Consider the following 230,686-nt stretch of genomic DNA (forward strand, 5'->3'; position numbering starts at 1 on the left):
GCATATAGTCGTTCCAGTAGCGACGCTCGCGAACGTCGGCTGCGGAAAACTTCCAGTGCTTGTCGGGATTGTCGAGGCGATCCATGAATCGCCTCTTCTGCTCCCCGTACGACAGGTTCAGATAGAACTTGAGAATGACCACGCCCTGGCGCGTCAGATAGTCCTCGAAGCGCGCGATGTCGGCGAGCCGCTCGTCCCATATGTTGTTGCCGACCCGTGCCGGCGGGATCTTCTGCGCATGGAGCAGATGCTGATGCACGCGCACCACCAGCACCTCCTCATAGTACGAGCGGTTGAAAATGCCGATGTGCCCGCGCTCGGGCACTTTCCTCGAATAGCGCCAAAGGAAGTCGTGGGAGAGCTCCTCATCCGACGGCTGCTTGAACGAGATGACATCGCACCCCTGCGGATTGACGCGCGACATCACATGCTTGATCGTCCCATCCTTTCCCGCGGCGTCCATGGCCTGGAACACCAGCAGCACGGACCAGGAATCCTGCGCGTAGAGGATCTCCTGCTCCATCGCGAGCCATTTCGACCCGCGCTGGAGCAGTTGCTGCGCCTCTTCCTTATGCATTCTGAGTCCCACCGTCTCGCCGGGATCGAAATTCTTCAGAAAGAAATCTTTGCCGCTCGTGACGCGGAACGGATCGGTGTATGCCCGCAGCGCGTCGAGTATTTCCCTGCGAACCATCGCTCTTCTCCACGGCATCTGCATTCAGTTGCACGATTCGCGGATTGCATCGCAACCGCAGTCGTACTGTTCACAACTCTTTCTGATAATAGGTCACGCAGACGGAAACGTGCTCATCGGCAACGACGCTGCGCACCCGCGTAGCGACGGGAAACACACGTCTCAACGCTGCCACGTTTCGGACCGCCATGCCGGTCGATCACCGCCTGTCGGCCCCGTCGACCCAGTCGCGACAAGGCCGTCAGACGATAGGCATTACCTGTGCTTATCCTTCACCAGACAGCGCCAACAAAAAAATGGACGAGCACAATGTCGAGCCACGAACACGAACACGGGGAACAGCGGAGTGGTGGGCGTTACCCGCTATTGTCTTTATCTCTGCGCTGCGTCGCATGCCACGGCTTTTGCTGTTTGCGATTCCTCTCAACGTGACGATGATCCTGTCGACGCCGACGCAAGGCGGTCACTATCTCGCCGATGTGATTGCGGGTCTGCTGCTCAGTGCGCTGGCGATTGCAGCGCTCAAGCGCTGCATGCACCTGCTGGCGACGCGCAAAGCCGCGAAGGCGCCGAGTTCGCGGTCCATGCCGGTGCGAACGGCATGAGCTGGACGCTCGGAAGCGGCCGCGCGGACTAACGTGAACGCGGCGCGGCTTGCGCCGCGCCGCCGTGGTTCGAAGCGACTGGAAGACCGCGCGCTAGCCCGGCGCCCGCCCCAACACCTGCGAATCCGACGACGCCGTCGTCGACGTCTCGTCACGCCCGTGCCCATGCCCCGTCGTCGTGACCGCATTGGTGCCGCCGGGCCGACGCACCGATTTCGCGTGCCGCTCGATCAATCGCTGCAGCAAACAGAACGCGCACAGCAGCGCGCCGATCACGATCCGCGTCCACCACGAACTGAGCGTGCCGTCGAACGTAATCAGCGTCTGGATCGTGCCCAGAATGCCGACGCCGAACAGCGAGCCGACCACATAACCGACGCCGCCCGTCAGCAGCGTGCCGCCGATCACCGTGGCCGCAATCGCATCGAGTTCCATGCCCTGCCCTTGCAGCCCATAGCCCGACAGCACGTAGAACGTGAACACCGCGCCGCCGAGCGCCGAACAGAAGCCGCTCAGCGCATACACGCCGACCCGCGTGCGCGCGACCGGCAGGCCCATCAGCAGCGCCGAGCGCGGATTGCCGCCGACCGCATACACGTTGCGTCCGAAGCGCGTGAAATGGGCGACATAGATCGCGGCCGCGAGCGTCACGGCCGCGATCAGCACGTTCGCCGATACCGAACCGACGCCGACACTGAGACGAAACGCGGAGATCGCCTTGAACGTCGGATCGGTGATCGTGATCGACTGCGTCGTGATCAGAAAGCACAGGCCACGCGCGAAGAACATCCCCGCCAGCGTCACGATGAACGCCTGCAGGCGGAAGTAGTGAATCAGCGCGCCCTGCACCGCGCCGAACACCGTGCCCATCAACAGCACGATTGGAATGATGAGCCACACCGACACATGCATGTGCTCGGACAGCACGGCTTCGACGATCGTCGTCAGCGCGACGATCGAGCCCACCGACAGATCGATGCCCCCCGACACGATCACGAACGTCATGCCGATCGCGACGATCAGCAGGAACGCGTTGTCGACGAGCAGATCGAGCAACACCTGCCACGAGAAGAAACCGGTGTACATCACCGAACCAAAGCCGAACAGCGCGCAGAACAGCAGGACCGTCACCGCGATCGGCAGCGTGCGCGGATCGACCACGCGGGCGAGTGCTTCGAGAGCGCGCGTCATCGCGCCACCCCGCGCGATTTGACGAGCGACGCGCCGAACGACACCGCGAGCGCGCGTGCCACCGGCGACTGGATCACGCTGACCGCGAGCACGACGGCCGCCTTCACGACGAGCGTCGCTTCCGGCGGCACACCGATCGAATACGTGGTGTACGTGAGCGTCTGGATGATCAGCGCGCCGAGCACCGTGCCCGCGAAACTGAAGCGGCCGCCGAGCAGCGACGTGCCGCCGAGCGTCACGGCGAGAATCGCGTCGAGTTCGAGCAGCAAGCCCGCGTTGTTGCCGTCCGCGCTACGCACGTTCGAGCTGATCAGGATGCCGGCCAGCGCCGCGGTCAAGCCCGAGAAGCCGTACACCGCGAATACGATCGCCTTCGAGCGCAACCCGACGAGCCGTGTCGCAACCGGGTTCACGCCGATCGCGCGAATGAACAGACCGAGCGCCGTGCCCTCCACCAGGGCGGCGGTCGCCAGCACGGCTACGGTCGCGATCCATACCGAGCACGGCACGCCGAGCCAGTAGCCGCCACCGACGAACAGATAGCCGGGCGCGCCGATCGGGATGATCTGCCCGGCGGTCAGCAGTTGCGCGATGCCACGGCCCGCGACCATCAGAATCAGCGTCGCGATGATCGGCTGCATGCCGACGAACGCGACGAGCAGCCCGTTCCACATGCCGCTCAAGATGCCGACGACGAGCGCGGCCAGCAGCGCCTGCGCGATCAGCGCACCGCTCGGCACGGCCTGGGTCGCGAGTATCGTCGCGGCCGCGGCGCCCGCGATCGCGACCACCGCGCCGACCGAAATATCGATGCCGCGTGTCGCAATCACGAGCGTCATGCCGATCGCGACCAGCACGAGCGGCGCCGCGCGATTCAGGATGTCGATCGGCGCGCCGAACAGGTGGCCGTCGAGCGTGCGCAGCGCGAGAAAATGCGGATTGGCCAGCAGGTTCAGTCCGAACAGCAACACGAGCGTCACGCATGGCCATAGCAGCGGACGCTCCACCCCGTCGCGCGCGAACCAGTTCGATAGCTTCATTCGCCGCTCCCTGCGATGAGTCGGTAGATGTTGTCCTCGTTCGATGCCTTACCGGCCACCTCGGCGATCTTGCGGCGATCGCGCAGCACCGCGACGCGATGGCTCACGCGCAGCACCTCGCTGATCTCCGACGAGATGAACAGGATGGACAGGCCGTTCGCGCACAGCGCGAGCAGCCGGTCCATGATGTCGAACTTCGCGGCGACGTCGATGCCGCGGGTCGGCTCGTCGAGGATAAGCAGTTTGGGATCGGTTGCGAGCCAGCGCGCGAGCAGCGCCTTCTGCTGGTTGCCGCCGGACAGCAGCGCGATCGGCTGCTCGGCGTCGGACGCCGTGATGCCGAGCCGCTCGATCCACATATCGGCGAGCTCGCGCGCGCGTTGCCGGCTGATCTTGCGCCACCAGCCGCGCCGCGCCTGCAACGCGAGCATGATGTTTTCGCGGATCGACAGTTCGGCGACGATGCCTTCCTTCTTGCGGTCTTCCGCGCAATAGCCGATGCCGTGGCGCACCGCGTCGTGCGGCGTGCGCAGCCGCACGGCGCGCCCTTCGACGAGGATCGTGCCGCTGTCCGCGCGATCCGCGCCGAACAGAAGCCGCGCGGTTTCGGTGCGGCCCGAGCCGAGCAGACCCGCGAGGCCGAGAATCTTGCCGGCCTGCATCTCGAGATCGATCGGCTGCAAGGTGCCGCGACGGCCGACGCCGCGCAGCTCGATGAACGGCTGCGTGGCCGTTGCTTCCGTGTGGTCTTGCGCGACCTCCTGATCGTCGGCGGCCTGTCCTTCGTGCGCCGCTTCGCGCAGACGCGCGCTCATGCGCTCGTGGCCGACCATCTTCGCGACCAGCTGATCCGCGGACAGATCGCGCGCGAGATATTCGCCTTCGCGCTCGCCGTTGCGCATCACCGTGATGCGATCGGAGATCGCATAAGTCTGCTCGATGAAATGCGTGACGAACAGGATCGCAATGCCCGATCGCTTAAGATGTCGAAGTATTTTGAATAGCTGCGCGACTTCGCTGTCGTCGAGGCTCGAAGTCGGTTCGTCGAGAATCAGCACGCGCGCATCGACGGACAACGCTCGCGCGATCGCGACCATCTGCTGCACGGCGATCGGATAGGCGTCGAGCGAGCGCGTGACGTCGAGCGACACGTCGAGGCGCGCGAGCGCTTCCTGCGCGCGCCGCTTGATGTCGGGCCAGTCGATCGCGCCGAAACGGCGCGGCTGCCGGCCCGCGAAGATGTTCTCCGCCACCGACAGATTCGGGCACAGGTTCACTTCCTGGTACAGCGTGCGCACGCCGGCCGCCTCGGCTTCCTGCGGCGACGCGAACGCGACCAACTCGCCGCCGAGGCGGATCGTGCCGGCATCGGGTGCGAGCACGCCTGTGAGCACGTTGATCAACGTGGATTTGCCGGCGCCGTTCTGGCCCATCAGCGTATGGACCTCGCCGGGAAACAGGCGGAAGTCGACGTGTTGCAACGCCTTCACGCCCGGAAATGTCTTGCTGACGCCGGAGGTCGCCAGAATCGGTTCGCGCGCGCTCATGTCATTCTGTTGGCCTGGCGCGCCCGGCGGCGTGCCGCGCCGCGGCTGGTCCGGCTGATTCGGTTCGGTAGCGGAATGGGTCATGGACCTCGCTCGATCGGCTATGCATGGTTCGGCAGGCCCCAGTGACATGCTCCCGCGGGCGCATGCTCCTGAAAAGAGACCGCCCGCTGCAGAAGAAAGCAGCCCGGGCGGTCAGGCACCACTGGAGAAACCTGTTCGATGCGTCCGTACGGCACATCTCCTTCGCGCCGTGAGCCCGTTGGCCCCGGCGCCTGAACACCGCACACGCCGCGGCGCTCGCGCGAGCGCTGCCGCGGCGACGTTGCGCGCCGCGTCAGTACTTACGCGACGGCAGAGTTTGCGCGGCCACGCTCATCGGGAAGACAGTCTCCTGAGTCAGGATGCGCTTCGGCAGCGGCTTGCCTGCCACGACGTCTTTCACCGCCGACATCAACTGCGGTCCGAGCAGCGGGCTGCACTCGACGTCGACGTTCATCTTGCCGGCGGCCATCGCCTGGAAGCCGCCCTTGGTTGCGTCGAACGAAACTACGACGACGTCCTTGCCCGGATGCATGCCGGCTTCTTCCATCGCCTGGATCGCGCCGAGCGCCATGTCGTCGTTATGAGCATAGACGACGTTGATCTTGTTGCCGTAGGTCTTGATGAACGCTTCCATCACCTGCTTGCCGCCGGCGAGCGTGAAGTCGCCGCTTTGCGACGCGATGATCTTGAACTTCGGATCGCTCTTGATCACTTCGATCAGACCCGCGTGGCGGTCGTTGGCCGGCGCGGAGCCGACCGTGCCTTGCAGCTCGGCGATGTTGACCGGACCTTTATCGTCCTTGTAGTGATCCGCGAGCCAGTGGCCGCCGCGCCGTCCTTCTTCGAGGAAGTCCGAGCCGATCATCGTCACGTACAGCGACGTGTCCTTCACGTCGATGTTGCGGTCGGTCAGGATCACCGGAATCTTCGCGGCCTTGGCTTCGAGCAGCACCGGTTCCCAGCCCGATTCGACGACCGGCGAGAACGCGATCACGTCGACCTTCTGCGCGATATACGAGCGGATCGCCTTGATCTGGTTTTCCTGCTTCTGCTGCGCGTCGGAGAATTTGAGGTTGATGCCGGCCTCCGTCGCCGCCGACTTCACCGATTCGGTATTCGCGGTGCGCCATGCGCTTTCCGCACCGACCTGCGCAAAACCGAGCGTAATTTTCTTGTCCTCGGCATGCGCGCCGGGCGTGGCCAGCGTCAGCGCTCCGAGACTCGCGCAAAGCGCGAGCGCGCCCAGAGCGCGACACGCGGCACGTCGTGTATTCGCCATGACAGTCTCCAATCGTTGTTGTGTAGACGACCCAGCGGTCTGCCCGGCCCTCGTGGCCCTCTCGGCACATGGATCGTGATGTAGCGTACTGTGCGAGGCGTTAACCGTCCAATCATATGATTCGCGCCCTCGATATCAATTTTGGTATGGCGCGTCGGTCAGAGCATTGCCGCTCGCTGCCTCAGGTCGGCGTCATTCTTGGCGTGACCCAGCGAAACGTCAGATTGATGCGCTCGCCGCTCACGCGCGGCTCCTTCGGCACCCGATGACGCCACTGCGCCTGGGTGTCGCCTTTCATCACGAGCAGGCTGCCGCCCTTCAGCGAGAACGATTGCACGACGCCGCTGCGGTTGTGCTGCAGATCGAACCTGCGCGCGACGCCGAGGCTCACCGACGCGATCACCGGTTGCTTGCCGAGTTCGGGCTCGCGGTCCGCGTGCCAGCCCATGCTGTCGGCGCCACTGCGGTAACGATTCAGCAGCACGCTGTTAAAACGCGCGCCGCTGGTCGCCTCGACGGCCGCCTTCAGTTCGGCGACGGCGGGCGTCCATGCTTGCGGCACGTTGCGGATGCCCGAGTACACGTACACCGCGTCCGGCTCGCCCTGCCAGGCGGTCAGACGCGGCAGTGCAACACGGCCGGCGGGCGTGCCCATCATGTCCTGGCGCCATTGCACTTCGTCGATCAGTCGGGCCAGCAGGCGTTCGGCGTCGGCCGCTGCGAGCCAGTCGGGATACCAGTCGACGTCGGGCGTCGGCAGGTCGTTGAATAAATCGGTGCTCATCGGAATGTCTGGATGCAAGCGGACAAGTCAAAACCCTGACTATTATGGCGACACCGGCTCACCCGCTGATTCACGCGCGTTGCTCTTTCATTCGACGCGGCTCTCCGCGTTCCCTCTGTTCTTTCGCACGGACCACTTCCATGACACTTTCGGATCAGGCGCTCGCGCAGCTCTTTCGCGACGCGCGTACGCACAATGGCTGGCAGAACAAGCCGATCGACGACGCCGTGCTGCGCGAGCTGATGGAGCTCGTACTGCTCGGCCCGACCTCGGCCAATTCGAGTCCGGGCCGCTTCGTGTTCGTCAGGACGCCGGAGGGCAAGGAGAAACTGCGCCCGGCGTTGTCGGCTGGCAATCTCGAGAAAACGATGGCCGCGCCCGTCACGGTGATCGTCGCCATGGACATCGCCTTCTACGAGTATCTGCCGAAACTGTTTCCCCATGCGGATGCGCGCAGCTGGTTCGTCGGCAACGAGCGGTTGATCGCGGACACGGCGTTTCGCAATTCGACGCTGCAAGGCGGGTATCTGATTCTCGCGGCGCGTGCGCTCGGTCTCGACACTGGGCCGATGTCGGGCTTCGATCAGGCCAAGGTCGACGAAGCGTTTTTTGCGGGCACGACGTTGAAGTCGAACTTCCTGATCAATCTTGGCCACGGCGATCCGTCAAAGCTGTTTGCACGCAGCCCGCGTTTTTCGTTCGACGAAGCGGCGCGCATAGTGTGACGGGGCGTTGATGATGGATGGCGCTGCGGGTGTGCGCCACGCGCTGGATCGGATCGCGTCAGGTCAGTACCGCGATATAAAAGACCACCGTGCCGATCAGCGCACCGATGAAGCAGAAGCCCTCTTCGGCTTCGTCGCCATTCGAGCGCAGCCACGCGCCGACCGCACCGAACAGGCCGGCGATGCCAAGCGCGACGCACACCATCACGACGTCGAACAGCGCGCTTTTGCCGAGTTCGGAGAAATCGATGTTGCGTACGCCGACGTAAAGCGCAATCGCCATCAGCGAGATGCCGACGAGCGGCAGCATCACGTGGCTGCCCTCGTGCCCGACATGATGCTCATGATGAACATGATGCACGTCGTGCGCGTGATGCCACAGGTGGCCCGATTTGAGCAGCTTCATGGTGTGCCTCCCCCGCCCGGTCTTTCCCGGCGACAGAACCAGTCATGGCCGAAGCGCCCTACGCTGCCCCGGCAACAAGCTGGCTTGTTTCAAGCATACTCCACGCATGAATACAATTCAAAGCCCATTTAATTCGCTTGCATAGGCATTGAATGCGTGGCGGCGGCCCTGTAAGTATGTGCTGAGCACGGAATGCGCCTGCCCCGGCAAACACCTTTCGTGGCTCGTCGCGGCGGCTTCGGGGCCGGCGTGTCGTGCGGTGCGGGAGCACGAATTTTGCGGCTACGGCAAGGGACCGAACATGTCGGTAGAATGATTCGCCGCGTTCCGTCAACCGATCGCCGCCGCGCTATCGCTGCCCTTCGGCCCCCTCCCGCTCTGATCCTCTTTATGCGACGTTCATCGTTTCTTGTCCGCATCATCCTGATTGGCATCCTGCTGCATATCTATGTCGGCTTGCGCCTGATTCCCGACATGCCGATCGACGCGGCCGGCCGCGGGCTGTGCGTGCTGTGGCTCGTGCTGTCGATCTACCTGATCCCGGTCGGCATGATGGCGCGCGGCTTCAAGCGCCAGCCGCTCGGCGACCGTCTCGCGTGGGTGGGCCTGCTCGCGATGGGCTTCTTCTCGTCGCTGCTGGTACTGACGTTCGCGCGCGACCTCGTGCTGGCGTCGCTGCTGACGATCGACGCGATCTGGCCGAACACGCTCACGATCGCGCATTGGCGCACCGGCTCGGCGGCGGCGGTGCCGCTGCTCGCGCTGCTGTCGACGCTGATCGGCCTGTTCAACGCGCGCCGTCGCGCGCGCGTCGTCACGATCGACGTGCCGATCGACGATCTGCCCGCCGCGCTCGACGGCTTCACGATCGTGCAGATCAGTGACATCCACGTCGGCCCGACGATCAAGGGCCGCTATGTCGATGCGATCGTCGACGCGGTGAACCGGCTCAAGCCGGATCTGATCGCGGTGACGGGCGACGTCGTCGACGGCAGCGTGCCGCAGTTGAGCCGGCATACGCAGCCGCTGTCGCGGCTCGCCGCGCGGCACGGTGCGTTTCTCGTGACCGGCAATCACGAGTACTACTCCGGAGCGAACTCGTGGATCGCCGAATTCCGCCGGCTCGGCTTGCGGGTGCTGCTGAACGAACACGTGATCGTCGACCATGACGGCGCGCGCGCCGTCATCGCCGGCGTCACCGATTACTCGGCGGGTCATCACGACCCCGCGCATCGCAGCGACCCGGTCGCGGCGCTCGCCGGCGCGCCGGGCGACGTGCTGATCAGGGTGCTGCTCGCGCATCAGCCGCGTTCGGCCGAAGCGGCCGCGGCGGCCGGCTTTACGCTGCAGTTGTCGGGTCATACGCACGGCGGTCAGTTCTTTCCGTGGAATTTCTTTGTGCGCCTGCAACAGCCGTTCACGGCAGGCCTCGCGCGCCTGAACGGACTCTGGGTTTATACGAGTCGCGGTACGGGCTATTGGGGTCCGCCGAAACGACTCGGTGCGCCTTCGGAAATCACGCGCTTGAGACTCGTGCCGGGCGAACCGGATTGAACTCAACATTCGCAGTCCGGAGCAATTAATTACGGCCTGTCTACGATGCGGCTGTAGCAAACCCAAATGCGCACTCTCCGCCGATCGCGGCTTGACTGAACTTTGCGCAGCCCTCTAAAATCCGCGCAATTCTTTTAACCGGAATCACGATCTTGGACAGTAGCAGTTGTACCAGCCGAGTATCGATTTGCCCGCTCGCCTGAGCGGCAGGATTTCCCCGTCAGGTGTCCCTGTCGCCGTCCTGCCCTCGGGCTCGATGGCGCACGTCGCTCTCATTTCATTGTCATTCGCGTACTGTCGGTGAAGCGCAGCGTGGCTCGATGCCATGCCGATGCCGCACGCTTCCGGCCGCTGCACGCGTGTGCGCGCGTATTTCGTTCCACCCTCATGCGCTTAGCGTGCACGAGGTAGACGACCTGACGTTCCCACGCGTAGGCTTCACCCTGCGGCAGCACGCACGCCAACCTTTCTGAACGATGACACTCGAATTCTTCCTGCGGCTTCTGACCGCTTTTGCTTGCGGCGTCGCGATTGGCCTCGAACGACAGATGCGCCAGCGCACTGCCGGCCTGCGCACGATCACGCTCGTGGCGAGCGGCGCGTGCCTGTTCGTCACGCTCGGCGTGCTGACCGGCAACGGCGTCAGCGGCGTCACGCAGATTGCCGCCTATGTGGTGTCCGGCGTCGGCTTTCTTGGCGGCGGCGTCATCATGCGCGACAAAGGCTCGATCCAGGGGATCAACACCGCGGCGACGCTGTGGTGCTCGGCGGCCGTCGGCGTATTGAGCGGCGCGGGACATTACGGACCGGCGCTCGCGGGCACCGCGGTCGTGCTGCTGGCCAACACCGCGCTGCGTGAAGTGAGCCGGATGATCAACTCGACGCCGGTTTCAAACGCCGACCTCGTGCGCGAGTACGTGTTGACGATCGTCTGCCGCGAAGCCGACGAGATCAACATTCGCGCCGCGATTTCCAACTCGATGTACTCGGCGCCGCTGTCGTTCCAGAGCCTCACGAGCGAGGATGTCGAGGACGAACCGGCGCGCATTCGCGTGACGGCGACGCTGACGATGCATCCGAAGGATCAATCGAAGCTCGAACAGATGGCGAGCCGCCTGAGCATGGAAAAGAGCGTGTCCAGCGTCAGTTGGACCGCGCGGGAAGCGGAGCCGACGCCCGAGTGAAGCGCGGCGCGTAAGTCTCCTTTGTTCGCGCGCATCGTCTACACTTAGCGGGCAGCAGATTCAGATAATGTTAATTCCGCGTCGTGAACGTGGACGGTCCCATAACCTTCGACTAAGCTCTGTCACTGTGATTTGTTCACACTCAACCAGGGAGTCTCGAATATGGAACACAGCATCATCGCATGGATCATCATCGGCGCAATCGCGGGCTGGCTCGCGGGTGTGCTGGTCAGGGGCGGCGGCTTCGGCCTGATCGTCGACATCATCGTCGGGATCATCGGCGCGTTCATCGGCGGGTGGCTCGCCGGCGTGCTGCATATCTCGCTTGGCGGCGGCTGGATCGGCTCGATCATCACCGCGTTGATCGGCGCGGTCATTCTGCTGTTTATTATCCGGCTCGTGCGACGAGGGTCCTGAGCACGGCATCCGACGTCATCAAGCGCCAGCGGGTTCGAATCGCTGGCGCTTTTTTATGGCCTGTTGCTTCTGCTTTTATCGCCGCGGTTGTGGCCGCCGCAGAATCAGGCCGGCAGCATCGACCCCGTATCGCGCAGCCGCGTGTGCCATGCAAACGCCTGATCGAGGCAATGCGGCGTCTGCCCTCCCCAGAGCGACGCATCGCGGTAGTAGTCGCGCAACAGCTCGCGATACCGCGGATGCACGCAATGCTCGATGATCAGCGTCGCACGTTCGCGCGGCGCGAGGCCGCGCAGATCGGCGAGACCCTGCTCGGTGACGACGACGTCGACGTCGTGTTCGTTGTGATCGCAATGCGGCACCATCGGCACGATGCTCGAAATGCGGCCGTCCTTCGCGGTCGACTTGCTCGCGAACACCGCGCACGACGCATTGCGCGCGAAGTCGCCCGAGCCGCCGATGCCGTTCATCATATGCGTGCCGCCGACATGCGTCGAATTGACGTTGCCGTAGATATCGAATTCGAGCGCGGTATTGAGCGCGATCAGACCGAGCCGCCGAATCACCTCGGGATGGTTGCTGACTTCCTGCGGACGCAGCACGAGCCGGTCGCGATAGCGCTCGATATCGCCAAATACCTGCGCCTGCCGCGCGGCCGACAACGTGATCGACGCGCCGGACGCGAACGTGACCTTACCAGCGTCCATCAGATCGAACGTCGAATCCTGAAGGACTTCCGAATAAATTTCGAACACCTCGAAAGGCGAATCGACGAATCCTGCCAGCACCGCGTTGGCGATCGTACCGATGCCCGCCTGCAGCGGCGGCAACTGCTTCGGCATGCGGCCACGCGTGACTTCGTGCTGGAAAAATTCGATCAAATGAGCGGCGATCAACGCGGTTTCCCGATCCGCGGGCAAGACCGTGGACGGGCTGTCGGCCATGTCCGTCATCACGATCGCCGCGATTTTCTCGGGCGCAATCTCGATAGCGGGTGTGCCGACGCGATCCCGCGCGCGCACGATCGGCAGCGGCTCGCGATGCGGCCGGCGCCCCGGAATCCAGATGTCGTGCAAGCCTTCGAGCCCGAGCGGCTGCGCAAGATTGATCTCGACGATGACCTTGTCCGCGAGAATCGCGAAGCTCGCCGAATTGCCGACCGACGTCGTCGGCACGATACCGCCGCTCTCCGTGATCGCGGCGGCTTCGATGATCGCGACATCGAGCTTGCCGAGCTGGTTCGCGCGCAGCATCTCGACGGTCTCGGACAGATGCTGATCGACGAACATCACTTCGCCGCGATTGATGGCGTCGCGCAGCGTCTTGTCTACCTGAAACGGCAGACGGCGCGCGAGCACATGCGCTTCGGTCAGCATGCGGTCAACGTCATGACCGAGCGAGGCGCCCGTCATCAACGTGATGCGCAGCGGCTCGCCCAGCCGGCGCGCACGCTCGGCGAGCGCGACTGGCACGGCCTTCGCGTCGCCCGCGCGCGTGAAGCCGCTTGCGCCAACCCGCATGCCGTCGTGAATCAGAAGCGCCGCGTCGGCGGCCGTGGTGATTTTTCCGCGCAGCGCGGCGCAGCGAATTCGGTCTTCGTACATGAAAGGGAGTCTCTCCATAGTCGCCAGCTCCGTCTACTGGTGCGCACGTCTGCGGTGTGCTTCGCTCAATAGGCGGTTGCCGCACCCGCCGCGGCGTCTCGATCGGACGGCGTCGCGAGCAGGTGTTGGGTCGCGCGATAGGGTCCGCGACAGGTGTTGCGCGTGAGGCAGCCGGACTTAGCTGCCGAAGTAGATGTTGCAGAAGCTCATCGGGCCGACACATTCATCAGCTTTCGCTTTCGGCGCTTCCACATGCTTGCGCGGGGCAACCTTATCGGTGCGCTGGCCATCCGCTTGCGCAACCTGCTGCTCCGGCGCGGCCGGCGCCGTCTGTGCATAGGCGGCGGCAGCGGTGGACAAAGAACAGGCAATCAGGACCATCTTCAACACTTTCATCTCGTTCTCCAGGACTTACGACTACTGCGACGAATACTGCGAGGCAGTGACGAAACTATATGACCGCCACCTACGCGAATAAACGGGGCATCCCGGAAGGGATCTTTCCATCTGGCAGAAAGATCCACGCAGCATTGCTCAGCGACGATTGAAGGGCGCGTCCTTGTCGAGCAACGCGCTACGAATGAAGTGCAGACAGCTCAAGATACGTTGCAGATCGTGATGCCGGGCGCGCTCGGCGTGCACTGCCTGCAGCATGTCTTGCGCGAGCCAGGTGGCCGAGCGCACGGCGACGAGTGCGCGTTCGCGCGAACGTGGACCTGGGCGTTCGAAGAGCCGGGCGAGATCGTCGCACGTGTGTTCGATCACGCTGCGCCAACGCGGCTGAAGGAGGTCGGCATAATCGGCGCGTGCGGCTTCGTTGCGCAGATCGATGACGGCGTGACCTACTTCGATCGTCGCGAGCATCCAGCGAAGTGCGTCGCGCCGTCGTCGTGAACGGTGCGTCAACAGCACGCGCAGTTGCGAAGTCAGATCATGCGTGCCCGACTGGAAACGTTGGTTCAGACCCGGCAGCGCGTCCTTGCATGCCGACACCGTTTGCGCTCGCAGGTCGCCCATGATCCGGTCGATGAGCCAGCGCATATCGGCGGGAAAGACCACCGCGAAAACAACCGCTGCGAGCAGCATCGACGCGGTCAGCGCGATGCCGTTGTTGATCAGCAGATCGGGCACGTAGCTGACGACGTTGTCCGGCCCGGCCAGCAGACAGAAGAACACCGAAAAGCCGATGCCAAGCCCTGCCGCGCCGCGACGCGTCGCGATGAATGCGCCGAGCGCGAGCACCGGCGCGAGTACCGCGCAAAGCAGCGGGAACCCATCGATGTTCGGATACACGTAGCACATGAACACATAGCCGGCCAGCGTCGCGAGCACCGCGCCGATCGCCATCTGGATGGCCATTCTGGTGGCGCTTGGCGCGGTGGACGTCAACGCGCAGACCAGTGTTGCGCCAATCACGGCGAGACCGCCGCTCGGCCAGTTGGTCGCGATCCAGAACGCACCGGCGATTCCGATGACGACAGCCGAGCGCACGAATGTGAACAATACGGCGAAGTGGTTTGTGCGGCTTATAGGTCTGCTTGTGCGGTGGCTCTTAGTTGGGCTTGAGCTGCATCGTAGGCAGTACTGCCGGCTTGCTGTTTTGCGCCACAAGCATGCATAGGTTTGCGAATAGTTTATCCATTCGCCCACGAATCGATACAGCAATTCGGCTGCCGTGTCGAAGTCCGCAAGCGATTCCGTGGACGCGGCTTCGAGTGGCCGCCTGGTTTCGCGTACCCGGCGTGGCAAGCTCGCTCGAAAGGGGCGCAGATCGGCTGCTGCGTGCGATGCTTCGACGCCGGCTTCAGCTTGTGCTTCGAACAAGGCTCCCAGTTCGTCGAGGTACGGACCGATGGCCGCGAGTATCGACACAGCGCGGCTGGCGCGCAACCGTTTGAGCAACTGATTCAGCGCATGCAGACGCACACACGCATCCATGAACTCGCTATTCAGACGCGCCGGATGCGCACTGCGCGAGCGCATCGCCGGATCTTCGAATGCGACGAACGTGCGGGTTGCTTCGAAGCCAGTGATTTCGTCGACGAAATCCGCGAAACGCCGTTCGAACTGATTGCGCTCGAGCCCGCGTGCGAGCATGTCGACAGCAAACGCAGTAAAATTCGCGTACCTGATCTGAAGGTTACGTCGCAGCGCAAGGATCGAGCGCTGGGGCAGCAGCAACGCGCTGACCGCGCTCGAACACACGATGCCGACCGCCACTTCCGCCGCACGCGTGAGTGCGGCGAGGAACAGTCCCTGAGGCGTCGTCACGTTTGGAATGCCGATCAGCGCGGCGGTGTAACCCGCGAGCACAAAACCGTACCATCTGAAATGCCGATACCGGACCGCCGCACCAATACAGGCGCTCACCCACACGATCATGCCGAGCATGTACAGTTCGGGCTGCTGAACGAACAGCCCGCCGAGCACGAGCGCGGCCACGGTCCCTACTGCCGTTCCGAGAATCCGGTAGAAGCTCTTCGCGAGCACCATGCCGCTGAACGGTTGCATCAACACAAAGACAGTGGTCATCGCAATGCGCGGCTGCGGCAGATCGAGCAGCATCGCGATGCCCAACGCCAGCAGACCAGCGGTGACCGTCTTCAGCAGATGCAGCCAGGTCAGACCGTCGCTGCTGGCCCAGTCGCGCAGGGCGCGATTGAGTTTGGCTCGGCTGAGGCGTCGCCGCATGACGCCGCGCGGACCGAAGAAATCCGCCGACGGTTCGATCGCATGATCGGGTTTCATCTGAAAACAGTGCACCCTGCGTGGTCGCTGAGAGAGCCTCCGGACAGAATGGCCGACACCGGCAGGCGAGGCGCCGATTGTAGGAGTCCGCGATGTGTACATTAAGCCGATGGGTGCAGAACATCTGTTCCAGAACGGACAACAATAGTGTTCTGAGACTGACGGAAAATATGATCTTGATCATGAAACAGAAGGTTTGATGGACACGCTACAAAATATGCGAGTGTTTGTGCGCGTGGTTGAAGCCGGTAGCTTCACCGCGGCCGCGCAATCGCTCAATTCAACGACCGGCGCGATGTCTCGCGCGGTCTCGGAGCTTGAAGCACATCTGCGCACGCGCCTGCTGAATCGCTCGACGCGTCGGCTTGCGCTGACCACCGCCGGCGAGCGCTATCTGAAACGATCGCAGCAGATCCTCGCGGATGTCGATGTTGCGGAAGAAGAAGCCAGTTGCGCACACGAGCGACCAACCGGCGCACTGCGCATGCATAGCTTTGCGAGCATCGGCCAGCACTACGTCCTGCCGGCCATTTCGCGTTACCGCGAGCTCTATCCTGATGTGACCGTCGAGTTGACGCTATCGCAGCGCATGCCCGATCTGTTCGAGGGCAGCGCCGACGTGGCCGTGATCGGCGCATCGACGCTGCCGAATTCGGACCTCGTATCGTTTCCGCTGGGGACGACGTTCAGCATCCTGTGCGCATCGCCGGCCTACGTGCGGGCGCACGGCGCGCCGCAAGAACCGGTTGACCTTGCGCATCACGAATGTCTGATCCTGCATACGCCGGCGTTCCCGCCACATGAATGGACGCTCGACGGCCCGAACGGCAGTGAGTTGATGGAAGTCGACGGCCCCGTGCATGTGAACATCGCCGAATCATTGATCGTGGCGATCCGCGAAGGCATGGGCATCGGCATGGTGCCGCTCTACGCGGCCATTTCCGGGTTGCGCGATGGCACGTTGGTGCGCGTGTTGCCGGAATATACGCTGCAAAAGACGACTGTTTATGCGCTCTATCCGTCGCGCAAATTCATCGATGCAAAGACGCGCACGTGGGTCGAATTCTTGCGCTCGCATCTGCCGAAGGTGATTGCGCGCGACGAAGCATTGCTTGCTGAGGTCGGGCAACTAGGGGGCGGAGATGACCCAGTGCAGCTGGTTGGAGTTGCCCCTGTAACTCAGGACACGCGGACACCGTTAGGTCGATGAAATCGCGGCAGCACGCCTGAACTCACGCGGCGAGCGGTATTCCAGGGCTTTGTGCGGATGGCGCTCATTGTAGTGTTCAAATGCAACAGCCAGACACGAGAGCGCCGCTGGCGCGTCAGGCTCGTCCATACAGGCGACGTAATTGTCGCTTCATGATCTTCACGAACGATTCGACCATGCCATTGCTCTGCGGAGAACGTGCCGGCGTTGTCAATGACTCCAGGGCCAATTCGCGAGCGAAGCTGCGAGTGCGGTGGTCGACATAAGCCGAGCCGTTGTCCGTCAACCATTCGATGGACGGCGCGACCTGCCCGGTGCCGAATTGCTGCGCGACGGCGGCCAGCATCGCGTCGCGCACTACATCACCGCTATACCCGCCGGTCCCCGCCGCCCGGCCAATCGCCTCTCCGATCGCAGCAGTCGAGTGCGAACGTTACGCGCAACGGCGTGCCATCGTCGCACCGGAACATCTGTATCGCGATCAGCCTGCGCCACCCAGTTGTAGATGGTCTGTGCAGTCGGCTCGAACTCCTTTTCCAGTTCCTCCGGCCTGCGTCCGGCCTTCACCAGCTCGACCATTTGCGCCCGAAATTCCGCCGGGTACGGGGTACGATGCTTGCCCATAATCGGCACCTCCTTCTCCAAAGGATAGATGTCCGTTTTTCTGGATCAACTTCAGTATGTGCAAAAACGCGTCGATCAACAGGCTACTTTTGGCAATGGCTGGCAACGGCGTCCGACCACGCTTATTGTTCGTGCCCGGTCGAGCATGTTGCTGTTGATTTGGGCCGCGTAAACGCAAAAACCCCACCGCGGCGGGTGGGGTTTCTGACTGGGGGGAGCCTGACGATTACCTACTTTCACACGGGCAATCCGCACTATCATCGGCGTGGAGTCGTTTCACGGTCCTGTTCGGGATGGGAAGGGGTGGGGCCGACTCGCTATGGTCATCAGGCATGACGGGTTGCTGCGTCGCAGGGCTGGAGTCAACCGGTTGCGCCACAGCCAATCGGGAAGAAGCGTAAAGGATTCGGGTGGGGAGGGTTGTGTTGTTTCTGGCACAACACTGAATCCCAACCGGGCGTTTCTGTGAGCTCCCGCGGGAGTTCACACCAATCCCCTTCGGGGATCGGACCCGCGTAAGTGCTGAAGCACTACCGCGGGTCGAGACACACCTGTTATAGGATCAAGCCTTACGGGCAATTAGTATCAGTTAGCTCAGTACATTACTGTACGTGCACACCTGACCTATCAACGTCCTGGTCTTGAACGACCCTTCAAGGGGCTCGAAGCCCCGGGGATATCTCATCTTAAGGCGAGTTTCCCGCTTAGATGCTTTCAGCGGTTATCTCTTCCGAACATAGCTACCCGGCGATGCCACTGGCGTGACAACCGGTACACCAGAGGTTCGTCCACTCCGGTCCTCTCGTACTAGGAGCAGCCCCCTTCAAATATCCAGCGCCCACGGCAGATAGGGACCAAACTGTCTCACGACGTTTTAAACCCAGCTCACGTACCTCTTTAAATGGCGAACAGCCATACCCTTGGGACCGGCTACAGCCCCAGGATGAGATGAGCCGACATCGAGGTGCCAAACACCGCCGTCGATATGAACTCTTGGGCGGTATCAGCCTGTTATCCCCAGAGTACCTTTTATCCGTTGAGCGATGGCCCTTCCATACAGAACCACCGGATCACTATGACCTGCTTTCGCACCTGTTCGACTTGTCAGTCTCACAGTCAAGCACGCTTATGCCATTGCACTATCAGCACGATTTCCGACCGTACCTAGCGTACCTTCGTACTCCTCCGTTACACTTTGGGAGGAGACCGCCCCAGTCAAACTGCCTACCATGCACTGTCCCCGACCCGGATCACGGGCCAAGGTTAGAACCTCAAACAGATCAGGGTGGTATTTCAAGGACGGCTCCATTGAGACTGGCGTCCCAACTTCATAGCCTCCCACCTATCCTACACAGACCGGTTCAAAGTCCAATGCAAAGCTGCAGTAAAGGTTCATGGGGTCTTTCCGTCTAGCCGCGGGGAGATTGCATCATCACAAACACTTCAACTTCGCTGAGTCTCGGGAGGAGACAGTGTGGCCATCGTTACGCCATTCGTGCAGGTCGGAACTTACCCGACAAGGAATTTCGCTACCTTAGGACCGTTATAGTTACGGCCGCCGTTTACCGGGACTTCAATCAGGAGCTTGCACCCCATCATTTAATCTTCCGGCACCGGGCAGGCGTCACACCCTATACGTCCACTTTCGTGTTTGCAGAGTGCTGTGTTTTTATTAAACAGTCGCAGCCACCAGTTTATTGCAACCCTTTCACCCTTCTGGCGCAGGCCAGTCAGGCTATGAGGGCGTACCTTATCCCGAAGTTACGGTACCAATTTGCCGAGTTCCTTCTCCCGAGTTCTCTCAAGCGCCTTAGAATACTCATCTCGCCCACCTGTGTCGGTTTGCGGTACGGTCACTGTGAAACTGAAGCTTAGAGGCTTTTCCTGGAACCCCTTCCAGTTGCTTCGCCACCGAAGTGGCTCGCCTCGCACCCTTGAATTCTGCGCCCGGATTTGCCAAAGCGCCTTCTCCAATGCAAGGACCGGGACTTCCAACACCCGGACAACCTTCCGCGATCCGTCCCCCCATCGCATTTCACAATGGTGCAGAAATATTAATCTGCTTCCCATCAGCTACGCATTTCTGCCTCGCCTTAGGGGCCGACTCACCCTACGCCGATGAACGTTGCGTAGGAAACCTTGGGCTTACGGCGAGGGGGCCTTTCACCCCCTTTATCGCTACTCATGTCAGCATTCGCACTTCCGATACCTCCAGCACACTTTCCAGTGCACCTTCGCAGGCTTACGGAACGCTCTCCTACCATGCACATTACTGTGCATCCGCAGCTTCGGTATATGGCTTAGCCCCGTTACATCTTCCGCGCAGGACGACTCGATCAGTGAGCTATTACGCTTTCTTTAAAGGGTGGCTGCTTCTAAGCCAACCTCCTGACTGTTTTAGCCTTCCCACTTCGTTTCCCACTTAGCCATATTTGGGGACCTTAGCTGGCGGTCTGGGTTGTTTCCCTCTTGACACCGGACGTTAGCACCCGATGTCTGTCTCCCGTGATTGCACTCTTCGGTATTCGGAGTTTGCTATGGCGTAGTAATCCGCAATGGACCCCACAACCATGACAGTGCTCTACCCCCGAAGGTGAGACACGAGGCACTACCTAAATAGTTTTCGGAGAGAACCAGCTATTTCCAGGTTTGTTTAGCCTTTCACCCCTATCCACAGCTCATCCCCTAACTTTTCAACGTTAGTGGGTTCGGTCCTCCAGCACGTGTTACCGTGCCTTCAACCTGGCCATGGATAGATCACCTGGTTTCGGGTCTACACCCAGCGACTGGACGCCCTGTTCGGACTCGCTTTCGCTACGCCTGCCCTAATCGGTTAAGCTCGCCACTGAATGTAAGTCGCTGACCCATTATACAAAAGGTACGCCGTCACCCCTTCGCAGAGGCTCCGACTGTTTGTATGCATGCGGTTTCAGGATCTGTTTCACTCCCCTCCCGGGGTTCTTTTCGCCTTTCCCTCACGGTACTGGTTCACTATCGGTCGATCACGAGTATTTAGCCTTGGAGGATGGTCCCCCCATCTTCAGACAGGATTTCACGTGTCCCGCCCTACTTCTCGTACACCCAGTTCTTCCATGCTGTTTTCGTCTACAGGGCTATCACCTGCTATGGCCGCACTTTCCAGAGCGTTCGACTAACAATACAGATAACGTGTACCGGCTGATCCCATTTCGCTCGCCACTACTCTGGGAATCTCGGTTGATTTCTTTTCCTGCGGTTACTTAGATGTTTCAGTTCACCGCGTTCGCCTCACGCAGCCTATGGATTCAGCTACGGATACTCCATTAGGAGTGGGTTTCCCCATTCGGACATCTCCGGATCAATGCTCGTTTGCCAGCTCCCCGGAGCTTTTCGCAGGCTACCGCGTCCTTCATCGCCTGTGATCGCCAAGGCATCCACCACATGCACTTGTTCGCTTGACCCTATAACGGGTGTGTCTCTGTGTCGACCCACGTTAGCGCTTTAGCGCTTACGTGGGTCCCATCCCCGGAGGGGATAGACGCACTCGCTACAGGTTGAGTATTCGTGTTGCGCCGTATTCCAAAGCGATCTCTCGATCACCTTTAAAATACATCGATACAATCACAACCCTGATTCACCTACTCACACACCCATCTCCAGGTATGCTTTCGTGAATCTCTTTACTACTTCTTCCTGATTGTTAAAGAACGGCAGCCGGTATGAAGCCTGTGCCTCATACCGCTCTGACTGGCTCAATCGCCAATGCGCAACGCTCTGCCTTCATGCAGAACCCTGCGCATTGAGGATTGGTGGAGGATGACGGGATCGAACCGACGACCCCCTGCTTGCAAAGCAGGTGCTCTCCCAGCTGAGCTAATCCCCCAGTCCCACAGATACTCCAGCGGCCCCAGCCCTTCAGCTCACCAGACAAGACACTGGTGGGTCTGGATGGATTCGAACCATCGACCCCCGCCTTATCAAGACGGTGCTCTAACCGGCTGAGCTACAGACCCCTGAGCCTGTCTGCGTTTCTTCTAACCACAGCCGATAAGCGTGAGCACTTGAGTGCAATGAATGCACAGCTCTGGAAAGGAGGTGATCCAGCCGCACCTTCCGATACGGCTACCTTGTTACGACTTCACCCCAGTCATGAATCCTACCGTGGTGACCGTCCTCCTTGCGGTTAGACTAGCCACTTCTGGTAAAACCCACTCCCATGGTGTGACGGGCGGTGTGTACAAGACCCGGGAACGTATTCACCGCGGCATGCTGATCCGCGATTACTAGCGATTCCAGCTTCACGCACCCGAGTTGCAGAGTGCGATCCGGACTACGATCGGTTTTCTGGGATTGGCTCCACCTCGCGGCTTGGCAACCCTCTGTTCCGACCATTGTATGACGTGTGAAGCCCTACCCATAAGGGCCATGAGGACTTGACGTCATCCCCACCTTCCTCCGGTTTGTCACCGGCAGTCTCCCTGGAGTGCTCTTGCGTAGCAACTAGGGACAAGGGTTGCGCTCGTTGCGGGACTTAACCCAACATCTCACGACACGAGCTGACGACAGCCATGCAGCACCTGTGTTATGGCTCCCTTTCGGGCACTCCCGCCTCTCGGCAGGATTCCATACATGTCAAGGGTAGGTAAGGTTTTTCGCGTTGCATCGAATTAATCCACATCATCCACCGCTTGTGCGGGTCCCCGTCAATTCCTTTGAGTTTTAATCTTGCGACCGTACTCCCCAGGCGGTCAACTTCACGCGTTAGCTACGTTACCAAGCCAATGAAGGCCCGACAACCAGTTGACATCGTTTAGGGCGTGGACTACCAGGGTATCTAATCCTGTTTGCTCCCCACGCTTTCGTGCATGAGCGTCAGTATTGGCCCAGGGGGCTGCCTTCGCCATCGGTGTTCCTCCACATCTCTACGCATTTCACTGCTACACGTGGAATTCCACCCCCCTCTGCCATACTCCAGCGCTGCAGTCACCAATGCAGTTCCCAGGTTAAGCCCGGGGATTTCACATCGGTCTTACAGCACCGCCTGCGCACGCTTTACGCCCAGTAATTCCGATTAACGCTCGCACCCTACGTATTACCGCGGCTGCTGGCACGTAGTTAGCCGGTGCTTATTCTTCCGGTACCGTCATCCCTCACGGATATTAGCCACGAGGTTTTCTTTCCGGACAAAAGTGCTTTACAACCCGAAGGCCTTCTTCACACACGCGGCATTGCTGGATCAGGCTTGCGCCCATTGTCCAAAATTCCCCACTGCTGCCTCCCGTAGGAGTCTGGGCCGTGTCTCAGTCCCAGTGTGGCTGGTCGTCCTCTCAGACCAGCTACAGATCGTCGGCTTGGTAGGCCTTTACCCCACCAACTACCTAATCTGCCATCGGCCGCCCCTTGAGCGCGAGGTCCCGAAAGATCCCCCGCTTTCCTCTCCCGAGCGTATGCGGTATTAATCCGGCTTTCGCCGGGCTATCCCCCACTCCAGGACACGTTCCGATGTATTACTCACCCGTTCGCCACTCGCCACCAGACCGGAGTCCGTGCTGCCGTTCGACTTGCATGTGTAAGGCATGCCGCCAGCGTTCAATCTGAGCCAGGATCAAACTCTTCAGTTCAAACCTGTTACTGTGTTCGGGCTCTCTCGAACCCGGTCGCTCACTCAACGTACTGACGATGATTGATCCGTCTTTCGACAGACAAACCTTCCTCTAATACTGTGTGAGGCTTCTGATACTTCTGCCTGACAGCAGATTCCGGAGAATCCGCCGCCGCATTCCGCATCAAGCGCCCACACTTATCGACTGTTAGTTTTTAAAGATCGGTCCGCCAAACCCGCCGCGCCTGAACCACCACTACCCGGCACTGCTTCGTTTGCGTCGCTGCGTCTGCAGCAGAGAAGCGAGATTATGGAGAACTTCCGTCGGATCGTCAACAGGTTTTTATCACTCGCCTAACCTGCCCACGCCGCCGAAGCCCACGCCATCAAAGGCTTCCCGCTTCTCCGCACCCCGGCGTCCGGAGCACGAAAGTGCGGAATTCTAGTCGCCGACATCGGGACTTGCAAGCGATATTTTGACCGCTCGGCGCGCAACCTACCGCGACCCAAAACACCTCGACTCACGCAGTCGCATGCGCGCGCATCGCCCGTTCGACCACGACCAGATAATGGTCAATCCCCGGCGTCGCGCGATCCTTCTCTTTCGCGCGATCGTCCCATCGGCGCAAACGCATCGCGTCTTCGGCGTACGGTTTCTGAATAAACGCCTGCGCCTCTTCCCTGCTGAAGACCCCGCCCTGCAATTGCAAGCTGCGCACCGAGTCGGCGGACAGCTGGCCAAAATAGGTAGCGTCGATCGCGCACAGGCAGCGCTTCGCGTCGACGTGCAGACGAATCGGCTCCAGCACCGCATCCGACAACACCGGCCGCAAAAACGGCAAGGCGAAATACTGATGCAGATCGTCGACACCCCGTTCCGTCGGCGTCTCCCCTTGCAGGTTCAGCAGATGGCCGAGGTCGTGCAAGAACGCCGCGGCGACGAGTTCGTCGCTCGCGCCTTCCGCCTCGGCGAGCGCGCCGCTCTGCAACGCGTGCTCGAGCTGCGTCACCGGCTCGCCGCTATACGCGAGGCTGCCGTGTCGCTCGAAGAGCACACGGATATCGTCGAGACTCAATGCCACCTGTTACTCCCAAGGTAATGAAAACGTCTGCAGATTGGTAAAGCTCTTCATCGCTTCCTGAACGCCTTCCTTGTAGCCTAGCCCCGAATCCTTGATGCCGCCGAACGGCGTCAGCTCGATCCGATAGCCTGGCACTTCCCACACGTTGACGGTGCCCACGCGCAGCTCATTAATGAAACGCGTGATCGCGTCCTGCCGGTTCGTACACACGCCCGACGACAGCCCGAACGGTGTTCCGTTGCTGATGCGAATCGCATCGTCGAGCGTGTCGAACGCGATGACCGGCGACACCGGCCCGAAGGTTTCCTCGCGCACGAGCGTCATCGACGGATCGACGTTGTCGAGCACGGTCGGCGCATACAACGCGCCGCGGCGCTCGTTGCCGAGGCGCAGGCGCGCGCCTCGAACGAGGCAAAGCGGAACACGTCGGCGACGCGGCCGATCTCGTAGCGCGAGTCCTGCTTCGACAGACCCGACTCGAGCGAAATCAGATCCGACGCCGGTTCGATCCGCTCACGCAGCAGCACCGCCGCGCGCTCGAGAATCTGCGAACGCTCGTAGCGCGACAGCATCGGCCGATACGCGAGCGCGTAGTCGAACGCGGCGCGCACATCGTCGATGCTGGCGAAGGGCACCGTGCCGACGCGCATGCCGGTATAAGGATCGAACACGTCGAGCGTCCGGGCGCGCGTCGCGCGCTCGCCGCTCAGCCGCAGCGCTTCGGCGCGGAACTCAGGATGGTCTCGCGGCGCCGTGTTCATGATGTCGACACGCGATTGAGCGCGACGTCGAAGATATCGAAATTGCGCAGCCGTTTGCCTTCGCTGCCGGTGGCTGACGGCTGAACGCGCCGGTTGAACAGCAGCGGCACTTCCTGCTCGGAAATCCCGCCGTGCGAGCGCAACGGCACGGTGAGCCCGGACAGGTCGTGCTCGTCGCGCCGCGTGCCGAGCACCACATGCTTCGTGCCGATCACGACCAGATCGCCGATGCGATCCTCAGGCAGCCCGAAGCGCGCACACGCGGCGCGTCGATCGAGCACGACTTCGATTCCCGGCAGGCGGCCGATCCGCGCAATCACGGACGCAGCATCGACCTCGCGCGGCAAATAGACCGTCGCGAACGAACCCAGCGCGCCATGATGCACGACGTACGGATCGGTGATCGGCAGAATCACGCGCGCCGTCGACGCGTCGAGCCAGTCGTCGAGCAAGTCCTGCAGATAGATCACGTTCGGCTCGCCGGTTTGCGGATCGTGCTTCGCGTTCATGCCGTGATCGGCGGTGAGGCCGATCACCCAGCCGAGCGCGTCGAGCTTCGCGAGATAGCCGTCCATCATCGCGTAGAACGCGTTCGCGCCTTCGGTGCCGGGCGCCCATTTGTGCTGGATATAGTCGGTCGTCGACAGATACATGAGGTCGAGCTTGCGCGTCTGCGCGAGCCGCACGCCGGCCGCGAACACGAATTCCGACAACCCCGCGCTATACACGTCGGGCAATGGCAGGTCAACCAGATCGAGCACGTCGTCGATGCCGTTTTCCTCGCGCGTCACCTCGTCGGCTTTCTCCGCCGAAAAGCAGATGCCCTTCAACTGCGAGCCGAGCAGCCCGCGCAGTTTGTCCTTCGCGGTGACGACGGCGACCGCGGCGCCCGCGTCGGCGGCGGCCGCGAGCAGCGTGGGCGCGCGTAGGTAGGCGGGATCGTTCATCATCACCGCCGCGCCCGCGCCGTCGTTCGCGTGGGTGTCCCAGAAGTAGTTGCCGCTGATGCCGTGCACGGACGGCAATACGCCGGTCACGATCGACAGGTTGTTCGGGTTCGTGAACGACGGGATCACGCAGTCGCCGCGAAACGCCGCGCAGCCCTCGAGCATCGAACCGATGAACGGCGCGACGCCGGCCGCGACCGCCGCTTCCAGGTACGCAAACTCGCAGCCGTCGACACAGACGACGACCGTCGGTTGCGAAGGCAGCCGGTAGCTCCGGCCGTTGACCTCGATCGTGCGTTGCTCGGGGTGTGTCATCGCGTGGTTTTCCATTGCCGGGGTTGTCATTGCAAAAGCTTCATCGCCGGGTTGTCTGTTCGTGGGGCGAAGCTGCCGCGGCGTTTGCCGGTACGCTTGCCTCGGCTTCATCGCCGCGCCGTCATCGCCCGCGCGAGCCGGCCGCACCCGCGCCTGCCGGGAGGCGCTGCTCGTGCGCCGCATCGCCCGCCGCCTCGCAGGCCGCATGCGCGCGCTGCAACCCGCCCTGCACATGCGCGCGCATCAACTGCGCGGCCTGCTCCGCATCGCGCGACGCGAGCGCTGTCAGAATCGCGCGATGCTCGGCGAGCGAGCGCGCCATCGCGTCGGCCTGCACGACTAGCGCCGCACACCGAAACAGGCTCAGCTCGCTGACGAGCCTGCGATACGTGTCGTACAACTTCGTGTTGCCCGCCGCCGCGACCAGCGCATCGTGAAACGCGACGTTCGCGCGCGCATACGCATCGTGATCGTGCGACGCGAGCGCCGCGCGCATCGCGTCGACCCAGTCGCGCAGCACCGCGAGCTTGCCCGCATCGATGCTCGACGCGAGCATCCGGCACGCCCCCTCTTCGAGCACCGCGCGCACCGCGTAAATCTCGTCCGCCTCCGCGAGCGACACCGTCCGCACGAACACGCCGCGATTCTTCTCGGTGCGCACCAGAGCCGCCTGCTCTAGTGCGCGAAACGCCTCCCGCACCGGCCCGCGCGACACCTGCAATCGCGCCGCCCAGTCGGCTTCGTTGAGCTTGTCGCCCGGCACCAGCATGCCGCCGACGATATGCCGCTCGATCTCGTCGCGCACCAGCGTCGTCAGCGAATGGCGGCGCAGGACCTCGATCGGATCGACGGAAGCAGAGTGCATATATTCTGTCATTTTGACAACTTTTGCCACATCTACATCGATGCTCACCGGTTCGCGCGCGTGCTTCAGATCAACGAAATCGCTCGCCGATCACTCGGCTCAGTCGGGGCTCAGTCGGCTCAGTCGATCCGGCGCCGCGGAGCGCGCGCCGCGATCAGCAGCAGAGCGACCAGCGAGACCAGCAGCAGAATCAGCGACAGCGCGGAAGCCGGCAGGTAATAGCCGCGTTCCACCTGCCCGACGACGACGATCGGCACCGTCGCGAAGCCTGGCGGATATACGGTCAGCGTCGCGCCGAGTTCGCCGAGCGACAGCGCAAAGCCGAGCGCGAGACTCGCGCGTATCGCCGGCACCAGTTGCGGCAACACGACGCGGCGCAGCACCATCGACGGCGGCGCTCCGAGGCTCGCGGCCGCTTCGCGCAACACGGTCACCTCCGGGCGCAGCGCGGCGGCCGCGCAGCGGTAGCAGAACGGCAGTACCAGCGCGAGCTGCACGAACACCACGATCGCCGCCGAGCTCGACAGATCGAGCGGCCGTTTGTGATACGCGATCAGCACCGCGAGGCCGAGCACGACGCTCGGCACGCCGTTGGGCATCATCGCGATCGTGTCGATGACGGCGCCGAGGCCGCGCCGGTCGCGTCCTTCCAGCGCGAGCGCGAGCCACAAACCGAGGATCGTGCCGAGCACCGCGACGCCCATGCCGACTTCGAGGCTGGTGGTCAGCGCGTCGAAGTCGCTCGAACCGAGGCGCTCGAACCAGCGCATGCTGAAGCCGTCGGGCAGGATCGTGCCGGACCAGTGCGACGCGACGCTCGATAGCGCGACGACCAACACCGGCAGCACGAACAGCCAGAAGCACAGCAGCGCGGCAAAGCCGAGAAACAGACCGCCGAGCAGTCGCACCGCGAGGCTGTGCCGCACCGGCCGGCCCTTCTTGTGCATGACCGGCAGCACGGTCGGATCGAGTTCAACGGCCATGACCGGCTCCTTTCACCTTGCGACGATTGACGCGCCGGTACAACGCGTACAACGACAACGACATCAGCAGCATCACGACCGCGCCGGCGGCGGCGGTCGGCAGATCGAGATCGACGGTGGCGGCGCTGTAGATCGCGACCGGCAGCGTGATCAGATGGGCGCTGCCGAGCACCAGCAGAATGCCGAACTCGTTGAGCGTCAGCAGAAAACACAGGATCGTGCCGGCCGCGATGCCCGGCCACGCGAGCGGCAGGATCACCTTGAACGCGACCATCAGGCCGTTCGCGCCGAGGCTGCGCGCGGCTTCGATCAGTCGCTGGTCGAGCAGCGCGAACGATGCCAACGTCGGACGCACGACGAACGGCGTATAGAACACGACTTCCGCGAGAATCACGCCGCCGATGCCGAACAGAAAATCGAGCGGCGGCGCCTGCAGATTGAACAGCCGCTGCAGCCCGATGCTGACCGAGCCTTGCGAGCCATACAGAAAGATCAGCGTGAACGCGACCAGAAACGACGGGAACGCGACGAACAGTTCGAGAAAGCGCGTGACCAGGCGCGCGCCCGGAAACGGCTTGAAGAACAGCAGCGACGCGAGCGCCACGCCGAGCAGCGACGCCAGGCTCGCACTCGCGAACAGGATGCCGAGCGTGGTGCCGATCACGCCGCGCGTTTCGGGGTTACCGAAGAACGTTACATACGCGTGGCCAGACAGGCCATGCGCGCCGGTCAGACTCAGCATCACGAGCCGCACCAGCGGATAGATGACGAGCGGTCCGAGCACCACGACTGCAATGAACAGCAGATGCCATTGCGCGAGGCGCTCGCGCCGCTTGACGGCGGCCGCGTGCGCCGCCGCGCTCGCGAGACGGCGCGCGGCGGCGGCTTCGACCTCGGCTTGCGCGGCAAGGTCGAGCGGGTTGGACGTATCAGGGCTTGATAAGGACGACATCGCCAGCCTCGTAACGCAGGGAAACACGCGCGCCCTTCTCCGGCGTCATGCCGAGACCACGCTGCAGCGTGACGAGCACGGGGTCGTTCGGCAGCGCATCGAGCACGACCGATACCGACAAGGCCGCGCCGTACCACTCGACCGACGCGATCGCGCCGTGCAACTGCCCCTCTCCGAGCGGCACGATGCGCAGCGCCTCCGGACGCAGACACGCGACACGTTCGCGCTCGTTGTAGCGCGCGTCGTCCATGCCGAACGCGACCTGCGGCGGCAGCAGATTGGCCGCGCCGAGGTAGCGCGCGACGAAGCCGTCGGCCGGCGAGTCGTACAGCTGCTGCGGCGTGCCGAGCTGCGCGATATGGCCATCGCGCATCAGCAGCGTGCGGTCGGACAGCACGAGCGCGTCGTCCTGATCGTGCGTCACGCAGACGATCGTCAGATTCGGCAGGCGTTCATGCAGCGCCTTCAGTTCGGAGCGCACCGACGCGCGCAGATTGGCATCGAGCGCCGACAGCGGTTCGTCGAGCAGCAGCACGTCGGGCTCGATCACGAGCGCGCGGGCGAGCGCCACGCGCTGCTGCATGCCGCCCGACAGTTGCGCGGGCATCACGTGACCGGCATCGCCGAGCTGCACGAGCTTCAGCACCTCGGCGACGCGGCGCGCGACGTCGCGCGCCGGAATACGCCGCGCGCGCAACCCGAACGCGACGTTCTCGAATACCGTCAGATGCGGAAACAGCGCGTAGCTCTGGAATAGCAGTCCGAGGTTGCGCTTGTGCGGCGGCATGTGCGTCAGATCGCGGCCGGCCACCGTCAGCGTGCCGGCCAGACCGTCGGCCTCGATGAAGCCCGCGATGAAGCGCAGCAAGGTCGTCTTGCCGCAGCCGCTGCGCCCGAGCACGGTGAGCAACTCGCCGCGCCGGATGGTCAACGACAGATCGTCGAGCACCGTGCGCGCGCCGAAGCGCACCGTCAGGTGATCGATCTGCACGCCGCCCGGCGCGTCCGAACGCGCAGCGTCGAGCGCATCCAGCGGAGCACCGGGCGCAGTGGGGTGAGCGAGACTGGCCGTATTCACCGGAGTCGTCCTCCAACAGGATTAATGCTGATGCGGCGCCGCGCATTACGTGCGAAGCGCCGCCTGAATCGACTTACTTCGGCTTGACCACTTCGATCTCTTTGCCCGACGAACCGATCACGTCGCTCTTCCAGCGCGCGGTCCAGTCGGCCTTCTTCGCCATCACGTGGTTCCAGTCGACCGGAATCAGCTTGACGCCGCTGATCGCCTGCTTGACCGCTTCGCCGTTCTTGCCGGCGAGCGGCACGTCGCTGCGACCCGGAATGCCGAAGATGTCCGGCACCTTCGACTGCACTTGCGTCGACATCAGATAGTCGATCAGCTTCTTGCCCTCGGCCTGGTTCGGACCGTTCTTGATCAGCGCGATCGCGTACGGCAGCTGGAACGTGGTCGGCTGACCGCCGGGCGTGGCGGCGAGGAACACCGGCTTCAGCGACAGGCCGCCGTTGGCCGCGTCGTCGAGATCCATCTGCAGATCGCCGTTGGCGACCGCGATCTCGTTGCGCGACAGCAGCACGTCGAGATAGCCCGTGCCCTTGGTGTGGAACTTGGCGCTCTGCTCGAGCTTCTTCAGATAGTCGAACGCCTGGTCTTCGCCCATCAGCGACGAGGTCAGGATGATCACCGCCATGCCGTCGCCGGCGGTCGCCGGATTCGAATACGCGACCTTGCCGGTGAAGTCCGGGTGCAGCAGGTCCGCGAACGTCTTCGGCTCGGTTTTCGTGACTTCGGGGTTGATCGCGAACGAGAAGTAGTTGTTCACGAAGGTCGCCCACGCGCCGTTCGGCGCCTTCGCGATGGCCGGCACGTTCTTGTAGTTGGCGCTCTGGTACGCCTGCAGCAGGCCGCTCTGGTCGGCCTGCTGAATGAACGGCGGCAGCGTGACGAGCACGTCGGCCTTCGGCTGATCCTTCTCGATGGTCGCGCGGTTCACGACTTCGCCGCTACCCGCCGTGACGATATTGACCTTCACGCCCTCCTTCTTTTCGAAGGCCGGCAGCACATCCTTGTACAGATTTTCGAGGCCGTCGGCCGTGTACAGCACGACGGCGTCGGCCGCATGAGCCTGCATCGCGGCACCGCCGAACGCGGCCGCGGCGACCAGCGCCGGCAGCAGTTTGCGCGCGAGGCCGGCCGCGGCGTGAAGGGAATTCGTCTTTTTCATGTCGCTCTCTCCGAAGCTAAAAACCAGACGGTCTGGATAACCCATACCTGTAGTGATTGAACGGCGGCACGCGCCGCTTGCGTGTTGCCCGCTGCGGTTGCCGCGCCGGTCTGTCGTGGATTGCAGATTGCCGACAACTTTGCCGCTTCTCGCCCAGCCTGCCTGACAGCCCCCTACCATACCCGCGCTGCCTGCCGCGCCTGAGCGGGCACGGCAAGAATCACAGGTTTCGATGACAAGGCCATGACGATTGCGCCGAATCCCAAAAAACGACACAAATTGCCAACTCCCGCCAACCGATGGAATTCGTCGCGCCACCCCAAAGCGGACCCCGCGCGCCGATCCCGTGTGGATCGTACATGGCGAAAATGACGATGTATGCACGGTGCGTCGGGAAAATGCGGAGGGGGCGGGTGGCTTTTTTGTATTTAGATTTTGGCGGGCGCGGAATGTCGCTCAGCGCGAGCGGCGTACGAACGCGGCGGGAACCGCCCCGCCAGCCCGTCTCAGGCGATCAGAATCTCCGGACCATGCGCGGTGATCGCCGTGCCAAGCGCGCGCTCGGGCGCCAGTTCGGTGACCAGATACCGCGCCGACTCGATCCCGTTGATGCGCACCGGCGTCACGCGTCCGAATTTCGAATGATCGGCGACGACGACCACCATGTCGGCCGCGGCGATCATGCGGCTGCGTACTTCGGCCGCCATGCGGCTGTAGTCGGTGAGATAGCCGTCCGGCGAAATTCCGCCCGCGCCAATGAACGCGAAATCGGCGTGGTACTGCGTGAGCTGCTGAACCGTGTCGAGGCCGAAGGTAGCGTCTTCGATATCGGACAGCTCGCCGCCGAGCAGCGTCACGCGATTGTCGTTGCGTCGGCCGAGCAGCAGCGCGATGCGCCAGTCGTTGGTGTAGACCGTCAGCCGATGCCGGTCGAGCAGCGCCCGCGCGACCGACTGCGTGGTGCTGCCCGAATCGATGATCAGCGACGCGCCGTCCGGCACGAACTCGGCCGCGCGCTCGCCGATCGCACGCTTCGCACCGGCGTTCTCGGCTTCGCGCGTATCGAGATCGGGCTCGCGCCGATCGCTCGACAACGCGCCGCCGTGTGTCGTCACGAGCAGGCCGCGGCCGGCCAGCGCGTTGAGGTCGCGACGGATCGTTTCGCGCGATACGTTCAGTTCGCGCACCAGTTCGGCGACCGACAGCGCGCCGTTCTTTGCGACTTGCGCGAGGATGTATTGATGACGTTGTTCTGCGAGCATCTGAGAAGGCCGGAAGCCGGCACGCTTGGGTTTCGCCGTGGTTGAGGAAGGCCGCCGTATTGTATTACGCGTATTGCGCGTCGTCGGTGCTGGCGTGCAGGTGGCGCTCAGGGTGGCGTGGGGGCGCGTTCATGGCGCGCTCGGCTTGCATCGAGCCGCCCTTGCGCGCGAACACGCCAGCCATCGCGCCGACCTGCTAACCTTGACGGCTGGACTCGCCGGCCATGCGGCGAACGCAACGCCGCCGCCCGGCCGAGTCCCGCGCACAACGCCTCGCCCGTCAACCGAACCGCCGATGCCGCCACTGTTTCGCCGTCTACTGCTGCTGTTCCATGCGCTGCGTTACGGCGCGCGCCTGATCTGGCTCGCCGCCCCGCCCGACCACAAGCTGCACTGGATGATCGAACTGATCGGCCGCGTGCATGCGTCGGAGCGCAGCGGCGCGCAGTTGCATGGTCTGCTGCCGGCGCTCGGTCCGCTCGCGAGCCGCTTCGCGCAGACGCTCGCCAGGCGCCCCGAGCTCGCGAGCGGCACGCTGCATGACGCGCTGGACGCCATCGATCACATGGAAGTGCCGCTGTCGCCGGACGACTCCGCGCTGGCTTTGACTCGCGCGTTCGGCCGGCCGCTCGGCGAGCTGTTCAGCGCGGTCGACCTCGTGCCGGTGCGCAGCGGCTTCGCCGAGCAGACCCATTTCGCGCGGCTCGCGATGCCGCTCAAAGGTCATCACGAAGTCGCCGTCAAGCTCGTGCGCGCGCAGCAATTGCAACAGATCGGCGATGAACTCGCTTTGTTGCGCTGGGTCGCGCGCTGGCTCGAAAAGCTGTCGCGCGTCGCGCGCCGGCTGCAGTTGCGCGCGCTCGCGCAAACCTTCACCGACGACATCCTGCGCCGCTTCGACCTGCGCGCCGAAGCCGCGAATCTGAGCCAGACCGGCCACGATTTCGACGGCGACAAGCGCATCGTCGTGCCGGACGTGATTTGGGAGCTGTGCACCGACCACACGCTGACGATGCAGCGCGTCAACACGCTGTCCGCGAGCGACCTGCCCGGTCTGCACGCGCACGGCATCAAGCTGGCGCCGCTCGCCGCGCATATCGTCGAGGTCGTCACCGAGCAGGCATTCGAGCATGGCTTCTTCCACGCGACGCTCGATGCGCGCCGCGTGCGCGTCAGCATCGAGCCGGACACGCTCGGGCGCCTCGTGCTCGCGGAGTTCTCGATCATGGCGACGCTGTCGAGCGACGAGCGCGAATTTTTCGTGCACGGCGCGACCGCGTTGTTCGACCAGGACTACGGGCGGCTCGCCGACATGCATCGCGAGGCCGGCCACGTGCCGGACGACACGCGCGCCGAGCTGCTCGAAGCCGAGTTGCGCACGCGCGCCGAAGCGCACTTCGCGGCGGCGCCCGAGGATCGCTCGGCGGGTTCGCTGTTTCACCATCTACTGCACGGCGTGCAACGGTTCGACGGCCACGTGCCGGGCGCGCTCGCGACCGCGCAGCGCTCGTTCCAGCAGGCGGAGATGCTCGCGCGGGCGCTGCATCCGGGCATCGATACATGGAACATCGCGCGCGGCGTGCTCGCCGATATCGCGCGACGCGATCTCGATCATCGGGGCTGGCTCAAGCGACTGTCACACGAGCTGCCGCATCTCGCGCATATGCTGCCGCGCGTGCCGCAACTGGCGGTGCGCTATCTGCAGCAGCACGATCGCACCGGCACCCCGCAGCAGAACGCGCAACTGCTCGCGGATCTCGCGCGCGAATACCGGCGCACGCGCTGGCTGCTGTGGGCATGCGTCGTCTGTGGCGGCGTGCTCGGAGCGGGGATGACGCTGCTCGCGTGGTGACGGTCCCGCGCGCGCCTTGCAGCTTTGAACAAGACGCGCGCCGCCCGTGCCGCCAACATGGCGGCTTTTTCACGCCTCCCGCCTCGATGCTCGCTTCCTTTCTTGCCGCCGTCTTCGTCGTGCTGTGGTCGACCGGTTTCGTGGTCGCCCGCGCGATCACGCCTTACGCCGATCCCAATCTGTTTCTGCTTGCCCGCTTCGGCGGCACCGCGCTGGTCTTCGCGCTGGCCACGCTGGTCGCGCGCGCAGCCTGGCCGACCGGACGCGACTTCGGCAAGCACCTGGCCGCGGGCGCGCTGCTGCAAGGCGTCTATCTCGGCGCCGGCTACTGGGCCGTCGCGCAAGGTCTGAGCGCCGGCGTGATGGCGCTGCTCGGCGCGCTGCAGCCGCTCGCGACGGCCGCCGTCGCCGCGCCGCTGTTCGGCGAGCGCTTGTCGCGGCGCGGCTGGAGCGGCATGGCGCTCGGCCTCGCCGGCGTCGTGCTGGTGCTCGCGCCGAAGCTCGCTGCCGCGACGCCGCCCACGCACGGCAACGCACCCGCGTGGCTGGTCGTGCTGATATCGATCGTCGCGGTGGGGGCGATCACGGCGGGCACGCTGTTCCAGAAGACCTCGCTCGCGAAGGCCGATATTCGCAGCGCGAGCGCCGTGCAGAACGTCGGCGCGGCGATCGTCGCTGGGGTGCTGGCGCTGGCGCTCGGTGAGCATCGCTGGATCGCGTCGCCGACGCTGTGGGCATCGCTCGCGTGGGGCATCGTGATGCTGTCCGGCATCAGCGTCACGTTGCTCGTCTGGATGGTCCGGCGCGGCGATGCGGCGCGCGCGACTGCTCTGCTGTTTCTTGCGCCGCCGCTTGCCGCGCTCGAAGGCTATCTGGGGTTCGGCGAAACGCTGCTGCCAGTGCAGATCGCCGGATTTGCGGTCGCGCTGGCTGGCGTGTTGTTGGCGAGGTCGTGAGGGGCGCCGCGCGCCAGCATCGCCACCAAGCGCCCGTCAGTCGGCCGTATCCGCGCGCGCGGGCATTTTCGCTCGCGCAACCGCGCCCGGTGCTGGCGACCACGCCGGCCGACTCTTGCGCTGCGAATCGACCACGACGATAAAACGCCCCGCCCACGGCATGATCTGCCGGTCGCTTTTCAGCACCCACAGCGATTGGCCGGAATCGACGAGCTGCGCATATGCTGCGTCGAGAATCCCGTAGCGATCGAGAAACGTGTTCAGCGATGCGGGAATCCGCACGCAGCCCTTCGAATGACGAATGCCGAGCAGCGGTTCGAGCCGCTCGGGGTCGGTCGCGTGCATCTGGAAGCGCATCTGCGACATGCCGCCCTTGCCCCAGCCGCGCTCACCCAGCGCCCAGCCGAGGTCGAAGATGCGCATATCGCGCCGTCCGTAGCCGCGAATATGGTTTTCGTTCTGCGTGCCCTCGGAGCGAAAATCCATGTTGTCGGGCGTATGTTCGAACACGCCGAGCGGCGTGATGAAGTGGTCGTACTCGCCGGGCCGTCCCGTGGATACGGGGGATGCGCCGATCATCTGCCAGTTGTCGGCGGGCGCCGGGCGGAAGTAAATCAGGAGCGCCTGCACGTTCGCATTGCGATCGACGAGCACCACGTACTCGCCCGACAGATTGCCAAGCTCGTTCTCATTGAGCGCCGTCTCCAGACGATCGGCGTACGCTCGCTGCGCCGCGACGGGCAGTCTGAGCCGGCGCGTCACGTCCCGCGCGAATACGTCGCGCAGCAGGAACGCGCGGCGCGGATCGACGACGCCAGCCGCGTCGGGCGCGGCGATGGTGGCGGCGTCGATCGTGGGCAACGGCCGGCTCGCGCCATTCCATGCGTTGCCCGGATTGGCCAGATTCACCGTATGCGCCGCTGATGTCGTGGATGCAGGTGACTGAGCGCTACCGGGCGCCGCCGCATGAACCGGCGCCGCCATCGCACCGGCACTCGAGACGACGGCTGCGCAAACCCACGCGCAAATCCTCAGGCGGTTCAATCCAGGCTGGCAAGGCCGATCTGGGTATCTCATCGCGTCTTGGAGCAAACATGATTATTATTGATCGCACGCCGGGTCCCTGCGGCGTTCGGCACGACCGATGTTACTCAGCGAAGCGAGGCGTGTCGATGAAAATACCTTCTAACCTGCGAACTCTTCAAAAATGATCGGCTAGTTTTCGACAATCGACATGCCAGCGAAAACGCAATTAATACGCAATTAAATCGGTCATCGGAAAATCAAACCCCAAAAGGCAATATACGATTTCGTTCGACGAAAGGTAGACAGAAGACGGCGGCACGTGCCGATACTCACGCCGTTTTTCAACCTGCTTGCAATCTGTTTCAAGCCACTTCAATCGCTTTTTCTCTCGCGAGGACAACAACGATCATGGCTCAATCCGATCCAGCCGCGCGCCAGGCCCGCATCGCGACCGAAATGCACGTCGCCGCCGAATTCGACGCAAGCCGCGAAATCGAGCGCCGGGTCGATTTTCTGGCGAACTATCTGCGCAACAGCCACCTGAGAACTTATGTGCTCGGCATTAGCGGCGGCGTCGATTCGACTACGGCCGGGCGTCTCGCGCAACTCGCGGTCGAGCGTTTGCGGGCGAACCATTACGACGCGAGTTTCGTCGCCGTCCGTCTGCCTTACGGCAAACAACGCGATGAAGCGGATGCGCTCGAGGCATTACGCTTCATTCGCGCCGACGAAAATCTGACTATCGATATCAAACCCGCAGCCGATGCGATGCTCGAGTCGCTCGATAAAAGCGGCGTGTCGTTCAAGGACGAATCCCAGCGGGATTTCGTGCACGGCAATATCAAGGCGCGCCAGCGGATGATCGCGCAATACGCGGTGGCTGGCGCGCGCTCGGGCGTCGTGATCGGAACGGACCACGCGGCCGAATCGGTGATGGGCTTTTTCACGAAGTTCGGCGACGGCGGCGCCGACGTGCTGCCGCTCGCCGGGCTCAGCAAGCGCCGCGTGCGTGCGGTCGCGAATACGCTCGGCGCGCCCGACGCGTTGGCGCATAAGGTGCCGACCGCCGACCTCGAGATGCTGCGGCCGCTTCGTCCCGACGAAGACGCATATGGCATCCCATACGACGCGATCGACGATTTTCTCGAAGGCAAGCCTGTCAGCGATACCGTGCGTGACGTGGTCCTGGAGTTTTACAACGCGACGCGTCACAAGCGGGCGCTGCCGTATACGCCGTTCGATTGGCCGGCGTCGCCGGATGTGCAATGATGCGGCCGCGAACGGCGCTCTCAAACGAATAAAGGCGGTGGACATGCGCGCGTCGTCGCGCCTGTCCACCGCCTTCGAAAACAATAGAGCTTACTGCACCATCCGCGGCGCTTACTGCTCGGGCGGCGGTTCGTCGCTGAACAGATCGGCGCTCGCTTCGAGCGGCTGGCCACCCAGTTGCTTGCCGTGAATCTGCCGCGCGATCACGTCGCCGACATACGGCACGCTCGCGTCGAGTTCGATCGTCGCGTAGGCGCCGGGCTTGCCGGCGTCCACCACCTCGACGTGTTTCGCGTAACGGCCGAGCTCGCGCTTCAGAAATTCCCGCACGTCCTGCTCGCTGCACGATTCGGCGATATTGCGCACGGTCAGGTTCATGCGGCCTACCCTCGCCGCGCCTGGCGGTCCGTCCGTTGGTCAGCGCTTGCGATACGCACCGCTCGCAGCGCGGCACGCTGCTTCGTCTGAGTCGCGCCGAGTGCGCGAAGTGCGACCACGCCGGTCGCGCCGGCCAACCCCATAGCGAGCCATGACAAGTAGAAGGCCATCGTTCAAATCTCCTGTGCGAATTGCATCCTGTTGTCAGGATAGCCCGCTTCGACAGCGAACACACTGTGACGCAGCGTCGTAGGCAATGGCGAAACGTCCCCGTCGATGCACTGTACCTGAATCGGTCGCGCCAAATCGCGCCGATCAGTCCGCCGCTTGCACGTTCGCCGCGCTCACCCACCACGCATTCTTACCGTGCGGCAGACGGACCAGCACCGCGGAAGGATCCTCGACGCCGTCATCGGCGATCTGGCATACCGGCAGGCCGTCGGGCAGACGCTTCACTTCGCCAGCGGCCTCGAACAGCGCGATTCGCTGCGCATCCAGCGGGCGCAGTTGCCGATACACGTCGAAGCTGAGCGCCGCGGGCACGTCGCCGCGAATCTCGAGCTCATTGGCGCGCGCGCAATGCGCGGGCGCGACGGCAACTGCGGCGGCGCTGCCGCTCAGGCAGCCGATCGTCAGCGCGACGGCGGCGAGACGGGAATGGGTCATCGTGTTTCTCCGAAAAAAGTGAGGGGCAGCGAACCGTGGTTCCGCGAGGAATGCGCAAGCGTGCGGACGCGCGGCGCGCTCAACGCTGGCGGGCATGCGCGTCGCCGCGTCGGCTGTCTTCGCTGTCGACGCCATCGTCGTCGCGAGTCGCGAACTCGAGCCGGCTCACGTCGCAGGACGCCTGGCCAAAGCCCGCATACACCGCCGACCAGTTGCCGACGATCACCGCTTGCGCCTGCGCGAGACTCAGCTTGCCTTCGCAGACGCAACGCTTGAGCAGCGCCGCCGCGCGTGCCTTGCGGCGCTCGCCCTGCGGGCCGGACCACGGCAATAGATCGAGATTGGCCGGCGCATCGGGCGATCCGCCGAGCATGATCGGCACACGGCGGTCGAGCGCGAACGCGGCGACGTCATCCGCATCGATGCCGCGTGCGGCAAGCATGCGATCCTTGTGCGCCATCAGTTCGTCGAACGGCGGCGCGACGGTTTCCGCATAACCGGGGCGGCAAATCGTCTGGCCGATCGACTGCTGGCTCACGCGTTCGTCGAGCATGGCGCTCGGTTGCGCGGCGGCATCTCCGATGCGCAGCGCGAGCAGTGCGCCAACGGTGACGAGCAGCGCACGGTGCGTGATGCGCACGCGCGGACGAAGGACGCGCGTGCGTCCGAGCCGCGGCGCGTTGGCCGCGTCATTGCTGCTGGTCGTGTCGCGGGAAAGACCGCGCCGATGGGTGTCTGCGATGCCTGCGTTCATTCGTCGGCGCGCCGGCGGCGGCACGCGGTAGTTCAATTCGCAAGGCAATTAAAACACATTCAATATGGATGAGTACAAAAGCCGGACATGAGGGCGCGGCGTTTGCCGGCTCGCGGCAGCCGCCGCGAGCCGGCGCAGACCAACCCAGCGCGACGTCGCGATGAGTGGGGGCGCCCCGCCGCCTCTACTTCGCCACCCGCGCCTGCAACGCGCGGATGCGCCCGAGCGCCTGCGCGTTCGACACCGTCTCTTCGTACATCTTTGCGAGGTCGGCTTTCAGCGCGGTGCGCGAACCGCCATCGAGATACACCATATGCCCCGATGGATAGAACCGTGCCGACAGGTTCTGCCGCACCTGCTGACTGACCAGCGGCATCTGCTGCAGATCGAGCACGGTCTGATAGAACGGCGTGACGAAATCGAAAAAGCCATTCGCCGACAGCACCTTGAGGTCGGGATTGAGCGCCATCACGGCGGCAAGGTCGCCGGCCGTGTACAGAATGATGTTGCCTGTCGAGTCGAGACCCTTCTGCGCGCCGGTTGGATCGATATGGCCGAAATCCCAGTACTTGAACGCCTGATCGTTGAGGTCGGTGAACGACGAGTTCGACGTGTACTTCAACTGCTCGTTCAGATAGACGTTCCACATCGTCGTGTAGACGCCGGTGACCGCGGTCATCGTCGGATCGTTGCCGCCGGAGTTCGGGTCGATCTTGCCGGCGATGCCGGTGTCGATCGCGGTCACGCGGCCGTCGTAGGCGCCGAGCGCGAGGCCTTGCGACTTCAGCAACGTGGTCAGGAACAGCGAATTGCCGCGGCTGTCGTAGCCCGCGATGTCGAGGCTCCACGCGAGCAGCGTCGTTTTGTCGATGCCGGTGTATTCGCTGAGCTTTTCGGTGGTCGCGGAATCTGTGGTCGGGAACTTGCGCAGCGCGGCCAGGTAGTCGGTGCGCGCGAACTGCGCGACCTCCTCGGCGAACGCGCCGAGATCGGTCGGCCGCGGCGCGACGCCGAGCTTCTTGTGATACCACGCGTCAGCGGCCGCCGTGGGCAGCGCGCCGACCGGATTGCCCGATTGCGTGTAATCGAGAATCGACGATTGCAGCGTAATGCCGTTCAGATCGACCCCATCCTCGTGCAGCCGGTACGCGAGCACGCAGCTACGCGCCGTGCCGTAGGACTCGCCGAATAGATACTTCGGCGAATTCCAGCGGTTGTTCTTCGTCAGGAAACGCTTGATGAACTGCTTGATCGAATCCGCGTCCTGATCGACGCCCCAGAAGTCGCGATTCTTCTTCGGCGCGATCGCCGCCGAATAGCCGGTGCCGACCGGATTGATGAACACCAGGTCGCTCTTGTCGAGCAGACTGTCCGGATTGTCTTCGAGTGAATAAGGCGCGGGCGGCGTGAACCCCGGCATCGACGTCTTGATGCGGCGCGGCGCGAACGAGCCGAGCAGCACGAATACCGACGACGACCCCGGCCCGCCGTTATAGAAAAACGTGACCGGCCGCGTTTCTTCTTTCTGATGGTCCTGCGTGAACGCGACGTAGAACATCCTCGCCGACGGTTGCGAGCTGCTCGGATCGACGATCACCAGATGGCCCGCGGTCGCCGTGTAGTCGATCTTGTGAGCGCCGATCGTCACCGAATGATGCGTGATCGCGGCCGTCTCGACTGTATCGGTAACCGAATCGTCCGGGCCGTTGCCATAGGCGAGCGGGTCGAAGAGCGGCTGGTCGCCGGCCTTGTGCGGCGCGCTCGTGGCGGTGGACGCGCCTGCCGAGGCCGTGGCATGCGTGTTGTGCGGCGAATGCTGGCTACCGGAAGCTGATTCTGTATTCGTCATGATCGCTCCAAGGGTTCGTTTTAATTGCCATGCGTCCTCGTTCTTACGTCTCGTTGTTGTGTTATGCGCTGTGTTGCAGACTATAGTGCGCCCGCCACCTTCCCGCCATTGGGGCTGCCCAGTCCCGTGCAGGCATCCCACCCCTTCGACGCCGCGAAGCTGCCGTTGTTGCCCTGCGTGATGTCGTTGCAGACGCCCGGCGCCTTGTACAGCTTAGCGTTGACGAAGCCGGCCGGCTGTCCCTTCGCCGCGTTGATGCGCGCGATCAGCGCCGCCCACAGCGGCGCGACCGCGCTGGTGCCCCCCACCACCGTTTGCATTCCGTCGACCAGCACGTCGTAGCCGGTCAACGGCGAGGCATCGCCCGCGACATCCGGCACGCCGCGCCCGCCGAGCGGCTGGCCGCCGCCGCCCGTCGCCGTGACCGACAAACCCCGCTGCCACGCCGGCACCGGAAACGCGCTGCTCACGCCGCCGCCGCTGGCCCCGCCCTGCTCGCCGTCGTTCCACACGACCTCGCGCGTGATCGCCGAACCGGACGAGCTCAGGTGCGTGCCGCCGCAGGCGAGCACATACGGGCTCGACGCCGGGAAGTCGACCGCGTCGCCGCCGCCCGAGCCGTCGCTCGACCCGCTGTCGCCCGAGGCCGCGCAGATGGTCACGCCGAGCGCCGCCGCCGATTGCAGTACGCTGTTGAGCGCCTGCATCGACTGGCTGGTCCACACTGATTCCGGCGCTCCCCAACTGATCGAGATCACCGACGGCTTGTTAGTTGTGTCGTGCACCGCGCGGCTCACCGCGTCGATGAAGCCGGCGTCGCTGTTCTGCGTGAAGTACACGGTGATGGCCGCGCCCGGCACGATGGCGCCGACGATCTCGATGTCGAGCGTGACCTCGCCGTCCGGCCCGTTCGGATCGCCGCTCGGCTCGTTGCCAGCCTGATCGACGCCGACCGGGGTCACGGTCGGCTCGCTTACACCGAGGCTCGAGAAATAGGTCTTGAGGTCCGACGTGTTGTAGCCGCCGCCGAGCTCGATGATGCCGACGCACTGACCGCCGCCGTCGCCTTGCGGAAACTGGTAGAGCGAGGCGAGCTGCGGCGGCGAGTACGAGGTCTGCCCGGCGCGCGCCGGCACGAACGGCGGCCGGATGCGAAAGTGCGGACGCGCCTGCGGCCGGTTGTCGAGTCCGAGCACCGCCTCCACGACGCCATGCAGATCGTCCGGCACGCTGATCGTGCCGGTGCGGCCACGGAACTGGCCGGCCGCGTGATGCCGGTAGAGCTCGAGCTTGACCTCGAACGCGCTCTGGAATTGCGCGATCGTGCCGCTCAGCAGCACCGAGCGCGCCGCCGGATCCTCGCGCGCGACGGTGAGCCCATGCGCGGCCGCGAACGCGCGGACCTTCGCGATGTCATCGGGCGCGGCGCCGTAGTCCTGGGCGAGCGCCTCGCGCGACAGCGGCTTCACGCTCGCGTCGCCGGCTTCGATGCGTTTCATCAAGGCGTCGAACTGCGCCTGCTGCTGGCGGCGCAGCATCACGAAGACCTCGATCCGCTCGGCGGGATCGCATTGCCCGATGACCGTCGTGCCCTGCGCGACCTTTCGCTCGCTGCCCGGCAATGGATGCTTGGTGACCATGGTATCGACTCTCCTTTTAGCGTGGCTTGGCACGCGGTCATGCACGACCGCGCGGCCCGGCGGCGGCCAGGCACGCCACGCGCCTGCATGAAGCGCATCGTGGCGATACGCGGCAGGGGTTGTTCAAGAACTTCGTCCAAGCGTCCGACCAAAGCATTCGAACACAGTTCCGGCCAGCGCGACAGTCGTCCGCATGGCCAGGGTCTAATGCGCGGCGTGGATGCGACACGCTATGATGCTCAAGCGGCATTCCCGCCGTTTCATTGCCGCGCGCGCCGCCTGCGCGCACGATCGAGAAATCAGAGGAACCCATGTCAATTTCGATGTATCAAGCATCACTGCCTGTGCTGATTCGCGGCCTCACGAACCTGCAGGCCATCCTGGGCAAGGCCGAAGCGCACGCGGCCGCGAAGCAGATCGAACCGTCGGTGTTCACGAATGCCCGGCTCGCGCCGGACATGCTGCCGTTCGTGCGCCAGGTGTATATCGCGAGCGATACCGCGAAGGGTTGCGCGGCGCGCCTCGCCGGCGTCGAGCCGCCGAAGTTCGACGACGTCGAGCAGACTTTCGATGAACTGCAGGCCCGTATCCAGAAAACGATCGATTACCTGAAGGAATTCAACGCGGCGCAGATCGACGGTTCGGAAAGCCGCACCATCACGCTGAAAATGCGGACGGGTTCGATCGAGTTCACCGGAGCGTCATATCTGTTCGGTTTCGTGCTGCCGAACTTCTATTTCCACGTGACGACCGCGTATGACATCCTGCGTCATAACGGTGTCGAGCTCGGTAAGCTCGACTATCTGGGCGGGATGCAGCAGTAAACGGAGCAGGCGGGTCGTCGATCGCGCGGCCGCCCTCACGCGTGCAGGCGCGGCTGGAATGCGATCACCGCCATGCCGGCCAGCGTCAGCGCGACGCCTGCCGCGTCCCACGGCGTGGGCCGCACCTCGTCCACGACCCACAGCCACGCAATCGCGACCGCCACGTACACGCCGCCGTAGGCCGCATACACGCGGCCCGCTGCGGTGCCATGCAGCGTCAGCAGCCACGCGAATAGCGCGAGGCTTGCCGCGCCTGGCAGCAACAGCCACGCGGAGCCGCCCTGTTTTAGCCAGCGCCACGGCAGGTAACAGCCGAGAATCTCGGCGACAGCGGTCACGACATACAGCAGGAAGGTTTGCATCGATGAGCGTGAGAAGGTGGTTGTGTCGCCGCGCGTGCGCGCGGCCGGCTGCGCTATCGGCTTTATTAACACAATCACCTGGCACCGCGGCCTTTGCATCGGCTGTATGCGCACGCGCGACGAATGCAAAAGCCTGCTCCGAGTTTCAATCCAGCGAAAGCCGCAGCGCGAAGCCGATCAACGCAGCCGAGAAGGTCCACCGTTGTACGGTCTGCGCCAAAGGATGGACGCGCATCCAGTTGGCGATGCGCGCAGCGCCGATCGCATACAACGCGTCGAAGCATGCGCCGATCACGAGCAGCACGACACCAAGCTCGATCATCTGCCACGCTACCGGCCCCGCTTCCGGCCGCACGAATTGCGGCAACAGCACCGAGCAGAACAGTAGCGCCTTCGGGTTGAGCAGGTTCGTCAGCAGACCTTTGACGAACGCGGTCCGCAACGGCCGCACCGCATTGCCCGCATCGCTCGAAGCAGTGGATTCCACTCGCGGCGCGCCGGCCGCTTGCTTGTCGCGCGACCCGGCCGGCAATGCGAACCCGGGCGAGCGGAAGATTTGAATCCCCACCCACGCGAGATAGACGGCGCCGGCATAGCGCACCGCGTCGTACAGCCACGGCGCGTTGCGCAGCAGCGCCGCCATGCCGCACGCCGACAGCGTCACGTGCGTCGCGCGCGATACGCCGAGCCCCGCCGCGGCCGCAAAGCCGCTGCGCACGCCGCGCGCGATGCTGGTTTGCAGGATCAGCGCCATGTCCGGCCCGGGCACCGCATAAACGACAATCAATGCCGCCACGTAGACGGCCAGCAGGTGAGCGGAAATCATCGGCGCCTCCTTGTTGTTCGAGACTCCATGTTGCTATCGGATGCGGAGCGTTTGCTGGCGACTTTCAGTCCTCCGCATTCAAAAAATAGCGGAATGCGCTAATATTTCGACATCTGGCGACGCCTTCCACCACCCTGCAGCCCCCCTCCCGACCATGCCCACGGACGATCTCGACAAAACCGATCGCGCGATTCTCGCAGCGCTGCAAAACGACGGCCGCATGTCGAATGCGCGTCTCGCCGAGATGGTCGGCCTCAGCGAGACGCCTTGCGCGCGGCGTCTGAAACGTCTGGAGAACGATGGTTACATCGACCGCTACCGCGCGGTGCTGTCGCGCGCCGGGCTCGGTCTGGGCGTGATCGCGTTCGTGCTCGTGCGCTTCGCGGTGCACGACCGCGTGGTGGCCACGCGCTTCGAGCGCGAGGTGCAGGCGATCCCGCGGATCCTGTCGTGCCACAACGTGTCGGGCAGCGCCGACTACATCCTGCAGATCGTCGCGCGCGACCTCGACGACTACGGCACGTTCATGCGCGACGAACTGCGCGGCCTGCCGGGCGTGACGTCGGTGGAATCGGCCTTATCGTTGCGCGAAGTGAAAGCGTTTGGCGGTCTGCCGCTGTCCTGAGCGCGAACGTGGCATAGTCCCCCCTTTAGTCCCCTTTTGAAGCGGCACGAGCCGTTCCGACGCAACCCGACGACCCCGGAGTTCTCATGGATCACGACAAGGCGCGAGCCGAAGAAACCGCCGCAATGGAACGCGTGTTGACCGCCACCAAGCGGGTGCAGACCGCGTTCGCGTCGCTGCAATCGCAATTCCCGCCGTCAGGCAGCGGCAAACCCTCGCAATTTGCGTTGCAGACTTTCGACGCCGCGCTGCAGGAACTCGAAGACGCACAAGCCGCGTTCGACGAACTGCTCGGCGATCTGCTCGACGGCAATCGTTGAGCGCTAGCGAGCGTCTGGCCGGCGCCCCGCTCGCCAGCCGGCTCGCACGCTTCGCGCCGCCGCATGCGCCTTAACGCGCGTCCGTCTCCACCACCGGCTCGCAGAGAATCGGAAAATTGACGGAGTTCGCGACGTAGCACTTCTGATGCGCGACGTGATGCAGATGCGTGGCCAGCTCGACATCGCCGCTCGCGCGGATCGTCACGCGCGGGCGCAGCACGATCTGCGAAAAGCGGCCTTCCTGCGCAGTATCGAGCATCGTGCCTTCGGCGTCGTCGCGATAGTCGAGCACGGCGATGCCCGCCTCCGAGCACAGATGCAGATACCACAGCTTGTGACACGCGCTCGCCGACGCGACCAGCAGGTCCTCGGGATTCCAGCGCGTCGCGTCGCCGAGAAACGCCGGATCCGACGAGCCCGGAATGTCGGGCTTGCCGCCGGAAGAAATCACGTGATCGCGGTCGTAGTCGCGGTAGCCGGAGGTACCGCTGCCGCGGTTGCCGGTCCATTTCACCGATACGTGGTACTTGTGCTCGCCGTGCGCCATTCGCTTCCCCTTTGGTCGGATCGGACCTGCATTCTATCCGCGCCACACTAGCGCGGCGGCGCCGCGCGGCCGGTCACGTTCGGCGCGCGTGGGTCGGGATTCATATAGAGCGCCGTGCCGTTCGCGCGCCTGTTGTTGAGCGCGGCGCCCGAGCCGGTCGCGCCACCCGAGCCGAGCCCATACGAGCCGCCCGCCGACATGCCGGGCCCCGGCATGGCACTCGGACTGACGCCGGTACCGATGCCCATCGCGCCGCCGACAGCCGCATTGCCGCTGCCCCCGCTGGTGCCCGCGTTCGTGCCCGCATGAGTGCCGTTCTGGCTGCCGCCAGGATTGCCCGGTTGCTGGGCCTCTACCGTTGCAGCGGCCCCCACCGTCAACAGGGCCGCAAGCAACGCCGACCACACGATCCCACCTGTTGCTGTCTTCATAGCCACCCCCAATCGCATCGATCCGCCGAGCACGATATCTATTCTGAGCCGATCGCGCGACCGATGCAGCGGCGCCGCTCCCGCCCGCGCCCACGGCGTGTCCGTGCGCGTTATGATCGATCGTTACGCCCGAACGGCCGATCGCGCACGATGGAGCACGCCTACATCCACCTTTTGCATCTGCTCGCCGGCCACTCGACGTGGATGCTCGCGGTCGTTTTCCTCGCCGCTTTTTTCGAAGCGATCGCGGTCATCGGCACCTTCGTCCCCGGCAGCACCGCGATGTTCCTCGCCGGCGCGCTGACGGGCACCGGCTCGCTGAGCCTTGCCTGGGTCTTCGTGTGGGCGATCGTCGGCGCGGTCGCCGGCGACGGCGCCAGCTTCTGGCTCGGCGCTCGCTACAGGGAGCGCATCGTCACGCTGTGGCCGTTCCGCGCACACCCCGGCGTACTCGACGCGGGCCAGCGCTTCTTTCTGAAGCATGGCGCGAAGAGCGTCGTGCTCGCCCGCTTCATCGGCCCGCTGAGGGCGATCGTGCCGGTCGTCGCGGGCATGATGGGCATGCGGCCGCTGCGCTTCCTCTCGATCAACGTGCTCTCCGCGCTGCTGTGGGCGCCCGCGCACATCCTGCCCGGCGTCGTGTTCGGCGCGTCGGTGCTGCTCGCGGGGGCGGTGTCGTTCCGGCTCGTCGTGATCATCGCGATGCTGGCGTGCATCGTGTGGCTCAGCTTTCGCGGCGCTGGGTTTCTGGTGTCGCACGCGAATGCCTGGTCGAGCGCGGCAGGCCGTCATCTCGGCAGTTGGGCATGCCGCCATCCGGGTCCGCTCGGCCGCATCGCGCGCCGCATGCTCGACCCCGACACGCCCGATGCGACCCACCTGCTCGCGACGTCGCTGATCGTGCTGGTGGCCGGCGCGCTTTTCTTCGGGATCCTTGACGACGTCGTCAGCGGCGATCCGCTGACGACCATCGACCTGTCCGTTTATCACTTTCTGCAATCGATACGCACGCCGTGGGGCGACACGTTGCTCGCGGCGCTCGCGACGCTCGGCAGCGGCATCACACTGTTCGCGCTGGTCGTCACGGTCGCCCTGTGGATGGTGTGGGAGCGGCGCTGGCGCACGATCGTCTACTGGCTCGCGGCGGTCGTGTTTTCGCAGCTGCTGATTCTCGGCCTGCAACTCGCGATGCGCCGCGCCCCGCCCAACGAACTCATGAGTGGCCACTTCGTGTTTCCGAGCAATCACGTCGCCGCGACGGTGATCATCTACGGCTTTCTCGCGTTTCTGCTCGCGCGCCGGATCGGTAAGCTCGGAGGCGTGCTGGTTGCCGGCGCCAGCATCATCGTCGTGATCGTGGTCGCGCTCGCGGGCGTCTACTTCGGCCGCTACTGGGTGTCCGACGCGATCGGCGGCGCGGCGCTCGCGTATGTGTGGGTCGCGCTGATTGCGCTGACGGCGATCTGGAGGCATCCGCAGCCGCCGCCGCCGCGCCGTTTCATGCCGCTCGTGGTGCTCGCGGTCGTAGCGCTCAGTGTCGGCCTGCAGCTCGGCCTCGCAATGCCGACGCCGCCGGACGGCGCGCCGCAACCACCCCCCGTGCAGTTCACGCAGACGCAGTGGAAGCTCTCCGGGTGGAAGCGGCTGCCGTGCTTTCGCTCCGACATGGGCGGCGATCGCAAGGAGCCGCTGACGCTGCAATGGGTCTCCGAGCCCGCTTCGATACGCGAGCAGTTGCGCGCGCAGGGCTGGGTCGAGGGCACCGACGTGTCCGCGCACAGCCTGCTGTCGCTCGCTTCGCCCGACGTCGCGGCGGTGTCGCTGCCGGTGCTGCCGAAGCTGAACAATGGCGTGCCGTCGTCGCTGGTCTTCATGCGACCGGGCAATTCGCGCGAGGAACGCTACGTGCTTCGCTTCTGGCCGAGCGGCTACGCGGTCGACAACGGCACCTCCGCGGCGCCGCTGTGGGTCGGCGCGTTCGCGCACGAGCGGCTGACGCGGCCCTCCTGGCCGCTGAACATTCTGCGCATCGATCACGACGCGAGCCCGTTCGACGCGCCCACCAGGTCGGGCGCCGAGCTCGGCGCGACGGTTCTCGCGGAGGTCGATTGTCACGGCGTGCCGGTGTCGCTGCTGGTCTCGCCGAGGCAATGAGCTGCACATCCAGGCAACTTCAGGTATCTCAGGCATCCCCAGACGATTCGATAAAGGAGACAACCGTGGGCCGCTTCGGAAGTCCACATCGACGTACCCGGCGCCGTCTATCAGCAATTGGCGCCACGGGCGAAACGCCTGCTGCGCCATATGCCGCGCGTGAGCGAACTCGACAATGCAAGCGCGCCGGAGCAATACCGGAAATTCGCCTATTGAAGAAAGCATTCAGTCGCCGCATTGGCCGCGCAACGAATTGTCACGAAAGCGAATCGCCAATTGACGCGCAATTGCCATAACGGAAATGACTGAGGCGACCGCGGGAATACACCGGGTCGCGAATGACAATCGATTTGACATTTAAGCCTTCGTTGCGCAAATGCAACGACACACCGGCATTATCCCCACTTCCCCCCGCTATTTGCACCGATAGCGCTCCTAATTCATTTTTCCACTCACGCAATCCGTAATCGCACTGGCAGAATGAGCAGAACGCCAGATAGCGGGAACCGGCATGCGTCGCCATTTCCGCAATGAAACACGGCGGCCGCGATTTTCTACCCAATTGCACGCATTAACGCTATCGTCTCTTTGCGACCTGAACTCGTAGACCACCAGGAGCTTCGTGTGCGGAATCGATCGATGTCTCGCGTGAGGAAAGACCGCCAGTCCGCCGTTCGCAGCCACCGCTCGCGTGTTTCCCGATTATCTTCAAGTCCGCTTTCCGGCTCCGTTTCCAGCTCGCTTTCCAGGCTTCTCCCCCGGTTATCGCTTTGCATGACTGCGCTGGTGCTCGGCAGCTACTCCGTGTATAGCGTCGCCGGCGTTTCCGTATTGCGTCCGCCGCGCGAAGCGCTATCGAGCAGTCCACTCGAAGTGACGATCGTCTATGCCGGCGATCAACCCGGTGGCACCGAAGTCGACGTGCCGGCGCAATTGAATATCGCGATCAGCAATACCGACGTGGTACCGCATCGGCTCGCGCTCACGCGCGAACGCGGCGCACCCGAGCATCTGAAGCTCGCCGCCGGCGAACTGAAGGCAGTGCGCTATACCGGCACGTGGCCCGAATGGGCGCGCGGCGCGATGCAGATCGACGTGCCGGATCTCGACGTGTCGCCATCGTACGTGCTGCTGACGCGTCCGCCGCGCTCCGGCAAGGACGCGGCGCTCGCGTCGGCCGGGAGCGCCAATGGAGCAACGGCGGCGGGCACCGCGAGCGGCGCACCGTCGTCGACGAGCCTGATCGCGTCGTCGCCCGCGCCATCACGACCGGATGCGCCCGTGCCGCAAATCAACACTTTCCTGAGCCGCTTCTCCGCCTTCGAACCGATGTATTTCGCCGATGGCGGCGGTAGCGAGTCCCTCGCGAAATTCCAGCTCAGCTTCAAGTTCCGCCTCGTCGTTCCGGACGACCCGCGCTCGCGTGGTTTCGCGGACAACCTGTACTTCGCCTATACGCAAACCTCGCTGTGGGATCTCAAGAAGTACTCGGCGCCGTTCCGCGACACCAGCTATATGCCGGCACTCTTTTATTACCTCGAAGACACCGGCTGGAAGAGCACGTGGTGGAGCAGAATGGGCGTGATGGCCGGCTACGAACACGAATCGAATGGACGCGACGGTCCGGAATCGCGCGGCGTCGACTATGTGTTCCTCAAGCCGATCTGGGATTTCGGCGACATCCACAGCTACCATCTGACCATCCAGCCGAAGATTTATTACTATACGCACATCGCCGGCGAGAACCACGACATCGCCGACTACCGCGGCTACGTGGACCTGCGGTTCATCTACGGCAGCCCCGACGGCGCGCAATTGGACACGACGCTGCGCAAAGGAACGCAAGGCGGCAAAGGCAGCGTCGATACGCAGTTCACCTATCCATTGGCGAAGCTGATCAATAGCCGCTGGGGCGGTTATCTGTGGCTCGGCTTCTTCAGCGGTTATGGCGAGGACATTCTCGACTACAACCAGCATCGCTGGATTGCGCGAATCGGCTATAGCATCACACGCTAATCCGGAATTCGCCCGGCATGCAAGCAAAGGGCCGCCGAGCGGCCCTTTTCGATTCGATGACGGCCCACGACGCGCCGTAATACATCGAAACTTCTGCCGTAATCCTTCAAAAGTTTGCCCAAAGCCGCCCTCCACCCGGCGGGCAACCCGTTATGGACCGCTCGTGAATGCTGTGTGCACGAACAGACGGGCATATCAGTGTGGATTTCTCTAGAGTTGAAGGGTCGCCGGTCCAACCGGCTGGCCACGCCGCGCGCTGACTTTTCCAGCGTCTAATCAAAACCACGGAAAAACCAATGAAAACCGCTCTCCTTAAAGACGTGTCGCCTGTTTCAAACGAGCCAACCGGACTTCTTTTGCATCGGAATAGTGCACCGCTTGCGCTCAAGCACGAAATTCACCCGGAACAGATCCGGGATAGCCTGCCGGCCCGTCAGGGGGGAGTCGGCTTTCTGTTCCACGCGACCGATTGGGAAACCCTTTCATTTTCTTTTCACAACGTTCGCGAACGAAGCGAATCGTTCGAAGAGGAGTTGTGGAAAACCAGGCCTTTCATCGCATCGCCGATCTATTCGGGCGCGCAGGTGATCGGCGCGAATATCGCCTGCCCGGTGCCGCTCGAAATGTGGCTCGGCAGCCCGCGCGGCATCAAGCGCTTTCGCGAGACGCAATTCTTTCCGGCGCTCGAGCTCGCCCGAAAGGCGGGCTTGAACATGGTCGCGATGGGCGCGTCGACGCCCTACGCGTGCAACTACGGCGCGCTGCCCCGGCCGGTCAAGCCGCCTCACATCACGACGGGCCACGCGGCGACCGCGGCGATGCTGAAGGACTGGGCGATCCATTGCTGCGAACAGCTCGACCTCGAGCTCGGCAACACGAAGCTCGCGCTGTTCGGCGCGGCCGGCCGGCTCGGCACGACGGTCGCGAAGTATCTGCTCTACAAGGATGCGCCGAAGGAGCTGGTGCTGATCGATCTGCCCGACAAGATCAACCTGCTGATCGATCAGGCGAACGAGCTGCTCGCGTCGGACCTGCTCGGCAAATCGAAAGTCTCGGTGCATACGTTCAGCCCGGACACGCCGCTGCCGGACTTCGACGGCGCGATTCTCGCGAGCAGCACGAGCGTGCCTTACCTGAGCGCGGCCGATCTCAAACGCGCGCAATTCTGGATCGACGACTCGCATCCGCGCGCGGCAAGCGTCGCAGCGGAACTCGCTTCTCGCGGTCATACGCTCTATATTGAATGCTTCGCGCGCGGGCCCGCCGGACTCGACACCGCGTTCCCGTTCAGGCTGCCATCCACCCGCGACTGCTATACCTGCTTCGCCGAAGGCTATTCGGCATGGCAGGAAGGTATCGCCTCCGATTTCATCATTGGCAGCCCGCCCGTGTGGTCGGTCTCTTATACTCATGGTCTGCTGAAGAAGTATGGCTTTTCGGTCGGACCGTTTCACGGCAAGAACGGCGATTCGCTCGCCGAAGGCGTCGAATCACAGCGATTCAATACGCATGAAATGATGGGTTCCTAATGAACTCGGAGGCCTGATGGCGATACCGCGCGAAAGCATGCGGGATATGCTGGAACGAAGCAGGTTCGCAATTCGATGGGGAGGCGCACTCGGCCTCCTGTGTCACCCCATCTATTACGTCGTCTGGACCTACATCCTTCCGCAGCCTTACGACAACCTGCTGCTGCGGCTCAGCGCGGCGGCCGTCTGCGTTCCACTGCTGTTCCAGGCGCGCTGGCCGAGGCGCTACAACCCCGCGCTGCTGATCTACTGGCATTGCTGTCTGATTTACGTGCTGCCGTTCGTCTGCACGTTTCTGACCGTCAGAAACGGTTTCTCCACGATGTGGATGATGACCGAGGTCATGATGATCTTCATTCTGGCGCTGTGTATCGACAACCCCCTGCTGCTGATAACCTGCATCGGTATTGGCGTGTTTTCCGGCGGGCTCGCCGGCGTATTGAGCGCGCCGACGCCGGTCGTTCTGAGCGCGCAGGACAAGTCCAATCTCGCGTTGCTGCCGGTGGTCGTCCTGTGCAGCATGGCGTTCAGTCATGCGATCAGCAAGGGACGCATCTTCGTCGAAAAGAACCGCGCGTTGCAGGCGCTCGCGGGGTCCATCGCGCACGAGATGCGCAATCCGCTGAGCCAGTTGCGGCACGTGCTCGACCGCGTCGAGGAAGCGCTGCCCGCGGCGACCGAAGCGGGCGCGGCGCCGACGCTGACCGACGGCACGGCCTCGCTGATGTACAACCACCTCGCGCAGGGGCAATTGTCGATCGAGCGCGGCCTGCGCATCATCGCGATGACGCTCGACGAAGTCGCCGCGAAATCGATCCGCCCGGATAGTCTCAGCTACCTCCATGCCGGCGCGACCACGCGCAAGGCGCTCGCCGAATACGGCTTCGACAACGACAAGGAACGCGCGAAGGTGAGCGTCGTCGTCAGGCGCGACTTCGTGTTCAAGGTCGACGAGACGGTCTATCTGTTCACGTTGTTCAACCTGATCAAGAACGCGCTGCATCACATCGTCGCGTATCCGCAGGCGACACTCACATTGACCGTCGACCGCGACTCGGTGATCGTGCGCGACACCGGCCCCGGCATCGCGCCGGAGATCCTGCAGCATCTGTTCGAGCCGTTTCGCACGGCCGGCAACTCGGGCGGCACCGGGCTCGGGCTCGCGTACTGCCAGCGCGCGATGCGCGCGTTCGGCGGCAGCATCGACTGCGAATCGGGACTCGGCAAGTTCACCGCGTTCACGCTGCGCTTTCCACCGGTAGCGGCCGACGAGGTCGAGGAGCACGAGCGGCGCCTGTTCGAACGGGCGATGCCGGCGTTCAAGGGCAAGCGCGTGCTCGTCGTCGACGACGACGACACGCTGCGCGCGCGCACCCGCCGCGTGCTGACGCAGGCCGGCGCCTATGTCAGCGAGGCGTCGGGCGGCGAGCTTGCGCTCGCCACGTTGCGGCGCGCGCCGCTCTACGACCTCGTGTTGATGGACATCAGCATGCCCGCGATGGACGGCTACACGACGACCGAGCGCCTCCGCGCCGACAGAGACTGCCCGAACCGCAACGTGCTGATCGCCGCCTATACCGCCGAACCGGGCATCGCGGTGCGACTGCGCGCGCGGCGCGCCGGCATGGACGAGATCATCAGCAAGACGTCGAGTGTGCAGGAGCTGCTCACCGCGTTGCAGACCCTCTTCGACAACGGTGCGCATCATCAGCCGGGCGAACTGCCCGATGTCTTCGCCGGCAGAACCTTTGTCATCGCCGACGACGACACCTACAGCCGGCTTGTCGCGAAGGCGTATCTGGAGCGCTGCGGCGCGAGCGTCGTCGAGGCCGACCACGGTCAGGCGGTGCTGACCAAACTGCACGAAGACGGCTTCATCGACGCGATCCTGATGGACGTGAACATGCCGGGCATGAACGGCATCGAGACGACGAAGTCGATTCGCGCGCGCACCGATGCCTACGCGACGCTGCCTATCATTGCGCTGACCAGTCACACCGATGCCGAAGCGGTGCAGGCCTGCGTTGCCGCCGGGATCAACGAGGTGTTGATCAAGCCGGTGCAGGCCGGCTCGCTGTACGCATGTCTCGCGCGGCAGTTCGGCACACGCGGCGCGCTGGTTGCGGACGCTCCACAACGAATCACGGAAACCGCGGGCGGAGCCGCGCAAACGGATTTTGCGGCGACGCCGGTGGCATTGCCCCCCACTGCGAACGCGCCCGCGGCCGCCACCATCGCTGAAGAAAGCCTGCTCGACGAAGCGCACCTCAAGGAACTGGTCTCGCTCGATCTGCTTGACGAATCGTTCCTGAACGGCATCGAACAGATTCGCTCGCTCGTCGTGCGCCTCGCAGGCAACAGCGCGGCCGTCGATATCAAGGCGACGCACGCGAGCCTGCATGCGTTGCTTGGCGTCAGCGGCAACATCGGCGCGAAGGCACTGCATCGCTACGCACGGCAGATCTATCCGCGCGTGATCGCCGGTGAGTGGCCAGTGGAAACCGACTGGCACGCCCAGATCCGCGCGCTGGGCGCGCGCTCGACCGACGCCTTGCAGCGGTATTACGCGTCGGCGAAAGGGCGGCGCGATCATCGCGACGCACTGAGCGATTGAGAGGGCGGCCTAGGTCGCCCTCTTTGCAGCGTCAAGTCAGAACTTGTGCAGCACGCCGACCGCAACAGCGAGTTGGTTCGCGCCGGTCTTCACGGTGGTCGTCGCGACCGAAGTCGCCCACCCCGTCGCACTCAGCGCGGCCTTCGAGCTGTTGATCACATACGTGATGTCGGTGTACAGCGCCGTGCGCTTCGACAGCCAGTAGTCCGCGTTGACACCGGTGCTCAATGCGTGCGCGTCGACCTGGCGATACGCGTGGTAGTAAGTCGCGGCTGCGAGGTCCAGCGCCGGCGCCACCCTGTAGCGCACGCCCGCGAACGCCATCGACTGCGGCGGCGATGCGGCGAGCGTCGACCGGACGTCGTTCAGCAGCAATTCGTAGCCGCCGTACAGCGTCGCCTTGCCGATCTGATACGAACCGCCGGCCACGTAGCGGCGCTCGCTGTCGCCCGATGACGCGATGGCCGAGCCTTGCCGCTGCTCGTACACGAACGTCAGATTCAGCGGCCCCTGCACATAGCGTCCGCCGATGTCGTACTGCTTGCCGACGCGGAACGAGCCCGCCACCGGCACGTTGTAGGTGACTGCGTCATAGCCGAGGCTGTAGAGCGCATTCAGCTCGAATGGTCCCACATGGCCGAGATACGACACCGCGTTATCCGCGCGACCGACGAACTGCGCGTCCTGCGCGGAAAGGCCGTAACTCGAATAACCGAGCGGGTCGAGCGCGAGGAAGTAGCGATACATCGGCGTCATCTGCCGGCCGAGCATCATCGCGCCGTAGCGGTCCGATTCGAGTCCGACGAACGCCTGCCGGCCGAACAGCCGCCCTCCTTGCTGAAGGGCACCGGTGTTCATCGACATGCCCGATTCGAGCGTGAAAATCGCCCGCAGTCCGCCGCCGAGATCTTCCTTGCCCGTGAAACCCCACCGCGAATTCAGCCGGTTGCCGGTGCCGAGAGCGACCTGCGTGCCCGACGATCCCTGCGACGTGACAGCGTGAGTCACGTAGGTCACCCCCGAGTCGACGATGCCATAGAGCGTGACCGACGACTGCGCATGCGCCGCGCCGCTGATGCCGATACCAATACCACATGCAAAAAGGACCTTCGACGGCCTGGCGAGAGGCTTGTGCTTCACCATGTATCTCCTGCTGGAAAGTGAGTTGTTTTGTGATGCGGATTAGTTATCGTTCGACCCCTGTCGTCGCGGTAGCCGGCGCGGGGCCGCGTCGGCTACCGGAGAATCGGTCATTCGCGTGCGATGTGCGGGTCGACGAAGAGCATCGCGATGACCGCGATAGCGGGTCCGATCGCGAGTGTGAGGAGCGCGAGCATGAACGAATGGCTCGCGCCATACAGCGAGCCGACCACCATCGGCGACACCGCGCTGCCGGACTGCCAGATAGCATTGGTCCAGCCGGCGCTCGCGCCCGCGAGACGCTTGCCCGATGCGTCGCTGACCTGAGCCATCAGCACCGGCAGATAGCCGAACGAGAACGCACCGAGAATCGGCGCGACCAGATAGAACTGATGCACCGTCGAGCAGTAGCCGAACACCAGCAGCGCGATCGCGAAGGCGATCAGGCAGCCGATCGACATCATCCGCCGCGACACACCAGGCAGGTCAGAGATCCAGCCGAGCGTCGGCTTCGCGATCACCGCGCCAATGCCGAACGAGGCGACGATCGATCCGGCGACGATCGGCGCAATGCCGTATTGGCGCGTCATCAGTGCGTTGCCCCATGCACCGAAGCCGACGGTCGCCCACAACCCGCCGCAGCCCGCGATCGACAGCGCGATCAGGTTACGGTTGCGCAACAGGCCCAGCATTTCCTGGAGGCTGTTGCGCGCGGGCTTCGCTTCGTTCGAAGGCCGGTTCTTCAGCAGCAGCAACGTGACGATGCCCCACGCGAACGTGACGATGCCGAGCATATGGAATGCGTTCGACCAGCCGTGCCGCGCGGAAAACGACGGCACGACCGCATTCGCGATCACGACGGCGAGCGACGTAGCGGTCGTGTAGAGGCCCATTGCGCGGCCACGGTCGCGCGTGAACCATGCGGGAATGATCTTCATGCCGGCCGAGTAGTCGGCGCCCGCCGCGAAACCCATCGCGGCCTGAATCACGATGCCGAATGCGAGCGAATGCGTATAGCCGAACGTGAACGTGAGCACGCCGAGCGGCAGCAGCGCAAGCGTGAGCATCGCGCGACCGCCGAGCAGATCGGTCAGCATGCCGCCAACCACGTTCGCGATCACATAGCCCGCATAAAACGCGGTCACGAACGCACCGAGCATCGACACGCCGATGCCGAGCGACGCGCCGACCGGCGCGGCCACCGTACTCCACGCGACGCGGACCACATAGCTGAGCAGAAACGCGGCCCAGACGATGAACAGCGCGACCCAGCGATACGGGCTCGTGTCGGCGCTACTCGCCGCCCTCGCACCGTTCCCGGTCCAGACGCTCGCGGCCATACCCTCCGACGACGCCAGATTCTTCTCCATGACTCCTCCGATGCCGGGCGTGCCAGCGGCCGCCCGTTTTCTTTCTGATGGATGGCGCCGACCGCGCCTGGCGGCCGGGCCGGCGATTACGGTTACAGATCGAGCACGAGCACCCTCGACTTCGCGCGTGAACAGCACGGCAGGAACTGATCGTTGCGGGCCTGCTCTTCTGGCGACAGGAACAGGTCGCGGTGGTCAGGTTCGCCTTCGAGCACCCGCGTGACGCAGGTGCCGCAAATGCCCTGCTCGCACGACACCGGCACGTCGACGCCCGCCGCCGCGAGCGCCTGGGTGACCGTGCAATCGGCCGCAATCGACACGACGCGGTCCGAGCGCGCGAGCCGCACGTCGAACGACGCGCCATCACCCGACGGCTGCGCCGCCGCGAAGTATTCGTAATGCAGACGCTCGTCACTCCAGCCGAGCGAGCGGGCCGTGTCGAGCACCGCGTTCATGAAGCCCTGCGGACCGCACACATATAGATGCCGGTCCGCGACGGCGTCCGTCAGCAGTGCATTCAGATCGAGCATGCCGTGCGCGTCGTCGAAGTGGTATTGGACGCTGTCCGCCCACGACGACGCGGCGATTCGCTCGACGAACGCCGCACGGCTCTTCGAGCGCGCGCAGTAATGCATTTCGAACGCCGCGCCCATTGCCGCCAGCTGCTCCGCCATGCAGAGAATCGGCGTCACGCCAATGCCGCCCGCGAGCAATAGCGGCTTCGCGTCATGCCGGGCGAGCGGGAAGTGATTGCGTGGCACGCCGATGCGAATCGCGTCGCCTTCGTTCACCTCGTCGTGCATGCGCTGCGATCCGCCGCGCGAATCGGCGGCGCGCAACACCGCGATCTGATACCGGTGACGCTCGCGAGACGCGTTGCACAGCGAGTACTGCCGCACCGGCCCACCGGGCACGTAGACGTCGATGTGCGCGCCCGCCTCGAACGGCGGCAGGTCGCGGCCGTCGATGTCGACGAACTCGAAGCCGGCAATCCCGTCGGCTTCGTCGCGTCGTGCGGCGACACGCACCATCAGCGTGGAATCGGTCATGTTCATGCCACCTCCTCCGCTCACATCGCCGACAGGCCGCCGTCGACCATCAGCGTCGTGCCGGTTATGTACGAAGCCTCGTCGCTCGCGAACCACAGGATCGGCCATGCGATCTCTTCGGGCGACGCCCAACGGCCGATCAACGACGTGTCCTGGCGTTGCGTCTTCAGCACTTCGACGCTTTTGCCCGATGCAATGGCCCGGTTCATGTGGAATTCGGTCAGCGTCGAACCCGGGCACACCGCGTTCACGCGCACGCCGTTCGCGGTCTCCTCGAACGCGAGTGTGCGGGTCATCGCGAGCATGCCGGCCTTGGTCGCGTCGTACAGGCCCATGCCCTTGCGGCCGGTCACCGCGTAGCACGACGACACGTTGACGATGCTCGCGCGGCCCGCGCGACGCAGGAACGGCAGCGCTGCCCTGCAATAGTTGGATGTGCCGACCAGATTGACCGACACCATCGCCTGCCACTCGGCCGGCGTCGCGTCGGCGAGCGCGCTGTAGTTGCGCATCGCCGCGTTGTTCACCAGCACGTCGAGCCGGCCGAACGAATCGGCGGCGAGTTGCGCCGCGCGCACCGCATCGGCGTCGTGAGACACGTCGGCCGCGAACGTCTCGACACGCGCGGACGGATCAGCCGCCTTCAGTTCGTCGGCGACGCGCGTGAGCGCCTCCGGGTTCGCATCGACGAGCACCACCGCGGCGCCCTCCGCGCAGAACACGCGCGCGGTCGCGGCACCGATGCCGCCTCCGCCGCCGGTGATCAGCGCGACCTTGTCCTCGAGTCTTTTACGTTCCTGCATTGCATACCGGCGCGCAGCCGGCCTCCTTTTGCGGAATGGGCAGAAGGTCCAGTCGGACCAGACGACGACACGCGGGGCCGGACCAGAGTCTGGCGCCGCCGTGCATCAGATCGAGTAGATCGGCTGGTCCTTGCCGTCGTGCAGATGGATCACCGCCCATTCCTGCGGCTTCTGATCGCGCGGCAGCAGCACGCCGGCAGCACGTACGCGCTGCTGGTCGGCGTCGATCGCGGGCGGATCGGTGTCGGGCACCAGCGCCGTTGCCGCCTCGTACATCATGCGGCGCGCCATCACGATCGCGCGGTCGGTCGGCAGCAGCTTTTCCTTGCTGTGATCCTGGATCGGACCCATGCTTTCCTGCAGCGACGCGTCCTGCATCGCGAAGCCGAACACGCCCGAGTACGCGCGCTTTTCCTTCTGAGCCTGGCGGTCGATCAGGTAGTCGTTGTCCTTGTTCGCTTTCGGCCGGAACGTGCCACCCTCCTCGTACTCACAATGAATGCCCTTGCCGGCGTTCAGGTCGGCCAGTTCCTGCTCGTCGAGCGGACGGTCCGGGCGAAAGTTGATGCTCCACGCCCAGCAGGTGTGATCGTCGATCGGCACCCATACGTGGCCCGCGAGCGAGTGATCGCCGAACGGCGGGATCAGCGTGTACCACGGGAACAGCCACTGCGTGACGCGCCAGTAGTACGAATCCGGCTCGCCGTTGCGGCGGCCGAACAGCGTGAGGCCGAACGGCTGCTTCTCGATCTCGAAGATCACGTTGCCGTCCGCCTTGATGTAGTCGAGTGCCTTCGTGCCCTGATGCATCGGGTCCTCGTCGACTTCGTAGCGGTGTACATACGACACGTGACTCGTGTCGATGCCGCCTTCCATCGCCTGCAGGTAGTTCGATTCCTGCAGCCGCTTCGAGACGAACACGTGGCTCTCCGGCAGATTGCACCACTCGAGATCCGGCGGCGCCGGCTGGCGGTCCTTCGGCCCCATGTACGCCCACACGATGCCCGCGCGTTCGATGCACGGATACGCGGTGATGCCCATGTGCTTGCACGCCTGCGGCGCGGACGGCACTTCCACGCAGTTGCCGTTGCGGTCGAATTTCAGACCGTGATACGAGCAGCGGATGCCGTTCTCTTCATTGCGGCCGAAGTACAGCGACACGCCGCGGTGCGAGCAGAACTCGTCGATCAGCGCCGGCTGGCCGTCGGAATCGCGAAAAGCGAGCAGCTTTTCGCCGAGGATCTGCACGCGCACCGGCGGGCAATCAGGCTCTGCGATTTCGCTGGCGAGGAGCACCGGCACCCAGTAGCGGCGCATCAGATCGCCCATCGCCGTGCCTGGGCCAGTGCGAACCAGAGTTTCCGACATGTTTTTGTCCATCATTCCTCCGAATCCTGTTGTCCGTTGTATGAGAATGTAGTCTCATTGTACGGACAGATTGATCGACGTCAAGTTCTTGCGGCTAGGGACTTTCACTACAATGTGCAATCGACGCGGACCGCCGCAGAAAGGAAATTTCAAATGGAAGAAAAAAAGCCGCACGAAAACGTGCGGGCCGTCGAACGGGCGCTAGAAATTCTTCTGGCGTTCCGACCCGGGGACAAAGAATTGACCGTCGCGGAGCTGCTGACCCGCGTGGACCTGAGCCGACCGACGCTGTACCGCCTGCTGAATACGCTCGAACAGAACGGCTTTCTCGCCTCGTCGGGCGAGCCGCAACGCTTCAGGCTCGGCAGTTCGGTCGCGCAGCTCGCGCACGCGTGGATGGCGAACAATACGATCGCGCAGCTCGCGCAGCCGATGCTGCGTGAGCTTTGGGAAGCGACATCGGAGACGGTCGCGTTGTTCGTGCCGGAGGGGACGTACCGGATCTGCGTGGCCGAACTGGAAAGTCCGCAGCCGCTGAGTTTCCGGCGCGGGGTCGGCTATCGCGAGAAGCTCGTGCTCGGCGCGAGCGGCCGCACGATTCTTTCGCAGATGCCGCTGTCGGAGGACGATCTGCGGCGCTATCTGACCGATCCGGATCAGGACGTCGCGGCGCTAGCCGCCGATCTCGACGCGGTCCGCGCACGAGGCTTCGGTACCAGCCATCACGAGCTGATCGCCGGCGCAGTCGCGGTAGCCGCGCCGTTCTTCAACGGCGCGAACCAGGTGGCAGGTTCGGTGTGCATCTTCGGGCCGAGCGTGCGCGTAACCGATGAGCGCGTCGCGCAGTTCGCGGAGTTGCTCAAGCGCGAGGTGGGCAATCTGTCGCGTGCGCTTGGGCATCGAGGGGAAACTGGACGGCCGCCGGGTACGGCACGTCGGTGAAATCGGCCTCAAAGGCGCTGGCCAACGCCGGGAGCGTCGTCAGAAAGGTCGACGCTTTGTTCAGGCTCCCGCTGATTCAGGGCTGAAGCCGAAACCAGCCGGATGGCACGCAGTTCGACATTCACGAGGTTGGAGTGTGATGTGCCCGGAGGGCCGACGGGTTGCTGAACGTAACCGATAATCAGATGGGGCACATCTCCCGGATCGCAGTGTCCGGCGCAGCGCGCATAAAGGATGAGGCCGGCATGACACCGGCGGATAGAAGTTGGTGAGACGTTGGTGTCTCACGTGCGTATCAACCGAGGGTCAAATTCGGCCGTAGCAGTCGTCCAGGCGCACAATATCGTCCTCGCCGAGATAACTGCCCGATTGAACCTCGATGATTTCGAGCTGCACTTTGCCCGGATTCTCCAACCGATGCTGCACGCCGAGCGGAATGAAGGTCGATTGGTTTTCTGAAAGAAGAAACTGGTCCTCGCCCCGTGTCACGAGCGCGGTGCCGCGCACGACGACCCAGTGCTCGGCGCGATGGTGGTGCATCTGCAATGACAGGCGAGCGCCTGGCGCAACCACGATGCGCTTCACCTGAAACCGCTCGCCGCGCTCGATCGCATCGTAGAAGCCCCACGGACGGCGCACCTTCCGGTGCGTCTCGGCTTCAGGCGCGCGCTGCTCGCGAAAGCGCGCCACCAGCGTCTTGATGTCCTGCGCGTGTGAGCGGTCGGCGACGAGCACGGCGTCGTCCGTGTCGACGACGACTACGTTGGAGGTGCCAACGCATGCAACCAGCCGCCCGCCCTCGGCGCGCACATAGCTCGAGGTCGCGCCTTCGAAAACGACACGCCCGCTCGCGACGTTGCCGAGCCCGTCCTTCTCCACCGCTTCCCACACGGCATCCCAGGATCCGAGGTCCGACCATCCCGCCGCCAATGGCACGACCACGCCTTGGCAAGGCGAGCCGGCCGCGCCGATGTGCTCCATTACCGCATAGTCGATGGAATCCGCCGGCACACGGCCGAACTGAAACGGGCAAGGACGAATGAAGTTGTCGTCCGCCTTGCCTTCCGCGAACGCCGCGGTGCAGGCCGCATGCATGTCGCCGTTGAGCCTGGCTAGCGCTTCGAGCCACACGCCCGCTCGCACGATGAAGATGCCGCTGTTCCACCAGTAGGTGCCTGCAGCGACGTACTGCGCGGCGAGTTCGGTCGTGGGCTTTTCGACGAAGCGGTCGATCAGGTGTGCGCCGTTTTCGAGGGCGTCGCCGATTCGGATGTAGCCAAAGCCGGTATCCGGCCGTGTGGGCGCAACGCCGAACGTCACGATCATGGAGCGTTCGGCATATTCAGCGGCAATTGCGATCGCACGATGCAGCGCCGGAATGTCTGAGATGGAATGGTCAGACGGCATCACCACCAAGATCGCGTCGTCATCCTGATTAACGGCTGCGAGCGCCGCGAGCGTGAGCGCCGGCGCCGTATCGCGCCGCGCAGGCTCGACGATAATCTTCGCGCAGACGCCGCACGCCCGCACCTGCTCTTCTGTCTGGAACCGGTGTTCCTCCCCACACACGATAATCGGCTGAGTGTCGACGTCGAAGCCGCCGACGAAACCCTCCATCCGTGTGACGGTAGCCTGCAGCAATGAATCCCGTCCGACCACATCGATCAACTGCTTTGGAAACTGCTCACGCGACATCGGCCAGAGACGCGTGCCCGATCCGCCTGCGAGAATGACCGGGACGATGCGCCGACAGGAGTGCCCGAGCGACGCTTCTGCGATCGCCGCTGCCATTGCGTCTTCAGAACTCACCGCGTCTTCCATCATCCACCCCTCTGCTCTTGCGTCGAACACGTACTTCCCGGCATCGCCAATTCGATTCATCGGTTATGGGTTCGCCGTGAAGCGCACTTTCTCCTGCTCTCCCACATAGGGGCCCCGCTTGATGAAGAGAGAACGACCTCACGCGTCTGCAAGCATAGGAGCCGTTCCAGGGTCACTAGACGGGTTGACCGAATATGCCATGACGTTGGCTGAAGCGAGTTTCGCGGTACCAGGTGGTCTCACACGCACCACCTGATCTGCTCTTCTTTGGTTCATCATGCACTTATCCAAAGTGTTGCCCGCAGCCCATCAAGGAAGAGTACCTGCACACGAGCAGCTTCGGGCATACCAACGAAGCCTACGCTATCGCGAAGGTCGCCGGGCTCAAGCTCTGCGAGGGGTATAACCGACAGCACGGAACGCGGTACATATCGGTGATGTCCGAACGACAACGATGATTTGCAGAACGACCCCGGGTCCGCCGCACTGGCCTTGCTCGACGCCGACGGTGCCGAAGGCGCGTTCAATATCGGATACGGACGGGGACACTGCAATCGCGGATCTCACCCGTCTCGTCTGTGACCTCACCGTACGCTAATTCATCCAGACTTCCTCTCCCCAACACACCGCACGGGTGCGATATCGTTCGAGCACCCGCGCTAGCGTCGACAAGCGGGCTGCGTCATCGTTGCTCGCAAGACGCCGCGTGCCGCGCTCGATCATCAACTGGCGCAATGCAGGCTGGTCGATCAGACTGAAAAGCGCATCCGCCATGCTGTCGGGCCGAGCCAGATCGACCAGCAGTCCCGCGTCGCCGACTTGCTCGCGCAGCGCCTCGAGGTCCGGGTAAAGGACCGGTACGCCCAGACTGAACGCCTCGAGCGGCGGCAGATTGGTCGGGCCGAAATATGTGGGCATCACTAACGCGATCGACTCGCGATACAAGTAAGGCACGTCGCCGTCCGGAACGAAACCGAGAAAGAACACACGCTCGCCCAGACCGAGATCGGCGGCGACCGAACGCACGTATCTCATGTTGCCGAAATCGCTTCCTGTGAAGACCGCACCTACACGGATGCCATAGCGGGACTCCAGCGCGTGCAGTCCCTTCAACAGAAACACATGGTTCTTGTGCGACCAGAACTGCGCGGGATAGTAGACGTATTTCAGATCGCGCGGAATTTTGTACTTCGTCTTGACATCGACGAAGTGCTCCACGTACGCCTCCTCGGAAAGCACTGTCGCGCGGGCGGGCGAGAATGGCATCAAATGCACGCGTTCGCTGTCTACTCCATATCGCCTGACAACCTTCTCGCGGCCGGCCTGCGAATCGACGAAGATGCCGCAGGCCTTCTTCAAGGCAGATCCGTACAGAAATTCGCGACGCTCGAATTCGTGCTTGATCCGGACTTCGGGAAACTCGACGTCGTCGCGGTGGGACAGATCCCAAACGGTGAACAGGTAGTTGAATCGATCAATCGCCAGTGCGAGGTTGGACGGCGTTGTGAAGTACGCAATGTCCGCGCGCATCACCGAAAGCAAGCGGTCCACCGAAGCCATCTTGCCCGGTTTCCGCAGAAACGCGCGCGGGCCTCCACGGCTATATATTGAACCGAGTCTCGCCGCCAGTCCGCGCAAGCGGGGCACCGGAAAAAAAATAGGCTCAATGCCGCTGCGTCGCAGATCATCGATGGTGGATCGCCGCGTCGTCACAAACTCAACCGCGCAAAGTTCCGGCGGAAGACTCTTTAGCAGCAAGGCAGCATTCTTCGCCTGCTGATAACCCCCACCAGAGGTATGTTCATAGTCTATAAACGCGACCATGCGAATAGGCCGTTCCAAGGAACCGTTTGAATTCGTCACTCCTCGCTCCACGTTTCTTGGCCATCTATATGACGATTGCAGCGCTCGACAACGGTTATCGCGCCCTGTTTGAATTTAGATCGCGCGAGCTTGCTGGTGCCGTTCGTGACTGATTAAGGCAGGTATTTGGCCGGTCCGACGGCTTCCTGAGAAAAGCCCTTGTGCAAGGCTCATATGACGCTCATGCGGCCCTCGGACATCGAGCTTCCGAGGCGAACAGATGCGTGAAGATCTGTTTCTCCTCGAAAATATTTGAATCTGAATGCCGACCAACTGATTCGAAGGCCTCCTTGTCTCGCGGCGAAGCTTTCCCTCGCCAGCTCCTAAGCGGACCTCTCCACAGGATCGGCCGTGGCGCCGCTTTTCTTTCGACAGCGGTATTCCGTCGCCGACATCGAGAATTGCCTCCTGAACACTTTCGAAAGCCGCTCGCCATTCGTCAGTCCAACCCTGCGAGCGATCTTGTCTATCGGCAAGTCGCTTCTGGCCAACAGTTCACAACTGAGATCGAGGCGCGCTCGCAAAAGATATTGCGACGGTGTCACTCCCATCTCGCGCTTGAACAGACGCAGGAAGTTCCGCTCGCTCATCGCCACCGTACGAGCCGCGTCGCCTATTGAAACCGGGCGTCCGCAATTTCGCTCGAGCCAGCGCGCGGATTCCTGTGCCTTTTCCGCCTGCGTGTTCGTTCCCATGGTGCTCAGCATGGTTGTCAAATTCTGATCTTTGGAGACGGTGAAGTGATCGGCAACCGCTGTCGCGATGTCGTATCCGAGGTCCCGCTTCACGAGCGCGAGCGAGTTGATCAGCGCATCGCCGCCTTCGGTCGACGCCGCGACGTTAGACGTCTCCGGACTCCAGATGCCCGGATCGACCGAAGCCCAATCGCGGCGAGAAATGCCCGCTGCCGCCAGCAGCAAGTCGCCGTTGCCGAGAGGGTTGACGACGCCGGTCTGCGAACATGCTATGGTCAATAACCCAATGAGCACCTCGTCGGCGGCTGCACGCTTTGCGCCGGGTCCGCCCGCAATATACAGTGCGTCGAAGCCTTGGAACCGCTGGCCGCCCAGGCGCTCCGTCCAAACGCAAACGGATGACGAACAGGCTATCATCCCACCGCCGGCAGAGACTAGACGGACGCTGTAAGTCGCGTTTCTTCTCAGACTGCGAGACTGAATCTCGTTGGCGATATGAAGCACCTCGGCAAGGGTGCCCGCTTCCAGCAGCGAAAAACCGTCGTACAACAAAATTCCTATGAGCTTGACCGCGCGTTCTTTAAATCGGTGGAAAATACCGTTATCTCCTGCATCGCCTAAGCTAGTAGCGTGGGACATGCCGTTACCTCCATTTTGCTTCGGGTCTAGATCGCTGCTCTGGCTTGCGTTGGAACGCTGTGGAAAGCGTATGACCTCGTGAGCTTAGTGCCATATTCGATCCACCATTGCCGTGGTGTCCGCCAAAAGCATGTTTCTGGCCGAGAACGTCGCTCCCAGTATCAACAAGACCAAAACATCGTCTGATTTCTTCAGCGCTGAAAGTGAAAACCATACAGCCGCTCATCAGGGTTTCCCGACCCACTGGACTTGCTGAGCGATAGACCGATCAGACGGCGAATGCTTCAGCAAGGAAACGACCCGTCAACACCTTGCTGAAAACGGTCATGCATGTAGTCTGAAAATCCCCGCTAGATACCCTTTCTCATGAGCACCCTGAGCTTTGGCTTTGGCTTTGGTTGCCTTCGGATAAACAAGAGTGCGTTCGCGTCACGCGTGACTTCGCCACCGCCGTATGACCAGACATGGAGTCGCTTCATGAGCTTCAGCACGAAATATTCGCAATACTATGATCTTTTCTATCATGACAAGAACTACAAGGCGGAAGCGTCGTTTGTCACCGGATTGCTCGGGCGGTACGGAATAGTTGGACGTCACGTGATGGATCTAGGTTGCGGCACCGGACGCCACGCGGCGGAATTCGCAGCCGCGGGATTTTGTGTTTCTGGCGTTGACATGAGCGCCGATATGCTTGCCCGAGCCGCTGCCAGGTGTACCACTCTGCCAGGCGCAGTAGCGAAGCGACTGACGTTTCAGCAAGGCGACGCGCGGATCGTCCGCACGAATGAACTCTACGACGCAGTCGTGTCGCTCTTTTATGTTGCGAGCTATCAAACGACCAACTCCGATTTCATGGCGATGTGTCACACCGCCGCGACGCACCTGCGGCCATCAGGACTGTTCGTGTTCGATTGCTGGTACGGTCCCGCGGTCCTCGCCGCTCCGCCCGACGTACGTATCAAACGCGCCTCCAGCGAAGAAACCGCGGCGATACGAATCGCCGAGCCCACGATGCGTCCTCATGACAATACTGTCGCGTTCAACTACACCGTCCTGCTAACGGATTTGAAAACGCAGTCGGTCGAGACCGTCCTCGAGACGCATGTGATGCGCTACATGTTCAAGCCCGAGATCGAACTGATGCTGGACCTCAGCGGATTCGAGGTCCTGGACAGTTTGAAGTGCATGGGCGGCGAGTTGAGCGCTACCGATCTCTCAGCGACATTCGTCGCGAGAAAACGGTGATGCTCGGAAACAGCCCGAGCGAGGAAACGTCGGAAAATACAACGAATGGCATGTCATAGCCAGCCTCGTCGATGAGTCGAGGCTGAACCGCCAGGCAGTCCTGCGCTGGCTAAGCGCATCGCGTCAAAGCGGCTCGCCGAAAGCCGCGTGCCACCACCTGCCGCCCGGATCAAGTGTTTGTTCCGTTGCGTGACGGGCCATATTTGCTGCGGCGAGCAGTCGGTCAGCACCGCGCTGAACTTGACCTGCTGTTGCGGAAACTTCGCGAAAAGGCGGTGGCCAGCATGTCGCGCACCACGCCCACCGTGTAGTCCTGCTGTGCTTCGGTAAGCGCGAGACCACTCGGCAGATACAATCCCCTGCGACTCATGCGTTCGGCAATCGGGAAATTCTCTCCCTTGAACATCCCTTGCTTGAGAAAAACCGGCTGTTCGTGCATCGGCCAGAAGAACGGCCGCGCGCTGACGCCTGCCTCCGCCAGCATGGACCGGAGCTCGTCGGCATCAAAGGGCAAGCTGTCGTCCAATACCATACCGAAGACCCAATAGATATTCTCGGCATATGGCAATGCCACCGGCGCCATCCCGATTCCCGGCACTCCCCGCAAAAGGCTTTCGTAGCGGCGGCCCAACTCGCGCTTTCGCGCGACGTGCGCATCTAGCTTCTCGAATTGCGCTAGCCCGACAGCCGCTTGGAGGTTGCTCATCCGATAATTCCAGCCAAGCTCTTCGTGGACGAATCGCCTCTCTGGCTTGAAACACAGGTTCCGCAAACTTCTCGCGCGCGTAGCCAGCTCGTCGTCGTCGCAGACGATCATGCCCCCTTCCCCCGTCGTGATGTGCTTGTTGGCGTAGAAGCTGAAGCACGATATATCGCCGAAACTGCCGCACTTCGCTTCGTTATAGGTTTGTCCGATTGCCTGCGCAGCATCTTCGATCACAACGAGGCCGTATTTTCTTGCGATATCCAGCAACGGAGCCATGTCCACAGGCAGACCGAAAGTGTGCACGGCCATGATCGCCCGTGTCCGGCTCGTGATAGCGCTTTCGATCTTCGTCACGTCCATGTTCCACGTATCCGGACTTGAGTCGACCAGTCTCAAGCGGGCACCGGTGCGAACAATGGCCGATGCGCACGATATGATCGTGTGCGTGGGGATGATAACTTCGTCGTCGGGACCGAGCCGCAGAGCCACCGCCGCCACGTCCAACGCAGCGCTGCCGTTCGCGACGGCAATCGCGTGTCTGCGGCCGACGTAACCCGCCATCGCACGTTCGAAACGCTCGACGAACGCCCCGTCCGAAGAAATCCACCCGCTTTCAATGCATTCGTTCAGATAGACGCGCTCCTTTCCGTCGAGCAGGGGTTCGTTGACCGGAATCATCGCGCGCCGTCCTTAATTTCAAGCTCGACGCCCGGGCCGTTGCTCGCTTCACTGCATCGGCTCAAATTTGCGGACGCGAAGCGCAATTTTTCCTGCTCTCCCATATAGGGACCTTGTTTGACTTCGAAGAAAGACGCGTCCTCAAGGATCTCGAAGCCGTGACCGCCCGACGCCAGCAAGATGACATCGCCCGCGTACAATACACGGCTCGACAGGTAGTCCTTATCGGGCGTATAGAACTTCACCAGGACACGGCCACGCTTGACGAAGAGCACCTCTTGCGTCCATTCGATCTGCCGCACCAACTTGCAGTGAAGATGCGCGTCGATCACTTTTCCGGCGGGATGTTCCATGTACGCGAGTTGCTGAGGAAACTCCTTCGGAGTAAAGAAACTCACACCACTTCTCGAGAACGAATCCCGGATGATCATGGCGAGCGTTTCACCTTCGAACGAGACTACTTCGAAATTCGAGTCATGAACGACCTCTGCGTTGCCCGTTATCGGTAGAGCTTCCATTTTTTTCCTCGAAGAGAGCCGGTAGTATCCCGACACACCGAACCTTCCGGGAGCAGGGCCGCTTACGACATAAATTGGCCCACGGAGGTCCTTCATGTGTCCCCGAAGCATAGGATCGGTTCGGCGGTCACACGGTCAGATGGCCGAATACGGAATGAAGTTGGCTGACCGGGGTATTACGTTGCAGCGTCACCTCGCGCATCTTTATATCCTCCGCAACGACCGCGGAGAGGTGCACACGGACCGCGCCAATATATTGGCACCGTCCGCCATGACCTTGAATGGTCCATATGCATTGCTAAGCTGATGAAACCGCACGTCGTAGCCCTTTGAATCAAGTGGCGGGGCAACTCACGTTCCGACCGACGTGTCTCTCTCGACTATTGGCCATTCACATGAACAGAAACTCTCGCATCTATGTCGCCGGACATAAGGGAATGGTCGGCTCGGCTCTCCTTCGGCGCCTTGCCAGTTCCGGATATGATCACGTGATCACGGCCTCGCGACAGTCGCTCGACTTGCTGGATCAGCGCGCCGTGATGGATTTTTTCGCTCGGGAGCATATAGACGTCGTCCTCCTGGCCGCAGCCAAAGTCGGCGGAATTCATGCCAATTCGACTCAGCCGGCTTCGTTTCTCTACGAGAACCTCGTCATCGAAACCAATGTGATTCATGCAGCATTCAAGAGTCACACGCAGAAGCTCGTCTTCTTCGGTTCATCGTGCATCTATCCAAAGCTTTGCCCTCAGCCCATAAAAGAGGATTACCTGCTCACGAGCGCTCTCGAACAAACCAACGAGGCCTATGCCATCTCAAAGATCGCGGGTCACAAGCTTTGTGAAGCGTATAACAAGCAATACGGAACGCGCTTCATATCGGTGATGCCCACGAATCTCTATGGCCCCAACGACAACTATGATCTTCAAGGCAGCCATGTGCTGGCCGCGCTCATCCGCAAGGCGCACGAGGCAAAGCTGAACGGACTCGAATCGCTCCCGGTATGGGGCTCCGGATTGCCGAGACGGGAATTCCTTCATGTAGACGATCTGGCGTCCGCGGTTCTCGTCCTCCTGAGCAACGACCTGGTCGAGGGCATGTTTAATGTCGGATATGGAAAGGACATAGCGATTGCCGACCTCGCACGACTGATCTGCGATGTCGTTGGTTTTTCTGGATCGCTGAGATTCGACTCGTCGAAGCCCGATGGGACGCCGCGAAAGTTGCTCGACGTATCGAAGCTCGCCGCTCTGGGTTGGGCGCCCACGATTACGCTCAGAGAGGGCATCGCCTCAACCTACGCCGACTTCGAGAATGACGTGCAGCGTACCGGGCTCGCCAGCGCCTGACGAATTCACGCGGCGTGCGCGATCCTGCACCACGGATTGAAGTTCCGCCCCTGGTATCCAGGGTACCCGTCTGCCGACTGCGGTTCCTGTCCCTCAATGCCAGCAAATCATGTCACTTTCAAGGCCACGACAGGTCATTCCAGTTAGAGCGGCTTGATCAAAGCGTCGGCCTAGTCGGTTGAACCGGATGAATTGCACCGGATTCGCCGCGATGGATCGGAGTACTTCCATTTCAATGGGCGCGCCTGCTTGTTGTACTGACAGATATAACGCATGAGCTTTTTGTTGAGATCCTTGGTGCTGGTGAATACGTCACGCGCAATGTCGTCGTGCTGGATGCGTGCAAACCAGTTCTCGACCTGATTCAGCCATGACGAATACGTCGGGGTGTAATGTATCGACACTTTCGGATGGTCAACCAGAAATGTTTGAACGGCGTTGGTTTTGTGGCTGCTCACGTTGTCGCAGATCACGTGAATCTCCTTTCCGCGCGGCTGTGCCCATACCACCTCCGTGAGGAACGCAACAAACTGGGCACTGGTATGGCGTGACGCGGTTTCGCCCAGCACCTCACCGGTGGCAACATTCAATGCGGCGAACAGGCTCAGGGTGCCGTTGCGTTTGTATTCAAAGCCATGGCTCTCGGCGCGTCCAGGCGAGAGCGGCAACATCCGGTCCTTGCGATCCAGCGCCTGGATGGCTGTCTTCTCGTCCACGCAGAACACCACCGCATGCAACGGCGGATTGAGGTACAGCCCGATCACGTCGGCTGCCTTCGCCTCAATGTCGGGATCGTTGGACATCATGTGGGTATCGAGACGATGTGGCCGAATGTCGTGCTTGCGCCAAATACGCTGCACCGTCACGAAGGCCATGCCCAACTGTGCCGCCAGTTTGCGGCTGCTCCAGTGTGTCGAGCCGTCGGCCGGCTTACGTCGCAGTGTGTACTCGAGCACTCTCGCTTCAAGGACCGCCAGGTCAGGTCGCTGTGCCCGGCCTGGATGTCTGCCGTACAACCCAGCCAAACGCTCACAGGTGAAACGCATTTGCCACGTTGTAATGAAACGCGAATCGCAACGCAATTCCGCCATGATCGCCGCACGCGAGGCTCCTTCGTCGAGCAGCAAGATCAACCGCGCACGCCTCACCTGGCCAACGGCCATCGTGCGGCTGCGCTGCATCGACATCAGCTCGTCGCGCTCGCTTTCACTCAGATTCATTTTTCCCATGCACTATTAGCTCAGTGCAATTTCATTGGTTCAATGGACTAGTCCTTGATTCGACTGCTCAAAGCCCTGGATATCGTCCTTTCTAGCGCGTCCCGCGTCAGAAGTTGGGCGGCTGCTTTCATTGCCCGCTCGATGCTCATGCGTTTGCGGCGATACGTCTGCTCTGCGTTTGCCAACGCATCGGCGATGGACCTTGCATCCGCGGAAACAAAGCATATGGCGTCGTGAATCTCCTTCATGCTCATCGGGGGAAGTTCGGTGGAAATGACCAATCTTCCCGACGCGACATATTCGACAACCTTGAAAGGAAAGACCCCGTTACCCATTTTCTCTATCGAAACATGCGGGTTCACCAGCACGTCACAGTCGGAAATCAATTTGAACAAGACTCTTTCGTCCACCCGACCGTGGAAGTGCACGGGGTAATCTTCGGCGGACAGCCTGACGAACTCGCGTGCCAGAGGACCCGTTCCGCAGACGTGAAACATGAGGCGTCCGCCGGACTTCCGGATCAGGTCGAGAACCACGTCAGCACCCTTCTCGACGCTCAGCCCACCGAAATAGCCAACCATCGTTCTAGCATCTGCCGTTCGCGAGAATGGACGCCGCTGTCCACAAGCTTCAATGAGATCGTCCGACACCACGCCCGGACACAGCACCACGGGACAACCGCTGCGTTGATGTTCGCGTGTCGATAAGTGATCGTTAACCGCAAGACATAACGATGGAGCGGGTAACACGTATCGCCATGCGATGAAGTCGAGCAACGGCTTCGGATGCCAGCGGCGACGAGAAAGCAGCCAATCTTCGAACTGGAGGATCAGACGCGCACCGAACCGGTGCGTCAGCACGCGAGCGAGCACCGACTCGAACGCGTACGCGTTATAGATCCATACGGCTTCGGGCTTGCCGACCTTCGCTATCTCATCGCTCAGCGCCAAGACTTCGAAGAGGTTCAGCAGCTTGCCGATGGGCCTTACAGGGTAGCAGCGAAGCGAAATCTCCCGAATGCGTTGCGTGCCGATGACGGAATCCCGACATTTTCTACGTGACCATCCTGCCTCTATGTGGCCCGTATTGATCAAAAGAACATCCTTGGAAAGTTGCGATGCCAACGCCAGAAAAAACTCCACCTTGCGTGCGGCGCCCAGATTCACATTCGCCCCACGGTTAGAGGCGCTGTAAGGCGCTATGAAAACAAGCATTTCTGCTGCTCCACGTCAGCGACTCCTGCTTCAGTGCCAGGCAAGTCAACGCCACGTGATCGACGCGTGGACAAATACGCGCCGAGAGAGCACCCGTAGATGTCCCCAAAGCAGAGCATCAGAGTCGTCACCAGTGGATACTGCTCGAACAGGTTGACGTCCATGCAGGCTGCAATCGTGATCCCAACGAACACCACATATCGAACTGACTGACGCCTCGAATGACGCGGACGGATGCGCCAGAAAAACGCCGTCGCACCCGTCGCGAAAATTAACATACCCACAATTCCGATTTGAAACTGCATCGTCACGAAGGCGTTATCGATGATCTGATTGAACCGGTATTGCTCAGGGTCGACGCCCGCACGCTGGAGGAGCATGACGGCTGTGTTCGTGCCTACCCCGAGGCCCCGCCCCAAAAAGAGTTCTCCCGGAGCTGCCTCTGACAACTGCTCCGCTATGTTCCCGAGGTTGGATAAACGACCGCCTTCGTCGAGTTGATCAGTCAGCACATCACCGCGGCCGACCGCTTCCACCATGTGAGAATAGCCAACGATTGCGAGGCAAATAGCGATCGGTAGCGCAGTCACCACCAGCAGCATCCGATCATTACGGCTCAGCCGTCCCGCAAGCGTTTCCCAAACTACTACGCCGACGATGGACGCGATACTGAGCATAGCGAATCGCGTTCCCGAAGAGACGGCAATCGCGACTGCGAGGCAGAGCAATATAAGCCGATAACACAGCCGGGCGCGGTCCAGAATGAGCACCATGCTTGCAAGCGAAATCGCATACATGCCTGCTAGCGCCGCGTTACTGAACAGGCCCGTGTACCGATCCTGCGTAAATAGAACTTGCTGTATTTGTCCGAGTTGTATCCATTGTCGCAGGACGACGTAAAAGTCCAATGCGGCAAGCGCGAGCAACGCGAGGACGAGGGCCGTTTGTCCCTGCTTCTCGGCCGGCAGCAAACTCGCGAACACAAACAGGCCGAATGACGCATGAATCAGCAGAACCCAGCGCAATCCCGCAGGCAGGAAGAACAATGGCGTCCAACCTGCGATGAACGGCACGAGTCCCACCGATACGATGCAAAGAATCCACGTGAAGAACATCAGAATAAACGTACGCATTCCCCCCCGAAAGCGATTCAAACCGAGCGCAAGAGGCCACCCGACTCCGATCAAGGCGATGCTCGCGTCCTTCACGTACTTGACAGCACCTGCGTCATCCATGGCGGCCGAATTTAAGTTCCAGACGTTGATTGCTCCGGTGCCGAGCGCGCCAAGCGCCTGATCCGCGTATTGCGCCAAGCCTGCCGCGAAGACCGTAAAGACCGCAAGTGAAAATACGAAACGCGGCGACATTCCACACGCTCCTGAGTTACATGCCGACTCGGCCAAACTTCGTCCTTACTCGTGATGCTCCAACGCCCTGTAGCCAGCCAGCGTGATCAGCGCATCCCGCTTGGCGATCTGATAGTCGGACAACACCATTTCCCTGACAAGAGCGCCGAACGTCACGGTCGGTGCCCATCCGAGCTTCGCGTGGGCTTTCGACGGATCGCCGAGCAAGGTCTCGACCTCTGTCGGTCGAAAATAGCGAGGATCCACTCGCACGATGACCGTCCCGGGCGCGACCCGGCATTCCCGGCTGCTCACACTTTCGACGATCGCGACTTCATCGACTCCGCTTCCGTCAAACCGAAGCTTGATGCCGAGTTCGCACGCCGCCTGCTGAACGAATTCGCGCACGCTGTATTGCACGCCAGATGCAATGACAAAGTCTTCCGGCTCGTCCTGTTGCAACATGAGCCATTGCATCTGGACGTAATCGCGCGCGTGTCCCCAGTCGCGTTTCGCCGACAAATTGCCAAGGTAAAGGCAATTCTGCGAACCGATTGCAATACGTGCAAGGGCGCGCGTAATTTTGCGCGTGACGAACGTCTCGCCCCGAACGGGCGATTCATGATTGAACAGAATGCCGTTGCAAGCGTATATGCCATACGCCTCGCGATAGTTGACCGTGATCCAGTACGCGTACATCTTCGCTACCGCATACGGACTGCGCGGATAAAAGGGCGTGCTCTCCCGTTGCGGCACTTCCTGCACGAGTCCGAACAACTCCGATGTCGACGCCTGATAGAACCGGGCCGTCTTCTCGAAGCCCAGAATTCGCACGGCTTCTAGCATGCGCAGCGCACCCAGGCCGTCCGCGTTCGCCGTGTACTCAGGCTCTTCAAACGAAACCGCAACATGGCTTTGCGCGGCGAGGTTATAGATCTCATCCGGTTGCACCCGCTGAATAATTCGCAAGATGCTCGACGAGTCGGTCAGGTCACCATGGTGAAGATGAAAGCGGCGCTGCGACGCGTGGTCGTCCTCGTATAAATGGTCGATGCGATCCGTGTTGAAGAGCGAGGTGCGCCGCTTGACGCCATGCACTTCATATCCTTTGTCGAGCAGGAATTGAGCAAGATAAGAGCCATCCTGGCCTGTAATACCGGTGACCAGTGCAACCTTGTTCGACATGGTTCCTTCTCCTTGTTTTGATACTTCGCTGTGCGTGATACTTCTTGCGATTCGTTCAGGCTGTCCTGACATTGGACTCGCCGCCGCTTTTGCCATACCCGTCCGACCTGCCGTAGCCTGAACCGTATCGCGCCTTGTCGAGCGGAACATCGGTAAAGAGAGTTCCTGCCACGTTCACGCCACTACTGCGCAACCGGTTGAGCGCCTCATACAGTTCGTCCACCGGATGCCGACCGTGCCGAACGACCAGCAGCGTTGTACCGGCCTGCCGGCCGATCAGCGTTGCATCGGTGACAGCAAGCACAGGCGGCGTATCGACGACGACAGCGTCATACCGTCGCGATGCAACATCGAGTATCTCGCTCAGTCTCCGGGTCGTGAGCAAGTCCGCGGCGTTTGGCGTCTCGCCCCCGCGCGGGATCAGGTCGACGCCATTCATGACATCGCGCACGACCACGTCGTCAAACGCCGCACCTTTTAGCAACTCGGTCAAGCCGGGGCCGCCAGCCGGGTTGAAGGATCTGTGTATGTCGCCCATGCGCATGTCGGCATCGATCAGGAGCACCTTTTTCCCGCCTGTCGCCAACACGATTGCAAGATTGGCCGCGACAAACGACTTTCCTACCCCGGGACGGGAACTTGTGATCATCACGACATTGTTCCTGACTTCCGATCCGATCGATTGCAATGCTGTTCGCAAGCTTCGCACGCCTTCGACCGCGACATCCCCGGGCCATACCGCAGCAAGCACATGTATGCCCGGAGCCTTGCGGCGCATTGCCTCCTGCAAACGAATTTGCCGTTCGCTGTGCGGCACGACAGCGCAAACGGGTATTCCAAGGGCTGCCTCGATCTCGGCGCTTCGCTCGATTCCGCCAGACAACGCCTTGCGAAGGAACGCGGTGACGATTCCCAGTACAAGCCCAAGCACGGCAGACAACGACAACAGTACCTGCCAGTTAGGCTTGCTCGACTTCTCGGCGGGCACCGCGAGATCGACAATGCGCACGTTGCCTACGTTGCCCGCCTTGACGACACGAAGCTGTTGCGCACTGTTCAGGAGATTCGTATAGAGGTCTGTGTCGACCTGAACGTTGCGCATCAGACGCACTGCGTTTTGCTCCTTATCCGGCAAACTGGCAACACGCTGGCTCAGCGCTTCGCGGTCTTGTTGCAATCGGGCGATCTTCGAGTCCACCGCCGTAAGTAGCGGGTAACCCTCCTTGTAATGCTGCGAGATGTCGTCGCGCTGCTGCAAGAGTCCGCGCAAGGCGGTATCGAGATCGACAACCTGTTGCAGCAACAACCGGCTTTCCACACTCAGATCGACGGTTCCATTGCTATTACGAAAAGCGTTGTACTTATCCTCGGCTTGCTGTAATTCGTCCCGCAGCTTCGGCAATTGACCCTCGAGGAAGAGAAGCGAGTGTTCGGCCTCGGACGTACGCCTTGCAAGATCCTGAGCGAGATACTGCTGAGCAACCGCATTGACGATGTCCGCAGTGCGCGCCGGGTCGGGTCCCTCCAGGGCAACACCGATCATGCCGGTTTGCGACTTTCTTTCTGAAATGACCAAAGCATCTTTCAGCGCGAGGATCGTGGCCTCTATCGAACTTGACTTCAGTGTAAATTCACCGCCGGGAGAAGCGGATAACTTATTGACGAGAAGATGCACCTTGCCGTCGCCGAAAGGCACCACCAGCTCGTGGCCGACTTCTCCTGTTCCGAGCGTTTTGCCGTCAGGTGCAATCAACTTGAAGTACGGGGCCTGTCTCGCCTTTACGATGAATTCGTGGCCGATTGCAGCATGAGGAACATCGAATTTCGATACTTCGATCGACTCGTCGCTCCAGGCGAACTGCCGCAGTCCAAACAGGGGTCTCATGCCGGCGGATCCGCTGCGGAGTCGCGCGATCCAACGGCCAATAAGTGGGAAGTACCGAGGTTGCGCCGTAGTTTGGAGATTCAGTTGCTGCACCGCCTCGCCGACCACCATGCGTGAGCGAATGAGTTCCATTTCGGCGTCTGCACTGGCTTTCACCCTCGAATCGAATATCGAGGCGAGCCGGCCCAACGCTTCGGCTTCGGGAGAGCTGGACGCGGGTGTGCCAATCTGTATGAGCGCATCGGCCCGGTACAAGGTCGGATGCATCAGGCCGTACAACGATCCCAGCGCGAGAACGCCGAGCGCAATCATGCCGATTAGACGCCAGCTCTCGCCGATTGTGCGAAGGTAATCCGAGATGGAGATCTCGTCGCCCTGCAGCGGATCATCGCGCGTGATCTGTTTCCTTGAGGCCATGGTTTCTCGGGTGGAGTGCTTTGCGCCCGCCAGCGGGATAACGCCAGGGGCAACCAGTTACGGGAGCGACGACGCGACGCGTTGACCGTGCGTCCATTTAGACAGGTACTCTGCTACTACTTCAATGACTGAAATTCGAGAATGCGGAACATTCGCCGCCGCAGTCTATTTTAGATAAGCCTGCTGCTTGCGCCGTGTCGAGACCGAAATTGCCAAGATGTTGTCGGGCATGATAGGACGGTCGTTTAGAATGAAACGATCCACTGGCCAGTAGCGTGACCCTTGGTGTCGTGGGTTGGAAATTCGTTTCATTAATCGGTTTTGCTGCCAGCGGTGACGAAGTGCTGCTTGAAGAGGCGTTCAGATGCGGGGTCGGTCTAAGTCTCGAACGGCCGGTTGCCGATCATCACGACGTGGTGTGCGCCATGGACAGTAGCTCGTAGTTCCAGCGTGTTCCGCGGACTTACAGCAAAACGCAGGACATCGCTTCCCGACACGAGCGTTCCAACCGGAGCGCTCGTACTATTACGCGAAAGCTGCAGCAGATAGAGACCGGACGACGCGCTCTCTACGCGGTTCGCATCGCGTGACACCAGCACCATGACTGCATGCCCTTCTTCGTCCTTCGGGCAGGAAATCTCAGTGTCGAAACTGCCGCCATCGAAATGCATGGTGTAGAGGCCCAATCCACCGATCCGATGCCTGGCATCCTCCAATGCGCGAAGCGCTCCACTGCGTATCGTCACATCGTCGGTGAAAGTGGTGGCAGGCAGGGTGTAGCGAGGCTGCGGTTCTTTGAAAACACAGTCCGATGACTGGACGGATCCGACAGGGCCGTCAGATCGAACGACCGAAACGCCGAAAGACTGCTGGATGTTGACACCGGAAACGCAGGAGGAGACGTCGAGTTCTCCGATGAACCCCGGGACGAGGACGCCGTGACCAAGGTAAGGATCGTCCCATCCGGCGCCAACGGCACCGGTTCGCTTGCGATGGTCGCGATAGCCGACGCGTTCCATATAAACGCCGTTGAAGACAGCCGATTGGCATGCATCAACCAGCACCGCTGGACGCGGCGAGTAAGCGTGCGTTATTTGCATGAAGACATTGCTATTCGACGGGCGCGCATAGCGCGCCATGACGCGTATGCAGAATCCGCAAATGCCCCGATAGGGATACGCCCTGGCCGGCGACGCGGCATTAGTCGGCGCGCTGAGTCTGCGCTCGCTGTTGATTGACTTGAAGAACGTGGCATCGAACCATTGATCGATCTTGCGCTCATCGTCGCCATAGACGCGGTCATAGATGTTACGTACGTTGATGATGGTGCACTTGTCCGCGAAGCCGCCTCGTTCGTTGTAGTCGTCGTTGCGATCGACCCATTGCCCTCCGACAAGAACAGGGACGGCCGTGCGCAGCGCCTCGATATTGCTGAACGTGCACTGTTCCAGCACAGCCGCATAGATACCCACCCCGCAGCCGATAAAGTGAAGTCTGTCAAAGATGCAGCCTGCGAGCGTCGCGGACAGGGCGCCAAAAGCCATGAAGCAATCCACGCATGTCAGATTCTCGAGCCCTGCATCCATTGCCGTGTCGAATTGGTCTAGCAAGCCGAAAGTGACTGGCTGCGACGCGTCCGCCATGCCGTAGCGATAGTTGCCCTTCACCACGGCGTTATGTCCATATAGTTTGACCCCCGGCCACACGCCTACGCAATAGGGCTGTCGCATGGCAGGCTCAGACGGGAGTCTCCTGCCTTTTCCCTGCTTAACCGTGCCATCGTCGTGACAAGGGATGGCCAGCGTTCCGCGCGCGGCTGCAAGGTAGAACGTGCCGTTATCAAGCACAACGCACTGAGTCCGGCCCGTCGATGCATAGAGCGATCCTGCGAATGCGACGGCGCGATTGATCGCGTCACCGTCATCCGTCGTGCCGTCACCGCGTGCACCGAACCATCGGGCATGGATGTCGCCCTCGAATACGCGCTTCCACCGCTTTCCGCTCTTCGAAACCAGCACTGTGCCACCATTGTCCCGGCTCAAGACGTCGGTAGGATCGAGCCAATAATATGCAGCATCCAAATCGCGTTCGCCCGCAGCGTGCTGAAAAACGAGCAGTCTCGTAAGCGGTCCGCCGTAGTCACGCAAGCTGGCGTAGCCCTGAATCGGACCTTGCGCAAGCACAAATTCAGCGAGATGTCGGATTTCGGTGTATGCGAGCGAAGACCTGGTGACTATCACCCTGTCGTCGGGCGACAAGTCGCTCACGGGCTGCATCGAGGTCGAACCGCTCTGCGTGTGCGACGGCTGCAGTCCCGATGCCTGCCGCTGCGCCGCTTGTGCAGATGCGCCAGACAGGCCGAAGCAGGCGGCCATGATTCTCCTCAAGGCTCCACGTCTGTTTTTGAGCGCGTCCCCCGCCAACCGCAACTTTTCCTGGAAGTCGGCCATACGTTCAGAAGGTGGTTGTGAGAGTCACGAAAGCGGACCGAGCGACGCGTGCGCAAGAATCTGCTTCCTGCAGAGGCCGATATAGACGCCATAGTCGGCGATGATGCTCGCAATGATGGACGACCAGACCACCCATTCCACTGTGCCGAACTTCAAGAGCAGACATACCTTGAGCGGAATGGATACCGCGCTAAAGATCAGCACGGCAAGCAACTGGGGGCGTAATTCGCTCATTCCATTCAGAAAGATGGTGAAAGCGTTTCCCATTGCTTCGACCACCGCCAGCATCCCCGCCGCGCACAGCAATGGGAAAGGTACAGCCAGGTGATTGCCCGTCCAAACCTTCAGAAGCCAGGGGGAAGCTGCCAGAATCAGCGCGCTTGTCAGCACCGCGATGCCGCCCGTGACGCCCATGGACACCTTCAGCGTGTGCCTGATGAACATCTTCTCACCGCGCGAGTGTGCGTCGGCATAGAGACCCCAGAGCGGCCCCGACAGCATGGCCATCCCGACGGTGATCGCCTGGAACAACCGCTGCGCAACGGCCAGTCTCGCCACTTCCTTCGCGCCGAGAATGTTTGAAACGATCAGGGGATCGCATGCGCTGCCGCATATCATGCCAAGTTGAAGAATCAGGAACATGCCGCTCGTCCGCAGTAGCAGCCTCGAGTCTTGCCACCCCGTTCCCAGCCATATGCCGCGATGAATGCGAAAAATCCGCTCCCGGCGAAGACGCCAAACGAGAATCAACGTCGTGCCGACCTGCATGCCATAGGTAGAAAGCACGAGATACGGCAACGGTGCGCGATAGCGGTTGCAGAGATAAAGAAGCGGTAGCGAGAAAAAGTATCCGATCGCAGCAGCGATATGTGGCTCCCATGCTCGCTGAAGACCATAAAAAACCTTTCTCACGCCGCTTAGTGGGATGTTCACGCAAAACAGCGTGACGAAAACCACGGTTGACTCCACCGCTTCTCTTGTGACGTCTGCCGATTCGATCTTGAGCAGCCTTTGGAAGTCCAGCAACCTCACGGCACCAACGAGCACAGCCCCAGCGGCTGCGCCGATCACCACGAGCAGCAGTACGCCGCGAGTCGCAATCGTCTGCAGTTTCTCTTGATCGCCGCTCGTTTTCGCGTCCGCAACCAGGTTGACGAGGCCATTCGCCACGCCAAGGTCAAGCACCGACAACATCACTGCGAGGCTTGATATTGTCATCCAGATGCCAAAGCGCTCTTGCCCGAGATACGGAAGCGTCAAAGAGACCGAGAGCAGCACTACCGCAAAGCCCATCGCGGCACTCACCGCATTGCATGCAGCGGAACGCGCGGCGCGCACATAGCGATCCCTGTCGCGCCCTTCCGAGGCTCCGATACCAAACGGCAAGCGACGAAAACAGAGCCGCAGGATGGAGACCGGTGCGCGCACGAAAAAATTATCTGCAAGCGGCATTGGAGCGTGTGATCCTCTGACGCTGCTCTTCCGCGAATGAGATGTCCTGGAAGGGGCAGCAACGGTTGAGCGTAAAATCGCGCTGACGAACTCAATTTCCTGCGACAGCCATCCTGCACGCGTGTGTTAAAGCAGAAATGCTTACGCGACCTGCTTGCTCATCAACGCGATATAGTTCTGCGCGACTCTGGAGATATGAAACCGATTGTTGAAACACTGCTTTGCCGAACATTGCATCGCAACCTTCTCGTCGTCCGGCAGCATTGCCCATTGCGTCAGAAGGCGGGTGATACCCTCTCGCGTGTCGTCGTCCACGAACCCGGCTCCATCGGCAACGACCTCTTGCCAGATTCCGACCTTGTCGGTCAAGAGCACCGGCACGCCGCACGCTAGTGCTTCGGCCACCACCACGCCGAAGTTTTCCTGATGCGAGGGCAAAACCATGACGTCGGCAGCGCGCAGCAGGGACCACTTGTGCGCCCCCGTTACCATGCCAGGCCAGCTAACACGATCCGCGATGCCGAGCCGCACGGCCTCGCGACGCAATCTCGCCCCGAGTCCATGATCGTCGGGGCCTGCGACGACGAGGCGATAGTCGGTGCTCAAGTTCTGGAGATCGTGAAACGACTGGATTAGCAAGTCGCAGCCCTTCTTCTCGTGAATTCGCCCGAGAAACAGGATAATCTTGCCCGGCGTCGCTAGCGAATGCCGCTGCGCAACGTCCAACGTTTCCGTCGAAGGTGGCGGTGCCGTGCCAATCATCATCATCAGCTCCTTCGCCCTGTACAGCGGAAACGCCAAGCGCGCCAGTTCGCGCTCACTGTCGGTGGTGAAGAGAACCCCCTTCGCATTGCTGATGACATGACGCTCCACAAATATCCAATAGACTAACTTCTTGGCGTGTTTCAACGGGCGGCCGATGTTGAACCATGGATCGAGCATGCCGTGCGGCATCACGAAATATGGGATCTTTTTCGGAAGAAGCGAGAGAACGGCCGCCGCGCTGTGGAACTGCCATATGCCGTCTACGATAATTGCATCGTACCGGTTCGCATGCTGTGTCAGCCACCCAACAAGCCTGAAGTTGAGCGCGTATTTGCCAGCGTGGTGGCCTAGCCTGACAACCAGATCGAAAGCATTGTCGTCCGATTTGTCAGCATCAATAGATGAGTCAAGACAGACAATGTCGGTAGTGTGTCCGGAAAGCCGGAGCTCCGTCGCGAGCCGTTTGAGCGCCTCAGCAGGACCACCATATCTTCGCTCGATTGACGAGATAATGTGAAGGGTTCTCAAGGCGGGATCTCCGGCTCAAACTGACATTCATCATAACGCGCATGCGCGGTTCAACTCTTCAATTCTTCGCTTAATGTAGGGCGATCGACTTGCGTTCTCGCCGCCCTCATCTTCTCCCTGACTTTCAGAACGATGAAGTACTCATAGACCGACTGCAGCGTCGCATACACCAAGCCCGGGTGTCCGTCGAGGAAGCCTCGACGAACCAAGTAAAGTAGAACGAACTTGATCACCGGGCGGCATGGAAGTTGGTAGAACAGGCGCTTTTGATGATAGCGGCGAGTCTGGAAATCGGCCGCGAACAGCGCCTTGGAAAGGCTGAACTTGTTGCCGTTCGCCTTATTGCGAAGGAACTGATCTGCTTCCAGCGAACTGTAGGCGTTATGCCGTGAAAGCCAGTGCGATAGCCCCTTGCTGAAAGGGAAGTGATCGAGATAGCCGTCGAGCCGGCCAGTCTTGCCATCCACCACGGTGACGGGATTGACGAGCCGTTCATAGTGGATATGCTGGGGCCTGAAAAGCCGAACGAAGTACGGTGAAGCCTGCACGTGCCTGAGCCACCTGTCATTGAAGAAGTCGCGGCGTCTAATCTGAAACGCCACCGCATCGCCGGCGTTCGAGACCGCCGTTTCAATCTCCGGTACGAGCAATGGGGGAACGCGCTCGTCGGCATCCAGATACAGCACCCATTCGTGCTTGAATGGGATGTTTTTCAATCCCCAGTTCTGGTGAGTGGACCAGTCGTCGAATGGTCTGGAGATCACGTTCGCGCATACCGAGCGAGCGTACGCGACGGTCCCGTCTGTGCTGAGCGAATCAAATACGTGGATGTCGTCGCACCACCCGATGACGGTCTCAAGACAACCAGGCAAATCCTGTTCTTCATTCTTCGTCAGCACCAGTACAGACACTTTGCTCATTGGGCTCTCCGTGCTTGACTCTAAGAGAAATCTTCCTTGCTGGCATGCCGGCATACACAGTCCACTCATTCAGCAGACTCCGCGTTACCACTGATCGCGCGCCTACAACCGCTCCCGGCGCGATATGAATGCCAGGGCAAACGAAGACTTCAGAGCACACCCACGCGTCCGATCCCACAATAATCGGCTTTGCAGTTAGCTGAAACGTCGGATGGTTGTAGTCGTGACTTCCTGTACAGAGCTGCGCGCCCTGCGATATCGTGCAACGCTCACCTAACGTGATGCGTTCGATGGAATACAAGTTCACTCCATTGGCAACGCCTGTAAAGTCGCCGATCGAAAGATTCCATGGCGCCCAGATGCGCACGCGCGGATAGACGTGAACACCTGCGCCTATAGTGGCCCCGAATAGTCGCAGAATCCAGCGACGCCACGCATGAAAGACACGCGGCGTCGGCACGAAGAAAACGATGTAGATGACGCCCCAAAGAACCCTCAGAAATCTGTTCGACAACGAAAATGAAGGTCCCTGTCTCGAATTCACGCCTTTCAGGATTATGCTCGGACCAACGCCTTCCCGGTTGATTGCATCTTTAGGCATAGACTCCTCTCTCAACGGACCATCGTAGCGTCCACACGGCTCAATACCCGCGGTTGGCGGAAAGCATCAAGCTTTTGGCGGGGTGCTGCCGGCAGCGTGCTGATTGACACATCGCATCCCCAGCAGCAGGAGCATCATAGTCGGATTCGCCCCACCTCCCGTCGGCAAGACTGACGTGGCAAGCAACTGGACATTCGCGACACCGAAGAGGTTGAGGTTTTTGTCCACCACGCCATCGGCGGGGCATGCACCCATGCGAGTCGAACCTGTCGGATGGAAGATGCCTTCTGCGTTATCGATGTTGGCCCAGATTTGCTGTGGCTCGATCGATTTCCATACGCCAAGCGAGGCGAATTTGCTCGTTCTCCAAGTTCTTTTAAATAGTTCCGATGTCTCGATTACGTTTTCTTTGTCTTCCGTGGACAACCTCCAGTTGATCTCAGCGAGTGGCAAGCCGAAGCGGTCGCAGCACGTATCGCTGAGAGTGATACGATTGTTGGGAGATGGAAGCTGTTCAACCACCGCATGGACAATCAGGCGCGAGTGGGCGGGAAACAGTAGACGTTTGTTCACGAGCCTCCACCACATGGCGCGCGCAAGCCAGGGGGTATTCGCAATCAAATCGAACATTACTCGTGGCGGCGGTGACTTACGACGCTGTACATTCCGGAATATCTCCCGTAGCACATCAAAGCCACCGGGTTTCTCAACCTCGAAGCCGATGTGGCAGAAACCTGGCGGCAGATGCCGCCGCGCCTCCGCTTGTGGCGCTAGCTCGAAACGAATATTGCGCATTGAACCGGCGGCGCCGAATCGAAAGCCGACGATCTTATTTAGCAAAGCGCTTTCGGAGGCGACGATTTCCGCTACTTCTGCGGAAATATGATCCGTGAAGTTATGACCGAGCGCAGACGTAAGGGCCGAGACGGCTCCATTGTTCTGACGGTCGATTAGCAATGCCAGACGGGTTGTTTCGATCGCGCCAGCGGCGACGATGAGCTTCCTCCCCGAAATAGCTAGCCTGTCACCATTTGGCGATACCGCTTCCAGTCGGACGCCTTCAGTCTGAGTTTTGATTTTGACGACATGGGCATTCAACCAGACCTGAAGGTTGGCTGCCGCAGCGACGTCAGCGTCCAACAACGCCGCTACATTGCGCTTCCGGAATTCTGGCCACTTGGCGAGACGATTGACATGGGTCCCACCGAGTTCGAACGGAAAGGAGACGTCGGAATACGGGCCCGGTTCCAGGGAGAATAGCCGCTCGACGTCTCCGATGAAAGGGGTTAGTTCATCGAGTGAGATCGGCCAGTGGGCATTGCAGAGATCAGAGTTTTGGAAGGGAATGAGGGCACCGCCCCATCGCATCGAGGTACCGCCCAGGCATCGGAAACGTCCGTGCGAGGCACCCTTGTAGAACATCCCCTGCTGGACGACTTCATTGAGCGGATGCGTGTCCTCTTCCTGGCGCAATCCGCCGGTTTCCAGGCAGATGACGGTTGCGCCTGTCTTCCGCGCCAATAGTACGCTGATCGGTAGGCCGACGGTTCCCGCGCCGATGACTATGAAATCGGCTGCCCGCGAAATCGCGCCCTGCCCGCCCAGGTCATTGAGCATCGGCCGTTTCCTCCGCGAGCCGGGCATATTGCTGCAGCCTGGCCAACTGCTTCGTGCTCACGATGATTGCGCCATTGGTATTGCGAAGTAGTGCCCGACGCAGAACCTCTGTCACGGACAGCGGCGACCCCTCCTTGCGGGACGCGGAGACATAACCATAAGTGATCTGGAAGGGCTTGCGGTAGCAGGTCAGTACGTCAGCCTCGCGACCGGTGAGACTGTCGTGGACCTGAATGAAGCGGGTCAGTTCGGAGCCGGCAGCGAGGAACGGTTCGACCTTATCCGTAGTTAGCGCGAGGCCGAAAGTACGGACCGTTCCGTCGCGTAGGAGACTCTCGAGCCATTTCAACCATTCATCAGTATTGAGCAGGGAAATTTCAGGCTCGTGCAGCGCGTAGATGTCGATAGAGTCACGCTTCAGACGACGCAAACTGCCCTCGAGTGTTCTCTTCGCTCGGGCGACTGAGAAATCCACCGTTGGACCCGAGATGGTCTTTATGAAGCGCCCTGTCGCCTTGCGAACAAAAACAGCGGCCCCGCTTTGCTCCTCGCCGCCGGGCGAATAGATACCGACTTTGGTGGTGACAGTGACCTCCGGTCGTGCTTTGAGAACGTGTCCAAGATCGCGCTCGGCCAAGCCAAAGCCATAGTAGGGGGCCGTGTCGAAATGGGTGAACCCGGCGTCCACCGCAGAGAATAATAGTCGTCGCCTTGCTTTTTCGGAGCCACTGTTGAAAAGACTGGCGGTGCCGAATATGAATCTCGAAAGTACGATGGGAGTCCCGGTCAACTGAACGCTTTGCACGATTAGCTCCCGCTAAATGCTGGTCAAGCCCGCGCCTTGAATTGAATGACGAGAATGTTCACCGACGATCAGCGTTACCGCGGCGATAAGACGTCAGTTCCTTAGTAAGGTCTGTGCGTAGTCCGCCAGATTAACCGTGTCAGTATCCATGGCATGGTTGTACGAGCTCTCCGTCAAAGCCGCTGTGTGCCGAGGCACTGGATGGGTTAGCACAGCGTGTTCACGCGATCGCATGTGGCGAACTTGAATCTCGTCGACGTGAAAGGAATATAAGCGCCGCGCCCTGATTCCCCCGGTCAAGACGGAAATCGGCAAGAAGTTGTCGGCTTTCGCCCACCGCGAGTGGCAAGAGACCGGCACCAGGCCTCCTGCGCCCACACGACTTGCGATCATATGTCCTCGCTGGCGAAGCCCATCTAGGCGAGGCACGACAAGCATTTGTCCGACCGGGCAATTTGATATCTGCGATCTTCGAATCAAGAAGGCGAACGCGCAGCTTTGACACGATAGCCTCCATCAGAGTCCGAAACGCATGGGTCGTACGTTCCCGTGCCCAACGCAGACTTGATCTTCTTTTTCCCAAGATGTGGATTACTCAATGAAAGTGCTGATAATCTCGCTCAACTATGCCCCAGAGGTGACAGGGGTGGGAAAGTACTCCGCGGAGCTTGCGGAGTGGCTCGCATTACAGGGGCACACGATACGCGTGATAACCGCGTCTCCATACTATCCTGAGTGGCGCATCAAGGCTGGCTATAACGCGTTGACGTACTCGACTGAGCAAATCAACAACGTTTCCGTCATACGCGTTCCCTTCTGGTGCCCCAAGCGCCCGTCGGGTCTGAAGCGCGTGCTACATCTGATGAGCTTCGCGGTTTTCGCGAGTCCGGCCGCTCTGTGGCAGATCGCGTGGCGTCCGCACGCCGTGTGGCTCGTAGAGCCACCTTTGTTCGCGTCTCCCGTCGCGTTGTTCGCCGCCCGCGTCGCCAGCGCCTCATGTTGGCTTCATGTACAGGACTACGAAGTCGACGCAGCGTTTCGACTGGGCATACTGAAAGGCCATGTCGCAAGAAAGCTGGCTTTGCGCGTGGAAAGATGGTTGATGTCACGCGCCGACGTCGTCTCGACACCCTCCGCAGCGATGACACGGCTCGCCGTGCAGAAGGGGGTCTCCTCGGAAAAAGCTTTCACCTTTCCCAACTGGGTCGATACTCAACACGCGCATCCAAACAGCACGGACAACCCCTATCGCGCGCAGCTCACCATCGGCCACGGAGCGCTGGTCGTCCTCTACTCAGGCAATCTCGGACTTAAGCAAGGTCTGGAAATCATTGTCGACGCTGCAAAGCTTCTCACGTGGCGCGCGGACATCATGTTCCTGATCTGTGGCGCTGGACCAGCAAAAGATGTCCTGCTCGAAAAGGCCCGTGACGTACCGAACGTCAAGTTTCTCGGGCTGCAACCTAAAGAGCGGTTCAATGAATTGCTATCGCTTGCGGACATACACGTCCTTCCACAGCTTGCGGGCGCCGCGGATCTCGTCATGCCTTCGAAGCTTGGCCCAATGCTGTCGAGCAGCCGACCGGTAATTGCGACTGCGAATGAAGGTACCGAGTTATGGAGCGTCATCAACTCGGTCGGCGTCGCAGTCGAGCCCGGCTCTTTCACGGCATTGTCACACGCCATCCTTCGTCTCGCCGACGACCCGTCGCTTCGTGAGCGCCTTGGCACCCTCGGACGGCAATACGCCGCATCCAATTTCTCGAAAGAAACGATTCTCCTCCAGTTTGAGGCACGGCTTCGCAGCTCAGTTCTCGGCAAACGAGACCTCGGAGACCGCGCGACGACGTAGGCCCCACTTAACAGTCTTCGGATCCGGTGCTAGCGCAAATGAGCGAGATCCAGCTTGCTTCGTGGACCTCACAAGGTATCCTAAGGAGGCAGGGATGAATTCAGAATGGCTTAGTGCCGACCTTCCCGTGGACTGGACGGATGAGGAGTCGGAGTTCTTTATGCGTGCAGTGGAGGCGATCGCACTGGCCTACAAAGAACAGACCATCACGCTCGAAGAGGCCGGAGACCGGATTTGTATGGTTGCGGTCACGAGACTCGGTGAAGCCATGGGCATGGATGATTCAATCAGATGTATTAGCCGGGACTAGATCTGAAGCGGCTTCGCCTTGCAGCGCTTTTCGTCCACCCAGACGTCAACACCTGGACTTTTGCAGACCTTCCCTACTAATTCACCAAGGTATGCGGCCAGTTGAACGCGCCGTAGTTTCATTAAGTCAAAACTTAGCCCTGTCCGGCCGATAAAGGTTGAAAGTAATTGGTGGGATTTTTTTTCACGCGGTAAGTTATGGCGTGTAAGGATATTTACGTGGCACAACTTCTCATTATCTCGCCAGTTTATCTTCAAAGTCTACTATATGAAGAATACGCTTGAACCAGGAATACCGATATATGGGAATCTCGCTGATTCGCATCAGGCGCAGACTCCCGATATCGTTATACGAAACGAGAAGTCGATGCTTGTTGTTACTATTTTCTTTCTGATTACCGGGTTGCTGCCCATATTGCAGTGACGCCTCCGCTCTTTTGAAGCGGACACCTTGCATCTCGACATTGAGGCAAGGCCGCTGCATTTTCTGCTGACAGTCGTTTTTATCGCGCGCCGCGACCTGGATGCCGGGCTTGCACCACCGCTCTTCGGCAACGTATTTTTCTCGCCAGAAACCTTGTCGATTAAAAACGGCAAGGATAAATCTGAAAACGAGAGAATCGAAGTCCGACACCACATGGAATTCCTGTCTTTTTTCCGTGTGACGAATAGAAACCTGCCGAACTGGAGGCCGCATGACGCCAATCTTATCTGACGCGCTAGCACCGCTTGATTGTCCGAGACAGCACATTCGGTCTGTTCAGTGTTCGACAATCGTGAAGCACGTGGCGATTATTTTGTATGACGGATTTTCGTTGCTGGACGCCGGTACGCTCGCCGAAGCTCTGCATGTCGCTAATGAATTACAATCGCAAAGTTCGAATCATTCCGTGACATATCGCGTGAACCTCATCTCGGCTGACGGTGGAGCGGTTGCGTGCTCGTCATCGATGGTGGTTTGGACAGAGCATTTTTCCACGCGCGATTTCGATCGTCTCGACAACCTCTTCGTTCCCAGCGGAAGTGGTGTCGCGCACGCCTCCGTCGACGACAACCTCATTGATCTGTTGCGACTGGTTTGTGCAAGAGGCGTCCGTGTGACCGCGATCGGGAATGGGCACATGGTTTTGTCGGCTGCCGGCGTGGCGCGGTGCGATTGGCCTTCGGTGAAGCATGATATCCGTCTCCGATCGTTATCCGCGAGCGCTGCGGAGCATGATCGCGATCAGGCTTTGGTGACCTCGCTCGCACTGCTCAAGATGGATCTGGGAGCGGAGTTGGCCGCGCGCGTGGCGGACCGTCTCGGCTCGGATGGCGGGCGTACATTGGCCCCCGCGTTCGAAGAGATGGATGCAAAGACGCTCGCCGAGAAAGCACGTGCGTCGGCGCGTTGGATCGTCCAGAACTGCGCGAAGCCCATATCGGTGGGCGATGCGGCGCGCACGTCTTCGATGAGTGAGCGCAATTTCCTGCGTCTGTTCAAACGGGAGCTCGGTGTTACGCCTTCAAAGTACCTTCTTGGTGCGCGGCTCGATCTTACGTGCAAGCTGCTCGCCAACAGCGATCTTCCGGTGGACAAGATCGCTCGTCGAACCGGTCTTAGCAACGGAGAGAGACTGTCGAAGCTTTTCCGTAAAGAGCTCTCGATGTCGCCTACTGAGTTCCGGACGCAGAGTCGACGAAAGAGTTGACGTACGAACAGCAATCCAGATGCGCAAGTGGGAATTCACGTCAAGCGCACCGGTGAACCGCCCCGGGAATCGTGGAGGTGGTTGGTTTAAGTTAATGTGTATTAGCCTGGACCGGACCTGACAGGTAGTCGGGGAAGCGAATCACGGTCCGACCTGTGTTGCCATCACTCTCGATTCCCAACGCAACCTTCGTCGCTCCACTTCAACAGAGTCAATTTCTTACGAGACGTTTCCCACTTCCGCTGGATGTATGCTCACGTATCCCTTCTGGTACGGACGATCATTGGCTAGTACCGCCCAGATCGTCCGCGCCATTCTGTTTGCCAGTGCGACAATCACCACGCTCGGATGCCGCCGCTTTTTCAGCTGCTCGACCCACGCGCCTGGTTCTTTCGCATTTATCAACACACTGCGTGCACCGTGGATTAGCAGCGTTCGCAAATATGTGTCGCCGCGCTTACTTATGCCGTGAAGGTTTACCTTGCCACTCGAACCGGTCTGCTTCGGCACCAGTCCCGCCCACGCGGCAAACTCCCGCCCCGATCGAAACGCCTTCGCGTCGCCTATCATCGCAACCGCCGCGGTCGCGGTCAGCAACCCGGACAAGAATCTCGGGTATCGCCTTGTCAATCGACGCCCGTCCTTTAGCCGCAACTTCGCCGTACTCGGTTAGCCATCCGCGCAAGCCGTTGATTTGCATGGTCCGGAACCTTGGTTACCTGCGAAATTCCTACCATTTCCTCAAGGCGGAGGCGCCCATACCATTTTTCTCAAGGTTTGGAGCCTCCACCAAATCCGGGGCGGTTCAGTTTAGAGCGTTGCTCCGAAAATGCAGACTTTTTGTATGTCGAGCTATTCTGTGCACACAAAAAAGTACGCACTTCACTTTCCAGGCGCGACGCTAGCGGGCGCGCGCGCCTCCTGATACAAAACCAACAGAACTACGCACTCAAACGCTGATCTCGATTAGGCAGACGCGCTCTTCTGAACACAAGTTCACACCTGCCGCGTCCGGCAAGGGCGGGAGAGCCGCAGTTAATTGGGGCCACATAAAATAGAGCAGGCTTGCGGTAGTGTGGCGATTGAAGCGCTCGAACCAGACACAAACAGCCCGAGCGCTCCGCTTCGGAGAACTCGAGGGCAGACCTTTGGGGAAGATCGGGAAGCCCGTGACGTATGCCGCATCAGATGAGGGACGTCACTCTCCCTGATTGTTTTCGCGAGCACGATCAGTCGACGTCTCGACTGCTTCAAAGGCGTCGACGTTGCCACACCTGAGGTGGCGTAGCTCCCGCGTGGCCGCCGGTGGCACGAAGCTGGCGCGGATCAGTCCGTGCGCCACCAGGTCGGCAATCTACATGGCATCGTTGACGTCGGTCTTGCGCCTGAGCATTTTGCGCATTGTGCTGCGCGTTGGCCAGGATCAGTTCGAAGTGAGCCCCGAGTATGTGCCAGACCGGTTTCCAGTACACACCGGTCGCATCCATGGCGATATGCTGCAGATTGTCAATTACGATGGCCGCCGGCGCATTGACTCATCAGAAATGCAACTCGCGCTGACCTGTTGCCTCACGTAGTTTGCTACCCGCCGGATTGTCCGGAGAGAGCGACACGAGGTGACAAGGCAAATCAGCATGACGACACGTAAGGAGTTGGTCGCAGCATTGCAATTGCGGTATAGCGGCGCGGCGTTTGGTGACCGGATCAGGATTCTCGACGAGTTCGTGGCTCTGACCGGGTATCACCGCAAGCACGCCATCCGGCTGCTGCGGGAGCAGCCCGGCGCGGTAAAGGGGGCGCGCGAGCGCAACCGGCTGTACGACGAGGCGGTACGCCAGGCACTGACGGTGTTGTGGGAAGCGGCCGACCGGGTTTGCGGCAAGCGCCTGAAGGCGTTGATCCCGAAGCTGGTTGATGCCATGGAGCGGCACGGCCATCTCGATCTGGATCCCGTCATCAAGGCCAAACTCCTTGATGTCAGCACGGCGACCATCGATCGCATGCTGGCCAATGCACGTTTGGCGATCGACGGGCAGCGCAAACGCCGCAAGGGTGTGGGCTCGGCCATCCGGCGCAGCATCCCGGTGCGTACCTGATAGCTCTTTCGACGCGTCCCTTCTCGTTTCCTCTGGCCACTGCCACTGGACGGGGCTCGAAGCGATGATGAGCGGCGAACGCGAGCAGCGTCGGGTTGAAGCGGATCGCATCACCCTGACGCTCGAGCACAGCGCTCCTGAGATTGTCGTAGAGGAGGATTCGTGGCAATCCGGACCACGCCGCGAACGCGCCGGCGTGGCCCGCCAGGAAGCTGTCCATGCGGGCATCGAGGAAGAAGCGCAGATAGATCTGCCGCGACCACGACAGCACCATGACGAAGGCCATCAGCGGCCGACGCGCGCGCCCGATCTGCAGGTGATCGAAATGGGCCCAGTCAACCTGGCCCTGCTCTCCGGGCAAGGTGCGTAGCCGCAGATAAGCCTCTGGTGTAGGACGCGGACGGTGTACCGCGATCAGGTGCCGAAAATGATGGAGGTTGCCACGGTAGCCGCGCTCGGTGACCATCGCATACAGCCGACTGGCCGTGAGCGACGGAAACCTCTTGAGCGTGTCATGGATAAACGGCAGGTAGGCATCGATCTGCGAAGGTCTGAGCATCCCGCCGACGCGTGGCAGACCGGCCTGCGCCAGCACGCGCTGGACTGTGCCGCGGTGCACATGCAACTGACGTGCGATGGTGCCGCAGCGCCACTTCTCGACGTGGTAGTAGCGCAGGATCTGCGCCTCCAGTTCAACTCCGATGGTCATGGGTCACTTCCTGTGCAGTAAGTAGCAGTACGAACATCACGGAAGACCCGACGGCGTAGTGGCCCGAGACGTACGAAGTCCGGACAGACGCAGTGGCAGAAATGGCAATGCTCAGGCACAGATGGGGCGGTGGCGGGCACCGCTGCTCTTGCCGCCGACGTCGTCGAAGTCGGTGCCAGTAGAGCATCGGCGGCAGGCACAGCAGAACCCTGATGCGTCACTTTATTCTGGCGGCTGCGATAGCGGCGCATCCGTTCGGCGTGCGCGAAGCGCCCGTGACGACTGCGCTGATAGCGCTGGCCAGCCACGCGCATGCTGGCCTGACGTGCGACCTCAGAGCAGTCGCCGTCGCAATAGATCTGGCCGCGGTCGCAACGGCGGCAAACGATGACCTGCGCCCGGCAGCGGGCGCACACAAACAGGCGGCCTGTGGCCGGCATCGGCAATCCCCGTCAATGCCGAAACGGTATCGACGGGACTGGTGGGTCGTGCCATACTGGCCCAGCACCCGTGCCGCGCGCGCGTGGGGCTCGACATCGGAATGAACTTGGCGGTTTGAGCCGGTGTCGGGCCTGTTTCTTCGGCGATAAGCCTTCTTCTACCGCATCCCGACTTCAGCGTCACCTCTTCCTGAAGCGAGCCGAATCGGCTGCGTCTGCACTCGCCCTACGGGCTCCTTCCGACGCAGCCGGCGCCGCCTCCCGCTCTTCGCGCAAACCGTTACCAGACCGCTCAGCAGAGCATGACCATTCCGCATCTCTGATCGACGCCGCCGTTTAGTGTCGGATTCTCACAGCCGTTCACAGGTCGGCTCTGCCCGATGGCCAACTAGGCGGAATACATGTTGAAGACTGTTCGTAACGGAAGCCCAAGCATCTTCGAGATATCTGTGGAACGGTAGCCAGCAGATTTCAAACGCATCACTTCTCGAACATACGCCTCACCCCAACGCTTAATCTGCGGCGGCCCGATGCCAACATCAAGCTCAGCGCATCTGAACCTCATGCCGCAGGTGCACGCGCACCGTAGCGCAGAATCTCTCCATGCGGTGCTTTCTACGATATGCCCGGCGCCATGTTCCGCGAGCGTATTCGGACATTCCACTGGAGGACGCGCACGGAAATGCGGCCTACGCCTAAAATTTTCCGACGGTGCGTTACCGTAGACTGTCTTGAAATGACAATCATCTAAGAGATTTGGATCCCGTTCGATTAATTCCAGCATGGTCGCAAAAATTACAATCCACAAAACGCGAGATGTCTCAAATCCACGACGCCCCCTACAATCAGGAAATCGCGTCGCCCTATAACCCATCGGCTTATACACAATTTCCAGCGTGACCGCCGACACGTAACTTCTGCAATGTCTTGGCAGCGATATGAACCTCTTTGAGTCCCAGCCAAATAGCTTTCGCGCCGGGTTCGCCATCGCCCTTGCGGCCGAGGAATCCGCCCAAGCGCGCGATCAAGCGCAGCACCTCGTTGAGCTTGGGCTTGGCCGGCTGCTTGACGTCGGTCAGCAAATACGCGCCGCGAATTTCATCGACATCGAAGAACAGTTCGGCATCCAGATCGGGGCAACTGCGGCCCATGTGCATCAGATGGACGATTCGCCAAGCCACGACCAGAAACAGCGCCAGCGCGCGTTCGAGCCGTTCGATCGCGCCCAGTTGCAGCGCCTCGACTCGGCAACCGTTCTTCAGCACGTTGAACAAGATCTCGATTTCCCAGCGCGCCCGATACCAGTCGATCAGTTCAATCGCTTCCTGCAGCGTCCTGGCTTCGCGGTTGGTCAGCAAGCGCCATTCGATCGGCTTGACGCCGTCTGGTGCATCAAACTCACGCGCCACCAGACACGTGGCCGCTACGCTTTGACCAACGCCTGCCGGCAGTTCGATGCGCCGCAACCATACGTGCTGGCGCACCTGGCGCGCCTTCACGCCGTGACGCGAGCCCATCGTGAAGGCAATCTCGCCGAGCGGTGCGCCTTCTGTCGTCGCCGTCCAAAGCTTAGCTCCCTCGGGCAGCGAGCGGTCGTGGGTCGAGCGAATCAGCCAATCCGCCGGCGTGCCCAACTCCTGCGCCCGCACCATCAGCGCGAGCATGTCTGCCTCGCGATCGGCGACGTACACCAGTCGCGTGTGCGGCAGGCTCGATGCCGTTTCCGCTACCCGCTCGTAACCCTCGATCCAGCGCAGGCTTTCCTTGAGCCCGCCGCGCTTGCCCTGCGCGTCCTTGGGCTCACGCGCCCACATCCACGCGTCGAGTACACCCAGCGGCACCCGCTCAGGTGTCACCGCATAGGTCGGATGCAAATACATTCCGCGCTGCATCTCGTAAGACAGTGGCCCAAGGCCCGCGGCCTGCCGGCCGTTGAAATCCAGTTCCGTGGTGTCCTGCAGGCACAACACGACCGACTGGGCGGCCATTCGTTGCTCGGTCTGCCGCCAGTGCGGCTCCAGAATCGCACTCCACTGGACCTCGCCGTTGTCGAAGAAGCGGTACGCCGCCATCGTCTCGCCCCAGCCCCGACACGCCTGCGGCACGCCAGCCGTCGGCTTGGCCGCCAATCGTTCCATCAATGTCCTTGCTCGCTTGTTCAAGCGCGCGTCGCCAAGGTCGAGCCCAGCAAATTCGGTTTCCGTCCAGCACGGTGCTTCCAGGGCCAAGGCGTTCACGCAAAAAGCAAGAGTAAACGCGACGCGCCGAAAGTTTACAAGCCCCGGTCGATCTCATTGCTCGACGACGGTTTGTTCCGGCCTACGGTGCGGAGGGCAGACTTGTGTATAAGACGATGCCTATAACCCACGCACCCCAAATAATTCGCACCAAAACAATTTTTAATAAGAAGTAAAATGGATTTTCGCAATTCTCCATCGTCACGATACCTCAATTTTCTTTTAATCTTTTCATAAAAAACCCCATAAATGTATCGACGATCAATTCTCACTCTTCCATTCAATAAATCATGCGACAGCCTTGCATACTGCAACGCCGCCTCTTTTCGTACATCCATTGACTCCCGCACCATAGGTGACACACCCATGGTCTGGGCGACTTCCGGCGTAACAAATTTTAGGTAACGACCACCTTTGCCAGCATTTTGCATCCAGAGAAACTCCGCATGATGAACACAGATGGTCACCCCTGGTAATTGATGAGTCCGGCGCCAGTGCTTAGGCACTCCCTGTTGCAGGTCTTCCGCAATGCAGCGCCTGCAATAGCGAAACCCCTCGCATCCCAATGCCGGCCAACTTCCATTGCGTTTCTTGCCTCTACTCCTCGATACAAGCATTTCTCGAATCAAATCATCCGACGCCTCCTCATCAATCAAACTCGATACGTATGGAAATAACGTCATCCTGTGAATTATCTCCTTCGACGTAAGCCCCCAACATGACTGGGTTTCCACAGCAACATGACTATAATTTCTACCCAACAATGATGGCCCAGTTCTTTCACCATAAACTAATGGAATCACTCGCTCCACGGCTATCGACGGAGACATTTCCATATATCGAGCGACAATCCCGAACATTGGTTCATCGTCAAGTTGCTCATCGAGATAGACAGCCATTACACTCTCCAATCTGCGCCACGAGACACGCGATGTTTTATAGAAGACTTGGGGCATACGGATTGCGCTCGAACGGCGTTCACCACGATTGATTCACAGCGAAGGCTCGATTTGTTCTGCAAGTGCAGGCGCCATACCTTCTGGAAACGCACCAGCAAGCGGCGCGACCTGTCTCCAAAGCCTGACGTCACGTTGAAATGCAAGGCTGGCATCGCCAAGGTGATTGACCAACTGGATCCAGGACGCCAGATGCCTCGCGCGCACCGTCCGCCGGTGCCAGGGGCGAACTTCGATCCCGTACCGGATTTGCCGTTCGACATCGCGGACCTCAAGGCCCAACGTTCCCGCAATTCTCACAACGGAATAGCCCCGGCTTGCAAGAATCGCCGCAGCTACAGCGATGTCGGGTCCCATCTGCGTGGGCACGATGGATTCATCGCCACCATTGAACCGCTGACAGATAAAAGAGAAGCCACAGGAACAAAAGTAATGGGGAGTGCCGTCTCCCATAATTTTTCTCGTGACTCGATGATCCTCATCATGCTCAGATTTTGCCCCTGGACAAACCGCAAAGTTTGAATTCGCGAGGCGCGTTGAGCTGTCCATCAGAAGATATGCCACCAGCAGGGTCGACACTGACTGAAGTGAGCCACGAGTCGGTCGAAGGAGAGCACGACGCAACCAGATAGAATCGTTACGCGCCACGCCCATCACCCGCATGTACGCTCCCCCTAGGCGCGTAGTTAAATCACGTGACATTCGCGCAAGATCCAGAGAGGCGCCTCTGCCGTAACCGCAGCGCTGAGCGTACTCGAGGCACACGCCGAGATCGGAAAAACCTGCCCACGGGCAACCACCACGCAATAGCTGACCTGCCAGGCGCGCTACAGCATGCCACGCGATGACCTCGCTAGCGCTTCCATCAACTGCTGGACGCACATCATCGAACTGCGTATCTACAGTCAGAATTCGTCGCGCCGTCGCAGCGCCAGCAAGGCAGAGTATTTCACCGTGCCAGATGCAGGTAACCACGCCGGGCAACTGATGCGAGCGGCGCCAGTACCGAGGGTCATTCAGATTGTCGTCCCGTCTCCAGCAACTCCGGCAGAACCGGAGACCAGGACGCCCTTGCTCCAGAAATCCAGACCACTGCGTGCATCTTGAGTTAGGCCCACTAACAGACGGGTCACCGATCGGACCAAATACTGTCGAGTAGAACGGCGCAAGGGTCAGCGTGTCCTGGATGGTGCGCGCACTTCTTCCCCAGGCGGCGTCCGTCTGTGCTGCCAGATGCTCAAATTGCAACGCTCTATCTGTCGCAACAGCGCTCAGAGGCCCCATGAGATGGCGTAGAAAGCGTGTCGTGTCACCGACAGGAGACACCTGAACATAACGCGCAATAACACTGAAAAGCATCTCATCGGGTAATGGCTCGTCAAGATAGACTGTCACGATTCCTCCGCTCCGGTATTCATCGCTTAAAGCAGCGATGCGCACGCATACGAGATTAACTTAGACGTTCAGGCGGCCTCATCGCCCCCAACGACAAAACGCAGTCTGCGTGGAATATTTTGTGATGATTCTGCTTTAGACCTCGCGCCACGGTGAATCTGCAAAGGTCGTTCCCTGCAATAAACCGCTATCTTTCAGACAACATGGTTCGAGGCTACCGCCAATGCAATCAGCTCCCTGACGGGCATCGAAGCGTCTGAAGTCAGTTTTGACCTGACAAACGCCTCGGCCTCGATTTGCGGCCAGTCCATCTTGATCAGCATATCTACACATCTCGAAAATTTCCTTGACGCCTCGTCCTCTCCCGCGGTCAGTGCAAGCCGGCTCCTTTCCTGATCCAGCAGCATTTTCTCCCTGATATCAGCAATCTGTTTTATCGCCGCATCCTTGTACTGATCGAGCGCGACAAGATCTTTACTGCGCAGGGCCCCCAGAAGGCCTTCGACGAGGGAAAATGGTTCCTTGACCGCTTCACGAACAAGTGCAGGCGTAATACGCGACTCTCCCGCACGATGACCAGCGTATTGGGTGTGCACCCAGGCAAGCTTCATAAAAGCTGGCGATCCAGCTCCGACTTCAATCAGCGCCTCGTTCACGGCGTCGCTGTCGAGCGGCGCCTCCGGCAAGAAATCAATCTGAGTGATCTTCTTGGCGAGACGCAACGAGGCCTTCGGCCCCGGGAAGAGGTCAAGCGGGATATACGCTCTGCTGGCAACACGCCGGAGATTGTGAATGGTTGCTTTGACCATCTCGCCAGCGTCAGGAGTTCCTACGAGCACGAAAAGACACTTGCCGTCATTAAGCAATCCGGTAATAAAATCCAGCAAATGCACCTTGTCGGCGGATTTGACGGCGAACTGGATTTCATCAATCACAATCATTCCCACCAAATGCTTGTTGATTTTATCCACCACAGCAGCGATCCAGTCTCCCGTGTTTGCGCCACTCCTCATCTCGCCGACATAATTCGTTCCCAAATGGATATCAAACCAGTGCAGAATCCCCTTCATAAGAGTGGCTACCGACCCATTAGCCGGGCAGGAAACAAAAATCCATACAACCTGCGCAAATCTAGCCGATACTCCCGAAAACTCGGTATGCTCCACTATCATTGGGAACATACTTAAAACCATCTTTACCGTCGTAGTTTTTCCCGCACCGGAGATGCCAGGTACAAAGATACAATCGGCATGCGAATCGTCCACTGGATGTATGGCACAGGTTTCTCGCTTCTGGGTTGCCTCGTATCTCCTTTGCGCCAGTTCTCTCAAGGACCTTGTGGGCACAAGCCCCCTGTACCGGTGGCGCAGGGCAATATGCAGCCAGTCGATGAGCTTGAGATGCGCCTCTGTCACAACCAGTACGTTTGAGATTCTCTCGATTGCCAAAAGCCGCAGCAGACCAGAAAGTTGCCTGGCGTTTTCCGGATAATGGACAGCAAAGCTGATACTCATCGCTTCGGCGAATACCGCCTGCTCTTCGAACGGAGGTAGAGCCAGGATCATCGGACTATGCTCATTCTCCGGCAGTTCGAGTGCCGCATCGTGGTAGCACGCCGAAACCGATGTGGCTTTTCACCCAAAAATCGGATCATCGTACGCGGCGACCGGTACGAGTTTATATGCCTCACCATCGTTCTGACCGGAGCTTGATACACCTTTTTTTGATTTTCTGACAGAATTTTCACTTTTCATCTTGAGGCGCCCATCGCAATTTAAGGATCGGAATTAAAAGTCAGATAGAATCCAAAATATCCTGCATATTTTTCGACATTCTTTCTGCAATCGATCTGTTTCCCCCACTTACCGGGTACTCCTTGCTGTCGATTTTCGGGATATCATCGCGCCGCTGCTCTTGCCGCGAACTCGCTGATTGGGGTTTTCCCATTTTTTTGACCATTTCGGAAATGTCACGCTTGGCAGACGACTTCGGCCGACGTTGCTGCCGAGGATGGCCGATACCCGCCTGTTTGAGTGCCATGGATTGTTCCCGCTTTGCTGCGCGGCTTTCCTCCGCATTGTTCAGTGCATCCATGATGCGCCTGGGCTGAAGAGCGTCATGTTCCTTGCGCGCATTGACCCGGTCCACGTGTCGATACACCGCCCATTCCATCAGTGTTCCGCCATCAGGTCGGACTTCGTTGTTCTTTGCGAGGTTTGCGTACTCCCATTTCATATCCCCTTGGATCAGTATCTGGGAAGGAGAGTCTGGATTGAACTGGATCGCCACCTTCTTTTTCGCATTTTTCCCGAGAAGATGAACATGCTTCGATTGAATATATGTCGAGGTGTAGTTCAAACCGCGCCAGCGCAGCCCCTCTTTTCTGGGCGTTGCCTCATCCACGGGCCACGTTGCGCGGCGGATCTCATCGATCGAATGCTTTCGCAAAGTGCCCGTAAGATTCTCCAGGCCATAATTCCATCGATTGAGCGGCGTATCGGCTATGCCCGCTGTCGCCATCTCGATAATTGCACCCTTCCGACCGATCGGCGTCCTGTTGTGCCTCAAGATCGCCCGAATCAGTTTCCGCGTAAATTCGCTGATCGTGTGGTTCGCATCCCATGCATAGTGCGGAGCGCCGCGTGTCGTAGCGTCTGCCTCGACCACGCCAAACGTCGCGCGCTGAAAATGAGCCGGAAGGATGCCGAACCTTCGCTCAACAAGTGCTCGCAGAGTGGGGTCGCCCGCCTTTGCGTTACTGATCGCTATGCCCAGAATTTCGTTGACTGCCTGCCAGCTCGCAGTCTTCATAAAGTCAACACCGCGATCGGCGAAGAAACGAGACTGCGGAAGATACTCACACGGCCAATCTTCCCACGCTATTTTTATGCCAAATTTCGCACAAAGCTCGTCCTTGGGCGTCGCAATGTTCTCCAGCATCAACGCAACACCTTCGAACGATGGTGGGTCGAATGTTACGTAAAACCCGACAATCATTCGACTCCACACGTCCATCGCCAGATAGACAGTAGGACGCCCGACCACTACCGTGCGATCGTACGAAAGCACCAGAAATACATCGGCTATCGTCGCATCGATCAGATACTCCTGCCCCGGCCCAACCGAATGCTGTAATGCGTGCCCCTTGATCGGGCGACCGTGTCGCGCATATTGCCGCTCGCCCATTTCCCTGCGCTTTCTTGTTGCAGGCGGCACCCGGGTCTGATAGTAATGCGTCAATTGCCGTTGGGTAATGATCCCAAACGGTGCGAGTTCCAGATCGATTATCTGGCCGGTATGATCTCGCACCTCACGGGTGCAACGACAGACATAGTTCAAGAAGTCTTTCAGATCCTCCCACGTCACCCGGGCTCGCGGTCCGCCGCGACGACCAGAGCTACTTCGGGATCTACGTATCGAGGATGCTCTGCGGTTCGACTGCTTTCTGGGCCTACGTGTCGAAGGGAAACGGGCGGCCTGGGCGTGTTTCCTGATCTTCTCCTCATCTTCCTCACTCAAGTCCAGCGTCCACGGGCCAAGCTTGCTCGTAAGATAGAGGTCAACGCACTGTTCAAAGAGCCGTTCGAGCGCATCCGTCCTGGGCGCATGCGGGTGAGGGTTTGAAGGCTTGCGTCCCGGCCTTTCCTTATATTCACGTGTGACGATCGTCGGTGTCGCGTCCTCTCCTGTCTGCCATCGTGGCGGCTGCAATCTGCGACCGCAGCGCCAAAACTCTGAGGCGACCGCAGCTTCGTCCATCCCTCTTTGCAGATAATTGCGGAATAACTCGCGGATGCGCTGAATCGTAACGCCCGAGTCATCCGCGATTTCCTGCAAAATTTGCGTCCGCCCTGCCCCTCCGCGAAGTGCCCGATACAATTTTCTTGAGTCTTTGTGCAGCGGTGTTATTCGCTTCCAGTTGACGTCACTCTGATCACTGCCGGCTGGCGTTGCTCGCAAGCCCCTTTGAAGTACGCTGTATGGGTCCCGATCCTGTTTGATCCGTTTAAGTCCGTCTGTGCCTGAATAGCCGCGCGCGCTAAGAGCACAGAAATCGGTCAGGGAGACAAATCTGAGAGTCAGTCTGGATCCGAAGATGTAGCAGAGGACCACTTCCGATGATTCGCGCTCCACATGCACAACCCGATAGATCTTTTCACTCGACTGCTCCCTGTATAACTCTCTTAGGGCCGGCAACCTCACCACGCGTTCAGCCATTTCAGGATGTACCTTTAATATAAGTAGAGGATTACATATCAATGTGCACAAACAACTAGGTTTCGCGGATCATCATGCGACCTGTCTACGCTACCTTGATGCCGCTTTCCTGGGTTTGCGTTGTACGTTCGCGCCGCCCAAAGGAAGCCTCACACGCACGTCCCGTCTCTTCTGCGACAACAGGACAGGAACGTCAAACGAGCACTCGACTATGCCCAGCGCAATCAGTTCACGCATCGCGGCTACGCAGGCTGGGCGTGCAAGACCGTTCGCGTCCGCCGCTTCATGGCACAGGGCAAGCAGCGTTGAGCCAGCCCGTCCCTTGAGTTGATTCAGAACTGCTCGTTGTGCAGATCGCTGGGCGCGTGAAATTCCGTGATTCACAATTGACTCAGCGACGTTGAAGAGACTCCCGCGATGCATCGCCTTATGACTGTTTAGACCGGAGGAATATTCAATCCGATGATCGATCCCCAGCCTGCGCCAGTATTCACCTTTAATCCGGTTCGCGTCCGAGGGCGACGTCGGAGCTTTGGGCGACGACACAACATCAATGGCGAGCCACCTATGATCTCCAGCACGACGCTTGCTGACCAACAGGCTTGTCATCAATATCGCCGGACTTCCGTCGCGAAGTTTGGGGTGTCTGACGTCTAGTAACTCGGCAAGCCACATGGTTTTCTCAACTTCGAGCACAGGGAAGTGCTCGTGAAGGTCAAGCGTAAACGGGTCCCAGTACTCGAGAAGAAAAACAGCGAGCTCCGCATCTGACGGAAGTACTATCTGTCGTCCACCACAGCGCGAGCATGCGAATCTGTGCAGGCGTCCTGCACCAGGCATATCGCGAAGAGCCCGGCCAGGAACATAGGGGTCTTCGCGGAAAAGAGTGATGAAAAATCTCCATTTTTCAGATTCGAGGCAGCATGCAAGTGAGGATCTTCAGGCGCAGATACTGCTCATCTCGCAATCCGTACGCGCGTCGTTGGATGACCCGAATCTTGTTATTGAGTCCCTCAACGAAGCCGAGCGGCACCTTGTTTTCTGGCTTGCAATAGGAAGCAATCCCCTCCCAATGACGCTCGACCATCGCGGCAAACTTCTCATAGGGCTTCAAACGCTGCCACCTCAGGCTGGATTTCCAGTTCTCGAAGAAGCGACGTGCCCAGCCTTCGCGCTCGTAGTCCCACAACTGCCCGAACGACTCCTTGAGCAGGTACGCGGTATTCAGCCGTCGGTTCGCTGCGAGAAGCGTCTTCAACGAGTTCCTGCCTTCCATCGACAGGTTTTCGCGATGACTAAGCAGAACGTACTTCTGGCCTTTGATGTAGCGCCGCTGCTCGCCTTGCAGGCGAGCGTATTCGCTCTTGCGCACTTCATCCAGGGCTTCGTTGAGCTGCTTTATGACGTGGAATTTGTCGTACAGGATGGCCGCATGCGGCACGCGTTCCTGCGCGACGTTGTAAAACGGCCGCCACATGTCCATCACGACAAGCCGGATGCCGCGGGCCTTTTTCTCGCCCAGCCAGTCATAGAACTGATGCATGCTGGCCTCCTTTCGATCTTCGCCACCGAACCAGATCGCACGGCCCCGTATCAGGTCGCTCACAACAATGCGGTACGTCTGTCCCCTGCCAATCGAAATCTCGTCGATGCCGATGACCTTCGGCCCAGGCGTGCCGAACCGCTCCAGTTGCGCCCGCATGTACTGCATCTCGAGGTCCTTGACCGTGTGCCAGTGCAATCGCAGTTCGTCGGCCACGTCCTTGATCGTGCTCTCGCGACAGCGACGACCGACGTACCACGCGAAGCGCTTCGTGTAGTGAGGGTTGTCCGCCAGAAAGCTCAGTCGTTCGCCTTTCACGCTGCCATCGCATCGACAGCGGACCCGACGAGCTTCGAGTTCCAGGTAAATCCGTACGTCGCCGTTCGGCAGATCTCGAACGCGACGCACTGTGCGATCGTGGATCGAGCACCGTCGACCACATCCCTTGCAGGCCGTTTTTTTGAGCGCCGAACCAGCGTGACTACGCGTGCCATGCGATCACCGAAGACACCGCGCAGCGCTTCGCAAGGACGGAATCCGTCGAACCGGTATGCGTCAGAAAGACGCTTGAGTTTGCGTGAAGTAGCCATCGCGAAATCATGCCCGATTTCGCGAGGCCATCAAGACGCGCGAACCCTTACCCAGATTGGCTCTCCGACGTTTTCATCATGAAAAACCATCACACTTTTCCGCGAAGATCCGAACATAGGTCGCACCATGTCCAGTACCGCGCCCTTCTTTTTGGAACAGCGCGATTCGCTGCTCCGACAGACTTTGCCTTCCCGCTGCCATGTTGCTCTCCCAAGGACAAAGGCCAAGCAAATCAAATAGGACGCCAAAATAAATAACGCTCAGTAACCCCTCGCCGACACAACGTTACCCGCTATCGGCACGCTGCATCCATCCCGGCTCCATCCCGGCGTCATCGGATAATCAGGGGATCTGCCGATTCCCGCAACGCCCACATCCATCGCACAACGTCTTGCGTAAGTGCGAATCGCCCGGCACGTCCGGGTACGGCGAACATCGGTATCCCGATTTTTCCGCGCCAGCACGCCTGCCGGAATGCGCCCACTGAGGCGTATCCCAGTACCTCTGCTAGAGCAGCCGAGCCCATCAATGGCCCGTACCGATCCGCCAGTTTGGCTTCCAGTTCGGCCCGGTCATCAGTCTTCTGTTGAGGTTCGCAATTCATCCAGACTCACCTGTGCAAGGCCGGCCGCTTATGCCATCCCCGCCGTCGACGCCATTGTCCGTAGCAGACAGCCGACAAAAAGGGGCCTGTAGCTATAGAGTAACGCCCTGAGACGCCCGATGTCACAGTCATGGCCGGTAAATGTCACTGTGCTTTGAATTACATTTTTGGGGACTTTACGAATGAACGATTCTCCGCGGTCGTCCGAGTTCCGCGGCTCCAGGAGGTGGATATTGCCGTTCGCCGAGCCAGACGTTCAGACCCAGGGGTCCCGCCTGGAACGCCTCAATGGCCTGCGTGGTATGGCGTGGGCCTACGCCGTTTGCCATTATTTGGGGAAAACGCCGTCGGCCATATCGCTCGAGTATTCAGCGGCGGAGAGCTCACTGGGACCGGCTGATGGACCAAAGCGGTCCAGCAATCTGATGCACCGCTACGTTTCTGGCAAGAGCGCCCCGGTCCGCGGTCCGCGGGGCAAGTTTGGATACGATCTGGTCGGCGCAATCAGTGCGGACCCGTGCGGCGCACTTGCCGAGCCCTCGCTCGATCTCCGGGTGTTCAAGATGCTGCATCCCGACACATCGTTAATGGAACTGCGGGCATTGATTTTCGAACTCCCGGAGGTGGTCCGTCCGGGACTCTTTGACTCCGATCCTGCCCGGGAAGACGAACACGTAGCATGGCGCCGCCACCCGCTCGATGAGTGCGTATTGCCACCGGCGATAGCATCCCAGATTTCCCGGGTCCTTCCCGGACTGTGGGATCCGCACAGGGTCGAAGCACCCCTGGTATTTGGACTGTTTGAAACACTCGTCGGACTGTGGGCCGAAGCGCGGCTCGTCTGCGACAGAACACGTATGGCGGCGCTTTTCTGGTGGATCTACCGCTGCACGGACCTCGTCCTGGCGGATGAGACGTTCCCCTACATTTTCCAGCCGTTCCTCGCCTTCCTTTCGTTTGACGGACCCGACCGCCCCTGAAATAGGACTGATTGTGCCGCCTCATTGACATTAGGCGAAACAGCCATCTCCGAGAGAGACCTTGCCACGATAACGCCGGTCCGGGGTGTCCATTTAACCGGAGTTGAGCGTAGACAGGGGCAATGGAAGGTCCCACGCCAGCACCCAATACCCTGGGTTCCTTGGGAGTTTCAGGCTTGTTCCCGACTGATGCAGGCTGCTGGACTGGAATGGCTGCGATGGCCTTGCGGCTTCGTCAGCCCGTCCTGTGGTCATCCGGGAGGACGGCGGAGGCAACGCGGATATCCGCCCAGCTTAGAGCGACCTTCCTGAGCCGCCCGCAGAGGCAAATCGCTAACTCCGGTTAAATGGACACCCCAGACGCCGGTTATCGCGGCGGGCGTCCCCCACTCCCGCCGGCCTGTAGCAGTCACTGCAGAAGGCCACCCGCCCCTTGTGCGGGCTTTTTGTTTTCCAAGCGTCGCTATGCGGAGCGACTCGGGTACCCGCCTCATCGTCGGACTCGACAGGCGGCTTTCGACCGCACCGCCGTCAGTCGAGACGCGAGAGCGCTAAATGCCAAATATCAGAGTCCGGCAGTTGCCCGGTACCGTCGCTCAATGACAAATATTCGGCCACAGCTGTCGTTCGTGTGTCGACGCGGACGTGCCTGCTTACCCACTGCAGACATTCGTGACGCAGAGGAGCGGTCCCTCGGCCATGCTGTATCCGCCTTCACCTCGTCCGCGCGCACTGGAGACCCGCGCCTTGGAGCTCAGTGTTTGAACGGCGCTGGTGGCTGGCGCACGATGATTTTTCGCGGATGTCCAGGACTCTCGCATTCCGCGATCACCGTGATCCGCAGGCGCTCGGACCATGCCCGTTCGGCGAGGGTTCTGATCTCGGTCCCGCGGCTGAAATAGCGGCGCTCGCCCTTGTCCGTCTCCAGAATGAACCCCTCGAAGTCGCCGAAGTGATCGAACATCAAGCCGCCGATCTTGCCGGTGTGGTCCACCCACCGTTCGTGGCGATGATGCTGCCGCCCGTGACCGTCATCATGGCCTCCCGTGCCCGGCTTGCCGTGGCCGTGGCTGCGATCGTCGTCGTGCCGGTGGCTGCCAATGGTTTCGATGCGCAGCGTCGCATCGCGGTCCGCGAGCGTCCAGTCCGACGGCCGAAGCCGTATCGTCGTGCCCGCTTGGAGCTTCAGGTTGTGCTTTGTGACGAGCGGCGTGTCACGGTGCGCGGTGAACACGTCGATAAAGCACGTCAGCGTCGCGCCGGCGTTGTGAAGCCACAGCTCCTTCCCGCCGTCGCTCAGGCCCGCGCTCAGAGCGTTGCCGGGCGCGAGCGAGAGGTATTTGAGGCTGAACGCTTTCTTCGCGCTGCGATCGTTGCCGCGCCACCCGGCGACAGTGAGTTCGAATTCGCGTACCGCCGCCTTGGCATCCGTCCGCAGGGTGATCGTTTGCGAGGCGCTGCCGCCGCCCGTGACGCGGATCTCGTCGAGTGCGTCGGCGGCTGTCGCGCAGACGACGTCGACCGACATGCGCGGTGCACTCAGATTCCAACGATACGGCGACGAGCGCGCGGCGGCGATGCGGTAGGTTAGCTCGTTCTCGCGGGGCAGCGGTGCAAAGAGACGGTTCTGCGTTGCGTTCGAGAGTGGCTGCGACCGTGGCGCAAATTGGCGCAATCCGGGCTGCGGCCAGCGCATCGCCGGAGCGGGCCTCCGGATGCAGTAGATCTCATACGGCGGCACCGCTTCGTCCCGCAGGCGGTTCACCATGGCGGTGTGACAGGTCGGCACGAATCCCATGTCGGGAATGCGGGTGTGCGGGTCGCGGTTGATCTCGCGCTGCGGACGCCTGGCAGACACGCTCGTGCGCAGCTCCTCGCGCGCGGCGGGGGCGAAGTACGTGCGGCCGACGTCATCCGTAATCTGCTGCGTCTCGCCGTCGCCGCTGAAAATGACGACCATGAGCCCTTGCAGGAGTCCAAGGATGAAGTCGCCGACCATCGCCGGTTCATAGTTCAGCAGGCTGTACGGTGCGCAGAAGATGCGGCCGTCCGAACCCTTCGAGCCGCTCCAGTTGCCGCCGCCGCCCGTGAACGTCCAGGTGTTCGCGAACGGTGAGATCCGGATCTCGCAGTCGACATCGTCGTCGGGCTTGCGGTCGGGCGTCGCGTTCGGGTTCGCAACCCGAATGATCCACGCCTGACTCGCGAGCGGCTGCGAATTGATGGCCTCGTCCGACGCCTCGATCGGCGGTGCGCCGTCGAAGCTCACGAGCCACTGGTAGGGCACGACGACGTGCCCATCCTGCGAGAGGGCGCTCGGGGAGAGCATGATCATCGGCCAGTTGCCGCTCGCGTACGCATCGCGGCTGGACTTGAAGGCGAGCACGGCATCCTGGATATCGTTCTCGATCTCCATTCCGATGAACCAGTTGATGAAGTCGGCGCCGACTTGATAGCCCATCTTGACGTTCACGCGGTCGATGACGGCCGTGTCGTTCGCGTTCGCCGGATCGGGGTTGACTCCGAGCGCGTCGTGACTATACGTGTTGTCGGGGCTGCTGTAGATCGGCTCGACGAACGGCGCGCGGTAGTCGCGCGCGTAGATCGATTCGAGGCACATGCCGAAGCAGTTGCCGCCCGCGGCGATGCCGCGGTACACAAGCTGAAAGAATGCGCGCTCCCACAGATGCCAGTTCCAGGGCAGCACGTTGAAGCCCAGGTCGCCTTCGCCGACATTGGTGAAGGTCTGGCTGAACTGCGTCCAGGTCATGGCGTGGGTCGTCCAGTTATGGAACGGCCAAAACAGATTCGTGCGGAAGTGCGCCGGGTCGCTCGCGAAAATCTGCGGCTGCGGCATGGACTTCATGTTGACGTGGAAGGCGCCGTTGGCGTAAAGCGGCGAGTCGGCCGTACCCCACAGACTGTCGATATCGAAGTGGGCGGTGACCGTGCCGTCCTCGTCGTCGCTGCCGATCGTCACCTCATGGATGCATAGCATCCAGACGTCGATCGTGTAGTCGCTCGTGAGGCCGTTTGCAGCGAGCAGCGTGATGGGCGGATCGAATTGCACGTTGCCGTTGCCGTACTCGTCACCGGCCGGCATGCGGACGCGGACCTTCTGCCCGCGCGAATCGTCGAGGTGCACCTGCACGTTGAAGTCGTCGTGGCTCGAATCTTGGTAGCTGTAGAGCTGCAGCTGCAGGCTGTTGCCGACGGTGAACGCGCCCGCGTACGTTCCGCCGCCGTGCCAGACGATGAGGCCGTTTTGGAACGCGTTGTAGCGTCCGCCACCCGGCGTATCGGTCTCGTTCGTCTTCGGCAAGCCGAGCGCGCCTGCGGGGCCGCCGCTCGCGAGATATTTCTTGAGGATCTCGCCGTGACACTCGAACCCGCCGGTCGCGCCGCTCCAGAACATCGTCGCGTTCTCGAACGTGTTGCTCCGGCCGATCTCGGTCGCGCCGTTCATCACGCCCACTTCGTCGGTCGTCGGATAGCCGAGGAAGCTTTTCGGGCCGCCCAGTGCATCCCACGCATCGCGGATCGCGCCGTGCACTTCCCACGCGCCGGTCGCGCCTTTCCAGTAGATGTCGCCGCCGGCGAAGCGGGAGCGGCGGCCGTTCGGCACGGCTTCTTCGTCCGAGAGCGGCAGTCCTACGACCGGCACGCGAATCGCGCCCGCGGCGATATTGCCAAGGTTCGCGTAGTGGCCGTAGATCGAACCGTACACGACGAAGGCCGCGCCGCTCGCGCGCACGACGATGATGCCGCGCGTGAAGATCGCGGCTTGACCACCGGGCTCGATCGTCGGAAACGTGTCGCCAGTCGGATAGCCGAGATAGTCGCGAATGTTTTCGCCGTTCGCGCCCTGACCTTGCGCGACTTCGGGGGCATTCAGCTTCGCGAAGACCGGCTGTGCGAGCCACACGGCGCCGAAATCGGGCGAATAGACGATGGCGCCATTCGCGAAGGTCTGGAATGCGCCGAGCGTGTCCGGCATCGTCTGCGCGTTCGCGAGCACGGCACCGGAAAAGGCGAGCGCACCGAGTTCCCGCCACTTCTCGCCGATCGGTGTGCCCTCATCAACCGTGAGCAGCGTGCCGTGCAGCGCGACCTCGGCCGCTTTGCCCCAGGTGTCGCCGTGAATTGCGAGCGTCGCCGCCACATCGCCCGGCGTGACGGCCGACGTCGGCACCGCGAGCTCGACGCGCACGTCGACCTCCTGGCCCTTGTGCACGTGCAGCGGCGTCTTGCCGTCGGAATGGCCGGTCTCGGTATATACCTTTTGTTTCGGCGGAGGCCCGACATGCCCGGGCGGAAGCTCGCTCGGCGGAACGTCGATGAGCGCAACGTTGTACGCCGTGACCGAGGCGATCGAGAACAGCGTCGACGCCGGCGCGATCGATGCGGTGACGATTGCATCGGCCGGAACGCTTTCGTTCTGCGCGTCGCGCGCGACCGAATCGCCGTAACTCGCAACTCCGAATTCGAGCGGTCCGCCAAAAGACACTGTCGCCATCACTGCACCCCCGTTTTTCCAGGGTTGGGCCAGTCTACGCCCGCATGGGCAGGCGGACAAAAATGTCTGCTTCAAGCAAAAATTTAGGTTGCGCAGTATCAGGGCAACGGTATAAGAAGCTAGCAAGGCAGGCGCTGACCGTCCATGTTCCAAAACTTCGGCGGCGGCTACAGCATGGATCTTGTCGTCGGTTTTCACGATGGTCGGCGCGCCGACGGGTACAAATAAAGCTCATCGTGCTTGAAAAACGCTCTGGCGCGCTCACAAACGGACGACGAAGACCGTTTATGGTCGACTGTTGCCTGCTGGCGTTCAAGGCTGGATTGCGTAGACGCCGAGGATCTGCATCAGAGTCTTCGCATTACGCTGTCCCTAGTCCTCGTATTTGTTGTTCTCTACACCGACACCTGTTATCGGCGAAAGCGGACGACAACAGACGACCCGCTGCAGTCTTACGGGGTGCCCAGCAACCATTGGCGGCTGTCCGAGGTACATCGGTCGGCGCCTCAGCAGCCTCAAGCCGTTCAGGTAGCGGAGATTGCTTTGAGCCAGTTGAAAGTAAGCATGCCGCAATTGGGATATTCGCGACAATCGACCTGCTGAGAACACGTTATCGCCGACGTCGTTGCGCGCTAGCGGGTGGATAGATAGGCTTCACGAACACGGGGGTGCGGCGATCAACAGCATCCAGTTCACCAGCGCCTCCCGTGTTATCTCGAAACATAGAGAGCGCAGGCGGGAATGGTGTGCTGTGTCTGGGTCAGTCACAATGTCCAAGTGTCGCTGCGCCGAAAATTCGCCAAGATCGAACTTGCCCGCATGGAAGTGAGACGACCTGATGTCGCTGTGCAGGTAATCCAATACCTTCGGGTCCGCCGCAGCTTTGGGTGAATACTTTCGCATGAATTCACTAAAGCCATTGCAGCCCGCCTCTGTTTGCTGCAGGGCGTCGATAGCGGCAACACGATAAGCTAGTGCAGCAGAGGGAAAGCGTTGAAGTAGTGACAGACCGATTTGATACAACCTTGCTGCACCATCGAACGCGTTTTTCACCGGTTCTGCCAAATCATCAAGCCCTCTCAGAACTCTTCTGGCCTCGGGAGGCATTTTCAGCGTTCCTGTGGTGCGGCCGTACGTTGCGATTGGTGATCCCCTGGCGCCCGCGCCAAACATGCTTCCCTTGCGTGGCATGATGGTTAGTCGTACGGGTATATCGTAAACGCCACGCTGAAGCCTTTCACTGCGCGATACCTCGGGACGGTAAACCCAGACTTGCTCAGCGGCATGCAGCTCATATAGATCGACATCCAACAAGAGCGAAAAGCGAGCCGCCCAACGCCGGGAGAACTCAGAGGCCAAGTAGAGAGCATCTAGTTCGTCAATCGAATCAACCACGAAGTCCAAGGCAACGACGCGCTCAGAATTGATCGAGACGGGAGAGGGGTCGTCCAACATGGCGGGAGCCAGCCGCACATCGCGAAACCAGTATTCGCCATCCAGTTGAGGACCGATGTAATACAAGAGTTGGCGCCTGACCGTGCGCGTGCGGCGCTCATTGAATGCAGAACGGAAAGCCGAATTCACAACATCCTGAGCAGCGTTTTCCCAGTCCACCGCTGGGCCATCGATGCCCTCGCCTACCGGGGATACATCAACGCTAAGCAGCTCTCCGGTCGAGGATGTGTCGAACACCCATTGCAGTTCGATCTGGCCGAAGTCTTCGCCGAATACGGTATGTACCCTAGCCTTGAATGATCCGTCTGCCGTGATTTCGAGCGCCGCTTGGCAACGCACCGCTCGCTTGGCAAACTCGCTGTTCAGGTATGCGAGAAAAAGTCGCTGCTTCGGCCCTTTAGCGATTGACAGCGAATGTTTCATACCCTTCCACGTTTGGAATACCGCGACCAAAGGATATCACCTGGCAGAACTCAGCTACGAACTGCGTCCATGCGTGAAGGTCCGATACGAACGTGCGGCTGACGTCCGAGCGTCCTCGCGAAAGCGCCGGTCAACTGCAAAGTTAGTTGAACCCGGAAGTCGAAGGCTGGTCGCCAGTCCGCTGCGGGCCCTAAGCCTCTGATTTCCGAAGTCGACCCTGACCGGTCGGTCGAGCCAGTTCCTCGCCATCGGCCGCCTCCAAAAGCACAGCGGCCGTTCACACGGCCACCTCGAATCGGCAAGGTCAAGTCCGTATTGCGTCGCAGAGCGAAGCAGCCGAGGTGACGGTCGCCTGTTTGGGGAATACCCGGTTCAGAAGCATATCGTGCGCCTCTCGGTCGGGATCGGCGCAGCAATCGCCCGCTACGACGATCTGGTAATCGAGGTCAAATGCTTGACGAAGGGTCGAAAGGACAACACCACTGGTATGTACACCTGCGACCACAAGGGTTTCAATCGCTTGCGATTGCAAAATGGTCTGGAGATCGGTTCCGCTGAAAGCCCCGATACGATGTTTGATAACAACTGCCTCACCTTCGACCGGAGCAACGGCGGGGTGGATTTGCGCCCCCGGACTGCTAGCTTGGCAAAGCCCATTTTTGGCAATGAAAGAAAATATCGAGTTGCGCGGGCTGACTTCGGGATAGCCAGGACGAAAAGAAACAACGACATAAATGACCAGCATGCCAGCAGACCGCGCGGCAGCGAGCAATTTCGGCATAAGCGACAGGACCTCACTGGAATCGGTGGGCGCCATGAACTTTCCAAGGGTGTCTATCTGGTAATCCATCACCAGCAGGGCAGATTTGCTGGGGTCGACAAGAAGGGGGTTGGTCATGTTTTCTCCGGCAGTAAAAGCTTGGATGGACGGGGAACTTGACTAGCAAACAGGGGCCAGATAACGTTATTTGAGTCTATACTCAAATAACGTTATCTGGCCGACAGTGGCCCGAACTGGCAAACTTCAGGCATGTCTTCACGCCCCGAGAAAAAAACTCACCGATCTGCCGACGCGCGTTCAAACCTTGATCGCCCAGCACTCGCGCCCCAGCGCAGCGTCGGCCGAGAGCGCGTTGCAGCAGTTATGGCAGCCGCATCCAGGGTAATCCAGGAGCGCGGCTACGAAGCCGCAACGATGGCCGAGATAGCGGAACGCGCCGACACGAAAGTAGGTTCGCTCTATCGTTTCTTCCCGAACAAGGAGCTTCTCGCCGACGCGTTGATGCAGCGCTACGACGAACTGCGCGAAGCACAGTGTGCAGAAATCGATGCACGCGCCAGCGTCATGCCGCTCCACGAACTGGCAGATCGGCTGGTGAACTCCATCGCGGAGATTTATGACGAAACCAGGGCGCTGGTCGCCTTGCTGGACGCTCGTTCGGAATGGGCAGGCAAGCGCCTTGAATATCGCAAGAAAACGCTCAAACGTATCGCCCATACCCTACAACTCAGGGCGCCTACCCTGCCGGAAGACAGTGCCGGGGATATCGCTGTCGTCTTGCTCAACAATATGAAGACGATTGCCGCCATGACGCTGGACCAATCTGCCCCGTCGAGCCCCGGCGGCCCTGACGAGTTGCGCTTAATGAACCGGCTTTTCCTTGCTCACAAGCTCGCCCCTTATGAGAGAACTTGAATGAAGGCGGGTGTCCATCGCTTTATCGCAACGGTTACATTGCGGCGGCTACAACTGCATGCCGCCTAGCTACCGTTCGTTATATTGGCCAATGCGGGCGACACGCGTTGTCACCGGTCGAGAGGCAGTTTATTGCGTGAAGCGGTCGCCCAAATGACCGATCGCGAGTGTGGGCGAACGACGCTTCATGGCCGATCACTGTCTCACGCAATCGGCATACGCAGTCCCCGTGCTTTCTCAACTCGTCGCGTAGTTTAACGAAGTTATAGACTTCGCCGCTGTAAGTCAGGCATGCAATCGATTTGCCTTCTTCAGCGGCTTGCATCGGTTGCGCCCCGCCTTCCAGATCGATGACGGAAAGCCTGCGGTGACCGAGTGCTGCATGGCGGTCGATCCAGATACCTTGTGCGTCGGGGCCACGCAGTGCCATCGTTCGTGTCATTGCCTCAATGATCGGTTTTTGCTCGTTCAGGTCGCGTTCGTAATCTACCCAGCCAGCGATTCCACACATTGTGCATCTCCCTTGCAATCTGAAAGACATGCAACAGGCCGATCGTCATCTAGCTATCTGAAATCAAACGGATCCAGACGAAGCGGTTGCATTGCTTCCTCGGATAACACCTCACAAGATAGAAAATTCCGCGGTATTTGGCGGATAGGTAGATGTCTGGTTCTGTTGACGATGTTGTGACACTCTGCTGGAGACAGAGCATTTGCAAAAGCGGCCAGAAGCGGTCATGCGCCTCCTGTTTCTTGACGGTCTTCCGGCGCACTCAGTCTTCCTTTGTTGTAGACGGCTCCCTGAAAACAGCATCGCGCCCTTCTCCCGCGGCACGGAATAAAGGCACTGCTACGGCTGTTTTCTAGCTAAGTCCGCTGAGTCGCGGACTGTCCCGCTCACAAGAATTCATCGTGGTGCACGTTACGCCGAGCAGGTGCTTTACTTCCAATTACCGTCGCAGGAGCTACGATGCCGAATCGTTTTTCAGGTGAACGCGCAGTTGTCATTGGCGCAGGAATGGGCGGACTGCCCGCAGCACAGGCGCTTGCCGACTACTTCAGGGAAGTCGTCGTGCTCGAACGGGATGCGCTTCCGTCCGACTCGACGCCTCGGCCTGGCGTGCCGCAGGGCAAGCACCCGCATGGGCTGCTTGCCGGCGGCTTCAAGGCACTGTGCGACCTGTTTCCGGGTTTTTCATCCACACTCGTGCAGGCAGGCGCCCACTCGGTCGACTCGGGTCTCGAGGTATACCTTGAGTATCCAGGACAGGATCCGTTTCCGGCTCGCAGTCTCGGTGTAGCAACCTTTACGATGACGCGTCCGCTGCTCGAGCTTGCCGTGCGTCGTCGTGTGCATGAACGCCCGAACGTCGTCTTTCGCGACGGGTGTCGCGTCGTCGCCATCGGCGCCACGCCTGACGGCAATTCGGTCGCTTCGGTTTCGTACAAGACCCGCGGGGGCAAGCTGGAGATATTGCCGGCCGACCTCGTCGTCGATGCGTCCGGACGCGGCAAGCCTACGCTGGACTTACTTGAGGCTACCGGCCGACCCATGCCTGAGGAGACGGTCATCGGCGTCGACTTCGGTTACTCGACCGCGGTCTATACGATTGCGCCCGATGCGACTCCCGACATGAAGGTCATGTACACCATGCCCAAGGCGCCGGAAGAAAGCCGTATGGGTATCGTGCTTCTGCGTGAAGACGGCAAGTGGTTCGCGGCACTCGGAGGACGAGGCACAGACACGCCGCCCGCCGACGGCGACGCATTCGCCGACTACGCCGCAAGCCTGCCGACTGCCACCGTGTATCACGCGATCAAAAACGCCACCCTGCACGGCCACATCGAACAGTTTGCGTTCCCTGAAAGTCGGCGACGTCACTTCGACAGCTCCAACGACTTTCCTCGCGGACTGATCCCGATCGCCGATTCAGTGTGCCGTTTCAATCCGGTCTATGGACAGGGAATGAGCGCCGCCGCGCAGGAAGCTGTCGTGTTGCGAAATCTGCTCGCGGCGCACGCCGGCGATGCCGATCCGCTTGCCACACTCAGCAGTGAGTTCCTGTTAGCGATCGAGTCGATTGTCGAGAACCCGTGGACGCTGGCTGCGTTGCCGGATCTGGCCTATCCCGACGCGCGGGGCAAACGCCCGGCCGATTTGGAGAAATCCATTGAGCACCATATTGCGGTCACCCAGGCGGCGCACCAGGATCCTGATATTCATAAACTGCTTATCGAGGTGTTGAACCTGTTGAAGCCGGTCAGCGCGTTAAAGGCGCCGGAGGTCATGCGCAAGGTGACGAGTGAAGAGGTCAAAGCGTGTGTAGGGCCACACGGCGCGCGGCGCAGCGAGCCTTCCGCCTCAGGCGCAAACCCAGGCTACGCAGATGCAAGCTAATCAGATGTCCATAGCGAAGGTCGCAGACGGGTTGCGTCCCGCCGCAGTGCCATACGTCAACCCAATTCTGACAGGAGCGCGTTCATGACCGAAGACATGCCGGACTTCAACTCATTGGCGAACCCGTATGAGCGGTTTGCTGAACCACTGACCAGCCGTTTTTGCGAGCGGGCAGCGGTTTTATCTGGCGTAGGCAGTAACGAGCAGGTGATCGACGTGGCGACCGGTACGGGCGCACTTGCGCTGATTGTAGCGGCTATGGGGGCCCGGGTTCTTGCCACCGATATCGCGCCTGCCATGGTAGCGCGGACCAGCGAACGATTACGTCCGTTCCCGGAATGTGAGGCGCGAGTGATGGACGGCGCTTCACTCGACGCCGGTGACGCGAGTTTCGACGCGGCGTTTTCGATCTTTGGCGTGATGTTGTTTGCGTCGTGGCGGGCGGGTTTGGCTGAGATGGTGCGCGTCGTGCGGGCCAATGGGCGGGTCGTTGTGGCAGCCTGGCCAAGCCGGGTTGGCGCCACGCCGATGGTGATTCTGGATGGCGTGTTCAGCCGCGTCTTCCCCGGCCGATCGCTGTGGGGCGAAAATGGCCTGAATGAGTGGTCGCAAACGAGCTTGCGAGGCGCCGTGATTGAAAGTGGCTGCTCCGACGTCACCGTGACGGTTTGCGAGACGATCCAAAGTGCTGCTTCGGTCGACGCCTTGTTGGAGGAATTCGGCCCATTATTTCACTTCGCGCCGAACTATGCGGCCTTGACAGACGAGCAACACGCGCGGCTCCAACCCGCTCTGAAAGCGGCTTTCCAGGCGTATGCAGAGTCGGACGGCTCAATCAACCTGCCTTCATCGGCGCTCATCGCAGTCGGGCGCAAGTCGAAATGAGGTGATGCCTGTGCGGACAAACTGCTCGACCTGCTCTTGTCGCAGATGGCTGCACAGACCAAACATTGGATATTGGCTGGAAACTTTGTTCCCGGGTCGTGGCGGGTGTCGGGCGCGAGCGCGCTGACTGCCGACAGCTACGGAGCCTTGCCGCCTTGGTGACTTATCCCGGTCGCCGCCTGATCGGGAGTGCCTCTTCTGGCCTGAGGGAGGCGCTGTATCGCTTGCTTACACCAAACTATCGTGTAGTGCCTGAAGCCGAACTAGTGCCATGAGTTGGAAATTCGCATACGACACTTTGGCCAGCCATTCGTAGCCCCTAACAAAACGGGGAGCTAGCTGCATCAACGAGATGCGAAGTTGAAGGAGCGGTCGATGAGTACGATAAAGAGCTCTTTACGTCTGCTGGTCGAAAAATGGCTTGGGCCGACTGCGGCCATGTCGGCCCGGGTGACCCGGTTCGGCCGCATGAACTCAAATCAGCGGCGCTATGTATGTGTGGAGGCATTGCGGCCAGCAGGCACATTGGCAATCTATTTCTTCCTCCACGATGACGGTGTGTGGTGCGTGTTTCCACCTGCGGTCGAACGTCCTGCGATGAGCGTTCATGATTTGCAGCGGGATTGCGGCTCGCTGCTTGTTTAGCGAATTTATAACTCATGACATTAGCAATCTATTGCTGCACAAAGATGCAAGACCCCAAACCGTTCACTCCGCATAGTGGACGTGCATTTTGGGGAACGTGAGTAATCCGTTGCGACAGCAGAAATGCCGATGGTTTGCATCGCGACCACATCCGGTCTTGCGAAATGAGCTCCGGCATGCTCCACGAGGTCGCTAAATATTGGGGCCGTCGACTCGCTGGATCGAGCGCGGTGATTGTCAACGGTTCACAGCAACGAGTCGAACGTCCGGAGTTGGCCGCACGCGGTCCAATGATGCCCCCAGGGGAAAGCGGTAACATTGAAAGAAACCGGACGGCCTCGGCACGGGGACAGCCTGTTGTCGCCCCTCAATGGATTCGGACCCGCCACATCGCGCTCAAGGCGGCACGGACCCGGCTACAACTTTCGGAACAGTGAGCGGGAGAGTTCAATGAATGCTAACCACACAAACGCTGACCTCCTCAGGTTGGCTGAAGTTCTCAGAGAAGTGGGATTCGAAGTCGTCGAACCGAGCGACTGGGCAAATGTTTCGCCGCGCTGGTGGAACGGCGCGCTTTGCCCACGGCCATTGCTCCTGGCGCGCTGCGATACCACCGAGAAGGTGAGTCGTGCATTGCGCGTAACCAACGACGCTCACGTCCCAATATCTATCTACAACGGCGGGCAGGACTGGGCCGGTCGCTCACTCCGCGAAGGCACCGTCATCCTCGACATATCAAGGATGGCGAAACTCGCGATCGACGCCGATAGTCGCGAGGTCATGATCGGCGGCGGTGTCACGGCAGCCCAACTCAATCAGGCTGCGGGCGAGCATGGCCTCGCGGCAGTGATCGGCAATGACGGCGCGGTCAGCATGACCGGCCTCGTCCTCGGTGGGGGGTACGGCCCGCTCATGACACGCTTTGGCCTGGCCTGCGACAGCCTTCTGTCCGCGGAGGTCGTGCTGCCTGACGGGAGGATTGTCGTCTGCGACGCGGAGCGCAACGCCGATCTGTTCTGGGCCTTGCGAGGCGGCGGTGGGAACTTCGGCGTCGTCACCGCCATGCGGCTGCGCCTGTACGATCCCGGAACGGTGCTCAGTGGCACGATAGTCTTCCCTTTGGCAGACGCGCGCGCGGTGTTGGCTCGCTTTGCGGACGTGGCAAGTCAGGCACCCGCCAATCTGTTCGCCTCTGCCGTCCTGTCGCCTGTACCTGATGGCAAACCGGTCGTCGTGTTTTCCATGGTCTGGTCAGGCGAGGTGGCAACCGGCGAGGCAATTCTGGCCAGGGTCGGGTCCGTGGGAACTCCGCTTCTCGTCAAGGCCGTTCCGATGCCGGCGTCAAGCCTCTTGTCTCTCACCGACGGGAAGCTCGCGCAAGGCCGCGGTTACGAGGTCGCGACCAGATGGTTCGACGCGCTCGGCCCGGCCACAATCGACGCTCTTGTCTCTGCGTTCGAGGCCCGTACCTCGCCGCTCACGTCAATCATCATTCACCACTGCCACGGAGCAGCAACCAACGTCGCTCCCGAGGATACCGCGTTTGGGATGCGCAAGCCTCACTTTACGGCCTTGATCTATGCGACCTGGACGCCTGAGAGGGATGACGCTGAACCCCATCGGGCGTGGGCACATAGGCTCAACGCGGCGCTTAGCCCGACAGCACTCCCGGGCGGGTACGCCAACCTGCTACCCGACACGTCCGCAGAACAAATCGCGCGCGCCTATGGACCTAACGCCGCGCGTCTAGCGAGCGTTAAAGAGCAATTCAACCCTTCAGGCGTTCTTAAGGCCATTCCACTCCCGTGATGCGAACACAAGACCGGCAGGAAGATATCACGCAACACCTATTGTAAGGCCACACTATGTTCGAGACGGAACTCTTCGCCGGCTGGGGCGACATGGATTTCAACTCACATATGCGCAACACCGCCTATCTCGACAAGTCGGTCGATGCGCGGATGCTGTACTTCGCGAAACAGGGTTTTTCGATGTCGGAGTTCATGAAGCTCCGTATCGGACCGGTGGTGATGAAGGACGAGATCGAATATTTTCGCGAGATCCATCTGCTTGATCGGATAACAGTAGGCTTTGCGCTCGCTGGCCTGTCTGCCGATGGAAGCCGTACGCTGTTGTGCAACGAGTTTCTTCGCGAAGGCAAGCTGGTGGCCCGCGTGACCTCAGCGGTTGGTTGGCTCGATCTGGAAAAGCGCAAGCTGACGTGTCCACCTCCCGCCCTGCTCGATGCGATGCATGCATTGGACAAGACCGAGGATTTTGTCGAATTGCCGAGCAGCGTAAACCGAGCGCAATCGAGTTGAGCCCTCGGCTCCGGTTCCGTCGGAGTTAAGTCCTGGTCCGGTCAGGCAACGCGCGCCTTTGGAAGACCAATGACCGTTTGAAGAGTGGAACGGACGTCTGAACGGCCGACCGGCGCTACGCCGAATGACACTTTGTGGCCGAAGCTTGCCGGTCATCCCGTCGCACGTGAGATTCGCGGCGTTGCGTCGCTGGTCGGACCTTGAACGACCCATTTGAGACGCTCAAGAAAGGTCTCCGAACGTCCGAACCAGGTACAACGGCCATTCCCTGACCATTAGACGTTTGGCGAAACGAGGGATCGGTTTAGGTTTAATGACTCAGGAGGTTAAATACACACTGCTGACCGGAAACGGATGTTGACGATAGACTACTCTCGGCACACCCATCGGCAATAGGAGAATTTCATGCCCCACGAACGAGTGACTATTCGAACTCGCGACGGCGAATGCCCCGCGAATATTATGACGCCTGCTGGCGAGGGGCCGTGGCCACCGGTGATTTTCTTTATGGACGCTGGCGGGATCAGGCCTGCGGTGCTTGAGATGGCACAGCGCGTTGCAAACGCCGGCTACGTCGTGTTACTCCCCGACCTGTTCTACCGCTACGGCCCCTACGAAACCCTCGTGCCAGAGGAAGTGTTTAAGGGCGACGTGCGCGCAATTCTAGGCCCATTGATGGCTACGACAGGGAATGATAAGGCTGCGAATGACACCGAAGCCTTCCTGGCCTATCTCGATGCCCGCAGCGATGTTACGGGCGCCAAGGTCGGCGCAATAGGTTTTTGCATGGGTGGCGGTATGGCGATTACCGCGGCGGCCACCTATCCTGATCGTTTTGTGACGGTCGCTAGCTTCCATGGTGGCAATCTGGCGACCGACGCGCCAACCAGTCCACACTTGCTCGTGTCCAACCTGAAAGCAGCGGTCTACCTCGCTAGCGCAGAGAACGATGACAGCTATCCGCCGGCGATGGCCAAGCGCCTGGAGAAGGCGTTCGTCGAAGCCGGTGTAAATTACCGCGCGGAAATTTACACCGCCGCTCACGGTTGGATGGTGCCGGACTTCCCGGTATACGACCATGCCGCCGCCGAGCGCGGGTGGGAAGCGTTGTTTGCGCTGCTGAATCAAAACTTGGGCGGTTGAAAATCAGTCCGACGCCAGAATGGCGTCTTTGAATGGCCGGTTTCAAGTGCGGAAGCCGCCGCTCGAGCGTCCTTGCAAACGGCCAAGCGAACGTCCCTTGGTGGCCGGGACAGCGCCCGATGCAGACCACCGTCCGGAGGTACCTCGGTTCAAACTTCGGTCTGCTCTGCCATCTCAAGGGCATCGTCGACCTCGATGCCACGGTACCGCACGGTGCTTGCACGTTTGGTATGGCCGAGGAGTCATCTGAACGGCGCGGAGGTGGTGCTCGGTCAGCCCGGTGGCAGATCAACTCACCTACTATCACGACGTTGAGGTGAACTTGAGCTTGCTGCCCTTACTGAGGAGATCGGCCGCCTGTGCCGCCATCGATTGCACGATTGATTCCGCACCCGGGCGGTCTTTTAACAGACCCACAGCCTCTCCGCAGATGACTGCAACCGTATCCAGGTCGTTCCGAGGTCTCTGGTGCAAATAGCGCGGGGGGCGAATCGGTTAAGCTGTCGGGCTGAACGAATTGAGAACCGACGATGAGCAAGCTGAAGAGCCTGGACGAACTGTTCGCAGGCCGTCACTTTGACCGCGATGTGATCATTCTGTGTGTTCGGTGGTACCTGCGCTACAAGCTTAGCCTGCGCGATCTGGTCGAAATGATGGCGGAACGGGGTCTGTCGCTGGCGCACACGACGATCCTGCGCTGGGTGCGGCGCTTTTCGCCGGAGTTCGTCAAACGGTGGAACCGCTTTGGCAGGCCCACCGGCCAGTCGTGGCGTGTCGACGAGACTTACCTCAAGCTGCGCGGCAAGTGGGTCTATCTTTATCGAGCAGTGGATCGGGTGGGCCAGACGGTAGACTTCATGCTCAGCGCCAGACGCGACGTGAAGGCGGCAAAAACCTTTTTCAGGAAGGCAATCAAACTTCAAGGCCAGCCACCGAAGACCATCACGCTTGATGGTTATGCAGCCTCGCACCGCGCCGTGCGCGAGATGAAGGCCGATGGCTTGCTGCCTGAGGACACGAAGATCCGATCCTCGAAATATCTCAATAATTTGGTCGAGCAGGACCACCGCAACATCAAGTCCCGGACGAAAGTCATGCTCGGCTTCAAACGTTTCAGGAACGCAGCGATTACTCTCTCAGGTATTGAGTTGGTCCATCGTATTCGCAAGGGCCAATTCAGCCTCGCGAAGCTCGGCCTCAAAGATACCGCTGCGCCCGCAGTTTGGGAGGCCGTCCTGTCTGCTTGATGAGGTATCCTTTCTATAACAAAAATCTCGTCCGGACCGCCTAATTGCACCAGAGCCGCGGCGCTTAGGTGGCGCCCAGATTCGCGCTTCGTGCGCGGGCGGGAGAAGAACGAGCGGCGCAGCCTCGCTGCGGCGCCCGACGCCCGACGCCCGACGCCCCGCCATGTTGCCGGCTGCACAGCGAAGTCGCGCAAATCGGCGAGACCGCATCGCTGCGCACGTCCTCTCTAGTGGTGCACGGTGCACGGCCTTGGCCGCCCATTCGACCTGGCGCAGTGCATCAGCTGCGGCGGGCGGCCGAAGTAAAGTTCATCGCTGCGCGACGCGCTATACGTCGCCAGCCCTGATCCTGCGGACGGCCAATCAGCGCGGCCTTGCCTGCACCCGGAGCGCGTCGAAGAAAGTTGGCATTACGCCATCACCGGCCACCGGGAATTTCATCAATCGCATCATTCGGTCAACGGCGACGGGTCCTTATTCGGGCAGGCGTCAAACGCGTCTTTCACCTGTTACGTCTTCATCCGCGCTGTAGACGGTCAATCCTTCTACTGGGTCCATCGGTGCGTCCCACGGGCGCGCGGCAATGGCCCGCATTGCTGCTTCATAGCCCGCGCGCTGTCGGGAAACAATGCCGGCTGGGGTGAAATCGATATCCTTCAACTGGTCGTCCCCGTCCAGGCGGGGTGCAGCAAGTTTGATCATACGCATGGTGGTCTGGCACCCCCAGGCGGCAAGCTCCTGAACTTCGGACGAGGCGCGCTCGGCTTCCGGCAAGCGCTTAACCAGTTCGCGGATCACATGGCGGAGACGGTGTATCTGCTGCTGACGCGCGATGTGACTGTCGGTGCGACTGGCGTACTGGATGTCCTTTTGCCGTTCCGAGATCTGCCATATGCTTTCCGGCTCAGGGCCGATCGGGTTCCATACCTGTACCGAGAAGATGACCGAACTCTTGCGGGGCTTGTCGTCCAGCACCACCTCGACCGGGGTGTTGGAATAAACGCCGCCGTCCCAATACGGCTCTCCGTCAATCCGCACGGCCGGGAACGCGGGTGGCAGCGCGCCCGAGCTCATGATGTGCGAGGCATTCAGCCGTTGGTCGCGCGAGTCGAAGTAGCGCATCGCGCCCGTGCAGGCGTGAACTGCGCCCACGGTCAGTCGCGGATGCCCGGCGTTCAGCAGATCGAAGTCGACCAGCGAACAAAGCGTATCGCGCAACGGCGCAATCAGGTAATACGACGCTCGATCCACGCCGAGCCGGGCGAGCGGTCCGAGCCAGGATGCCGGATTGGGCTGGAAGAATCCCTCGATGCCGCCGCCGATGATCATCCATTTTGCAAAGATTTTGTCCCAGCCAGGCCAGGCAGCAGGCACGTCCAGGCGGGTGCGATCGGTCACCTGGTTCCAGAATTCCTCCAGCCGTCGATATCGGCGCTCCGGTGGATTCCCGGCGATCAAGGCTGCGTTGATCGCGCCAATGGAGGTGCCGATCACCCAATCCGGCTGTATGCCCGCTTCGTCCATCGCCTGATAGACACCAAGCTGATACGCGCCCAACGCCCCGCCACCCTGAAAGACGAGTACGACTTGCCCGGGCAACTCTGTGCGCGCTGGGGGGTTCACTCTCATCGATTGCCTCGCTGATCTTTTCGGTAGCGCGACCTGAGTAAGGCGCCCCACGCGCAGTTTCACAGTTGGGGGTAGCGGTGCGCGGGGCGAGCGCGAATCGATTGCCAGGATGCGATCCTGTTTCCTTGGCGTTGCGTGACGGCGTGCGACGATGGGACCCGAATGCCATTAGCAAGTGTAGGCGATCGACGCACGCTGACCTCCATTTCATCTGGCGACCAAGCGCGCTCAACCTCCGGTAGCGCATGGACTTTCTCAACCATGCGCCGAATACTCTTCTTCGACGGACGCATGCCCATACGGGCCTGGCCAGTCGTTGCTGAGTACATCCGCCCAAACGTGTAACCCAGGAAGTCGAATTCCCCTTCCGGAACCTTGCAGATTTGTGTCTTCTCCTCGTTGACCGTCAGCTTCAGCTTGCCCATGATTGCGCGCAGTTGCAGTATGGCCTCTTCGGCCTTGCCTCGCTTGCACAGGATCACCAGATCGTCCGCGTAGGTCACGATTCGACTGCCAAGCGTGCGCTGAAGTCCGAGCTTCTTCCATGCCAGCACAAACCGGCGCATGTACACGTTTGCCAGCAGTGGTGAGATGGGTGAACCGGCTACGCGCGTCCGCGATGAACTTGTCGCATGCAGCATTCGCCACCTGAGCCTCGGACACGATCCCGCTCAGTGCCGACACCTCGGCGGCCAGACTCTCGCAAAGCGCGACTTCGCCGACGACGCCGCGCGCCGCGTGCTCAGCGAGGACGCCACGTGCGCCGTCCGCCTCGGCAAGCGCTGCACGCATTGCGGATATCTTGAGCGCTAGACGAACGCAGGCGTTGCTTTTCACCGCATCGAAAAAGTTGCGCTGCTCTGCGAGGTCTGCATCGGGTGACACGATTTGAGAAAGCTTGCTCATTGGAAGTCTTCGATTCGGGTTGAGAAGGCCCAATACTCACACCCGTCGAACGTGACACGGCTGAGCGTTTTCCAACTTCAGTAATCAAAATTGCAAACCGGCGTGGTTGCCTCGACGGTCTGAACGTGACACGCGCGCTCCGTGCATGAAAATTCCGGTCAAACTCTTCGTTTTAAATCGTACCGAGTTCCTGTATGCCTCAACCAGCAAGCGTTTGGCGGGCAATGTCGAAGTCGAAAATGCGCAAATAATCATGCGACTTGACCGACATGCATGTGCGCCCGGATTGCTGTCGACCGAATGGCAACACGCCCCACAGTCCGTTCCGTATTGCAGATTGGCTAAAGGGTGCAGAAATTGCACCCGTCGCAAAGGGTGCAAACGGCGGCATAAAGGGCCCGACTGACGACAGAAAAGGGTGCAACAGCTATTGCGCCCGCAAATAACCATCAACAATCGTTAAAGAATCGTAAGCGTGCGATCGAGAGGTTGGCGGATCGTGGTGCAATCATGCTTCCACCGTTGGGGGAAACGTCTTTCCTCGGGGCCGATGGTCGTCGGCAGACGGTTGCCGACGACCGCATCGGCAAGCGTGACAGCTACGTGATCGGCGCGCAACTCTCGCCGGAATTCACCGCGCGTCTGGTTGATCGCCGGCAGGAACTTGAGACGTAGGTCGCCAAGCCCGCGCTCGACTTGAACGACCGGATGGCGTTGCGTGCGGCGCTATTTCGGGGTTGCGCTAAAAAGGCGGCAAGCTCAATCGTCCGGCTGGCGCCGAACCGACAACCACGTCCCCGCCGGACAACGGAGCCAATAGCCGCTCCACACGCGGCCGCGCCACCGCCAACGCAGTCCCGATCCCGCCCACCAGCCCCACCCCGTACAAGGCTAGGAAGCCCGTATAGGACATCGCCGGGGCGATAAGGCGCGCCACGCCTACAAAAGACGCATAGAGCCACGACACCGAACTGATGGCCCCCAACAAGACGCATATCGTCGCCGCCCGACGTGGGCGACGCTGCGGTGTGGTCAGCATCGGAAACGCGACTCGATGCAGCAGCAAGCCGTTCGCCGTCAGCAGGCATACCACTGTCAGCTTTGCAGCCAGCTTCGGCTTGGAGACCAGCACAGCCACGTGTAAGCCGGTGCCAAGCAGGATCATAGCGACGCCCGTTATCCAGAGCAGGCCGAGCAACCCTGCAATGGTACGTCCGGTGGTTTCCAGTCTGACGGCATCAATGCGCCGAGCTGTGAGCAGCGCCACGTCTTCCCGCAACACGCGCACGATGGCGAAGGCGAAGGCGAGGGTGTGGCTATACAACAAGAGCTGGCGAGCGGTGATGGTTAGCATGTTCATGACGGGCCTCACTTCCTTTTGAGGGTCTCGCCGACCGACTCCTGGCAGGCGGTGGGTGATCGTCTTTGGGGGTCGCGGCGTTCCATTTTCCGACCAGAGCCCACTGTGCCGACGGTTGCATTTAACGGCTTGCCGACTCGACCGTTCAAGGCGTCAATCCGGCTGGTGAGCGTGGCGGCTACTGCTCGACAAAGCTTCGCGAATCTGGCCAGCTCGATTTCTTATATGCGGCTGTCGATTCATCGTCCGTGCGAGCCGTTGGACTGCCATGGCGCAGTGCCAGGCCGTACAGTTCGTCAAGCTGCTTGTCTGTCGGGTATTCGAGCGCGATTGAGCCATACGTACGGGTGAGGGCGTCGAACGCTCTGGCTTCCGCGTCGGCAATCGTGGCGAACAGCGCCTCGTTCTTCGACATGAAAGCCACGGCCTTGACTGCGACCCGTTGGGCGCGTCGGGTAGCCATCGGGTCAGTTCTTGAACCAAAGGCGCGGCCAAGGAACTTCAGCAGCCGGTCGCACGCGCCATTCCTTTCCGTTGCCGCGGCCTTCAACGCGTCCTGCATATCTGCTTCGGCCTGGCCCGTGGCGCGCTGCGCGGCCATTGAAGCCTGACTCCCCGTATGGTCTTCCGGCAATTCCGGGCGCTTCGTTGCGGACACAACCAACTTCAACAGTTTTGCGAACTTGCTCACGGTAGGTCTCTCGTAGGGTCTTGTCGTTTTTTGATAGTGCAAGGAAGATGATAGATGGGCCATATGTTTTTAGTATGCACCTTGGAAAAAGCCTGTTTTGTTGTGTTGGAAAACGAACATAACGAGGGCAAGTACAAAAAGGTTCTAGAGCTGCATGAAGAGGTTGTCCCCGCTATGTTTTTATTCAACAGCAGCGTATCTGTCCGCCCAAACCGGCTCCATGTACACGCCCACGCCGACGTCAGCGGCCTGTAGCACGCGCTTGGCGGCCCGCCAGTACGGGCCGTTTCGCAGATATCACAGCACTGCTCACTGCGAGGCTGAGTTACGAATTCAGGGGATCAGGTCTGTCGCATGAAATTCACCCATGAGCGAGGCGGCGCGAGATTTCAGCCCGGGCCATCGGGCGTCAGTTGCGGCCACGCGATTGAAGAAGGTCCGCGCATCAGAGCAACTCCGTCCGTGAGCGCCTGCGCCGTTGCGCGCCATCTGTCGTCGCTCGTGCGATACAGCCAGCCTTCGCGAACGAGCAGTTCGAACAGGTCGCCGCGACGCAGATCGCCCCGTTTGGTGCGATTCCAAACCGTGGAATTGCTGCAATCAAAAAGCGCAGCAACGACTTCAACGGACACGCCAGCCGCGTTCGGCAGCGTGTCGAAGTCAGAGAGGGGTTTTTTAGCTTTCTTCGTTTTCATTGTATCGACGTGGAAATCGTCCGGGATTGGACGGGTCGATACGAATTTATGCTCGGAGCCTAGATTGAAAAACCTGCGTACGACGGAGGGCTTTCGACGCGGAAGGGAATGCGCTTGGGTCGCGTGACCACTCAGCGATTACCAAACGTTCAATTTTTTTCATGGCGGCATGGCGTTTTTCAAGCAATAGTTGTGATTTCCGCTTCCGCTCCTTGGCGGCGAACCCTTCTTTTTCAGCTAACGCCTTCGCTATTTCTCTGGCGGATAAATGTGAAAGGTGCTGTCTAAGTTGTTCCTGACGGTCCATGGCTTCCGCCGTCGTGACAGCTTCCATAGCCTCAACGGCCCAATAGATAGCCTGTTGCAATTCAAAGGAGATTGGAGGATGGGCCTTTGGATTCAGTCAGGGACACGAAGTCGTTTTCGTCGGAACTCGCGTGCGTGATGCGCGGAGCGACGCGGCTCAGTTCGGCCACCTGCGGTCATACATCGGCCGTAGACGCCAGACATTCGATGGGCTGTAGCGGTCTCGATAACGGACATTCTTGGTGAGTGCGGATCGCATAGGGACGCGCGTCCACATCTGAGAACAGCCGATTTGAGCCGCCTCATGCGCCGTTCGCGACCGCCTGCACCTCGCGCGCATACTGCGTGGGCGGCCGACCGACGTGCCGCGTGAAGGCGACGCTGAAGGTGCTGGCTGAACTGTAGCCGATGCGCTGCGCAATCTCGGCGATGCGGCCGTCATTGCGACGCAGCAGGTCCTTCGCGAGCGCCATGCGCCAAGCGAGCAGGTATTCCATCGGCGCAATGCCGACCGTGCGGCCGAAGCGCTGGAAAAAGGTCGAGCGCGAGAGCGCGGCCTCCTTCGCGAGTTCAGCAACTGTCCAAGCGCGTGTCGGATGTTCGTGCATCCCGCGGATCGCGGCCGCGAGGCGGCCGTCGGAAAGCCCGCGCACCAGCCCCCCGCGTCACAATGGTTGTCGCCTGGATAAAATTGGAATCTGGGGGCGATAAAGAGAGAACAAGTTGGCGCGTTACGGAAAGACATTCAAGGACAGAGCAGTGGCGCGGTTGCTGCCGCCGGAGAGCGCATCAGTGGAAGAGGTTGCGCGAGAGATCGGTGTGGGCGCGCAGACGCTGGAGCGCTGGCGCAGTGATGCGCTGTCCAGGCCCGCTCGCGAGCGGGCATGGACAGCGGCCGCGCGTTTCGAAGCGGTGTTGAGCACGGCAGCGATGGACGAGACGGCCCGCAATGCGTGGTGCCGCGAGCATGGCGTGTATCCGCAGGAACTGGCGCAGTGGCGGCAAGCGGCCACGCAGGCGCTGGCCGAGCCCGAAGAGGCCCGTGCGAGTCCACAGCAGACGAAGCAGGACCAGCGTCGCATCAAGGAACTGGAACGCGAACTGCGGCGCAAGGAGAAAGCACTGGCCGAGGCAGCCGCATTGCTGGTTCTTTCAAAAAAACTCGGGGCGATCTTCAACACGGACAAGGGCGAGGACGAATGATCGGCCTCGAAGATCGCCAGTTCCTGGCCCGGGAAATCGATTCGGCAAGACTGGCTGGCGCACGGTTGCGCCTGGCCTGCGAGGTGGCCGGAATCGACGTGCGTACCCTGCAGCGCTGGAGGGCCAATCAAGGGCTCGTCACTGGCGACGCCAGGCCCGGCGCGATGCGCCTGCTGCCCGCGCACACCTTGAGCCCGCAGGAGCGGGAAAACGTGCTGCGCGTAGCCAGCGAGCCGCGCTTTGCCGACATGCCACCGGCGCGCATCGTGCCGATGCTGGCTGACGAAGGCGTGTATATCGCCAGCGAATCGACCTTTGCACGCGTGCTGCGCGAGCATGGGCAGATGAGGCGCCGTGGCCGTGCCAGAACTCCTTCGAGCGGCCGGCCGCCGACCACGCACGTTGCAACCGCGCCGCGCCAGGTGTGGTGCTGGGACATGACCTATTTGCCGGCAACGGTCACAGGGCGATGGTTCCACCTGTACCTGATTCTGGACCTGTACAGCCGCAAGATTGTCGGCTGGGAGGTGCACGACAGCGACGCGGCCGAACACGCTGCTCATCTCGTACGTCGTACGGCGCTCTCCGAAGGCATTGCCGCCCTTGAGGCCCGGCCGGTGCTGCACGGCGATAACGGGGCGACGCTGAAGGCCACTACCGTGCTGGCGATGCTGCACTGGCTGGGCATCAAGCCGTCGTACTCGCGCCCCCGGGTCAGCGACGACAACGCCTATGCCGAGGCGCTGTTCCGAACCGCGAAGTACCGGCCGGAGTTTCCGGTCACAGGCTTCGAGGACCTGAACGCTGCTCGCACCTGGGCTGCCGGCTTCGTGCAGTGGTACAACTTCGAGCATCGTCATAGTGGCATCCGCTACGTGACGCCTGCGCAGCGTCACGCCGGTGACGATCGTGCGCTTCTCGCCGCTCGGCATGCACTGTACGAGAGGGCCCGCGAGCGCAATCCGGCCCGCTGGTCGCGCCACACGCGCAACTGGACACCGGTTGGTGCCGTGACGCTTAACCCCGAACGCGACTCAGTCGTCGAGATGGCGTCGATCAGCGCAAATAAACAGCCTCTGGCTGCATGAGTGAGGCGACAACTTGCTTGACGCGCGCCGCCAGGCCCGGCGACGCATTGGTCTGTGCCGCGGACCGCAGCGCTTCGATGAGCAGCACTTCCAGCAGTCGTGCGATCACGACCTCGCGCGCGGGCCGCTGCTCGCGTGTTTCCTCTCGGACCAGTTGCACGAGCGTGGCCAGCCGCTGTTCGCCGCGCACATGCACGAGTCGCGGGAGCAGCGAGACCAGCAGCGATGCATCCGGTGAGCCGAAGCTGCAGTGGCCCGCCACCATGCGCGCGTCGATGGGGCGATCGGGGTTGCCGATTCTGAATTCGCCGTTGCCCAGCGCGACGGGCGGCCGCGTCTCGACGCCCGGCGGTGGCGGCTCCAAACTCGACATCGCCACACCGTAGGCCGCGGGAATCAGGACAAAGTCGCCCGACAGGAGCTCGATGGGCTCATGTCCGTCGATCGCGATGCGGCAGCCGCCCTCCAGGATCACGCAATAGAACGGCTGGCCCGCGTCCGAGCGGCTGACGCGCCACGGACTCGCGCCGTGGACGAGCTTGGAGAATCGGGCGCCGGGCTGCAGCAGCGTCACGACTTCGGCCAACGGGTCGATCATCGCCGGACTCCTGCAAATGAAATTCGGATGATCGATTGTAGCGGGTACGACCTTGGCGATCTATCGTACGGACACCTTGCCCACAGGAGTCCCCATGAAAACCGTACTGATCACCGGCTGCTCTTCCGGATTCGGCCTTGAGATCGCCCGTTACTTCCTCGCGCGCGACTGGCAGGTCATCGCCACGATGCGCACGCCGCGTGCGGATGTGCTGCCGCCAGCCGACAGTCTGCGCGTGCTCGCGCTCGACGTCACGAACCCGGACAGCATTCGTGCGACTGTCGAGGCCACAGGGCCGATCGACGTCCTCGTCAACAACGCGGGGTTTGGCGCGGCCGCCCCGGTCGAGCTCATCCCGATCACGACGGTGCGTGAAATTTTTGAAACCAACACCTTCGGCACGATCGCATTGACGCAAGCGGTGCTGCCCCAATTCCGCCAGCGCAGGGCCGGTGTGATCGTGAATGTCACATCGAGCGTGACGCTGAAGGCCCTGCCCCTGATTGCCGCATACCGTGCGAGCAAGGCGGCGGTGAACGCATTCACCGAGTCGATGGCGCTGGAGCTCGAGCAGTTCGGCATACGGGCGCGCCTGGTGCTGCCGGGACGTGCGCCCGACACCCGCTTCGGAGACAACGCGCGCGCGCACATGAGCGGCCTCGACCACGAAGCCTATACCGATCTGGTCAAGGAGGTTTTCGCGCGGGTCCTCGATACGTCTGCCCCGATCACCCGGGCGCACGACGTCGCCGAAGCGGTGTGGCGCGCAGCGACCGATCCGTCGGCGCCGATGCGCATTCCGGCCGGCGCCGACGCCGAAGCCTGGGCGGCCGAGGCTCACTAACCAGCCAGCGGCATCGCCCTGAGCTGAACTGAAAAACGGAACTGGCTTTTGCGCGCTACAGCGCAACACAAGGAGATTGCCATGCAGGACAAACCCGTCGCCCTGGTCACCGGGGCCAATCAAGGCATCGGCCTTCAGATCGCCAAGGATCTCGCGGCACACGGCTTCACTGTGCTGGTCGGATCGCGCAATCTCGAGCGCGGCGAGGCTGCGGCCAAGGAGGTGGGGCCGGACGGCCACGCGCTCCAGCTCGACGTGACGGATCAGGCGTCGGTCACCGCCGCGGCGGAGCGCGTAAGCAACGAGTTCGGTCGCCTCGACGTGCTCATCCAGAACGCCGCCATTTCGAACACGAAAAAGCGGTCCGGTCAGTCCGTCGAGGAGTACGCGAAGACGACCCGCCCGGGCAACGTATCCCCCGATGAAATGCGCGCGGTGTGGGACACCAACGTGTTCGGCGTGCTCGCCGTTTATCAGGCGATGCTGCCGCATCTGCGCGCGACGCCGGGCGCCCGCATCGTCAACGTGTCGAGCGGCGTTGGGTCGCTAACGACGAACTCGGACCCGGCCTTCGCCTACCGTGCGATCTTCGGCCCCGTCTATCCGGCGTCCAAAACGGCTCTCAACGCATTGACGGTCGCCATGGCGATCGAGCTGGAACCGCACGGGATCAAGGTCAACGCTGTCTCCCCGGGCTTTACCAAAACGAACCTCAACGGCTATTCGGGCACCGAGACCGTCGAGGAAGGCGCTCGCGAAGCGGTACGCGTCGCGCTGCTGGGCCCGGACAGCCCAACAGGGACGTTCACGCGCTGGGAGAATGAAACGATCCCGTGGTGAGGGAGTCGCAGGCGGTCGAAGGGATTGATGGATTAGGCCAGGGCGAATGCAAATCGGCCGTTCGCCTGAACAATCGGTCACTGCTTTGCGTTTTGCCGTCATCGGATTGATGTCAGCTGACCGGCCACTCGGCAAATTCGATGAGGCGACTGGCAGTTGCACCTCGGAAGCAGCCGTTGCTGTGGCGCGAGTTCGAGCGGCGGCTCGGGGTCGCAAGTACTCATTCGCTTTCCGCGGGACGAGTCATTCGCGACCACCGACCTGTGAACGACAGGAAAGCGCCCCATACCCGTCTGACCGGCACCGATGCTCGAATGACGGCTCAGGCCGAGCTGCTGCCTCTGAGGCGCCGTCATGAACGACCGGTCCATCTTGTTACCTGCGCTTGAACTCCCAACGTCGCACCGGCGGCGATGCGGTCGACAAGACTCGTTCAGCGATAAGGCTAACCTGTTCATCCGAAGGTAACGAGCCGCCTGAGTGTCGCGACGGTGAGTTCGGGATGCCCCATGAGAAACGGCAATCCATGATCGGCAGTCTGAGCGACGCGCGGAGCCGCATGGGGCGGTAAGCCCTCTAGTCGCGCTCGTGAAATTCCCAGGGATTCATCCTGTCGACAGATACCGGCGCATTGGGTCGGGGCACGACGCCCTTCAGGGCTTGCATTGAGCCATCCGGTCCGGACGGCGGATCGACGCGAAGCCAACGCCCCAGCGTATCGCGGACACACTGCTGGCAAAGGTCAAGGCTCACATGGGCGCCGTCGCCGAAAATCGAGCCAAAGCCGCCACGCCAATCGAGCGACATCTTTTCGTACCACTCCCACTGATCGTCAACCGGCGTCATGCGCCGGCCGCAGCGGTCGCATGTGCATGCCGCGACCTCCTGCACCGTCCTGTCCCGGTATTCGCGCATGACCTATCCTTTTCCCCAGTCTGAATTTTCCCACTCCGGCGGCACGAGACCAAGCTGCTTCGCGGTGTCGACCGGCAGGCGCAACAGCACCGTGCCCGGGCCTCGCTCCATGTTGCCGAGCATCGTGACTTCAGCGGCTACTCCGTTGAGCTCGAGATACACGACGTCCTCCGGCTCAAAAATCTCGGTGTAGAGATCCCAGCCGGGCTGATCACCCTCTTTCGCCTGATACTTGATGTGGTTCCTGGTACTCATGAATCCCTGTCCCTTTTGCGAGCGTTTCGCCGATGCCCTGATTGTCGGCGGCCAATCGCTGCAGATACTGGATGCGGTCCGCGGCGTCACTGACAGCCGCCTCTCATTTCACTGTTCATCATGCGATCCCGGTTGGCCAGACAGGTTCGCAGGTGGTCCAGCCTTATCCCTTCTTCCGGATGAAGCAGCCGATCTGCATGCGGCCATGACAGACTCGAGTCGATAACCGCAATATGCTTCAGGGAGCGCCATTGTCGCAATCTCCGATGCCCGGCGTATAGGGTGTCTGGCGAGAAGCAGGTTGGCCGGGCGGCCGTGCTGCCTGACGCTTATAAAATTTACAGCGCATTCCAGAACGCCATCATCGCCCATCACTGACCGTGCACCGCACTCGGGTTCCGGAGAGCCTTTCACGATGGGACGATCGATCCCGGTGCTGCAATGGAGGTACAGGAATGGGAGCGAGAACGGTGCGTGAGAACTGTCAGGCATCCTGCGGGCAAAATACCCGCTCATCTTCGACGTCAACCCGACAGTCGCTGATGATCTGGATGCCATCCCAACGGTTTTCTCCCTGTGGGGTGTCGGGTGCGGCGACGGCCGGTTCGATCTGATCGACATGTCGTGCGCGAGGCTGCAACCTGCTAAAAAGCACGGTGCACCGCTCTCGCATCAGCGCTGGCCGTTGAGAAAGTCGAACCAGTCGTGCGCGAAAGCACAGCCGTGGTCAGGAATGCCCGAACCGGCCAGCTTCCTGTCGAAGTACGTTCTGGCCGGCTCGGGAATCTCATCCAGACGCACGTAACGGTAGCCGGCGTCATTCATGTGAACCGTCACCTGCGGTGGCGCGGGTCGCGGTGGCAGGGCTTCGCGGCCCTGATTCAGTGCAGCGGCAACACAGCGCGCAACGAGATCCCATACGCTGCCCGCCCATCTCGGATAGCCGCGCACCGTGGCCCGCTCGCCGACCTGCCGGAGCACCGCATCGGCCAGGGCCACCCTGTAGTCCGCGAGTGCGCCGCCACTCACGCGCGCGATGTCCGCCGTCGCGATGATCCGCTTTCCGTCTTCCCGTCCACCGGGCAGCAATTCAATGGTGATCCGAAGCATTCGCCTTTCCTTGTGATCTTGTCATCCGGTGCCGCAGTTCCGCGGGCGCGCATCGGGCCGAGGACCCCCTGCAAATCAGGTCGTCCCGGTGGCTCCGCCCGGACAGCAGAACACCCCCTCAGAACTTCCAGTAGCCGTCGAGTGGAAGCCCCTGCTGCGCCACGCAAGCGTTGTCGCTTTCGATGGCTTTCGCGTTCTCCTTCCGCGATACCCCGCCGGCCGGGCGCGACGCTGGCTACGCCCCTTTGCGCCGCTTACGACCTGTCGAGGCGATGTTCCTTCGCAACACAGACGACGTTCGCGGCCAGCGAAGGGTTCGCCGCTTTCGCCGGCCTGCGGGTGCCGGCCACCGCCTTGCCAGGATCCGCACCGGTGATCCGCCGGGACAGTATTTCGCCGGCGAATGCCGCAGCGTGCTCCATGGACAGCGACGGCCCCAGCAGGTCACGCATGCGACCATCGGCAACCGCGGTCGTGAACGAAAAGCCCGCCGCGCCCACCGCCAGCATGTCATCCAGCACCGGAATCCTGAAGGCGAACCCGGGCGCCCGCGCGACCACGCGCGCCACGGTCTGGCGGGCGTGCGACGGATCGATCCCGTATGAGACGGCGAGGTCGACCAGTGGCCGCCGATGCGCGCCCACCCCATAGCGGTGGGCCAGCAGGTCGGCATCGCGCGCGGCCTTTGCATCGAGCGGCTGCTCCAGTTGGAGCAGGTTGCGTCCGCGGGTGGCGAGGCACGCCGCGACGCGATGGATGGCAGCCTCGAGCGTTCCAGTGCCGATCGTCACGCGCCAGCGGCCATCGCCTACCCCGGGATGCGACGCCGGCGGCGCCAGCAGTTGCCCGGGCGCGAGCAGCAGGGCGCGCTCCCAGGTGCGAAGACGCGCCACGGTGAGCGCCTTCGGAAACGTCCCCTGTTCCCACTGCAACAGCGTGGGACGGGACACATGACAGGCGCGCGCCACCTCCGCAACGCACAGGCCCAGTTCACTGCGCAGCCGCCGCGCGTGGGGGCCGATCTCGCGGCACCGGGCGGCGGGGATCCGTGACTGGGGATCGCCGTCTGCGCGGGCGGCGGCATCCGCCGCAGGCGACCCGGGGTCCGGCAACGGTTGCGTCCCGGGACCGAGCAGCCAACCCGGCGGCACCTGCAGGGCCGCCTCCAGTGCGTTCACGGTGGCGGCTGCGACGGTGCGCGGCCACCTTCCCTTCTCCCTGCGCACCAGGGTCACTCTTGCCACTCCCACCCTGACCGCGAGATCGCCCTGTGTCATCGCTGACGCCTTGCGTCGGTCCCGCAGGCGCTGTGCCATCCGCGGTACGTCGGATCGTGGAATCCACACACGCATCCCGGCCATCCTGATCCCCTTCATGAGGCTGTTTATGTTTGAGCGAAGAAATGCGTCCGCACGTCCGGAGACCGGACGCTCGCCCGGCCGGCAGCCGCCCGGCTTCAACCGGTGCACGCATAGGCATTGGCGCGCGCGTCATGCAGCGCATGGTGCTCGCCGCCGTGGCGCGCGTAGTAGGCGGCGCGTCGCTCCGGGTTGCGCGTGCCTGCGATGTTCTCGAGCCGCCAGCCACGCGGCAGCGGGCCGCCCAGCAGGAACCGCAACAGGGCCAGGTCCGTCTCGTAGTCGTAGCACAGCACCGGCCCGGAGTCGCCCGGCACCGCCATGAGCCATGCGCGCAGTGCCTCGCGCAGCGCTGCAAACGGCATCGCGCGCCCCTCGGACTGGCCGAGCTGCGGCAGTACCACGGCGCGGACAAAGTCGCTGCACAGCGCCGGATCGAAATCGGTCCGCTCGCCGTAGAACTCGTACCCGTTCTCCCCCACGAGGGCGAGACTGAGCAGCTGGCACTGCCGGAAGTCGGTGAATTCCGTGTCGAGGAAATACCGGTTGTTCCAGCCGGCCTGCGGCTCGGGTTCAGCCGGCAGTGGCCAGCGCAATGCGCCGTGAAAGTGTGTATCCGTCATGTCCGTTACGTCGTCATTTGGCCGTCGGCTCGCCCCGTGTCATCCAGCGCGAACCCGCCCGGGGCTGATCGGGTTTTGTCGCCGTCTTCCCTGCGCGCGTCTGACCCGGCCCGCACCTCCGGCACGGGCACCATGCGGTGTTCGCGCGCGCCGCGGATCCGCCGCAGCGGCCCGGCAAGCACCGTCACGTGTGCGGGAAACGGGATCGGCACGGCCCCGGTTACGTCGTCGCGGGTCGCACGCACGAAGCGCCGCAGCCGCGCGCGCAGTGTTTCGGAGGTTTCGTCGGGAAGCTCGATCGCCCGCTTGCGTCTGCTCATACCGATCCCTGTTTGAAGCCGCAGCCGGTGCGCCGGTGGCGCGCTGGCCGCGATAATAAGCGGATTATCACCGCCAGCCCGCTTCCCTACGTTGCGTCTCCCCGCAAGCGCGGTCGCATGCCCGGCTCCTCAATGGCAATGCCCGAAGCCACGTCCGGACGCGCATCCACTGCGAGGATCAGGCGCGGGCCGGTGCGGCTGGCGCCTTCGCGCGCCAGAGCCGCCTGCCACGCGCGGGCTGCGTCGCCAAGGCGTACGGCACCGACAAGGTGCGCCCCGCTGCCGTCGTGAACCGGGTCACCGTGAGCAACTGCTTGCCCGTTCCACGATGTTCGTACTCGGTCGCCCCCACCCGGATTTCGCAAAGCGGTTCGAGTGTCCACTGTTCGTCCTCCCGTGCGCGCCTCGTGCTCAGTACGGCCGCGTCACGCAGGACGACATCCCCTCCGACGAACTGTTCGAGCGTCGCAGCGGTTGCGGGCAGGTCCAGCATCACGATCGTCGGGACGGCCCGCGAGCGCGCCCGCGACACCCTGAGAATCAGGACGTCCCGCGGTAACAGTTGCTGAACCGCTGACCATACACCCCTGCCGGGCAACCCGCCGAAAGGCACGTTGGACGGAGGCACACGGTTAATTTCACTTGTCACAAACATACAGCCGCTACCTCAAACGCTTTCTATCTTAACTAACCGCTCGATGACCATGTCGGCACCCTGAAGACAATCCAACATTCTCAGGGAACATCTCGCTGCTTCCAAAACCCGCCGAACCACGATTGCATTTGGATGTCGGCCCGACATCGCTGCGCAGGCCGCCTCCGGTGCATCTATCTGCCTCCAATGCGTTGTCGGCCCGTGCAAACGGCACGCAGATTCCTCGCCCTGCATGTGTGTTGGCCTCGGCCTCCCCGATCGGGATCTGGCTGACCGCTTCAAACAGAGATCGACCAGAGATATCTCGCGGAGTCAGGCACCGCAAGGCGGTACCTCTGACCTGCCCGCCCAGGGTGGCCCGAATGATAGCAAATGAACACTATAGATTGTAGCCCTTTAGCGCTCTCAATGAGTTCATCAGGTCCTTTATCAGGAGGACTTGCATGCGTTCCAACGCCGCTTTCGGCAAAGCACTGAAACAACTCAGGCAGATCGCTGAAGTGACACAGGAAGATTTCGGACTGGTATCCAGCCGCACTTACATCAGTACGGTCGAGCGGGGTCTGAAATCTCCAACATTGGGGAAGATCGAGCAACTTGCAGACGTGCTGGGTGTCCATCCGCTAACCCTTCTGACGGCGGCTTACATGGAACGGCTGACGCCCAAAGAGGTGGAACGGACGACCGCTTTGCTGCGCAGCCGCTTGCTGGCCATCGCCAGTGAGAAGTAGAGACAGTGCGCTGCCTCCCCAAGGGGACTTCTCATGACGGACGCCGCTTCGAGCGGACGGTAACGCTTCGGTCCACTCGGGCGAAATCCGCTGAAATCCTTGTGATTTACCGGAACACTCGGGAGCCATATGCCCCCGAGGCCGGCGCACGGGCGCACGGGCGCACGGGCGCGCAGGCAGCCCGCGCCCGTATCAAAAACGCTGAGCCGGGTTTTCCGAGATAAGGGCAGGATTCTTCAAACGAATACCCGCGTTCGAAAACGCCTTCGCCCAGCAAATTTTTGAAACGCGCCTACGCCTACTGCCGCCCGAAAAAACCGTCGACCGCAGCAGTCCGGCGTCAAGTGCCTCCGGCCGGGCTACCGAGATGGACGCAGGCCAACAACGATCGGCGCGTTTCGGTGAGGTCAGCAACGCATGACTCGCGCACGCGGAAACGAATCATTCTGGGGCTGGCGCAACAGAAGAACCCGTGCCTCAGGCCGGCGCAGTGGCAATTAACAATTGCCTGACCACCGAGGTCAGTGACGTTCGCACTGACATCCAAGCAGACGAGCTATAGGTACCACACGTCCGAAACTCTGAAGCCGGGCACGTCTAACCGAATAGGACTGCGAATGATCCGAGCATGTCAAAATTTTGCTCATTTCTTTTATGTCTACATGAACGCCCCCGTTTGCGCCAGATGTTCGAGGACTTGACGAATAGGATGGGCTGCAGCTCTACATCCGGCCTCTTTGCAGCTTCCGCTTCGCTGCCGGCCCCTATGAAATCCGCTGACTCACGCCTCATTCAAATCACGAGCTTGTGAAGCTCAGACATAAAAGCAGGTTTGGTGAATCCCGGGTCCCGCCCGATTTGTCATTACACTCGAATGCCGCCGCAACTTTTGACGTTCCATCCCTTGAAACAAGAATCTCTCCCAGCAGACCGATGAAATCAGGCTGGCGTGGGGCTGACGTAATCCTTCCGGTAGGGCTGTTGATGCGCCAGCACCGCCCAGATTATTCGGGCAAGCTTGTTAGCCATTGCGACGATGACGACGTTCAATGGGCGTCGCTGTTTCATCTGTTCGACCCAGAGACCTGGCTCTTTCGCGCGATAGATGATGCTCCGCGCGCCGTGAACCAGCAGAGTTCGGAGATACGTGTCACCTCGCTTACTAATTCCCTGTAACTTGATGGTGCCGCCGGAACCCGTCTGTCCCGGCACAAGTCCTAGCCAGGCCGCAAACTCACGGCCAGACTTGAAGGCCTTGGCATGCCCCCATTGTTGCCACCGCGGCTGTTGCGGTAATCAGTCCCACGCCGGGGATCGCCGCGATTGCCTTGGCCGCCTGATCATTTTTCAACCACTCCCGCATCCGACGCTCGATCTGGCCGATCTGGCGGTCCGCCTCATCCAGACCTTTCCATTGCTCTCGCAGCGTATCGATCAGTATCGCAGGCAAGCGTCCTGACAATCTTTCCAGAACTCCGACCATTGCCTTGTCCAGCGCGGCCCTCCCTACTCACATCACCTCGCCGTACTCGCTTAGCAAGCCGCGAAGACTGTTCGTTTGCATGGTGCGAAACTTGACCAGCTGTTGACGCATACGATGCAGTGCAAGAATGGCCTGTTGCGCTTCACTTTTCACGGCAACTTCCCTGCAATCCATCTGGGTGGCCATCCAGATCGCCCGCGCGTCGGCCGCATCATTCTTATTGCGGATGTTAAACGCCTTGACGAACTTCGCGGGCATCAGCTTCACCCGATGCCCCATTTCGATCAGCCGTCGGGCCCAATGCTGTGATCCGCCGCACGACTCCATGCCGATGAGGCACGGCCTGCGATTGGCAAAGTATTCGAGAAACGCCGCTCGCTTGATCGGCCGGTTCACGATTTCGCCGCTATCCGGATCCACCCAGTGAACCTGCATTACGTTCTTTGCGATGTCCACACCCACGATCGCATGTGCCATGACAGATCCCTTGGTTCGGTTGAACAGATAAGTATGATCAACCACTTTTCGAGTTGACAGAAGTGCCGCATGGCAGTCGATCGCATACGCGGGCCGACTGGGTGGGGGCGTTCATTTCATTCAAATGAGTGTTGGAGATAGCGTCAAGCGGCACTGTCGCGTTGCTGATATGGTCGCGTAAGATCGCGCGATGAAGAATGAAAAATCGCTTTACCATGATCATCGCTTTCCAGCGGCGATCATCAGTTCCGCTGTCAGCTAGTATTTCAGGTTTCAGCTCAGCCTACGTGATATCGAAGAGCTGCTATTCGAGCGCGGGGTTATCGTCAGCTACGAAACTGCTTCGCCAGTGGCGCATTGCCGGTGGGCAAATACGGCTCGTGGCGCGGTCTCCTGAATCACAGCCTGCTCAGGCTACGTACCCTGCACAAGCGCCGTAATCTGATCGGCCGACATTACGCCGCGATAGATGCGGAACTCGTCGATCGATCCGCTGAAGAACGGGTCGGCGGCATACTGCGATCGTCCAAGCCAGTTCTGTGCGGTGGGACCGACGCGCCACGGCGTACAGACAACACCGGTTGCGCTGCCAATCACACTGCCGTTCAGATTCAGCGTCGCGGTTGTGCCCGATAGGGTTACGGCCACGTGTGCCCATTGTCCTGTTGGCAGCGCGGCATTGCCATTGATGCCGCGCTCGCCGTGATCGCCATTGGTCGTAATCGCGAAGCGCGTGACGCCGCCCGCGTTTTTCGGCGTGAGGAACAGGTAGCGCCCCGTACCTGCGCCGAAATCGAAGATGCGGGTCCATGCCTTACCGCCGTTCCAGAAAACCCAGGCGGCGATAGTGAAGTCTGACACATCGGCGACAACGTTGTTGAGAAGGCTGACGTAGCCGCTTGAACCGTCAAGCGACGCTGCGTTACCGGCTCTGCCCACCACATGCGTTGCGCCGCCGACGAGCGATCCCGTATGACCGTTGCCCGTCGCGTCGGCGGCGCTCGAGCCAGTTGTTTCGTTAGACGTCAGATACGTATGCAGTTGCACCGCAATCACCGCGACGGCCTCTGACGAATTCGCGCTTTCGCCCGATGTTGTCTGCGCGCTCACGACGTGATACCACGTACCCGCTGCCGGATTGTCCGTGTACGTCGACGGATCAACGATGCCGCTCGCAATTTAGCGATCGGCGAGCTTCGCCCGCTGCCGTGAAAACCGCGACTCGGGGAGCCTGCGACGGCGAGTCCAGCAGCATCAGTACTTTACCCAAGTGGACGAAACCTTGGCTTGCCCCTGACCGGGCTTGGTGTAATCGCACACGCCTGTGGGGAAAACGGATCGCAGCGTGGTGAATTGCGCAGGCGTGAGCGACGTGCCGTAGTCGGCGGGGTCGAGGGGTTTCAGCGCGCACTTCAGGATGTCGTGGGTGATCGGCATGCCGGCGACAGAACGCGGATCTGAATGCAAGGGATAAAGCTTGGAGCACGTGCCGGTGCCGGTCCCGTCCGGCGATGTCTGCTCGACCCTGTTCCCGGCAGCATCCCAACATGCGTCCTTAAGGTCGGCGGGCCTGTTCGCTCGCACCTTCGCGGCAGCGGTGGTGTTGCTTTTGTCCGCATGGATGGCGGTCAGCCACATGTTCATCTGGTCGAGTGCATACCCGGCTGCTGCGCTTGTGCTGCTTGAGCCGTAAACAAGGATGACCTGGTTGTTTGCGTCACCATTCGCGCGGATCAGACGAGCTCGCATGACGTACGAACGCAGGATGTCATGCACGCCAGCGAGAACGGGCACAAGGTCCGCATAAGGGCGATGGTCGATGATCGGGATGCTCCCCAACTGCACACCGTCAGTGACGCGGCCGCTTGTGTATGCGACCGACACCGCGGCGGGATCCCCGACGGTGCGCGCAGCGACCATGTTGCCGTTGATGTCATAGCCACCCACCTTCTGGTTCAGTTCGATGAACTGATCGGCAGAGATGCTCCCCGACTTGAGTGCTGCCAGGCCGTATTGCACGCCCACATCGTCGAAGGGGCGGCGCGCGAAGCCGGTCGCCGGATCCGTGCCGAAGACGTTGATCAGGTTGTCCTGATAGGTGCACCGCGCGCCAGACGGATTCGTCGACGGGTCATACTTGGACGGAACGGACGCGTCGCACCCGAGGATCGGATTGACCATGATCTGCGCCAACCCACCAACCCCGCCGGCAGCCGCACCGGCGATTCCACTGCACGCCCCCCACGTGGCGAACCCCGCGACCGCCTGCTTTTGCGTGTCTGTCCACGTCAGGGCACTGCTCGCGAAATAATGTTGGAGCACCGAGCAATCCAACGTCATGTTCACCTCGGTGAGCGTGTCTGGAAAGCTGAGCGAGGGCAAGAGGCCGTCAAGAAGTCCGGGGTAGTTGGTCGCGATCAGATGCTGCGACATTGCGCCACCGGAGCCGCCCGAACCGATCGTGAATATCGGAGGACCGAACTCCTTGATGAAGTGCTCCTTGACCATCGACACTACTTCGGCTGAGCGGACGTCGTTGCACTGCACGCCGAGCACGTTCTGCGACGACGAGGCCACGGCATAGCCTTTGGAAAGGAATTGGTCGTCCACCACGCCGCCGTTGGACGTTCCCTGGTGGTGGCCGCCCCCACAGCCCCCGCCGAATGAGTAGACGAGTCGCTGATTCCAGCTCGCGTAACCGGCCGAGGTGGCAGGTGTGGGAATCGCTTGGCCCGGTTTGTTCAGGAACGCGATCTGGTAGACCGCGCGATCGATGACACCGGTCTCAAGTCGCACGACGTAGTCGACCTTCACGCCATTGACGGTGGTGGTCGAGAGGTCCGTGGGCGGCGCCCCGATGGTGGGATACGGCTTGAAGGTGCCAGCGCTCGATCGGTATTGGTATGTCACCACCGTCGGTGCGGTGCAGTCCGCCCCCGTCGGGGCCGCCAGGCCCCAGGCGGTCGTTTCGCACCCGAAGATGGTGTCCTTAGGGCCTGCGAAGTTCGGGCCGTTGATGCTGTGATTGACGATCACCAATTGGCCTAGTGTTAGGCCCGTGGCCTTGCTCTTGACCATGATGTCCGAGTTGCCGTCGGGGAATCCGCTCACCAGGCCAACCAGGCTGCCGTCAGCTACCGGCTTTAGCGATGAGGTCAGGCCGTTGCCGGCAGCCGTCACGCTGAGGTCCGCAGGATTGACGTCGCCCGCAGCTAGCTGCACCTGAATGAGCGCGTCGCCACCAGAGACCACGTCGGGGCGACTCGACAGCGTCTGCACGGTGACCACGCCCGTCGGCGAATTGTCGCTGCCTCCGCCGCAGGCCCCCAGCGACAATGCCAGCACCAAGCCAAGTGCGCCCTTCAAAGCTCGTCCTTTCGCCAGTTCCAAGTTCGTCTCCTGCGTCCCATGACCTGATGGCGAGGGATGGATATTGGTAGATTGCCAATTGATGCCGCCTGTTCGAGCGCCACACCTGCGGTCATTTGAGCACCCAGAGGAAAACGTCACTGTGCCTGGCGCGACAATCGCGATGCTCGCAAACCCTGAAATGTCGCGTGCTTGCCCGGCCCATCGCGGGCGCCATGTGGGAGCCACCCTGCCCACAGGGGGCTACGGTAGAGTCCACGGACTCTTCTTCGCGTTGTGACCTAAGGCAAAGCTGAACAGGCTCGATGTCAGCAATGGCAGGAAGCGCCCCACGCGCCCTTCGGGCTTGTTAGCGCGGGTTGGCCTCGATGGGATCGCGGGGAAGATCTTCACCGATGTGTCATTGGCAAGCACCGGCGTGGGAGCAAGCTTCTCGCTCGCTACTCTGAATACCGGCTTTCGATTGCAGAGCAACCATTGCAAAGCCGAGCAGCAGGCGGTCGGCGTGCAGAGATTGACCGGTTGTACTACAACCTGCCAACGCTCGAACTCGCCCGCTGCTTTTATGCGCCGACGGAAAGGCGCAAGCCTTCAAGGTCGAGCACCGTCAGCCCACCGTATTCAAGCTTCACCAGGCCAAGCTCCTCCAGTTGCTTGAGCGCACGATTGCAACGTGGCCGGGAAACGCCAGCCAAGCTTGCAATTTCTTCCTGCGACACCGCGAGATGCCGTGGGCCATGCGGGTAAAGCCACGGATGAAACAGCCCGGCCAGGGCGCGCCTGACCTGGCCTTCAACGTCAAGCATGCGGTAAGCGCCCCAACCTTCCATGAACCAGTACATGCGTTCGGTGAGTTGCTGGATGAGGAAGTGGGCAAAGACCATCTGGGTCTCGCAAAGCCAATGGAAGGTATCGCCCGGCATGACGGCCACCACGCTAGGTTGCAGCGCGATTACGTCGGCAGGGCGCGGCAGGCCGCGCCACAGAGTGCCTTCGCCGAACCAGCTTCCGGGTGACATGCCACCGAAGGTGATCGAAAGGCCGTCTGCGGTAGTGGTGGACCACTTCAAAAGACCACTGATAACGCCATACCAGTGATTCGGCGATTCGCCCCGTCTCAATAACGCGACGCCGGCCCTGACTGGCTGTTCCCACATCTCCGCGCGCACGCGCAACTGCACGTCGTCGGCCAGGTTAGAAAACCAAGGCGAATCGACGAGCAGGTTTTCCAGCGTCGCAAATCCCAACGCACGCTCGGGATGGCTCAATCGACTCCCCCATGTCTAGTGGAAACCCTTGGCTGCTTTGTATTCCGCGCAACTGTGTCCAGGCGGATGTTCTAGAAGAATACCCCACGACGACCTGATGAGGGCCTCGTAGAGACCCGCAGGCACCACAGGAGACGACGACATGGAGCTCGGCCTTCAGGCAAGCCCGTGCTGATCACTGCAGGCATGGCCTGCATCAGTCAGCGGACTGTTGCCGGCGGCCGGTGCGTCCGCGCACAGCGCGCTGTCCGAGCCTTTCAGTATCCGCAACTGAAGCACTGCTTCACTTGAGCCCACGACCCCGAGGAGACACTCCCATGAGCAACCCCACGCTGTCCCTGCGCCCGGCTGCAACGGTCGCATCTCGATCCGAGCAGGACGCCGTCTGGTCCAAGATTAACTGGCGTGTGGTTCCCGTCATCCTGGTCGCCTACATCATGGCGTTCCTGGATCGCATCAACGTCGGCTACGCCAAGCTGACGATGCAGCAGGGCCTTCACTTCTCTGATGCCGTCTACGGGCTGGGTGCTGGCATCTTTTTCTTCACCTACCTGATATTCGAGGTGCCAAGCAACCTGTGGCTCGAGAAGATCGGGGCGCGTCTGTCATTCCTGCGCATCATGGTGCTGTGGGGCCTGACCTCGGCGGCCACCGCCTGGGTGACCTCGCCGACGCAGTTTTACCTCGTCCGCCTGCTGCTGGGTGTGTTCGAGGCCGGCTTCTTTCCCGGCATCATCCTGTACCTCACGTACTGGTATCCTAGCGCCAGGCGCGGCCGCGTCAGGGGACTGTTCCTGTTCGGCATGCCGATCACCGGCGTCATCGGCGGGCCGCTGTCAGGCTGGATTCTGAAGTCCTTCGATGGCGTGGGCGGCTGGCACGGCTGGCAGTGGGTGTTCGTGCTCGAAGGCGTCCCCACCGCACTGATCGGCGTCATCGTCTACCTGTTGCTGACAGACAAACCCGAGCAGGCGAAATGGCTCGACGAACGCGAGAAGGCCGTCGTCACGCAGGTGATGGAAGCCGACCGCGGCGGTGACCCGCAACCCCATCACCACGGCAAGCTGAAGGCGGCGCTCGCCGACCCGAAGACCTGGCTGCTCGCCTTCATCTACTTCACCTGCGCCTGCGCCGTGTACACGCTCACCTTCTGGCTGCCGACGATGGTCAAGGCCTTGGGCGTCGCTGACGTTTCGTCCGTCGGCTGGTACACGGCGATCCCGTTCGCCTTCGGTGCCCTCGGCATCCTGCTGATGAGCCGCAGCTCGGACCACTTCAAGGAGCGCCGCTGGCACGTGGCCAGCACGCTGATCATCGGATCGCTCGCGCTATACGCCACCACCTTCACGGCGGGCGCGTTCGTGCCTTCGATGATCCTGCTGTGCATTGCAGCCTTCTTCATCTTCTCCTGCGCGCTGTTCTGGTCTATCCCGCCGACCTACCTCAGCCGTGAAGCCGCCGCCACCGGAATCGCGGTGATCAGCTCGATCGGCATCCTCGGCGGCTTCGCCAGCCCGACCCTCATCGGCTCTATCAAGACCGCCACCGGCAGCATGAGCGCCGGCCTGCTGGCGATGACGGTGGTGATCTGCATCGGCGGACTAACGGTCCTGCTGGCGGTGCCCAAGGCTGCCCTGCGCGTCGGCGCAACGCCCGTGGATCCCGTGCACTGAGCGCGCCTCCAACCGAAATCTCAAGAAACCGATCAGCGCAGCCCTATTGATGCCCGTGACGTCGGCCAATGGCTGGCCGCTCGGGCGCAGCGCCGACGACCTCATGATCCAGGCCGCCATCGGCCGCGTGCCCGGCGTGCGTCTCGCTGGTGTTTGCGGACAGGACGATAATTGACGGAGGAGTTCGAGCTTGAGGCCGTGAGGCTGGTCAAGGGGCGAGATCTCAGGATGCGCTTTGCGAATCTCCGTCGATCGGGATCATTTGCCCGGAAATTGAACGCCCGGCGTCCGATGCCAGAAAAACAGCGAGCGCTGCAATGTCCGCCGGATCGACAAAATGCTGGATGGACTGATTCGCGAGCGCAGCCGCCTCTTCCTGCGCGACGGTGCGGCCGCTGGCTGATGCGCGTCCCGCCAGCACCTGCTGAATACGTGGACCTTCCACGGCACCCGGCAGAATCGCGTTGACCCGTATGCCGAATTCGCCCAGCTCACGTGACAGTGTTTTCATCAATCCAATCAAGCCCCATTTGGTCGTCGCGTAGGGACTGCGGTTCGGATAACCAAAGCGGCCGGCGAGCGACGACATGATGAGAATCACGCCCGCGCTCGACTGCTTCAGGAAAGGGATGGCCCGTTGCGTCACCATGAACGTCCCCGTGAGGTTCAGACGAAGCACCGCCTCCCAGGCGTCCGGATCCATCTCCGCGACACTCGCGGTCGGTCCCGCAATGCCCGCGTTGTTCACCAGAACATCCAATCCGCCGAGAGCGGACGCGGCGTCCGCGACCATGCGCGAAGCCGCCGCGCGATCAGCGATGTCACACACCGATGTCGCGACGCCCGGCAATTGCGCTTGCATCTGTTGAAGCGCCGCTTCGTCGATGTCGCATACAAAGACGCTCGCGCCCGAGGATACGAATGCTTCCGTGATTGCGCGTCCTATACCACCCGCACCAGCCGTCACCAGCACGCGCGGGCCTTTTGATGTGGTCATGAAAACCTCTCTTCTGACTTGGGTCACGCTCGCCGCTCAAGCGCAGGCAGCACGTATAAACTCGGGCACGGGGATGGCCTTCAGCCGACCATCGTCCTGTTTGATACACAACGCGCGAGTCGCGCGACCCTCGCAGATCAGCGTATCGTTGCGCGTGATGCGATGGCTTTGGATGAAGACTTTACCTCGCCACTCCTCAATGCGGGTATGCATCTGCAGACTTTCACCGTAGGTCGCCGAGGTGTGAAAACGAGTGTGGACCTCCAGCAGCGGCGCGCCGATGCAATGGGGTAACGCTTGCATCTCCCGCCATGGCGGCAGGCCGCACTGTATAAAATAATCGTGCGAAGCGGCGTCCATCCAGCGCGAGAAGTTCGGAAAAAAGACTATTCCGGCTGGGTCGCAATCGCCGAATTGCACGTCGACACGATAGACAGTTTCTTTACTCACGGGTCTATGCTCCAGTTCCCAGTCCGACCATTGTGCGTGTTTTGCACCCGCAATACTGTCCGTGCAGCGACAGTTCGCATTGACCGCCAGGCGAGCGGCTCTGGGAGCAGGCGATGACCAGGCAAACGCGGATTGTCACTGTTTCGCTTACGCTTGACGAACTACTCGCACAGTCGCCGTGGTTCGTACGGCTGGACGAAGCCGTGAAGCCTCGCGTGCGCGCCGAGGCGTCGGAGCGTGCCGTCGCCTCAGGTCAGGCGCTCGGGCACCACGGCGAACGGCAACATGTCTGGTTCGGCATGCTCGAGGGCCTCATCAAGTGGTCGATCACCGCGCGCAATGGACAGACGGTGACTTTAGGCGGACAGTCGGTAGGCAGTTGGTTCGGAGAAGGCACGCTGATTCGCGACGCGCCGCGCGAGTCCGATCTCATTGCATTGCGCGATAGCCGCGTCGCGCAGATTCCACGCGCGACGTTCAATTGGCTTCGCGAGCATCAGCCGTCGTTCAACGAGTTTCTGCTGTTCCAGGTCAACGAGCGTCTGCACTGGTTCATGGGCGCCGTTGCCGCGCACGGACTGCTCGACACTGACAGTCTTGTCGCACGGGCGCTGGTGGGCATGGTGCAACCGTTGTCCAATCCGGGCGGCGTGGGGCATCTGCCGATATCTCAGGAAGAACTCGCCAACCTGGCCGCCGTGTCGCGTCAAACGTGCAATAAGGCGATGACTCGCTTCAAGAACGCCGGCCTCGTGCGCACCGAGTACGGCGGCATCGTCATACTGGATTTGCCAGGGCTCCAGGCCTTGGCACGCTAGCGCCGCACATCTTCCTTCGCGAATCGTTGCCGACCGCGCTCGCGCATTGCTTGGTGTTTACGCTGACTCCAACTGTCGCGCGATTGACAGTCGTGGAAGCCGTCGCTCGAAATAATGTGTGTCATACAAGACCAGGAGGGAGACACGCATGATTTACGCTCGTTCGCTGGCCGCCGCAGCCGCGCTCGTCGGAAGCTCGACGGACCGTTTAGTCCCAAACGCGGTCCTTCGCAAGGTCAGTTGGCGCGTCATGCCGCTCGTCTTGATCGCGTCTGTCTTCGCGTTCCTCGATCGAATCAATATCGGATACGCACAGCTGCAGATGAAGCAGGATCTTGCAGTGTATGGACTCGGTGCGGGCATCTCCTTCGTCACCTATCTGCTGCCCGAAAAGCGGTGATCAGCTCACTGGGCATCCTTGGCGGCTTCGTCAGCACGCCCCTGATTGGCTGGATCAAGGGTGCGGCGTGCAGCATCCGGATAGGTCTTCTGGGATTGATCGCACTTGTCATTGGCGGTGGCCTAACGATCCTGCTGGGCCTCCCAAAGAACGGAGGCCGACTGGGCCCGGGCGAAGGCACGAGCACGCACTGATCCGGCGGTCATAGTCAATCCTGTCCATTCCCCAATCCATCTGTGGAGAAGACCAGCATGAGCAAGCCCAAAGTCATCGTGACCATCGCGCCGACCGGCGGCATGGCGAACAAGAAAATGAACCCGAGCCTGCCGACACAGCCGCAAGAGATCGCCGACGACACCTACCGATGCTACAACGCCGGTGCCAGTGTCGTGGCAGTACATGCACGGCGTTCCGACGACGAGGCCACCTGCGATCCAGCAATTTATAGTCGCATCAACCGCCTGATTCGCGACAAATGCGACATCATTCTGAACAACTCTACCGGCGGTGGCATCAACGGGGACATGGTGCGCGAACTCGACAACGGTCTGTGGGAAATCCTGTGGGAGGAACGCCTGAAGGGCATGCAGGGTGATGGGGTCGAGATGTGTACGCTCGATGCACAGACTGTGATCGCAAGCTTCGGCGGCAAGGAGATACTGGTGGCGACGCCTCCTTCGCGCATCCGCCAGATCGCCGGGATGATGAGAGCGCGCGGCATCAAGCCGGAATGGGAGGTGTTTGGTCTTGCCGACATCGTTCAGGATGTCCAGCGAGCCATCAACGAGGGCCTCGACGACGCGCCGCACTTCATCAATATCGTCATCGGTGCCAATGCCTTCCAGGGCGCATTGCCCTACACGCCTCGCCTGTTGCAAACTATGGTCGACCACCTGCCCAGGGACACCGTATTTAACGTTAGCGCCATTGGCGCGGCGCAGTTGCCCGCTACGATGAACTCGCTGTTGCTGGGGGGACACGTGCGCGTCGGGCTCGAAGACAACCTTTACTACAAACAGGGCGAGTTGGCCACCAATGTGCAACTGGTCGAGCGGCTCGTTCGGCTGGTGCGCGAGATGGGTTATGAGCCGGCCACGCCGGCAGAGGCACGGGAGATCATCGGACTGCGGCCGTTGCACGAAACAACGAAGGCTGCCTGCCCGGAGAGTTAGCTCATGACAAAGCGAGCCATCAACGTCGCCATCGTCATAACTCAATTTCGAATAAAACCGCATGTGTAACCGGAACCGTGTCCGCTGATACTCAATGAGATATCAGCGGACCCACGGGCAATGAAGCGACTACGCCCCCGCTTTCACGGTATGCCGACGAAGAATGCTCGCGAGCAGTGCGCCGACCCCAAACTCCCAGGGCGCAATGCGATGCGAATAGTTGACCGTGTTGACGAGCGCACCGAATCGCGGGCTCGATATTGTCACCGTATCGCCGATCTGATGCGTGAATCCTTGCCCTGGCACGCTACGATCCGCGGTCGGTGCAAACAACGTCCCGAGATAAAGCATCATTCCGTCCGGGTATTGATGGTGAGAGCCCATCGCTTGTGCAACGAGTTCTGACGGGTCGCGGCTGATGCGTTTCATGGAACTCGCCCCTGTCAGAACATATCCATCTGTTCCTTCCACGCGCAGCGAAAGCTCCGCAGCCCGAACATCATCGAGACCGAATGTACTGTCGAAGAGGCGAATGAAGGGGCCAATCGAGGCCGACGCGTTGTTATCCTTCGCCTTACCGAGCAGCAGCGCACTGCGCCCTTCGAAATCCCGAAGATTGACGTCGTTCCCAAGCGCGGCGCCGACGATTTCCGCCTGGCTGGTCACCGCCAGCACGATTTCAGGCTCCGGGTTATTCCATTGCGAATTTTCATGAATTCCGATTTCGCTGCCGGTACCGACGGCGGACATGGGTTGTGCTTTCGTGAAGATTTCCGCATCCGGACCGATGCCGACTTCCAGATACTGCGACCACATTCCTTCCTGTATAAGCACGTGGCGCACCGCCTCGGCTTCCTCAGACCCCGGGCGAACGCTTGCGAGCCGATCGCCCAGCACGGACATGACACGCGCGCGCACTTCATCGGCGCGGCTCGCGTCACCTCCCGAACGCTCCTCGATCACCCGCTCCAGCAGGCTTTCGACGAAGGTCACACCGCTCGCCTTGACCGCCTGAAGGTCGCATGGCGCGATGAGCCAGGGGGTGGACGGATCGCGTCGGTCGAAGGCGGAATTGGCAAGAACCGAGTCGAGCGTCGCAAGTCTCGGCAGGTTCGCAGCGGCCTCCTTCAGCCGAAGGCCGATTTCTGGTTGCTCAAGCAGCGTGCTGGTCGTGAGCGCGAACGACGACACATCCACCAGTTCGCCACCGATAACGGCAACAGGAGGTCCGCTCCAATTCCGGAATCAGCTGCTCGACGCGTTGATGACTATCGGCAGGTTCAGCAGAGCTTCGGCACGACCCGCACGGTGATTGTCACCCCGCGGAATTACGATGTAGACAACACCGTGACTCTGGATGCTATACGTCAGCTAGGCATCGACCGGGCGCGCGGCATAGCGACCATCCGGCCAGACATCACCGATCGCGAACTTGATGCGCTTAACGCCGGCGGCATTCGCGGCATCCGGTTCACGCTCTACACGCCCCATGATGCGCCCACCAGCTTCGAAATGCTCGAGACTTTGAGCCACCGGGTGCACGAGCTCGGCTGGCATCTCCAGCTTCACTGGACTGCCGCCCAGATCGTCGAGTACAGCAATTTGCTGGATCGCATCCCTACCGAGTTCGTTTTCGACCACCTGGCCCGCTTGCCGGTGAACTCTGGACTAGCGCACCCTGCCAGACAACTTGTTGAACGATGGCTGACTACTGGTCGCGCGTGGCTCAAGCTGTCAGCACCTTATCTCGACTCAGTCGTCGGAGAGGCCGGCGGCTTTTCAGATACGGACGCGATGGCCCAACACTGGGTCAATGTCGCTTCGGATCGCCTGGTCTGGGGCAGCGACTGGCCGCATACCTCGATGAGGCCGGGTCCGCGGCCGTCAAACATCATTGCGAGTCTGAACCGATGGACTGAATGCGTCTCGACCCGCCATCAAATCCTTGTAGATAACCCTGAGAGACTCTACGGCTTCCGAGAACCAACGGACTAGCTTGCCGTAGAGAGCCTGACGTTAAGGTGAATGGCCCTACTAGACATGATGTATGGGCCTGCCGCACCTCAAGGTATCCGTCATGGTGACCACCGACACGTTGTCGCGATAACCCTCGGCGAAACGTGTGAAGTGATCGAATCTCCGGTGACACAAGCTGCGTAATGGCGATCGCAACAGGCGTCGGCGCATCAACCGGAACGAGTTCGAAGGGAAGGCAGATGGAAAAGGCGGAGAAGTCTTTGCGTTCGCAGATCGAAAAATGGTTTGCGCCCACGCCGGAGATGCCGGTTCGCATAACCCGATTCAGTCGGACAGGCTCGAGTCCGCGAGGGCATATCTGCGTTGAGGCATCGAGACCTGCAGGTCCGCTTGCAATTTTCTTCTTCCGCCACAATGACGGTACGTGGTGTGTGTTCCCGCCCGAGCCCGTACGTCCGGCGATGAGTGTTTCCCCCGAGTGCAGCACGATTGAGGGATCTGCGCGGCGACCTAACGCCTGGCGAGTCCAGGAATGAGTGGAGTTCAGAAATGCTTGATGAGTCGGAACGACTAACGCTGGAATACGCTCGAGAGCTGGAGGTGTGGACGTGTGCCTGGTACGACGAAGCCGTCGCAGCGAATCTTGTGCGCCCGTCGTATCACCCTGACGCGACGATCATAAAGCGTCTGCAGGGCTACTTCCACGCCGGCCTGTCGCCGGCTGAAGCCGCAGATGCATGCTTCGGAAGCAGCCACTGAAACGCCCGCGTTAAGTCCGGAACAGTACGGCGGCCGCCGACGGTCGGTCACCAATCCCGTGGCCCCGTGGCCTCTGGATGTGGTTCAATGTGGCATCGTGAAGACGGGCGCGCATCGAAAACCGCCCCAGAGTTAGCTGCAGGTGTAATCTTGGCGAATTCTGCTGCCGGGGTAACGCACTCCACCGTTTGCCTCTTCAAAGCTAACAACTTTGAGAGACAGGCCCTCGCTCTCGCTCCCCCCGAGATCAACAGGCAGTTTTCGACCGGAGGACTAGACACGACCGGCGCCACGAGACGCGGGTGCCCATGCGACGGTCACCGCAACTCGTTTGCTTATCCCGGATGACGATCTGCTCCGTGTTAAAGGAGTTGGCCGCCGGAGACATCGAACGACGTTCCGTTCGCCCAAGCCAGATCGTCAGAGAGGATGGCCGCTACAGCGCGACCGATATCGTCCGGCTCCCCTACGCGCCCTAGCGCGATCCCTTGCGCGACGAAAGCGTTGACGGCTTCGTTATCACGCACGGAGCCACCCGCGAAGTCGGTTGCGATAGCTCCGGGCGCGATCGTATTTACGCGAATTTTTCGCTCGGCAAGCTCCACTGCCATGAACCGGCTCAACACCTCGACAGCAGCCTTCATCGCTGAATAAACACTGAACCCCGGCAGCGTGAAGCGAACAAAGCCCGACGAGACATTCAAAATGCGACCGCCGTCCTCCATTCGTGGGAGCAACTTCTGCGTCAGGAAGATGGGAGCCCGCAAGTGCGTGTCGACGAGGACGTCAAACTGTTCTTCCGTTGTCTCGACGAATTGGGCTCGCAAGCCGACGCCGGCATTGTTGACGAGGTAGTCGAAACGGCTGCGCCCAAATTTATCGCTCAGCACCGACTGCACGGTATCGCTGAAGCTGGAAAAGCTCGCCGTGTCGGTTACGTCTAGCGCGCACATCGCCGCCTTGCCGCCCTTGTCTTCGATTTCCTGCCTGAGCGCGTTGGCCTCGTCCCGACCAGTGCGATAGGTGCCCACAATACCTACGCCTCGCGCTGCCAGATGCAAGGCCATGTTGCGGCCCAAGCCACGGCTTGCGCCCGTGATCAAAGCGATCTTTGCTGCCATAAGAACCTCATGAATAGTTTGTTGTGAAACGGCCGCTGTGCCACGACCGGTGTGTTCAACAATTTATGACGAAACGTGTTTGCAATCTCCCCCAAAGCGCTTATTCTTTTGCCTGATTGTCTCAGCCGCCTGACTTACGTACATAAACCACTATGCGCTCCACCTCGTCAACGCTTCTGGAAATTGCGCTACGGCATGCCAAACCAGGGGAGGCTAAAACAGGAATCCCCCGTCTCGAGCTACGAAGTGGCCACGGACGAATTGGGGAGCATGCATGTCTATACCGTTCAATGGCGTGTTTTGTTCTCCAGGGGAGCAAACAAGTGGCCATTGGAGAACAGGTGCTGAGCTATGACAACTCGCATTACCTGGTCAGCGCGCTCGACCTCCCACTGATGGGGCGGGTGTATAGCGAGAGTCGGCACCGACCCTATGTTGCCCTGAATCTGGAGCTGGATCCTGGGTTACTCACCGAGTTGATCATGGCGATGCCTCCCGCCGGGGAAGACGGGACCAACGCCCTTGCGCTTTCGATCACAACTATGACAGAAGAGGTCAGAGACGCGCTGCGCCGGATTCTCACCCTTCTTGATCATCCAGGCGAAATTCCCATTTTGGCTCCCATGCTAGAACGTGAATTACTCTTCCGGCTCTTACAGGGACCCAATGGAAAGTTATTGCGTCAAATTGCGAGCCCCAGAGGTGCACTTTCTCAGGTGCGACGGGCAGTCGGCTGGATAAGTGAAAACTTTGACCGCCCGCTCAAGATCGATGAAGTGTGTGAGGCTTGCGGCATGAGCAGAGCGAGCCTCCATCGGAACTTTCGTGCGGTCACGGGGCAAAGTCCCTTGCAATACCAGAAGCAGCTCCGTCTGCTCGAAGCAAGACGACTGCTCATGGCAGGGGAACACAATACATCTGCCGCAGGATTCGCTGTGGGCTACGAGAGCTCATCGCAGTTCAGCCGGGAGTATCTGAGACAGTTCGATACCAGCCCAAGCAAGGACATGCCGCGACGACAGCAAGAGAAAGCTGTCACCTAGCCCAAACCGGGAGCCGCTCCTTCGAAGCAAATTCGCAGTCACCCGTGGTCGGGCTGTTGCGACGGCTCATCGACCAACGCATAGGTAGGAGCGGAGCTCGAAACTGTCCCTGAGAGCATTGCACGCTTTACCTCCATTTCGCGCACAATGACCAGGTCCATCCAGGTACAGTTGCGCCTGACTGTAGGCCGCACTTTACAGCGCATGGCGGGTTCTGTATATCCAAGCCTTATCCGGCCAATTTCGTAATCGCTACGCGGCTGCCCGCTTGCTCCCGCAGACGAAACTTCTGAATCTTCCCTGTCGCGGTTTTGGGCAATTCGCCGAAGATCACACGACGCGGGCATTTGAAATGCGCCAGTCGCTCCCGACAGAACAGGATTACATCCTCCTCTGTTAGATTCGAGGCATCCGGCTTCAGTTCGATAAACGCGCAAGGCGTCTCGCCCCATTTCTCATCGGGCTGCGCGACCACGGCTGCGTTCAGGACGCCCGACATCCGATAGATCACCTCCTCCACCTCCACCGACGAAATGTTTTCTCCACCCGAGATGATTACGTCTTTGGAGCGGTCCGTGATCTGGATATAGCCATCAGGATGGACGACGGCAATATCTCCGGTATGGAACCAACCGCCGGCAAAAGCTTTTTCCGTTGCTTTGGGATTCTTGAGGTATCCCATCATCACCGTGTTCCCCTGGACCAGAACCTCGCCGCAAGAACTGCGATCGGCCGGCACCGGCTCAAGCGTCGCAAGATCAGCGACCGACATTTTTTCGAACGCTGCGGCACGTACACCTTGCCGCGCTTTCAATTTCCCTTGCTGCTCCCGCGGCAACGCATCCCACTCGTCATGCCATGCACAGCTGATCGGGGTGCCGGAAATCTCAGTAACTCCAAAGACGTGGTCGACATCGAAACCCATCGCGCCAACGGCCTCGAGCACAGCGGCCGGCGCCGGCGATCCGGCAGTAAGGACCCGCACCCGACGCGGCAGCGGCTGCCGTTCCGATTCAGGCATGCTTGCGATGCCTGACAGGACAATCGGTGCCGCACAGAAATGATCGACACCATGTTTGACGATAGCAGAGAGAATATTGACAGCATTTACCTTGCGCAGGCATACGTGCGTTCCCGCCGCGGCAGTAATTGCCCATGTGAAGCACCAGCCGTTCGCGTGGAACATGGGAAGCGTCCACAGGTAAATTGGCGCACGCGGGAGCGGCCAGTTCGTCATCTGCACCAGGCTCATCAGATACGTTCCGCGGTGGCTCGGAACGACGCCTTTCGGATCCCCGGTCGTACCCGAGGTGTAGTTGAGCGCAATCGGCGTCCACTCATCGGCCGGGTGGCGACCGGCAAATGCCGGATCGCCGCGCGCCAGCAGCGACTCATAATCAGTTTCCCCGATGGCGGTGCCGTCCGGCGCTTCGTGGTCGTTGATGTCGATCACACGCGGCGGATTGGGGACCGACCGCAAGGCTTTCTCGACCAGCGGAGCAAATTCACGATCTACAAGCAGGAGCTTGCATTCGCCGTGGCGCAGAATGAATGCGACACCGTCAGCATCGAGGCGGCAATTAACGGCATTGAGCACGGCACCGGACAACGGCACGCCAAAGTGAGCCTCCAGCATCGCCGGAGTGTTCGGCGCGATGATCGACACCGTATCGCCCAATTCGATCCCCAACTGGACGAGCGCCGACGCGAGGCGATAACAACGCTCGCGGGTTTCGGCCCACGTCTGCTGGAAGTCGCCATGAATGATGGCGGTTCGATCCGGATAGACGTCAGCGGTTCGATCGAGGAAGGTCAATGGCGTCAATGGAACGTAGTTTGCCGCGTTCTTCTCAAGTCCTTGAGAGTAGGCCTTTGCACTCATGACTTTGTCTCCGTTCATTCTTCGTAGAAAGTAGTGAAATCGCCGACCGGGCTGCGCTCCGTTACGAGCGAGTTCTCGATGCAGCTGGGATCCGCATAACCCAGACTCATCCCGCAGACCAACATGTGATTGTCGGGAATGGACAGTTCGTTGGCGATGACACGGTGGAACTTGTTGAAAGCCGCCTGCGGGCAGGTGTCGAGGCCCCGCGCCCGGGCAGCAATCATGACGCTTTGCAGGAACATGCCGGTATCCAGCAGACTTCCTTCACGCATGACCCGGTCAACCGTGAAAAACAGGCCTACGGGCGCATCAAAGAAGCTGTAGTTGCGGCCGTGCTGGACGTGCATTCGCTCCTTGTCCCCCTTCTGGATGCCCAGCAGGCCGTACAGATTCCAACCGACCTCCCGCCGGCGGTCCACATACGGCGCGATCCATTCGCGCGGGTAGTAATCGTAGGGCTCGTCCAGCCCTGAACTTCGTGCAGGATCATCATTGATCTCGTTGATGGCAGCAGACAGGCGGGACTTCATCGTGCCTGTCACAACATGCACATGCCAGGGCTGGATGTTGACGCCGGTTGCGCTGAAGCGCGCAACGTTGAGGATGGACGCGACTTCCTCGGGGGGAACCGGTATGGGCAGGAAAGCACGGACGCTGCGCCGGGTGACGAGTGCCCAGTCGACGGCTCGACTCACGTCGGCAAACGAGCTGAAAGGAGGAGGAGATAGACGGTCCATTTTTTTCGGCATGTTGAAAATTTGCTGCGACATGGGTTTGGCGTTTTTTCGCGTGGAGAGCCCGTAAGAGCCGCGCTCTTCACACGAACGAACCTCGGCCATGAAGCAGCGTATGGTAGAGACATCAGCGCCCTGCGCTACCCTGAACTGCGGCGACAGGCGCGCTGGCTGAGCGGTATGAGTCGGCACGTGCCTGATTGATCAGCGTCACCGCCGCCGCACCGATGAGGCCAGCCAGACCGATCGCCATGAAGTTCTGTTCAAGCGGAAGCTTCAGGGAGACGAGCCAACCGATGAGCACCGGTGCCACGATGGCGCCGATCCGGCCCACGCCAGAAGCAAAGCCAACACCGGTAGACCGGATCTCATGAGGATAGAAGTCACCCGCATAAGCATAGGCAAGCAGTTGTGTACCAAGCGTCGATGCGCCGACAACGAATACAACGACTAACAACGACACGGTCGACTTCGTGTAGCCCATCAGTGACAGCGCAACCGCCCCGACGACGTAAAACGCAGTCAGCACCCTCTTGATGTTGACCTTGTCGCTGAGCCAACCGCCAAAAATCGCACCGGCGATGGCGCCGACGTTGAAGACGATCACGAAGTTCAAAGCTGAACCCAGGCTGTATCCAGCCATTGCCATCAGCTTGGTCAACCAGGAGCTGAGTGCGTAGACCATGAACAGGCCAGTCATGAACGCGACCCAGATCATCGTGGTACTGACGCCCCGCCCATCCTGGAAGAGGCGTCGCACCGAAGCGTCCTTGCTTTTGACCGCCGACGATCCGGCAAACTGCTCCTGACCGCTCACCGCATAGTCGGGCACCAACCGCTTCACGACGGTGCGCAGTTCGTCGTGCCGGCCGCTTTTGACCAGGAAGGTCATCGAATGGGGCATCGTTTTGATGATGAACGGAATGAGCAGGACAGGCAGGCCTGCGGCAAAAAAGACGGATTGCCAGCCGTAGCTGCCGATAAGCTGCTTTGCAGTCAGCGCCACAAGAATTCCGCCAATGGAATATCCCGCGAACACCAGCGTCACCAATCGCGTGCGCAGGGCGTTCGGCGAAAATTCCCCCATCTGCGCGGTGACAATTGGCAACACGCCGCCAATGCCCAGACCGGCGATGAATCGCGTCATGCTAAAGACGACGGGATCGCTGGTCAACCCAGCCGCTGCAGTGAAAAGACTGAACAGCGCGACGCAAACACAGATCATTATTGGTCGGCCGAAACGGTCAGCCAGCGTGCCAAGGAAAATGGCCCCGAGCATCACACCAAAAAGTGCCGATCCGGCCATGACGCCAGCCCTGGTCGCATCAATGCCCATGTCCTTCATGATCGATGGCAGCGCTGCGCCCACGACGGCAAGATCGTAGCCGTCGAGTATCAACATCAGCAGACACCAGAACAGGATCAGGGTGTGAAAGCCATTGAATCTTGCCTCACCCGCGAGTGAGTGCACGTCGATCTGGTTCATTTTGTCTTATATGGACGCCTCCCGGTTTGCCAGGTGATATTCGGTGTGTGACGGACAGGATGAGGTTGCAGACTTATATCCGGCCTGTGGTGCGGATGGTGATCCGCTGGCCCTGATGGAATCTGCCGGGGAAGTCCTCATCTCCTGCGAGTCCTCGAAGGACAAGACAGAATTCAGGTTTGCTTCCCCGCGGTCCGACCTGTTTCGCCATCACATGTATATCAACCTGCGCAACCTATTAGCGACCACGTCTCCATAGTTAGTTGATCTTCTACGCAGCGTGAGCCACGTAACCAGATTGGTACGTTCGAGCGTGGGCAAGCAGCGCCCAGATCGTGCGTGCCGTTTTGTTTGCGAGCGCGACGACCACTACATTGAACGGTCGTCGCGCGAGCAAACGTTGCAGCGCGTCGCTCAGGCGCTTCGGATGCGAGAGCACTGCGCGCGCGCCGTGAATCAGCAAGGTACGCAAGTACACGTCGCCTCTTTTGCTGATGCCCAGCAGCTTGACACGACCTCCCGTGCCGCTTTGCCGTGGCACCAGACCGAGGAACGCGGCGAACTCGCGCCCGGAGCGAAACGTACTCGCCTCGCCGATGGTGGCAATGGCGGCAGTCGCCGTGAGCAGGCCCACACCCGGAATGGCGGCGAGCCGCGTGGCCCCTTCGTCCTGGCGCAACCATGCTGCGAGCCGGTGTTCAATGGCACGGATGTCGCGCGTGAGCGCTTCGATACGCTGCAGTTGTTCGCGAAGCGTGTCGATGACCATGGCGGGCAAAGCGTCGGCCAGCTCGCCAAGCATGCGGGCCGCGTCGTTCATGCTGTGCGAGCCGCGATGCACTGCCGCGCCAAACTCGTACAGCAAGCCGTGCGTCTGGTTAATCTGCATGCGACGCATCTTGAGCAGTTGTGCGCGCACGCGGTGCAGCGTCAGCACCGCTTGCTGCGCTTCGCTCTTCACAGCGACGAAACGCATCTCCGGCCGTTGTGCAGCTTCCCAGATCGCCTGCGCGTCTGCCACATCGGTCTTGTTGCGCTTCACAAACGGTCGGACGAATGACGGCGCAATGAGCCGGACTTGATGACCGAAGCTCGCGAAGCGGCGTGCCCAGTAATGGGCGCTGCCGCACGCTTCCATCGCGATGAGCGCGGGCGCCTGCTTCGCGAAGAACGTCACGAGCTGTTCGCGCTTGAGCTGACGACGGTTGATCTCGCCTGTGTCCATGTCTACCCAGTGCACCTGAAAGACCCGCTTTGCCAGGTCCACGCCAAATGTCGTAGTCTTCATTTCGAGCCCTCCTTACCCTTCCTGGTCGTTTTGACACCACCACTTTGGCACTCTGATGCCGTCGGGTATAGCGAGGGCTCCGCCGTTCCTACTGCCTCTCCTATCCGACGCGGGAGGGAGGCGTCCATACCATCTCCTTCGGTTTTATGTCGTAGGTGAAGTCCAGGCGGCCCCCAACGACGCCTTAATGAGGTGGCCCGTCGCTAATCGGATCCGCCATTAGTACCTTGCTGTAACAAGTGTCGGGCGGACGAGGCTGGTAGTCCATGTCCATCAACGTCAACTCGGATGAGGTCCCCGAACACCGACGTTCGCCGGCACTGGCCGCAGGTCCTGGCGAGCTACTGGACGAAATCGCTTGCCGGTTTAGAGAAATGTGTTGTCGGACCGACTGGCACCAGGGTCAGGCGGTCGCGCCGGTGCGCGGCAGCCCCAGTCGAGGATCAAAATGTCGGGTGCCAGGGACGGTTGGTCAGCAGGGGGGAGCTCTCTCGGCATGGAGATTCGCCTCTCAGTTCTCCGATACCGGCAAGGGCGGCTGCGTCGTGACCCATTTCAGTAGTACCAGATGTGTAGATGTGGATGAAAGGCGCATTTGTGCCCAGTATTGCAGCGGTTACCGGCTCTTTAGTCCGGGTCTCAGGACGGACTGGAAGATGACGGCCGACGGATCGGATATTTCCCCTTCAACGCCATCGATCACGACAACCCGCCGTGGAGGGTCCTCAGGCATATCTTCGGCCGAGGCCATTGCGCCGAATCACAAATCAGACGTTCGCATGGCGGCCAGTGAGTCACGGCGCGATCGCCGAGGAAGCAAACGCGGCGGCAAAAAACGGCGCGTGCGCGGTGCCTGATTTGCAGATACTCATCAAAGCGACCAGAAATTCCTGACCCTTTCCGGCAAAGCTGGCAGCCCAGCCGCCGTCCTTACGCCGCGCGAGCCTCTGACTGGCGCTTTAGCTCACCATACGTCACGCGTTTAGTCGTAGCCTGTGTCGCCCCGGAACGACCTGAGGCTTTACAGTAATTGTGGTCTGCCACCCTTACCGCAGATGGGATGGATGAGTGGCCTCGGCCAACGCCGCAGGTTGAGCGGCGTCGCGTCGCGGTCGGCCTTGGTCAGTATGGCCACGAGCGGGATGTCCTGCGCTTCGGTGATGACGTGGTGCATTGCACCTGGTCGGAACGTATGCGCCCAATCGCGGTAGCGCTGGCAGAACTCAGCGTAACGGTAACCGCCACGAACTGCGGTTGGGCGCGCGCTGCCAACCGGGCTAGTCCGAGCACACGAAGCTAGTTGCAAGATTCTGGTCGCCGCCGACGTATTTTGGCCACTGTGGGTATTCGCACAGTGGTCGGGTACGTCCAGCGGTTGGCGGAGCAACGTCAGTGATCGTCAGATTACGGGGCTCGCTCCCTTTCGTGACCCAATTGTCGAGTGCCGTCAGACCATCGTAGGAACCATTGAACTGGCCGCCGAAACCATGCGCCGCGCCAGGTACCAGGTAAAATTTCAGAAATTGATCAAGCGGCGCCTGCCCGAACCTGGATACTAGGCGGTTATAGTAGTCAATCGACAGTTGCGCTGGAATGAACTGGTCAGCTTGTCCGTGCTGGAGAATGATCTTGCCGCCGCGACTTTGGAATTGGGTCAAGTCAGTGCTCGTGCTATCCATCAGTGCACTCACCGCCTGGACGCGCGCGGTTAGTGATCCCGGGTCGGCAGGGTTAAAGTTGAGAATGCTCAAGCCAGGATCGCGAGCGACCGCAAACCGGAGCATGTCATTTGGGAACGTGTAGAAAAACGCGCTTTCCCCGTTCACCCCGGGTTCGATCGTGGCATCGGCGGCCGACGCGCCCCATGTCAGCGTAGTGGACCAAAAGTCTGCCCCGGCGAATGCGTTGTATGCAGGAAAAGTTTGAATTCCGTTGGCCAGATTAAAGCTAAGGTTGAGCGGAGTCGCAGCGGTGGTCATTGTATTGATTTGCGCGTCGGACAGGCATGTGTCGCCGGTGTCGACTCCGCCGGAGCAGCGAACCAACTTTGGATCGAACACGCACGCTGAAGGGTTACTAATGACGCCATCAGCCACGCCATCCAAAGCGTCACATTGCTTCATGACCGCTGCCAGAAGCGCCGCGCCCTTGGCGGGGGTGACATATCCTCCAGGGGCCAGGAGCGATTGCGAAATCCGGCCCATTTGGAGCCACAGCCCTGTGATTCCCGAAGCGGGAAACGACGAAATGATACCGTCGTAGTCCTGTGGAAATCGCTCCGCGGCGATCAGGCCTTGACGTCCACCGCTGGATCCACCAATAAAATAACTGTGCACAAAAGACGAGCCGTAACGTGTCTTCGCAAGGTATGCCGCAAAATCATGCGTCTTCTTGATATGATCGCCTGCGTAATTAGCGAGTGCCTCATCATTTGCTGCAAATGAACCATCGAGGGCGCTTCCTTCATGCCCGCTGTCGCTTCCAAGAGTCACGTAGCCTCTGCGCAACGGCGTAGTGACGCCCGCAGGTTCTACGCCGGCCAGGAAACCATCGACGGGTGAGCCCTCGGTATCGGGGATGCTACCGTCAAAACCCGACCCGCCAAAGTGAACAGATTTTCCGTTGAAGTTGGTGGGGAGGTCCACCTCCGCGTGAATATCTGGCGCATTGAAATCCACCGGATGAATACTTCCTAGTACTTTGCAATATTCGCCATTGGTGTTGCCAGAATCCGTATCGGCAACGAGCGTCGCGGATACGACGGTGGCACCGGTTGTCGGCAACCCGATCGAGGCGGCAGGAACGGTCATGCCAGCCAACGCACTGCACATCGCGGCAGACGTCTGCACCGCGACGTTTGCCGGCGCCGAGTCATGGCCACCGCAACCGGATATGACAATAGTTGGTGCTGCTAACAAGGCACTCGCAATTGCCGAGCTTCGGGCGCTTCTCAACCGGGTTCTCATTCTCGTCTCCGTATAGTTATCACCGCCATACTGACTGGCTGATTTCGAGCAATTTTTGCTTTCTACCGCTGCTATGCTCGTGAAGCGTTAGTCCGAAACTGCGCGCCATATACGTGGCACTCGGGTAACGCTTCACTTCTTGTCTCGCAGCGATCAAGTGCGTGGCCGTCACGGGACCAGTCCTGTCCTTCCTGGAACCGGTCGCGACGCTCGTCTTCTTTGCCAAACGCGACTGCAGTGTCAACCTGATTGGAACCTCAATCCATGTCCGCCGACCTCAGTTTGAATGAGGTCCGCGGATACACTGCTCTTTCCTCGTGCCTTGCACCCGGCTGAACCGTAGCGCTGAGGATCAAGTGGGTGTCAGTGGAATGCGGCTTCGGTGCGACATGCCTATGCGCAGTCGCATCGATCGCCCGGTTATGCGTTTGAGTCGGCAGGTCAGCTTTTGCGCGACGCGCGGTTTGAAGACGAGGCTGGAATCTTCCGAACGATCAGGCGTACAAGCACATCGGTACGCGCCAGCTGCGCCGCGACGACGGTACCAGCCCTAAACGGAAGAAGTCGCCCTGCCATGACGGTACATTCCTGGGCTGACCCCAGTCCACTTCCTGAAGGCCCTATGAAAAGCGCTGGTCTCCTGAAATCCAGTCCGTGCAGCGACTTCGGCAACCGTGAGAGAACTGCTGGAAAACAACTCGATGGCGATGTCACGGCGCAATTCGTCTTTCAGTTGCCGATAGTTCATGCCTTCGGCCAGCAGACGGCGCTGCAGCGTTGCCGAGGACAGATTCAGTAACTGCGATAGCGCGTCGAGGTCAGGCCAGTCGTCGGGAACCTGGTTTCGCAAGCGGCGCCTTATCAGGGCAGTAGTGCTGGACTCATTGCGATATTTCACCAGTATATTTGCTGGTGCATTGTGCAGGAATGCACGCAGGCTCGTTTCCGTCTCGGCCAGTTTGAGCTCGAGGAAACTGCGGTTGAAGCGGATGAGGGTCTGCTCTGCGGAGAATGTCACATCCTCGCAGAAGCGCATGCGGTAGTCGCTGTCATCGATTGGCGCGGAAGCGCGAAACCTCATCTCGATCAGCGGAATCCGTCTGCGTGCCAGCCAACATGCAAGGCCGTGCACGAGGATGAACCACGTCCCGTAGGCAAAGAGGCGGCGCGTCAGCCCATCGTCATGCAGGATGATCAGTGCCTGCTCGCCCTCGCAGCGTAGCTCCCCATGAACGTCGTCGAGTATCGCGCGCAGAAATTTCAGCATGCGACGCAGCGCGTGTTCGAGGTTGTCAGCATGCAGAACCGCGTGACACATCAGAGCATAACTGCCCCGGCGCAGCGGGTGGCTGTCCAGACCGAAAAACTCGTCGTCCATCAAGTCGGCCAGAGCCGCCCACAGGCGCGAAAAGGCTAACGCGGGCACGCGGGCTCTCGGGGCATTCAACAATTCTGCCGCGATGCCAGCATGCTGCAATGCGGCCGACACATCCAGATTACGTTGCGTAGCGACAAGAATCGCTTCACGCACCAAGCTGATAGAGGTTGTGCCCTTGTCTTGAGCGTCATTCATGGTCAGGTTCCACCCACAGAAGTGCACTGATGTTAATCGCTGCCGGGCACAAGTGAAACCTCCTACCACTGGGCCCCAGTAGTCATCGGCCGACGAGCGCTGCCGGGCAACTGAATCTCCGCGCGATGTGTCCCAAAGGCTCATGCACGGCGAGGTCTGTGGGCATGGCCGTACTCCCGCATGCCACTTACCATAACCAGCCAGTAGATCGTCGCGAACGCAGGGTTTGTCGGCGGAAATTGTGCAGCAGCGTGCCGGTGATATCGCCTAACCGTCCAAGGGACATCTATGGCTCCGGAATTCCTTCTCACACCAGAGTAGGCCCCGTGCGGTGCGCGTCAAGGTGGTCACTTTCAGGAAACAGAAATGCAGATTCAAGATAAAGGTTTCGTCGTCACAGGCGGCGGCTCAGGGCTCGGCGCCGCCACGGCGCGCCGACTGGTGACGGGCGGCGCCCGCGTGCTGCTCGTAGACCTGAACCAGGAAGCCGGTGCCGCACTGGCGGCGGAACTGGGCTCCAATGCCCGCTTTGCCAGAGCTGACGTATGCGACCCTGCCAGCGCGGACCATGCATTGGCCACGTTCCGCGACACCTTCGGCGCGCCGCATGGCCTGATCAATTGCGCCGGCGTTGCCCCCGCCGAGAAAGTGCTTGGCCGCGAAGGCCCGCACCGGCTGGAGAGTTTCGCCCGCACCGTTCAGATCAACCTGATTGGCGCGTTCAACATGATACGGCTGGCCGCGGCCTGCATGGCGGAGAATATGCCCGACACTGATGGCGAGTGCGGGGTCATTATCAACACCGCTTCAGTCGCAGCCTTCGATGGCCAGATCGGGCAAGCGGGCTACGCGGCCTCCAAAGGCGGCGTGGTCGCGATGACATTGCCCATCGCTCGTGAATTGGCGCGCCATGGCATTCGCGTGGTCGCCATCGCGCCTGGGATCATGGAAACGCCTATGCTAAAAGGCATGCCCACGGAGCTACAGGACGCGCTCGGAAAGATGGTCCCCTTTCCCGCGCGTCTCGGACGGCCTGACGAATTCGCGGGCCTTGTGTTGCACATCCTCGAAAACACTTACCTCAACGGCGAGGTGATCCGCCTTGATGGCGCCATCCGCATGGCAGCCAGGTGACCCGCGTCCAGAGCACCCACCATGATATCTGCTGCTTGCCGCGGGTAGCCCGAGTCGCCGGGCCCGAATGCGATCAGTTGATTCGTCCACGATGAAGCCTTTCGTCCCCCCTTGCAACGCCGCCATGGAGCGGCGGATGGAGACTCACATGCCTACCTCTTCGACTTCCGATGATCCCGTCGTTATCGTCGGCGCCGCCCGCACGCCGCTGGGTGGTTTCCAGAGCGACCTTGCCTCGCTGACAGCGCCGCAACTGGGGGCCAGTGCCATCCGTGCCGCAGTGGATCGGGCTGGGCTGCCGCCTGAGGCCGTCGAGGAGATACTCATGGGCTGCGTGCTGCCCGCCGGCCTGGGCCAGGCACCCGCACGTCAAGCGGCGCTGGCAGCCGGACTGCCGCTCACGGCGGGCTGCACCACGATCAGTAAGGTGTGCGGCTCGGGCATGAAGGCCACGATGCTGGCCCACGACCTGCTGCTGAGCGGGAGTCAACGCATAATCGTGGCCGGCGGCATGGAATCCATGAGCAACGCGCCATACCTGCTGCCCAAGGCCCGCTCGGGCCAGCGACTGGGGCATGGCCAGGTGCTGGACCACATGTTCTTCGACGGCCTGGAGGACCACTACGGCAGCGCCTCCAACGGTCGCCTGATGGGCACCTTCGCCGAGGACTGCGCACGCCACTTCGGTTTCACGCGTGAGGAGCAGGACGCCTATGCCTCCACCTCTACACTGCGCGCGCAGCAGGCGCAGCGCGACAGCCTGTTCCGGTGGGAGATCACGCCCGTGACTGTGCCAGGCCGCGGCGGTGAGAAACTCGTCGACGCGGACGAGGCGCCGGCGAAGGCGCAACTGGACAAGATCTCCACGCTCAAACCTGCCTTCGCCGTCGACGGCACAGTCACGGCAGCGAACTCCAGTTCGATCTCCGACGGCGCAGCGGCGCTCGTGCTGATGCGCCGGTCCACCGCACGCGAACACGGTTTGTCGCCGCTGGCCGTTGTTCACGGACACGCCACACACTCGCAGGAGCCGGCACGGTTCACCACTGCGCCCATAGGCGCGATCCAGAAGTTGCTCGCCAAGGTCGACTGGCAGGTTGGCGATGTCGACCTGTGGGAAATCAACGAGGCCTTCGCCGTGGTGGTCATGGCCGCGATGCGGGAGCTGTCGTTGCCGCACGAACGAGTGAATGTGCATGGTGGTGCGTGCGCACTGGGCCACCCGATCGGCGCTACCGGCGCACGCCTTGTCGTGACGCTGCTCGGCGCACTTCGCCACCGCGGCGCCAGGCGTGGCGTGGCAAGCCTCTGCATCGGTGGTGGCGAAGCCACGGCGCTGGCAATTGAAATCGTCTGATGTGCCATTTGTCGCTCAGGTCGAGGAAACAATCGTCTTTTCATGGCTGTATTTCCGCAGCCTGCTAAGGTCGTTGTCAGGGGCTTTGTCAATAAGGGAGCTGCTACGCCGAAGCCCCGAGACGAACGACCTGCTTGATGAAGCAGAACCCGAATCCGGCTGTGGCGGAGGTGCTCAAGCGTCTGCACTGTCCGCTTGATGTAATCCTTCTGTGCGTGCGCTGGTACGTTGCGTATCCGCTGAGTCTGCGCCATCTCGAGCAGATGATGGCCGAGCGAGGAATTTCGGTTGATTATTCGACCGTGCATCGCTGGGCGCTCAAACTGTTGCCGGTGCTGGAGAAAGCATTCCGACGCAGCAAGCGGGCGGTCAGCAAGATCTGGCGTATGGACAAAACGTACATTCGAGTCAGGGGACGACTGGAAATACCTGTATCGCGCGGTGGACAAGGCTGGCAATACGATCGATTTCCTGCTGCGAGCCCATCGTGACAAGGTTGCGACCCGGCGCTACTTCGAAAAGGCGATCGCCCAGAACGGCGGACCGGAGACCGTGGCGATCGATAAAAGCGGATCCAATCTGGCGGCGCTACAGGCGCTCAACGCCGAATGTGAAACGCCGATCAGGATCCGCCCGAAGAAGTACCTGAACAACGTCGTCGAGCAGGACCACCGCGCCATCAAGCGGCGCACCAGATCGATGCTGGGCTTCAGGAATTTTCGTTGTGCACGCATCATTCTTGGCATCGAATTCATGCACATGATCGTCAAAGGCCAGACAAAAGACGGTGGTATCGCGCAAACTCCCTCCCAGCAGTTCTACTCGTTGGTCGCATAGGTAGTCCTCGTCATATTGTCGTTTGTTTGACTCGCCTTCTTTATCGCGACAAAGCCCGACCGTTGTGTCCCACTTCGAGTTAACGTGGTCCGCGACAAAGACAAACGCTGGAAGTGGCTTGCGTCACCCCATTGTGACAACGACCTTGCCAACCTTGCCCCGGTCCGTTAGCGCAGCAACGGCATCCCTTGCGTGCTCAAGCGCGAAGCGACTGACGGCGGGCCTTAGAAGATCGCCTCTGACTACCGCATCGAACAGTTCCCCACGAACAACCTTGGCTACCTCCAGCTCCGACGACAAAAAATGTCGGATCTCTACGCCCACTAAACTGAGACTCTTCAACAATGCGAGGTTCACCGGCAGTGCGGGTATCTTTCCGGAAGTGAAGCCGACAACTAGATGTCGGCCGCCTTTTCCCAATGAACGAAAGATCGACTCGAACTGGTCACCTCCCACAGGATCCACTGCAACGTCAATAGCCATCCAGCCCTCTATTCTTGAGCTGGTCGCGAATTGACATGCCCGAGGTGCCGGAATTGATCACCTCGATTGCGCCGAGGCCCCTAACCCGTTCGGCTTTCTCGGCCGTTGATACTGCGGCAATTACTTTGCCGCCCAGTCGCGCGGCGATCTGGACGGCAGCCGAACCGACGCCACCCGCCGCGCCGAGAACTAATACAGTTTCACCCGCCACGAAAGACCCGCGGCGGACTAGAGCATAGTGCGCTGTTTGATAGTCCACCAACATGGCGGCGGCACTGACAGGGTCAAGTGACGAAGCTACGACTTGAACCTCTCGAAATGGCACGCGCACATATTCTGCCAATCCTCCGCCCAACTGCCAGGTCACTACGCGGTCTCCTGGCACAACGCCGGTGACGTTCGAACCCACCTCCTCCACGACACCGCAAATTTCGCCGCCAGGAACATACGGCAAAGGCGGCTTGATTTGATATCGGCCTTGTAGCATAAGCCCATCGACGAAACCAAGCGCTGTAGCTTCGACCTTTAAAAGAACATCATCGTTTGTGATGGTCGGCACTGCTACATCCTCGTTCTTCAGCAACGCAGGGCTGGCAAAATCCCGGACAATTATCTGTAACATTTCTTGCCTCAATCAGGTTGAAACCGACGATATATCCAGCTGACTCGGGCCAGCGCGCGCTTTTCAGGTGAACCCCCGAGCTTTCGGGCTGCCGCCCATCGCCTGTAGCATTGCACAAACAACAAGCTTGTATGCGGTGGACAACTATAGAATGCCCCTATTCCACCGCCTTCACCATATCTCCAATCATCTTCTTCGCGTCACCAAACACCATCATCGTCGTGTCCATGTAGAACACATCATTGTCGAGTTCCGCATAACCCGCAGCCATCGAACGCTTGTTCACGATGACCGTGAGCGCCTTGAAAGCCTCAATAATCGGCATGCCCGCGATCGCCGACTTCGGATCGGTCTTCGCCGCACGGTTCACCACGGCGTTCGCGCCGGGCGCCAACACCACGTCGACCTGGCCAAACTCGTCGTTCATGTCGTCCATTTCGTTTCGGACACCATGTCGTACGGCACTTCGGCTTCGGCCAGCAGCACGTATGTAGCCCAGCATCCGTCCGGCCACCAGTGAGTCGCGTACTTCACCTCGATGCCCCTCTCCATCAGCTTGTCGGTCGGCTCCTTCAATGCGTGTGCGCCAGCGCGACGGCCAGCCCATAGCCCGGCACGATCACCACGGTCCCGGCATTGCCGAGCATGAACGACGCATCGTCGGCCGAACCCGATTTCACCGGACGCTGCTGCGCCGAACCGCCCGCTACCGCCACGCCTGCGTCGTTGCCGAAGCCGCCGAGAATCACGTTGAAGAATGAACGGTTCATCGCCCGGCACATGATGTACGACAGGATCGCGCCCGACGACCCCACCAGCGAGCCCGCGATGATCAGCATCGGATTGCTCAGCGAGAAGCCGATGCCCGCGGCCGCCCAGCCAGAATACGAAGTCAGCATCGACGCCACTACCGGCAGTCCGCGTCACCGATCGGAATGATGATCAGCACGCCGAGCATTAAAGAGGCTTTCCGAGGCCGCACAAATTTACAGGATCATCAGGCGCGAATCTCATCGTAGTGCGGAGAGCGATCTTCAAAACGACACCGAAAAAGTTTAGGCTAGCCAATTACAGCATCGAAACTCAGGGTTGCAAAATCGGGAGGACCATAAAATTTAGTTGTGTGAGCGAAGATACGTCTGCGAAAACGTCGCTTCAAATCGTTCTATGAAGATAAGTTTTCTTTATCTTTCTCTTTACGGCGGCGTTTCGTTGCATGAGTTGGGCAATACAACACGAGGCGGCTGATGACGCGGCCGCGCCGGTCCGGCACTGATCAGTCATTGATGCACGGCGCCGCAGCACTGGAGACTTTTGCTACGTACTCCATATTGATTGACGCAAAGAGTCGGCGATGGTAGCCTCTTCAGCGTGGCTCCCCATCGCCGTTCCTCTTTCGTTACATACCAAGGATCTCTCCCAAACGACGCACTCCACCGTGCTGACCAGCACGTCGATTGATACCGGAGCTGGCAACTGGCGCTAATGGACTTCGCTAGCATTCATCGCGAACGCCAACTGCTGCCGGGTTCCTGGAGCAGTTCGGGCTAGCACCGGAGTTACGACCCCAAGTTCGCGTGATTCGATCATCGCGCGCTGGCCTCGCGCCTCGGCGACGACCGGGACGATGCGCGCCTAGTAGCGCAGCAGCGTGCCGATCGGCGGCGCTTGCCGGCGGACTCCTGATCGTTCCTTTTGCATGGCGAACTGGTGTTCAGACCGTTGCCACGCCGCTGGCCGGATTGACTTTCGGCCGGCGGTCCTGCCAGGTCCGAGGCGACCGGTCCAGGTGGTCGACTGCGCATGGCCAAACGAAGGATGCGGACAACGTTGTCCGGCGACGCCGGACGGCGACGAGCCATCCGTCACCGCCGTCTGCCGCGCGAACAGATCTTGGCCCGCTGTCAGCCAGCTGTCAGGCGCCGTTCACGGCATCCTTGAACGCCTTGCCCGCCGTGAACCTGACCGTCTTCGCCGCAGCGATCTGGATCTCGGCGCCGGTCGCCGGGTTACGGCCGACCCGCGCTGCGCGCGCGCCCGTTGAAAACGAGCCAAACCCGATCAGTGGCACGGTGTCGCCCTGGGTGACCGCCGTCGTGATGGCGCCGATCAGCGCATCGAGGGTTTCGGCGGCCAACGCCCTGCTGGTACCGGTCTTGGCGGCGACGGCGTCGACGGGTTCCTGCTTGTTCATCCGGTTTCCCTGTTGGGGTGATGGGAAGCCGCCACCCTACCCGATTCACAGGCCCGCGCGCAATGAGCGTTCAACGTCCGCAGTCGTGACCGATGCCCGGACAGGACAACCTCCAGTGCCAGGCCGGTACCCCTTTCGGCCAAGGCGCGCACACCCACCCTCCTTCTGAGGGCAGCGCCGCGGATTGATGCCGCCCGCTCATCGATTCAACTGGCGATAGCGCGTACCACTCCCTTGACGCGCGACAACGGGAGCCCGAGGGTCGACCCACGTCGGCGACGTGGTCCACGGGTGCACCCAGCGCGGGCCCGGAGTCGCCAGTCGCCCCGACGACACTCCGGCCGACTCCTCTGCGAAAGAACCCTGCCATTGGTCCGCAGCCCACCGCCATCCTGTCGTTCGCCTCCCTCGCGGCCTGTCCGTGGCGATGGCGCCGAGGGAGTGGCAAGCCAGCCCGCGGGGTGGCTGATCCGAAGGCCGCCAGCGATTGCGCTGGCCGCGATAACTGGAGTTATCGCGGCGAGGATGTTTTTAACCGCGACAAATGCGGTTTTCTTGCGTCAGGGCTGTGCGTAATCTAATGTGGAAATCCCGCCCTGCGCCCCGTGCGGCGGGTTTCTGCCCGTCGCCCCGGCGCGCTGCCGTGCTGCAGTGCTGGTTTCCGGAGTCCGCCATGGCCCGCCCCGCCGCTGTCACCCCCGAGACGATCCGCACCACCGTGCTCGCGATGCTCGCCGAGGCGGGCGACACCGCCCCCGCGTCCGACGCCCGCTTCCGCCGGATCGTGTCGGTGCGCAAGCTCCGCGCACGGCTGGGCGCCGGCGACCCCGCCACGCTGTCACGGCACCTCAATGCGATCGAGGCGGAACTCGTGCAGGCGGGCCTGACCGGCTTCGCGGTGCCGGACGTGCCGCCCGGGATCGCCGCGCAGATGCGCGCGCTGTGGGAAGCGGCCGTCGCGACCCAGCTGGCCGATGTCGTGCGGCTGCGCCAGGACGCGGCACGCAGCCAGGAAGCGGCCGACATCGCCCGCCACAACGCGGAACTGCGCACGGACATGCTCCGCACCGAACTCACCGATCTTCGCGCCCAGCTCGCCGCGCGTGACGCGGAGCTGCTGGAGCGCCGACTCGAAAGTCGCGCCCTCGAGGAGCGGACGCGCCTGCTGGAATCCGCCAGCACGGAGTTGCAGTCGCAACTGGCCACCGCCAACGGGACGGCCGCGCGGGCGGCGACGACGCACGCGGGCGAACTGGCGGCGGAGCGCGCGCGCTATGACGGCCTGTCGAAACAGCTGCTGCGCGAAACCGCGCAGCAGCGCGAGACGTTTCACACCGAACGGCAGCGCCTGGAGGCCGAGCTCGCCCGGGCGACCGAACGCGTGGGTGCGCTGGAGGCGCTGCGCGACCGGCTGTTCACGGAGGTCGCGGAGCAGCGTAACGCGCAGCAGCAGGCGGCGGCCGAAGCGGCCGCGCTGACGGTGGTAGTCGAGCAGCAACGCCAGATGCTGGCCCTGTTGGGCCACGCGGCCGCGACAGGATCCTCCCCGGCCGCCCGCCGCCGGGTGCGCCCCGCGGCGAAGACCGCTTATGCCGCCCAGGCCGGTCACGCCAGGCCATCCCGACCAAGACCGGCCTCCGCGAGGAACGCGCGATGACCCCGTCTGACTGGCTCGATACCGGCTGCCGGCCGCCGCAGCGTCTGCCCGGCTCCGTGGAGGCTGCGCTGGAATACCTCGCGCAGGCGTTGGGCCACCCGGTCTATCTCCGCTGGACTCTTACGGCCCTCAAACGGGGCTGTCCGTCGCTGGCCGATGCGAAGCGCGAGCACCCCGCCGTGTTCGCGCTGCTGCTCGAACACGATGCCGCGATCGAGTACTGGGAGCGCGGGCGCCTGCGGGTCGTGCCGGAAGCCGCGGCCCCCTCGGCTGCCACCGTGCTCGAACGCGTGCTGCGGCAGCACCGCCGGCGCTTCCGTCCCGCGGCGCCGGATGACGCACACGACGGTGTCTGCGTCGCACGCACTGGGCCTCACAGTGAGGACCTCGCGCCAATGCCGGCCGGGGTCGAGCACGCGTGGCTCGCGCGCACCGGACGTTTTGTGAATCCGGTGCCGCTCACCAACACCCTCGGGGTCGCCGATGACGCGCAGGCAGCGAAGCTGTTCCTGCGCGAGCGCGCCTCGCACTCCCCCCACACGCTACGCGCGTACGTTTCGGAACTGCGGCGCCTCGCCGCCTGGTGCCGGCGCGAGGGGCTTGGTCCCTTCTCGGATCTCACCCGGCAGGACCTGATCGCGTACCGCGACGCGCTGCAGGCGGCGCATGCCGACGTCACGGGTACGGTCCGGCGCGCGGCGCCCGCGACCGTGTCCCGCGCGCTTGCCGCGATCTCGAGCCTGTTCGCGTGGTGGCACCGCGTGGGCTATCTCACGGTCAATCCGGCCGAGGGCCTCGCTGCCGGGCGCCGCGCGCGCATGACCTGGACCCCGGTGCGGTTCCTGCCGGCCGCCGCACTCACGCACTGCGATGCCGTCGCAGCCGGTGACGCGCCACCCGATTTGCCGGCGGTGCTCTGGATGCGGCGCCGCGCGATCTGGACGCTCTACCGCTATGGCGGCGTGCGCCTCGCGGAACTGGCGTGGCATGAGGAGCTCGCGCTGCCGCACGTGGAAGTCGACGACGCCCGGCAGTGGACCCTGCACGTACTGGGCAAGGGCCAGCGGCTGCGCGCGATTCCGCTGCCCAGCACCTGCCTGCCCGCGCTGCGGGCGTACCGGCGCGCCGTCGGACTGCCGGAAGATCCGCCCGCCAATGAACGCCTGCCGCTGATCCACAGTGAGCGCGGCCGCGCGCTGGGCGCGAGCGGCCTCTACGACGAGGTCCGGGCGCTATTCACGCTCGCTGCGAGCCGCGTGCCGGCCGCAGACAGCGCGATGCGCACGGCGCTGGAGCGAGCCTCCACCCACTGGCTGCGGCACGGCTATGCGCGTACGCTGGTGGTCGATCACGGCGTGCCGTTGCCGGTCGCGCAGGCGCTGCTGGGTCACGCGTCGGTGCAGACCACCGCGGCTTACGCCCGAACGGGCCAGGCCGAGGCGCGCGCGTTTGTCGAGGAGAGTTTTCGGCACGATGATTAACCCAGCGCGGAAAAAACGGAAATACGTTGATTTCCACTTCGACCGACGCTCATTGCTGATTGATTTCCCTACTTCCGCTCTTGACCGTTCCTCGGCCATTGCGGAGGTTCGTCGTTCGGGCGCCGTGCGGCGGCTGAAGGTTACTTTGCTGCCGCTGGCAATCAAGGGCCAACGAAGGTCGGCTGCGACAGTATCCGAGTGAGTCGTACCGAACGATGCTGTTGAAAACGTCGCTGCGCGGCGTTTCCCATCTGCCACCGAAAAAATCGACCTCTCAGATCGGCCTACGAACCGCTCGAGAACATCGGTCAAGGGTAAGAGACCCTTGCAACCTCGCGAGAAAGACGGTCAGCGACTTTTCCAACATCATCGACCTGAAGCTGACAGTCGAAGTACTTGGAGCCATGTCGTTATACAGAAGTGTCGGCATTGCCGTCATCGCGCAATAAGCGAATGGTTTCCGCGGCGATATGAACTTTCGTGAGTCCCTTCCAGATCGTCTCCGCGCCGGGTTCACCATCGCCCTTGCGAGCGAGGAAACCGCCGAGACGTGCGACCAGGCGCAACACCTCGTTGAGCTTGGGTTGCATTGCGCTACGGGTCTTCGTGAGCAGGTAGGCGGCCCGAATTTCATCGGGATCGAAGAACAGATGGGCGTCCAGATCGGGGCAAGTTCGGCCCATCCGCATCAGATAGGTCACGCGCCAAGCCACCACCAGAAACAGCGCCAGCGCACGCTCGAGTCGTTCAATCGTGCCCAGTTGCAGCTCTTCGACCTGACAGCCGTTCTTCAGAACGTTGAACAGGATCTCGATTTCCCATCTCGCCCGATACCACTCGATCAATTCGATCGCTTCATCCAGCGCGCTCGCCGCTCGGTTAGTGAGCAAGCGCCATTCGACCGGCTTGACTCCGGCAGGCGCGTCAAACTCGCGCGCGACCAGGCACGTTGCAGCGATGCTTTTGCCCTTGCTCGCGGGCAACTGCACGTGTTGCAGCCACAGGCGCTGGCGCACCGTGCGCGCTTTCACGCCTTGGCGCGCGGCCATCGTGAAGGCGATTTCGCCCACCGCTTCGCCGCGCGTGGCGCGCTCCCACAGTTTGTCGCCCTCTGGCAGGCAGCGGTTATGCGAGGCACGTACCAGCCAGTCGGCCGGGTTGCCCAGCGCATCGGCGCGTTCCATCAACGCCATCAGATCCGCTTCGCGGTCGGCCACATACACCAGGCGGGTCGAGGGCATATCCGGCGCCATCTCGGCGATGCGCTCGTAGCCTTCGATCCAACGCAAACTTTCCTTGGGGCCGCCACGTTGGCCCGAATCGTCTTCTCCTCGCGGGCCCACATCCAGGCGTCCAGGATGCCCAACGGCTCGCGCTGCGGCGTGACGGCATAAGTCGGATGCAGATACATACCTCGCTGCGCTTCGTAGCTCAGTGGCCCCAGTCCGATCGCCTCTTGACCGTTCAGATCAAGCTCGGTGGTGTCTTGCAGGCACAGCACGACGCGATGCGTTTGCATCCGTTTTTGCGTCTGCTGCCAGTGCGGCTCCAGAATCGCATGCCACTGAACCTTCTCGTTGTCGAAGAAACGGTACGCTGCGATCGTTTCGCCCCAGCCATGACATGCCTGCGGCACACTGGCCGTCGGGTCGGCCGCCATTCTTTCCATCAAAAGCCTCGCTCGCTTGTTCAGGCGCGCGTCGCCCAGGTCCAGTTGCTCGAATTCCGTTTGCGTCCAGGCTGTCGATTCGGTGACCAAGGCGTCCGCTCAAAAGCGGAGAGTAAACGGCAAACGCCGACAGTTTACAAGCGCGGCTCTATGTCATTGAAAGTAAGCGAGCTTTCTCGCTGTCGTCGAACGTCAGCAACGTTGTGTATAACGACATGACTTGGAGCCTAACGGTTCTTGTCGGTCGAGGAGCTGACGGCGCGAGTAAGCGTCGACAAGCTTGTCGGCCTTCCCGGTCGTTCGCCGTCGACGACCCTTTTTCGAAGAGGTTTTAAAATTCCCAACGCGCTGAGACCGCGACGGCGGTTCGGCGCGCGTCAAGCAAGTTGTCGCCTCACTCATGCAGCCAGAGGCTGTTTATTTGCGCTGATCGACGCCATCTCGACGACTGAGTCGCGTTCGGGGTTAAGCGTCACGGCACCAACCGGTGTCCAGTTGCGCGTGTGGCGCGACCAGCGGGCCGGATTGCGCTCGCGGGCCCTCTCGTACAGTGCATGCCGAGCGGCGAGAAGCGCACGATCGTCACCGGCGTGACGCTGCGCAGGCGTCACGTAGCGGATGCCACTATGACGATGCTCGAAGTTGTACCACTGCACGAAGCCGGCAGCCCAGGTGCGAGCAGCGTTCAGGTCCTCGAAGCCTGTGACCGGAAACTCCGGCCGGTACTTCGCGGTTCGGAACAGCGCCTCGGCATAGGCGTTGTCGTCGCTGACCCGGGGGCGCGAGTACGACGGCTTGATGCCCAGCCAGTGCAGCATCGCCAGCACGGTAGTGGCCTTCAGCGTCGCCCCGTTATCGCCGTGCAGCACCGGCCGGGCCTCAAGGGCGGCAATGCCTTCGGAGAGCGCCGTACGACGTACGAGATGAGCAGCGTGTTCGGCCGCGTCGCTGTCGTGCACCTCCCAGCCGACAATCTTGCGGCTGTACAGGTCCAGAATCAGGTACAGGTGGAACCATCGCCCTGTGACCGTTGCCGGCAAATAGGTCATGTCCCAGCACCACACCTGGCGCGGCGCGGTTGCAACGTGCGTGGTCGGCGGCCGGCCGCTCGAAGGAGTTCTGGCACGGCCACGGCGCCTCATCTGCCCATGCTCGCGCAGCACGCGTGCAAAGGTCGATTCGCTGGCGATATACACGCCTTCGTCAGCCAGCATCGGCACGATGCGCGCCGGTGGCATGTCGGCAAAGCGCGGCTCGCTGGCTACGCGCAGCACGTTTTCCCGCTCCTGCGGGCTCAAGGTGTGCGCGGGCAGCAGGCGCATCGCGCCGGGCCTGGCGTCGCCAGTGACGAGCCCTTGATTGGCCCTCCAGCGCTGCAGGGTACGCACGTCGATTCCGGCCACCTCGCAGGCCAGGCGCAACCGTGCGCCAGCCAGTCTTGCCGAATCGATTTCCCGGGCCAGGAACTGGCGATCTTCGAGGCCGATCATTCGTCCTCGCCCTTGTCCGTGTTGAAGATCGCCCCGAGTTTTTTTGAAAGAACCAGCAATGCGGCTGCCTCGGCCAGTGCTTTCTCCTTGCGCCGCAGTTCGCGTTCCAGTTCCTTGATGCGACGCTGGTCCTGCTTCGTCTGCTGTGGACTCGCACGGGCCTCTTCGGGCTCGGCCAGCGCCTGCGTGGCCGCTTGCCGCCACTGCGCCAGTTCCTGCGGATACACGCCATGCTCGCGGCACCACGCATTGCGGGCCGTCTCGTCCATCGCTGCCGTGCTCAACACCGCTTCGAAACGCGCGGCCGCTGTCCATGCCCGCTCGCGAGCGGGCCTGGACAGCGCATCACTGCGCCAGCGCTCCAGCGTCTGCGCGCCCACACCGATCTCTCGCGCAACCTCTTCCACTGATGCGCTCTCCGGCGGCAGCAACCGCGCCACTGCTCTGTCCTTGAATGTCTTTCCGTAACGCGCCAACTTGTTCTCTCTTTATCGCCCCCAGATTCCAATTTTATCCAGGCGACAACCATTGTGACGCGGGGGGGTGCCCCTATGTGATTCGTCAAGCATTAGGGGCGGATTTAGGTTGATATAGGGTGCCGTCCCGCAGCATGGCGAACAGCACGTCACAGCGTCGTCGGGCCAGAGCGATGAGCGCCTGATTGTGGCGCTTACCCTGCTGGACCTTGCGCGAGTAATAGTCTCTTGAGATTGGATCGCGCAGAGCTGCGAAGGCGGAGAGGAAGAGCGCTCTCTTGAGCACCTTGTTGCCCCGCCGGGATGGATGTTCGCCCCGTATCGACGAGCCCGAGCGCCGGGTGACCGGGGCGAGGCCGGCGTAGGCAGCCAGATGCGCGGCTGAGGCGAACGCCTTGTGAGCGACTTCAGTGAGGAGTCTGGCGGCAGTCCTGACGCCGACTCCCGGCATGCTGGTCAGGACCGGCCAAAGAGGGTGTGCTTGCACCAGACGCTCGACTTCGCTGGCAACCTCATCGCGCTGCTTGCGCAAGGACGCGAGTTGCTGTGCAAGACGCGGCATGACGATGGTTGCTGCCTGAGTACCGGGCACGATCACAGCCTGTTCGCGGAGCGCCTGAACGATCTCGGCCGCGAGGCTCTTGCCCATGCGAGGCGCGAGTTTGGTGAGGCGGTTGGCAAGCGTTTTCTCGCTGGTCGCGGCAAGTTCTGCGGGCGATGGATACCGCTCAAGCAGATCGAGCACGGCCGGATGGTCGAGGCGCGGCCCCAGAACGCGTTCCAGCGCTGGATGGATCTGGGTGAGCAAACCTCGAATGCGGTTGCTGGTCTGCGTGATCTGTGCCGCGAGATCGTCGTCGAAGCCGCACAGCATGGTGAGTTCGGCGAGCGGTTCGTCAACCAGTCGAAGTGAGCGCAGCGCATGTGGCATCGAGCGCGCGGCTTCAGCAATGATGGCGGCATCGCGAGCATCGGTCTTGGCTTCCCCTGCGTGCAGGTCAGCGATGCGGCGCATAGCCAGACCCGGTAGATACGCGACCAGGACTCCTTCATCACGGGCGACTGCCAGGGGCAATGCACCGACGGTGGCGGGCTGATCGACGACGAACAGGAGCTGGCCGTGCGTCTTGAGTTCGGTGATGACGGCGCGCAGCTTGGCCTCATCGTTGGGCAGTGCCTTGTTGTACAGGCGCTTTCCGGTCCGATCGAGGGCGACGGCGTGATGGTGGCCTTTGCCGACATCGACGCCGACGAATACATCGACAGAGCTATGTTGTTGGTTTTCTTGCATCGAAGGCTTTGCAGGTTGAACGGTTTGGCCTGCAACATCGGTGGCAAGTCTCGGCATCCACGTTACGGACGGCCTCAAGATATCCTGGCCGAGCCCCTATTAGCGATCACCAGCCACCCACCAGGCCCGGTGACAACACCCCCCGGATCATGACTGCGACTGGGGGCGAGAATCATGCCGGGCCTAGCTGGCCAAATCCTCGATTGTCGAGGAGTGAAGATAGTAACGGGGGTCCCAATCACCGCTTTTTCTGTCGAGTCGTTTTTATGCCAAGATAATTTCTCTCATATACATCAAGGAGCGTGTTGATTTGATGATCGACTACATCGTGCTTATCGGGGCTCCGCAGCTTCTGCAACAATTTACAAATATATTTGGCAGGCAACTTCATAAGCACCACCCCGTGAGATTGATGCATTTCCTTGATCCAGTCTAAATCCTTGCCGCTGTGCAAATTCTCGTCGGCATCTCGTGTAATCATGAATCCAAGCGTTCCATACGTTCCCGTCAAATATGATTGAAGCTGGCGATATTCGGCTGCTCCCGGTTCAGCATAGTTCTTCACCTCAAAGATCACTTGACGTACTTTGTAGTCGGTTCTTACTCGGCGCCAAAACTCAGATTCTTCTCGATTCCGGCCAACAATGTCCCGTCTTTGAACTGCAGCGCCATTAGGATGCGATTGAATATTAGTGAGATGCGCCGCGAAAGCGATTCGCAGCGCATCCAGGCACCAATGCTCAAAATCGCTTTGTCCTTCCTGTCCGAGTGGGATTCTGTCTAGCTGAGTAATCGTCTGGCCAATTCTTGTGTTCCGTATTTCCGGCGTGATTGATTGAACTTTAATGTCGTACTCATCAGTTATCTCCTCTGCCTCTTCTGGTTTCAACGCATTTCTACTTAAATTTAATCCTAGCCAATAGCATGGATGAATTAGAAGTCGCGATTTATCGCCAAACGCAACATCGGGAGTTCGTCCATCGTGACAAAAGGTGAATGCGCCAGTCGTAGACTCGTGCATACCGAGGAACCCAACGCTATATAACCCCTGAAGGATTCCGCTCGGCTCAAGAAGCCTAACGTCCCTGACTACAGCTTGGGATTCATTTTCGCCGAGCTTTTCTATGACATTCGATAGGAGCGCAGCTGCGGTATGGACGTCGAATTCCGGCTCGCCGTCAGCGAATGCATTCGACATTGCCTGTATTGACGGAAAAACCTTTTGATACTCCTTCCACAAATCTTCCAGACGAGCGACTGAAATAGATCTAGCCGCAAACTCTAAGTCCGAAAATATCGCGGTCGACCGGTTATCGCGAGAGGCACAGTAGAAAGCCTCATTTAATAATGAAAGAAGGTCACGGGGGCGGTACAACGTGAACTGCAGACATTGTCTGAATCCATCGCGGCCTTGCAAATCGCCCGCGGTGCAACGATCCCAAATCCGTTGGTCCTTCTCTTGATCGAGCTTGAAACAAACGCGCATTCTGGATGCGGCAAGCAACAACAATTGAGCCCAATCCCAATGCAAACGGATTTCCTGACCCTCAACATTGCGAGAATAATCCGGGTCTTCTTTGGCGACCGCGCGATAGATGTTATCGCGCAGAAAAATAATTGGCCGAATCTTTTCAGCACGCTTATTTAATTCGATTGAAGCGTACACCAACCCCGTTATAATACCAATTCCGATGTCATCCGGTTCATAGCCTTCATCCAATCGGTCCATTAATATTATAAATCGCCTATCAGAAAGGGCTGTAAGCGAAAGAACTTTACCTTCGATGTGACTTAAATCGAGATTTGTCGGCAAGTCTCCAACTGCCTCTTCGGGCGACTCACTTGACAAAAAAGTCTTGGCGATGTGCCTACACTTGGTAAGAAGACTTCCTTTTACGCCGCTCCAACGCTGCAAGTGTTCGTGAAGAATATCATCATCTTCGACCAAGTGAGACAGCTTGTAATTGCCGCGTATATAAGCGGCGATCTCCATAAGCATGGCGTATCGCCAAAGCAATCTAGTAGATGCGCGCGCCAAATTAAACGAATTCGAAAATGGCTTTAGGAGTGACCGAAATCCAATCACTTCGGTATCTTCGGGTGAGAAACAAAGGATAACGATTTTCTTGTCGTTTTCCCAATATTTCTGCAATTGGAGATAAAGTGCGCTTTTTCCGGTGCCTCGCCTTCCAACGACAACAGTACGTTCGTCGGTCTCGATCAGGGTGCGAAAATCGGCAGTAGGCACAAATGCTTCACTGAGCATTTTTTTATCATTCTCGGCCGTTGTATCGCCGAGTGCATTAGATCTGAGATTTGTCATCAGTAACGGCTCGTCGCATCGTCTATCGGACATATTCTGTGCACAGATTCTACATGCATCGCGTCCAACCCCGAACTTGAAAGTTGCCCGCACTCTATTACGGCTCACTCGTGCAACGGAATGTATTGTTCGAAGATGGGAAGAATCCGCAGTCTATGGTTAAGAACAGGACCTGTGTCAACGCGGTCCATTTGAAGGGGTAGATCAAATCGGCCGTCGCGATGACGCGATCTGCGATCCTAGGACCGTCACTTCATTGCGATAGGGCGCGACAAATTGCGGGGGAATCAGCCGCACCTCATGCCCGAGCGCGTGTAGCTTGCGTGCCCAGTAATGCGCCGCACCGCATGCATCCATGGCGATCAGACACGGTTCCAGATTGGCAAACCAGCTCACAAATCGCTCCCGCGGAATCGCTTTACGTACTACGACGCATTCGGCGCTGTCGACCGCGTGAATCTGCATCACGTTCTTCGCCAGATCCACGCCAACACGAGTAATCCTGTCCATGACTTCCCCCTTCCCGGAAGGTTGTAGCACGAGCCATGATGGCACCAGACGGTGTCGATCCTGCAATCGGGGAGGTCCTTACCAATTCGTTGAAGACTCCAACGTCCGCACTGTAGAACGTTCACTGAACTGATGCTCTCGGCCAGTTGCCGCCATTCGGGCCCTCTGAATCGTGCGGGCTTGAACGGCGGCTACGCATCGGTTACCGGACGGTCCTAGTCGCGCATACTGATCCGGGTTATGGGCTGTTTCACGCTAGCCGAATCCACGAGCGCCTTGATCGCGATAGTTTCTAAGCGCTTGCGTCAGGCTGCCGCCTAGGTTCGGCAGCGGCGAACGCTCCATGCTGCATTGCGTGATCCGCGATGCGCTGGATCGTCGGATAGGCGTCGAGCGGAATCGAAAAGCGGCGCGCGTTCCACACTTGCGGGACGAGGCAGATGTCAGCGAGCGTGGGCGTATCGCCGAAAACGTAGCGTCCTGTGCGCGCGTCCGATGCCAGCTTCGCCTCGAGGGAGGCGAAGCCGAGATCGATCCAGTGGCGGTACCACGCGTCCTTCTGCGCCTCTGACGCGCCGAGCTCGCCGCGCAAATACTTGAGCACGCGCAAATTGGCGATCGGATGAATCTCGCACGCAATCTGCAACGCGACCGAGCGCACGAACGCGCGATCCAGCGCCGATGCAGGCAGCAGCGCGGGCGTCGGGAAGCACTCTTCGATGTATTCGATGATCGCAAGCGACTGCATCAGCACGCTGCCGTCATCGCATGTGAGCGACGGCACCAGACCGTCCGGATTGATCGCGCGGTACGACGCCTGCAACTGCTCGCCGCCATCGCGCACGAGATGCACTGGCGCCTGATCGTACGGAATGCCCTTGAGATTCAGCACAATCCGCACGCGAAACGACGCGGAGCTTCGAAAGTAACCGTGCAGCGTGAACGCGCTCATACGGTTTCTCTCGCCGGAAGGATCGTTCCCGCGCACGTGCCAAAGCCGAGGCGATAACCGTCCCCCTGGCACCATCCGCGCAACGTCAGTTCGTCGCCGTCCTGGATGAAGGTGCGCGTCTGGCCCGACGCAAGCTGCAACGGACGCTGTCCGTTCCACGCCGATTCCAGCAGCGAGCCGCAGGAGTCCGGCGTGGGGCCGCTGATCGTGCCCGAGCCCATCAGATCGCCCACGCGCACGTTGCATCCGCCGCTCGTGTGATGCGCGAGTTGCTGCGCCATCGTCCAGTACATGTGACGGAAGTTGGTGCGCGAGATGGTCTGTGCCTCGTCGTCGCTCGCCGCGCGCAAATCGACTTCCAGCGCGATGTCGAACGCATGCTCGCCCGCATGACGCAGATATGACAACGGCTGCGGCGTCTGCTCCGGCTGCTGGACGCGAAACGGTTCGAGTGCATCGAGCGTGACGATCCACGGCGAGATCGTCGTGGCGAAGCCCTTCGCATTGAACGGCCCGAGCGGCACGTATTCCCATTGCTGAATGTCACGCGCGCTCCAGTCGTTGAGCAGCACCATGCCGAAGATATGCGCTTCGGCCTCTTCGCACGCGATCGCATCGCCGAGCTCGCTCCCCGCGCCGATGATGAAGCCCATCTCCAGTTCGATGTCGAGCTTGCGGCACGCGCCGAAGACCGGCCGTTCGGCATCGGGCAGCTTGATTTGCCCGTTCGGCCGCCGCACCGGCGTGCCGCTCACGATCACCGACGACGCTCGCCCGTTATAGCCGATGGGAATCTCCAGCCAGTTCGGCAGAAGCGCATTCCTCGGATCGCGGAACATGGAACCGACATTGGTCGCGTGCTCCCGCGACGAGTAGAAGTCGGTATAGCCGGGAATCTCGACGGGCAGATGCAAGCGCGCATCCTTCTGAGCGACGAACGCTCGCTCGCGCAGCGCCGCGTTGTCGCGCAACTCGGCATTTGCGGCACTGAGCAGGGTCGACAGACGCACGCGCAACCCACGCCATTGCGCCCTGCCCGTCGCGATGAATGCGTTGAGCGAAGACTGCACGAACAGCGCGGCGTCCTGTTCGATCAAGCCTTCACGCGCGAGCACGCTCAGATCGAGCACCGCATCGCCGATCGCGACGGCCACGCGCGGCGTCGTGTTCGACGCATCGCTGAAGACGCCGAACGGCAGGTTCTGAATCGGGAAATCGCTGTCGGCCGCGTTTGCCGACTCGACCCAGCTTTTGAGCTTCGGGTGGTTGGTCTGGTGCCAATCCATGATTACTGTTCCTTCGCGAAGTTGTTCTTCAGTCCCTGCCAGCACTCGGAATACTCCGACTGCAATTGCGAGGTTTTCAGCGCGTACTCGGTCGGACGGATGACGAGCGGCGTTTCGAACATGAACGCCATCGTGTCGGTGACCTTGTGCGGTTTGCTCGTATCGCTGTCGGAAGCCTTGCGAAACGTGTCGGCGTCGGGACCGTGTCCGGACATGCAGTTGTGCAGGCTGGCGCCGCCGGGCACGAAGCCTTCTTCTTTCGCGTCGTAGGCGCCGTGAATCAGGCCCATGAATTCGCTCGCGACATTGCGATCGAACCACGGCGGACGGAACGTGTTCTCCCCCACGAGCCAGCGCGGCGGGAAGATCACGAAGTCGAGCGCGTGCACGCCTTCGGTGTCGCTCGGCGATTGCAGCACCAGAAAGATCGACGGATCGGGATGATCGAAGCTGATCGAGCCGATGGCGTTGAAGCGCCGCAGGTCGTACTTGTACGGCGCATAGTTGCCGTGCCACGCGACGACATCGAGCGGCGAATGGTCGATGTCCGCGCGCCAGAGATGGCCGCCGAACTTCGCGACGAGTTCAAAGTCGCCCTCGCGATCCTCGAAAGCGGCGACAGGCGTCAGAAAATCGCGCGGATTGGCAAGGCCGTTCGCCCCAATGGGCCCCAGGTCCGGCAATTCGAGCAACGCGCCGAAGTTCTCGCAGACATACCCGCGCCCACGGCCGTCCGGCAGCGCGACCGTGAAGCGCACGCCGCGCGGAATCACCGCGATTTCCTGCGGTTCCACATCGAGCACGCCGAGTTCGGTCGCGAGCGTGAGGCGTCCTTCCTGCGGCACGATCAGCAACTCGCCATCGGCCGAATAGAAGAAGCGGTTCTGCATCGAGCGCGTCGCTGCGTACAGATGGATCGCGCAGCCAGACATCGACGAAGCCGAGCCGTTGCCGGCCATCGTGATCAGCGAATCGACGAAATCGACCGGCGCATCCGGAAACGGCAGCGGATTCCAGCGCAACTGGTCGGGCGGCGTTTTGGGCACGGTCGAGAAGTCGCCAACGAGGCGATCGTTTTCGATCGCATTGAACGGACGATGCACCGCCGCCGGCCGGATGCGATAGAGCCACGAGCGTCGATTGTGGGCGCGCGGCGCCGTGAACGCCGTGCCGGACAACTGCTCGGCATATAGACCTTTCGCCACACGCTGCGGTGAATTGCGTCCGACGGGCAGCACCTCCGCTATCGCCTCCGTGGCGAACTCGTTAGCAAAGCCGGACTGATACTTAAGGCCCTCGGCATGAGTCAGTTCAAAATCGCTTCTCGGCATGTCGTTCCGGTTTCCGTTTGTTAGCACCGCGGAGGATCTGCGTCAGGTGACCAACAGTCGACCCTCAGCTTGAGTAAGCGAGAGAAGGACTCTTGCAACGGCCGCCTGACCAAATCCGTCGCAACACGTCACATAGGTCAGCGCCTCAACGTTTGTCAGCACCTGAGAGCCGATTGAGTGATGGATGTGTTGGCGTTTTCTGGTCTTCGCCAAACGATGCTCGCAATCGCTCAAAGCTGACGATCCGTCCGGCTACAGCGCTTGCCGCAACGGTCGAAGGGCTAGCTAGCCACACCTTCCCAGGGCCGGAACGGCCGGGGAAATTGCGATTGATGGCGCTGACCGTCACCTGGTCGGGCCGTTCTGAAACCCCGGGACCTGCGTTGACGCATGCACCGCAACCCGGTTCGATGAGTTCGACTCCCGCACGCACGAAAACCTCCAGCATCCCTGCGCGCACGCAGTAGTCGCGCACGTCCTGACTGCCGAACTGCAGAAAGAAGCGAGTCGACTCGGCCACCTTCAGGCCGTGGCTCAAAGCCCACTCCAACACTTCGTAGCAGCGCTGCAAATCCTCGCGTTTGCCGCCCGTGCAGGAGCCGCCATAAGCGATGTCCACCCGTACCGAGTCTTGAAGCTCCGACAAGGCGATACCTTGACCAGGGTCACCCGGGCGCGCGAGCATGGGCTCCAGTTGCGAGCAGTCGACGTCGATTGAATGCGCCACTACAGCATCGTCGTCGCTGCGCATCCACGGCTCAATTTCGAAATCGATGCCTCTGCGTTCGCGCAGGAAGCGCTGCGTTTCCTCGTCCGGAGCGATGATGCCGCTGAAGCCACCAATTTCTGCGACCATGTTCGTCAGCGTCGCCCGCTCGTCGGTCGATAACGATGTGAGGGCTTCTCCACGGTATTCGAATATCTGTCCGATCGCATTGCCCTCACGAACATAGGGCAAGCGGAGCAGGTGCAGCATGATATCTTTTCCCTCCACTCCAGTGGGCAATCTTCCATTGAGGTTTATCCGGCACGTCTCGGGTACTTTCACACGTACGTCGCCAGTGAGCCACGCGTTGGCCATTTCCGTGGCGCCGATCCCGAACGCGAGTGCGCCCAGTGCGCCGCAATGAGGGGTATGAGAATCCGTGCCGACGGCGAGCTGCGCCGGTTTCACGTACCGCTCGGCCATGATTGAGTGACTGATTCCTTCCGAGCCTTCCCGGTCGATCAATAGCCCATGATGGCGCAGTCCGTATTGTTCACAGAACCGCTGCTGAACCTGCCCCATTGCTTGCGCCACGTCGAGCAGCCCAAGCGCACGACGCTCGGCTGGCATGCTGCGGTGGATGAAGGTCAAATGGTCGGAAAAGCACACTATGCTGTCGGGGTCATGCAGTCCGATTTGGTCGCCGCACTCCCGGCGCAGGAAGCTGATAGACATCGGAGAAACGTACTCGTGCGCGTAGCGCCAGTCGGTCTTCGCGAAAAGACTCTGACCAGGCGTGACGCCCAAGCAGCCGCCCGCTCGACTGATGATTTTTTCGGCGTAGGTCATGGGCCGTGACCCGAGAGGTTGTGCTGAAGGCCGCCATCCAGTCCGTCTGGCCTCCGTCAGGCGAAAAAGTCCGCCCCTGCGAATCAGCTCGACCGTGAGCGCATCTTCTCCACGGGTGAATTCCTCCACCGGAATGTCCTCGCCTCGACGGATCCGCGCAATCAGGCCAAAGTCCGTCGAAGTGAAAATGCCCAGGTTATGGCAGTTCTGCCGGTAGATTCGCTCGAAGCTCTCGGCGATCACCAGGCGAATACCTGCGCACCACTCGGCGAACGGACTGGCCTCGCGCGACGATCCTTTTCCATAGCGGCGGCCCGCCACGGTGACCGCGAAGCCGCCCGCCTTCACGCTGCCTTGTTTGACTGGACGCGTGCCCATGCAGTCGAGGCCAAGGTAAGGATACTCGCCCAGTTTCTCGTCGTAGTAGTAGCAGATGTAGGCGGGGGTGATTTCATCGGTGGAGATGTCCGTGCGCAGGAACCCTGCATCTTCAAGTGTGACGTCTTCACCGAGCAACTGCCGCTCGATCACGCTTGCGCTCTGCGACAGAAACAACACGCGACCATCGAAGCGCACGGTCTTCGACGGATCAGACCGCCGGGAAGGTGATTGGGACATGTCTGTCTCCGATATTGAAACTGCGGCTAACGCGCGGCAGGAGATTGGAACTGGAACGGTTGCGGAACTTACTGATTCAATTCCTCAAGTCGAACACCATTGGTCCTGGGTCCGAAAACGCCAATCGCTATAGCAACCACCAGCATGCAACCGGTGATGCCGGCGAACACGCCCACGACGCCGAAATTCCGAAGCAGGTATGCAATGAAGAACCCCGAAAACATCGCACCGATGCGGCTGATCGAAAAAACGAAGCCGCTTGCACGGCAACGCACCGCTGTTGGGAAGAGTTCCGCCTGGTATGCGTGGAAGGCGACGGAAATCGTCTGCCCGGCCAGACTGATCAGGACGCCCAGCACGATCAGTGGCGCGACTTCCTTCATTTGTCCAAAGGCCAACCCGCAAGCGGCCACTGCGAGCGCACCGCCGACGATCAGCCATTTGCGCTGGATCTTGTCGGCGTATAGCATCGCGAGCATCGGACCCGCTGGCATCGCAAAGGCGATAATGAACGAATACAGCAAGCTCTTTGTCACGGTGATGCCCTGCCCAATCAGGAGCGTCGGGACCCAGTTCACGAACCCGTAATAGCCGATTGCCTGACAGAAGTTGAACACGATCAGCATGATGAGGCGCGAACGGTACGGCGGCTGCAGCAGTTCCGAGAACGACGCGCGGCGATGCGCCGGCTGCTCAATCACCGCGAGCGGCGGCGGCAGCGGTTCGCCGCTTTGACGCGCGACGATCTTTTCCATCTTCGCCACGATCCGCTCGCCCTTCTCGACGTGGCCGTGAGACGCGAGCCAGCGCGGGCTTTCCGGCACCGCGCGGCGGATGAACCACACGAGCACCGCGCCCACCGATCCGGCGAGCACCACAATTCGCCATCCGTCGATGCCAAACAACGTCGTCGGCACGAGCCAGTACGAGAGGATCGCGGCGACCGGGGCAGCGGCGAACATCACCATCTGGTTGAACGCCATCGCACGGCCGCGCATGTGCTGCGGCACGAGTTCGGTAACGTAGCTGTCGATCGTGATGATCTCGATGCCCACGCCGATGCCCGTGATGAATCTCCACAGCATCACGCCTTCGGGCGTCGTCTGGAAGGCCATGATCGCCGAGCCGACCGAATACCACAGCAGCGAAAACGTGAAGACCGTGCGGCGCCCGTAGCGGTCCGGCATCCAGCCGAAACCGAAGGTGCCGACGAACAGGCCGGCGAACGTCGCCGCGATGAACGCCGCGATTCCGTTGAAACCGAAGAACGAATGCGTGGTGGTCTGCAGGAGACCGCTTTTGGCCATGCCCGGCGCGATATAGCCGGTGAAGATCAGGTCGTAGACTTCAAAGAACCCGCCGAGCGAGATGAGGAACACGAGCATCCAGAGATGCCGCGTGATCGGCAATCGGTCCATGCGCGCGGAGATTTCCGCGCCCGGATTGATACCGACGTGAACGTTCGGCGCGACGAGCGGGGGGTTGCCCGCGGTGACGGTCTGCTGCATGTCTTTGTCTCCTGTTCTTTGCATCGGCGGCGCTTCTTGTGATTGAACGCCTGCCGGCATGAAAGTGATGATCCGCGTATCGAAAGCTATTGCTGCCCGACGACACCCCGTCGAACCTGATCGCGTTCGATCGACTGGAAGAGCGCCTTGAAGTTGCCTTCGCCGAAGCCGTCATCGCCCTTTCGCTGAATGAATTCGAAGAACACGGGGCCGAGCAGCGTATCGGAGAAGATCTGCAGCAAGAGTCGGGGGGTACCGCCGCTCGTGTTGCCGTCGAGCAGAATGCCGCGGGTGCGCAACTCGGAGACCGGCTGCCCGTGACCCGGCAAACGCTCTTCGAGCATCTCGTAGTACGTCTCGCTCGGCGCGGTCATTAGCGGGACGCCAGCCATCGCGAGCTTGTCGATGGTGGCGAGCAGATCGTCTGAGAGCAAGGCCACATGCTGGATGCCTTCGCCGTTGAACTTCATCAGAAACTCTTCGATCTGTCCCGCACCCTTCGACGATTCCTCGTTCAGCGGAATGCGAATCTTGCCGTCCGGCGCGGTCATCGCTTTCGAGGTGAGGCCGGTGTACTCGCCCGAGATGTCGAAATACCGAATCTCGCGGAAATTGAACAGCTTCTCGTAGTAGCCGGCCCAGAACGCCATGCGTCCGCGATAGACGTTATGCGTCAGGTGATCGATGAGCTTCAGTCCGTAGCCCTCCGGTCGCCGGTCCACGCCTTCGACGAATCTGAAGTCGATGTCGTAGATCGACTCGCCGTCTTCGAAGCGGTCGATTAGATAGAGCGGTGCGCCGCCGATGCCTTTGATCGCGGGCAGGCGTAATTCCATCGGGCCGGTAAGCATGTCGAGCGGCTGCGCGCCGAGTTCGAGGGCGCGTGCGTAGGCAGCGTGTGCATCCTTCACGCGAAACGCGAGGCCGCACGCCGACGGTCCGTGCTCCGCCGCGAAGTAAGCGGCCGGGCTTTTCGGCTCGCGATTCAAGATGAAGTTGATGCCGCCCTGCCGGTACAGCACGACGTCCTTCGATCGGTGATGCGCGACGAGCGTGAAGCCGAGTTTCTCGAATACCGGTTCGAGCGTATCGGGCGTGGGCGATGCGAATTCGACGAATTCGAATCCCATCAGGCCCATCGGGTTGTCGAAGAGATCTGCCATTTGATTTGCTCCGTGATTCGATGCGCTGTTGGCGGAATTCATGCGACCACCCGACTCTTCAGGCGCGCCAGCACTTCGTGCGTATGCTCGCCGACTCGCGCCAGCGCCTGGCGCACGCCGGGACGCCGGCCGCCCATCGTCAGCGGCAGGAGCACGACTTCGGTCATGCTGCCGTCGTCGGTTTCCATCGGCACGAGGCCGCCGCTCGCCTTCAGATGCGGATCGTCGAGAAGTTGCTCGGGCCGCACGATCGGCGCGTACGGAATGCCGGCCGCTTCGAGCTTCGGCGAAAGTTCTTCGATGCGATGGTCCTTCAGGATCGCGCTCAGCACTTCGAGCAGCTCGGAGCGGATCGCGACGCGCAGTGCATTCGTCTCGAAGCGGGGCTCGGCCGGCAGGTCCGGGCGATTCAGCACGTCGCACAGCATGACGAACTGCTTGTCGCTGACCGCGCCGATGAAAAGCTGTTCGCCGTCGGCGAGCGTGAAGACGTCGTAGACGCTCCACGCCGACACGCGCGAGGGCATCGGCGGCGGCGCTTCGCGCGTCATCGCGTATTGCTGCATGTGCTGGCCCGAGAGGAACACGCAGTTTTCGAAGAGCGCGCTTTGCACTTCCTGACCGCGTCCGGTCTGCTCGCGTTCGCGCAGCGCGGCGAGCACGCCGATCGCGCCGAACATGCCGCCCATGATGTCGTTGACCGACGTTCCCGCGCGCAGCGGCCGACCGACCGGACCCGTCATGTATGAGAGGCCACCCATCATCTGCACGACCTCGTCGAGCGCGAGACGCTTCTCGTACGGTCCCGGCAGAAAGCCCTTGTGCGACACGTAGATCAAACCGGGATAGCGCTTCGAGAGCGTGTCGTAATCGAGGCCGAGTTTCGTCATCAGGCCCGGGCGAAAGTTTTCGAGCATCGCATCGCAGGTGCCGATCAGTTCGATCGCGGCTTCCTTCCCCTCGGGCGTGTTGATGTCGAGCACGACGCTCTTCTTGTTGCGGTTGAACGAGCGGAAGAAGCCGATGCCGAGTCCCGGCAGCTTGCGGGTCTTGTCGCCGCCGGGCGGTTCGATCTTGATCACTTCGGCGCCGAGATCGGCGAGGATCATGCCGCACGTCGGCCCCATGACCATGTGCGTGAATTCGATGACGCGCACGCCGTCGAGGGGAAGTCTTGCGGGGGTATTCATGATGTTGACCTCAGGCGTCGAGCGCGGCCGGAGCAGCGAAGGTTTTGGGGAGACCCGCGAGCCACAGCGCGCCGTGCAGCGATTCGCCTTCGAGCCAGCCCGAGACTTTCGCGCGCAACCTCAGCAACGCGGGAATGTCGATACCGGTTTCGATACCCATGTCGGCGAGCATGAACGCAAGGTCTTCGCTCGACGCGTTGCCGCTCGCGCCCGGCGCATGCGGACAGCCGCCGATGCCCGCGAGCGTTGCGTCGAAACGCGCGACGCCGGTTTCGAGCGCCGCGTAGACGTTGGTAAGCGCGAGGCCACGCGTGTCGTGGAAATGGCCGCACCAGAAGCGTTCGTCGGCGATCTTGCGCGCCTTCTCGAACAACTCGCGCACGGCGGCGGGGCCGGCGTAGCCGACCGTATCGGCGATGCTGACGCGATCGGCGCCCGCATCGAGCAGCGCCTGCATGCAGCGCAGCACTTCGCTCTGCTCGACGCGGCCCTGGATGGTGCAGCCGAACGCCGTACCGATGCCGCCCTCGATCAGCGTTTTGGAGCCGGACGCGTCCCGCGCCGCACGGATGCGCGCCACTTCGGCGACGACTTCATCGGGCGTCTTGCGCAGGTTCGCGAGGCTGTGTTCGTGGCTCGCGGAAAGCGGCACGAGCAACACATCGGCGTGGGTTTCGATCGCGCGCTCGGCACCTCTCAGATTCGGCACGAGCACCGAGACGACGAGGCCCGGCAGCGTTTTCGCGTGGAAGACGAGTTCCGCGGTGTCGGCGAGTTGCGGCAAAAGCCGAGCGGGAACGTACGAGCCGACTTCTATTTCGCGCTGACCGGCGGCGTACGCGTCATCGATCCATTCGATCTTTCGTTCGGTCGGAAGAATGCTCCGGATGCTTTGCAGGCCGTCGCGCAAACCGACCTCCCGGATGGCGACGTTCGCGGGAAACGGGGGCATGGTGCTGTCTCCATTTATCTTTGCCGATCGTAAGGGCGTCGGCGTTGTGATAACTTTAGACCTTCCTGTTAATCCTTAAAGCGATATTTTGGAAGCACCAGGCTTCCCGCTTGGAATGTCAGACTTCGGAGACCTGCATGCGCGACATCGATCTAAAAACGCTGCGATTGTTTGTCGCCGTGTGTGATCACCGCAATATCGCGCGGGCGGCGGAGGAGGCGCATATCGAGCCATCCGCGATCAGCAAGCGCATTGCGCAGTTGGAGAGCGAACTTGGCGTGCCGCTGCTGTTGCGCTCGCGGCGCGGCGTTCAGCCCACAGCGGCAGGCAATGCGCTTCTGGAGCATGGCCGCAACGTGCTGTTCACGATGGAGCGGATTGCAAGCGACGTCACCGCGTTCGGCGGCGGGCTGAAGGGTCGCGTGAGCGTGTGCGCGTCGGCCTCGGCCATCGCGGAGGCGCTGCTCGACGACATCGCTTCTTTCATGCGCGAGCCCGAGTATCAGAACATCCGGGTCGATGTCGAAGAGCGGCTATCGTTCGATCTCGTGCGGCAACTCCGCGAAGGCGCGGCGAGCGTCGGCGTGTGCTGGGATAACGTCGACCTTCAGGGGCTCGATTACCGGCCGTACCGAAAGGACCGGCTTGCGCTCGCGGTTCATAAAGATCATCCGCTCGCGGCAGAGGCGTCGCTCAGCTTCGATCAGACGCTGGAACACGAGCACGTCGGCCTGCTGCCGTCCACGGCTGTCCATACGATGCTGCGGCGCGCGGCTGCGAGCGTAGGCAAAACCGTTTCTTATCGAGTGATCGTATCGAGCTTCGATGCGGCTTTTCGCGTGGTGGCGGCCGGCCTCGGCATAAGCGTCGTGCCGGTGGAAGTGGCCGAGACATACAAACCGGTGCTTGCAATCAAGATCATTCCTCTCACCGATTCGTGGGTGCAACGTCAGTTCGTCGTGTGCTTCAAAGATTTCGACGCGTTACAGCCTCCCGCGCAACGCATCGTTGACTATCTTGCCAGGCAGGTCGAGACGCGGGCGACGGTCAGTTAGGCCGAATGACGGATTCGATGCGCCCCGGACTGTTCCAGTTGGCGAATGGCGGTTAGGGATCGAGGAAGGGACACGCAAATCCAGTTGTCACCGACGTCGGCTTAGGGTCGGGTTGCGTCAACCCGCTCTTCAAATGCATCGCCGGAAAGCGGCCAGTGGAATTCCGCTTCCCGGAAGCGACCAGTCGGCAGTGCGTCTCCCGACCCGATAGCTGCCATCGGCCTGGCCGCACCAAGCGCCCGGAAGCGGACGCTCATCCGGTCGAGTAGCGGATGGCTGCCAACCTATTCATCGTGAAGCCCCCGTCTGGTGACGCGTGCGGTCCGTACCGCGTTCAAAGCTGCGACCACCCGCCGTCAACCGGCAGTTCGGCACCGTTCGTGAAGGTCGCGTCGAACGCAAGGAATAGGACGGCCTTGGCGATTTCCTCCGACGTCCCGAAGCGCTTCAGGGGAATAATGGCGACGGTGTGCCCCTTGACCTGTGTACGCATCTCTTCCGTAGGGAACACCTTTTCGAGGATGCCCGTGTCGATGGGGCCGGGCGACACCGCGTTTACGCGGATCTCCTGAGGAAGCAGCTCGGCGGCAAGCACCCGGGCGAATGACCGCAGCGCAGCCTTGGCGGCTCCGTATGTGGCTTGGCCCGGCAGTCCCTTGACGTTGGCGACGGAGGTCGTGAGAACGACAGCGCCTCCCCGATTGATCAGCGGCGCGCGCTTCTGGACCGCAAAAAAGGGTCCCTTGGCGTTCAGGTTGAACATCTCGTCGTAGACGGCCTCTGTCACGTTCGCGACAGGCGTTGGAATGCTGAACCCGGCGTTGACGAAAAGCAGGTCGATGGTGTCGAACTCGGCCTTTACCTGAGTGGCGAGGGCGTCGATGTCGGTCAACGACCGCGCGTCGCTCGAAACCACGATGGCGTTCTTTCCAATCTCTTTCTGCGCCGATTCCAGGCCGACCTTCGAGAGACCCGTCACCAGTACGCGCGCATCTCCATCGAGGAGCGTTTTCGCCGTCGCGAGTCCCATGCCGCTCGTGCCGCCGATAATTACCACCTTTTTACCTTGATACCGTTTCATGTGTATTCTCCTTGCGAGGTGGGGGTTGTTTTGGGGATTTTGAACTGTTTGGTAAAAAAATAGACGTGATGGCCGTGCCAAGGAAATTCGAACTATTTAATTCAAAATACTGTAACCGCTGGGTGGCTTCTGTTCTTTGCTCAAACTGCTGTTAATCCGCCATCGACCGGAAGGTCGATACCGGCGATGAAGCTGCTTTCGTCCGAGGCAAGAAACAGCGCCGCGGCCGCGATCTCTTCCGGGCGGCCCAAGCGGTTGAGCGGGGTCATCGAAGTGATCTGCTTGCGGGCTTCGGCGGCGGCATCCTGAGAGGGGTATTGATCGTTGAACATCGGCGTTTCGACGGCGCCGGGGCTTAACACGTTGGTTCTGATCTTCCGATCTTTAAGCTCGCTGGTCCACGTCCGGGCTAGTGACCTCAGCGCCGCCTTGGTGGCGCTGTAGGTGCTGCGGCCCGGTAAGCCTTTGTTCTTTCCGGCGGACGCCACGAGGATGATGGAGGCTCCGTCATTCAAGTGGGGCAGAGCCTTTTGAACGGTGAAATAAGTGCCGCGGGCGTTGGTGTTGAATGTATTGTCGAAATGCTCGGGCGTCGCCTCGGCGGTCATCGTTTTTTCAACGAAGGCCGCGCTCGCAAAAATAACGTCGATCTTGCCCTTCTTCGCGACGGTTTCGTAGAAGCGGTCGAGGTCATCGAGCTTTGAGATGTCGGTCTTTACGCCGATGACGTTCCTGCCGATCCCCGCGACGGCCGTTTCGATTTCGGCCTGGCGGCGACCGGCGATGAAGACGTAGGCGCCCTCTTCAACGAACCTCCTGGCAGTCGCGAGGCCAATACCGCTGGTGCCGCCCGTGACGACCGCAATCTTGTTTTTCAATAGTGACATTTTGGTTTCCTTCTCGTTTGAGCGCAGAGCCCGGTGGCTCTCGTGATCGCTTAAGACAAGTTGACGCCAGAGACGTTGACGACGGCCTGCCACGCGGCTTCTTGATTAGCGCCATCGTGGAGGTGTGGGTGGCGCTGCGCCTCAATTGGGCCTGTGAACTTCCCTTGAGCCGAGGCGAAGAATTGCCCTGAGACGTCGGTTCCGAACTCCGACGCCTGGAGGTACCGACGGGCCGCGGTCTCCGGCGTCTGATTCATGCCGGGAATGAGGTTCGCGATTGGGACAAACAGATACTTCAACGCCGGGCCAGCGTTTCGCACCACCTTGGTGTCGGTCGCCGCACCGGGCGAGACAGCGTACACGGCCATGCCGGAGGGTAGCCGGCGCGCCAGTGCCGCGACCCACCAAGCGATAATGAGCTTTGCGTCGGCATACGCGTTGTTGGGCATGTACTTCACGTTCGGCCCGTTGCGAATCAGGACTTCCATAGCAGCGGTCAGATCGCCCTGGTGGTATTTGGCAGCGAATGCGTCCACGTCGGTGTAGCGGAACAGGGGTACGCCCCCTCGGGCAGGTTCCGCGCCGGCGATAACAATCCGCGCGTTGGGGCTCAGCAGGTTGGCGCGGAGCAACCCGACAGTCAATTGATGATGGCCAATGAGCGGGGCCTGAGAAGCCTCGACGCCCGCCGCGGTGATCACGCGCGCCTTGCCAGGGACCATCCCGGCATTGAGCAGTAGGAAATCGATCGGCTGACCTCGCTTGACCAGTTCGGCGAGGGCGGACTGAACGCTGGCGGGCGTGTTCAGATCCAGCTCCAGCGGCGTGAAGACCTGTCTTTTGGTCTCCGCCGCAAGCTGTGCGGCCGTTTCCTGGGTTCGAGCCAGGCTGCGCCCGGTGATGATGATTTCGCGCCAGCCCGCTCCGGCAAGAAGGCGGGCTGCCGCATGACCGAGCCCGGAGGTGGTGCCGGTTACGAGAGCGATCGAATGTTCCAAGGGCGTCTCCGTGGTAAATGGTTAAGGTCGAGTCGTAAGGCCCCGCGAGGCTGGGACCAACTTGCTAATTTAGAACTGTTCAGTTATATATTGGTGCATTAACAGGTGTCAAGGAGTTTTAAACTAAATGGTTCATAATCTCCCTGTGCCGCGTGGACGGCCGCGCAGCTTCGACGAGATAGACGCGCTGGAAAAGGCGACCCAGGTGTTCTGGTCGAAAGGCTATGATGGCGTCACGATCGACGATCTTGTCGCCGGGATGGGCGTGGGACGGCCGAGCCTGTATGCCGTCTTCGGCGACAAGCGGACGATATTTTTGCGCGTCCTTAAAGCGTATGCAGAACGGAAGGGCGCAAGAGCCGCGAAGGCGCTCCTCTCGCCACAGAGTCTTCGCGACTCGATCGCGGGCTTTTTGAGGTACGCCGTCGAAAGTGCGACCGAGAAAGGGTCCGCCCGGGGCTGCCTTATGGTGTGCGTCGCGCCGCTTGTGAACGACGCTGAGGTTCAGCGGTTCCTGCAGAGCGCGGTCGCTGGCGGTACGGCGCTAGTGGAGCGCCGTTTCCGGGATGGGATCTCCGCGGGAGAAATCGCATCTGACTTTCCCGTAGTCGCGCGCGCAACGCAAGTCACGGATTTTGCTCGTGGCCTGACCATGCGTGCGCAGATAGGCACGCCGCGCAAGACGCTCCTGAAAGATGCTGACGAAGCGGCCGACTTGGTGCTCTTGCCGCGGCGTGGAAACGCGGGGCCAGAAAGCTGACGCCGACGTTAAGGGGCGTTGCGGGGCAGTAGGCTTTGGTAGTTGCCGCTCCGCGCGCCCCTCAAACCCGATCAATCGTTTCCCGTTTCGGATAGGGTGGATCACCTTGATCTGGAAATCGAAGCCCGTAAGCCAGTTGGCCCCACGTGCGGTCCCTCTCGGGTGGCGATTCGCGGCAGCATGAGTTGACCATGCCCTCTCGAAATCGTTGCGCGCAATCTCGGCAACTGGAAACCGCGCGGCATCGCACGGCTTGTCTGTGACAACTCCGAATCACCTCAAGATGCCGTAGGTGGTACTGCAGAACGACTACCGCGTCGTACACCTCCATCTGCCGCACTACGGTCTTCTCCGGGCTGACCTCGAAGTACCAGTCGGAAGCTCCCTACCAGGCAAATTCGTCACCTCGATCTTCGTCCAACGTCCGTTGTAGTGACGCATGCTCGTGTCCGATGAGACTTCTAGGGTTCCGTGCAGGCGACTCCGAAGCGGCCCTTCACAACAGGCCGTTGTTGGCCGGGTTGAGGCAGTACCACCGGCAATTCGCTCGCCGGAAACCGCCCATTCAGCGAGGGCGGACGAGACCTTCGCTATTCAAATCGGATGGCGACCTCGACCGGCGGCTCGTGGCCGATTGCACGCGCTGAACGATGATGCATAAAGCGGTCGCCGGGAAAGGACGACCTGTTGTGAACGGCTGCTTACGGTGAAGTGGGTCGAATGCATACAGTCGGCCAACTGCGGACGTTCGCCCGCGCTTTCACATAGACGTTCGAACGTCGGCTTCTATGGGGACTTGTATGTCAAGCCGTTTTTGATCACGTGAAGGGCTTGGATTTCATGGTGGCTCCTGTAGGTTGTTGAGCGCGTGATGCCTTGGCGCGACATGGCTGTGCCATCCTGGTCCGGGGTCGGGGTGTGATGAGCGTTCGAGCCAGTGCCCGAACGAACTTCTATCCGTGCAGGGCGCCAACACCCTGCACCTCATGCAGCATGCGCGCAAGGCGCGCTGGCAAACCCCGGTTATGGGCGCGCCCCATCTCTGCGAGACGGTCACGGGGTGCCGTGACCCGCCGACGTTCCGGGCGCGTCGACCCTGGATCATGATGACGTGTTGCGTGCGAAGGCGTTGCGTGGTACCCGTGCTGCCCGGAATTTCAGGCAGCTGCCGGCTTGAGCGAGGCGCCGGCCGGAATCTCGCCGTGCTCGAGGTAGTGCCACAGCGCGATAGCCAGGCGCCGCGCCAACGCCACGATGCCCACGCGCCGCATGCGCTTGCCGCCGCCGGCAAAGCGCCGGTTGAACCACTGGGTCAGGAGGCTGTCGGGCTGCAGCTGCAGCCAGCGCCAGGCGAGTTCGACCAGCATCGTGCGCGCTCGCTTGTTGCCCGCCTTGCTGATGCCTTGCTCGATCTGACTGCCGCCACTGTCGTAGGGTGTCGGCGTGAGCCCCAGGCTGCCGGCCAGCTCGCGCCGGTTGGCGAAACGTCGCCAGCCAAACACTTCCTTGACCAGCACCCAGGCGCCCTTGGGGCCGATCGCGCGCAGCCGTGCCAGTTGCGCCACCAGCGGATGCTTGCCCTCGGCCAGTTCCTGGCGCCGCGCCGCTTCCAGCACCTTGAGCTGCTGCCTGACCAGCGCCAGCCGCGCGCTCTCGCGCTCGATCTCGCCGCGCAACACCGGCGGCACCTGCTCGCGATGGCGCTCCCACCACGCCGCCCAGTCGCGCCCGCCGACGATGACCGGCACACGCAGGTTGTGCAGCACCAGCAGGGAGCGGATGCGGTTCGTGTGGGCGGTACGCTCCTGGCTCAGCCGGGCCAGTTCACGGTGCGTGCGGCGCGCGTCTTCCTGCTCGGGCGTGGGCTCGTGCACCACCGACCAGATGCGCTCGCCAGCGTGGTGGCGCCTGAGCATCACCAGCAGCTTATCGCCGTCGAGCCGGTCGGTCTTGGCCCGTCTGGCGCGTCGGTTCACTTCGATGCTCGCCGGGTCGACCACGAGGTTGTCAATGCCTTGCCCGCTCAACCAGCGATGCAGCCACCAGCCATCGCGGCCGGCCTCATAGCACGAATGCACCGGGGCCTGCGGTTCGAGCTGGCAGCGCTCCTTGGCGCGGCGCACGCAGTCGAGCACCGCAGCCGTGTCGCCGGCGTGCACGCTGAAACGGCTCGGGCCGCGCCGGCCATCGCTGGCCGTCAACTTCCACGACTTGTCGCCGAGTTCGAAGCTCATGTAGAGCTGGACTTGGATCGCCGTATCATTGCCTTGTGGGACTGTCTGGGTCGCCGACATTTCCGTCTCCTTTGCACAGGGTTGGAAATTCCGTTTTAGCTAAACGGGTCTGGCTTGGGTAGTCCCACATAGCATCTCCGCCCCGACACCGGCCCGTCGCACGCCGACGATCACCGGTGCGTCATCGGCCAACCCTGTCATTCACGATTCCGTTCGAAGCGGTCCTTAGCAATGAGCGCTTGCGAGCAGAGCGACCACGTGCTATCGCCCCCAACCGGCCACTGAACTTTCTACATTGGAGCCGTTCGCAGACGTCCGGATTCAGTTCGGATGGGCCCGTTTGTCTTTTTACTCACTCGTGCTGGTTGAGTCACAAGCGCGACAAGAACCACTGACAGGCGCCCAGATACGCATCGCACCCGTGAGTGTAGACGGGCGTTTTTCGCATCGCGTCAGGCCTGCAGGATCTCCTTCCATCAGGCAAGCGTCGGGCTATCATTGAGAAGGATGCGAAACAAGGTGAACTGACCTTTTCGAATGCCATGCATGAGTTCGCTTATGCGGGGCGTTCGTTCCCGACAAGGTTGCCCATCATTCCACGCGCGACAGCGCCGGCTGCGAATCAGGCACGGGGGCGATCTGTTCGCTCCTTCACCCTCTCCCGCACGAATTCCACGAAAGCGCACGTGAGACGCGACGGCGGTTGCCTGTCGGATGTAACGACGCCGTATTCAAAAGGGATCGCGGGCGCAAAGTCATGGACGGAGACGCCTTCTGTCATATAGTCGGTGGACACCGGATCGATGACCGACACACCAGCGCCTCGTGCCACAAACGCTGCTATCGCCGCCGATAACTGACACTCCGCGCTCATCACCCGCTCAATTTTCCGCGCGGCGAAAATATCGTCGACGATGCGGCGCGTATCGAGCTCACGCGGAAACGAAATGAACTTTTCGCCGGCGAGGTCCTCGGGGGTAATGACCCGTTTGCGCGAAAGTCGGTGCCCCTTGGGTAGGATGCATTTCATATCGGCACTAAACAGCGTTTCAAGCCGTACGCCCGGCTGCCATGTTGTGTACGTCACGAATCCAATATCGCATTGCTCGCTCGCTACCAGTTCCCCGACCAGTCTCGTACCGTGGACGAGTAACGACACAGTCACCCCTTCGTGTGCCTGTGTGAACTCGGTAATCCACTCCGGTAGCAGATTCAACGCCAATGCAGGAGCCGCCGCGACGTTCAGCGATCCTCTTGTGAGCGAGCGAATCTGCTGCGCAGCATGGGCAATGCGCTCAACGCCGACAAATGAGCGCTCCACTTCCTGATAGAGCAGCAGCGCGTCCGAAGTGGGGAAAAGTCGGCCTTTCTCGCGCGTAAACAGGCTAAAGCCGATTTCCGTCTCCAGATCGAGGATCAGGCGTGTCACGGCTGGCTGCGTGATGTGCAGCATTTCGGCAGCTCGCGTAATCGATTGCCGCAAGATCACCGCCCGGAACGCTTCAAGCTGTCGGCTCTTCATTTACTGCTCCATAACATTTTGGCATCGATTGTGATGAATTTCTGATTTGACGGTGCCAATTTGGCACACAAAACTGTCTCAACGGCCAGAATAAACCAGATATTCCTCAGCATAACATTCAGATATCGGTGGAGAATTCAATGCACAAACGTATCGTCCCGATCATGCTCGCCGGCGTTTTCGCCGCCGCGCAGGCGCACGCTGAAACGACGCTCTACGTCGGCGCTTTCGGCGGATCCTTCGAACAGCTCCTGCGGGAAAAGATCATTCCGCCGTTCGAGAAGGCCAACAACGTCAAGGTGGTCGTCGTTCCGGGCGACTCCACGACGACTATGGCGCGACTTCAGGCGCAAAAAGGCAAGCAAAGCCTCGATGTCGTCTTCCTGGACGACGGTCCGATGTATCAGGCGATCCAGCTCGGCTTTTGCGACACCCTCACCGACGCACCGGTCTACAAGAACCTGTATGACGTAGCCCGCTTCAAGAGCAACAAGGCGGTGACGATCGGGCTGGATGCCACTGGCCTCGTCTACAACGAGCGCCTGTTTGCAGCGAAGGGGTGGGCGCCGCCGACCTCGTGGCACGACCTGGCCGACCCGCGCTACAAAGGCAAGGTCGAGTTTCCCACTATCAGCAACGGCTACGGCTTGCAGACGCTGATCGTGCTTGCCCATCTGAGTGGCGGCAGCGAGCAGAACATCCAGCCTGGCTTCGACACGGTGAAGACATCAATCGCACCGAACGTGCTGTCGTTCGATCCATCGCCGGGAAAAATCTCCGAACTGTTCCAGACCGACAGCATCGCGCTTGCCGCATGGGGCGATGGCCGCTCGCAGGCGTTGCGCAACCAGGGCGTGCCGGTCAAGTTCGTCGCGCCAAAGGAAGGGGCGATGGTAATGGGTCTGAGCATGTGCCCGGTCAAACATGACGCGCCGAACGATCTCGCCCAGAAGTTCGTCCAGTTCTCGTTGTCGCCGGAAATCCAGGCGATGTACGCAGAAGAAGAGGGCGTCGCGCCGGTCAACAAACAAACGCAGTTGTCCCCGGCGATTGCCGCGCGTGTACCGGGTCCGAGTGCCGTTGCGAAGATGCTCAAGGTTGACTGGGACGTGGTCAACGACAAGCGCGCGACCTGGACCCAGCAATGGAATCGTGACGTAGAACGCTGACTGGCCGTTGACACCTGACGGTGGTGGGCGACGCCGCCGGGTGCCTTTCCGTTGTCGCCAGAGGAATCGCAAGGTCTACCAAATTCATGACTTATTTACGGATCGAATGCCTGAACAAGCAGTACGGCGAGACGGTCGTGGTCGACAACCTCAGCATCGATGTTGCGCGTGGGGAGTTCGTCTCTCTGCTCGGACCATCGGGCTGCGGCAAGACGACGACCCTACAGATGATCGCCGGCTTCGTCGAACCTACAGCGGGCGATATCAGGCTCGAAGGTCGATCACTTGTCGGCACACCGCCTGCAAAGCGCGGCCTTGGCATGGTGTTCCAGAGTTACGCGCTGTTTGCTCACATGACGGTTGCGGAGAACGTTGAGTTCGGGCTGCAGATGAGGCGCGTCGACCGGGCAGCGCGCAAGCGCCGCTCCTTCGCCGCGCTCGAGCTGGTTCAACTCGGCCGCCATGCATCGAAATACCCGCGCGAACTGTCGGGAGGGCAGCGTCAGCGAGTCGCGCTCGCGCGTGCACTGGTCATCGAGCCGCCATTGCTGCTGCTTGATGAGCCGTTGTCCAACCTTGACGCGAAACTGCGTCACGATATGCAGGCCGAGTTACGCGCAATCCAGAAGAAGGTCGGCACTACCAGCATCATGGTCACGCATGATCAGGCCGAAGCGTTAGCAATCAGCGACCGCGTCGCCTTGCTCAATCAGGGCGCGGTGGTCCGGTTCGATACTCCGACCGGCGTCTATGACGATCCCGGCAGTTTCTTCGCAGCGGATTTCATCGGCCGCGCCAATGTGTTGAAGGGGCTGGTCGCGTACGACGGTGTGAAGCGGGTGCTGCGAGTGGGCACTGCGAATCTGCCACTTGTGGCGCCGCACGCATGCGGGGAATACGCGTTCTCGCTGCGTCCCGAGCGCATCGAGCTGGTCGCAAGCGGCGCAGGACACGTGGACGGGCAGGTTCGCGCGTGCGCGTTTCACGGCAACTGCTGGTCAGTCAACGTGAGCACCGATATCGGCGAGCTGCAGGTACAGCTTGCGAACTGTGGCGGCCACGTGGCGAAGGTTGGGGACGCGGTCGGCCTCGACTGGCCCGGCGCCGCGCTGCGTCCGCTCGCACCGCGCACTGCGGGAGCCTCACGATGAGCGCCGCTCGCCCCGTGATCCGGCAGTTGCCACCGCACGCAACGCGCCGTAAGCGGCCGAACGGTCCGCTCCTCGTCGCGCCCGTGACACTGCTCTTCGCGTTGCTGCTTATCATTCCGATGGCGCTCGTCGGCGTGCTGAGCCTGCAAGGCTTCGACGCGGCCTTGGGCGGCGTGCTCGACGTCTACTCGTGGCATAACTACGCGCAGATCGTCGCCGATCCGTACTACCACGAGATATTCCTGCGCACGTTCGGACTCGCGATCAGCGTGACCCTTGGAACGATCGTGGTGGGCGTACCCGAGGCCTACATCATCTTCCGCATGTCGGCGCGCTGGCGGGCGTTCTTCCTGATTCTTACGCTCGGGCCGTTGTTTATCTCAGCCGTCGTGCGCACGCTCGGCTGGTCGATCCTGCTGGACGGTCAGGGCGTCGTCGCGCAATTGCTCGTGCGCCTGCATCTGGTTGACGCAGCGCCGCAGATGCTGTTCTCGTTTTGGGCTGTGGTGGTCGTGCTGGTGCATGCACTGGTGCCGCTGATGGTGCTGTCCGTCTGGACCGCGTTGCAAAGCATCGATCCACAGATGGCCAACGCGGCCATTTCGCTCGGAGCTGGCCCACTCACGGTATGGCGTCGCATTGTCTTGCCGCAGACTGCACCCGGCATTCTGTCCGGCAGCCTGATCGTGTTCGCATTGAGCGCGAGCGCATTTGCGACACCCGCGCTCATCGGGGGGCGACGCCTCAAGGTGGTCGCAACGGCGGCCTACGACGAGTTCCTGCACAGCATGAACTGGCCGATGGGTGCAGCGATTGCCGTCTGCCTGCTCGTGCTGAATTTCGGCGTCATCGCGCTCTACAGCCGCGTTATCGAGCGGCGCCTGAAGCGTCGTCTTGGGGAGGCCGCATCATGAATCGGAACGGTCCTGTTGCGCTTGGCTTCCACGCGGCGTTCACCGTGTTTCTGATAGCGCCGCTTGCGGTCGTCTGTCTCGTCGCCTTCACGCCGGGCAATCTGCTTAGCGTGCCGACCATTCATTTTTCGACGCGCTGGTTCGAGTCGCTGATTGACGATCCGGATTTCACTCAGGCGCTTTCGAACAGCCTGTGGCTCGCGACGCTCTCCGCCACGCTCGCGGCGATGCTAGCCGTGCCCGCCGCGCTGGGTCTGACGCGCTACCGCTTTGCCGGTCGCGACGCGATCAACTCGCTGCTGCTCTCGCCACTGATGATTCCCCCCGTCGTGCTGGGCGTCGCGTTGCTGCAACTGTTCACGCGTATTGGTGTGTCCGGGTCGTTTGTCTCGCTCGTGATGGCGCACGTGATGCTGGTGTTTCCGTATTGTCTGCGGCTCATCATGGCGTCGCTGGTTACGACGACGCGCGATGCCGAGCACGCCGCTGTCTCGCTCGGTGCAAACGCATGGATCACTTTTCGGCGCATCACGCTACCCGCCTTGGTGCCGGGCATTGCCGCCGGCTGGGTGCTGGGTTTCGCGAGCAGCTTCGACGAGCTGACCGCAACGATCTTCATCGCGGCGCCGACCACGATCACGCTGCCGGTGCGCATCTACATGAGCATGACTGAAACCGTCGATCCGATGGTCGCGGCAGTCGCAACGGTGATCATGGCCGTCACGCTCGGCCTGATGTTCGCGCTTGACCGGCTCGTCGGGCTCGACAAGGTTCTGATGGGGAAGCATTGATGAAACAGGAATATGACTTTGCGGTCGTCGGTGGCGGTCTGGTTGGGATGGCGATTGCTTACGGGCTCGCCAAGCGTGGCCAGAAGACGATCGTGCTCGACGGAGAGGATTCCAGCGTACGTGCCGCACGCGGAAACTTCGGCCTGATCTGGGTATCGGGTAAAGGCAGGAAGCAGGTCGATTACGGTCGCTGGTCGCTCGAATCGGCGCTGCTTTGGCCAGCGTTCGCTGCGGAGCTGGAAGAAGCGTCGTCGCTCAGTCTCGGCTACTCGCGCCCGGGTGGCGTCAGCATCGCGCTGACCGATGACGCGCTGGCGGGCAGTGTGGATACGCTGCGCCAGTTACACGCCCAGGACGCACGTCTCACGTATGACATCCTCGACCGCCAGCAACTGGCTGAACGCATCCCGGAGATCGGCCAGAACCTAGCCGGTGCGGTCTACTCGGAAAACGATGGTCACGTGAGCCCGCTCTATACGCTGCGAGCCCTGTTCCTCGCATTCGAGCGGGCGCGCGGCGACTACGTGCCGGAGGCTCCTGTGCAGTCGATTGAACGCGCGAACGGAGGCTTTCGTGTCGACACCGGCAAGCGCACGCTCGAAGCTGGACGCGTCGTGCTGTGCGCGGGTCTCGGCAACCGCGAACTCGCGCCGATGGTAGGGCTGACCGCGCCCGTCATTCCGCTGCGCGGTCAGATCCTCGTGACGGAACGCGTGCGTCCGTTCCTTAAGTATCCGACGCTGTCCGTGAGGCAGACGGCAGAGGGATCGGTATTGCTCGGCGAATCCGCGGAGGATGTGGGCATGGACGATGGCGTGACACCTGAGATTGTCGCGCACATCGCCCGCAAAGCCGTGACGCAGTTCCCTCTGCTGAAAAACGTGCGGGTAGTGCGCGCATGGGGTGCACTACGCGTGATGACACCGGACAGCATGCCTGTCTACGAAGAATCTGTGACGCATCCCGGTGCGTTTGTCGCAACCTGCCACAGCGGCGTGACGCTCGCAGCCGCGCATTGCGAGTTGCTCGTTGCCTGGTTGCTCGGCGGCCAGCGTCCTTCACTTCTGGACTATTTCTATGCAAAACGTTTCGCTGTTTAGTCAGATCGACGGCGCATCGCCCCGCACGGTGCGGATTGTCGTTGATGGTCAACGGGTGGAGGTCCCGGAATACGCCAACGTGGCGGCAGCACTCCTGTATGCCGGCGTCACCGTGTTCCGCCACACACCTGTGGGCGCTGCCCCGCGCGCGCCGTATTGCATGATGGGTGTGTGCTTCGATTGCCTGGTCGAAATCGATGGCTTGCCGAACCAGCAGGCCTGTATGGTGCGCGTGCGCGACGGGATGGAAGTTAAAGCCATGGCTGGCGCGAGGGCACTCGTATGACAATCGAGACGGCGGACATTGTGATCGTCGGCGCCGGGCCAGCTGGCATGTCGTGCGCGCTCGACGCGGCGCGTGCGGGCCTCGACGTGCTGGTTCTCGACGAAAACCCGCTGCCCGGCGGGCAAATTTATCGCAACGTCGGGTGCTCGCCGCTGCCCGATGCGGCACTGCTCGGTGACGACTACACCGATGGCGCGGACCTGGTCACGCGCTTCGCTAAAACGCCGCTGCGCTACTGGCCCGACACGCTCGTGTGGCAGATCACGCGCGCGCTGGAGATCAGCTTCACACGTCGCGGCCGCGCCGCGGCGAGCGGACAGATCCGGGCGAAAGCCGTGGTGATCGCCAACGGCGCCTACGAGCGGCCGTGCCCGGTTCCGGGCTGGACGCTCCCTGGAGTCATGGGGGTTGGCGCGGCGCAGACGCTTCTCAAGTCGTCGGCCATGCTACCCGATGGGCCGGTCGTGCTGGCGGGTAGCGGACCGTTAATGTATCTGTTTGCGTGGCAACTCATTCAGGCGGGCAGGGCACCGGCGGCGATACTCGATACGACGCCTTCGCGCAACTACTGGCGCGCGCTTGCAGACCTGCCTGGCGCATTGCGTACACCGGCGTATCTGCTCAAGGGCAGGCGTTTGCTGAATGCGATCCGGCGCAGTGGCATTCCACACATTCGCCATGTGACCCGACTCTCGGTGGAAGGCGACGGCCGTGCAGAGTCGGTGCAATACGCTGCCGGAGGGCGTACGTCGAGGCTCGGCGCGAGCATCGTCCTGCTGCATCAGGGCGTTGTGCCAAACGTGCAACTCACACGCTCGATTGGCTGCGAGCATCGCTGGGACGAGGCCCAACTTTGCTGGCATCCGCGCACCGACGCATGGGGCGAGACAACGGTGCCGAACCTCTTCATTGCGGGCGACGGGGCTCGGATCCACGGCGCAATCGCAGCCCGGACAGCGGGCGTGCTGACCGCGCTGAACCTGTGCCATCGGCTTGGCGCGCTGAGCCGTGATGCGCGTGATGAACAGGCCGCGCCGCTGCGGCGACAACTCGACCGGCACCGCGCCGTGCGCCCTTTCCTCGACACGCTATACCGTCCGGCGGACGTATTTCGCCGTCCTGCAGATGAAACCGTCGTCTGCCGCTGTGAGGAAGTCAGCGCCGGCGAGATCAGGGCGATGGCACGTCTTGGCTGCACCGGGCCCAACCAGAGCAAGTCGTTCTCCCGCTGCGGCATGGGACCGTGCCAGGGACGTCTATGCGGCCTGACGGTCGCCGAACTACTCTCCGAGGCACATGCGAAGCCCATGGCGGAGGTCGGCTACTACCGTATCCGGCCGCCCATCAAACCGGTGAGCCTCCGCGATCTTGCGGAGTCTCACATCCCGGACCTCAACGCGGCAAAACCAACGGAGTTTGTACCCAAATGAATGCGTCCCCCATCCTTAGAACCCCAGGTAATGCACGTATGAGCAAAATGGTGCGCGCCGGCAACCTGCTCTTCCTCGCGGGACAAACTTCGTCTGGCGCACCCGAGGCGCACACAATAGAGGAGCAGGTCACCGAAGCGCTTGGGCGCATTGATGCTCTACTTGAGCACGCGGGCAGCAGCAAGCAACACCTGTTGTCGGTAACGATCTACTTGAAGGATATGGCGCTTTTTGATCGTATGAATGTCGCCTGGCAAAACTGGGTCGATCCGCAGCACTTACCCGTGCGCTGCACTGTTCAGGCGACGCTCGGATTGCCGGAGTTGCTGGTTGAATTCAGTGTTACCGCTGCGACTTGACGAATGGGCTGCGGCCCCCGGATTGCTTTCAATGGCGAGGTTGAACAGTGCGAGCACTCACGTACAATCGGGGGCTTCACCCGAATCCGGATCGCCAAAATTTCCCTTAACTTCAACAGTACCCCTAGCCAATCAACCATCGTTATTCCACGGTACTCCGTGTTTGTTGGAGTCAGCAGACGTTTCCATGATCGTCTCCCACAGGTTATGGGAAGATCATTCTGCACTACAGACGTCGGCAAGCCGGGCGTTCTCGTGGCCTTAGCTTTGTGGTCTGCGGGACGCCGACTTGGCCTAATCGGTCATTCGTTCAACGTCTCAGCTATGTCGGTCCCTGTGTCCGCTCCGGCTGAGTATTCGCCAGCTGACATGTCGGCACGACCGGCCGTTGTAACTTGAAAGCCGCCGTTGAGGTCAAGGCGCGTCGAAGGACGGCAGTGGGTCGGGAGTGTGAATTCGCTTATGCAGGAAGCTGCCGTCGGGCTGCTCGATGCCGCCATCGTCAGCAATCCGCGACATTGCTGACGCACGACCCAGACCGCCCCAACGTCGGCAACATGCCCTGAGCCGGTCCGTCAAGTGATTTGGGGCATTTCAGGAGACGCCACGTGGCTCGTCGCCCAGATCGCAGACCGAAATCGAAAGCAGAATGAAATTTACCGGCAAATCGTTACCCGACGCGGCGAGTGCAGACTTATATTTAGTTATCCGAATGTAAAGCCGAGCGCCTTGCTGTTTTTCCAGCCTATCCGGTGCGCCAGACGTGGCGGCACAGAAAGAAATATCACAAATCAAAACAAATACATAAGCGACAATTCCACAATATGGGATGTCGGGTGCGCTCTTTTTTGTGCTTTTAGAGCACCGCTACGAAAGTGCGGACTTTTTTGTATGTCGATAACTATCGCCCCATCCGCAGTAGTGTTTTCACCCATATCGTTAAGTTCCGATATATGATTCGTTCTGTAGCGATGCATGTCGCGCACGCCCTGCGGCGTGCCGGTTGCCGAATCACCTGAAAACCATCCACATGACGCCCGATTTCGACGCGATCCACAAAGCGCTGGCCAACCCGGTCCGCCGGGAGATTCTCGGCTGGCTGCGCGAGCCGCACGCGCATTTTGCCGATCAGGAGTTGCCGCTCGACCACGGCGTGTGCGCGGGCAAGATCGACTCGCGCTGTGGTCTGTCGCAGTCCACCGTGTCGGCGCACCTGGCCGCGTTGCAGCGCGCGGGGCTCGTCACGTCGAAACGGGTTGGTCAATGGGTGTTTTTCAAACGCAACGAGCCCGTCATTCAGGCGTTCCTCGAATACATGAACACGAAGCTCTGAGCGCCGCATTCGCATCGCCGCGCTTCCTTTTTCACGCAGTTTTTTTTGAGGCTCGGGCCTTGCCCGCCGCCAAAGGTGAACTCTTATGCCGACTCTTTTCGATCCGCTGCAAATTGGCGATATCACGCTGCCGAACCGCATCATCATGGCGCCGCTCACGCGTCAGCGCGCCGAGGAAATCCGCGTGCCGAACGCGTTGATGGCGCGCTACTACGCCGAGCGCGCGAGCGCCGGTCTGATCCTCAGCGAAGCGACGTCGGTCACGCCGCAAGGCGTCGGCTACGCCGAAACGCCGGGCATCTGGTCGCAGGAGCAGGTCGAAGGCTGGAAGCTCGTCACGCAGGCCGTGCACGAGGCGGGCGGCAAGATCTTCCTGCAGCTCTGGCACGTCGGCCGTATTTCGGATCCGCTGTTCCTGAACGGCGAGTTGCCGGTCGCGCCGAGCGCGATCGCGGCGGGTGGTCACGTGAGCCTCGTGCGTCCCGAGCGTCCGTTCGTGACGCCGCGCGCGCTCGAGCTCGATGAAATCGCCGGTGTCGTCGAAGCGTTCCGCGAGGGCGCGGAAAACGCCAAGGCCGCGGGCTTCGATGGCGTCGAAGTGCACGGCGCGAACGGCTATCTGCTCGACCAGTTCCTGCAGGACAGCACCAACAAGCGTACCGATGCCTACGGCGGCCCGATCGAAAACCGCGCGCGTCTGCTGCTCGAAGTCACCGACGCGTGCATCAGCGTGTGGGGCGCAAACCGCGTCGGCGTGCATCTCGCGCCGCGCCGCGACGCGCACACGATGGGCGATTCCGATCCGGCCGCAACGTTCGGCTATGTCGCGCGCGAACTCGGCAAGCGCAAGATCGCGTTTATCGCGGCACGTGAAGCGCTCGGCGACGACCGCCTCGGCCCGCAGTTGAAGGAAGCGTTCGGCGGCCCGTATATCGCGAACGAGAAGTTCACCAGGGAAAGCGCGCAGCAGGTGCTCGACGCCGGTGAAGCGGATGCGGTGGCCTGGGGTCAGCTGTTCATCGCGAATCCGGATCTGGTGCGCCGCTTCGCTGAAGATGCGCCGCTGAACAAGCCGGTCCCGGCGACGTACTATGCGCGCGGCGAAGTCGGCTACACCGATTATCCGGCGCTCGAAACGGTGTAATCGGTAGCGACAGCGGGCTCATGTCCGCTGTATGAAATGACAAACCGGCGGGCGTGACTGAATTCCAGTCACGCCCGCCGCTTTTTGTGCGCTAGACAAGCTCGCGCCGCATAAACACCCGTTTCGATTCATCGAGTCCGCGCGCGATATGTGCGTCGCGCCGCGCGAGCAACGCCGCGTCGAGCTCCGACGTGTCGAGATCGCGAAACCCGAGCCGCCGGTAATACGGCGCATTCCACGGCACGTCGCGATACGTCGACAGCACCAGCTGTGTCATTTGTCGCGCGCGCGCGATTCGCGCGACCTCTTCGATCAATGCCGCGCCGATGCGCCTGCCCGCGTGCGAGCGCAGCACATCGAGTTCCTGAACGTAGATGCGCGTCGGCTGCGGCTCGAACATCACGAAGCCCGCGCAGATCGTCTGCTGGTCGAGCGCGACGATGATCTCGCGCGCCGCGATCTTGCGCTCGACGACCTCGCGCGCCATAGGCGGCGCGTCGGCAATCCCGGTCATGCCGACGCTGACGAAACGCAGGCCCGCTTCGAATTCGATGCCACGAATCGTTTCGGCATCGTGCAAAGCGGCAAATCGGAAGGTGATGGCGGAATCGTGCGACATGGCGTTGCGTCCGATGAAGACCGCCCGAGTTTGACATCGGCACCGCTACATCGACAAGCGGCATATGGCATAAACTCGCGCAAGCGCCCTGCACGCACGCTCGCGGGACTACACTCATCACATCCGAACGCCACCCGAGGCCACGCCAAGATGAACCTGATGAATGTGCTGCAGATCGCGCTGCACCTCGACCAGCACCTGAGCGCGCTGATCGTGCAGTTCGGCACGGCAATCTACGCACTGCTGTTTGTCGTCGTGTTCGTCGAATACGGTTTTCTGCCGCTGTTCTTTCTGCCCGGCGATCCGCTGATCTTCATCTGCGGCGCGCTCGCGGCCACCGGCGCGTTGAACGTGTGGATCATCGCGCCCGTGCTGTTCGTCGCGACGGTGGCCGGCAGCAGCGTCGGGTACGCGATCGGCCATGCGGTCGGCGACAAGGTCTATACCCGCAACTACTACTGGCTCAATCGCGATGCGCTGCGCCGCGCCCACGTGTTCAGCGAGACGCGCGGCCGCCTGACCTTCCTGCTGTCGCCGTTCATCGCCGTGGTGCGCACGTTCGCGCCGTTCGCCGCGGGCGTGTCGCGCATGACGTTCTCACGCTTCGTCGCGTTCGTCACCGCCGGCGCGGCGCTGTGGGTGGTCTCGCTGATCGCGGGCGGCTATCTGTTCGGCAACGTGCCGGTGGTGCGCGAGCATCTGAGTTCGCTGGTGTTGCTGGGCCTCGCGCTCGGCGGTGCGATGCTTGTCGGCGGAGCGGTATGGCGCTTTTTCAACCGGCGCATGCGGGCGCGCTGAGGCCATCGTGGCGACGTTTCGGCGTACGGCCTCCCGCCACCTCAAAACTTGACCCGGGCGAGATACGAAGGTAACCTTATCAGGAAACCTTCACATCATGTCATCGCACGAGTTCACCGCATGACCCAATCCCCTCCCGCAGTTACGCCGGAAGAACTTCATACGCTCGCCGAAGATCTGCGCGTGCTGGCGGGCAAGCTGCGCCGGCGTCTGCGCGAAGAGTCGCATGTCGGCGACTTCACGCCGTCGCAGGTGCAGGTGCTGAACTTGCTGGAACGCGAAGGCCCGGCCACCGTCACCTCGCTCGCGCGTGCGCACGGCATGCGGCCGCAGTCGATGGGAGAAACGCTCGCGGTACTGAAAGCCGCGGGGCTCGTCAGCGGCACGCCCGATCCTAACGATGGACGGCAGACGGTTCTGTCGCTGACACCCTCCTTTCGCAAGAAGGTCAAGGCAAGCCGCGCGGCACGCGAAGACTGGCTGTACCGCACGATTCAAACGCGTTTCACGGCAGCCGAACAGCAACAACTCGCGACGGGCGTCGATCTGCTGAAACGCCTCGTCGATTTGTAACTCGCGATTCGCGCACACGCGTCTCGCCACTCGCAGGAGCACTTCATGGCACTCACGACTCTCGACGCCAAAACCGCACTGGTCGTCGTCGACCTGCAGCGCGGCATCGTCGCGCTGCCCACCGCCCCCCATCCGGCCCGCGAAATCGTCGAACGCTCGGTTACGCTGCTCGATGCGTTCCGCCGCCACGGCCTGCCCGTCGTGCTCGTGAACGTCACCGCCGGCGCACCGGGCCGCACCGACCAGGGTCGCCGCTCCGCCGACTTCCCGCCCGGCTTCGCCGACCTTCTGCCCGAACTGAAGCAGCAGCCGTCGGACCATCTGGTCACGAAGCGCACGTGGGGCGCCTTCACGAACACGGACCTGGCCGCGTATCTGCAACAGCAAGGCGTCACGCAAGTGGTGCTCGTCGGTATCGCGACCAGCATCGGCGTCGAATCGACCGCGCGCTTCGCGAGCGAGGCGGGCCTGAACGTCACGCTCGTCGTCGACGCGATGACCGATCTGAACGCCGACGCGCACACCAACAGCATCACGCGCATCTTCCCGCGCCTCGGCGAAACCGGCACGACGCGGGAAGTGCTCGATCTGCTCGAACGTTCGCGCGCTGAAAGCCTGAATTGAAGCGGGCCGCTACCCGCATGCGGCCCACCCCGCGTTGAGGAAACCCCTGCCGTGAGCACCACGTTCCGTTCGCTGCGCATATTCAACTATCGTGTCTGGGCGAGCGGCGCGATCGTCTCGAACATCGGCACATGGATGCAGCGCACGGCGCAGGACTGGCTCGTGCTCACCGAGCTTACGCATCACAACGCGACGGCGGTGGGCATCGTGATGTCGCTGCAGTTCGGACCGCAGATGCTGTTGCTGCCGCTCACCGGCTACGCGGCCGATCACTTCGACCGCCGCAAGCTGCTGTTCGCGACCCAGGCGGCAATGGGTACGCTGGCGCTCGCGCTCGGTCTGCTCACGGTCACGGGGCTCGTGCAGCTATGGCAGGTCTACGTATTCGCGGGCCTGCTCGGCTGCGTGACCGCGTTCGATTCCCCCGCACGCCAAACCTTCGTATCCGACCTCGTCGGCGAACGCGATCTCGCGAATGCCGTCGCGCTGAACTCCACGTCGTTCAACGCCGCGCGCATGCTCGGGCCAGCGGTCGCGGGTCTGTTGATCGCGTCGGTGGGCAGTGGCTGGGTGTTTCTGATCAACGCGCTTTCGTTCGTCGCCGTGCTCGGTGCACTGCGCATGCTGCGGCTGGACCAGTTACATATCAAGTCGCGCAATGTGCGCTCGCGCGGCAGCTTCGTCGAAGGCTTCAAATATGTCTGGACACGCCCCGATCTGAAGGCGGCGCTCCTGATGCTGTTCCTGATCGGCACCTTCGGCCTGAACTTCCCGATCTTCATCTCGACGATGTCCGTCACCGCGTTCCGTGCAGGCGCGGGCGAGTACGGCGTGCTCAGCTCGACGATGGCGATTGGCTCGGTCACCGGCGCTCTGCTGGCCGCGCGCCGCGCGCGGCCCACCATGGGGCTGCTGCTCGGCGCCGGCGCGATGTTCGGCGTCGGCTGCACGGCGGCTGCGCTGATGCCGAACTACGTGCTGTTCGGCATCGTGCTGATCGCGATCGGCGTGTCGACGCAGACCTTCACCACCTCGACCAATAGCCTCGTGCAACTGACCACCGAACCGGCCATGCGCGGCCGCGTGATCGCGATCCTGCTCGCGATCGCGCTCGGCGGCACACCGCTCGGCGCGCCGGTGGTCGGCTGGGTCGCCGACCGTTTCGGGCCACGCTGGGCGCTCGGCGTCGGCGCTGCATCGGGCTTCGGCGCCGCGCTCGTCGGACTTGTCTATCTGATGCGATACCGGCAACTGCGTTTCTATCGCGAAGGCTGGCGCCTGCGTTACAGCATCGAAGATCCGCGGCCCGTCACGGCCACCACGGTCGTTCCCGACTCCGTAACGACGGTTCAGCGTAGCGAGCTGGACGAGGCGGAAGAGGATACGGCTTCGAGCGTGTAAAAGCGCAAGCGTGTGAGCACCGGATCCTGGCAGGCGCAGCTCAGAGTCCGCCCACGCCGCGCGTCACCCGTGCACACGGTCCGTGCGTCGGCTGCTCCCTGAGAAACTCGATGCACACCTGAATCCGCGCCGACGACGACAAGCGCTCGGCCGTCACCGCGCACACTCCCGTATCCCTCCTTCGCCCACTGCACGACGATGTCGCTCAGATTCGACGCGACCGTGCCCGTCACCTTCACGCTCCTTTCGCCATGCGGCCCGCTCAGGCGCCAGACCCCGAAGCGGTCGTCGCGGCCGCGAAACAGTGGGGCAAGGGGCAGTCGTTTGAAGCCGGTTTGAATGCAATGCCCGGCGCACTCAGGCCGTGGTTAACCCGGAGTGCGCCGCGCCAGCTCGTGACACGCGTCGATCCATCCGGTTGTGGCGCACCGCGGCAACGAGACCAGGAAAATCCTGGCTTGCGCGGCGCCCGTTTAAAGGCGCCAATGATTCAGCCGTAGAAGCTGACAAAAACATTTCCCATTCAGGAGGCGTCATGCAAACGAACGCATCGGCAAGCAGCGGGCATAGCTCGCAGGCGCGCAAGGCTACCGCCAGCGGCTGGATCGGCTCGGCACTCGAGTACTACGATTTCTTCATCTATGCGCAGGCCGCCGCCCTGATCTTTCCTCAGCTGTTCTTCCCTTCCGGTAATCCCAAGATCGCGATCGTCGCATCGCTCGCAACCTACGGCGTCGGCTACGTCGCGCGGCCGATCGGCGCGGTCGTGCTCGGGCACTGGGGCGATACACACGGGCGCAAGAACGTACTGCTCGTCTGCATGTTCCTGATGGGTCTGTCGACGATGGCGGTCGGTCTGCTGCCGACCTATCAGCACGTCGGCTTTCTCGCGCCGGTGCTGCTCGTCGTGCTGCGACTGATCCAGGGTTTCGCGGTCGCTGGTGAAATCTCGGGCGCCAGTTCGATGATCCTCGAACACGCGCCATTCGGGCGACGCGGCTTTTACGCGAGCTTCACGCTGCAAGGCGTGCAGGCCGGCCAGATTCTGGCCGCCGCGATCTTCCTGCCGCTCGCCTATTTCATGAACGACGCCTCGTTCAATGCGTGGGGCTGGCGCATTCCGTTCCTGCTCAGCGCGGTCGTGCTGATCGCCGGGTACATCATCCGCCGCGAAGTCGAGGAAACGCCCGCGTTCGAGAAGGAGGACGCGAGCGGCGGCGTGCCGCGCTCGCCGATCGTCGAAGCATTCAAGTACAACTGGGGCGACATGCTGCGCGTCGTGCTGTGCTCGCTGATGAACGTGATCCCGGTCGTCGCGACGATCTTCGGCGCGGCGTACGCGGTGCAGCCGTCGTACGGTATCGGCTTTTCGAAGAGCCTGTATCTGTGGATTCCGGTGATCGGCAACATCGTCGCGGTGCTGGTGATTCCGTACGTGGGCAATCTGTCCGACCGGATCGGGCGGCGTCTGCCGATCATCGTCGGCGCGCTCGGCGCAGGGCTGCTTTCTTTCGCGTATCTGTACGCGATCAGCATCCACAACGTGCCGCTTGCGATGGTGGTGTCGATCCTGATGTGGGGCGTCATCTATCAAGGCTACAACGCGATCTTCCCGAGCTTCTACCCGGAACTGTTCCCGACCCGTTCGCGCGTCTCCGCGATGGCGATCGGCCAGAACATCGGCACGACGATCACCGCGCTGCTGCCGGCGCTGTTCGCCTACGTCGCGCCGCCGGGATCGCACAACGTGCCGCTGACGATCGGCGCGATCACGTTCGCCATCACGATCGTCTGCGCGATCGCCGCATGGAGCGCGCGTGAGAACTTCCGTGTGCGGCTTGGCGACCTCGGCGAAAAGAACGTCGTGCCGCTCGACAAGCTCAGCTACGACGCAATGCGCGCGCAGAGCATGGCCGACGCGAAAAAGGCCGCTGCTTGAGCCCGCTTGCCTTTTAACGCGTCTTGATCAGGACTTTCAGGGAACCCGCTCATGAACCGCACCCGGATCGCCGTCGCCGGCGCGGGCACGTTCGGCTCGCTCGCGGTACCGACGATGCGCCTGAAGACCTACGCCAAAGCCGCGGACCGCGCGAAGCGTTCCGGCATCAGTCGGTGTTCGCGGAGATCGTCAAAGGACAGATTTGCGGCTTCGGCGTGGACAGCTATCTGCTCGGGCTGCGCGCGGCGGTATCGGCGGCGGGCTAGCCACGGGAACGCGCCGCGCGGCGCTGGCCTCGCGCGGCTAGCGCCATGTTTCGGTCAACTCGTTGGCCAGCACCATCTTCTGGCGCACCGCCTCGACGAAGGCCGCGTCGATGCCCGCCTGCGCCTTCAGGAATTTAAGCGCGGCGGAATGCACGGCGCGCAACGCGCCGCCGTCGATGCCCGTCATACGCGCCGCGCCGCGGCGCGTTTCCTCGACCAGATCGCGCGCGCTCGTGAAGTCGGGCGACAAGCCGCATTGCGCGTCGAACGCGGCGCGCAGACCGGCCGCGTAGTCGCGCGACTCGCCGAGCCGCTCCATATCGATCAGCAAATCGACGCCCTCGCCCATGCGCAGCGCGCAGAGGATCCACAACGCAATGAACGCGCGATACGCGTTGTCGCTGTCCACCGTGCGCGCGAATTGCTCGCAGGCGACGGCATACGCGTCATCGGGCATCGACGGTAGCGGCGGCAGGCGTACGCCGCACACGCCGATCGCTTCGCGCACCAGCGGGTCCATCTGATTCAGACCGAGCACGCGAAACGGCGCGGCGACAAAGAATGCATTGCTCCACTGCTGCCTCAGCATCCAACCCGATGCGAACTGCGATGCGGGATTGCGCAGCACGCCCACGTGCAGCGCCTCGGCAAACGCGCGCTTCAGCCACGGCAGACGACCGCCCGTGCGGCAAAACTTGAGGACGGGCACGCGGCCCTGCTCGATCGTGTGCTCGCTCAGCGCACGCAGATAGGCCTGCAGTGACGGGAATGTCGCATCGGGATCGCGCGTAAAGCGATCGATGCTGAAGCGCCGGTCGTAACCCGCCACGCCGCGCGCGTCTTCGCGCAAAAACGGGCGGTATTCGTCGAAGTAGGGTGCGGCGAGCGGCGGGTGCCCCGAGGTCAAGGTCGGCCGCGAGGCGGGCACGTCGGCGGGTTTGAGATCGGCGAGCACATTGCTGAGCGGCTCGTAAAAACCGGCCGCGCGCTCGTGTTCGCGCAGCCGCGACCACACCCACGTGCCCGCGCTGCGCCAGCCCGTGTGCAGAAAAACCGCCTGTTTCAGCGGAGTATTGGGCGTGGCGTCGTACGCGGACGACTCATGAGGCAACGGCATGGGACTTCTCTTCCAATGATTGGATCAATAGACTGGAAGCGCCACTTTACCCTGTGATCGATCCGCACGCATTATGCTGCGAGATTCCCCGCTCGCGCCATTGCACCCACCTCGCACCCATGAACGATTCGGCCGATATCCGCTTCCTGCTCACGCTGCGCGCGAGCGGCAGCCTGATCGCCGCCGCGCGCCGACTCGCGCTGTCGCCGTCGGCGGTCACGCAGCGCCTGCAGCAACTCGAAAAGAAGCTCGGCATGCAGCTCGTGAACCGCAGCGCGCGCCGCCTGCAATTCACCGACGAAGGCCTGCTGCTGTGCGAGCGCGGCGCCGAACTGATCGAGCAGTTCGACGCGCTGTTCGACGATCTGCAAACGCGCCGCGGCGGCCTCGTCGGCACGCTGAAGATCAACGCGCCGCTCGGTTTCGGACGACGCCATCTGGCGCCGCTGATCGGCGAGTTCCAGCAGCAGAACCCCGACATCGACGTCGCGCTGACGCTGTCCGACCGGCCGTTGACCGAAACGCTCGATCGCTTCGATATCGTCGTGCATATCGGCGAGCTGCCGCCGTCGAACCTGGTCGGCTATACGATCGCGCCGAACGCGCGCTTCGTCTGCGCGGCGCCCGCGCTCGTCAGGCGAATCGGCCAGCCCGAATCGCCGGATGCGTTGAGCCGGCTGCCGTGCATCGTGCTGCGCGAAAACAATGAGGACGTGTCACTGTGGCCATTCAGCAAGGGCCGCACGCGCCGCAGCGTGCGCGTGTCCGCGCATCTGAGTTGCAACGACGGCGACGTGATCCGCCAATGGGCCTGCGAGGGACGCGGCGTGATTCTGCGCTCCGAATGGGACGTCGCCGAGGATCTTGCGAAGGGCAAACTCGTGCGTCTGCTGCCGGGCTGGAAAGCGCCGGACGCGAACGTGATCGCGCTCACGCATCAGCGGGCGGGACTGCCCGCGCGCACGCGCCATTTCATGCAGTATCTGCAAGGCCGCTTCAGGCCGTTGCCACCGTGGCGGCGGTGATTCAGTCCATCTGAATCTAACAGTCAACCTATCTGAACGCTGAAGTACTATCGAAAACCTATAATTGACTCATCCTCAACAGCCGGCCCCATGCAATCATGACTGCCGCCGCCCATTCCACCGACACCCCCGCCTACCCCGACGCGGTCCTGTTCGACCTGCTAACCGCCCTGCTCGACTCGTGGACCTCATGGAACCGTGCGGCAGGCTCCGACGAAGCGGGCCGCGCATGGCGTGCCGCCTATCTGCGTCTGACATACGGCTGCGGCCGCTACGTTCCCTACGAACACCTGGTGCGCGAGGCCGCCACGCAAGTCGGTTTGTCCGAATCGGCCGCGAACGCGCTCGAGGCGAACTGGCTGAACCTGACGCCGTGGCCCGGCGCGTTCGGTGCGTTGCGCGCGCTCGCGCCGCACTGCAAGCTCGCGGTCGTCACCAATTGCTCGACGCGGCTCGGCTCGCAGGCGGCCGCGCTCTTGCCCGTGCGCTGGGACGCGATCGTGACCGCCGAGGAAGCCGGCGTCTACAAGCCGGACCCGCAACCGTACCGCCTCGCGCTCGACAAGCTCGGCGTCGAGCCGCGCCGCGCCGCGTTCGTCGCCGGCTCGAGCTACGACATGTTCGGCACCGCCGCCGTCGGCTTGCGGACCTACTGGCACAACCACGTCGGCCTGCCGCTCGTCACGGGAGCGCAGGCGCCCGAGGTCGAAGCGGCCTCGCTCGATGGGCTGGTGCCGTGGCTCGCAGGCTTTGGCCGCGATCGTCGTCACTGAATCTCCAACCTCACCTCGCTCCTCAGGTGCAAACATGAAACTCGAACAGATCGAAACCCCGGCCGCGCTGATCGACGTCGCGCGGATGCAGAAGAACATCGCGCGGATGCAGGGGCTGATGAATGCGCTCGGCGTCGCGTTCCGGCCGCACGTGAAGACCACCAAGTGCATCGACGTCGTGCGCGCGCAGATCGCCGCCGGCGCGCGCGGCATTACGGTGTCGACGCTGAAGGAAGCGGAAGCGTTCTTCGCGGCCGGCGTCGACGACATCCTGTACGCCGTCAGCATGGTTCCGTCGAAGCTGCCGCGCGCGCTCGCGCTGCGCCGCCAGGGCTGCGAACTGAAGCTCGTGGTCGACAATCCGACCGCCGCCACGGCGATCGCCGCGTTCGGCGACCAGCACGGCGAAACGTTCGAGGTCTGGATCGAGGTCGATACAGACGGACATCGCTCGGGCATCCAGCCCGAACAGCAGACGCTGCTCGACGTCGGGCGGATTCTGCACGAGAACGGCGTGAAGGTCGGCGGCGTGATGACCCATGCGGGTTCGAGCTACGAGTTGAATACGCCTGAGGCGCTCGCCGCGCTCGCGGAGCAGGAGCGCGCGGGCTGCGTGCGCGCCGCCGAACGTTTGCGCGAGGCGGGCATCGCGTGTCCGGCCATCAGCGTCGGTTCGACGCCGACCGCGCTCGCCGCGCGGCATCTCGAAGGCGTCACCGAGGTGCGGGCCGGCGTCTACGTGCTGTTCGATCTGGTCATGCACAACGTGGGCGTTTGCACGCTCGACGACATCGCGCTTAGCGTACTCACGAGCGTGATCGGTCATCAGGAAGACAAAGGCTGGGCGATTCTCGACGCGGGCTGGATGGCGTTAAGCCGTGATCGCGGTACGTCGCGGCAGTCGCACGATTTCGGCTATGGGCAGCCGTGTTTGCTCAATGGCACGTTGCTGCCGGACTATGTCGTGAGCGGCGCCAATCAGGAGCATGGGATTCTTGCGGCGGTTCCGGCCGATGCGCGAGCCGATGCACGGACCGACGACATCGCGCAGCGCTTTCCGATCGGTATGAAACTGCGCATCCTGCCGAACCACGCTTGTGCGACCGGCGCGCAGTTCCCCGAGTATCACGCGGTTGCGCCGGACGGCAGCAGCGTCGAATGGCAGCGATTTTACGGCTGGTAGGTCGGCGGCTTCAAAACATGCCCGGCGCACTCGGCACACTCAAGGAGAACCAACGCCTTCTGCCAGAATCATCCATCGCCCATAGACGGACGTGAATCCCGCCGTTAGCGTGGAATCTCCACAGGAATACAGAGGATTCTTGCATGTCCGAGTTGAATGAACCAGACGGCGTTCGCGTCGTGCTGAGCGCCCCGCAACTGGCGGCGGTGCTGACCCGCCAGTCGATCAGTCAGACCGAAATGCTTTCTAACCGGCTATGGGGCGGGTTGCAACTCGTCGGCGGTTTGCTGGAAATGGTCGGTGCTGGGGCATTGTGTGTCATGCCAGAACCGACCATGGCGAGCAAGGCCGGGTGTATTGTGTTCGGCGCACATGGGTCTGATACGGCGTCGGCGGGTTTGCGTCAAATCTGGACGGCCCGGGATACGGCCACGCTGACACAGCTGGGCACGACGAAGCTGGCCGAGACAATGAGGGCGGGTCCTGACGCGGCGAACAACATCGGCCTCTTTCTTGATCTAGCAGTCTCGGTGGGCGTGGCGGGATCGATCAAGGCAGTACGGGCGTCCGAGATCACGATGGGCCGGTTCAGGCTGATGCAGCATGAAGCAAAGCCTGGCAGCCGCTTTGGCGGGCATACATTCGAAAAGCATGTGGCGCGGACTGAAGCACAGTTGCGTGAGCGACTGGCGCGCGAACCAAAGCGCCGGGTTGTTTCATCGTTCACTGATCTACAAACGGCAGAGTGGGCGATTTCCAAGGTCATACAGGACAACGCGGCCCGGATAACGACGTGGGCGCAATCTCATACCGGTTCCATACGACTGGAACTGACGGGCGATGCAGGTAGGCAGGTAGGGTACGGGGTCATTCGCAAGACGGGGGAGATGGTGAATCTGAGCAAGGTTCACATGTTCTTGATCCGGAAGGAATATAACGGCATGCCATACTACGTCCTGACCGCCTACCTGATGCCATGAGCTTACTGTGAAAGACGAATCACCTTACCCGAATCTGGATTTTCTGATTCATGGCTATTTCAATGAAGATTTCGATTTATGGGGCAACGACGTACAGGAAATTGTCACGTGCTTCAAAAAAGAGAGCGACAAGACCCTTCATAAGTTAGTCGTGGGTGAAATCGATCGTTTTGAAAGCGACCATTCCGCCAACCTGGACGGATATTTTGAGGAAATCTATGGCCTCTACGTTGATCCCGAGCCGTGGGGTCACACGACCGCCTCATTTCTCGATGAAGTGAAGCGTCTCCTGAAAGAGTAGATAGCCCCAAACCTGCCGCGAAACGTCGGTCACTCATCCTCTTCCGACAACCCCGCCAACAGATCGTCGACCGCGCGATACACGCGCTCGACGATCTCCGGTCCCACCTTGCGCTCGAGCTCGCGATAGTGCGCCTCGAGATCCTTCGAAATCACGCGCACCAGTTCGACGCTCGTATCGGTCAGCGACACGAGCACGCGCCGCTGATCCTCCGCGAAACGTTCTTTCGTCACGAGTTCCATGCTCTCCATGCGCGCAAGCACGCCGGCCATGCTCGGGCTCGAAATCGTGCAGATGTCGGAGATGTGGCGCGGCTCCATCGGGCCGTGCTCGTTGAGCGCGCGAATCACTCGCCATTGCTGCTCGGTGAGTCCATGCGCGGTGATCAACGGACGAAAACGCTCCATCATTTTTTCGCGGGCGCGTAACAACAGCATCGGCAAATTGCGGTGCAAAACTCGGGTGGACGCAGCGGACATGGTGGCAAGGAATCAGAAAAAAACAGCTGTCGAAGCTTACGGGAAAACCCGCGATCAACCGGCAGCCTATTGACCATCAATGATATCAAGCGGGATACTACTAACATCTTAGTGTTTTCGCAAAACTTTCGCCACGAGGCTGCGCATTTATGTTTGCCCTTGCCGATCATCTGCTGCATCCCGAAGGCGACGCGCTGCCTCGCGACGTGGACGCGCACACCGCGGCCGCGTTGCTGGCACGCGGCGTTGCGTGTCGCGCGCCGGTCAGCGGCGTCGTGTACGGCGCCCTGCTGAACGATCGCGCCGCCTTGAACGCGCTGGGCGACGCAGTGCATGCGGCACCGTACAAGGCACCCCCGAAAGCGCCGATTCTGTATCTGAAGCCGCGCAACACGCTGGCCGGGCATCGGGCGCGCGTGGTCGTGCCGGATAACACGCTCGGCGTCGAGGTCGGCGCGTCACTCGGCATCGTGATCGGCCGTACCGCGACGCGCGTCGGCGTCCAGCGCGCGGCGGACTACATCGCCGGCTATACGCTGGTCGGCGATCTGAGCGTGCCGCATACCAACGTGTATCGCCCGAACGTGCGACTGCGCGCATGCGACGGCTTCTGCGTGATCGGACCGGCGCTCGTCGCCGCGCGCCACGTCGCCGCGCCGGATCGGCTCGACATCGCCGTCTCGCTGAACCGCGCCGAACCGTTCACGGCAAGCACCGCAACCTCGGTGCGCAACGTCGCGCAATTGCTCGCCGACGTCACCGATTTCATGACGCTGAACGCGGGCGACGTGCTCACGCTCGGCGTCCGGCACGGCTCGCCGGTCGCACATGTCGGCGATACGGCCACGCTGTCGATCGGCACGCTGCCGCCCTTGACCATATCGTTCATCGGCATGGATCAACACAACGGAGAACCGTCATGATGCGCGGCCGCGTCGCCTATGCGGGAGCGATTCACGAAGCGTATCCGCACGAGCAGGGTGTCCGCCTCGCCGACGGCCGCGTGCGTCGCGAGGACGAAGTGGTCTGGCTTGCGCCGATCGAAGTCGGCACGATCTTCGCGCTCGGCCTGAACTACGCCGAGCACGCGAAGGAATTGCAGTTCAGCAAACAGGAAGAACCGCTGGTGTTTCTGAAGGGGCCCGGCACGGTGCTCGGCCATCGCGGCGTCACGCGTCGCCCCGCCGATGTCACGTTCATGCACTACGAGTGCGAGCTCGCGGTCGTGATCGGGCGAACCGCGCAAAACGTCGCGCGTGAAGACGCCATGCAGCACGTGGCGGGCTACATGATCGCGAACGACTACGCGATTCGCGACTACCTCGAAAACTACTATCGCCCGAATCTGCGCGTGAAGAATCGCGACGGCGGCACGGTGCTCGGCCCCTGGTTCGTCGACGCCACCGACATCGCCGACATCACGCAGCTCGAGCTGCGCACGTTCGTCAACGGCACGCGTCAGCAATGCGGCAATACGCGCGATCTCGTCACGGACATCCGCGCACTGATCGAATACCTGAGCGGCTTCATGACGCTCGCGCCCGGCGACGTGATCCTGACCGGCACGCCCGAAGGCATCGTCAACGTCAACACGGGCGACGAAGTCGTCTGCGAAATCGACGGCCTCGGCCGTCTCGTCAACACGATCGCCTCGGACGCGGACTTCGGCCGCACCTGATCGACAGCAAAAACCCACCGAACAGCGAAAGGACAAGGCAATGCCGATCGACCATCTGATCAACGGCGAGGCGTGCACCTCGAGCGACTATTTCGAAACCGTCAATCCGGCCACCCAGGAAGTGCTCGCCGAGGTCGCACGCGGCGGCGCGAAGGAGATCGATGCGGCCGTGCAAGCGGCCAAAGGCGCCTTCCCCGCCTGGGCCGCGAAACCCGCCGCGGAACGCGCGAAGCTGATTCGCAAACTCGGCGAGCTGATCACGAAGCACGTGCCGGAAATCTCGGAGACCGAAACGAAGGACACCGGCCAGACGATCTCGCAGACGCGCAAGCAACTGGTGCCGCGCGCGGCCGACAACTTCAGCTATTTCGCCGAGATGTGCACGCGCGTCGACGGCCACACGTACCCGACCGACTCGCATCTGAACTACACGCTGTTTCATCCGGTCGGCGTGTGCGCGCTAATCTCGCCGTGGAACGTGCCGTTCATGACGGCCACCTGGAAGGTGGCGCCCTGCCTCGCGTTCGGCAACACCGCTGTGCTGAAGATGAGCGAGCTGTCGCCGCTGAGCGCTTCGATGCTCGGCAAGCTCGCGCTCGAAGCGGGCGTCCCGGCGGGCGTGCTGAACGTCGTGCACGGCTATGGCAAGGAAGCGGGCGAGCCACTCGTTGCGCATCGCGACGTGCGCGCGGTGTCGTTCACCGGGTCGACCGCGACCGGCAACCGCATCGTGCAAACCGCAGGCCTGAAGAAGTTCTCGATGGAGCTTGGCGGCAAGTCGCCGTTCGTGATCTTCGACGACGCCGACTTCGAACGCGCGCTCGATGCCGCTGTGTTCATGATCTTCTCGAACAATGGCGAGCGCTGCACCGCGGGCTCGCGCATTCTCGTGCAGCGCTCCATTTACGCGCGGTTTGCCGAGCGCTTCGTCGAGCGCGCGAAGCGTCTGACGGTGGGCGATCCGCTCGCGGACAGCACGATCGTCGGCCCGATGATCAGCCAGGGGCATCTCGCCAAAGTGCGCAGCTATATCGAGCTCGGCCCGAAGGAAGGTGCCACGCTTGCGTGCGGCGGGCTCGATACGCCCGAGTTGCCCGACGCCTTGCGTCACGGCAATTTCGTCGCGCCGACCGTGTTCGTCGACGTCGACAACCGTATGCGCATCGCGCAGGAAGAGATCTTCGGACCGGTCGCGTGCCTGATTCCGTTCGACGATGAAGCCGAGGCGATCCGTCTCGCCAACGATATTTCGTATGGTCTGTCGAGCTATATCTGGACCGAGAACACGGGCCGCGCGTTGCGCGTGGCGGCCGCCGTCGAAGCCGGCATGTGCTTCGTGAACAGCCAGAACGTGCGCGATCTGCGCCAGCCGTTCGGCGGCACGAAGGCGTCGGGTGTGGGCCGTGAAGGCGGGACGTGGAGTTATGAAGTGTTCCTCGAACCGAAGAACGTCTGCGTGTCGCTCGGCTCGCATCATATTCCGCGCTGGGGCAATTGATCGCGACGTCCAACGAAATTGCTAAAGCATGGGACCGGAGTAAGAGCTGACGCTCTAACTCCGCTCGACACTGGAGACCGCGATGGGCAAACTCGCGTTGGCAGCAAAAGTTACACATGTGCCGTCGTTGTATTTATCCGAGCTCGACGGTCCGCACAAGGGTTGCCGTCAGGCCGCGATCGACGGACACCATGAAATCGGCCGACGCTGCCGCGAACTTGGCGTCGATACGATCGTCGTGTTCGACGTGCACTGGCTAGTGAATAGCGAATACCACATCAATTGCGCGCCGAAGTTCGAAGGCGTGTACACGAGCAACGAGCTGCCGCATTTCATCAGGAACATGCCGTACGCGTATCCTGGCAATGTCGGGCTCGGTCAGCTGATCGCGGACGCCGCCAACGAAATGGGCGTGAAAAGCCGCGCGCACAGCGAGACCACGCTCGAGCTCGAATACGGCACGCTGGTGCCGATGCGCTATATGAACGGCGATCAGCACTTCAAGGCGGTGTCGGTGGCGGGCTGGTGCATGTGGCACGACCTCGCGACCAGCGCGCGTTTCGGCCTCGCGGTACGCAAGGCCATCGAAGAACGCTACGACGGTACGGTGGCCATTCTCGCGAGCGGCTCGCTGTCGCATCACTTCGCGAACAACGGCACCGCCGAGCAGTTCATGCACAAAGTCTGGAGCCCGTTCCTCGAACAGATGGATCGCAGCGTGGTGCGCATGTGGGAAGCCGGCGACTGGAAGACCTTCTGCGACATGCTGCCGCTCTACAACGAGAAATGTTGGGGCGAAGGCGGCATGCACGATACCGCGATGCTGCTCGGTGCGCTCGGCTGGGATCGCTACGACGGCAAGGTCGAAGTCGTCACGCCTTATTTCGGCAGTTCGGGCACCGGCCAGATCAACGCGATCTTCCCGGTCACGCCGCTACCCGTCTGACACTCGCGAAGGAATCGCCATGCCTCACTTGACACTCGAATACAGCGCCAACCTCGCGGACGCGCAACGCCTCGGCGAACTATGCAAAGACCTCGCGCAGTGCCTCGACGCGCAGCGCGATAACGGCGAGCGCGTCTATCCGCTCGGCGGCATCCGCGTGCGCGCGCTGCGCTGCGACCAGTACTGCATCGCCGATGGGCGGCCCGACGCCGCGTTCCTGCACGCGAATCTGAAGATCGGCGCCGGCCGCCCGGAGGCCGTCAAGAAGGCGACCGGCGACGCGCTGTTCGCGCTGATCAAGCAGCGCTTCGCCACTGAGTTCGAACGGCAGGGGCTCGCGTTGTCGCTCGAAATCAACGAGTTCAGCGAAGCGGGCACCTGGAAGCACAACAATCTGCACGCGCGCTTCAAGGGCTGACATCAGCATGCTAGACGAACAAACCATTCGCGACCTCGCCGCGCAACTCGATCACGCGGAAAAGACCCGCACGCAGCTGCGCCATTTTTCCGCGCAGTATCCAGAGATGACCGTACAGGACGGCTACGCGATACAACGCGAGTGGGTCAAGCTGAAACTCGCCGAAGGCCACGTAATCAAGGGCAGGAAGATCGGCCTGACGTCGCGCGCGATGCAGCGCTCGTCGCAGATCGACGAACCGGACTATGCGCCCCTGCTCGACAGCATGTTCATCGAAAGCGGCGAGGACATTCGCGTGGATCGCTTCATCGCGCCGCGCGTCGAAGTGGAACTCGCGTTCGTGCTGAACAAACCGCTGAAGGGCCCCGGCGTCACACTGTTCGCTGTGCTCGACGCGACCGCGTACGTGAGCCCGGCCGTCGAAATCATCGACGCGCGCATCGAGCAGTTCGATCGCGAAACACGCGCGCCGCGCAAGGTGCATG

Annotated in this window: 195 protein-coding genes, 2 tRNA genes, 3 rRNA genes and 18 pseudogenes (2 of these 218 cut by a window edge); 83 read left to right on the plus strand and 135 right to left on the minus strand. The window is 61.4% G+C overall.

Going from position 1 to position 230,686, the window contains the following annotated elements:
• A protein-coding gene (locus tag OKW26_RS13500) for a polyphosphate kinase 2 family protein (protein WP_429353923.1) crosses the window boundary here: on the minus strand, positions 1-694 show its 5' portion. 254 nt of this gene lie to the left of the window's left edge; 694 of the gene's 948 nt are visible here — the first part of the coding sequence; it begins with the start codon at positions 692-694; its stop codon lies off the left edge, out of view.
• Between the two features lie 188 nt (positions 695-882).
• Here OKW26_RS13500 and OKW26_RS13505 point away from each other — a divergent pair, with 188 nt between their 5' ends.
• Entirely contained in the window at positions 883-1,299 is a 417-nt protein-coding gene (locus tag OKW26_RS13505) for a phosphatase PAP2 family protein (protein WP_429353924.1), read from the plus strand.
• Between the two features lie 93 nt (positions 1,300-1,392).
• Here OKW26_RS13505 and yjfF read toward each other — a convergent pair whose 3' ends face one another.
• The 5 genes from yjfF to OKW26_RS13530 all read right to left on the minus strand — a co-directional run bounded on the left by yjfF (position 1,393) and on the right by OKW26_RS13530 (position 7,185).
• Positions 1,393-2,490, minus strand: coding sequence for a galactofuranose ABC transporter, permease protein YjfF (gene yjfF, locus OKW26_RS13510; protein ID WP_429353925.1), 1,098 nt, complete (start codon positions 2,488-2,490; stop codon positions 1,393-1,395).
• Positions 2,487-3,530 carry an ABC transporter permease gene (locus OKW26_RS13515; RefSeq protein ID WP_184068306.1) on the minus strand — a complete coding sequence of 348 codons (1,044 nt, stop codon included), beginning with the start codon at positions 3,528-3,530 and terminating at the stop codon, positions 2,487-2,489. Before OKW26_RS13515 ends, yjfF begins: the two co-directional genes overlap by 4 nt.
• Complete coding sequence (locus OKW26_RS13520) at positions 3,527-5,161, minus strand: sugar ABC transporter ATP-binding protein (protein WP_429353926.1); 1,635 nt, start codon at positions 5,159-5,161, stop codon at positions 3,527-3,529. Before OKW26_RS13520 ends, OKW26_RS13515 begins: the two co-directional genes overlap by 4 nt.
• A 253-nt stretch (positions 5,162-5,414) precedes the next feature.
• Positions 5,415-6,401: an ABC transporter substrate-binding protein gene (locus OKW26_RS13525; protein ID WP_090806177.1), complete on the minus strand. Its 987-nt coding sequence runs from the start codon at positions 6,399-6,401 to the stop codon at positions 5,415-5,417.
• Between the two features lie 181 nt (positions 6,402-6,582).
• A complete protein-coding gene (locus OKW26_RS13530; protein WP_090806179.1) occupies positions 6,583-7,185 on the minus strand; it encodes an alpha-ketoglutarate-dependent dioxygenase AlkB family protein in 603 nt (200 codons plus the stop codon).
• A gap of 140 nt (positions 7,186-7,325) precedes the next feature.
• On the opposite strand from OKW26_RS13530, the gene OKW26_RS13535 reads away from it, so the two are divergent.
• Positions 7,326-7,910, plus strand: a complete 585-nt coding sequence (locus OKW26_RS13535; RefSeq protein WP_184068297.1) for a malonic semialdehyde reductase — start codon at positions 7,326-7,328, stop codon at positions 7,908-7,910.
• 58 nt (positions 7,911-7,968) lie between these two features.
• Here OKW26_RS13535 and OKW26_RS13540 read toward each other — a convergent pair whose 3' ends face one another.
• Positions 7,969-8,316 (minus strand): hypothetical protein, encoded by a 348-nt coding sequence (locus OKW26_RS13540; RefSeq protein WP_090806184.1) that lies wholly within the window; start codon positions 8,314-8,316, stop codon positions 7,969-7,971.
• A 390-nt stretch (positions 8,317-8,706) separates the two neighbouring features.
• On the opposite strand from OKW26_RS13540, the gene OKW26_RS13545 reads away from it, so the two are divergent.
• From OKW26_RS13545 to OKW26_RS13555, 3 genes are all read left to right on the plus strand, one after another.
• A complete protein-coding gene (locus OKW26_RS13545) occupies positions 8,707-9,870 on the plus strand; it encodes a metallophosphoesterase (RefSeq protein WP_184038688.1) in 1,164 nt (387 codons plus the stop codon).
• A 476-nt stretch (positions 9,871-10,346) separates the two neighbouring features.
• On the plus strand, positions 10,347-11,054 hold the full coding sequence (locus OKW26_RS13550) for an MgtC/SapB family protein (RefSeq protein ID WP_090806188.1): 708 nt from the start codon (positions 10,347-10,349) through the stop codon (positions 11,052-11,054).
• Between the two features lie 162 nt (positions 11,055-11,216).
• Positions 11,217-11,471 (plus strand): GlsB/YeaQ/YmgE family stress response membrane protein, encoded by a 255-nt coding sequence (locus OKW26_RS13555; protein ID WP_184068294.1) that lies wholly within the window; start codon positions 11,217-11,219, stop codon positions 11,469-11,471.
• A 104-nt stretch (positions 11,472-11,575) separates the two neighbouring features.
• Here the strand turns inward: OKW26_RS13555 and OKW26_RS13560 are convergent, their stop codons facing one another.
• From OKW26_RS13560 to OKW26_RS13570, 3 genes are all read right to left on the minus strand, one after another.
• On the minus strand, positions 11,576-13,075 hold the full coding sequence (locus OKW26_RS13560; protein ID WP_429353927.1) for an acetyl-CoA hydrolase/transferase family protein: 1,500 nt from the start codon (positions 13,073-13,075) through the stop codon (positions 11,576-11,578).
• 177 nt (positions 13,076-13,252) lie between these two features.
• Positions 13,253-13,471 carry a hypothetical protein gene (locus OKW26_RS13565; protein ID WP_090806192.1) on the minus strand — a complete coding sequence of 73 codons (219 nt, stop codon included), beginning with the start codon at positions 13,469-13,471 and terminating at the stop codon, positions 13,253-13,255.
• A 138-nt stretch (positions 13,472-13,609) separates the two neighbouring features.
• Positions 13,610-15,823, minus strand: a complete 2,214-nt coding sequence (locus OKW26_RS13570) for an FUSC family protein (RefSeq protein WP_429353928.1) — start codon at positions 15,821-15,823, stop codon at positions 13,610-13,612.
• Positions 15,824-16,022: 199 nt separating this feature from the next.
• Here OKW26_RS13570 and OKW26_RS13575 point away from each other — a divergent pair, with 199 nt between their 5' ends.
• A complete protein-coding gene (locus OKW26_RS13575; protein ID WP_184068287.1) occupies positions 16,023-17,033 on the plus strand; it encodes a LysR family transcriptional regulator in 1,011 nt (336 codons plus the stop codon).
• Here OKW26_RS13575 and OKW26_RS13580 read toward each other — a convergent pair.
• From OKW26_RS13580 to OKW26_RS13655, 16 genes and pseudogenes are all read right to left on the minus strand, one after another.
• Positions 17,022-17,500: pseudogene (locus OKW26_RS13580) on the minus strand (integrase core domain-containing protein); the annotation flags it as partial. The gene OKW26_RS13575 and the pseudogene OKW26_RS13580 sit on opposite strands and share 12 nt — an antisense overlap.
• 19 nt (positions 17,501-17,519) lie before the next feature.
• Positions 17,520-17,657 (minus strand): annotated as a pseudogene (locus OKW26_RS13585) (IS3-like element ISAav4 family transposase); the annotation flags it as partial.
• Between the two features lie 217 nt (positions 17,658-17,874).
• A 5S ribosomal RNA gene (gene rrf / locus OKW26_RS13590) occupies positions 17,875-17,988 on the minus strand.
• A 227-nt stretch (positions 17,989-18,215) separates the two neighbouring features.
• Positions 18,216-21,097, minus strand: a 23S ribosomal RNA gene (locus OKW26_RS13595).
• Between the two features lie 346 nt (positions 21,098-21,443).
• Positions 21,444-21,519 (minus strand) — tRNA-Ala (locus OKW26_RS13600).
• A 53-nt stretch (positions 21,520-21,572) separates the two neighbouring features.
• Positions 21,573-21,649: transfer RNA gene (locus OKW26_RS13605), tRNA-Ile, on the minus strand.
• A gap of 75 nt (positions 21,650-21,724) precedes the next feature.
• A 16S ribosomal RNA gene (locus tag OKW26_RS13610) occupies positions 21,725-23,257 on the minus strand.
• Together the 16S, 23S and 5S rRNA genes with 2 tRNA genes alongside form the textbook arrangement of a ribosomal RNA operon.
• 502 nt (positions 23,258-23,759) lie before the next feature.
• Positions 23,760-24,320 carry a phosphonate degradation HD-domain oxygenase gene (locus tag OKW26_RS13615; protein ID WP_184068126.1) on the minus strand — a complete coding sequence of 187 codons (561 nt, stop codon included), beginning with the start codon at positions 24,318-24,320 and terminating at the stop codon, positions 23,760-23,762.
• Positions 24,321-24,323: 3 nt separating this feature from the next.
• Positions 24,324-25,081, minus strand: a pseudogene (locus tag OKW26_RS13620) (aldehyde dehydrogenase family protein).
• Positions 25,078-26,358, minus strand: a complete 1,281-nt coding sequence (phnA, locus tag OKW26_RS13625; RefSeq protein ID WP_429354239.1) for a phosphonoacetate hydrolase — start codon at positions 26,356-26,358, stop codon at positions 25,078-25,080. Before phnA ends, OKW26_RS13620 begins: the two are co-directional and overlap by 4 nt.
• Before the next feature lie 106 nt (positions 26,359-26,464).
• Positions 26,465-27,220 (minus strand): phosphonate utilization associated transcriptional regulator, encoded by a 756-nt coding sequence (locus tag OKW26_RS13630; RefSeq protein WP_429353929.1) that lies wholly within the window; start codon positions 27,218-27,220, stop codon positions 26,465-26,467.
• Between the two features lie 107 nt (positions 27,221-27,327).
• Entirely contained in the window at positions 27,328-28,191 is an 864-nt protein-coding gene (gene phnV / locus OKW26_RS13635; RefSeq protein WP_187613138.1) for a 2-aminoethylphosphonate ABC transport system, membrane component PhnV, read from the minus strand.
• Complete coding sequence (locus OKW26_RS13640; protein WP_429353930.1) at positions 28,181-29,143, minus strand: 2-aminoethylphosphonate ABC transporter permease subunit; 963 nt, start codon at positions 29,141-29,143, stop codon at positions 28,181-28,183. Before OKW26_RS13640 ends, phnV begins: the two co-directional genes overlap by 11 nt.
• Positions 29,121-30,221, minus strand: coding sequence for a 2-aminoethylphosphonate ABC transport system ATP-binding subunit PhnT (gene phnT / locus OKW26_RS13645; protein ID WP_090806214.1), 1,101 nt, complete (start codon positions 30,219-30,221; stop codon positions 29,121-29,123). The genes OKW26_RS13640 and phnT overlap by 23 nt, the downstream gene beginning before the upstream one ends.
• 73 nt (positions 30,222-30,294) lie before the next feature.
• Positions 30,295-31,386 carry a 2-aminoethylphosphonate ABC transporter substrate-binding protein gene (phnS, locus tag OKW26_RS13650; RefSeq protein WP_429353931.1) on the minus strand — a complete coding sequence of 364 codons (1,092 nt, stop codon included), beginning with the start codon at positions 31,384-31,386 and terminating at the stop codon, positions 30,295-30,297.
• Positions 31,387-31,892: 506 nt separating this feature from the next.
• Positions 31,893-32,648 carry a DeoR/GlpR family DNA-binding transcription regulator gene (locus OKW26_RS13655; protein WP_184068108.1) on the minus strand — a complete coding sequence of 252 codons (756 nt, stop codon included), beginning with the start codon at positions 32,646-32,648 and terminating at the stop codon, positions 31,893-31,895.
• Positions 32,649-32,943: 295 nt separating this feature from the next.
• Between OKW26_RS13655 and OKW26_RS13660 the strand changes: the two genes are divergently transcribed.
• Together OKW26_RS13660 and OKW26_RS13665 are read left to right on the plus strand one after the other, a co-directional pair.
• Positions 32,944-34,500 carry an ABC1 kinase family protein gene (locus OKW26_RS13660; protein WP_429353932.1) on the plus strand — a complete coding sequence of 519 codons (1,557 nt, stop codon included), beginning with the start codon at positions 32,944-32,946 and terminating at the stop codon, positions 34,498-34,500.
• Positions 34,501-34,586: 86 nt separating this feature from the next.
• A complete protein-coding gene (locus OKW26_RS13665; RefSeq protein WP_184068103.1) occupies positions 34,587-35,456 on the plus strand; it encodes a DMT family transporter in 870 nt (289 codons plus the stop codon).
• 36 nt (positions 35,457-35,492) lie between these two features.
• Here the strand turns inward: OKW26_RS13665 and OKW26_RS13670 are convergent, their stop codons facing one another.
• Entirely contained in the window at positions 35,493-36,440 is a 948-nt protein-coding gene (locus tag OKW26_RS13670) for a L,D-transpeptidase (protein WP_429353933.1), read from the minus strand.
• A 450-nt stretch (positions 36,441-36,890) separates the two neighbouring features.
• Between OKW26_RS13670 and nadE the strand changes: the two genes are divergently transcribed.
• Positions 36,891-37,751, plus strand: a complete 861-nt coding sequence (gene nadE / locus OKW26_RS13675) for an ammonia-dependent NAD(+) synthetase (protein ID WP_429353934.1) — start codon at positions 36,891-36,893, stop codon at positions 37,749-37,751.
• 111 nt (positions 37,752-37,862) lie between these two features.
• Here the strand turns inward: nadE and OKW26_RS13680 are convergent, their stop codons facing one another.
• The 5 genes from OKW26_RS13680 to OKW26_RS13700 form a co-directional block, all read right to left on the minus strand.
• Complete coding sequence (locus OKW26_RS13680; RefSeq protein WP_184054915.1) at positions 37,863-38,129, minus strand: RNA-binding protein; 267 nt, start codon at positions 38,127-38,129, stop codon at positions 37,863-37,865.
• 315 nt (positions 38,130-38,444) lie between these two features.
• A complete protein-coding gene (locus OKW26_RS13685) occupies positions 38,445-38,795 on the minus strand; it encodes a hypothetical protein (RefSeq protein WP_184036667.1) in 351 nt (116 codons plus the stop codon).
• Positions 38,796-38,874: 79 nt separating this feature from the next.
• Positions 38,875-39,549: a hypothetical protein gene (locus OKW26_RS13690; RefSeq protein ID WP_429353935.1), complete on the minus strand. Its 675-nt coding sequence runs from the start codon at positions 39,547-39,549 to the stop codon at positions 38,875-38,877.
• A gap of 184 nt (positions 39,550-39,733) precedes the next feature.
• Positions 39,734-41,398, minus strand: a complete 1,665-nt coding sequence (locus OKW26_RS13695) for a S10 family peptidase (RefSeq protein WP_429353936.1) — start codon at positions 41,396-41,398, stop codon at positions 39,734-39,736.
• 80 nt (positions 41,399-41,478) lie between these two features.
• Entirely contained in the window at positions 41,479-43,038 is a 1,560-nt protein-coding gene (locus OKW26_RS13700) for a S53 family peptidase (RefSeq protein WP_429353937.1), read from the minus strand.
• A 311-nt stretch (positions 43,039-43,349) separates the two neighbouring features.
• On the opposite strand from OKW26_RS13700, the gene OKW26_RS13705 reads away from it, so the two are divergent.
• Positions 43,350-43,862: a DUF1993 domain-containing protein gene (locus OKW26_RS13705; protein ID WP_184068086.1), complete on the plus strand. Its 513-nt coding sequence runs from the start codon at positions 43,350-43,352 to the stop codon at positions 43,860-43,862.
• A gap of 35 nt (positions 43,863-43,897) precedes the next feature.
• Here the strand turns inward: OKW26_RS13705 and OKW26_RS13710 are convergent, their stop codons facing one another.
• Both OKW26_RS13710 and OKW26_RS13715 read right to left on the minus strand, forming a co-directional pair.
• Positions 43,898-44,224: a YnfA family protein gene (locus tag OKW26_RS13710; protein WP_187613128.1), complete on the minus strand. Its 327-nt coding sequence runs from the start codon at positions 44,222-44,224 to the stop codon at positions 43,898-43,900.
• A gap of 145 nt (positions 44,225-44,369) precedes the next feature.
• Positions 44,370-45,050, minus strand: a complete 681-nt coding sequence (locus OKW26_RS13715) for a LysE family translocator (RefSeq protein WP_184068080.1) — start codon at positions 45,048-45,050, stop codon at positions 44,370-44,372.
• A gap of 154 nt (positions 45,051-45,204) precedes the next feature.
• Between OKW26_RS13715 and OKW26_RS13720 the strand changes: the two genes are divergently transcribed.
• Positions 45,205-45,675 (plus strand): Lrp/AsnC family transcriptional regulator, encoded by a 471-nt coding sequence (locus tag OKW26_RS13720; RefSeq protein WP_429353938.1) that lies wholly within the window; start codon positions 45,205-45,207, stop codon positions 45,673-45,675.
• A gap of 86 nt (positions 45,676-45,761) precedes the next feature.
• Positions 45,762-45,995, plus strand: coding sequence for a hypothetical protein (locus OKW26_RS13725; RefSeq protein WP_429353939.1), 234 nt, complete (start codon positions 45,762-45,764; stop codon positions 45,993-45,995).
• Positions 45,996-46,065: 70 nt separating this feature from the next.
• Here OKW26_RS13725 and OKW26_RS13730 read toward each other — a convergent pair whose 3' ends face one another.
• Positions 46,066-46,542, minus strand: coding sequence for an OsmC family protein (locus OKW26_RS13730; RefSeq protein ID WP_429353940.1), 477 nt, complete (start codon positions 46,540-46,542; stop codon positions 46,066-46,068).
• A 47-nt stretch (positions 46,543-46,589) separates the two neighbouring features.
• The gene (locus OKW26_RS13735; RefSeq protein ID WP_429353941.1) at positions 46,590-46,973 is read right to left on the minus strand and encodes a hypothetical protein; all 384 of its coding nucleotides are present in this window, start codon (positions 46,971-46,973) and stop codon (positions 46,590-46,592) included.
• A gap of 150 nt (positions 46,974-47,123) precedes the next feature.
• On the opposite strand from OKW26_RS13735, the gene OKW26_RS13740 reads away from it, so the two are divergent.
• Positions 47,124-49,127: a VTT domain-containing protein gene (locus OKW26_RS13740; RefSeq protein ID WP_429353942.1), complete on the plus strand. Its 2,004-nt coding sequence runs from the start codon at positions 47,124-47,126 to the stop codon at positions 49,125-49,127.
• A gap of 256 nt (positions 49,128-49,383) precedes the next feature.
• Here OKW26_RS13740 and OKW26_RS13745 read toward each other — a convergent pair whose 3' ends face one another.
• Positions 49,384-49,650: a hypothetical protein gene (locus OKW26_RS13745; RefSeq protein WP_429353943.1), complete on the minus strand. Its 267-nt coding sequence runs from the start codon at positions 49,648-49,650 to the stop codon at positions 49,384-49,386.
• Positions 49,651-49,901: 251 nt separating this feature from the next.
• Between OKW26_RS13745 and OKW26_RS13750 the strand changes: the two genes are divergently transcribed.
• The 3 genes from OKW26_RS13750 to OKW26_RS13760 all read left to right on the plus strand — a co-directional run bounded on the left by OKW26_RS13750 (position 49,902) and on the right by OKW26_RS13760 (position 55,286).
• Entirely contained in the window at positions 49,902-51,143 is a 1,242-nt protein-coding gene (locus OKW26_RS13750) for a phospholipase A (RefSeq protein WP_429353944.1), read from the plus strand.
• 296 nt (positions 51,144-51,439) lie between these two features.
• Complete coding sequence (locus tag OKW26_RS13755; protein ID WP_429353945.1) at positions 51,440-52,672, plus strand: hypothetical protein; 1,233 nt, start codon at positions 51,440-51,442, stop codon at positions 52,670-52,672.
• A 16-nt stretch (positions 52,673-52,688) separates the two neighbouring features.
• Positions 52,689-55,286 carry an ATP-binding response regulator gene (locus OKW26_RS13760; RefSeq protein WP_429353946.1) on the plus strand — a complete coding sequence of 866 codons (2,598 nt, stop codon included), beginning with the start codon at positions 52,689-52,691 and terminating at the stop codon, positions 55,284-55,286.
• A gap of 36 nt (positions 55,287-55,322) precedes the next feature.
• Here OKW26_RS13760 and OKW26_RS13765 read toward each other — a convergent pair whose 3' ends face one another.
• The 5 genes from OKW26_RS13765 to OKW26_RS13785 form a co-directional block, all read right to left on the minus strand.
• Positions 55,323-56,429, minus strand: a complete 1,107-nt coding sequence (locus OKW26_RS13765) for a porin (RefSeq protein ID WP_187613122.1) — start codon at positions 56,427-56,429, stop codon at positions 55,323-55,325.
• Between the two features lie 107 nt (positions 56,430-56,536).
• Positions 56,537-57,796, minus strand: coding sequence for an MFS transporter (locus tag OKW26_RS13770; protein WP_429353947.1), 1,260 nt, complete (start codon positions 57,794-57,796; stop codon positions 56,537-56,539).
• 92 nt (positions 57,797-57,888) lie between these two features.
• The gene (locus OKW26_RS13775) at positions 57,889-58,851 is read right to left on the minus strand and encodes a PDR/VanB family oxidoreductase (protein ID WP_429353948.1); all 963 of its coding nucleotides are present in this window, start codon (positions 58,849-58,851) and stop codon (positions 57,889-57,891) included.
• A gap of 14 nt (positions 58,852-58,865) precedes the next feature.
• Positions 58,866-59,648, minus strand: a complete 783-nt coding sequence (locus OKW26_RS13780) for an SDR family NAD(P)-dependent oxidoreductase (protein ID WP_429353949.1) — start codon at positions 59,646-59,648, stop codon at positions 58,866-58,868.
• 105 nt (positions 59,649-59,753) lie between these two features.
• On the minus strand, positions 59,754-61,028 hold the full coding sequence (locus tag OKW26_RS13785) for an aromatic ring-hydroxylating dioxygenase subunit alpha (protein WP_184071569.1): 1,275 nt from the start codon (positions 61,026-61,028) through the stop codon (positions 59,754-59,756).
• 141 nt (positions 61,029-61,169) lie between these two features.
• On the opposite strand from OKW26_RS13785, the gene OKW26_RS13790 reads away from it, so the two are divergent.
• On the plus strand, positions 61,170-61,958 hold the full coding sequence (locus OKW26_RS13790; RefSeq protein ID WP_429353950.1) for an IclR family transcriptional regulator: 789 nt from the start codon (positions 61,170-61,172) through the stop codon (positions 61,956-61,958).
• Between the two features lie 306 nt (positions 61,959-62,264).
• Here the strand turns inward: OKW26_RS13790 and OKW26_RS13795 are convergent, their stop codons facing one another.
• Complete coding sequence (locus tag OKW26_RS13795; protein WP_429354240.1) at positions 62,265-63,749, minus strand: mannose-1-phosphate guanylyltransferase/mannose-6-phosphate isomerase; 1,485 nt, start codon at positions 63,747-63,749, stop codon at positions 62,265-62,267.
• Between the two features lie 287 nt (positions 63,750-64,036).
• Between OKW26_RS13795 and OKW26_RS13800 the strand changes: the two are divergent.
• Positions 64,037-64,219: pseudogene (locus OKW26_RS13800) on the plus strand (NAD-dependent epimerase/dehydratase family protein); the annotation flags it as partial.
• 154 nt (positions 64,220-64,373) lie between these two features.
• Here the strand turns inward: OKW26_RS13800 and OKW26_RS13805 are convergent.
• Together OKW26_RS13805 and OKW26_RS13810 are read right to left on the minus strand one after the other, a co-directional pair.
• On the minus strand, positions 64,374-65,642 hold the full coding sequence (locus tag OKW26_RS13805; protein WP_311734917.1) for a glycosyltransferase family 4 protein: 1,269 nt from the start codon (positions 65,640-65,642) through the stop codon (positions 64,374-64,376).
• A 323-nt stretch (positions 65,643-65,965) separates the two neighbouring features.
• Complete coding sequence (locus OKW26_RS13810) at positions 65,966-66,976, minus strand: GlxA family transcriptional regulator (protein ID WP_184068048.1); 1,011 nt, start codon at positions 66,974-66,976, stop codon at positions 65,966-65,968.
• A gap of 477 nt (positions 66,977-67,453) precedes the next feature.
• On the opposite strand from OKW26_RS13810, the gene OKW26_RS13815 reads away from it, so the two are divergent.
• Positions 67,454-68,221, plus strand: a complete 768-nt coding sequence (locus OKW26_RS13815) for a class I SAM-dependent DNA methyltransferase (RefSeq protein WP_429353951.1) — start codon at positions 67,454-67,456, stop codon at positions 68,219-68,221.
• A 223-nt stretch (positions 68,222-68,444) separates the two neighbouring features.
• Here the strand turns inward: OKW26_RS13815 and OKW26_RS13820 are convergent, their stop codons facing one another.
• Both OKW26_RS13820 and OKW26_RS13825 read right to left on the minus strand, forming a co-directional pair.
• Positions 68,445-69,605 (minus strand): DegT/DnrJ/EryC1/StrS family aminotransferase, encoded by a 1,161-nt coding sequence (locus OKW26_RS13820; RefSeq protein WP_429353952.1) that lies wholly within the window; start codon positions 69,603-69,605, stop codon positions 68,445-68,447.
• Positions 69,602-70,123, minus strand: a complete 522-nt coding sequence (locus OKW26_RS13825; RefSeq protein ID WP_429353953.1) for a hypothetical protein — start codon at positions 70,121-70,123, stop codon at positions 69,602-69,604. Before OKW26_RS13825 ends, OKW26_RS13820 begins: the two co-directional genes overlap by 4 nt.
• Before the next feature lie 395 nt (positions 70,124-70,518).
• Here OKW26_RS13825 and OKW26_RS13830 point away from each other — a divergent pair, with 395 nt between their 5' ends.
• Positions 70,519-71,469 (plus strand): GDP-L-fucose synthase family protein, encoded by a 951-nt coding sequence (locus OKW26_RS13830; RefSeq protein ID WP_429353954.1) that lies wholly within the window; start codon positions 70,519-70,521, stop codon positions 71,467-71,469.
• Positions 71,470-71,639: 170 nt separating this feature from the next.
• Here OKW26_RS13830 and OKW26_RS13835 read toward each other — a convergent pair whose 3' ends face one another.
• The 12 genes from OKW26_RS13835 to OKW26_RS13890 form a co-directional block, all read right to left on the minus strand.
• Positions 71,640-72,698, minus strand: a complete 1,059-nt coding sequence (locus tag OKW26_RS13835; protein WP_429353955.1) for an IS630 family transposase — start codon at positions 72,696-72,698, stop codon at positions 71,640-71,642.
• 38 nt (positions 72,699-72,736) lie between these two features.
• Positions 72,737-73,903 carry a glycosyltransferase gene (locus tag OKW26_RS13840; protein ID WP_429353956.1) on the minus strand — a complete coding sequence of 389 codons (1,167 nt, stop codon included), beginning with the start codon at positions 73,901-73,903 and terminating at the stop codon, positions 72,737-72,739.
• Positions 73,888-75,270: a hypothetical protein gene (locus tag OKW26_RS13845; protein ID WP_429353957.1), complete on the minus strand. Its 1,383-nt coding sequence runs from the start codon at positions 75,268-75,270 to the stop codon at positions 73,888-73,890. The genes OKW26_RS13840 and OKW26_RS13845 overlap by 16 nt, the downstream gene beginning before the upstream one ends.
• Positions 75,271-75,315: 45 nt before the next feature.
• Positions 75,316-76,434: a GDP-mannose 4,6-dehydratase gene (gene gmd, locus OKW26_RS13850; protein ID WP_184068023.1), complete on the minus strand. Its 1,119-nt coding sequence runs from the start codon at positions 76,432-76,434 to the stop codon at positions 75,316-75,318.
• A gap of 55 nt (positions 76,435-76,489) precedes the next feature.
• On the minus strand, positions 76,490-78,736 hold the full coding sequence (locus tag OKW26_RS13855) for a polysaccharide biosynthesis tyrosine autokinase (RefSeq protein WP_429353958.1): 2,247 nt from the start codon (positions 78,734-78,736) through the stop codon (positions 76,490-76,492).
• A 377-nt stretch (positions 78,737-79,113) separates the two neighbouring features.
• Positions 79,114-81,111: a hypothetical protein gene (locus OKW26_RS13860; RefSeq protein ID WP_429353959.1), complete on the minus strand. Its 1,998-nt coding sequence runs from the start codon at positions 81,109-81,111 to the stop codon at positions 79,114-79,116.
• A gap of 99 nt (positions 81,112-81,210) precedes the next feature.
• Complete coding sequence (locus tag OKW26_RS13865) at positions 81,211-82,638, minus strand: lipopolysaccharide biosynthesis protein (RefSeq protein WP_429353960.1); 1,428 nt, start codon at positions 82,636-82,638, stop codon at positions 81,211-81,213.
• Between the two features lie 141 nt (positions 82,639-82,779).
• Complete coding sequence (locus tag OKW26_RS13870) at positions 82,780-83,931, minus strand: glycosyltransferase (protein ID WP_429353961.1); 1,152 nt, start codon at positions 83,929-83,931, stop codon at positions 82,780-82,782.
• A gap of 50 nt (positions 83,932-83,981) precedes the next feature.
• The gene (locus OKW26_RS13875; protein ID WP_429353962.1) at positions 83,982-84,851 is read right to left on the minus strand and encodes a glycosyltransferase family 2 protein; all 870 of its coding nucleotides are present in this window, start codon (positions 84,849-84,851) and stop codon (positions 83,982-83,984) included.
• Entirely contained in the window at positions 84,814-85,452 is a 639-nt protein-coding gene (locus OKW26_RS13880; RefSeq protein WP_429353963.1) for a putative colanic acid biosynthesis acetyltransferase, read from the minus strand. The genes OKW26_RS13875 and OKW26_RS13880 overlap by 38 nt, the downstream gene beginning before the upstream one ends.
• Positions 85,453-85,518: 66 nt before the next feature.
• A complete protein-coding gene (locus OKW26_RS13885; RefSeq protein ID WP_429353964.1) occupies positions 85,519-87,069 on the minus strand; it encodes a GMC oxidoreductase in 1,551 nt (516 codons plus the stop codon).
• The gene (locus OKW26_RS13890) at positions 87,059-87,874 is read right to left on the minus strand and encodes an aldo/keto reductase (RefSeq protein ID WP_429353965.1); all 816 of its coding nucleotides are present in this window, start codon (positions 87,872-87,874) and stop codon (positions 87,059-87,061) included. The genes OKW26_RS13885 and OKW26_RS13890 overlap by 11 nt, the downstream gene beginning before the upstream one ends.
• A 598-nt stretch (positions 87,875-88,472) precedes the next feature.
• Between OKW26_RS13890 and OKW26_RS13895 the strand changes: the two genes are divergently transcribed.
• From OKW26_RS13895 to OKW26_RS13910, 4 genes are all read left to right on the plus strand, one after another.
• On the plus strand, positions 88,473-89,726 hold the full coding sequence (locus OKW26_RS13895; protein WP_184036569.1) for a glycosyltransferase WbuB: 1,254 nt from the start codon (positions 88,473-88,475) through the stop codon (positions 89,724-89,726).
• Positions 89,727-89,820: 94 nt separating this feature from the next.
• Complete coding sequence (locus tag OKW26_RS13900) at positions 89,821-90,036, plus strand: hypothetical protein (protein WP_184067996.1); 216 nt, start codon at positions 89,821-89,823, stop codon at positions 90,034-90,036.
• A gap of 450 nt (positions 90,037-90,486) precedes the next feature.
• On the plus strand, positions 90,487-90,750 hold the full coding sequence (locus tag OKW26_RS13905) for a hypothetical protein (RefSeq protein WP_429353966.1): 264 nt from the start codon (positions 90,487-90,489) through the stop codon (positions 90,748-90,750).
• A gap of 70 nt (positions 90,751-90,820) precedes the next feature.
• Positions 90,821-91,726 carry a GlxA family transcriptional regulator gene (locus tag OKW26_RS13910; RefSeq protein WP_429353967.1) on the plus strand — a complete coding sequence of 302 codons (906 nt, stop codon included), beginning with the start codon at positions 90,821-90,823 and terminating at the stop codon, positions 91,724-91,726.
• A 219-nt stretch (positions 91,727-91,945) separates the two neighbouring features.
• On the opposite strand, the pseudogene OKW26_RS13915 reads toward OKW26_RS13910, so the two are convergent.
• Together OKW26_RS13915 and OKW26_RS13920 are read right to left on the minus strand one after the other, a co-directional pair.
• Positions 91,946-92,438, minus strand: a pseudogene (locus tag OKW26_RS13915) (transposase); the annotation flags it as partial.
• A gap of 564 nt (positions 92,439-93,002) precedes the next feature.
• Positions 93,003-93,216, minus strand: a pseudogene (locus OKW26_RS13920) (IS110 family transposase); the annotation flags it as partial.
• A 144-nt stretch (positions 93,217-93,360) separates the two neighbouring features.
• Here OKW26_RS13920 and OKW26_RS13925 point away from each other — a divergent pair.
• The gene (locus tag OKW26_RS13925; protein WP_429353968.1) at positions 93,361-93,822 is read left to right on the plus strand and encodes a hypothetical protein; all 462 of its coding nucleotides are present in this window, start codon (positions 93,361-93,363) and stop codon (positions 93,820-93,822) included.
• Here OKW26_RS13925 and istA read toward each other — a convergent pair.
• The 10 genes and pseudogenes from istA to OKW26_RS13975 all read right to left on the minus strand — a co-directional run bounded on the left by istA (position 93,704) and on the right by OKW26_RS13975 (position 105,910).
• Complete coding sequence (gene istA, locus OKW26_RS13930) at positions 93,704-94,531, minus strand: IS21 family transposase (RefSeq protein ID WP_429353969.1); 828 nt, start codon at positions 94,529-94,531, stop codon at positions 93,704-93,706. The two genes, OKW26_RS13925 and istA, sit on opposite strands and share 119 nt — an antisense overlap.
• Positions 94,532-95,849: 1,318 nt before the next feature.
• Positions 95,850-97,199 carry an IS4 family transposase gene (locus OKW26_RS13935; protein ID WP_429352904.1) on the minus strand — a complete coding sequence of 450 codons (1,350 nt, stop codon included), beginning with the start codon at positions 97,197-97,199 and terminating at the stop codon, positions 95,850-95,852.
• A gap of 44 nt (positions 97,200-97,243) precedes the next feature.
• The gene (locus OKW26_RS13940; RefSeq protein WP_429353970.1) at positions 97,244-98,107 is read right to left on the minus strand and encodes a TniQ family protein; all 864 of its coding nucleotides are present in this window, start codon (positions 98,105-98,107) and stop codon (positions 97,244-97,246) included.
• A 93-nt stretch (positions 98,108-98,200) separates the two neighbouring features.
• Positions 98,201-98,743, minus strand: a complete 543-nt coding sequence (locus OKW26_RS13945; protein WP_429354258.1) for a hypothetical protein — start codon at positions 98,741-98,743, stop codon at positions 98,201-98,203.
• 384 nt (positions 98,744-99,127) lie between these two features.
• Positions 99,128-99,604: pseudogene (locus tag OKW26_RS13950) on the minus strand (TniQ family protein); the annotation flags it as partial.
• A gap of 149 nt (positions 99,605-99,753) precedes the next feature.
• Entirely contained in the window at positions 99,754-101,124 is a 1,371-nt protein-coding gene (locus tag OKW26_RS13955; RefSeq protein ID WP_429353971.1) for an ATP-binding protein, read from the minus strand.
• A 229-nt stretch (positions 101,125-101,353) separates the two neighbouring features.
• Positions 101,354-103,777, minus strand: coding sequence for a hypothetical protein (locus OKW26_RS13960; protein ID WP_429353972.1), 2,424 nt, complete (start codon positions 103,775-103,777; stop codon positions 101,354-101,356).
• Between the two features lie 90 nt (positions 103,778-103,867).
• Complete coding sequence (locus OKW26_RS13965; protein WP_429353973.1) at positions 103,868-104,473, minus strand: hypothetical protein; 606 nt, start codon at positions 104,471-104,473, stop codon at positions 103,868-103,870.
• Positions 104,474-104,684: 211 nt separating this feature from the next.
• Positions 104,685-105,728 (minus strand): ISL3 family transposase, encoded by a 1,044-nt coding sequence (locus OKW26_RS13970; protein ID WP_429353405.1) that lies wholly within the window; start codon positions 105,726-105,728, stop codon positions 104,685-104,687.
• On the minus strand, positions 105,635-105,910 hold the full coding sequence (locus OKW26_RS13975; RefSeq protein ID WP_429354256.1) for a hypothetical protein: 276 nt from the start codon (positions 105,908-105,910) through the stop codon (positions 105,635-105,637). Before OKW26_RS13975 ends, OKW26_RS13970 begins: the two co-directional genes overlap by 94 nt.
• A gap of 787 nt (positions 105,911-106,697) precedes the next feature.
• Here OKW26_RS13975 and OKW26_RS13980 point away from each other — a divergent pair.
• Positions 106,698-107,495: a hypothetical protein gene (locus OKW26_RS13980; RefSeq protein ID WP_429353974.1), complete on the plus strand. Its 798-nt coding sequence runs from the start codon at positions 106,698-106,700 to the stop codon at positions 107,493-107,495.
• Between the two features lie 754 nt (positions 107,496-108,249).
• Here the strand turns inward: OKW26_RS13980 and OKW26_RS13985 are convergent.
• From OKW26_RS13985 to OKW26_RS13995, 3 genes are all read right to left on the minus strand, one after another.
• Positions 108,250-112,011, minus strand: a complete 3,762-nt coding sequence (locus OKW26_RS13985) for an LGFP repeat-containing protein (RefSeq protein ID WP_429353975.1) — start codon at positions 112,009-112,011, stop codon at positions 108,250-108,252.
• A 654-nt stretch (positions 112,012-112,665) separates the two neighbouring features.
• Positions 112,666-113,889, minus strand: coding sequence for a hypothetical protein (locus tag OKW26_RS13990; protein WP_429353976.1), 1,224 nt, complete (start codon positions 113,887-113,889; stop codon positions 112,666-112,668).
• A gap of 304 nt (positions 113,890-114,193) precedes the next feature.
• On the minus strand, positions 114,194-114,787 hold the full coding sequence (locus tag OKW26_RS13995) for a cysteine hydrolase family protein (RefSeq protein ID WP_429353977.1): 594 nt from the start codon (positions 114,785-114,787) through the stop codon (positions 114,194-114,196).
• Between the two features lie 246 nt (positions 114,788-115,033).
• Here OKW26_RS13995 and OKW26_RS14000 point away from each other — a divergent pair, with 246 nt between their 5' ends.
• Positions 115,034-115,585, plus strand: a complete 552-nt coding sequence (locus OKW26_RS14000) for a TetR/AcrR family transcriptional regulator (protein ID WP_429353978.1) — start codon at positions 115,034-115,036, stop codon at positions 115,583-115,585.
• A gap of 79 nt (positions 115,586-115,664) precedes the next feature.
• On the opposite strand, the gene OKW26_RS14005 is transcribed toward OKW26_RS14000, so the two are convergent.
• Positions 115,665-116,096, minus strand: a complete 432-nt coding sequence (locus tag OKW26_RS14005) for a hypothetical protein (protein WP_429353979.1) — start codon at positions 116,094-116,096, stop codon at positions 115,665-115,667.
• Between the two features lie 459 nt (positions 116,097-116,555).
• Between OKW26_RS14005 and OKW26_RS14010 the strand changes: the two genes are divergently transcribed.
• From OKW26_RS14010 to OKW26_RS14035, 6 genes are all read left to right on the plus strand, one after another.
• Positions 116,556-117,983: an FAD-dependent oxidoreductase gene (locus OKW26_RS14010; protein ID WP_187614455.1), complete on the plus strand. Its 1,428-nt coding sequence runs from the start codon at positions 116,556-116,558 to the stop codon at positions 117,981-117,983.
• Between the two features lie 84 nt (positions 117,984-118,067).
• Positions 118,068-118,868 carry a class I SAM-dependent methyltransferase gene (locus tag OKW26_RS14015; RefSeq protein WP_184062650.1) on the plus strand — a complete coding sequence of 267 codons (801 nt, stop codon included), beginning with the start codon at positions 118,068-118,070 and terminating at the stop codon, positions 118,866-118,868.
• 375 nt (positions 118,869-119,243) lie between these two features.
• Positions 119,244-119,513: a hypothetical protein gene (locus tag OKW26_RS14020; RefSeq protein WP_184062652.1), complete on the plus strand. Its 270-nt coding sequence runs from the start codon at positions 119,244-119,246 to the stop codon at positions 119,511-119,513.
• Between the two features lie 450 nt (positions 119,514-119,963).
• Complete coding sequence (locus tag OKW26_RS14025) at positions 119,964-121,322, plus strand: FAD-binding oxidoreductase (protein ID WP_429353980.1); 1,359 nt, start codon at positions 119,964-119,966, stop codon at positions 121,320-121,322.
• A gap of 92 nt (positions 121,323-121,414) precedes the next feature.
• Positions 121,415-121,834 carry a thioesterase family protein gene (locus tag OKW26_RS14030; protein ID WP_429349213.1) on the plus strand — a complete coding sequence of 140 codons (420 nt, stop codon included), beginning with the start codon at positions 121,415-121,417 and terminating at the stop codon, positions 121,832-121,834.
• Between the two features lie 405 nt (positions 121,835-122,239).
• Entirely contained in the window at positions 122,240-122,977 is a 738-nt protein-coding gene (locus tag OKW26_RS14035; RefSeq protein ID WP_187614602.1) for a dienelactone hydrolase family protein, read from the plus strand.
• A gap of 149 nt (positions 122,978-123,126) precedes the next feature.
• Here OKW26_RS14035 and OKW26_RS14040 read toward each other — a convergent pair.
• Positions 123,127-123,241, minus strand: a pseudogene (locus OKW26_RS14040) (integrase); the annotation flags it as partial.
• Between the two features lie 275 nt (positions 123,242-123,516).
• Here OKW26_RS14040 and OKW26_RS14045 point away from each other — a divergent pair.
• The gene (locus OKW26_RS14045; protein ID WP_429334559.1) at positions 123,517-124,224 is read left to right on the plus strand and encodes an IS6 family transposase; all 708 of its coding nucleotides are present in this window, start codon (positions 123,517-123,519) and stop codon (positions 124,222-124,224) included.
• Positions 124,225-124,713: 489 nt separating this feature from the next.
• On the opposite strand, the gene OKW26_RS14050 is transcribed toward OKW26_RS14045, so the two are convergent.
• Both OKW26_RS14050 and OKW26_RS14055 read right to left on the minus strand, forming a co-directional pair.
• Positions 124,714-125,853 carry a patatin-like phospholipase family protein gene (locus tag OKW26_RS14050; RefSeq protein ID WP_187638697.1) on the minus strand — a complete coding sequence of 380 codons (1,140 nt, stop codon included), beginning with the start codon at positions 125,851-125,853 and terminating at the stop codon, positions 124,714-124,716.
• A 59-nt stretch (positions 125,854-125,912) separates the two neighbouring features.
• Positions 125,913-126,419, minus strand: coding sequence for a reverse transcriptase domain-containing protein (locus OKW26_RS14055; protein ID WP_429332943.1), 507 nt, complete (start codon positions 126,417-126,419; stop codon positions 125,913-125,915).
• Between OKW26_RS14055 and OKW26_RS14060 the strand changes: the two genes are divergently transcribed.
• Together OKW26_RS14060 and OKW26_RS14065 are read left to right on the plus strand one after the other, a co-directional pair.
• Positions 126,418-126,666: a hypothetical protein gene (locus OKW26_RS14060; protein ID WP_429353981.1), complete on the plus strand. Its 249-nt coding sequence runs from the start codon at positions 126,418-126,420 to the stop codon at positions 126,664-126,666. The two genes, OKW26_RS14055 and OKW26_RS14060, sit on opposite strands and share 2 nt — an antisense overlap.
• 603 nt (positions 126,667-127,269) lie before the next feature.
• Positions 127,270-127,434, plus strand: a complete 165-nt coding sequence (locus OKW26_RS14065) for a hypothetical protein (protein WP_222944983.1) — start codon at positions 127,270-127,272, stop codon at positions 127,432-127,434.
• Positions 127,435-127,501: 67 nt separating this feature from the next.
• Here OKW26_RS14065 and OKW26_RS14070 read toward each other — a convergent pair whose 3' ends face one another.
• Together OKW26_RS14070 and OKW26_RS14075 are read right to left on the minus strand one after the other, a co-directional pair.
• Positions 127,502-128,119 carry a hypothetical protein gene (locus OKW26_RS14070; RefSeq protein WP_187613841.1) on the minus strand — a complete coding sequence of 206 codons (618 nt, stop codon included), beginning with the start codon at positions 128,117-128,119 and terminating at the stop codon, positions 127,502-127,504.
• Between the two features lie 178 nt (positions 128,120-128,297).
• Positions 128,298-128,810 (minus strand): hypothetical protein, encoded by a 513-nt coding sequence (locus tag OKW26_RS14075; RefSeq protein ID WP_429332941.1) that lies wholly within the window; start codon positions 128,808-128,810, stop codon positions 128,298-128,300.
• Positions 128,811-128,864: 54 nt separating this feature from the next.
• Between OKW26_RS14075 and OKW26_RS14080 the strand changes: the two genes are divergently transcribed.
• Positions 128,865-129,065, plus strand: coding sequence for a hypothetical protein (locus tag OKW26_RS14080; protein ID WP_187613839.1), 201 nt, complete (start codon positions 128,865-128,867; stop codon positions 129,063-129,065).
• 134 nt (positions 129,066-129,199) lie between these two features.
• Here the strand turns inward: OKW26_RS14080 and OKW26_RS14085 are convergent, their stop codons facing one another.
• The 3 genes and pseudogenes from OKW26_RS14085 to OKW26_RS14095 form a co-directional block, all read right to left on the minus strand.
• Positions 129,200-129,505, minus strand: coding sequence for a hypothetical protein (locus tag OKW26_RS14085; RefSeq protein ID WP_429332940.1), 306 nt, complete (start codon positions 129,503-129,505; stop codon positions 129,200-129,202).
• Positions 129,506-129,551: 46 nt separating this feature from the next.
• Complete coding sequence (locus OKW26_RS14090) at positions 129,552-129,839, minus strand: hypothetical protein (protein WP_429353982.1); 288 nt, start codon at positions 129,837-129,839, stop codon at positions 129,552-129,554.
• A 274-nt stretch (positions 129,840-130,113) separates the two neighbouring features.
• Positions 130,114-130,470 (minus strand): annotated as a pseudogene (locus OKW26_RS14095) (helix-turn-helix transcriptional regulator); the annotation flags it as partial.
• A 64-nt stretch (positions 130,471-130,534) separates the two neighbouring features.
• Here OKW26_RS14095 and OKW26_RS14100 point away from each other — a divergent pair.
• Positions 130,535-132,102, plus strand: a protein-coding gene (locus OKW26_RS14100; protein ID WP_429353101.1) for an IS3 family transposase whose coding sequence is annotated in 2 segments (ribosomal slippage) — positions 130,535-130,973 and positions 130,973-132,102 — 1,569 coding nt in all. Because the reading frame shifts where the segments join, the coding sequence is not laid out codon by codon here.
• Between the two features lie 31 nt (positions 132,103-132,133).
• Here the strand turns inward: OKW26_RS14100 and OKW26_RS14105 are convergent.
• Positions 132,134-132,700 (minus strand): annotated as a pseudogene (locus OKW26_RS14105) (cupin domain-containing protein); the annotation flags it as partial.
• A 94-nt stretch (positions 132,701-132,794) separates the two neighbouring features.
• On the opposite strand from OKW26_RS14105, the gene OKW26_RS14110 reads away from it, so the two are divergent.
• Positions 132,795-133,544 carry an SDR family oxidoreductase gene (locus OKW26_RS14110; RefSeq protein ID WP_429353983.1) on the plus strand — a complete coding sequence of 250 codons (750 nt, stop codon included), beginning with the start codon at positions 132,795-132,797 and terminating at the stop codon, positions 133,542-133,544.
• Positions 133,545-133,625: 81 nt separating this feature from the next.
• A complete protein-coding gene (locus tag OKW26_RS14115; protein WP_429353984.1) occupies positions 133,626-134,384 on the plus strand; it encodes an SDR family oxidoreductase in 759 nt (252 codons plus the stop codon).
• A gap of 576 nt (positions 134,385-134,960) precedes the next feature.
• Here the strand turns inward: OKW26_RS14115 and OKW26_RS14120 are convergent.
• The 7 genes from OKW26_RS14120 to OKW26_RS14150 form a co-directional block, all read right to left on the minus strand.
• Complete coding sequence (locus tag OKW26_RS14120) at positions 134,961-135,299, minus strand: hypothetical protein (RefSeq protein WP_429353577.1); 339 nt, start codon at positions 135,297-135,299, stop codon at positions 134,961-134,963.
• A gap of 3 nt (positions 135,300-135,302) precedes the next feature.
• Positions 135,303-135,554 (minus strand): hypothetical protein, encoded by a 252-nt coding sequence (locus OKW26_RS14125; protein ID WP_429353985.1) that lies wholly within the window; start codon positions 135,552-135,554, stop codon positions 135,303-135,305.
• A 672-nt stretch (positions 135,555-136,226) separates the two neighbouring features.
• Entirely contained in the window at positions 136,227-136,664 is a 438-nt protein-coding gene (locus tag OKW26_RS14130; protein WP_429353986.1) for a hypothetical protein, read from the minus strand.
• Between the two features lie 254 nt (positions 136,665-136,918).
• A complete protein-coding gene (locus tag OKW26_RS14135; protein ID WP_429353987.1) occupies positions 136,919-138,040 on the minus strand; it encodes a helix-turn-helix domain-containing protein in 1,122 nt (373 codons plus the stop codon).
• A gap of 80 nt (positions 138,041-138,120) precedes the next feature.
• Positions 138,121-138,645 (minus strand): hypothetical protein, encoded by a 525-nt coding sequence (locus OKW26_RS14140; protein WP_429353574.1) that lies wholly within the window; start codon positions 138,643-138,645, stop codon positions 138,121-138,123.
• 5 nt (positions 138,646-138,650) lie between these two features.
• Positions 138,651-138,965 (minus strand): hypothetical protein, encoded by a 315-nt coding sequence (locus OKW26_RS14145; RefSeq protein WP_429353573.1) that lies wholly within the window; start codon positions 138,963-138,965, stop codon positions 138,651-138,653.
• A 178-nt stretch (positions 138,966-139,143) separates the two neighbouring features.
• Positions 139,144-139,458 carry a hypothetical protein gene (locus tag OKW26_RS14150; RefSeq protein WP_429353988.1) on the minus strand — a complete coding sequence of 105 codons (315 nt, stop codon included), beginning with the start codon at positions 139,456-139,458 and terminating at the stop codon, positions 139,144-139,146.
• Positions 139,459-140,063: 605 nt separating this feature from the next.
• On the opposite strand from OKW26_RS14150, the gene OKW26_RS14155 reads away from it, so the two are divergent.
• Positions 140,064-140,351 carry a helix-turn-helix domain-containing protein gene (locus OKW26_RS14155; RefSeq protein WP_184050748.1) on the plus strand — a complete coding sequence of 96 codons (288 nt, stop codon included), beginning with the start codon at positions 140,064-140,066 and terminating at the stop codon, positions 140,349-140,351.
• A 939-nt stretch (positions 140,352-141,290) separates the two neighbouring features.
• Here the strand turns inward: OKW26_RS14155 and OKW26_RS14160 are convergent.
• A pseudogene (locus tag OKW26_RS14160) lies at positions 141,291-142,311 on the minus strand (IS110 family transposase).
• A gap of 190 nt (positions 142,312-142,501) precedes the next feature.
• Between OKW26_RS14160 and OKW26_RS14165 the strand changes: the two are divergent.
• Positions 142,502-142,651, plus strand: a pseudogene (locus OKW26_RS14165) (IS6 family transposase); the annotation flags it as partial.
• Positions 142,652-142,725: 74 nt separating this feature from the next.
• On the opposite strand, the gene OKW26_RS14170 reads toward OKW26_RS14165, so the two are convergent.
• The 3 genes from OKW26_RS14170 to OKW26_RS14180 all read right to left on the minus strand — a co-directional run bounded on the left by OKW26_RS14170 (position 142,726) and on the right by OKW26_RS14180 (position 146,948).
• Positions 142,726-143,421 (minus strand): LamG domain-containing protein, encoded by a 696-nt coding sequence (locus OKW26_RS14170; protein WP_429353989.1) that lies wholly within the window; start codon positions 143,419-143,421, stop codon positions 142,726-142,728.
• Between the two features lie 144 nt (positions 143,422-143,565).
• Positions 143,566-145,701, minus strand: a complete 2,136-nt coding sequence (locus tag OKW26_RS14175) for a DUF6351 family protein (protein ID WP_429353990.1) — start codon at positions 145,699-145,701, stop codon at positions 143,566-143,568.
• Between the two features lie 542 nt (positions 145,702-146,243).
• Positions 146,244-146,948: a Crp/Fnr family transcriptional regulator gene (locus OKW26_RS14180; protein ID WP_429353991.1), complete on the minus strand. Its 705-nt coding sequence runs from the start codon at positions 146,946-146,948 to the stop codon at positions 146,244-146,246.
• 317 nt (positions 146,949-147,265) lie between these two features.
• Between OKW26_RS14180 and OKW26_RS14185 the strand changes: the two genes are divergently transcribed.
• Positions 147,266-148,621, plus strand: a complete 1,356-nt coding sequence (locus OKW26_RS14185) for an MFS transporter (RefSeq protein ID WP_429353992.1) — start codon at positions 147,266-147,268, stop codon at positions 148,619-148,621.
• A gap of 223 nt (positions 148,622-148,844) precedes the next feature.
• Here the strand turns inward: OKW26_RS14185 and OKW26_RS14190 are convergent, their stop codons facing one another.
• Together OKW26_RS14190 and OKW26_RS14195 are read right to left on the minus strand one after the other, a co-directional pair.
• On the minus strand, positions 148,845-149,618 hold the full coding sequence (locus OKW26_RS14190) for an SDR family oxidoreductase (protein WP_429353993.1): 774 nt from the start codon (positions 149,616-149,618) through the stop codon (positions 148,845-148,847).
• A gap of 36 nt (positions 149,619-149,654) precedes the next feature.
• Positions 149,655-150,068, minus strand: a complete 414-nt coding sequence (locus tag OKW26_RS14195) for an acyl-CoA thioesterase (protein ID WP_429353994.1) — start codon at positions 150,066-150,068, stop codon at positions 149,655-149,657.
• A gap of 113 nt (positions 150,069-150,181) precedes the next feature.
• Between OKW26_RS14195 and OKW26_RS14200 the strand changes: the two genes are divergently transcribed.
• The 3 genes from OKW26_RS14200 to OKW26_RS14210 all read left to right on the plus strand — a co-directional run bounded on the left by OKW26_RS14200 (position 150,182) and on the right by OKW26_RS14210 (position 152,458).
• Positions 150,182-150,886 carry a Crp/Fnr family transcriptional regulator gene (locus OKW26_RS14200; protein WP_429353995.1) on the plus strand — a complete coding sequence of 235 codons (705 nt, stop codon included), beginning with the start codon at positions 150,182-150,184 and terminating at the stop codon, positions 150,884-150,886.
• Positions 150,887-151,034: 148 nt separating this feature from the next.
• Complete coding sequence (locus OKW26_RS14205) at positions 151,035-151,286, plus strand: hypothetical protein (RefSeq protein ID WP_429353996.1); 252 nt, start codon at positions 151,035-151,037, stop codon at positions 151,284-151,286.
• 251 nt (positions 151,287-151,537) lie between these two features.
• Entirely contained in the window at positions 151,538-152,458 is a 921-nt protein-coding gene (locus tag OKW26_RS14210) for a 3-keto-5-aminohexanoate cleavage protein (RefSeq protein ID WP_429353997.1), read from the plus strand.
• Between the two features lie 129 nt (positions 152,459-152,587).
• Here the strand turns inward: OKW26_RS14210 and OKW26_RS14215 are convergent.
• Positions 152,588-153,682 (minus strand): annotated as a pseudogene (locus OKW26_RS14215) (fumarylacetoacetate hydrolase family protein); the annotation flags it as partial.
• On the opposite strand from OKW26_RS14215, the gene OKW26_RS14220 reads away from it, so the two are divergent.
• Both OKW26_RS14220 and OKW26_RS14225 read left to right on the plus strand, forming a co-directional pair.
• The gene (locus OKW26_RS14220) at positions 153,608-154,453 is read left to right on the plus strand and encodes an amidohydrolase family protein (RefSeq protein ID WP_429353998.1); all 846 of its coding nucleotides are present in this window, start codon (positions 153,608-153,610) and stop codon (positions 154,451-154,453) included. The pseudogene OKW26_RS14215 and the gene OKW26_RS14220 sit on opposite strands and share 75 nt — an antisense overlap.
• A gap of 531 nt (positions 154,454-154,984) precedes the next feature.
• Entirely contained in the window at positions 154,985-155,194 is a 210-nt protein-coding gene (locus OKW26_RS14225) for a hypothetical protein (protein WP_429353999.1), read from the plus strand.
• 362 nt (positions 155,195-155,556) lie between these two features.
• Here OKW26_RS14225 and OKW26_RS14230 read toward each other — a convergent pair whose 3' ends face one another.
• Positions 155,557-156,315 (minus strand): SDR family NAD(P)-dependent oxidoreductase, encoded by a 759-nt coding sequence (locus OKW26_RS14230; RefSeq protein WP_429354000.1) that lies wholly within the window; start codon positions 156,313-156,315, stop codon positions 155,557-155,559.
• Between the two features lie 152 nt (positions 156,316-156,467).
• On the opposite strand from OKW26_RS14230, the gene OKW26_RS14235 reads away from it, so the two are divergent.
• Positions 156,468-157,358 carry an AraC family transcriptional regulator N-terminal domain-containing protein gene (locus OKW26_RS14235; protein WP_429354001.1) on the plus strand — a complete coding sequence of 297 codons (891 nt, stop codon included), beginning with the start codon at positions 156,468-156,470 and terminating at the stop codon, positions 157,356-157,358.
• A 229-nt stretch (positions 157,359-157,587) separates the two neighbouring features.
• On the opposite strand, the gene OKW26_RS14240 is transcribed toward OKW26_RS14235, so the two are convergent.
• From OKW26_RS14240 to OKW26_RS14275, 8 genes are all read right to left on the minus strand, one after another.
• Positions 157,588-159,240 carry an AMP-binding protein gene (locus tag OKW26_RS14240; protein WP_429354002.1) on the minus strand — a complete coding sequence of 551 codons (1,653 nt, stop codon included), beginning with the start codon at positions 159,238-159,240 and terminating at the stop codon, positions 157,588-157,590.
• Between the two features lie 14 nt (positions 159,241-159,254).
• Positions 159,255-159,980: a nitroreductase gene (locus OKW26_RS14245; RefSeq protein WP_429354241.1), complete on the minus strand. Its 726-nt coding sequence runs from the start codon at positions 159,978-159,980 to the stop codon at positions 159,255-159,257.
• A 124-nt stretch (positions 159,981-160,104) separates the two neighbouring features.
• Entirely contained in the window at positions 160,105-161,463 is a 1,359-nt protein-coding gene (locus tag OKW26_RS14250; RefSeq protein WP_429354003.1) for an MFS transporter, read from the minus strand.
• A 271-nt stretch (positions 161,464-161,734) separates the two neighbouring features.
• Complete coding sequence (locus tag OKW26_RS14255) at positions 161,735-162,751, minus strand: IS110 family transposase (protein ID WP_429353833.1); 1,017 nt, start codon at positions 162,749-162,751, stop codon at positions 161,735-161,737.
• Between the two features lie 1,021 nt (positions 162,752-163,772).
• Complete coding sequence (locus tag OKW26_RS14260) at positions 163,773-163,925, minus strand: hypothetical protein (protein ID WP_429354004.1); 153 nt, start codon at positions 163,923-163,925, stop codon at positions 163,773-163,775.
• Between the two features lie 103 nt (positions 163,926-164,028).
• Positions 164,029-165,717 carry a tannase/feruloyl esterase family alpha/beta hydrolase gene (locus tag OKW26_RS14265; RefSeq protein WP_429354005.1) on the minus strand — a complete coding sequence of 563 codons (1,689 nt, stop codon included), beginning with the start codon at positions 165,715-165,717 and terminating at the stop codon, positions 164,029-164,031.
• A gap of 19 nt (positions 165,718-165,736) precedes the next feature.
• A complete protein-coding gene (locus OKW26_RS14270) occupies positions 165,737-165,889 on the minus strand; it encodes a transposase (RefSeq protein WP_429354006.1) in 153 nt (50 codons plus the stop codon).
• Positions 165,890-166,267: 378 nt separating this feature from the next.
• Positions 166,268-167,290, minus strand: a complete 1,023-nt coding sequence (locus OKW26_RS14275; protein ID WP_429354007.1) for an AraC family transcriptional regulator — start codon at positions 167,288-167,290, stop codon at positions 166,268-166,270.
• 366 nt (positions 167,291-167,656) lie between these two features.
• Here OKW26_RS14275 and OKW26_RS14280 point away from each other — a divergent pair, with 366 nt between their 5' ends.
• The 3 genes from OKW26_RS14280 (at position 167,657) to OKW26_RS14290 (ending at position 170,618) form a co-directional block, all read left to right on the plus strand.
• Entirely contained in the window at positions 167,657-168,424 is a 768-nt protein-coding gene (locus tag OKW26_RS14280; protein ID WP_429354008.1) for a 3-hydroxyacyl-CoA dehydrogenase, read from the plus strand.
• Positions 168,425-168,572: 148 nt separating this feature from the next.
• Positions 168,573-169,781, plus strand: a complete 1,209-nt coding sequence (locus OKW26_RS14285; RefSeq protein ID WP_429354009.1) for an acetyl-CoA C-acyltransferase — start codon at positions 168,573-168,575, stop codon at positions 169,779-169,781.
• A gap of 137 nt (positions 169,782-169,918) precedes the next feature.
• Positions 169,919-170,618 (plus strand): IS6 family transposase gene (locus OKW26_RS14290; RefSeq protein WP_429354010.1). Its coding sequence is split into 2 segments (ribosomal slippage): positions 169,919-170,191 and positions 170,193-170,618, totalling 699 coding nucleotides; the frame shifts between segments, so codons are not numbered across the junction.
• Positions 170,619-170,741: 123 nt separating this feature from the next.
• Here OKW26_RS14290 and OKW26_RS14295 read toward each other — a convergent pair.
• The 6 genes and pseudogenes from OKW26_RS14295 to OKW26_RS14320 form a co-directional block, all read right to left on the minus strand.
• Entirely contained in the window at positions 170,742-171,101 is a 360-nt protein-coding gene (locus tag OKW26_RS14295) for a zinc-binding dehydrogenase (RefSeq protein ID WP_429354011.1), read from the minus strand.
• Complete coding sequence (locus OKW26_RS14300; RefSeq protein ID WP_429354012.1) at positions 171,091-171,723, minus strand: alcohol dehydrogenase catalytic domain-containing protein; 633 nt, start codon at positions 171,721-171,723, stop codon at positions 171,091-171,093. The genes OKW26_RS14295 and OKW26_RS14300 overlap by 11 nt, the downstream gene beginning before the upstream one ends.
• A gap of 157 nt (positions 171,724-171,880) precedes the next feature.
• Positions 171,881-172,213 (minus strand): NAD(P)(+) transhydrogenase (Re/Si-specific) subunit beta, encoded by a 333-nt coding sequence (locus OKW26_RS14305; protein ID WP_429354242.1) that lies wholly within the window; start codon positions 172,211-172,213, stop codon positions 171,881-171,883.
• Complete coding sequence (locus OKW26_RS14310) at positions 172,147-172,299, minus strand: hypothetical protein (RefSeq protein WP_429354259.1); 153 nt, start codon at positions 172,297-172,299, stop codon at positions 172,147-172,149. Before OKW26_RS14310 ends, OKW26_RS14305 begins: the two co-directional genes overlap by 67 nt.
• Positions 172,296-172,622 (minus strand): NAD(P)(+) transhydrogenase (Re/Si-specific) subunit beta, encoded by a 327-nt coding sequence (locus OKW26_RS14315; RefSeq protein ID WP_429354013.1) that lies wholly within the window; start codon positions 172,620-172,622, stop codon positions 172,296-172,298. The genes OKW26_RS14310 and OKW26_RS14315 overlap by 4 nt, the downstream gene beginning before the upstream one ends.
• Positions 172,623-173,638: 1,016 nt before the next feature.
• Positions 173,639-173,929: pseudogene (locus OKW26_RS14320) on the minus strand (HU family DNA-binding protein); the annotation flags it as partial.
• Between the two features lie 661 nt (positions 173,930-174,590).
• Between OKW26_RS14320 and OKW26_RS14325 the strand changes: the two are divergent.
• Both OKW26_RS14325 and OKW26_RS14330 read left to right on the plus strand, forming a co-directional pair.
• A complete protein-coding gene (locus OKW26_RS14325; protein WP_429354014.1) occupies positions 174,591-175,574 on the plus strand; it encodes a DNA-binding protein in 984 nt (327 codons plus the stop codon).
• Complete coding sequence (locus OKW26_RS14330; protein ID WP_429354015.1) at positions 175,571-177,055, plus strand: tyrosine-type recombinase/integrase; 1,485 nt, start codon at positions 175,571-175,573, stop codon at positions 177,053-177,055. The genes OKW26_RS14325 and OKW26_RS14330 overlap by 4 nt, the downstream gene beginning before the upstream one ends.
• 410 nt (positions 177,056-177,465) lie before the next feature.
• Here the strand turns inward: OKW26_RS14330 and OKW26_RS14335 are convergent.
• From OKW26_RS14335 to OKW26_RS14395, 13 genes and pseudogenes are all read right to left on the minus strand, one after another.
• Positions 177,466-178,814 (minus strand): annotated as a pseudogene (locus OKW26_RS14335) (IS4 family transposase).
• Between the two features lie 308 nt (positions 178,815-179,122).
• Positions 179,123-180,690 (minus strand): IS3 family transposase gene (locus OKW26_RS14340; RefSeq protein WP_429353101.1). Its coding sequence is split into 2 segments (ribosomal slippage): positions 179,123-180,252 and positions 180,252-180,690, totalling 1,569 coding nucleotides; the frame shifts between segments, so codons are not numbered across the junction.
• Positions 180,691-180,775: 85 nt separating this feature from the next.
• Entirely contained in the window at positions 180,776-181,981 is a 1,206-nt protein-coding gene (locus OKW26_RS14345; RefSeq protein ID WP_429353388.1) for an IS110 family transposase, read from the minus strand.
• Positions 181,982-182,219: 238 nt separating this feature from the next.
• Positions 182,220-184,304: a P-loop ATPase, Sll1717 family gene (locus tag OKW26_RS14350; RefSeq protein WP_429354016.1), complete on the minus strand. Its 2,085-nt coding sequence runs from the start codon at positions 184,302-184,304 to the stop codon at positions 182,220-182,222.
• Between the two features lie 261 nt (positions 184,305-184,565).
• A pseudogene (locus OKW26_RS14355) lies at positions 184,566-184,814 on the minus strand (IS110 family transposase); the annotation flags it as partial.
• A 292-nt stretch (positions 184,815-185,106) separates the two neighbouring features.
• Positions 185,107-185,766 carry a maleylacetoacetate isomerase gene (gene maiA, locus OKW26_RS14360; RefSeq protein WP_429354017.1) on the minus strand — a complete coding sequence of 220 codons (660 nt, stop codon included), beginning with the start codon at positions 185,764-185,766 and terminating at the stop codon, positions 185,107-185,109.
• Positions 185,763-187,052: a fumarylacetoacetase gene (gene fahA, locus OKW26_RS14365; RefSeq protein WP_429354018.1), complete on the minus strand. Its 1,290-nt coding sequence runs from the start codon at positions 187,050-187,052 to the stop codon at positions 185,763-185,765. Before fahA ends, maiA begins: the two co-directional genes overlap by 4 nt.
• Before the next feature lie 2 nt (positions 187,053-187,054).
• A complete protein-coding gene (gene hmgA / locus OKW26_RS14370; RefSeq protein WP_429354019.1) occupies positions 187,055-188,383 on the minus strand; it encodes a homogentisate 1,2-dioxygenase in 1,329 nt (442 codons plus the stop codon).
• Between the two features lie 145 nt (positions 188,384-188,528).
• Positions 188,529-190,556, minus strand: coding sequence for an aconitase family protein (locus OKW26_RS14375; protein ID WP_429354020.1), 2,028 nt, complete (start codon positions 190,554-190,556; stop codon positions 188,529-188,531).
• Positions 190,557-190,624: 68 nt separating this feature from the next.
• On the minus strand, positions 190,625-192,064 hold the full coding sequence (locus OKW26_RS14380; protein ID WP_429354021.1) for an MFS transporter: 1,440 nt from the start codon (positions 192,062-192,064) through the stop codon (positions 190,625-190,627).
• A gap of 86 nt (positions 192,065-192,150) precedes the next feature.
• Positions 192,151-193,227 carry a 4-hydroxyphenylpyruvate dioxygenase gene (gene hppD, locus OKW26_RS14385; protein ID WP_429354022.1) on the minus strand — a complete coding sequence of 359 codons (1,077 nt, stop codon included), beginning with the start codon at positions 193,225-193,227 and terminating at the stop codon, positions 192,151-192,153.
• A 38-nt stretch (positions 193,228-193,265) separates the two neighbouring features.
• Complete coding sequence (locus tag OKW26_RS14390) at positions 193,266-194,417, minus strand: CaiB/BaiF CoA transferase family protein (RefSeq protein WP_429354023.1); 1,152 nt, start codon at positions 194,415-194,417, stop codon at positions 193,266-193,268.
• A 10-nt stretch (positions 194,418-194,427) separates the two neighbouring features.
• Positions 194,428-195,369 (minus strand): hydroxymethylglutaryl-CoA lyase, encoded by a 942-nt coding sequence (locus tag OKW26_RS14395; RefSeq protein WP_429354024.1) that lies wholly within the window; start codon positions 195,367-195,369, stop codon positions 194,428-194,430.
• A 137-nt stretch (positions 195,370-195,506) separates the two neighbouring features.
• Between OKW26_RS14395 and OKW26_RS14400 the strand changes: the two genes are divergently transcribed.
• Positions 195,507-196,424 carry a LysR family transcriptional regulator gene (locus OKW26_RS14400; protein WP_429354025.1) on the plus strand — a complete coding sequence of 306 codons (918 nt, stop codon included), beginning with the start codon at positions 195,507-195,509 and terminating at the stop codon, positions 196,422-196,424.
• Between the two features lie 334 nt (positions 196,425-196,758).
• Here the strand turns inward: OKW26_RS14400 and OKW26_RS14405 are convergent, their stop codons facing one another.
• From OKW26_RS14405 to OKW26_RS14415, 3 genes are all read right to left on the minus strand, one after another.
• On the minus strand, positions 196,759-197,505 hold the full coding sequence (locus OKW26_RS14405) for an SDR family oxidoreductase (protein ID WP_429354026.1): 747 nt from the start codon (positions 197,503-197,505) through the stop codon (positions 196,759-196,761).
• A 140-nt stretch (positions 197,506-197,645) separates the two neighbouring features.
• Positions 197,646-198,392, minus strand: coding sequence for an SDR family NAD(P)-dependent oxidoreductase (locus OKW26_RS14410; protein WP_429354027.1), 747 nt, complete (start codon positions 198,390-198,392; stop codon positions 197,646-197,648).
• Positions 198,393-198,442: 50 nt separating this feature from the next.
• The gene (locus tag OKW26_RS14415; protein WP_429354028.1) at positions 198,443-199,390 is read right to left on the minus strand and encodes an SDR family NAD(P)-dependent oxidoreductase; all 948 of its coding nucleotides are present in this window, start codon (positions 199,388-199,390) and stop codon (positions 198,443-198,445) included.
• 127 nt (positions 199,391-199,517) lie between these two features.
• Between OKW26_RS14415 and OKW26_RS14420 the strand changes: the two genes are divergently transcribed.
• Positions 199,518-200,150 carry a TetR/AcrR family transcriptional regulator gene (locus OKW26_RS14420; RefSeq protein ID WP_429354029.1) on the plus strand — a complete coding sequence of 211 codons (633 nt, stop codon included), beginning with the start codon at positions 199,518-199,520 and terminating at the stop codon, positions 200,148-200,150.
• Between the two features lie 1,157 nt (positions 200,151-201,307).
• Here OKW26_RS14420 and OKW26_RS14425 read toward each other — a convergent pair.
• Both OKW26_RS14425 and OKW26_RS14430 read right to left on the minus strand, forming a co-directional pair.
• Positions 201,308-202,444: an IS110 family transposase gene (locus tag OKW26_RS14425; protein ID WP_090812128.1), complete on the minus strand. Its 1,137-nt coding sequence runs from the start codon at positions 202,442-202,444 to the stop codon at positions 201,308-201,310.
• Between the two features lie 562 nt (positions 202,445-203,006).
• The gene (locus OKW26_RS14430) at positions 203,007-203,906 is read right to left on the minus strand and encodes a LysR substrate-binding domain-containing protein (protein WP_429354030.1); all 900 of its coding nucleotides are present in this window, start codon (positions 203,904-203,906) and stop codon (positions 203,007-203,009) included.
• Positions 203,907-204,046: 140 nt separating this feature from the next.
• Between OKW26_RS14430 and OKW26_RS14435 the strand changes: the two genes are divergently transcribed.
• From OKW26_RS14435 to OKW26_RS14480, 10 genes are all read left to right on the plus strand, one after another.
• Entirely contained in the window at positions 204,047-205,075 is a 1,029-nt protein-coding gene (locus tag OKW26_RS14435; RefSeq protein ID WP_429354031.1) for an ABC transporter substrate-binding protein, read from the plus strand.
• 23 nt (positions 205,076-205,098) lie between these two features.
• Entirely contained in the window at positions 205,099-206,226 is a 1,128-nt protein-coding gene (locus tag OKW26_RS14440) for an ABC transporter ATP-binding protein (RefSeq protein WP_429354032.1), read from the plus strand.
• Positions 206,223-207,140, plus strand: a complete 918-nt coding sequence (locus OKW26_RS14445) for an ABC transporter permease (protein ID WP_429354033.1) — start codon at positions 206,223-206,225, stop codon at positions 207,138-207,140. The genes OKW26_RS14440 and OKW26_RS14445 overlap by 4 nt, the downstream gene beginning before the upstream one ends.
• Complete coding sequence (locus OKW26_RS14450) at positions 207,137-207,931, plus strand: ABC transporter permease (protein WP_429354034.1); 795 nt, start codon at positions 207,137-207,139, stop codon at positions 207,929-207,931. The genes OKW26_RS14445 and OKW26_RS14450 overlap by 4 nt, the downstream gene beginning before the upstream one ends.
• Positions 207,928-209,031: an NAD(P)/FAD-dependent oxidoreductase gene (locus tag OKW26_RS14455; RefSeq protein WP_429354035.1), complete on the plus strand. Its 1,104-nt coding sequence runs from the start codon at positions 207,928-207,930 to the stop codon at positions 209,029-209,031. The genes OKW26_RS14450 and OKW26_RS14455 overlap by 4 nt, the downstream gene beginning before the upstream one ends.
• Complete coding sequence (locus OKW26_RS14460; RefSeq protein ID WP_429354036.1) at positions 209,009-209,317, plus strand: (2Fe-2S)-binding protein; 309 nt, start codon at positions 209,009-209,011, stop codon at positions 209,315-209,317. The genes OKW26_RS14455 and OKW26_RS14460 overlap by 23 nt, the downstream gene beginning before the upstream one ends.
• Positions 209,314-210,747, plus strand: coding sequence for an FAD-dependent oxidoreductase (locus OKW26_RS14465; protein WP_429354037.1), 1,434 nt, complete (start codon positions 209,314-209,316; stop codon positions 210,745-210,747). Before OKW26_RS14460 ends, OKW26_RS14465 begins: the two co-directional genes overlap by 4 nt.
• A 38-nt stretch (positions 210,748-210,785) precedes the next feature.
• Complete coding sequence (locus OKW26_RS14470; protein ID WP_429354038.1) at positions 210,786-211,106, plus strand: RidA family protein; 321 nt, start codon at positions 210,786-210,788, stop codon at positions 211,104-211,106.
• A gap of 1,030 nt (positions 211,107-212,136) precedes the next feature.
• The gene (locus OKW26_RS14475; RefSeq protein ID WP_018424976.1) at positions 212,137-212,439 is read left to right on the plus strand and encodes an ArsR/SmtB family transcription factor; all 303 of its coding nucleotides are present in this window, start codon (positions 212,137-212,139) and stop codon (positions 212,437-212,439) included.
• 85 nt (positions 212,440-212,524) lie between these two features.
• Positions 212,525-213,583: an alkene reductase gene (locus OKW26_RS14480; RefSeq protein WP_429354039.1), complete on the plus strand. Its 1,059-nt coding sequence runs from the start codon at positions 212,525-212,527 to the stop codon at positions 213,581-213,583.
• A 91-nt stretch (positions 213,584-213,674) separates the two neighbouring features.
• Here OKW26_RS14480 and OKW26_RS14485 read toward each other — a convergent pair whose 3' ends face one another.
• On the minus strand, positions 213,675-214,202 hold the full coding sequence (locus OKW26_RS14485) for a GNAT family N-acetyltransferase (RefSeq protein ID WP_429354040.1): 528 nt from the start codon (positions 214,200-214,202) through the stop codon (positions 213,675-213,677).
• Positions 214,203-214,352: 150 nt separating this feature from the next.
• Between OKW26_RS14485 and OKW26_RS14490 the strand changes: the two genes are divergently transcribed.
• From OKW26_RS14490 to OKW26_RS14505, 4 genes are all read left to right on the plus strand, one after another.
• Complete coding sequence (locus tag OKW26_RS14490; protein WP_018424973.1) at positions 214,353-215,000, plus strand: VTT domain-containing protein; 648 nt, start codon at positions 214,353-214,355, stop codon at positions 214,998-215,000.
• A 120-nt stretch (positions 215,001-215,120) separates the two neighbouring features.
• Positions 215,121-215,573, plus strand: a complete 453-nt coding sequence (locus OKW26_RS14495) for a MarR family winged helix-turn-helix transcriptional regulator (RefSeq protein ID WP_184065162.1) — start codon at positions 215,121-215,123, stop codon at positions 215,571-215,573.
• A gap of 45 nt (positions 215,574-215,618) precedes the next feature.
• Positions 215,619-216,197, plus strand: coding sequence for an isochorismatase family protein (locus OKW26_RS14500; RefSeq protein WP_429354041.1), 579 nt, complete (start codon positions 215,619-215,621; stop codon positions 216,195-216,197).
• Between the two features lie 51 nt (positions 216,198-216,248).
• Positions 216,249-217,598, plus strand: coding sequence for an MFS transporter (locus OKW26_RS14505; protein ID WP_429354042.1), 1,350 nt, complete (start codon positions 216,249-216,251; stop codon positions 217,596-217,598).
• A gap of 40 nt (positions 217,599-217,638) precedes the next feature.
• Here OKW26_RS14505 and OKW26_RS14510 read toward each other — a convergent pair.
• Positions 217,639-217,903 (minus strand): annotated as a pseudogene (locus OKW26_RS14510) (LysR family transcriptional regulator); the annotation flags it as partial.
• Positions 217,904-218,133: 230 nt separating this feature from the next.
• Between OKW26_RS14510 and OKW26_RS14515 the strand changes: the two are divergent.
• Positions 218,134-219,537 (plus strand): MFS transporter, encoded by a 1,404-nt coding sequence (locus OKW26_RS14515; RefSeq protein ID WP_090806323.1) that lies wholly within the window; start codon positions 218,134-218,136, stop codon positions 219,535-219,537.
• A 149-nt stretch (positions 219,538-219,686) separates the two neighbouring features.
• Positions 219,687-219,803 (plus strand): annotated as a pseudogene (locus OKW26_RS14520) (type II 3-dehydroquinate dehydratase); the annotation flags it as partial.
• A gap of 37 nt (positions 219,804-219,840) precedes the next feature.
• Here OKW26_RS14520 and OKW26_RS14525 read toward each other — a convergent pair.
• Positions 219,841-220,920, minus strand: coding sequence for a hypothetical protein (locus OKW26_RS14525; protein WP_429354043.1), 1,080 nt, complete (start codon positions 220,918-220,920; stop codon positions 219,841-219,843).
• Positions 220,921-221,039: 119 nt separating this feature from the next.
• Here OKW26_RS14525 and OKW26_RS14530 point away from each other — a divergent pair, with 119 nt between their 5' ends.
• From OKW26_RS14530 to OKW26_RS14550, 5 genes are all read left to right on the plus strand, one after another.
• A complete protein-coding gene (locus OKW26_RS14530) occupies positions 221,040-221,945 on the plus strand; it encodes a LysR substrate-binding domain-containing protein (RefSeq protein WP_184065174.1) in 906 nt (301 codons plus the stop codon).
• 98 nt (positions 221,946-222,043) lie between these two features.
• Entirely contained in the window at positions 222,044-222,718 is a 675-nt protein-coding gene (locus tag OKW26_RS14535) for an HAD-IA family hydrolase (RefSeq protein ID WP_429354044.1), read from the plus strand.
• Positions 222,719-222,752: 34 nt separating this feature from the next.
• On the plus strand, positions 222,753-223,901 hold the full coding sequence (locus tag OKW26_RS14540) for a DSD1 family PLP-dependent enzyme (protein ID WP_429354045.1): 1,149 nt from the start codon (positions 222,753-222,755) through the stop codon (positions 223,899-223,901).
• A 143-nt stretch (positions 223,902-224,044) separates the two neighbouring features.
• The gene (locus OKW26_RS14545; protein WP_429354046.1) at positions 224,045-224,881 is read left to right on the plus strand and encodes an RNase A-like domain-containing protein; all 837 of its coding nucleotides are present in this window, start codon (positions 224,045-224,047) and stop codon (positions 224,879-224,881) included.
• A gap of 7 nt (positions 224,882-224,888) precedes the next feature.
• Positions 224,889-225,182, plus strand: a complete 294-nt coding sequence (locus OKW26_RS14550) for a contact-dependent growth inhibition system immunity protein (protein WP_429354047.1) — start codon at positions 224,889-224,891, stop codon at positions 225,180-225,182.
• Between the two features lie 29 nt (positions 225,183-225,211).
• Here the strand turns inward: OKW26_RS14550 and hpaR are convergent, their stop codons facing one another.
• Positions 225,212-225,619 carry a homoprotocatechuate degradation operon regulator HpaR gene (gene hpaR / locus OKW26_RS14555; RefSeq protein ID WP_018424961.1) on the minus strand — a complete coding sequence of 136 codons (408 nt, stop codon included), beginning with the start codon at positions 225,617-225,619 and terminating at the stop codon, positions 225,212-225,214.
• 191 nt (positions 225,620-225,810) lie between these two features.
• Between hpaR and OKW26_RS14560 the strand changes: the two genes are divergently transcribed.
• The 6 genes from OKW26_RS14560 to hpaH all read left to right on the plus strand — a co-directional run.
• Positions 225,811-226,584: a fumarylacetoacetate hydrolase family protein gene (locus OKW26_RS14560; RefSeq protein ID WP_429354048.1), complete on the plus strand. Its 774-nt coding sequence runs from the start codon at positions 225,811-225,813 to the stop codon at positions 226,582-226,584.
• A complete protein-coding gene (locus OKW26_RS14565; protein WP_429354049.1) occupies positions 226,581-227,339 on the plus strand; it encodes a fumarylacetoacetate hydrolase family protein in 759 nt (252 codons plus the stop codon). Before OKW26_RS14560 ends, OKW26_RS14565 begins: the two co-directional genes overlap by 4 nt.
• 40 nt (positions 227,340-227,379) lie before the next feature.
• The gene (gene hpaE / locus OKW26_RS14570) at positions 227,380-228,837 is read left to right on the plus strand and encodes a 5-carboxymethyl-2-hydroxymuconate semialdehyde dehydrogenase (protein ID WP_429354050.1); all 1,458 of its coding nucleotides are present in this window, start codon (positions 227,380-227,382) and stop codon (positions 228,835-228,837) included.
• Positions 228,838-228,919: 82 nt separating this feature from the next.
• Complete coding sequence (hpaD, locus tag OKW26_RS14575; RefSeq protein ID WP_429354051.1) at positions 228,920-229,783, plus strand: 3,4-dihydroxyphenylacetate 2,3-dioxygenase; 864 nt, start codon at positions 228,920-228,922, stop codon at positions 229,781-229,783.
• Between the two features lie 19 nt (positions 229,784-229,802).
• Complete coding sequence (locus OKW26_RS14580; RefSeq protein WP_090806343.1) at positions 229,803-230,201, plus strand: 5-carboxymethyl-2-hydroxymuconate Delta-isomerase; 399 nt, start codon at positions 229,803-229,805, stop codon at positions 230,199-230,201.
• A gap of 7 nt (positions 230,202-230,208) precedes the next feature.
• Positions 230,209-230,686: the 5' portion of a 2-oxo-hept-4-ene-1,7-dioate hydratase gene (gene hpaH / locus OKW26_RS14585; RefSeq protein WP_429354052.1), read on the plus strand. It continues 326 nt past the right edge of the window; 478 of the gene's 804 nt are visible here — the first part of the coding sequence; it begins with the start codon at positions 230,209-230,211; its stop codon lies beyond the right edge, outside the window.

Origin of the sequence: Paraburkholderia sp. 32 (assembly GCF_050435345.1) — a bacterium.
Lineage (GTDB): Bacteria > Pseudomonadota > Gammaproteobacteria > Burkholderiales > Burkholderiaceae > Paraburkholderia > Paraburkholderia tuberum.

Excerpts from the sequence above, each read along its gene's own strand:
- OKW26_RS13505 (WP_429353924.1), top strand. The coding sequence starts at position 883 with ATGCCGGTCGATCACCGCCTGTCGGCCCCGTCGACCCAGTCGCGACAA.
- yjfF (WP_429353925.1), bottom strand. The coding sequence starts at position 2,490 with ATGACGCGCGCTCTCGAAGCACTCGCCCGCGTGGTCGATCCGCGCACG.
- OKW26_RS13515 (WP_184068306.1), bottom strand. The coding sequence starts at position 3,530 with ATGAAGCTATCGAACTGGTTCGCGCGCGACGGGGTGGAGCGTCCGCTG.
- OKW26_RS13520 (WP_429353926.1), bottom strand. The coding sequence starts at position 5,161 with ATGACCCATTCCGCTACCGAACCGAATCAGCCGGACCAGCCGCGGCGC.
- OKW26_RS13525 (WP_090806177.1), bottom strand. The coding sequence starts at position 6,401 with ATGGCGAATACACGACGTGCCGCGTGTCGCGCTCTGGGCGCGCTCGCG.
- OKW26_RS13530 (WP_090806179.1), bottom strand. The coding sequence starts at position 7,185 with ATGAGCACCGATTTATTCAACGACCTGCCGACGCCCGACGTCGACTGG.
- OKW26_RS13535 (WP_184068297.1), top strand. The coding sequence starts at position 7,326 with ATGACACTTTCGGATCAGGCGCTCGCGCAGCTCTTTCGCGACGCGCGT.
- OKW26_RS13540 (WP_090806184.1), bottom strand. The coding sequence starts at position 8,316 with ATGAAGCTGCTCAAATCGGGCCACCTGTGGCATCACGCGCACGACGTG.
- OKW26_RS13545 (WP_184038688.1), top strand. The coding sequence starts at position 8,707 with ATGCGACGTTCATCGTTTCTTGTCCGCATCATCCTGATTGGCATCCTG.
- OKW26_RS13550 (WP_090806188.1), top strand. The coding sequence starts at position 10,347 with ATGACACTCGAATTCTTCCTGCGGCTTCTGACCGCTTTTGCTTGCGGC.
- OKW26_RS13555 (WP_184068294.1), top strand. The coding sequence starts at position 11,217 with ATGGAACACAGCATCATCGCATGGATCATCATCGGCGCAATCGCGGGC.
- OKW26_RS13560 (WP_429353927.1), bottom strand. The coding sequence starts at position 13,075 with ATGTACGAAGACCGAATTCGCTGCGCCGCGCTGCGCGGAAAAATCACC.
- OKW26_RS13565 (WP_090806192.1), bottom strand. The coding sequence starts at position 13,471 with ATGAAAGTGTTGAAGATGGTCCTGATTGCCTGTTCTTTGTCCACCGCT.
- OKW26_RS13570 (WP_429353928.1), bottom strand. The coding sequence starts at position 15,823 with ATGAAACCCGATCATGCGATCGAACCGTCGGCGGATTTCTTCGGTCCG.
- OKW26_RS13575 (WP_184068287.1), top strand. The coding sequence starts at position 16,023 with ATGGACACGCTACAAAATATGCGAGTGTTTGTGCGCGTGGTTGAAGCC.
- phnA (WP_429354239.1), bottom strand. The coding sequence starts at position 26,358 with ATGGAAAACCACGCGATGACACACCCCGAGCAACGCACGATCGAGGTC.
- OKW26_RS13630 (WP_429353929.1), bottom strand. The coding sequence starts at position 27,220 with ATGACAGAATATATGCACTCTGCTTCCGTCGATCCGATCGAGGTCCTG.
- phnV (WP_187613138.1), bottom strand. The coding sequence starts at position 28,191 with ATGGCCGTTGAACTCGATCCGACCGTGCTGCCGGTCATGCACAAGAAG.
- OKW26_RS13640 (WP_429353930.1), bottom strand. The coding sequence starts at position 29,143 with ATGTCGTCCTTATCAAGCCCTGATACGTCCAACCCGCTCGACCTTGCC.
- phnS (WP_429353931.1), bottom strand. The coding sequence starts at position 31,386 with ATGAAAAAGACGAATTCCCTTCACGCCGCGGCCGGCCTCGCGCGCAAA.
- OKW26_RS13655 (WP_184068108.1), bottom strand. The coding sequence starts at position 32,648 with ATGCTCGCAGAACAACGTCATCAATACATCCTCGCGCAAGTCGCAAAG.
- OKW26_RS13660 (WP_429353932.1), top strand. The coding sequence starts at position 32,944 with ATGCCGCCACTGTTTCGCCGTCTACTGCTGCTGTTCCATGCGCTGCGT.
- OKW26_RS13665 (WP_184068103.1), top strand. The coding sequence starts at position 34,587 with ATGCTCGCTTCCTTTCTTGCCGCCGTCTTCGTCGTGCTGTGGTCGACC.
- OKW26_RS13670 (WP_429353933.1), bottom strand. The coding sequence starts at position 36,440 with ATGGCGGCGCCGGTTCATGCGGCGGCGCCCGGTAGCGCTCAGTCACCT.
- nadE (WP_429353934.1), top strand. The coding sequence starts at position 36,891 with ATGGCTCAATCCGATCCAGCCGCGCGCCAGGCCCGCATCGCGACCGAA.
- OKW26_RS13680 (WP_184054915.1), bottom strand. The coding sequence starts at position 38,129 with ATGAACCTGACCGTGCGCAATATCGCCGAATCGTGCAGCGAGCAGGAC.
- OKW26_RS13685 (WP_184036667.1), bottom strand. The coding sequence starts at position 38,795 with ATGACCCATTCCCGTCTCGCCGCCGTCGCGCTGACGATCGGCTGCCTG.
- OKW26_RS13690 (WP_429353935.1), bottom strand. The coding sequence starts at position 39,549 with ATGAACGCAGGCATCGCAGACACCCATCGGCGCGGTCTTTCCCGCGAC.
- OKW26_RS13695 (WP_429353936.1), bottom strand. The coding sequence starts at position 41,398 with ATGACGAATACAGAATCAGCTTCCGGTAGCCAGCATTCGCCGCACAAC.
- OKW26_RS13700 (WP_429353937.1), bottom strand. The coding sequence starts at position 43,038 with ATGGTCACCAAGCATCCATTGCCGGGCAGCGAGCGAAAGGTCGCGCAG.
- OKW26_RS13705 (WP_184068086.1), top strand. The coding sequence starts at position 43,350 with ATGTCAATTTCGATGTATCAAGCATCACTGCCTGTGCTGATTCGCGGC.
- OKW26_RS13710 (WP_187613128.1), bottom strand. The coding sequence starts at position 44,224 with ATGCAAACCTTCCTGCTGTATGTCGTGACCGCTGTCGCCGAGATTCTC.
- OKW26_RS13715 (WP_184068080.1), bottom strand. The coding sequence starts at position 45,050 with ATGATTTCCGCTCACCTGCTGGCCGTCTACGTGGCGGCATTGATTGTC.
- OKW26_RS13720 (WP_429353938.1), top strand. The coding sequence starts at position 45,205 with ATGCCCACGGACGATCTCGACAAAACCGATCGCGCGATTCTCGCAGCG.
- OKW26_RS13725 (WP_429353939.1), top strand. The coding sequence starts at position 45,762 with ATGGATCACGACAAGGCGCGAGCCGAAGAAACCGCCGCAATGGAACGC.
- OKW26_RS13730 (WP_429353940.1), bottom strand. The coding sequence starts at position 46,542 with ATGGCGCACGGCGAGCACAAGTACCACGTATCGGTGAAATGGACCGGC.
- OKW26_RS13735 (WP_429353941.1), bottom strand. The coding sequence starts at position 46,973 with ATGAAGACAGCAACAGGTGGGATCGTGTGGTCGGCGTTGCTTGCGGCC.
- OKW26_RS13740 (WP_429353942.1), top strand. The coding sequence starts at position 47,124 with ATGGAGCACGCCTACATCCACCTTTTGCATCTGCTCGCCGGCCACTCG.
- OKW26_RS13745 (WP_429353943.1), bottom strand. The coding sequence starts at position 49,650 with ATGGCGACGCATGCCGGTTCCCGCTATCTGGCGTTCTGCTCATTCTGC.
- OKW26_RS13750 (WP_429353944.1), top strand. The coding sequence starts at position 49,902 with ATGACTGCGCTGGTGCTCGGCAGCTACTCCGTGTATAGCGTCGCCGGC.
- OKW26_RS13755 (WP_429353945.1), top strand. The coding sequence starts at position 51,440 with ATGAAAACCGCTCTCCTTAAAGACGTGTCGCCTGTTTCAAACGAGCCA.
- OKW26_RS13760 (WP_429353946.1), top strand. The coding sequence starts at position 52,689 with ATGGCGATACCGCGCGAAAGCATGCGGGATATGCTGGAACGAAGCAGG.
- OKW26_RS13765 (WP_187613122.1), bottom strand. The coding sequence starts at position 56,429 with ATGGTGAAGCACAAGCCTCTCGCCAGGCCGTCGAAGGTCCTTTTTGCA.
- OKW26_RS13770 (WP_429353947.1), bottom strand. The coding sequence starts at position 57,796 with ATGGAGAAGAATCTGGCGTCGTCGGAGGGTATGGCCGCGAGCGTCTGG.
- OKW26_RS13775 (WP_429353948.1), bottom strand. The coding sequence starts at position 58,851 with ATGAACATGACCGATTCCACGCTGATGGTGCGTGTCGCCGCACGACGC.
- OKW26_RS13780 (WP_429353949.1), bottom strand. The coding sequence starts at position 59,648 with ATGCAGGAACGTAAAAGACTCGAGGACAAGGTCGCGCTGATCACCGGC.
- OKW26_RS13785 (WP_184071569.1), bottom strand. The coding sequence starts at position 61,028 with ATGGACAAAAACATGTCGGAAACTCTGGTTCGCACTGGCCCAGGCACG.
- OKW26_RS13790 (WP_429353950.1), top strand. The coding sequence starts at position 61,170 with ATGGAAGAAAAAAAGCCGCACGAAAACGTGCGGGCCGTCGAACGGGCG.
- OKW26_RS13795 (WP_429354240.1), bottom strand. The coding sequence starts at position 63,749 with ATGGCAGCGGCGATCGCAGAAGCGTCGCTCGGGCACTCCTGTCGGCGC.
- OKW26_RS13810 (WP_184068048.1), bottom strand. The coding sequence starts at position 66,976 with ATGTCCCACGCTACTAGCTTAGGCGATGCAGGAGATAACGGTATTTTC.
- OKW26_RS13815 (WP_429353951.1), top strand. The coding sequence starts at position 67,454 with ATGAGCTTCAGCACGAAATATTCGCAATACTATGATCTTTTCTATCAT.
- OKW26_RS13820 (WP_429353952.1), bottom strand. The coding sequence starts at position 69,605 with ATGATTCCGGTCAACGAACCCCTGCTCGACGGAAAGGAGCGCGTCTAT.
- OKW26_RS13825 (WP_429353953.1), bottom strand. The coding sequence starts at position 70,123 with ATGGAAGCTCTACCGATAACGGGCAACGCAGAGGTCGTTCATGACTCG.
- OKW26_RS13830 (WP_429353954.1), top strand. The coding sequence starts at position 70,519 with ATGAACAGAAACTCTCGCATCTATGTCGCCGGACATAAGGGAATGGTC.
- OKW26_RS13835 (WP_429353955.1), bottom strand. The coding sequence starts at position 72,698 with ATGGGAAAAATGAATCTGAGTGAAAGCGAGCGCGACGAGCTGATGTCG.
- OKW26_RS13840 (WP_429353956.1), bottom strand. The coding sequence starts at position 73,903 with ATGCTTGTTTTCATAGCGCCTTACAGCGCCTCTAACCGTGGGGCGAAT.
- OKW26_RS13845 (WP_429353957.1), bottom strand. The coding sequence starts at position 75,270 with ATGTCGCCGCGTTTCGTATTTTCACTTGCGGTCTTTACGGTCTTCGCG.
- gmd (WP_184068023.1), bottom strand. The coding sequence starts at position 76,434 with ATGTCGAACAAGGTTGCACTGGTCACCGGTATTACAGGCCAGGATGGC.
- OKW26_RS13855 (WP_429353958.1), bottom strand. The coding sequence starts at position 78,736 with ATGGCCTCAAGGAAACAGATCACGCGCGATGATCCGCTGCAGGGCGAC.
- OKW26_RS13860 (WP_429353959.1), bottom strand. The coding sequence starts at position 81,111 with ATGGCCGCCTGCTTCGGCCTGTCTGGCGCATCTGCACAAGCGGCGCAG.
- OKW26_RS13865 (WP_429353960.1), bottom strand. The coding sequence starts at position 82,638 with ATGCCGCTTGCAGATAATTTTTTCGTGCGCGCACCGGTCTCCATCCTG.
- OKW26_RS13875 (WP_429353962.1), bottom strand. The coding sequence starts at position 84,851 with ATGAGCAAAGTGTCTGTACTGGTGCTGACGAAGAATGAAGAACAGGAT.
- OKW26_RS13880 (WP_429353963.1), bottom strand. The coding sequence starts at position 85,452 with ATGCCTAAAGATGCAATCAACCGGGAAGGCGTTGGTCCGAGCATAATC.
- OKW26_RS13885 (WP_429353964.1), bottom strand. The coding sequence starts at position 87,069 with ATGCTCAATGACCTGGGCGGGCAGGGCGCGATTTCGCGGGCAGCCGAT.
- OKW26_RS13895 (WP_184036569.1), top strand. The coding sequence starts at position 88,473 with ATGAAAGTGCTGATAATCTCGCTCAACTATGCCCCAGAGGTGACAGGG.
- OKW26_RS13900 (WP_184067996.1), top strand. The coding sequence starts at position 89,821 with ATGAATTCAGAATGGCTTAGTGCCGACCTTCCCGTGGACTGGACGGAT.
- OKW26_RS13925 (WP_429353968.1), top strand. The coding sequence starts at position 93,361 with ATGACGACACGTAAGGAGTTGGTCGCAGCATTGCAATTGCGGTATAGC.
- istA (WP_429353969.1), bottom strand. The coding sequence starts at position 94,531 with ATGACCATCGGAGTTGAACTGGAGGCGCAGATCCTGCGCTACTACCAC.
- OKW26_RS13940 (WP_429353970.1), bottom strand. The coding sequence starts at position 98,107 with ATGGCTGTCTATCTCGATGAGCAACTTGACGATGAACCAATGTTCGGG.
- OKW26_RS13955 (WP_429353971.1), bottom strand. The coding sequence starts at position 101,124 with ATGATCCTGGCTCTACCTCCGTTCGAAGAGCAGGCGGTATTCGCCGAA.
- OKW26_RS13960 (WP_429353972.1), bottom strand. The coding sequence starts at position 103,777 with ATGGCTGAACGCGTGGTGAGGTTGCCGGCCCTAAGAGAGTTATACAGG.
- OKW26_RS13975 (WP_429354256.1), bottom strand. The coding sequence starts at position 105,910 with ATGGCTACTTCACGCAAACTCAAGCGTCTTTCTGACGCATACCGGTTC.
- OKW26_RS13980 (WP_429353974.1), top strand. The coding sequence starts at position 106,698 with ATGAACGATTCTCCGCGGTCGTCCGAGTTCCGCGGCTCCAGGAGGTGG.
- OKW26_RS13985 (WP_429353975.1), bottom strand. The coding sequence starts at position 112,011 with ATGGCGACAGTGTCTTTTGGCGGACCGCTCGAATTCGGAGTTGCGAGT.
- OKW26_RS13990 (WP_429353976.1), bottom strand. The coding sequence starts at position 113,889 with ATGAAACATTCGCTGTCAATCGCTAAAGGGCCGAAGCAGCGACTTTTT.
- OKW26_RS13995 (WP_429353977.1), bottom strand. The coding sequence starts at position 114,787 with ATGACCAACCCCCTTCTTGTCGACCCCAGCAAATCTGCCCTGCTGGTG.
- OKW26_RS14000 (WP_429353978.1), top strand. The coding sequence starts at position 115,034 with ATGGCAGCCGCATCCAGGGTAATCCAGGAGCGCGGCTACGAAGCCGCA.
- OKW26_RS14005 (WP_429353979.1), bottom strand. The coding sequence starts at position 116,096 with ATGTGTGGAATCGCTGGCTGGGTAGATTACGAACGCGACCTGAACGAG.
- OKW26_RS14010 (WP_187614455.1), top strand. The coding sequence starts at position 116,556 with ATGCCGAATCGTTTTTCAGGTGAACGCGCAGTTGTCATTGGCGCAGGA.
- OKW26_RS14015 (WP_184062650.1), top strand. The coding sequence starts at position 118,068 with ATGACCGAAGACATGCCGGACTTCAACTCATTGGCGAACCCGTATGAG.
- OKW26_RS14020 (WP_184062652.1), top strand. The coding sequence starts at position 119,244 with ATGAGTACGATAAAGAGCTCTTTACGTCTGCTGGTCGAAAAATGGCTT.
- OKW26_RS14025 (WP_429353980.1), top strand. The coding sequence starts at position 119,964 with ATGAATGCTAACCACACAAACGCTGACCTCCTCAGGTTGGCTGAAGTT.
- OKW26_RS14030 (WP_429349213.1), top strand. The coding sequence starts at position 121,415 with ATGGATTTCAACTCACATATGCGCAACACCGCCTATCTCGACAAGTCG.
- OKW26_RS14035 (WP_187614602.1), top strand. The coding sequence starts at position 122,240 with ATGCCCCACGAACGAGTGACTATTCGAACTCGCGACGGCGAATGCCCC.
- OKW26_RS14050 (WP_187638697.1), bottom strand. The coding sequence starts at position 125,853 with ATGAGAGTGAACCCCCCAGCGCGCACAGAGTTGCCCGGGCAAGTCGTA.
- OKW26_RS14060 (WP_429353981.1), top strand. The coding sequence starts at position 126,418 with ATGTACACGTTTGCCAGCAGTGGTGAGATGGGTGAACCGGCTACGCGC.
- OKW26_RS14055 (WP_429332943.1), bottom strand. The coding sequence starts at position 126,419 with ATGCGCCGGTTTGTGCTGGCATGGAAGAAGCTCGGACTTCAGCGCACG.
- OKW26_RS14065 (WP_222944983.1), top strand. The coding sequence starts at position 127,270 with ATGCTTCCACCGTTGGGGGAAACGTCTTTCCTCGGGGCCGATGGTCGT.
- OKW26_RS14070 (WP_187613841.1), bottom strand. The coding sequence starts at position 128,119 with ATGAACATGCTAACCATCACCGCTCGCCAGCTCTTGTTGTATAGCCAC.
- OKW26_RS14080 (WP_187613839.1), top strand. The coding sequence starts at position 128,865 with ATGGGCCATATGTTTTTAGTATGCACCTTGGAAAAAGCCTGTTTTGTT.
- OKW26_RS14085 (WP_429332940.1), bottom strand. The coding sequence starts at position 129,505 with ATGAAAACGAAGAAAGCTAAAAAACCCCTCTCTGACTTCGACACGCTG.
- OKW26_RS14090 (WP_429353982.1), bottom strand. The coding sequence starts at position 129,839 with ATGGAAGCTGTCACGACGGCGGAAGCCATGGACCGTCAGGAACAACTT.
- OKW26_RS14110 (WP_429353983.1), top strand. The coding sequence starts at position 132,795 with ATGAAAACCGTACTGATCACCGGCTGCTCTTCCGGATTCGGCCTTGAG.
- OKW26_RS14115 (WP_429353984.1), top strand. The coding sequence starts at position 133,626 with ATGCAGGACAAACCCGTCGCCCTGGTCACCGGGGCCAATCAAGGCATC.
- OKW26_RS14120 (WP_429353577.1), bottom strand. The coding sequence starts at position 135,299 with ATGCGCGAATACCGGGACAGGACGGTGCAGGAGGTCGCGGCATGCACA.
- OKW26_RS14125 (WP_429353985.1), bottom strand. The coding sequence starts at position 135,554 with ATGAGTACCAGGAACCACATCAAGTATCAGGCGAAAGAGGGTGATCAG.
- OKW26_RS14130 (WP_429353986.1), bottom strand. The coding sequence starts at position 136,664 with ATGCTTCGGATCACCATTGAATTGCTGCCCGGTGGACGGGAAGACGGA.
- OKW26_RS14135 (WP_429353987.1), bottom strand. The coding sequence starts at position 138,040 with ATGAAGGGGATCAGGATGGCCGGGATGCGTGTGTGGATTCCACGATCC.
- OKW26_RS14140 (WP_429353574.1), bottom strand. The coding sequence starts at position 138,645 with ATGACGGATACACACTTTCACGGCGCATTGCGCTGGCCACTGCCGGCT.
- OKW26_RS14145 (WP_429353573.1), bottom strand. The coding sequence starts at position 138,965 with ATGAGCAGACGCAAGCGGGCGATCGAGCTTCCCGACGAAACCTCCGAA.
- OKW26_RS14150 (WP_429353988.1), bottom strand. The coding sequence starts at position 139,458 with ATGCTGGACCTGCCCGCAACCGCTGCGACGCTCGAACAGTTCGTCGGA.
- OKW26_RS14155 (WP_184050748.1), top strand. The coding sequence starts at position 140,064 with ATGCGTTCCAACGCCGCTTTCGGCAAAGCACTGAAACAACTCAGGCAG.
- OKW26_RS14185 (WP_429353992.1), top strand. The coding sequence starts at position 147,266 with ATGAGCAACCCCACGCTGTCCCTGCGCCCGGCTGCAACGGTCGCATCT.
- OKW26_RS14190 (WP_429353993.1), bottom strand. The coding sequence starts at position 149,618 with ATGACCACATCAAAAGGCCCGCGCGTGCTGGTGACGGCTGGTGCGGGT.
- OKW26_RS14200 (WP_429353995.1), top strand. The coding sequence starts at position 150,182 with ATGACCAGGCAAACGCGGATTGTCACTGTTTCGCTTACGCTTGACGAA.
- OKW26_RS14205 (WP_429353996.1), top strand. The coding sequence starts at position 151,035 with ATGATTTACGCTCGTTCGCTGGCCGCCGCAGCCGCGCTCGTCGGAAGC.
- OKW26_RS14210 (WP_429353997.1), top strand. The coding sequence starts at position 151,538 with ATGAGCAAGCCCAAAGTCATCGTGACCATCGCGCCGACCGGCGGCATG.
- OKW26_RS14225 (WP_429353999.1), top strand. The coding sequence starts at position 154,985 with ATGCTTGATGAGTCGGAACGACTAACGCTGGAATACGCTCGAGAGCTG.
- OKW26_RS14230 (WP_429354000.1), bottom strand. The coding sequence starts at position 156,315 with ATGGCAGCAAAGATCGCTTTGATCACGGGCGCAAGCCGTGGCTTGGGC.
- OKW26_RS14235 (WP_429354001.1), top strand. The coding sequence starts at position 156,468 with ATGCGCTCCACCTCGTCAACGCTTCTGGAAATTGCGCTACGGCATGCC.
- OKW26_RS14240 (WP_429354002.1), bottom strand. The coding sequence starts at position 159,240 with ATGAGTGCAAAGGCCTACTCTCAAGGACTTGAGAAGAACGCGGCAAAC.
- OKW26_RS14245 (WP_429354241.1), bottom strand. The coding sequence starts at position 159,980 with ATGGACCGTCTATCTCCTCCTCCTTTCAGCTCGTTTGCCGACGTGAGT.
- OKW26_RS14250 (WP_429354003.1), bottom strand. The coding sequence starts at position 161,463 with ATGAACCAGATCGACGTGCACTCACTCGCGGGTGAGGCAAGATTCAAT.
- OKW26_RS14255 (WP_429353833.1), bottom strand. The coding sequence starts at position 162,751 with ATGAAGACTACGACATTTGGCGTGGACCTGGCAAAGCGGGTCTTTCAG.
- OKW26_RS14260 (WP_429354004.1), bottom strand. The coding sequence starts at position 163,925 with ATGCACCACGTCATCACCGAAGCGCAGGACATCCCGCTCGTGGCCATA.
- OKW26_RS14265 (WP_429354005.1), bottom strand. The coding sequence starts at position 165,717 with ATGAGAACCCGGTTGAGAAGCGCCCGAAGCTCGGCAATTGCGAGTGCC.
- OKW26_RS14275 (WP_429354007.1), bottom strand. The coding sequence starts at position 167,290 with ATGAATGACGCTCAAGACAAGGGCACAACCTCTATCAGCTTGGTGCGT.
- OKW26_RS14280 (WP_429354008.1), top strand. The coding sequence starts at position 167,657 with ATGCAGATTCAAGATAAAGGTTTCGTCGTCACAGGCGGCGGCTCAGGG.
- OKW26_RS14285 (WP_429354009.1), top strand. The coding sequence starts at position 168,573 with ATGCCTACCTCTTCGACTTCCGATGATCCCGTCGTTATCGTCGGCGCC.
- OKW26_RS14295 (WP_429354011.1), bottom strand. The coding sequence starts at position 171,101 with ATGGCTATTGACGTTGCAGTGGATCCTGTGGGAGGTGACCAGTTCGAG.
- OKW26_RS14300 (WP_429354012.1), bottom strand. The coding sequence starts at position 171,723 with ATGTTACAGATAATTGTCCGGGATTTTGCCAGCCCTGCGTTGCTGAAG.
- OKW26_RS14315 (WP_429354013.1), bottom strand. The coding sequence starts at position 172,622 with ATGCTGACTTCGTATTCTGGCTGGGCGGCCGCGGGCATCGGCTTCTCG.
- OKW26_RS14325 (WP_429354014.1), top strand. The coding sequence starts at position 174,591 with ATGGCCCGCCCCGCCGCTGTCACCCCCGAGACGATCCGCACCACCGTG.
- OKW26_RS14330 (WP_429354015.1), top strand. The coding sequence starts at position 175,571 with ATGACCCCGTCTGACTGGCTCGATACCGGCTGCCGGCCGCCGCAGCGT.
- OKW26_RS14345 (WP_429353388.1), bottom strand. The coding sequence starts at position 181,981 with ATGCAAGAAAACCAACAACATAGCTCTGTCGATGTATTCGTCGGCGTC.
- OKW26_RS14350 (WP_429354016.1), bottom strand. The coding sequence starts at position 184,304 with ATGACAAATCTCAGATCTAATGCACTCGGCGATACAACGGCCGAGAAT.
- maiA (WP_429354017.1), bottom strand. The coding sequence starts at position 185,766 with ATGAGCGCGTTCACGCTGCACGGTTACTTTCGAAGCTCCGCGTCGTTT.
- fahA (WP_429354018.1), bottom strand. The coding sequence starts at position 187,052 with ATGGATTGGCACCAGACCAACCACCCGAAGCTCAAAAGCTGGGTCGAG.
- hmgA (WP_429354019.1), bottom strand. The coding sequence starts at position 188,383 with ATGCCGAGAAGCGATTTTGAACTGACTCATGCCGAGGGCCTTAAGTAT.
- OKW26_RS14375 (WP_429354020.1), bottom strand. The coding sequence starts at position 190,556 with ATGTCCCAATCACCTTCCCGGCGGTCTGATCCGTCGAAGACCGTGCGC.
- OKW26_RS14380 (WP_429354021.1), bottom strand. The coding sequence starts at position 192,064 with ATGCAGCAGACCGTCACCGCGGGCAACCCCCCGCTCGTCGCGCCGAAC.
- hppD (WP_429354022.1), bottom strand. The coding sequence starts at position 193,227 with ATGGCAGATCTCTTCGACAACCCGATGGGCCTGATGGGATTCGAATTC.
- OKW26_RS14390 (WP_429354023.1), bottom strand. The coding sequence starts at position 194,417 with ATGAATACCCCCGCAAGACTTCCCCTCGACGGCGTGCGCGTCATCGAA.
- OKW26_RS14395 (WP_429354024.1), bottom strand. The coding sequence starts at position 195,369 with ATGCCCCCGTTTCCCGCGAACGTCGCCATCCGGGAGGTCGGTTTGCGC.
- OKW26_RS14400 (WP_429354025.1), top strand. The coding sequence starts at position 195,507 with ATGCGCGACATCGATCTAAAAACGCTGCGATTGTTTGTCGCCGTGTGT.
- OKW26_RS14405 (WP_429354026.1), bottom strand. The coding sequence starts at position 197,505 with ATGAAACGGTATCAAGGTAAAAAGGTGGTAATTATCGGCGGCACGAGC.
- OKW26_RS14410 (WP_429354027.1), bottom strand. The coding sequence starts at position 198,392 with ATGTCACTATTGAAAAACAAGATTGCGGTCGTCACGGGCGGCACCAGC.
- OKW26_RS14420 (WP_429354029.1), top strand. The coding sequence starts at position 199,518 with ATGGTTCATAATCTCCCTGTGCCGCGTGGACGGCCGCGCAGCTTCGAC.
- OKW26_RS14425 (WP_090812128.1), bottom strand. The coding sequence starts at position 202,444 with ATGTCGGCGACCCAGACAGTCCCACAAGGCAATGATACGGCGATCCAA.
- OKW26_RS14430 (WP_429354030.1), bottom strand. The coding sequence starts at position 203,906 with ATGAAGAGCCGACAGCTTGAAGCGTTCCGGGCGGTGATCTTGCGGCAA.
- OKW26_RS14435 (WP_429354031.1), top strand. The coding sequence starts at position 204,047 with ATGCACAAACGTATCGTCCCGATCATGCTCGCCGGCGTTTTCGCCGCC.
- OKW26_RS14445 (WP_429354033.1), top strand. The coding sequence starts at position 206,223 with ATGAGCGCCGCTCGCCCCGTGATCCGGCAGTTGCCACCGCACGCAACG.
- OKW26_RS14450 (WP_429354034.1), top strand. The coding sequence starts at position 207,137 with ATGAATCGGAACGGTCCTGTTGCGCTTGGCTTCCACGCGGCGTTCACC.
- OKW26_RS14460 (WP_429354036.1), top strand. The coding sequence starts at position 209,009 with ATGCAAAACGTTTCGCTGTTTAGTCAGATCGACGGCGCATCGCCCCGC.
- OKW26_RS14465 (WP_429354037.1), top strand. The coding sequence starts at position 209,314 with ATGACAATCGAGACGGCGGACATTGTGATCGTCGGCGCCGGGCCAGCT.
- OKW26_RS14470 (WP_429354038.1), top strand. The coding sequence starts at position 210,786 with ATGAGCAAAATGGTGCGCGCCGGCAACCTGCTCTTCCTCGCGGGACAA.
- OKW26_RS14475 (WP_018424976.1), top strand. The coding sequence starts at position 212,137 with ATGACGCCCGATTTCGACGCGATCCACAAAGCGCTGGCCAACCCGGTC.
- OKW26_RS14480 (WP_429354039.1), top strand. The coding sequence starts at position 212,525 with ATGCCGACTCTTTTCGATCCGCTGCAAATTGGCGATATCACGCTGCCG.
- OKW26_RS14485 (WP_429354040.1), bottom strand. The coding sequence starts at position 214,202 with ATGTCGCACGATTCCGCCATCACCTTCCGATTTGCCGCTTTGCACGAT.
- OKW26_RS14490 (WP_018424973.1), top strand. The coding sequence starts at position 214,353 with ATGAACCTGATGAATGTGCTGCAGATCGCGCTGCACCTCGACCAGCAC.
- OKW26_RS14495 (WP_184065162.1), top strand. The coding sequence starts at position 215,121 with ATGACCCAATCCCCTCCCGCAGTTACGCCGGAAGAACTTCATACGCTC.
- OKW26_RS14500 (WP_429354041.1), top strand. The coding sequence starts at position 215,619 with ATGGCACTCACGACTCTCGACGCCAAAACCGCACTGGTCGTCGTCGAC.
- OKW26_RS14515 (WP_090806323.1), top strand. The coding sequence starts at position 218,134 with ATGCAAACGAACGCATCGGCAAGCAGCGGGCATAGCTCGCAGGCGCGC.
- OKW26_RS14525 (WP_429354043.1), bottom strand. The coding sequence starts at position 220,920 with ATGCCGTTGCCTCATGAGTCGTCCGCGTACGACGCCACGCCCAATACT.
- OKW26_RS14530 (WP_184065174.1), top strand. The coding sequence starts at position 221,040 with ATGAACGATTCGGCCGATATCCGCTTCCTGCTCACGCTGCGCGCGAGC.
- OKW26_RS14535 (WP_429354044.1), top strand. The coding sequence starts at position 222,044 with ATGACTGCCGCCGCCCATTCCACCGACACCCCCGCCTACCCCGACGCG.
- OKW26_RS14540 (WP_429354045.1), top strand. The coding sequence starts at position 222,753 with ATGAAACTCGAACAGATCGAAACCCCGGCCGCGCTGATCGACGTCGCG.
- OKW26_RS14545 (WP_429354046.1), top strand. The coding sequence starts at position 224,045 with ATGTCCGAGTTGAATGAACCAGACGGCGTTCGCGTCGTGCTGAGCGCC.
- hpaR (WP_018424961.1), bottom strand. The coding sequence starts at position 225,619 with ATGCTGTTGTTACGCGCCCGCGAAAAAATGATGGAGCGTTTTCGTCCG.
- OKW26_RS14560 (WP_429354048.1), top strand. The coding sequence starts at position 225,811 with ATGTTTGCCCTTGCCGATCATCTGCTGCATCCCGAAGGCGACGCGCTG.
- OKW26_RS14565 (WP_429354049.1), top strand. The coding sequence starts at position 226,581 with ATGATGCGCGGCCGCGTCGCCTATGCGGGAGCGATTCACGAAGCGTAT.
- hpaE (WP_429354050.1), top strand. The coding sequence starts at position 227,380 with ATGCCGATCGACCATCTGATCAACGGCGAGGCGTGCACCTCGAGCGAC.
- hpaD (WP_429354051.1), top strand. The coding sequence starts at position 228,920 with ATGGGCAAACTCGCGTTGGCAGCAAAAGTTACACATGTGCCGTCGTTG.
- OKW26_RS14580 (WP_090806343.1), top strand. The coding sequence starts at position 229,803 with ATGCCTCACTTGACACTCGAATACAGCGCCAACCTCGCGGACGCGCAA.